Below are 230,686 nucleotides of genomic sequence, written 5' to 3' on the forward strand. Positions count from 1 at the left end.
GCTGGCGACGGAGGGTGCGCTGTACGGTGTACGCCTCTCCAGCTCTTGCGGCCGACCGCGCCGGGCCCGTCTGCGCTTCGAGATTCGCGGGCGCGGGTTGAACGAGCGTCGACGAGACTGGCGCGGAGCGATCGTTGCTGACGGCGAGCGCGTGCGCATGTCGGAGCAGAGCCTCTTTCTGCCCCAGGTGCTCGTGAGTCCCGGCAACCGGGCGCCGGCGACCTTTCCCTGGGAAGCGTTCGTTACCGTTCCGAAGGGAATCGAGATGATCATGCCCGGGCAGATGCTCGAGGCGCCGACCGACGTACCGTGCGGCGTTCGCTGGCGTTTCGGTTCGAGCGAGCCCTCGACCCTCTGGATCGTGGGTGCAAGGAAGCCGCGGATCGTCATTCCACCTCGCGAGAGCCGCTCGCCGGCAATCACCGCCGTAATGGACGATTCGCCGGCCCACTCGGCGATCGACTACGCCAGGACTCTGCAGGACGCGGTCGAGTCCTACTCGGAGCTCTTCGCCCCTACCACGCTGCATACGGTCGCGGTCGTGCACGACGAGTCCATGAACTACCATTGGTCATCGCCGGGTATGGTCCTTTTGGGTCGCCACGGGACCCGGCTTCCCGTGGGCCTCATAGGACACGAGGCGGCCCATTTCTGGTGGGGTGGCGCAACGGTGTTCGTCGGCCTTGGCGAACGCTTCCTGACCGAAGGACTGGCGGAGTACTCGGCGTGGCGCTTCATGGAGCGGCGTGGCTCAGGGGACGGAGCTACCCAGCGAGCCCGAGAGGCGCGGAACACGCTTCAGGTAAGGGCCCGCGAGGGTCAGCCCTGCCCGGCCCTGCTGGTCGCGAACTTCGACACGCTGGGCTACGACACCGCGGTCTACCTCTTGGCTCCGCTGGTCCTTCGATATCTCGAGCTGCGGATTGGACAGCAGCGCTTCGACGAATTCCTCGGTCGCCTGGCCCGGCGTCGGATCGTCGGCGCAGCCGACGCGGTGGCCGAGATCGGCGCGCTGCTGGGTGGCGCGACCGAGGCGCTGATTCGCGAAGCACCGTGGCTCCTGCAACCCGGGCCCTTTGAAGTTCTCGTCGAGAGTATCGAATCGTCCTCCCATGGCCGACACGTCGAGCTAACCACCAGGTTCGTTCGATCGAACGAACAGGTCTCCTTCGACGGAGTGCTCTCGGTGACGTGCCACGGGCGCGGGGGCGGCGATCGCTGCCAACGCGAGCTTCGCTTCGTCGGTGGAGTTGGGCGCGCCTCGCTCGCCGCTCCCTTCGAGATCGCGGAGCTCTGGTTCGATCCCGACGCACGATTCCCGGCCCGCGTGCCGCCGGTACAACGAGCGACGGCGGGTGGCGCCTGGCTGGCCTTGGACACGCCTCCGGCGGTGAGCGCGGCCCGTTTCGTCCCCAATGCGAGCGAGACCGGTCGGGGCCACCTCGAGGTGCGATTCGACCGCCCGATGGACGGTCGAATGGGGATCAACCGCGTCGATCAAGACGAGGCCCGCCAGCGCGGCTACAAGATTCCCCGCGTGGTTGACGGTGAGTGGCGGGAGGGAGGCGCGGTGCTGGACTTGTGGCTGCAGGGACTCGAGCCGGACGAGCTCTACACCGTGCCCTTCCGCGGGCGACGATTCCGCGACCTCTACGGCATGCCCCTCGCCGCCTTCGACGTCCGAGTTGCGGTTGGGCCCGCGGCGGCCAACGCTGAGGTCGTGGACGGTGAACCGGTCGACGAGTCCGATCTCGTCCCCTCGTAGCCGAGTCCGCGCCCGAGACGGCAGGCGGAGCCAGTCCGTGCCTCACAGCTGCGATACCACCGCACCGCCCTCACCCATGGGCCGACACCCGCAGGACCGCCCCCGTCGGGCGATCCGGGTCTTCTGGGGGCGCCTCGCACCTGCGATGCTCGCGTCCGTCGCGAGCGCCACCGAGCGGCGGCGATGCCGGGCGGACGACGAGGTGCTTCCCGATGGGCACGAGACTGCCGAGCAGTCCTGGGGGGCTTCGCGGAGTCCACTGGGATCGAGTCTGCGGCGCGATCCCGCACGCTCTGACCAGCGGTCATCGGCAACCTCGCACGGTGAATCTGGTCACCGCACAGAGCGCTTCCATCAGTCGCCAAGCTCCAGGGAGTCTGGCCGCGGTTCACCTGTCCGGAGTTGTTCCGCGGCTGGACCGCTGGAGGTCAGCCCGCTTCAGCCGCCCGGTGCTCGACCTCGACCACGGTCGTGATGCCGCCGCGCACCCAGAAGTCCCCCACCACCGTCATCCGGCGCGGCTTGCAGGCCGCCACCAGGTCGTCGAGGATCCGGTTCGTGACGGCCTCGTGGAAAGCGCCCTCGTCACGGAAGGACCACAGGTAGAGCTTGAGGCTCTTCAGCTCCACGCAGTGTTCGTCGGGCGTATAGCGGATGCGGATCGTGGCGAAGTCCGGCTGGCCCGTCTTGGGGCACAGGCAGGTGAACTCCGGACAGTCGAAGCGGATCTCGTAGTCCCGCTCGGGGCAGGGGTTGGGGAAGGTCTCGAGGGCCTTCGACGGCTGGCTGCTCATGGGGCGGGGCACCCTAGCGGGCGTTGCGTAGCGAGGCTAGTTCGCCGCGGCTTGGTCCGGGGCCGAGTGTCCGCGCGCGCGGACCAGGGGCAGGCCGTCGACGCGGTATTCGAGCTCCCAGGCCACGGTCTGGCCCAGCTCGACCATGTCTTCGACCCAGCGCCCGACGCCGCGGAAGCGCAGGGGCGAGCCCGCGCGCTGGCCGCGGATCTCCTCCTCGATGTAGTCGAGCGTGTCCAGAGCCAGCAGTCGCAGCCGCCAGCGTCCGCCCGGAACCCGTTCCAGAAGACCCTGCTCGGGCGCGGGGAAGCGCCAGCCCCAGCCGACGCGCAGGGGCACCATCTGCGCCACCGTCGTCGGCAGCGCCGGCAGCACGCGCACCTCACGCACCGTCGGTAGGCCGCCTTCGAACCACACGCGCGTGACCCGCTCGCCCAGGCGCCAGGCCAGGCTCTCGCCCGCATCGATGTAGGCCTCCGGTCCGTCACCGCCCTCGTACCACAGGATCGGCTCGGAGCCGTAGCGCGACTCCGCCGAACGCGCGCGCCAACCGGCCTCGACCGGCAAATCCTCGCGCGGCTCCGGGGGCGCGACCACGTGCAGCACCGCGGGCCCGAAGGCGTCGAGTTCCAGGTCCGGGGAGCGCGACGGCCCGTTCCAGAAGACCGACTCGTTGGGGCCCGTGGCCGGCGGCGCGGGTGCCAGGCGACGCCAGGCCCGGCGCTCGAGTTCGGAACCATCGGCCGGGTCGAGCCCAGCCGTCGGGTAGACCAAGAGCGGCGCCGCAGCGCGCACCTCGGCGAAGGACTCGTCCCGCACCCAAGTGACCAGGGCTTCGGCCGGCAAGTCGCGCACGTTGAGCGGCGCCAGGTCGCGCTCCGCCTGCACCTCGGCCCCGGTGAACATGGGGTGCAACATCCAGCCCAGGCCGTCCTCGATCGGATCGACCCCCGACACGTTGCGGGGCGCGTCGACGATCAGGATCTCCGCGGCGTCGGGCTCGGCCGCGATCGCCTCCGCCACATCGCGGCGCAGCTCCGCGAAGCGCGCGGCGGATTCGCCCCAGGGCTGGCCGTTGCCGTTGGCGAGGGTCGCGTAGCCGAAGGCCAGGACCAGGGGCAGGACCACTTGGCGGAAGTCCGACAGCGCCGTGCAGCACAGGCCCAGACCCGAGCTGAGCACCAGGGTCGCCGGCACCAGCGACACCGCGCCGCCCATGGTCGTCAGGTCGACCGGCTTCTGCAGTCCGAACAGCAGCGCGAAGGCCGTGCCCGCGATCAGGAACGAGAAGGCCCAGGTCCACAGGCGCGGCGCGGAGCGGGCGGCGATCAGGGCCGGCTGAAGGGCCGCCAGGAACAGCACGGCCGCGAGCACCAGACCGAGGAAGCCGAGCGAACTCGCGTTGGCCGGCAGGCACAGCACCCCGACCTTGTCGAGCACGTTGCCGAGGGCGGAGACGATCGCGCCCGGCTCCAGCAGGCCGGCCAGGCCGAAGCTGACCCGCGGGTAGTAGCCGTGGCCGGTGGTCGTACTGACCAACACCGTGTTGAGCTGAACGGCGATGCTGTAGACCACCAGCGTATTGAGCGAAGTCCGCAGGCGCGTGCTCAGGGGCCGGTGGCGACCGGTGGAGAGCAGCTCGGCGGTGGCCAGGCCAGCGGGCAGGGCCAAGGCGATCTGTCCCGAGAGCCCGGCCAAGAGCGCGAGGCCGCCGGCTAGCACCAGGCACACGTACTGCCGCTCTTGACGCCCGAACAGGAACAGGGTCCCGGCCCAGGTGGACAGGGCCAGGGACATCAGGTCCGCGCGCCCGGCGAGGCTCGCGACCGTCGGCACGCAGAGCGGATGCACCGCGAAGATCAGCGCCGCCGCGCCGCCCGCGCGCGAGGCCTGCTCGGCGCCGACCCAGGGTTGGAAGAGCCGCCGCAGGAAGCGCCACAGACCCCAACTGGCGATCAGCAAGAGGGCCAAGTTCTCGATCCGATAGAAGAAGGCGCTCGGCAGTCCGACCGCGCGGCCGTCGAGCGCGCCCCACAGGCGCAGCGAGGTCAAGAGCCACAGCCCCGAGAGCAGCGAGCCCACGTCCCCCCGAGTGTCGTCACCGACGACCGCAAGCACCTCGATCGGTGCGAAGTCCGCGATGGCCCGGGGGCCGGGCACGCCTTCCGCGTCCACCGACCAGCCGCCGGCGCGGACCAACAGCTCCATGTCGTGGCCATGGAACCCGGCCGAGAACAGGGGCGAGTAGGCGGTCCCGAGCCAGAGCACGCAGATCACCGCCACCAGAACGCGGCGCAGCGGTGAAGTCGTAGTGGGCGGCATGGGGCGCTTGGGGACGGTTCGGGGCCGGAGCGAGGGGAGCGCGACAGCCGGCCCCAGCACTCTCGCCCCAGGGCGCGCCGATCTCAAGCTCGGCGAGCCCCTCCCGGCGCCCGTTTCGCGCGACAGGGGGCAACCTCGCAGGCGCCCGTCCGTCCCCCCTGACGGGCGGGCGGGGGCCCGCGGTGGATGGAGGCGGAGCGGGGCCCGCGCCAACCGGGCGGGCCACTCCAGTGGTCCGCCCATCCCGACGCTGTCCCGGCCCGATCGCCCGGGTCCCCGCCCTCGCACGGTCCGAAGAACGAAGCGCGCCGCCCAACCGCTAAGCTCTGCACCGTCCCCCACGACCCCACCACCATGCTCGAGACCTTCCGACCGCTGATCGACGCCGCCCGAGGCCTGGACTTCTCCGACGCTGCCGCCGCGGAGGCGGAGCTGAATCGGCGCTTCGACCCCGGCTCCCCGGCCGCCCAGGCCCTGACCAAGGAGCTGGTCGCCCTGATGGAGGCCGGGAAGATCGCCGAGCGCGGCGAGCTGCCGGTGCGCTACGGCCGGGTCTCCAAGGCCGTCCCGGAGACCCTGGACCACTCCATCGACGTGGTCCTGATGAACGGTCCCGGGCCCCTGCACCGCCACCCTGCCGGGGAGGCCGACTTCTGCATCGCCCTCGACGGCCAGCCGACCTTCGACGGGCGCCCGCCGGGCTGGGTGGTCTACGGACCCGGGTCCGAGCACGTGCCCACCGTGGCCGGTGGGACGATGTTGATCGTCTACCTGCTGCCGACGGGCGCGATCGAGTTCCTCTGAGCGCTCGAGTGCACCGGACCCGCCGGTGAATCTTCGAGTTCGGCCAGTCGAGTCCCTCCCGTCGACGCCGGTAGCGGCCGCGGCGCCGGGCCCGGCCGACACCGCAACGCTTCTTTCACCGCTCGCGCCCCCGCCATCGATCCGAACGAGTGCGACGGCCCGTCTCCAACCCACCGAATCCCTGGTCGACCCAACACGTGGAGTGGCTGGGCGAGCCGCCCGCGACCACGACGCGGGTCTGGGAGGAGCGGGCCCACTCGATCCTGTCCTCCAACGACAGCCCGGACGTGCCCTTCCGCTGGAGCGCCAACGCCTACCGCGGCTGCGCCCACGCCTGCGCCTATTGCTACGCGCGGCCGACCCACGAGTTCCTGGAGCTGGGCGCGGGCACCGACTTCGAATCGCAGCTCGTGGTCAAGACCAACGCCGCCGAGTGCCTGGCGCTGGAGCTGGCGCGGCTCTCGTGGCGCGGCGAAACGGTTTGCCTCTCGGGCAACACCGACCCCTACCAGCCCCTCGAGGCGTCCTACGGGCTGACGCGGCGCATGCTCGAGGTCTGCCTGGCGCGTGCCAACCCGGTGGTCGTGATCAGCAAGGGCGCCCTGGTGCGGCGTGACGTGGACCTGTTGCGACGACTGCACGAGCGCGCCGGGGTGCAGGTCCACGTGTCGATCGCCTTCGCGGACGCCGAGGTCGCTCGGGCCATGGATCCGGGCGCGCCGACCCCGGCCCGGCGCTTCGAGACGCTGGCAATCCTGTCGGACGCCGGTGTCCCCACGGGTGTGGCGGTCTCGCCGTTGATCCCGGGTCTGAACGAGAGCGACGTGCCGACGATCCTCGAACGCGCCGCGGCTGCCGGAGCCACGCGGGCCTTCTCGACCCTGCTGCGTCTGCCGGGCCAGGTGCCGGTCATCTTCGAAGAGCGCCTGCGGGCCGCCTTCCCCGGGCGCGCCGACCACGTGCTCTCGGCCCTGCGCGACATGCGCGGCGGCGAGCTGCACGAAGCGCGCTTCGGCCGACGCATGTCCGGCGGCGGCGCACGCTGGGAGTTGGCGCAGCAGGTCTTCGAGCTCCACTGCCGTCGCAACGGCCTGGAGCTCGGCGAGACCGCGCGACCGGCGCTGCCGGCCGAGGCCCGGCGTCCGCACCAGGGGGAGTTGTTCGCATGAGCTTCGCGCTGCGCATTGTCGTCGACCGCGTCGCGGGGCGGACCACCGCGATTGCAGCGGGCGCCATCGCCCTGGCCCTCGGTTTGGTCGCCTGCGGGGGCACTTCAGCGCCGATCGAGCCGGGCGCCTACGCCGGCAAGAACGTGATCGTGACCCTGGTCGACGCGGCCTCGGCGGCGCACATGTCCGTCTACGGCTACGAGCGCCCGACCACACCCTTCCTGGAAGAGCTCGCGCGCCAGGCGATCGTATTCGACGACGTGACGGCCAGCGCTCCCTATACCCTGGCCTCGGTCGCCTCCCTGATGGTCGGCGAGCACGTGGACGTCCATCGCGTCGCGATCGCGGGCGATCCCCTGCCGACCGACGTGGGCCTGTTGGCGGAGGGCTTCGATCAGGCCGGCTACCGCTCCCTGGCCCTGTCCACCAACGCGCACGTGCACGAGCGCTTCGGCTTCGCACGCGGCTTCGAGCAGTTCGACTACATCGACCCCCTGGTCGGTAGCACGCCCTTCCACCAGGTCCCCGAGCTGCTGCTGGAGAAGCTCGACGCTTTCCTGGAACAGCCCAGGGAACGCCCCTTCTTCGCCTACGTGCACCTGATGCCGCCCCACGCGCCCTACGACCCGCCGCCGGACCTGCGCGGGTTGTTCGCGGATGGCAGCGAGGGGCGCGAGGGCGACCTCGACTTCCTGATCGCCCTCTCGGCTGGTGTCCGCCGCCCGACCCCGCAGGAGCGCCAGCGGGTCTGTGACCTTTACGACGGGGGTATGCGCTACGCCGACCGCATCCTGGCGCGCATCGCGGCCAGCCTCGAACGCAGCGGCGTGCTCGAGGAGACCCTGTGGGTGGTGCTCTCCGACCACGGCGAGGCCTTCGGCGAGCAGGGCATCTGGCAACACAGCAAGCTCGTGCAGGAGCGCATGTTGCGGGTGCCCCTGATCCTGCGTCTGCCCGGCGCGGCGCACGGGGGCCAGCACGTCGCGGAGCCGGTCAGCCTGGTCGACATCCACCCGACTCTGGTCGAGCTGTGTGGACTGGACCTGGATCCGCGCAGCACGAGCGTGTCGCTGCTGCCCCTGATCGACGGTCGGGAACTTCCGCGGCGCCCGGCGTTGATCGCGCGCACGGCCGGACCTGGGCCCCTGACTTCGATCCGGCGCGGCCGCTGGAAGGCCACCTACCGCTCCCAGGAGCGCACCTGGCTCCTGCACGACGTGGAGGCCGATTTCGACGAGCGCGACGACCGCAGCGCGGACGAGCCCGAGGTGCTGCTCGAGCTCCAGGCGGAGCTCCAGGCCTGGTGGCAGCGCTGGAGGCCGACGGCGGCCTCGCGTCAGCGCATCGAGCTGACCGACGAGTTGCGCGCGCACCTGGAAGCCCTGGGCTACCGCGACCTGCCCGAGGACGAGTAGCGACCGGCGAAAGTCGCGCATCGCTCGCCACAGCGGCGGCGCGGTCCGGATGGGGCCTGGGAGAAGCAAATCCGCTCCCGCCAGAACCTCGAACCTTCGCCACCGACCATGAAGCTCGCCCGGCCCTTCGCCTGCATTCCCGTCGTGCTCGCCTGCTGCCTGCTCCTCTCCGGTTCCCGCCAGGCCGACGCCGGCGGGACCCTGGGCTTCGTCTACAAGCCGGACCTGCGGGTCCTGAAGCTCGGCCCCAGCATCGTCAGCTCCAACCACGCCCGCCTGCTGGTGACCAACCAGGGCAAGTGGGGCTCGCCGGCCTGCTGGGCCAAGATCACCTGCTACGGCCCTTCCAAGACCCACGGCTACGCCTGGATCCCGCCCATGAACCCCGGCGACATCTACGGTGTCGACGGTTGGGTCGGTCAGCTCATGTCGGCCAACGCCGGACAGATGTCCGTGGCGTGGATCGATTGCTACCAGTCGGTGGCCGAGTCCAACGAGGGCAACAACCTCACCTACTACATCGCGCCGCCCCACTGAGCCTGTTCGGTGACGGTGGTGCCCAGGAGTGGCCCTGGATCGGTGGCCCACGTGGGTCTAACTTGTCGCTCGACGACCGACCACCTCGCCAACCGAGCACCCACCCATGCCCACCGTCCCCTCGGTCCGCCGCAGCCTGCGCGCGGCCTGCCTCCTCGGCCTCGTATCCCTTTTGGGAAGCTGCTTCGTCTCGCGCTCCTATATCAACGACGGCATCTCGCCCGAGGCCGTCGCCAGCCTCGAGCCGGGAGTCAGCACGGCCGCCGAGGTGGTCGCAGCGCTCGGCGCCCCCGGTCACGTGGTGGAGCTCGGCAATCGCAGCGCCTACCAGTACGAGCACCACAAGCTGAAGCGCGCGGGCCTGTGGCTGTTGATCGTCGGCCTGTTCAACGAGGACACCCGTTCCGACCGCGTCTGGGTCTTCTTCGACGAGAACGACGTGCTCTCCCACGTCGGCGCGACCCTCTCCGCCGAGCGGGCCTCCTACTCGCTGCCCTTCCAGGATCGCGAGTGAGCCCCCTGCAACGCGCGGCGGCCGTGGCCCTGGCCCTGGGTCTGGCCCTGCCGACCACGGGCTGTCTGCGCCTGGCCTACCGGCGGTCGATGGTCGACGAGGCCCCCGACCCGACCAAGCTGGAGACACTGCAGGCGGGTGACAGCCTGGCGGTGTGCCTCGAGACCCTCGGGGCTCCGACCCTGATCTGGGGTCTGGGCGACGACGGGGCGGAGGGGTTCGCGGCCGTTTACGCCTCGACCCTGCGCGGCGGTTGGGGCCTCAACGCTTCGGCGCCGTTGGGCAAGAGTGCCTCTGGGTCGCTCGAGTTCCAGACCCAGAACCTCGACCTCGACGCGGTGGTCTTGTTCTTCGATCTGGACTGGGGCCTCGAGCGCTGGCGCGAGGGCAAGCTGGCGAACCTCCTGCCGGCCAACTTGAACGAGATCACGATCGACGACTGATCGGCGGCGGGCTCCAGCTCACAGGAGGAACCTGACCGCCAGCCAGACGGCGCCGGCCACGATCAGGATCAGCCCCACCACCAGGGGCGCCATGGCGCGGGCGTCGCTGCCCGGGACCTGGTCGGTCTCGACCCAGTTGAACATCGCGCGCACGCGCTGCTCGATCGGCTCGCCGCAGTGCGGACACTTCTTGGGCGGGACCTTCTCGGCCGCCTTGCGACTGTCGTAGCGCAGGGGCAGAACGCCGTTGCACTTCAGGCAGTAGTGGTTGCGTTCCGAGCCCCCGTCGGCGACCCCCGGCGCCTTCGAGCGATTGCGCAGGTACTCCAGGGCCTCGGTGTTGGTGCCGTCGCGCGCGCGGGCCCAGTGGCTCTCCGGAAGCTTGGCGGAGTGCCTTTCGGTCGACGACTTGGCGTCCGAATCAGCGCTCGGCCCAGCGTCGGGTCCGGAATCAGGGCGATCCTCGTCCTGCGGTGAATGGGTCGAGCTGGCCAAGATCGGGTCCTCAGGCCAGGTCCCAGGTGGTCCCGTCCGCGCCGTCCTTGAGCTCGATCCCCAGCTCCGCCAGGCGGTCGCGGACGCGGTCCGAAGTGGCGAAGTCGCGGCGCTCCCGGGCCTCGCCGCGCAGCTCGATCAGAAGCTCCACCAGGCCACCGACGAGTGCGTCGTCCACCTCCGCCTTCCCGGCGCCCTGCACGAGCTCCAGGTCACCGGGCTGGAACAGTCCCAGCAAGCGGCCCAGGTCCCGCAGCAGGCGCTTGGCGGCGAGGGCCTCGTCGCCACCCAGGGCGCGCGCTTCCTTGGCGATCGAGAACAGCGCTCCGACGGCCTCGCCGGTGCCGAAGTCGTTGTCCATGGCGCGCACGAAGGCATCGCGGTGGGCAGCCACCGAGGCGGGCGCGTCACGTCCGATGAGTTCATCGAGGTCGGCGGCCGCCACCGGCTCGTCCAGCAGCGGTCCGAGGTCCGCGAGCAGGCGCTGCAGGCCGGTCCGCGCGCCCTCGACGCTTGTGGGCTCGAAGTCGATCGGCCGGCGGTAGTGCCCGCGCAGGAGGAAGAAGCGCAGGGTCGGCGCACCGTAGGTCTCGCGCAGCCAGGTCGCGTTGAACTGCCGCGCGAACTCGGGTTCCGCCATGCGCGGGTCGCTCTTGGCCACCTTGCGCCCGCCGAACTGCACCAGCCCGTGGTGCATCCACAGTTGCGCGTAGGCGTCGCCGTGGGCCTCGCTCTGAGCGATCTCGTTCTCGTGGTGCGGGAACTTGAGATCGTCACCGCCGCCGTGGATGTCGAACACCGGCCCGAGCAGCTCCGACGACATGACCGAGCACTCCAGGTGCCAGCCGGGTCGACCGGCGCCCCAGGGACTCTCCCACGAGGGCTCACCGGGCTTGGCCAGCTTCCACAGCGCGAAGTCGGCCGGGTGGCGCAGGTCGCCCGGGCGTTCGACCCGCTCGCCCGACTGCATGTCGTCCAGGTGGCGACCGGAAAGCTTGCCGTAACCCTCCTGCTGGCCCACGTCGAAGTACACGCCATCGGCAGCGGCGTAGGCGCGGCCCTGGGCGATCAGGTCCTCGATGAAACGGACCATCTGGGGCACGAAGTCCGTGCAGCGGGGATGGTCGGTGATCGTCGCCACCCCCAGGGCGCGCAGGTGCTCGAAGTACTGCTCGGTGTAGCGCGAGGCGATCGAGTCCCAGGGCTCCCCCGTCTGCGCGGCGCGGCGGATGATCTTGTCGTCGATGTCCGTGATGTTGACCACGAAGCGCACGCGGTAGCCCCGCGCGATCAGCCAGCGCGCCATGGCGTCGAACAGCACCGGCCCCATCAGGTGACCGATGTGACTGTCGTCGTAGACCGTCGGGCCACAGACGTAGAGGCGCACCTCGCCGGGCTCGAGGGTCTTGAGGGTCTGGCTGGCGCGCGTGAGCGTGTTGTGGATCTGTATCGACATTGTGGGCCGCCGGTGCGGTGGGCGAGGAGTGTAGTCCGCGGTCCGGCCCCTCCCGAGCCCCGGACGCGGCCTATTCGAGCCCCGCCCCGGGAAGCTGGGCCGGCCCGGAACCGGGCCCCGGTCCCGGCGGACGTTGGACGCGGTACCCTTCGAGTCCCGTGCATCGCCAGCGCCTCGATCGACTCCGCCCCCAGGGACCGCTCGCAGCGGTCTTCGTGGTCATGGCGAGCCTCGCCGTCCCGAACTCCGGTTCCGCCAGCCCGAGCGTGCCCCGTCCCACGGCCAGCCCGACGCCGGCGCCGATCTCACCCCCGCTTCTGTCGGCCGACGGCGGCGACCACGCGCTCCAGGCCAGCCTCCCGGCGCACTTCGAGCTCACCGCGGTGGTGACCGGCCTCGACTACCCCACCGCCCTGGCCACCGCCGACGACGGAACCCTGCTCATCGCCAGCAAGAGTGGCCTGGTCTACGCCTACCGCAACGGCACCCTCCAGGACACGACCCTGATCGACCTGAGTCTCGAGGTCCTCTCCGTCGGCGACCGCGGTCTCCTAGGACTCGCCGTCCATCCGGACTGGGTCCCCGACGGCGGCGCGACCTCGTGGGCCTACCTGTCCTACACGGCGTCGGGCGTCTTTGGCGAGGAGATCGGCCACGACGAGGACGGTCACTACTCCCACGGCATGCTCACCCGCTATCGGGTGATCACCGGTCCGGACGAGCGCCTGGCGTTCGACCCGGCCTCGCGGCAGGTGCTGCTCGGCCTGCGCCTGCCCGATGGCAGCGCTCCCGATGCCCTCGCGAGCTTGCACGATTCGCACTCGAGCGGCGCCCTGCGGTTCGCGCCCGACGGCACCCTCCTGCTCTCACAGGGGGACGGCGCCCACTGGAACTTCGATGACTTCGGCTCCAACGATCCCGAGGGTTTCGACGACTTCGTGCACCCGGTCACGGGACTGCGCGGGCAACTCCCGCTGGAGCAGGACTCGGGCGCCTTCCGCGCGCGCGATCCGCGCTCGCTGGCGGGCAAGTTGCTGCGCCTCGACCCGGAAACCGGCTACGGGTTGCCCTCCAATCCCCACTGGAACGGGAACCCCGCGAGCAACCCGTCGCGGGTCTACGCCAGCGGTCTGCGCAACCCCTATCGCTTCACCCTGCGCCCGGGAACCGGTTCGAGCGATCCCGCCGACGGTGACGTCGGACAGGTCTTCATCGGCGACGTCGGTCACACGGACTTCGAAGAGCTGAACGTCGTGGTCCAGGCCGGGGTCGACTTCGGTTGGCCAGTGTTCGAGGGCACGGCGAGCAACAGCCCCTACGACGTGTTCGTGCGCCCAGGGCAGAACCCACTGGGCCTGCCCGACTCGAACAGCCCCGCGCCCGGTCCGGTGGTCGCGCCGGCCTTGACCTGGAGCCATTCATCCCTTGCGAGCTTGCAGCCCGACGGCGTGCACCTGGACCAGGCCGGCAACCCAGGCGGTGGCTTCATCGGCGCCTGCGTGATCCTGGGCGACTTCTATGTCGGTCCCGACTACCCGAGCCAGTACCAGGGCGAGCTCTTCTTCAGCGACTACGGCGCCGACTGGCTGCGCTCGGCGCGCTTCGACGCGGCCGGGAACCTGTCGCTGGTGCGCGACTTCGGCGCCGGGCTGGGCAACGTGGTGGACCTGCGCCACGACCCATTGACCGGCGAGGTGCTGCTGCTCGAGCTGGGCTTGGCGCCCTTCCAGGGCCGCGTGCTGCGCCTGCGCTACGGCGCCAACCTGAGTCCGGTCGCCTCGCTCGCGGCCGACGTCAACAGCGGCGACAGCCCCCTCGATGTCGTCTTCGATGCCTCAGCCTCGAGCGACCCCGAGGGCGACCCGCTGAGCTTCGAGTTCGACTTCGGCGACGGCTCGCCGAAGGTCGTGCAGTCGGGCCCGACCATCGCGCACCAGTTCACCTCCGACGGCTTCTACCTGGCCTCGGTGGAAGTCTCGGACGACGGGGGCTTGGTTTCCAAGGCACAGGTCTCGATCGTTGCCGGCAGTTCCGCGCCGGTGGTCTGGATCAGCTCTCCGGCGGTCGGCAGTGCGCCCTCGGGCGACACCGCCCTGGCCCTGGTCGGCGGTGGCCAGGACCCCTCGGGCGGCGACCTGACCTTCGACTGGCGCATCGACCTCTACCACGACGACCACGTCCACCCGGCCTTCTGGACCGACAGTCAAGTCGATCCCAGCTCGACCAGCACGAGCTACGCCATCGTGCCCCACGCGGCCGACGGCGACCTCTACTACTACCGCGTCGTGCTGACGGGAACGACCGGGTCCGGCGCCAGCGCCAGCGCCGACGTGTGGTCGATTCCGGCCGGCCAAGCCCTCGACCCGGTCGGCACCGGAGTTCCGATCAGTCGCGTGGACGAGCTCACGCCCCCACAGCCCCTCGGCCTGGGCAACGCCGATGTCGAGGTCATTCGTGACGGCGTCTCCCCGGCGGTCGGGAGCACCGAGCTGGAGTTGCAGTTCGACACCGAGCACAACGGCGACCAGGGCGACGACGATTGGATCGGCGTCTCGCTGGCTGCCGCGCCAGTGTCGCAGTCGCGCTTCGTCAGCCTGACCTTCCGCGAGGGAGCCCACAGCGCCGCCGGCGGCTGGTTCGAGGACCCAGCCGTCGAGGTGCGCGTCGGGACCGAGTGGGTCCCGGTCCAGGACCTGTCCTGCGAGCCGCCCTATCCGGGTGGCACCGATCCCGGGCCAGGCTTCGAGCAGTACGTCTTTCACTTCACGCCCACTTGGGGTGAGGCGATTCGTCTGCGCGGCAAGCCCGGCGGATCCCTCGGCTTCGTGAGTTGCAGCGAGCTGCACGCGCAGTTGCTGTCGCCCGAGGCGGCCCTGCCCCAACACCTGAACCTGGCGCAAGCGGGCACGATCATCTCGTCCCTGGACGCCCTGAGCCCGCCCCTGCCCCTCGGTTCGGGCAACCCGAATCCGGAGACGATCCGCAACGGGACCCTCCCCGTGTCCGGCAGCACGAGCCTTCACGCCCAGTTCGACACGTCGCACAACGGCGACCAGGGACCGCTCGACTGGATCGGCTACGCCTTCGATCCCCCGCGGACCCTCGAACGGGTCGTGTTCCAAGAGGGACTCGAGCAGCCGACGGGTGGCTGGCTCGACACGTTGGTGGTCGAGACTCGACTGGACGCCGCGGCGCCTTGGACTGCGGTGCCAGGCATGACGATCGATCCGCCCTACCGCGGGGCGGGGCCGGGAACACCGAGCTACGAGTCCTGGAGCGTCGACTTCCCGCCGCTGCTCGTGCGCGAGGTACGCGTTGCCGGCCAACCGGGCGGCAGTGGCGGCTTCCTCTCGGTCGGCGAACTCGAGGCCCTCGGCCCCTGGTGGGACGCGGGCAAGTGCGGCTTCACGACCTACGGCACCGAGTTCACCTGGAACACGCTGGTCCTCGACTCGGCCACGCCGCCGCTCCTGGGCTACCCGGGCCTGATCACTCTGAGCGGCGCGGACCCTGGCATGCCGGGTGGCCTGATGGTTGCCATCGCCCCCTTGAGCGTGCCGATCGGCCCCTTCTTCCTGTTGGTCGACCCCACGGTGTCCTTCGTCAGCCCGTTCCTGACCGACCCCGACGGCGAGCTGGATTGGATCTACGCGCTACCGAGTGACGTCGCGCTCAGTGGCGCCACGCTGTTCCTGCAGTCCGCCGTCAAGTCGCTGTTGATCCCCGGCGGATTGCGCTGGAGCCACGGGCTCGAGATGTCCATCTGCGAGTAGCGCGGGCGCCGACGGAACCGACGCCAGGTAGTGCGCCGCGAGCCCGATCGCGACGATCAGGCCCACCGCGCCCACGACTGCCAGGGGCAAACGCGTGACCGCGCGAGCGGGTCCGGTTCCGGGGCTGCGGAGCCGGCCGGGTCGCGCTGCGGGGGGTCGAGCGGAGGGCTGCATCGGCAAATACGCACTCGTATTGGGAAGACCGACCGCCGCCTTCCGCATCGATCGGCGAACCGACCACCCGAGACCGACTAGCAAGCTCCATGAAGATCCACGACCTGACACCGCTCGCCCTCCTGTTGGGGCCCTTGGTGGGCCTCGGCGCCGCCCAGACACCCTTCGCGGTCAACGTCACCGTGGGCCCCGACCCCGCTCCCCTCGGCTGTCCGGTCCAGATCACCTTCTCCAACGACCGGCCCGGCATCGCGGGCGTCTTCAACTGCTCCTACCGCGTGCTCGACGCCCAGGGCGGTCTGGTCTTCGACCCCACCTGCTCGCCGATCCTGTTCGACCTGGGGCCCTACGGCTGGCTGCCGTTCGAGTGGAACCAGGTGGATCAGTCGGGCTCGCCGGTTCCGCCCGGTGACTATTGGGTCGAGGCGAGCTTCGAGTCCGGCGCGACCGAGCTGCACCCGGTGACCCTGGGCGGCACCGACGCCGGGCTCGTGCTGCGCGGCACCGCGACGGTGACCCAGACCTTCACCGGCGAGAACCGACCCTTCGTGCTCTGCTCGCCCCTGGACCCCGGCCGCCCCTTCTGGTTGCTCGCGGCCCTGGGTCAGTCGCCCGGGATCGCCACCTGCGGCGGCACCCTGCCGCTGACCTTGGATCCCCTTCTGCAGGCGACGCTGGTGCCGAACTCGCTGCTGCTCGGGTCCCAGGGCAACCTCGACGGCAACGGCATGTCCATGGGCCCCAGGCTCGACCTGCCCGACGTTCCGAGCTTGGCGGGAGTTCAGTTCTCGACCGCCTTCCTGGTCCTCGACTTCCAGGCGCCGTGCGTGGTGCGGCGGGTCTCGCCTGCGCACACCATGAAGGTCCTGCCTTGACTCACTGGTCGCGCCAGGACGCCGTGCCGAGCCACCAGCCGGTGGTGTAGCGCGCATGGAGCTCGCCCACGGCCCGCACTCGCCGACAGCCGTCCGTGTCGATCCAGCGGAAGCCGTCGACGCCCAGGGGCCCGAAGTAGCCCAGGTCCACCAGGGCCGCCGCGGCCGCGCGTAGAGCGGCGTCGAGGGCTGCGAGCTCGTCCGGCTCGAGCTCGCCCGGTCGGGCCAGTCGGGTGTGGCTCCAGGCCCCACGCGGATCGCTGACTTGCACACAGGGCTCGCCCAGACGCAATTCTCCACTCGGCCGCAGGAGACCGTGACGCGTCCACTCCAGGGCCACCTCGACCTGGGGCTCGATCCGCAGTTGGCGTCGCAGGTCATCTCCCTGGCCGCGCACGAAGGCGCCCTCGATCCAGCGCAGGTCCGTCGCGGCGAGGGCTTGGCGCAAGCGACGCCGGCCGCGGCCCGCACCGCCGAACTCGCGCTTGGCGAGCCACTGCGCGACGTGCGGATGGGCGCGCAGGTGGGCGTGGACCGCGGAGGGTGAGCTGGCCCAGGTCGATTCGGGCAGCGGTTCGCCCTGCGTCTCGATGCGCGAGAGGAACGAGCGCGAGTTGGCGCGCCGCAGGATCGCCATGGACGGAGCCGCGGGCGGCTCGAACCCCAGGGCCGCGAGGCTCGCCAGGGCCGACGGCGTCGGGCACCAGGCACTGGCCTCGCCCAGCCCTTCGAGCCGCGGTGGCTCGGCGCCGGGGATCAGGGGCAGGAGCGTGGCCGGCAGGATCGCCGCCAAGTGCGCTGCCTCGACTCGGACCCGCTCGGTGACTGCGGCCGAGGGCCGATAGGACCGGGGCCGCGCCAGCTCGAGTTCCGCGTCGAGGTTCAGGAGCAGGGGGCGACGTCGATCCACTGATCCAGCGCTTGCGAGAAATTGCGGTCGAGGCCGGCTGCCGAGCGCGCGGCCAGGGCCAGGCGCTTGCCGCGCAGGACCGCGGGCGTGAGCGGAGCGGGGAGCTGGCCGCGCCAGGTCTCGAAGTCCGCGGCGCCCTCGAAGCGCTCGAGCCAGCGCGCCGCGAAGCGCACGTGGGCGATCTCGTCGCGACCGATGCGCTCTTGGACCTGGGCCGAGGCCTCGTCCCCGACCGACCGCAGGCGCTGGGCCCAGGCCTCGGCGTGGTCCAGGTTCGCGCCCTCCAGGCCGACCCCCATCAGGGACACGAACTGGGCCGGGGTGGCGCAGCTCGGGACCCGCTCCCAGAACCAATCGCGCAGGGGAAACTCGCCGATGCGTGCGCCCAGCCGCTCGATCTGCGCCGCGAGCAATCGGGCGTGTCCCAGCTCCTCGAAGGCGATTGCGGCCAAGCCGCGCCGGAAGCGCGGCGGCGAAGTCGGAAAGGCCAGCACCGCCCAGGCCATCAGCTCCGCGGCCTGGATCTCGTGGTGCAGGAAGGTGTGCAGCAGCCGCGCGCGAGCGCGCGGGTCGGCCAGGCTCCCCGGTCGCACCGAGCGCCGGGCGCCGCGATCTTCCGGCCCCGGGCCCGGTCGTCCCGGGCCCGCCAGACGGCGCTCGGGCGGGTCGACCTCGCCGACGCGAGGCGGCCTGGCGAAGGCCAGCTTGCGTTCGAGCTCAGGCTCGAGCACGAGATCCTGGCACCAGCGCTCCAAGCTGCCGGCACGCGGCGCTCCGTCTCCGGGGTCCATGGCGATCGACCTCACGCGGCGATTGTGCACGCTCGACGTCCTCCGCGCCCCGTCCGATGCAGGTCCGCCGGGAAGGTCTGGAGAAACCTCCGCCGCACCTGCGTAGAATCCGCCGGGCCCATGCAGCCGCTCAACCGTGCCACGATCGCGCTCCTGGCGATTCCCTCGATCGTCCTCCTGGGCTGGCTGCTCAAGGTGGGCGCCGGGATCATCCAGCCCCTGGTCATCGCACTGCTCCTGGCGAGCATGCTCTCGCCCGTCGTGCGCGGTCTGGCGCGCTTCCGCATCCCGCCCTTCGTCTCGGTGCTGACCATGGCCGTGCTGATCGGCTTCGGTCTGGCGCGGGTAGCGCTGATCGTGCAGGGCAACGTGGCCGAGTTCCTGGGCCAGACCGAGCGGGCGCAGATCGAGGCCGTGGGCGGACTGACCGAATCCGAGGACGCGGTCAACCGCAGCTTCGGCGGCTGGACCGCGGTCGTGAAGGACCTGGAGACACGCATCGAGCGCTCGACGATGCCGGCCGAGGTCCAGGACTACCTCAAGGCCCAGCTGAACGAGCTCGACGCCGGTGAACTCTCGGCCCAGCTCGTAGGCAGCGGCCTGGGGATCATGCGCACGATCCTGCTGGTCGTGATCTACATGCTCTTCATCTTCGCGGAGCAGGCCGTCTTCAGACGCAAGATCCTCTCCGTGGCCGGCGACAACCGACACGCCGCGGCCACGATCCTCGACACCATCGGACGCGGCATCCAGCAGTTCCTGGGCATCAAGACGCTGATCTCGATCGCCACCGGCGCCCTGTGTTACGTGGCCCTGGTGGCCCTGCAGGTGCCCTATGCCCTCCTGTGGGGTGTGCTGACGTTCTTCCTGAACTTCATCCCCTACTTCGGCAGCCTCGCGGCCGGCACCATGCCGACCGTGACCGCCCTGGCGGTCAAGTCGAGTTGGGAGACGGCGATGATCGTGGCGGCGGTCTACTTCGCCGTGAACATCGTGCTGGGCTCGATCATCGAGCCACGCATCCTGGGTCGCGAGCTCGACCTGTCACCCCTCGTAATCATCGTCTCGGTCGTGATCTGGGGAGCGCTATGGGGCGTCGTCGGCGCCTTCCTGGCAGTGCCCATGACCGCGACGATGCAGATCGTGCTCGCCAGCAACGAGGTCACCAGACCCGTGGCGGTGCTGCTGTCTAGCGGGCCACCAAAGGGCTCGCGCCGGCTGCGACAGGCGGCCTAGTGTCCTGGATCAGGAATTCGGCGTCACTTCCCGGGCTCCGATCGCCGCTGGCGTCGCCAGCGCCTCCTCCGAGTATCGCAGCGGATACGCGTCGTCGGCGCGCCTAGCCAGCATCGATCGGACCTCCGGGCAGTGACGCCGAATTCCTGAACCAGCACACTAGCCGGCGTTCGTCGAGCGAACGACCCCGTTTCGAATCAGTCCTCGTCCATGGCCGCGATGGGTGCCGTGTTCGGCGCGAGGAAGAAGCGTCCGACCACCGCGTCGAATTCTTCGCCCCCCGGACGCTGCATCGTGTAGCGCCCCTCCATCGTGCCCCACTCGGTCGCGAGCGGGCAGCCGCTCATGTACTCGAACTGCTCGCCGGGCGCGAGGTCCGGGTTCTCGCCGACCACCCCGGCGCCGCGCACCTCTTCGACGTCGTTGTTCGCGTCTCGGATGATCCAGTGGCGCGAGATCAACTTGGCGGGCACATCACCCTCGTTGCTGATCACGACGCGATAGGCGTAGACCCAGTGGTTTCGCTCGGGGTCCGACTGGGCCTCGATGTACTGGGCCGCCACGCGCACGCGGATGCCGTCGGTGGTCGTGTCTGAATGGCCTGATTCGTTCATGATCTCGCTCTGCGAGGGCCAGGATAGCGAGCGGTCAGGGCCGTCGCACGACCAGCACCGAGCTCTCCGCACGGTCGGCCACGTCCTGACCTGTTCGTCGGTCCGCGAGTTGGCGCACCTTGATCTTGACCTGCGCCCCCGCGGGGAGCGACGCCCAGACCGCCGCGGGAAGGGTCGCACGGCCGTTTTCGAAGGCCAACCCGAGGTGTTCGAAGCTGCCGCCCACCCGCGGCCCATCGACGCACCACAGGTGGATCGACGCCCGGCCGAAGCTCGCGGGCCAGGTGAGCACCGGCGGATCGTCGCCCCCGATCCGCGCCAACTCCCCCGCCGGCTCGGCGCTGGAGGGGGTGAACAGATCGGCCACGAGGATCGCCTGGGCAGGGTCCGTGCCCGTTGGGTCGATCTGGAACAGCGCCTTGGCGCGCGCCAGACCGCCGAGGGCTGCGGCGCTCCAGGCAGCGACCAGGGCCAGGGCCAGGGGCCGTGCGAGGGATGGGACACGCTGACCCAGGGCCGCGAATCCTGCCGCCGCAAACAGCGCGAAGCCGGCGCTGCCAGCCAAGGCATAGCGTGCCTGGGGCTGGTGAAAGACGAGGTTGAAGCGCAACAAGAGGGCCATGGCCACCAAGCCCGAAGCACCCAGCAACAGGGTGGGCCCAGACTTCAGGCCGATGCGCCCCCGCCCCAGGGCCAAGCCCGCCAAGGCCAGCAGCGCTGTGCCCCCGAACAGCCACTCGATCCAAGCCGGCTGGGAAGCCGCATTCCAGCCGACCACCCCCACCGCGGACCGAAAGACCAGCACCGGCAGGGCGTAGGTGAGCTGGGTCAGGCGCGCCTCGTCGGGGACCATGTTGCTCGCGAAGGCGCGCTCGTGCACGGCGGTCGCCAGGGGTTCGCCGTAGAGCTCGAGGTTGCGCAGGATCCAGGGCAACCAGAGGGCCACGAGCAGGGCCAGACCGAGGGCTCCCGCGACCGTCGTCTCGCGCCGCCGCTGGGGCGCGCGCCACCAGATCCAAGCCAGCGCGAGACCGAAGAGCGGCACCACGCCCACGGCCGTGAGCTTCGTCGCCAGGGCGAGTCCGCCCAGGGCCCCCGCCGCCAGCCCCGAGAGCGGGGTGAGCCGGTTCGAGTCGACGGCGCGCACGAGCAGCGTCAGGCAGCCCAGGATCATGGTCACCGCCAAGGCGCCGTTGTCGAGCACCGAGTGGGCGATCGACCAGCCCGGCAACAGGGCGAGGAGCAGCACGCTCAGGTCCACCGCGCCAGGCGCCCGGGGCAGGGCGCGCGCCACGAGACGACGGATCAGCACCAGGCTGACCGCGCCGCACAACACGGAGAACAGGCGCAGGCGGTGGAACCCGCGCACTTCACGCGACCGCGCGCCGACCTCGTCCCAACCGTGCTCGAAGTGTCGACCCGACACGCGCTGCGCCAGCTCGACCGACCGCGGAGTGGGCGTCAGATCGGCGAGCCCCTGGATGCGCAGTCCGAGGGCCAGGATGCGGTAGTACAGCGCCGGATGGTGGCCCAGGTCCCCCTGGCGCCAGGCGGGGACGCCGGCCAGCTCGCCGGAGCCCTTGACCACCGGCGGCTCACCGTGCTGGATCAACTGCCACACGTAGCCCAGGTGTCCGTTCTCGTCCGGTGCTTCGAAGACCGGCGTGACGTGGGCATAGGTCCCAGCCAGAACCACGTGCACGAGCACCGCCAGCCACAGGCCGAGCCGCTTCAACGCACCACGGGTCGAGCCAGGGCGAGCAACGAGACGCCCAGGGGCAAGTTGCGGTCGACGACCCAGTGCCGCTCCACGGCGAAGGTGTGGTAGAGCAGCTGCTCGAGGGGCCGCGGCAGTCGCAAGCCCAGGTCCGAGCCGCCGGAGTGGGCCCGATCGAGCAGCGGGCGCATGGCCAGGCGCAGGGCCAGGATCGGCGCGAAGAGCAGTGAGTTGAAGTACGTCAGGCGCTCGAGCTCGAAGCCGGCCGCACGCAGTTTCTGCGCCAGCTCGCGGCGCCCGTAACGGCGGTGGTGCATGGCCAGCACGTCCTGCCGCCCCCACAACAACTGGAGCGCCGGGACGCTGAGCAGCAGCTTGCCGTCGTCCGCCAGCAGCCGGCGCCATTCGGACAGCGCCGCGGTCTCCGCTTCCAGGTGTTCGAGCACGTCGAGGGCCGCGATCAACTGGAAGGAGCCGTCGGCGAAGGGCGCGGCCGTGGCATCGCCGCGCACAGGCGTGGCCCCCTTCGCGGCGCAGTTCTGCAGGGACCCGGCGGCCACATCCAGGGTCACGACTCGCCCCCGCGGCGCCAGGACCGGCAGGTTGACGCCCGATCCCGGCCCGACGTCGAGAATGCGTGCATTGGGCCCCAGGGGCACGCGCCCGTCGAGGACGTCGTCGAAGATCGCGCGGCGGGCCCGGAACCACCAGTGGTCCGGATCGTCGTGCTCCTGGTGAACGACTGCTTCCAAGGTCGTGGGCCCTTCAGCGTCCCTTGCGGTCCAGGCGGCGGATGCGCCACCACATGCGCGCCACGGTGCGCAGGGTGCGCGGGATGTCGCTGGCCTGCACGGTGGTGCGACCGGCCAGCCGCGGGTAGTGGCGCACGCCGACTTCGATCGAGCGATAGCCCAGACGCGCGGTCTGGGCCACCATCTCGGTGTCGATGAAGAAGTCGGTGCTCTCAAGGGCCATGGCCTGGACCACCGGCCTGCGGAAGACCTTGAAAGCGCAGTCGACGTCGCGCACGCGCACGCCGAAGAGCACCCGCACCAGGCGGTTGTAGGTCCACGACAAGAGGCACCGCAGGACCGAGTCGTAGCGGTAGACGCGGAAGCCGAAGACCGCGTCGGCGCCGGCTTCGAGCATCTGCGCGATCACCCCGCCCAGCTCGCGCACGTCGAACTGCAGGTCGGAGTCGGTGTAGAACACCAGGTCACACTCGGCGGCCGCGAAGCCGTTGGCCAGGGCCGCGCCGTAGCCGAGGTTGGTCGGATGGTGGATCACCCGCACGCGCGGATGCCGGCTGGCGAGGCCGTCGGCGATGGCCCCGGTGTTGTCCTTGGAGCCGTCGTCGACGACCACGATCTCCCAGACGTCGAAGCACTCGGTCAGGTAGGCGGCGGTGCGCTCGACGGCCTCGGCCAGGCACTCCTGCTCGTTGTAGGCGGGCAGCACCACGGTGGTGCCCACGGTCACGCGATCGCCCGCGCCGGGGATCGGCACGTGCGGCGCGTCCCGCAGGTCGGAGGACGGCGGCCCGGCGGAGTGCGGCCCGGCGGAGTGCGGCCCGGCGGAGTGCGGCCCGGCGGAGTGCGGCCCGGCGGAGTGCGGCCCGGCGGAATGCGGTCCGGCGGAGTGCGGCCCGGCGGAGTGCGGCCCGGCGGAGTGCGGCCCGGCGGAATGCGGTCCGGCGGGCACACGCTGGGCGCCGTGCTGGTGATCGGGAGGGCTGGACTCGGCTGCGGACATCAGGTGCCCGGTCGTGCGTTGCCGGGGCCGAAGCTTAGCGCGGAATCCTGGCCGATCCCGCGCCCCCGGTCGCCTTTCGGGCGGCCAGGGGCGTGCGCCGCCCGGCCCCCATGCGCATGCTCTCGCGGTGGCAACTCGATTCCGGACCGTGGTCGCGGCCTCGCACTTCGAGGACGATCCGATCAAGGGCTCGCGCTTCATCGCGGACGTGATCCCAGCCGCCGAGCCCGACCGAGCGCTCGAGGCGATCGAGGGGGTGCGCGCGGTCCGGAGTGACGCCCGCCACCACTGCTGGGCCTGGCGCCTGGATCCCGAGGGGCGCGAGGTGCGCAGCAACGACGACGGCGAGCCGGGCAACTCCGCCGGCGCCCCGATCCTGCGCCAGATCGAGGGCCACGACCTGTGTGGCCTGGTGGTCGTGGTGACGCGCTACTTCGGCGGGGTCAAGTTGGGCGTGGGCGGCCTGATCCGCGCCTACGGCGGGGCCGCGGGCCGGGCGCTCGATCGGGCGCGGGTCGTCGAACGTGCGGTCCTGCGTCGCCTGTCGATCCGCTACCCCTACGAGGTCTCTGGCGCCGTGGAGGGCGCCCTGGCCCGCAACGGGGCAATCGCGCTGCGCTCGGAGTACGGAGCCGAGGTGGCCGCGGAGCTGAGCGTTCCGATCGATGCGGAGGCGGACCTGCGGGCACAGCTGCGCGATGCGAGCGCGGGCCGCGTGCGGATCGCCCCGCTGGAATAGACTGCGCCGATGCCGCGCCTTCGCCGCCGATTGACCGCCCTCGGGGTCGTCCTGATCCTCGCCCTCGGGGCCGACCAGCTCGTCCGCGTGACCCTCCTGTCCACCGGGACCTTCCGCGGTCGGCGGGTGGCCCCCTACGACCCGCCCCTCTTCCACGGCGCCCAGGTCGAAGCCCTCGAACGGGCCAAGGGCCTCTTGGACGGCAGCGTCGAGGATGTCGTTCCGATCGGCTTCGACCGCGACCTGGGCTGGGCGCCGCGCCCGGAGATGTCCCTGGGCATCGACGGCTACGACTGGGCCGGCTGCCGCGACGACGGGGTGCCGACGGCGCGGGAGAAGGACCCTGCGCGCACGCGAGTGGCGGCCTACGGCTGCTCCTTCACCCACGGCGACGGTGTCGGCGGGGCCGATGCCTGGCCAGCGGCGCTCGAGGCCCTGGAGCCGAGGTTCGAGATGCTGAACCTCGGGGTCGGCGGCTACGGACTAGACCAGGCCTGCCTGCGCCAGCTCGCCACGGCCGCTGACCTGGCGCCGGACGAGGTCTGGCTGGGGCTGCTGCCGGCGGCCTGTCTCCGGGTGACGACGCGCTTCCGGCCGATCGTGCGCCACTGGAGCTCGGCCCTGGCCTTCAAGCCGCGCTTCGTGCTCGCGGGTGACGGGACCCTGCGCACCCTGCCCAACCCGGCCCGGTCGCTCGAAGACGTCGTGGCCCTGTGCGAGGACCAGGAGCTGTTCCTGGAGCGCACCGAGGAGGGCGACCGTTGGATTGCGCGGGCGAGGCCGGCCTGGCTTCCGGCGGGGTCGCACCCGCTGCACTGGACAGCGGCGGGACGCTTGATCCTGACGGCCTGGGAGAACGTCGGTCGAGCCCACGAGCGGCACCTGGGACCGCGCGGCGCGGAGGCGCACCGCCTGTTGGACGCCATCGTGATGCTCTCCAAGAACGACGCCGAGGGCCGCGGAGCGCGCTTTCGGTTCTTGATCCTCCCGGGCCCCACCGACCTCGAATACTTGGACCTCCACAGCGAGGGCTATTGGTCGACCCTGGTCGAGGACCTGCGGGCCCGGAACGTGGAGGTCCTGGACCTGACCGACGCCCTGCTGGCGGCGCGGGCGAGCGGGATCAACCTGTTCCTCGCCGACGGGCACTACACCGTGGCCGGCAACCGGGTGGTGGCCAAGGCACTGGCCGAAGCAACCGGCCCCTGACGGGCAGAAGCTCCAGGAGGAGCGTCGGGCCCGGCCGCAATGCCGGTAGCCTGTTGGCGCGCTGCGCCCAATGCCCCTGTTCCGACGCAAGTTCACCCCCGCCGGCGCGTCGCCCGGTGTGATCGCCGACCGCGACGTCGACACCGACCCGTCGACCTTCGCCGTCGCCATCTACAACGAACAGTCGCTGGTCGACCGCGAGTTCGGCAGCTGGGATCCCGGCGCACTGTCGGATCGGGCCGGACGGGTGGCCTGGGTCGACGTGCGCGGCCTGCGCGACGTGGACGCGATCCACTCGATCGGGGAGCAGCTCGGCATGCACCCCCTCGCCGTCTCGGACGTGATCAACGTCGGCCAGCGGCCCAAGGTCGACCCCTACGAGGGCTCCCTGTTCATCGTCGTGCGCTCGATTGCGACCGACGACGAGGGCGAGCTGGCCTGGGAGCAGGTCGGCATCGCCCTCAACAAGGACACGGTCGCCACCTTCCAGGAAGCGCCGGTGGACTGCCTCCAGCCGGTGCGCGATCGACTGCGGGCCGGCCGCCAGAAGTTGCGCGCGAGTGGCAGCGACTACTTGGCTTGCATGGTGATCGACACGGTCGTCGACAACTACTTCCCGGTCCTGGCCAAGTACGGCGAGCGCCTGGAGGAGATGGAGGACCGGGTCCTGGGCGGAGACGACGGGACCGAGGTCTCCGAGCTCTACGAGCTGCGCCGCGACCTGACGTCGATGCACCATTCGATCTGGCCCCTGCGGGACGCCCTGAGCCAGTTGATTCGCGACCCCGACAGCCCGATCAGCGACGAGACGCGGCCCTACCTGCGGGACACCGCCGACCACGCCCATCAGGTGCTGGAAGTTCTGGACAGCTTCCGCGACCACGCCAAGGGCCTGGTCGAACTGCACCTCGCCATCGTCGGCCAACGCACCAACGAGGTCATGCGCACCTTGACCATCGTCGCGACGATCTTCATCCCCCTGACCTTCCTGTCGGGGGTCTACGGGATGAACTTCGACCGCAGCTCGGCCCTGAACCAGCCCGAGCTCGGGTGGCGCTACGGCTACGTGGCCTTCTGGATCGTGTCGGCCGCGCTGACCGCGATCCTGCTCGCCATCTTCTTCCGCATCGGCTGGCTCGGTAGTGCGCGCGAGCCCGGCAAGCCATCCGCTCCACGTTCCTAGAGTCCGCACCGGACCCGTCTCACCGGACCCGTCTCACCGGCCCCCACGTGTACGCCCAAATCGTCCTGATCCTGGCCCTCCTCTTGGGCGCGCCCGCGCCGCAGGAGATCGACCTTTCAACGGCTTCGATCGACGCTCGGCTGGAGCAACTCGCCGAAGTAGAAGGCGCTGACGCCGAGGTCGAGCGGGAAGCGCTGCAGGCAGCGAAGGCATTCCTGGCACGCGCCATCGCGGCGCGGGAGTCCGCCGTGCGCTATCGGCAGGACGTGCAGGAGGCGCCCTCCCGCGCCGCCGCCCTGCGCGAGCGACTGGACGGACCGCCGGCGGTGGTCTCGACCGAGGAGCCGGCCGACCCGAACCTGGGCCAGTCCGAGCAGGCCCTGGCCCAGGCCCAAGCCCAGCTCGCCGCGGCGCGGGAATCCCTGGCCGAGCTCGATCGTCGGGCGAGCGCGAATCAGCAGCGCACGGCGGCCATGCCCGACGAGCTGGCACGGCTACAGCAGCAGATCGCGACTGCGCAGGAGCTCTTGATCGAGCCCCCGGTCAACGACATCGACCGGGCCCGACAGGTTCAAGCGTCGGCCGAGATCGAAGCCCTGAAGGCGGAGGTCAACGCCGTCGAGGCCGAGCGCGAGGCCATCGACCAGTCGCGCGAGCTCGCGCCGTTGCGCCGCGAGGACGCCAACCGCCAGGCCGCCGCGGCCGAGCGCGCCGCCGATTTCTGGCAGGGCAAGGTCGAAGCGCTGCGCCGCGCCGAGGCCGAGGCGGCGGCGAGTGAGGCCCAGAACCAACAGGTCGAGGCCGTCGCCAAGTACGAGGGCCTGGAGGACGTCACCAACCGCAACTCGGAGCTGGCCGACCTGCGCTCGGGCACCAACGGCCTGCCCGTGCGGATCAAGCGGCGGCTCGCGGAGCTCGACCAGACCCGCGCGGACCGTACCGAGGTCGCGCGGCGCTTCAGCTCGGCCAAGCGCAGGATCGACGCCGGGGGTGTCGACCAGGGCATGGGGAGCCGCCTTCAGCGCGACCTGGCCGACCTACCCACTCGGGCCGAGCTGCGTCAATCGCGCCGCGACATCGCCGAGCGCCTGTCGGAGGTCCAGCTGCTGCTGCTCGCCGAAGAGGAGGAGCGAGCAACCTTGGGCGACCCGAGCGTCGCGGCGGCGAACCTGATCCGCGAGCTCGATCCCGCCGAGACGGATGTCGAGCTGCAGACCCTGGTGGCCGACCTGTTCGAGACCCGCCGCAAGCTGCAGGACAGCGTGGTCGACGAGGCCAACCAACTCCTGGCGATCCTCTATGACCTCAAGGTCGCCCAGACCCTGCTCGAGTCGGTGGTCGCCGAATACCGCGTCTTCATCCACGAGAACATCCTCTGGATCCGCAGCACGGACCTGAATCCGCTGCCGGCCCTGCTCGAGGCGCCGGTGCACAGCATCGAGCTGACGGCGCGCCTCGCCGAACTGGTCACGCAAGTGATGACCCCCGGGCACCTGGGCGGGCGCGCGTCGCCGTTCCTACTCCTGTTCTGCCTGGTGCTCATCCTCGCGGCCTTGCGGCGACGCCTGCGTCGACGTTTGGACGAGCTGGCGGAGCGGGTGCGGTCCTATCGCACCGACAGCTTCCAGGCCACCGCCCGAGCCCTGGTCGTGACGACCCTCGCGGCCCTGCCGATCCCGCTCTTGCTGTGGTCCGCCGGCTGGACCTTCAGCGGCTCGGCCGACGAGTTCACCGTGGCCCTGGGCCGTGGCCTGCGCGAGGTCGCCTCGATCCTGATGGCGCTCGAGTTCATCCGCCAGCTGGCCAAGTCGCGCGGCCTGGGGGAAGTCCACTTTCGCTGGTCGAGCGAAGCGATGCGGGAGGTGCGCAGGGAGCTGCGCTGGTTCCGCCCGCTGATCGTGCCGGTGGCCCTCGTCGCCCTGACCCTCTCCTCGCAGACCGCCGACGGCTGGAACGACTCCCTGGGCCGCATCGCCTTCGTAGTCTCGATGGGCATCCTCGCGGGGCTGTTGCACCGCGTGCTCGGGACCCACGGACTGCTGGCCCTGGACGCGGACGCGGAGGTGCGCTCCCTGATCGCCCGCTCGCGGCAGGTCTGGCATCTGGTGGCGGTGGCCCTGCCGTTGGTGCTGATCGTCCTCGCCCTGACCGGCTACTACTACACCGCGACCCAGTTCGAGCTGCGGCTGCGCTACTCCCTGGCGCTCGCCCTCGGGCTTGGACTGATCCAGGTCCTGGCCCTGCGCTGGCTGTTCGTGGCTCGGCGCCGGCTAGCGATCGAGCAGGCCCGCGACCGTGCGCGGGCCCGCGCCGCGGAGTCCTCCGACGACAGTGACGCTGGCACCGAGTCCGGCTCCACCCCAGGGATCGACGAGTCCGCGATCGACATTCCGTCGCTCGACGCCCAGACCCGACAGCTCTTCCGGAGCGGCATCACGCTCAGCGCGCTGGTCGGCGCCTATCTGATCTGGGCCAGCGCCCTACCCGCGTTGCGCGGACTCGATCGCGTCCAACTGCTGCCGCGGCCAGCGATCCTCGACGCCCAGGAGCAGGCCCTCTCCGCGTTGACCGACCCGACCCAGCAGAACCTGGGCGCGGTCGCGCCCGGCGGCGACTCGAAGAGCAGGGGCACCGGCAGCGGTGATGGAAGTGGCTACGGCGGTGGCGGTGGCGGTGGCGGTGGTAACGGCGATGACCCGTCGCAGCTCGACCTGAGCTCGAGCCCCGTGCCGGGAATGGGAGCGCTCTCGGCCCCGTCGGGTTCCGAATCGCAATCCGTGGTCAGCGGAATCCCGACACGTCTGACCCTCGCCGACGTGATGATCGCCCTGCTGTTGGTCGCCTTGACGACCATCGGGGCCCGCAACCTGCCAGGCCTGCTCGAGATCGCCCTGCTCCAGCGACTACCCCTCGATGCGGGAGCGCGCTATGCGATCACGACCATCGTCCAGTACCTGATCGTCGTGGCCGGGATCAGCGCGATCTCCACGGCGTTGGGCATCGGTTGGGAGAAGATCCAGTGGATGGCGGCGGCGCTGACCTTCGGCTTGGCCTTCGGACTGCAGGAAATCTTCGCCAACTTCGTCTCGGGCCTGATCATCTTGATCGAGCGTCCGGTACGGGTCGGGGACATCGTCACCGTGGGCTCGACCGAGGGACGAATCACCAAGCTGCGGATGCGCGCGACGACCATCCAGGACTGGGACCGCCGGGAGTTCCTGGTTCCGAACAAGGAGTTCATCACCGGCAGCGTGATCAACTGGACCCTCACCGATCCGGTCACGCGCGTGGTGGTGCCGGTGGGTATCGCCTACGGTTCCGACGTGGGCAAGGCCCGCACGCTCCTGGTCGAGGCGGCGAAGAGCAACAAGTTCGTGCTCGACGATCCCTTGCCGCGGGCCGTCTTCCGGCGCTTCGGCGACAGCACGCTCGACTTCGAGCTGCGCGTCTTCATGGCCAACCGCGACCTGTGGCCGCAGTTGATCGACTCGCTCCACTCCCAGATCGACGAGTCGTTTCGCAAGGCCAAGATCGAGATCGCCTTCCCCCAACGGGACCTGCACCTGCGGTCGGTCTCGCGCGAGGCGGCGGAAGTGCTGGACGAGGGCCGACGCGACCCAGACTCTGGGAAGAAGGCCGAGCCGGGCGCGAAGCCGTAAACGAAGGACTGAAACGAGCCGCGGCGACCCGCCCCCTCGCAGGGTCGGGTCGCCGCGGTTGTCGAGTCAGGGCGGACGCGCCGCCCCATGCACTCAGACCCCGCCGGGACAGTCGGTGTCGAGGTCCAGGTTGAAGTCGCCGGTCAGCTTGCCCTGGGGGTACTGGGGGCCGGCGCTCGGCTGGGCCAGCACTTCTACGGTCAACCATCCGGAGCCGCCGTACTCCGTGTGCTTGCCGCTCGCTCCGAAACCCACCTGGAAGGCGGGGCCCATTCGAGTCAACTTGACGAGGCCGCCGGCGTTGTCGCCGAGCCCCGTCATCACACCGTCGGTGACCAGGTAGTAGTGCCAGAGGTCAGTGTCGATCGAACCGCCGTTCTGCTGGTAGGCGCCGGAGGGCAGCTCCAGCTTGGGACTGGTCGCCGGCGGGTAGGTCTGGCTACCGGGGTTCACGCGGACCGACAAGGTCACGTCGATGTCCCACTTGCGCGTGGGAATCTGAACGTCCGCCACGACCCCTCGCAGGGTCGCCGTTCCGTCGGCGTGCTCGACGAACTGCCCGCCTTCGACGAAGACCATGTCCTGACCGATCTGCGGGATCGCCAGGGCGTGGTTGCCCGCCGAGTCCGGGCAGGCCGCGCAGTCGCGATCGATGTCGAAGTTGAAGTCGCCCTTGCTGTCGGGTTCGAGCTTCTTGCCCGTGGTCGGCTTGGACAGGACCTTGATGTCCAGCCAGCCCGATGCGCCGTACTGGATGTTCTTCCCGCTGGCTCCGTACCCGACCTGGAAGGCGGGGCCCATGCGGTCGACTTGAATCACGCCACCTTCGAGGTCACCGCGACCGGTCAGGATTCCCGTCGTGTTGGAGTAGTAGTGCCAGCCGGCAGGATTGACTGGCCCGCCCTGGGAGTCGTAGGCCAGGGGGTCGAGCTCGAGCTTGGGGCTGTTCAGGGGCGGGTAGAGCACATCGCCCGGCGACACCCGTCCGGTCAGAAGCAGATCGACCTCGAAGCGCAGCTCCGGCTTGGCCTTGCTGGCGACTTCACCGGTCACGATCGCAGTGCCGTCGGCGCGCTCGAAGAAGTCACCGCCGGCCACGAAGACGAAGTCCTTGGCCACGCCGGGCAGCCACAAGGCGTGGTCGTAGGTGCTCTGGCCGAAGTTGTCCGCCTCGGCTCCGTCGACACAGACGCCGCAGTCGCCGCCGGCGAAGGACAGCACCTCGACGTTGCTCGGGGGACGGAAGGCACCCTGGCCCGGGTCGATCGTCACGGCCTGGAGCAGGCAGGGAACCTCGAGCAGTGGGCTGTTGCAGTCGATCGAGCAAGTGAGCTGGACCAGACCGGTCTGGGGCAGCGCGCCGGCCGGCAGGATTGCCAAGCCAGCGTCCAGGGCCAGCCCGAGTGTGCCGAGCCCCGGGATGAAGGGGTTGCCCGCAGTCGAGTTGACCAGCAGGAAGGCGAGGTCTCCGGGCGTGCCCGAGAGGTCCAGGACGAGGGCGTCCCCCGGCTCGTAGAGGGCCTTGCTGAGGGAGAGGGTCGGCGCGGGACCGATCTGCGCGGTCGCCGAGCCCGCCAGGGCGCAGGCTGCCAGCGCGGTTGCGTGCAAGCTCGAGTGTTTCATGGTCATGGTGCGAGTGGACGGCCGAGCGTCGGTCGTTCTGAGGCCTGATCGGAGTTGGGGCTGCGCTCGGGTGCTGCCCCGAGGCGCAGGCTCACCCAAGTAGTTACCCCGCTCTCGGAGCCCACGACGGGTTGCAACCCCGGTCCTCGTTGCGTGGGCATGGACGCCGCGCACCTCGACTGCGAACATCTTTCCCAGCCCCCTACCGAGACCCACTCCCATGACGCCCCAAGAGCCTCGAGCCGACGCCACCCGATCCACCGCCGAGAAGAAGCGCGGCTACCTGCACGGCTTCACCGAGCGCGAGCAGGACCGCCTCTACCACCAGGCTCGATTCATGGAGCAGCGAATCTACGGCCGGCTCCCCCTGCACCGCTCGCGGCGCCTACTCGAGGTGGGCTGTGGAGTGGGAGCCCAGTCCGAGATCCTGCTTCGACGCTTCCCTGACATGCACGTCACGGGCGTGGATGCCTCCGAGAGCAACCTCGCGCGCGCACGGCGCCGGCTGGCCGAACTCCCCGGGGCAGAGGGGCGGTGGGAGCTCTCGCTGCAGGACGCCTCGAGCCTGAGTCAAGAGACCGGGAGCTTCGACGCGGCATTCCTGTGTTGGGTGCTCGAACATGTCCCCAACCCCGCGCAGATCCTCTCCGAAGTGCGCCGGGTTCTGCGGCCCGGGTCGGTTGTCGTCGCGACCGAGGTCCAGAACATGTCGTTCTTCATCGATCCCTACAGCCCGTGCACGATGAACTACTGGCTGGCCTTCAACGACTACCAGCTCGAGCTCGGCGGGGATCCGTTCGTCGGGGCGAAGCTGGGGAACCTGATGCTGGCGGTGGGCTACCGCGAGATTCGGACAAGGGTGCGGACGATCCATCTCGACAATAGATCACCGGGGGAGCGGGCAGACTTCCTTCGATTCTGGAGTGATCTCCTGCTGTCGGGGTCGGCGGGGTTGTTGGAGGCGGGGAAGGTCTCGGAGGAGGTTGTGGAAGGGATGAAGGGGGAGTTGAAGTCGGTGGCGCATGATCCGAATGCGGTGTTTTTCTTCTCGTTCGTTCAGGCCGAAGCCCAGGCCTACCAATGATGCTGACCCCGTCAGGTGTGCCTATCTGACCGATCCTCGCAGGCGCGCCTGACTTGCCCCGGGCCTACTTCAGCAAACGATCATGGGAGGCCGGCGAGCTCCTCGAACCGCCCGTGAAATCCCAGCAGTTGCTCTATCGTGAAGGCTGCCCGAGCCAGCCCTGATGCCATCGCGGCCGTCGATCGTCGAGAGCCGACAACCCTCTCCCTGCACCAATTCCTCCAGGCGATCCAGATCCAAAGATGAAGCCTGAGTCGTCCTCGGTGCTTCGAATGGGCCCACGACCTGCGAACGAGCCGCGATGCTCCATCTCGGAGCATCGCTAGGGTGAGGTTCGCTGGAAACAGTGGGTTCCTCGTGTTCCTCGGGGACGTGGAACGAACCTTGATGTGCTGAACAAGCTGCTGCCCGAAAGCGCGATGGATTGCTCCTGGATAGGTGGATTTGAAGTCGGAGATCGCGGTAACTGCGGCCTTCGGCCCGAGCCAGAGCGCGGTTCGGCGGAGCGCGGCCCGCACCGTTCGCCGTGATCCGCAGCGGCGTTCCCGGCCCACCTTCGATCCGGATACAGATTGCTTCGAAGGGTCTCGTTCTCCCCTTCGAGAGCGTGCGCTCGGTCGAGGAGCCAGTGCGCCGACTTCACTCTCGTAGATGAAGAGGGATTTCGCGTCAGCAACTACGGCGACTGTGACCGGCTGCTCGAGACGATCGATCTCGAAGGTCTCGAGTTCGTCGAAGGCGATCCTCACTTCGAGCTGCCGCTCGGATGTCGACGCAGCTCGGACCAGCAGCGATCGCTGGAGCGCCCTGCAGTGTTCGCCGAGCAATCGCTGGTGGCGAGCCACTGTGTCGAGCTTGGCCCCGGTGATCCGGGCGCACTGCCGCATTGTGACCTTCGAGATGAAGAGCTCGAAGTGCTGCAGCAGACGGAGCGGCCTCTTGAGCCGGTAGTCCACACGGAATGTCTGCGCGGAGAAGCCCTTGCCGCACACCTTGCACCGGAAGCGCGGGATCCGCCTACCATCGCACGCCCGCGGATAGGACCCCTTGGAGACGAACTCGAACGGAGAAGTACCCGTCTGCGACTCACACTCCTGCGACGGGCAACTTCGGGGAATGAAGTGTTCGAGGGAGCGCCGCCTCCTCTCGGAGGATCCACGGCATTGGGAGGATTCCATGCCGCCAGGACCCCGCCAGGGTGCGCTTGGTTACACCCCGATTGCCGAACTAGGCACAGCGGACGGGGTCAGCATCCCTAGGGGTCTCCGAGGGACCAAGACTCCCTCACACCCCCATCCCCCCCCAACTCGACCCGAACCCGATTCGGCCGACAACACACCGGACAGTCCTCGACGAAGTCCTGCGAACTCCCCATCCCCGGCTCGACCGGTATGACGATCTCCTCACCGCAGGCCCAACAAACGTAGCTCGCCTCGTCCGTCAGCCCACCGCCACCATCCGACTCGGCGTCGTCCTCTCGCCCATCCTCGTCGTCGCCGCCCCAGTCCCCACCAGCCTCCACTCCCTGCGTCAACTCGTCGTCGTCCATCGCCAACACTCTAAGCGCTGCCACCCTGATCTGTCCGTTCCCGCAGGGCCGCGTGGAGCAGCCGGCCCAGGCCATCCGATCGAAGGCTCGGGTCCACCTCGAGCCGCTCGAGATCCTCGGTCTCCAAGTGCTCTTCGGGGTCAAGCCGCGACCCATCGGCTCGGGTCAGCGAGAGCGAGAGGCGCTCGCGCTGGGCATCCAGGGCCAACACACGCACGACGACTTGATCGCCCTCTCGCGCCGCGTGGCCACTGGGCATGCCCGGGGCCAGGCCGAGTTCACTCTGATGAACGAGCCCCACCACTCCCGTCACGACGCGCACGAACAGCCCGAAGCCGACGACATCGACGACTTCGCCTCGCAGGAGCTCGCCGTGCCGCACTCGCCTCGCGAGTCCGGCCCAGGGACTCGGGAAGCGCTGCTTCAAGCCCAAGGCGACCCGCCGGCCGCCGTCGCGAATGGAGAGCACGAGTAGCTCGATCGACTCACCCACGCTCAGGTGCTCCGCGGGGTCGAGGACTCGTTCGTAGGCGATGTTGCTGCGGTGAAGCAGTCCCCGGACGCCCTGCCCGAGGTCGACGAAGGCACCGAAGGGAACCAGTTCGGCCACCCTCCCTCGGACCGTCTGTCCGGGCCGGAGCCGTGCCCCAGCGGCGGCCCGCGCCTCGGCCAAGCGGGCCAGGTAGCGCTTGTGACTCAGAGTGACCCGCTGCCGGGCGGTGTCCACATCGACCACTTCACAGGGCAGCGCCCGCCCGAGCAGAGTCTCCGGCTTGTCCCGCCGCCCAAGTCCGCTGGCGGAAAAGGGCAGGAACCCATGCAGCTTCCCGACTCGGGCATCGAAGCCACCGCGGGTAGCCGAGAGCAGCCTGGCTTCCACCAGATCGCCGATCTGTGCCCGTTCCCAGGATGCGAGCGGCAGGCTCGCGGAGGGGCTCAGGATCCAAAGGCCCTCCTCGCGACCGTGAAGGGTGACGTCGACCGTCTCTCCCACACTGGGCGGCTGGTCGAAGTCCTCGACCCTCAACACGCCCTGCATGCGTGGACCGAGCTCGACGAACAGGTCGCTGCGATCACGCCCGACAATGGTCCCTCGCCACACCCCCAGGGTATGTGCCCCGTGCTCGGGGGTCGGAACGGCGACCTCGGTCGAGGGGCGCTGAGCGACGCGCTGGGGCTTGGACCTGCGGCGGGCCATCGTGTTGTATCCGCGCCGGACCGACCCCCGCGCTCCCCGAGGCTAGGCCACTTGCGCGGGGATTTCACCCCCGGCGATCCCATCGATGGGTCCGCGGCAGCCATGCCCCCCCCGCCAGTCCGTGCACCCAGCGCTCGGACCGGCGCTCGCGCCTAGCCACCACCCGGGCCAGAACAGCGGCCAAGAACTCCCCTCACCACCGCCCCCATCACCGGCGCCGGCAGGGCCCGAGTCCGCGAACTCACCCTACTCGTCCTTACGCGCGATCTGGGCCCGCTGCCACGCGCCGATCCAACGCGAGACCCTGTCCTGAAGTGCCGGAAACTCGGGCGTCTTCTCCCCTTCGAACGCGCACCCGACCAGAAAGCGACGCGCCTGGGGCGAGACATGCACCACCCGCGAGATGAACCGCAGCGGCTTGGAGCCTCCCTGGAAGCTCAGGGCGGCTCGCACCTCGGCGCCAGGCAGGAGTCTCGCGCGATCCGATTGGCTCACCCCCACGCCGAAGCCGTCGACGGCCAGGTTGGCCAGGCTGGTCTCCAGGCTCGAGCCTCCACCCACCAGGCGCACCGTCACCTGACCTTGGGCGCAGGGGATCCGCAGGGTTCCGCGGCGGTTGAAGTAGCGCCACCAGGGAGTCGCCAATCGCGTGGCGAAGGTCTCGGGCTGAATGAAGCGAGTGCCCAGTAGAACTCCCTCGGGGTTCGGCGCACGCCGCACCACTTCGACGGCCATGAGCTGGCTGTCACCCTCCCTCGAGCGCGTGAAACGCACGTGGGTGTGGGCCCCATCCGGAAAGCGCGCCGCTACCTGCGCCGACACGAGCAGCGCGCACCCGCCAAAGCTCGTGTCGAGCACCTCGGCAGGATCCTCCTGCGCGGCGTCCACCTCTGGAATCAGCACCGCCTGAAGCTCCCCAGGGAAGCTGAATCCGGACCGGTAGTGCCGCCGTCTGTTGCCGAAGCCAAAGAGTCCCAAGCGGCGGGGATTCTGGCATCCCGGCGCTTCGGTCCCACCATCCTGTCCCGTTCAGGACCCTGAGGCTCCGGATGCGGGACTTCACACCTGTCGGTTTTTTGGACGCCCCTCGCCCCCAGGAACGGGGCCCGAATCCCAGGGACGGGTATCCTTGGACCGAGCATCGCGGCCCTTCCCGCCGCACTCAGACATGATTCCCGATCCCCACATCGCTGCCCTGACCCTCACGGGAGCCCTCCTTGCGGCCCCCTGCGGCGCCTCCCCCGCCACCCAGTCCCAGCTCGCAACGACTGTGTCAGGACAGGTCGTCGACCTGATCCGGGACAGCGACGGGCGGCTCTTGTACTGCACGACCGCAGGGGACGTGGGGCGCATCGAGGCCAACGGAAGCGTGACCCTGCTCGTCACCGCGGTCTCGGGGGCCTTCCCCAATCCACTCCGAGCCCTGCACCCGACGCCGGACGGGCAGATCGCGGTGATCGACCAGTTCGGCGAGATCTGGCACGTGCCCCCGGGCGGCGGCGCGCCGGTCCTCGTCTACGACAACCTCTACCTGATCAACGATCCCACCGACCTGATCGTCGACGCCTCCGGCAACCACGTCGCCGCGGTCGCGACCATCTCCTCGGGCTACCGCGCCCTGGCCTGGGTCGACGTCTCGGGTCCCGAACCGCCCAGCGCGAAGCTGTGGAGCTACTACCTGGTCGCCAACCAACCCCTGGCGATCGCGCCCGACCCTCAAACGGGCGGCCTGCTCCTGGCCGACGCCACCGCGGGCGGCTTGCTGCAAGCGCTGACCACCGGTACCGCGCCGGTGGCTTCCTTGATCGACGGTTTCACCGTCCCGGGTATCGGCTCCTCGAGCCTCGACGGAGACCTGGCCACGGAGGTGGACGGCAGCGCCTACTGGATCGCCGGCCCCAAGTTGCTGCACCACGACCGCTTCGCCGGCACGACCAACCTGATCGAGACCGGTAGCGCCCCGCGGCGCGGCCTCGCCATCGCACCCTCGAGCTCGGGCTCGGGCAGCTCGACGGGCTTCAGCGTCTGGATCGCACAGGGCAACGGGCCCACCGAGATCCGCGAGTTGATCGACGCGGGCGCGCCTGCCCCGCTCTTCGCCGACTCCCTGGGTCAGGTTCCGAGTCCGGGCGAGCACGTCCTCTTCCACTCCGGCCTGAACGTCTTCTGCATGGCCTCCGAGCCCGACGGCTCCCTGCTGGTCGGCGGCGACCTGTGGGGTTCCCTGGCCGAAGTACGCCGCATCGACCCGGCCACCGGCACCGTCAACCTGGTGGCCAGCGACGCCAACGGACTCGACGGGCGCATCGAAGGCCTGAGCGTCCAACCGGACAGCAGCATCCTCGCGCTGACCTTCCTCGGCCGCGTGCGACGGATTCAGGAGAACCCATTGAGCGTGACCAAGCTGTTCGAGGACCCGGGCGACCAGATCGTCGTCGCCAAGGGCCTCGCCGCGGCGCGCGACGGCCGCAGCTACTTGGCCGAACGGGCCGGCTACGCCTTCGGACACATCTGGGAGGTCGAGAACGGCAGCGCCACGGTGCTCGCGACGAGCACCGATTCCCGCGGGGTCGTGGGTGACCCCTTCACCAACACCCTCCTGGCCAGCGAGTGGGGTTCGGCGGGATTCGGTGGTCGTGTGGCCGTGGTCGACGAGACCAACGGTGAGCTCGACCCATTCGGCATCTTCGACACCCTGAACTTCGCCAACGGCCACACCTGGGGCGACGGCGACCTCCTGGTCGATTGCATGGGTGGCGTGTACACCAGTTGCGAGGACGAGTTCGCGGTCTACCGCTACGACCGCTTCACCGGGGCCAAGGTGCGTGTCGGCTCCGGCTACCTCAACCGTCCCGCGGGCATGGCCCTGGCACCCTCGCGCCCCGGCACGCCGAGTGACACGGGCTGGAGCCTCTACGTCACCGAGTGGAACAACCTGTGGGAGATCCCCCACATGCCGGCTCCGGCGCCGTCGGTCCTGGACCGCGACGCGCCGGTGGTCGGGGCTCCGGTCGGCTTTCTACCGCCGCAGTACGGCGCGGCACGCTTCGCCCTCGCCGATCCGGCCGGCGCTGCGGCCATCGTCGGCACGGACGCGGCCCACCTGCTGCGCCTGCCCCTGGACGGCTCACCCGCGACGATCTTGGCCGGTCCCGCCGAGGGCCTCGTAGGTGACCTGGTAGCCGGCGTCGCCCGCGCCTCAGGCGAGCTCTACATCGCCAACGCCGAGGGCATCGTGTTCAGCATCGGAGCCGGCAGCGGTTGGCAGGCGACGGTCGCCTACTCCGACACCGGCGACCAGATCCACGACCTGCGCGGCCTGGCCCTGCGCGACACCGGCGACATGGTGATTCTCGATCGCTCGCCCATGGCCCCCGCCGCGGCGCGCATCGGCATCGTCTCTGGTGGGTCGATCACCGATTGGGCGCGCTCGGCGGGCGGCGAGAGCCTGGCCATCAGTCCGCTCAGTGGCGACCTCTACGTCAGCCAGCAAGGCAAGCCCGGCGAAGTGCGCGGCGAGCTCTTGCGCGTGACACTGGATACCGTCCTGGCGCGCGCGGGCCACGTGCTGCCCTCAGACCTCGGTTCCCCACGCGGCTACTCCGTCGGCGACGGCGAGGGTGAGCTGTGCTTCACGACCGACGGCATCCTCTTCGTGCTCGAGGGCGACACGGGACGGGTGCAACGCTTCGACACCGTCCTCGGCGACAGCGCGGTCTTCGCAGGCGGCTACGCCCACCCCACCGGTCTGTTCCTCGCCCCCGGCACCCCCGGGGTCGCGGGCCCCCAGGGCACGAGCCTGTTCGTGCTCGACGGCTACGCGCTCTACGAACACGGCGTGAGCGGTCTACCCGTTCCCGCCCAGTCCCGCCCGACTGGCGGGGGCTCGGCCATCGACATGAACATCGCGGGCCTGGTCGACTTCGGCGGCTTCACGCCCTTCGGCATCGACCACCCGGCCGCGGCGGGCCAGACCTACTTCGTACTGCCGGGTTTCTCCGGCAAGGGCGACGGCTTCCCCTTGGCGGTCTTCGGCGACACAGCCGACCCCCGTATCCTGCCCCTGTCCCTCGATCCGCTCTGGTTCCAGTTCCTGCTGCCGCCGACCTTCGTCGACTTCCAGGGCGTCCTGGACGGCGCAGGCAAGTCCCCGCCCTCCGCGGGCCTGTCGATCCCGGCCGACCCGGGGCTGCAATCGGCGGGCATCTTCATGGACATGTTCTGGATCACGATCGACTTCAGCTCCCCCAACGGAGTGACTTCGATCGGCGGGACGACCCAGCTCTTCTTCGGACCGTGACCCGTTGAGACGCGCGCCCAGACCCGAGCGGACCCGCCCACGTGCCTGAATCACCGAACTCGCCCACTGGCCTCGCGACGACTCGGACTGTGGGAGACGTGCCCGAAGGCGGCGATACGCGCCGTGGACCGCTCCATGCCCTGCGCGGGGTGGCGGGCGCGATCCGTTGGAGCTTCGTCTTCGACCGCTTCGACGTCTTCGTCAAGCCGGTCGAGGCCGAGCACGTCGACTTCACGCCGCCGCCCGGCTACAGCCTGCGCTTCGGATCGCCGGAGGACCTGGCCGCGTGCACCCAGCGCGACACCGAACTCTCCCCCCGCGACCGAGAGGTCGGCGCGCGCCGCTTGGAGGTCGGGCACCGCTTGGTGGTCGCGATCCCCGACGGGGACGATCCTGCCTCGACGGGGCCCGTCTTTACCATGTGGGTCAATCCCCGCAACCTCAACGTCCCAGGCAGCCTCAAGCGCGCCCTGGGTCCCGATCAGGTCTTCATCTACAAGGCCTACACCAGCCCCGAGCACCGCGGGCGCAAGCTCTACCAAGCGGGCATGCGCTTCGTCCTGGCCGATCTGGCCAGCCGGGGGGCCAAGGAGCTGGTGGGCTACGCACACGTGGCCAAGGGCGTCTCCCGACGGGGGCTCGACGCCGTGGGATTCGGAAGCGTCGGCGGCTTCCTGACCCTGGGCTTCAAGCGCTGGCAGTGGACCCTCGCGGATGCGAAGCTGCGTCGCCGATTTCCCCGGGCCGTGCCCCGCAGCGGCTCCGAACTCGACCGCTGACTCGCGCCGCCGATGCCCTTGCTCGCTCCCGCCCTTCGCACCGCCGTTCGCTCCGCCAGCCTGGCCTTCCTGATCGGAGGTCTGGTCGCTGCCGTGGAGATCACTCGCGCCATCCACGTCCTGGAGTTCCAGGCGGGCCCGCCCTCGAGCATGGGCGACCGCCTCACTGCCTGGCTCCTGAGGGCAGGTCTCGAGGGGGTGGGCTGGGGGCTGGTGGTGTTCGTGCTCGCGCTCACTGCCGGCGTCCTGGCGCGCACTCGCGCCGCCGACGACCTGGAGCGCGCTGACCGCTCACGCGGACTGTTCGTGCTGCTCGCCACGTCCCTGGGCATCTTCGCTGTCTATGGCAGCTACTACGGGCGCGAGTTCGTGCCCTTCCTCACGCCGCTGAGCCTGACCCTCTACGACCTGGCAGGCACGGTCGGGATCCTCGTCGCCGGACTCGTGCTGGTGCGAGTCGCGCGCTGGCTGAGTGCAGCGAGGCGACCGACCCACACGGCCCTCGGCGCCGGAGCCTCCCTGGCCTTGGTCGTGTCGGCCGTCTGTGTCGAGGAGGCGCGCCTGCGCGGCCCGGGTGGACCAGCCGGCAAGCTGGCCCTGGCCGGCGGCGCAGTCCTGCTCGCGATTCCCGTCGCCATCCTCGCCACCCGGCTGTTGATGGCCGTCCTGCCCGAACCCCAGGGGGTGGACCGGCGCCCCAGCTCGCGTCTGGGGCGCGCTGCGGTGCTGGCGTCTGCCGCTTGCCTGGCCGTGGGCGTTCTGCTCTCCCGACCTGGACCCGCCCAGCTCGACAAGCACAGCAAGGCCAGCGCCAGATCGGCCGGCGATCCCGCCGCGGCCGCGTCCGCCCCCGCGGGTCCCGAGCGGCCGAACGTCGTGTACGTGGTCGTCGACACCCTGCGCGCGGACGCCCTCTCCTGCTACGGCTACCCCCGCCCCACGACGCCGGTGCTGGACGCCATCGCCGGCGAGGGCACGCGCTTCGCCGACTTCAGCTCGGCCGCGCCCTGGACCAAGCCGTCCACCGCGACGCTCTTGACCGGCCTCTACCCGGGCCGCCACGGCGCCCTGTTCCACGGCGCCTCGGTCCGCATCCCCAAGGGTGAGCGCTCCCTGGCCGAGGTCTTCCGCGACGCCGGCTACCGCACGGCGGGCTTCGTCACCAACCCCAACGTGAAGCGCGTCTTCGGCTTCGACCGCGGCTTCGACGACTTCTTCGACTCGCCGGTCGAGGACACCCTGCGCCGGGCCTCGATCCGCGCCTCCTGGATCGGCGCCCTGGCCTCGGCCCTCAGTCGCCACCAGTTCAACTGGAAGTACGAGAACGACGTCCGCCAACTCAACCGCCACGTGCGGCGCTGGCTCGACGTCCAGGGCGACGAGCCCTACTTCCTGTACCTGCACTACATCGACCCCCACGCGCCCTACGCACCGCCGGCCGAGTTCCGGCGCATGTTCGAGAACGACCACGGCATCGTGCTCCACAACGAGCGCAAGCGCCTGGTGGGACGCGACCTCTACGACGCCGAGATCCGCTACGCCGACACAGGTCTGGGCGAGCTGATCGAGACCCTGCGCGGCCTGGGCAAGTGGGACGAGACGCTCTTCGTGTTGACCTCCGACCACGGCGAGGAGTGGTTCGAGTTCGATGAGCAGGGCCACGGCTACTCCCTCTACCAGCCCGTGGTCGGCGTGCCCCTGATCATGCACGGTCCGGGAGTGGCCGCCGGACTCGTGGTCGACACCCCCGTGCAGATGGTCGATCTGCCGGCGACCGTCTGTGACCTGGCCGGCCTGGGCATCGAGCAGTTGGGCGATGGCAAGTCCTTCGCGGCCGCCACGACCGACGCAGCCTGGACCGACCGCGAACTGCTCTTCCTGGAGAACGAGTTCGCGATGGCCCAGACCGCCAGCGACGACTTCGTCCATACGGGCCTGCGCCAGGGCAAGTGGAAGCTGGTCCACACCCTGCGCTCGAAATTCAGGCCGAGTTCGCGCGGCTACCCGACCGAGGAGCTGTTCGACCTCGAGGCCGATCCCCACGAGCGCGAGAACCTCTACAACGACCCGCGCTTCGAGTCCGTCGTCGAGGAGCTCGAGCAGGCCCTCGCCGACCACCTGGAGTTCCTCGAGACCAAGGGTCTGCGGGGCCAGGCCCTGGACGGCGAAGTGGACGCGGCCACCGAGCAGCAATTGCGCGCCCTCGGCTACATGGGCGACTGATGGGCCGCGTGACCGCCGACGAGCTGACGGCTGAGCGCTTCGAAGGGCGCGCGGCCCTGGAGGCCCTCGAACCCGAATGGCGCGAGTTGGTCGCGGCCAGCGGCGTGGATCCGCTCTGCAACGGCTTCACCTTCGTGCGTGCCTACGCGCGAGGCTGGCTGGACGAGTCGGGCCCGGGCGCGCCCTTCGGCTGGGTCCTGCGCGATCGTGACGGACGGGCCCAGGCCCTCTTGCCCTTTCGCCGCGAGCCTGCGCGGGGTCCCCTGGCCCTGGGCCGCGCACGCCTGCTGGTCGACGGGACCTTCGACTCCGACTACCTCGACCTCCCCACCCGACCCGGTGCGGAGCGCGCGGCGGTGGAGTGTGCGATCGAACTACTCCGGCGCGAGCGGGGCCTGCAAGCCCTGGTCCTGGCCAGCGTCCCGGCGGACTCCACCGTGCTCGAGTGTTGGCGCCAGGTCGCCGCCGAGCGCCGCCTGCCGACGCGCGAGCGTCCCGATGCCTGTGCCGTGAGCGACCTGGCCCCGACCTTCGAGGAGCAACTCGGTCGCCTGCCCAAGCGCATGCGAAGCAAGGTGCGCCAGGCTCGACGGCGTGCCGAGGAGGCGGGGGCCACGGCCAGTTGGTGCGACGACACGGGCCGCCTGGACGAGCACCTCGAGACGCTCTTCGAGCTCCACGCACTGCGCTGGCAGAGCGTGGGCGAAGCCGGCAGCTTCGCGCAGGCTCCGCGGCGCCGCTACTACGGTGAGCTGGCCCACGGCCTCGCGGCCGAGGGTTCCCTGCGCCTGGCGCGGCTCGACCACGAAGGCCGCGCCATCTGCCTGCAGATCGGCGCCTTGATCGACGGCACTTACTACCAACTGCAGGAAGGCTACGACCCCGCGGTCGACGCCTTCCGTCCGGGCATCGCCCTGCGCGGATGGGCCCTGGAGCAACTGATCGGGCAGGGCGCGCGCCGCTACGACTTCATGGGCGGCGACTCGCGCCACAAGCGCGACTGGAACGCCGAGCCCCGCGACTGCCGCACCCTGGCCCTGGCCCTGCCCCGATGGCGCGGCCGCTTGGCCTATGGCCTGCGCGCCGCCGTCGACCGACTGCGCGGCTGAGCAGACAACGTGCGGCTGCGCACACAACGCGTGACGGGCCGTAGAACGTGCATCCTGCCGTTGATCGCTCCTTCGGCCATTGATCGTCCATCTGGCCGCTGGGGGCTCATCACGCCGTTGAACGTGAGCTCGTGTCTGAGGGGGCGACGATCGCCGAACGCGCGCTGGTTACCGGACCCGCGTACGGACCGCTGAAGGCGCGACCGGCTCGAACTTGGGGCAGATCTTGGCGGTCGACGCGCCCTGGACGCGAGGTCAGTCGTGTCCGCCGCGGCGGTCGCGCTTCTTGTCGGCCTGCTTGCGCTTGGAGTCGAGGCGCTTGCGGTCGGCCGAGCGGGGCTTGCGCGTGGCGCGGCGGCGCTTGGGCTTGCGGCGCAGGGCCTCGAGCTTCTCGATCAGACGCTCGAAGGCGGCTTCACGGTTTCGGTGCTGGCTGCGATTCTCCTGGGCGACCACGGAGATGCCCGTCGGCCGGTGCGTCAGGCGCACGGCCGTTTCGGTCTTGTTGCGGTGCTGCCCCCCCGGTCCCGAGCCGCGCAGGAAGGAGATGTCGCAGTCGCGCTCGACGGACTCCCGATCCAGGGGCCCGTTCAGACCGCGTGGCTGACCGCTGCTCCCGTCTGTACCTTCCACAAGTTCGCGTAGCTGCCGCCCGCTTCGACCAGCTCCTCGTGGCGCCCGACTTCGGCCACGCGGCCGTGCTCGAGCACGTAGATGCGGTCGGCGTGACGGATGGTCGAGAGGCGGTGGGCGATGACCAGCGTCGTGCGCCCCCGCGAGACGCGCTCGAGGGAGCGCTGGATCGCAGCCTCGGTCTCGTTGTCCACCGCGGAGGTGGCCTCGTCCAGCACCAGGATCGGCGGATCCTTGAGCACGGCGCGGGCGATCGACAGGCGCTGGCGCTGTCCGCCCGACAGCTTCTGGCCGCGCTCGCCCACGACCGTGTCGTAGCCCTCGGCCAAGCGTCCCACGAACTCGTCAGCCTCCGCGACCTCGGCCGCGCGCCGCAGCTGGTCCGCGGACGCGTCGGGCCGCCCGTAGGCGATGTTCTCAGCCACGCTGCCGTGGAACACGAACACGTCCTGACTGACCAGGCCCACCGCGTCGCGCAGGTCGCGCAGGTCGAGTTCGCGCAGGTCGTGGCCGTCGAGGGTCACGCGCCCGCCCTGGGGCTGGTAGAAGCGCAGCAGCAGCTTGATCAGGGTCGACTTGCCGCCGCCCGTCGCGCCGACGATGGCCGTGGTCTCACCGGGACGCAGCTCCAGCTCGAGCCCCTTGAAGACCGGCGGCCCCGAGCTGTAGCCGAAGTCGACGCCCTCGAAGCGCACGTGCCCGCGCACCTCGTCGCGCGGCAGGCGCTCGGGTCCCGAGACGATCCCCGCCGGGGTGTCGATCAGGTCGAGCAGCCGCGTGGTGGACGCCATGGCTCGCTGGTAGAGGTCGAAGGTCTCACCCAGGCGGGTCAGCGGCCAGAGCAGGCGTTGGGTCAAGAAGACCATCACGGCGTAGGAGCCCGGCGCGATGTCGCCCCGGATCGCCGCCAGGCCACCGGCGATCATCGTCGCCGTGAAGCCGACCAGGACCACCATGCGGATCAGGGGCGAGAAGGCCGAGCTGAGCACGATCGCGCGGGCGTTGGCCCGGCTGTACTCGAGCGAGCGCTGGCGCACGCGGTCGAGCTCGCGCTCCTCCGAAGTGAAGCTCTTGATCGTCGCGATCCCGCCCAGATTCCCGGCCAGGTCGCCGTTCAGTGCGCCGACCGTGTCGCGCACCTCCGCGTAACGCGGCGCGAGCTTGCGCTGGTAGATCACCGAGCCCCACAGGATGAAGGGCATCGGAAGCATCGCCATCCAGGCCACACCCGGATCGATCCAGAAGAAGATGCCCCCGACGGTGACCACGGTCGTGACCACCTGCAAGAGGTCGTTGGCCCCGCCGTTCAGGAAGCGCTCGAGCTGGTTGACGTCGTCGTTGAGGACGCTCATCAGGCCGCCGGTGCTGCGGTCCTCGAAGAACTCGAGCTCCAGGCCCTGCACGTGCCCGTAGGCGTCCAGGCGGAAGTCGTGCTGCAGGTCCTGGGCCAACTGGCGCCACCAGACCTTCTCGGCGTACTCCGTCAGCGACTCGAGCACCCAGATCAGCACGGTCAACCCGCCCAGGATCCAGATCTGGGTCGCGGGCTCCGGATAGCCGAGCTGGGCGATGGCCGAGCTGCTCAGATCGCCCTGGACGCTCGCGGTGACGAGGTCCACCGCCGCGCCGATCAAGAGTGGCGGCGCCAGGTCCAGGACCTTGTTCAGCACCGAGGCGATCGACGCCAGCCAGACCCGGCCGCGGTGATCGGCGGAATAGCCGAACAGGCGCGCCAGGGGCGAGCGCACTCGGGGCGCGGAGGTCGGGGTCGGGGCAGCCATGTGGGCCACAGAGGGTAGCGGGGCCGCCCCGAGGACACCCCCGCCCGCCCCGCGATTCAGTGGGGCTACTGGTCGCCCAGGGCGTCGGCCTCGGCGCGCGTGGCCGCGGCACGCTCGGTGAGGCCGAGCTCGTCCTCGATCGCGGCGCGCTGTCCCAGAAGCGCCGCCTGGCGCGCGCGATCTCCCGCCGCCGCCACAGCGTGGACGCAGTCGTCGCAGAGCGCGTGGGCGCGCTGCCAGCGCTCCAGACTGATGGCGGACTCGAGCGCACCCAAGGCGCAGCCGAGGGCGCTCGAGCCGAGCCCCAACTGGTGGTAGATCTGCCGCGCCCGGACTCCGGCTGCGAGGGCCTCTTCGTGGCGGCCGAGGGTCCGCAGGGCGGCCGCCTCGAACTCGAGCCCCATCGCCGTGCCCCACCAATCGCCCAGGGGCAGGGCGCGCTCGCGGCACTCCTGGGCCGCGGCCAGGGCCACCTCGGCGTCGCCGCCGCGCAGGGCCTGGGCGGCGCGCCCGAACGCCGCTTGGCCGGCGCGGAAGTCGAGCTTCTGCACGTCGGTCCAACCCACGAAGGCGCTGGCGTAGTCACGCAGGATCGAGTTGCCGCGGGCCTCGGCCGCCACCTCCGCGCCGAACAGCGCGCGGGCGTGGAGCTCCGCAATGCCCGCTCGATCGGGCTCCTCGGGGCTCTGCTCCCAGAGCCGCAGCGACGCTTCCAGGTCGGCGTCGATGGTGACCAGCACGCGCCCCGGATTCGCGCGCCACAGGTCGGCCAAGCCCTCGCGGTCGCGAGCCTCGAAGAAGCCGTGGTAGGCCTCGGTGACGGCCTTGGCATCCTGGACGGTCGAGGTGGGCTCGACGGCCGCTTCGGACGCGCTGGACGCGGCCCCACCGAGCGGGCCGGTGTGGACCAGACTCTCCGCGCGAGTCGCTGCGGAAGGGACGGCGAAGGCTCCCATGAGGAGCACGAAGCTGAGCTGGGCGGTGCGCATGGCGGATCTCGTGGTGACCGGATTCGGCCCAGAGCATAGCGCCGCCCGGCGCCCCCACCAGCTCAGACCGCTTCGTAGAAGAATCGGCCCAGGCCAACGGTGAACAGGAAGCAGCCGTAGAGGGCGTGCTCCAGCGACACCAGCCAGATCGAGCGCGTGCGCAGGTAGGTGAGGCCGAACAGGAGGCCCCCCACCAGGGTCAGGATGACCGAGATCCAAGCGCCGTAGAGCACGTGCACGTAGCCGAAGGCCACCGCCGAAAGCGCCAGGAGAACGCGCGGATCGCCCACCGCTCGGGAGTAGCGATGGAAGAAGTAGACCCGGTAGATCAGCTCCTGGGGCAGGACCGACAGGACCGGGTAGAGCACCATCACCATGGCCCACAGCCAGGGGCGCTCGCGCGGCAGGTCGAGGAAGCGCTCGGGCCAGACCCAGGCGGTGTAGGCCATCAACACCGCCGCGCTGACGGCGAAGAAGAGCAGCACGCGCCGGCTCTCGTTGCCCAGACCCCGCAGGGTCGCTAGCACACGGCGATCGAAGTGCGGGTCACGCACCAGCATGGCCACGATGCCGGCACAGACCACCAACAGGGTCGGAACCAAGGGCAGTCGAAAGCCGGAGAGCCGGCAGACCAGCACGACGGTCGGGATGCCGAAGAAGATCAGCCCCAGCTCGATCCGCAGCCACAACCGGCTGCGCGAAGCCGCTTGCAAGCGCCGCGCGAGTTGGCTCGCCCGCGCCCGCTGCAGCCGCTGCATCGACCCCGACCTGCGCGAAGCGCGGGGTCGCCCCACACGCAACCCGGGGTGCGCCGCGGCGCGTCGGGATCGGCTGTGGTGGCTGGAGTGCTTCAAGCTGGCGAGGTTCACTTCGACCCCCGCCTTCATCGACCGACAGCCGGCACGGGATGCAGGATCGAACGCCGACTTCCCCGGACCGGAGAACGGCCGCCGCGCAGGCGCTGCTCGGTTGGTCCTGCCGCCCGTCGAAGACGCCCGCCGGCCCCCTGCCCAGCACGGCGGGGTCGGAGCCAGCCAGGCGGCCTCAGGACTTGGCAGTCGCGATCCCGCGCAGGAAGGCTCGATCCGCGGCGCCCGGGCGTCCCCAGCGCGCCCGGTACTCGAACAGGTCCTCGGCAGTCTCGGCTCCCAACCGCCCGTCGAGGATCTCGAACTGGTCGGCGGTCACCAGGGCGGGGTGCGGATGGCCCGCCGCACGCGCCAACCAGAGCAGTTCCTTGCGTAGGGTGCGAATGTAGTTCGCCAGGCGTTCGGACTTGTGGCGGGGATCGAGGCCGCGCGCCAACCAGCGATTCTGGGTCGCCACCCCGGTCGGGCAGTGGCCCGTGTGACAGCGCTGGGCCTGGATGCAGCCGATGGCCAGCATCGACTCCCGCGCCACCGAGACCATGTCGCAGCCCAGGGCGAAGCCGAGCAGCGCCTCGACCGGGAAGCCCAGCTTGCCGGATCCGATGAAGGTCACGCGTTCGTCGACGCCGCGCTCGGCGAAAATGCGATAGACGCGTGCCATGCCGATCTTGAAGGGCAGGGAGACGTGGTCGGAGAAGGCCAGGGGCGCAGCACCCGTCCCGCCTTCACCACCGTCGATCTGGATGTAGTCGACCCCGCGCTCCCCCGACTCCATCAGACCGGCGAGCTCCTGCCAGAAGGAGCTCTCCCCAACGGCCGACTTGATCCCCACCGGCAGTCCGGTGGCCTCGGCCAGGCGCTCCACGAAGTCGAGCATCGAGTCCGCGTCGGAGAAGGCGCTGTGAGACGAGGGACTGATGCAGTCGCGGCCTTCAGGAATGCCGCGGATGGCCGCGATCTCGGGGGTGACCTTCTTGCCCGGTAGGACCCCGCCACGACCGGGCTTGGCGCCCTGGCTCAGCTTGATCTCGATCGCGCGCACGTCGGCGGAGGCGCAATTGTCCATGAAGCGCGCCATGTCGAAGCGTCCCTGGGCGTCGCGTGCGCCGAAGTAGCCGGTCCCGAGCTGCCAGATCAGGCCCGCTCCATGGCGGTGGTGGTCGGAGATCCCGCCCTCGCCGGTGTTGTGGAGACACCCGGCGTCGGCGCAACCGCGATTGATGGCCTCGACGGCGTTGGCGCTGAGCGAGCCGAAGCTCATGGCCGAGACGTTGATCGCCGATTCCGGCCTGAAGGCACGCGCGCGGCCGCGCGGACCTCCCAGAACCTTGCCGCCCGGGAGCAGGTAGTTCGGGTCGTAGCCGGGGCCACCGACGACGGGATCGGGCCAGGGGAACGTCGCCTGCTTGAGGATCAGATAGTTCGACGACAGCTCGAGCTCGTTGTCGGTCCCGAAGCCGAAGTAGTTGTTGCGCAGCTTCGAGCTGGCGTAGACCCACGAACGACGGTCGCGGCTGAACGGTCGCTCCTCGTCGTTGCTGGTGACGATGTACTGCCTCAGCTCCGGTCCGACCGACTCCAGGATGTAGCGCAGGTGCCCGATGAGCGGGAAGTTACGCAGGATCGCGTGCTTGCGCTGCACCACGTCGAACACGACCAGGGCGCCGAGCAGGCCCAACACGGCAGCGATGATCACCTGACCCATTGGCCGCAGGTTAGCATCTCCCCCGTGTCGACCAAGCCCACCCTCGACGACGCCCGGCGCGCGCTCCAAGCGCGCTTCGGGCACAGTGCCTTCCGCGCCGACCAGGAGGCCGCCATCGATGCGGTGCTCGCCGGACGCGACGTGTTGATCACCATGCCCACCGGCGGGGGCAAGTCCCTGGTCTATCAACTGCCGGCCCTGCTGCTGGATGGCTTGACCCTGGTCGTCAGCCCGCTGATCGCCCTGATGCAGGATCAGGTCGACGCCCTGCGCGCCAAGGGCATTGCCGCCAGCTTCGTCAACTCGACCCTCTCGGGCGCGGAGCGCCGCAGTCGGCTCGAGTCTGCGGCGGCCGGCAAGCTCGACCTGCTCTTCGTCACGCCCGAGCGCTTCCGCAGTCCGGTCTTCCTCGAACTGCTGCCGCGCCTTCCGATCACGCGTCTGGCCGTGGACGAGGCCCATTGCATCAGCGAGTGGGGTCACGACTTTCGGCCGGACTACTGGCGCATGGGCGACTACCGGCGCTTGATCGGCGATCCGCCGGCGGTGGCTCTGACGGCCACGGCGACGCCACGTGTGGCCGCGGACATCCGCTCGCAACTGGGCCTGCGGGACCCGCTCGTGCTGCGCTCGGGTATCGATCGCCCAGAGCTGTTCATCGGCGCCACCCCCGTCGACCGCCCCGAGGACAAGGTCCCCCACCTGGCCGCGCGCATCGCGGCGATCGACGGCCCGGGCATCGTGTACTCGACGCTGATTCGCGACCTGGAGCACCTGCGTGACGAGCTGCGCCGGCGCGGCATCCGCAGCCTGGTCTACCACGGCAAGCTGGGTCCCGACGAGCGGCGCCGCATGCAGGCGCGCTTCATGGCCTCCGAACGCGAAGTGGTCCTGGCCACCAACGCCTTCGGCATGGGCGTCGACAAGGCCGACATCCGCTTCGTGATGCACGCCCAGCTGCCACGCACGATCGAGGCCTGGACCCAGGAGATCGGCCGCGCCGGGCGCGACGGCGCGCCCTCCTTCTGCGAGCTGCTGCTGGACCAGGAGGACCTGGCCGTGCAGCAGAACTTCGTGCGCTGGGCCAACCCCGACCGCGAGTACCTGCTGGGGGTTTACGAGACCCTGCGGAGCTGGGGCGAGCGCAGCGCGGTCAAGGACCTGGACGACCTGCGCGACGAGCTCCTGGTGAAGCAACGCGGCGACAACCGCGTATCGATCTGCCTCAAGTGGCTGGAAGTTCTCGGCGTCACCCAAGGTGGCTTCGAGACCGGCGACCTGCGCGTGGTGCGGCACCTGGAGCCGGGCGAGCTGCCCGCCTTCGTCGGCACCGAGGAGAAGCTGCGGAGGGATCTGGAGGGCCTGCTCGGCATGTGGCAGGCGGGCGCGCGGGACGAGCGCTGCCGGCGGGTGGTGTTGGCGGAGCACTTCGACCTCGAGCAGCCCTCGACGCCCTGTGGCGCCTGCGATCGCTGCACACCCGTCGACGCGTGGATCGACGCCCATTGTTCCGCCCGGCCCGTGGATGCCGGGCCAGGCTCGGCGCCCCGGTCCGAACCTCGGTCCCAGTCCGAGTCCGAGTCCCAGTCCGAATCCGAGTCCCAGTCCGAATCCGAGTCCGAGTCCGAGAATCCGGTTGCGAGCGAATCACGGCCGCGCTTCGAGCGCGGCGACTGGGTCCGCGTGGACGGCAGGCACTTGGGCCAGGTGGTCGGGATCGAAGGCCGCGGCAAGCGCATGACCCTGCTGGTCGAGAGCGTGGGCGACTTCCGGCGCCGCAAGGTCGACCTGCGTCGACAACGGGTCGAGCGGCTGAAAGAGGGCGAATCCTGAGCGCCGAATACGACGAAGGCCTCCGCGAGCGCCCGATCGACGACCACCGAGCCATGCATCCGATCCTCCGAGTCCTCCTGGTCTTGACCGCCCTGGCCAACCTGGCCTGGGGCCTCTTTGCCCTCGGGTTGCCGGATCGGGCAGCCGAACTGCTGGGCTTCACCCTGAACAGCCCCGAGGCCCGGGGTGAGGTTCGCGCGACCTACGGGGGCCTGATCCTCGGCCTCGGCCTGGTTCAGCTCCTGGCCCTGCGCGGACCCCGGGGGCAGGCCTGGCTGGCGGCGCTCGCGCTGGTCTTCGCCGCGCTGGGACTGGGGCGACTGTCGAGCTTGGCGCTGGACGGCCTCAGCACCTACACCGCCGGGCTCGGGGCCGTGGAAATCGGGCTCGCGCTCCTCTTGGCCATGGGCTCCCGCAGCATGGATCCCGAGACCAACCGTTCCCGGGGCGACAGCGAAGCCTAGTGTCCTGGATGACGGAAGCCGGACCCGTCCTCGCGTCGCGCCGGCTACCCTCTCGGAGGACCGCCCCCCGGTCCGCACCCCACAAGGAGTCCCCATGCAGCGCACAGTCATCGCAGCGATCGCGGCCATTCCCCTGGCCGCGGCTGCCTTCGCCTTCCCCGCCCCGGTCGAGGGCGTCGAGCCCGGCGACAAGGTCGAGTACAGCTTCCGGAACCCGATCGTCGGAGCCCTGGGCCAGTCGGACATGTCCGACTTCCTCGGCAAGCCCGTGCTGATCGAGTTCTGGGGCACCAGGTGACCCTCCTGCGTCGGGGGGTCCGTGCCGGCCTCCGTCAAGTTGTCGCAGGAATTCGAAGGCGAGCTCGTGGTGCTCTTCGTCGAGAGTCAGAACACGCCCCAGCCCGAGGCGGAGCGCTTCGTCTACGAGCGCGGTTGGATGGCCGGCAACGGCCTGTGGACCCACGAGCGGCCGTGTAGCTCGGGCAGCGGAACCCTGCCGAGCTGCGTGCTGCTCGGCATCGACGGGAAGGTCCTGATGAAGGGCAACCCGGGCAGCATCAAGAGCGACCTCGAGGACGCCATCGCCGACCAGATCGACCTGGCGAAGGAGCTGCCCGAGGGTGCGCCGAGTTCCGCCAAGAAGGCCTGGAAGGCGTTCGCGGAGCGCGACTACATGGACGCCCTCGACGGGCTGGCGAAGATCGAGGCCAAGGGCCGTGAAGACGCCGCCGGTGCCGCGCAATTGCGCGCACAGGTCGAGGCCAAGATCGACCTCGAGCTGGCCCGCATCGATCGCCTGTTGGAACTCGGCTACCCGCTCGATGCCCTGGTGCTGGCCACCGAGCTCGATGGACTCCTCGCGGAGCACCCGACCTTCGGTCCGCGCGCTGCCGCAGCCCTGGCGATGTTCGAAGCCGAGGACCTGCAACCCGAGCTCGAGGCCGCCCAGGCGTTCGACAAGATCTACGCCAAGGTCCGCGAGGACGGAGTCGACGACTCGCGCAAGAAGCTCGAGAAGTTCGCCGAGAAGTACGCCGGCAGCAAGGCCGCCGAGCGTGCGAGCCACCTCGCATCGATCGCCAAGGACTGAAGCGAGCGCGACTCGAGCCCCAGAGGCCAGGACGCCTCAGATGTCTGACCGGCGCCGCCGCCCGATCCCGATCGGTCGGTGGCGTCTCCCGTTCGTGGATCCGCTCAGAAGCAGACGGCCAGCTCGCACACCCGCTCAGGCTCGGCGAACAGGCTCTCGAGATCCGCGGCCGAGAAGCCCAGGTGTCGCACGGCCAGGTGACCTCGCAGCTTGCTCTCGTCGCGCGACTGCGGATCGGCGGCCCAGTGGGCCAATTCGTCGGCGAGGTGCGCGACGACCGCGGCGTCGCGATGGTCGCTGATCGCGAAGGGTCGGTGATGCAGAGCCACGGCCGTGTCGAGGTGACCGGGCAGACCCCACTCACGAACCAGCAAGGCCCCGATGTCGCAGTGCAGCTCGTCCACGACCGAGTGGAAGACGTCGGCGGGCAGGTTCTCGCCGATGGTCTTCTCCACATCGCCGAGGAGCTGGATCACGACCGGCCGCCCGACGTCGTGTAGCAGCCCCTCGAGCATTCCGGACTCGGCCAACCCGCCGCGCAGGATCGCGATGTTCTTGGCGTAGATCCCGGCGATGGCCGAGTGCAACCACAGGCGTCGGACCATCTCCGAATGGCGGCTGGAGGCCCGGAAGACCTGGTTCTTGAGCATCAACGCCAGGGCGATCTCGGACAGGGCCCTGGCCCCCAGGCGCGTCACGGCCTGCCCCACCGTTTCGATCGCAATGGTCGGCGCGTAGGCCGCCGAGTTGGAAACGCGCAGGATCCGCGCCGCCAGGGCCGGGTCGCGGGAGACGATGCCGACGACCGCCTCGACCCTGTAGTCCTCCTCGCGACAGAGTTCCAACAGGCGCACCACACTCTGGTTGAGCACCGGCACTTCGATCTCGCCGGAGCCCAGGCCGTGCACGAGGATCTCTGAGATCTGTTCCGCCGAGGCGTCGGCGCCGAAGTCGTCGGGGATCGGGAGCATCGCAGGGGGATTCGAGTACGGATCCACCCTCCGCATCGACCGCCCCCAGGCGGGACCTGAGGGTCGCGCCCCATAAAATCCGGGCCCTTCAGCGAAAGGCCGTACGAGCCACGCCGCGGGCCGCCAACTCGTCCTCGACGGCGGCCAACAGCAGCTGCACCTGGTCCGCCAATTCCGCGCCCAAGGCCCGCACCAGGGCGCCCGGATCGTCGTCGGCAACCGGCTCGGACGCGCTGAATTGCCGTTGCAACACGACCCTGCCGCGACGGTCGACGAGGGTCGCGCGAAGGCCCACTTCGGCGCGGGTGTCCGTGGCGCGCAGCTCGCCGAACTGCTCCAGGGTCACCGACAGGCTCCACTCCGCGGCGGCGGGTGCGGCGCCCACCCCCGGCGCGGCGGCGAGGGCCGCTTCGAGACCGCGGGCCAGCAGGCCAGCGGGATCTTCGCTCCAGCGCCGATCCTCGCGAAAGCCCACCTCCCCGGCCCCGTCGCGCCAAACCATGCGCTCGCGCAGGTGCCCCACCACTCGCACCGGCTGCAGCTCGATCAAGTAGACCTCGTCGGCGTCGGGCTGGGCCGCTTCGAGGTTGGCATCGAAGGCGGCGGTAGCCGAGAAGTAGCGCGGCTCGATCCCCGGCCCACCGAGGCAGGAGGCCAGGACGGCGCAGGCGAGCGCGGCGACGGTGATCGGATAGCGGCCCATGGTGGATAGTCCGTTGCTCAAGGTTGGCGTCCGCGCAGGAGCGACGAGGGATCGCGCTCCAACAACTCGGCCAGGCGTCGAAGCGCGCCCAGCGTCTCGCCCAACTCCGAGAGCTCCACGCGCAGATCGCGGGCCAGGAGTCGGCTCTCGTCGGTCAAGGACTCCACCGAGACGCTCGCCGCGCGAATCGCCGAGCCGGTCTCGGCCAGGTCCACCCGCGCCGCGGAGGCCGCCTCGCGCGCATCGACCACCGCCGGCCCGAGGGGCTCGAGCGCGGTCGAGACCTGCGCCGTGAGCGCGCGCACGTCCTCCACCGCCAGGCGCAGGTCCCCGACCAGCTGCGCGGTCTCCAGGGCGCTCAGGTCCTGGGCCAGGTCCCGGACCGCGCCCAGGGTCGCGCGAGTGTCGGCCCCGATGGACTCGACGTCGAGGCTCTCGAGCGCGCCGTCCAAGCGGTTGACCAGGTCGTTGGTCGACTTGAGCAGCTCCGGCATCGAGTCGAGGGTCTCGGCCAGGGTGCTGCCGAGGGACGCGAGGGTCGACTCGGTGCTCGGCACGTGGTTCCAGGGCACGGTGAAGTCGTAGACGGGCTCTGGCATGCGCTCGGTGTCGAACACGTCGGCCTCGAGGTAGGCGATGCCCGTGATCCCCGAGCGCGAGAGCTGCACCCGCAGGCCCTCGATCTCGAAGTTCAAGCCGGTGCTGACGGTCGGCAGTTGCTCGAGCAAGCCCAGGCTCTTGACCGTCTCGAAGAAGATCTCGCTGGTCACGGCCACGTCGGTGCGGTTGGGCGCGAAGCCGATCTTCTCCACCCGCCCCAGGGTCACCCCGCGGTACTTGACCGGCGACCCCACGTCGAGCCCCTCGACCGACTCGCCGAAGTAGCTGACCACTTCGAAGGTCTCGCGCGAGATCCGCTCGGCCCCGAAGTAGGTCAAGGCACCGAAGCCCATGGCGGCCGATCCCACTACGAACAGGCCCAGTTTCCAGTGGTTGGCGGGATTGACGATCATGGCTGGACTTGCGCGGGCTGGGCGTCCGACTGGCTCGACCGAAGAGAATGCTCGGCGTGGAAGAAGGCGCGCACCCGCGGATCCTTGGACTTGTCGCGCAGGACGGTGGGACGACCGCGGGCCACGATGCCCTTCGTATCGCGGTGGAGCAACACGCAGTCGGTGCCGATCCGATAGACGCTCTGCAGCTCGTGGGTCACGATCACGACGGTGATCCCCAGGTTCCGGTTGAGGGTCAGGATCAGATCGTCCAAGGCCGCGCTCGTGACCGGATCCAGACCGGCCGACGGCTCGTCCAGGAATAGCAGCGGCGCCTCGAGGGCGATCGCCCGGGCGATGCCGGCGCGCTTCTTCATGCCGCCCGAGAGCTCCGCCGGAAGGTGGTTCTCGTAGGACTCCAGACCCACCAGGCGCAGCTTGGCGCGGGCGATGGTCTCGATCGCCCGCGGGTCCAGATCGGTCCAGCGCCGCAGGGGCAGAGCCACGTTCTCGAGCACCGTCATCGAGCCGAACAGCGCCGCCGATTGGAACAGGACTCCCAGCCGCGGCGCCTCCGGAGGCAGGTACGGGTCGGGCTCGACGCGCATGATGACCTCGCCCGACATCGGCCGGTCCAGACCGATCAGGGCGCGCAACAGGGTCGACTTGCCCGTGCCGCTGCCCCCCAGCACGCACAGGACCGCGCCCCGCTCCACGGGCAGGTAGAGGTCCTCGAGAATCGGCACACCGCCCCAGCCGACAGTCAGTCGGCGGGCCTCGAGGATCGGGGGCGGTCGTTGGTCGACGTCCAAGGCTCAGATTCCGTAGATCCGGAAGACCCAGGTCAGGGCCGCGTCGAGCAGTACCAGGTGGAAGATCGTGGTGACGACCGCCGACGTCGTGCTGCGCCCCACGCCCTCGGCTCCGCCGCTGGTGGCCAGCCCGCGCTGGCACGCTATGGCCGCGATCACCATGGCAAAGAGCACCGACTTGATCAGCCCGCCGAGGATGTCGAGGCCGCCCACGGCGCTGAGCGTCTCGTTCCAATAACTGATCAGGGTCAAGTCGAGCACGTAGATGCCGACCACCAGCCCGCCCAGGAGCCCCACGCCGTCCGCCATCAGGGTCAAGAGCGGCAGGGTCAGGATCAAGGCGATGAAGCGCGGCGCGACCAGGAAGCGGTAGGGCGACATGCCCAGGGTGCGCAGTGCGTCGACCTCCTCGGAGACTCGCATGGTGCCGAGCTCGGCTGCGAAGGCGGCGCCGGACCGGCCGGCCACGATGATCGCGGTCATCAAGGGACCCAGCTCCCGCACCACCGACAGGCCGACCAGGTCCGCCACGAGGATCTCGGCGCCGAAGCGCTCGAGCTGGCCGGAGGCTTGGAAGGCGAGGATCAGGCCCACCAGAAAGTTGATCGCCGCCACGATCGGCAAGGCGTCCGCGCCGTGGCGTTCGGCCAGTCGGACGACGTTGCCCCAGGGCACCGTACGCGGCGTGCGGATCGCGAGGCGCGCCTCCGCGACCAACGTCCCGATGTAGTCCGCCGCCTCACCGAGCTTGCCGAGCAGATCGTCGACCGCCGCGCCCACCTGCTCGAAGAGGCCTACACGAGCCGGCGGGGCCTTGTCGCTGGGCTTGGGTGGGTGGGCCCCGTAGAGCTCGAGCAGACCGCGCACCTTGCCGGTCGCGCCCACGATCTCGCCCTCGGCCCCGCGCTCGCGCAGGTCGCCAATCAACTGGATCAACAGCGCCGCGCTGCCGCCGTCCATGCCCCGCACCCCGGACAGGTCGAGCTCGTAGTGACCGACCGGGCCGTCCTCGACCATCGACCGAACCCGGCGCCATGAGCGGTAGCAGGCCTGGAAGCGCAGCTCCCCTTCGAAGCGCAGCCGACGACTGCTGCCGCCGGTGCCGTCCTCGAGACGAACAGTGAAGGGCGGACCGAAGCTCGGGATGCCCGCGCCTGTCTCTCCCTCGACCCCTTGCGGGGGGCCGCTCCCGGGGTCAGCGGTCGTCGTTCTCCGCCGTTCCACTGGCCTGGCCCGTCGTGGTCATGTTCTCCCAAGGTCCCGTCAGATCTTCCGACGCCTCGAAGCCGCTCAGCACGAAGCGCACGCTCTCGATGCGTTCGTCCGCACCGATGCGTACGAGCGAGCGCCGTTCCGCGAACAGGGGCAGGCCGGTCTGCATGTCGAGCAGGTAGCGCGTCTCCTCGCGGATCGCGAACATCTCGGCCAGGGAGGGCGCGGCTTCGTTGTCCTTCAGGCGCCGGCGCAGGGCCGCCAGGTCCGTCTCCAGGATCGCGTCGGCCTGCTCGTGGACCAGCTCACGGGTCCAGCGCACTTCCATGCGGTGGTTCTCCTCGTCGTGGAACACCGGCGCGAGGACGGACAGGGCGGGCAGGGGCGCTGCCCCGACCGGGTTGACGAAGAAGTCCTCCCAGCGACGGTCCTCGTTCATGCGATAGGTCCGGCCCAAGGGCTCGAACAGGATCGTGGGCTCCTCGAGCAGGGTGTACTCGATCAGCTCGGGGGTCGCGAAGGCGCTGCGCACGGTCGAACGCGCGCGCTCCTTGATGGCGTGGAAGTAGTTCCCGGCGTCGATCTCGCGCACCGCTCGCTCCACCGCCCCCTCGGCGGCGGCGGCGGCGGCCTCGGCGTCGTCGAGAATCATCGTGCGGTACTTGGGGCTGATCACGATGTCGTAGGAGAGCCCCGTGCGCAGCTCGGCCACTCCCTTGTCGGCGGCCTGGTCGATCAAGCTGCCCGTGTTGAGCTCGCGGGTCCACTGGGCCGGCGCGGCCTGCCAGCGCAGCACCCGGTTCCCCTTGTCGTCCACCTCCAGCACCGTCATGGTCACGGCCCCGTGGTGCTCCGAGTCGGCCACGACGTTGCCCACGTCGACCCGATAGCGCGACCAGGTCCGCTCGTAGACCAGGGGCTCGGTCGGCAGGTCCGCGGGCATCTCGATCTTGGGCGAGCGACGGTTGCTGCCCTCCTCCTGGACCGACGACACGACCGCGGCACGACCCGTGGCCGGCTCGGGCGGCGGCGCGGGGTCTGCCACGGCAGCCTGCAGCACGGGAACCGCCAGCGCAGAGGGCTGCAGTTCGGTCGAGGTGGCGGAACCACCGCCCGGAATGGACGCGGCGAGGGATACGAGCAGGGAAGCAATCAACATCGGCGCAGTTCGCTGAGGGCCGGGTGGAAGGCGCGGGCGCAGGACCGACCGCGGACCCGGGAGCCTAACCGCTCGCGCCCGCGGAGTGACGTCCTGGACCGGTCTGAGCGGCGCTGCGATTCCCCCGTTACGCCCCCGTGACCGCCCCCGGTGATCCGCCGGCCGCCCCCCAGGGTTAGCATCGGACCATGCCCCTTGCGAGACTGCTCGTGGTCGAGGACGACGACGCCATCCGTCGCGGTCTGGTCGACGCCCTCCAGTTCGCCGGCTACGCCGTTTCCGAAGCGCCCGACGGCCGTCGAGCGGTCGAGCTCGGCGCGACCGGTAGCCACGACCTGGTGCTGCTCGACGTGATGCTTCCGGAATTCGACGGCTTCGAGGTCCTGCGCCAGTTGCGCGCCTTCCAGCCCCTGCTGCCGGTCATCTTCCTGACGGCGAGGGGCTCGGAGGAGGATCGGGTCCGCGGTCTGCGCGGAGGGGCCGACGACTACGTGGTCAAGCCCTTCAGCACCGGCGAGCTCCTGGCGCGGGTCGAGGCGGTCCTGCGGCGCTCGGCGGAACGCCCCCACGCGGTGCCCCAGCTGCGGGTCGCCGGGCGCACGATCGACTTCGAGCGCCGCGAGGTCTCCCTGCCCGACGGATCCCGCGCCCAACTGACCGAGCGCGAATCCGACCTCCTCCAGCACCTGGCCATCAACCGTGAGCGCGCCGTGTCGCGCGAGGAGCTCTTGCGCTGCGTCTGGGGCATCGATCCACGGGGAGTCCAGACCCGCACCGTGGACATGACCATCGCGCGCCTGCGCGAGCACCTCGGGGACAGCGGCGGCGAGCCCGAGGTCGTCCTGACCGTGCGCGCGAAGGGCTACGCGCTGGGCAACGTCGATTCCACCACCGCCGCCGGTGCCGGCGAGCTTCCGGCGACCGACGCGGACGCATCGCCAGCCTGATCCAGGTGCGATGAACCTCGGGCGACGCCGCTGGATCCTGCTCGCGGCCCTGACGGCCGTGTCCGTGGGGGCGCTCTTCGCTGTGAGCTGGGTCGTTATGACCTACGAGCGCCACACCCTCGACACGCGCCGCTTCAACGACCTGCAACGGGAGCTGGACGAGTCGACCTGGCGCGCCGACGCGGCCATCGCGCCACTGCTGGCGACCGAGTCCGCCCGCCCGGACGAGCACTACGAGGCGTTCTACATCACCGATCAGGCCCTGACCCGCGAGGGCGAGCCGCTCCCGGGCGGGAAGATCCTGGTTCCATCGCCGCTCTTGGTGAAGCCCGACCGCTACGCGATCCTGCACTTCGCCTGGAACGAGGCGAGCGGCTGGACGTCGCCCCAACTCCCCGCGCCCGAGTTCCATCGGGACGCGATCGAGCGCGGCTGGACCGACGCCGCGTCGATCGAGCGGGCCGCCCTGCTCCTGCGCGACCTGGCCGATCCCGACCTGGCGACGTTCCTGATGGAACGCCTGAGCCCTTCGCGGGTCGAGGGTTCCAGCGGCCCTATCGCGGCCGTCGTCCCGCCCGGCAGGGATCAGCAGGGGCGACTTCGCCTGCTTCTCGCACGCCGCAGCGGAGACGAGCCGGCCGGCATCCAAGGCGTCTGGTTCGACTGGCCCGCCCTGCGACAGCGCCTGCGCAACGCCACCCACTTCGACGAGCGCGAATTGCGACTGGAGCTGCTCGAGCAGCCTCGCGGCGAGATCGAGCCGGGCACCTCGCGCATGGCCAACTTGCCGGTGCTCTTGAAGCTGAACGCCGTGCCGCCACCGCCCCCCGGTTGGTCGACCACGCGCCGGGTGCTGACCCTGGCCTGGATCGGCTTCCTGGCGACGGTCGGCGCGACGGTCGTGGCCCTGTGGACCGCGTGGGAGCTCTCCGCGCGGCGAGGACGGTTCGCCTCGGCCGTGACCCACGAGCTGCGCACCCCCCTGACGACCTTCTGCATGTACTCGCAGATGCTCGCCGACGGCGTGGTCAGCACCGACGAGGCGCGGGCTGACTACCATCGCACCCTGGTGACCGAGGCCGAACGGCTGCGACGGGTGGTCGACAACGTCCTGACCCACTCGCGCATCGAAGGACGCCGCGCGGGCCTGGCGCGCGAGCGCGTGCCGCTGCGAGCACTCTTGGACGTGATCCTGCCTCGGCTCGAGGAACGCGCGTTGGAGGGCGGACTGTGCTTCGACGCGACCGATCCGCGCTCCATCGCGCCCGAGGTCGAGTTGGTCACCGACCGGCAGGCCGTCGAGCAGATCCTCATGAACCTCGTCGACAACTCGGTCAAGTACGGCGCCAGTGGAGCCGACCCGGAGCTGAAGATCGAGCTGCAGGTCTCAGACCGTGCCGTGCGCGTTCGTGTGAGCGACAACGGTCCCGGCATCCCGCGCGACATCTCCCGACGCTTGTTCGAACCCTACGCGCGCAGCGAGCGAGCGGTCGAGTCACGAGCGCCCGGAGTGGGCCTAGGCCTGGCGCTCGCGCGGGGTCTGGCCCGGGAGCTCGGGGGGGATCTGCGCCGACTTCCGGCCGACGTCGGCGCGAGCTTCGAACTGCGCCTGCCCCGCGCCAGTTGAGTCCGCTCGGCCGCTGGCCCACGGGCGCGCCCCACCCTCGATCTCCGCGAGGGTGTCGGCGAAGGAGAGGTGCGACTGGATTCGGCCCTGGAACTCGCCGCGGAACCAACCCAGGTAGCGATCCAGGCGGCCCAGCAGCTCGACCACGTCGGACTCGGTGGCGCAGTAGGGGCTGCCCCCCGGCAGGATCGACGTGGAGTGCAGCGAGAGGGTGAAGACCCGTTCCCCGTCCGCGTGGAAGCGCCGGGTCAGGGCCTGCATCTCCGCCAGGCTGAAGCCCTCCGGAGACAGACGCACGCGCTCGAGTACGGCCAATCGAGAGAGGATCGCCTCGACCCCCAATCGCTTGGCGAGGGGCGCGTCGATGAGCGGCATGAGGACCCGGCCCAGGGACCGCAGGAGCCCCAGGTATCCGCCGGTCACCGGGAGTCCGAGCAGCTCGGGAACCCCGTCGTAGCGATAGGGACTGACCGGGAAGCGACTGAAGTCGGGACCGCCCTCGGCGCGGAAGTCGAAGGGCGGCGTCGCGCTCCCGTCGATCCGGAACCCCAGCTCGACCAGGGCCCGGAGCGTGTTCGGTCCGACGCCGTAACGACCGGCGACGTAGGTTCTGGGCGCGACGCCGATGCGCGCCTCGATCTGGGCCACCAATCGACCGAGCTTCTCACGCTCGAGCTCCGGCGGCAGGTTGCCGGCGAAGGAGTTGGTGCGGTTGACCTCTTCGACGAAGGGCGGGTTGACCCAGGGGTGCAGGTGTGCCCCGACCTCGGCGCGGCCGTCGCGGACCCAGGTCGCCAGGCCCTCGGCCATCCCGGGATGCTCTACCACCGGCCAATCCACAGCCCAGGTCGCGGCGGTGCCGTGGGCGTCGAAGACCGCCTGCAGCCGCGGCAACTGCGGCACCGACGTCGTGGCCGTCGCTTTGCGATCGAAGGGCGCCTGCCAGTCGAACTCCTCCTCCGTGTGGACCTGCACGAGCAGCGTCGGAGGCATCCCGGCAGGCAAGTCGAGCCGCTTGCTAGGTGGTTGGAGCTGGTGGCAATGGGGAGCCATCGAAAGGGTCCGAATTCCAGGAAGCGGGACCCGGACGGTCCTCGGCAGGGAGCATAGCGCCCCCACCTCGTCCGGCGCGCTCCCGCCGACGGCAAACACTCAAGGACCACTCGTGGTCATCCGACACCCCGGGGAGGAACCCCGCCCCGGGTCCCGCCCCCCCATGGAGATCCTCCCGCTCGCCGCCGCCCTACTGGCCACCTTTGCAACCGGTGGTCTCTACTCGCTCGTGGTCCGGTCGCGGCTCCACCGCCAGGGCTCGGAGGAGACCGAGGCACGCTGGGGACGCGAGCTCGAGCGGATGCAGTCCGAGCTGGTCCGAGCCGAGGCCCAGCGGGACCAACTGGCCGCCGCCCTCGAGGGAGGTTCCGCCCCCGCGGCCGACAGTCGAGTGGTCGAGCTGGAACAGACGGTCGCGGAGTTGGGCGAGCAACTGTCCCGCTCCCGCGAGAGCCTCGCGGCGCACGCGGGCGACGAGGATCTGGGCGAGGAGCTGCGCCGCACCCGCGACGAGATCGCGCGTCTGGAGCAGGAGTTGGCCCTGGGTTCGGCCTCCGCCGCTGCGGACGAGGAGCAAGGCGGCGACCCGAGCGCGGACCGGGAGGACGCGATCGAGACTGCCGAAGACACCAGGGCTTCCGAACTCGCCGAGCAAGTCGAGGCGCTGCGCGAGCGAGCCGAGCGGGCCGAATCAGAACAGACGGCCGCGCGCGAGCTGGCCCGAGGCCTCGAGGACGAGATCGGTGAATTGCGCAGCCAGCTCGAGGCCCTGGGCCGAGCCGAGTCCGATGCCGCCGAGGTCGCCGCCCAGCTGGAGCACCGACGCAGCCGACACGCGGAGGAGGTGCGGGGCCTGCAGGAGCGCCTGGCGAGCGCCGATCGCAGCGGCGAAGTCGCGGCGCTGCGCCGCGAGATCGGCGCCCTGCGCGCCAACCACCGCGACCTCGAGCAATCCGCACGCAACAGTTGCGCCGCTGCGGTCGCGCGCCTGGCGGAGATAGACAGCGCCCTTGAACGCGCGGGCGACCTCCAAGCCCAGCTCGGTGCAGCCCGGGCACGCGCGGCCGAAGTGGAGTCGGAGGCCGCCGATCTCGCCCACGATCGCGCGCGTCTGCAGCACGAGCTCGGCGCCCTGCGCACCGAGATGCAGCAGGCCAGCGCATCGATCGGCCAGGATCTGGAACGGGAACACGAAGCACGCGAGCACGCCGAGCAGGCCATTGCCGAGGCCGAGGAACGTGAGGCGCGACGGAGCGAGGAATTGGCGGAACTCGGGGCGCAGCTCGCTGCGGCCGAGGCCCGAGTTGAAACAGCCGCCCAGGAGGGCGAGATGCAGGCCAGAGAGCTGATCGATAGGCTCCAACAAGAGCTGGAGGCTGCCCACGCGCAGTTGGAAACCAACCGCGCCCGAACCGCCGCCGTGGCCGAGGAGCTCTCGCAGGTGCGCGAGGTCTTCGAGACCCACGGGCGGCGGCTCGAGCAGGTGCTGGGCGAGACGCGCGCCGAGCTCGAGACGGCGCACGCGCAGCTGGAGGTCAGTCGCTCGCGTTCGGTGGAACTCGAGCAGGCCCGCACGGCTCTGGCCCTGGAGCTGGAGCTGGCCCAGGAGGAAGTCGAAGACGCCCGCCAGCGCAGCGAGCAATTCGAACAGCATCTCGCCACCGAGGCCGAGGCCCACGAGCGGGCCGCGGCCGAGGCCGAGGCAGCCCTCGCCGCCGCCCGTAGCGAGGCCGAGGACCTGGAGGTCGAGCTCGAACTGGAGCGGCATCGGGTCCGCGAGCGCGACGACCTGGTCCACAAGGTCCGCTCGGAGTTGGACGACGTGCGGGCCGAGCTCGCCACGGCGCAGGGCCGCGCGCAGGAGCTCTCCGACGCGACCGACATTCAGCGCGCCGAGCTGATGCGGGCACGCACCGACGCGGGTGAGCTGGGTGCCGAGTGCGCGAGCCTGGTTGAAGCACTGGACGAGGCGAAGGCGCAGATCGCGTCGCTCGAGGAGTCCGAGCGACGGCTGCAGGCCTCGGAACAGGCGCTCCAGGCCGAACTCGAAGGCGAACGCGGCCGCACCCGCGAGCGCGAGTCCAGCACCCAGGAGATCCATGACCAGCTCGTCGAGGTACGCGCCGCACTCGCCGCGTCCGAGCTGCGAGCGCAGCAGCTCACCGATGCGCTCGATATGCAGCGCGCCGAGCTGACGCACGCTCGCGCCGAGGCCACTTCGTCGGGCGCGCAGGTGGACCGCACGACCCAGCTCCTGGAGGTGTCGAACCAACGCATCGGGGCGCTCGAGGATGCGCGCGCGACGCTCCTGGCGGAGCTCGAGTTGGCCCGCGACCGTGCCCGCGGCACGGGTCAGGTCCTGGAGCTGAAAGACAGCCGGGTGCTGGCCCTCGAGGGTGAGTTGCAGCTCGAACGGGACGCGTGCAGCGGCCTGCGCGCCCAGATCGAAGCGACGTCGCGCGACGCCCGTGACCACGCGGGTCAGCTCGAGTCCGAGCTGGGCTCCCGTGAGGCGGAACTGCAACTCGAACGGGACGCCGCTGCCGCCCTGCGGGGGCAGCTCGAGCAGCTCGAGTCCGAGCTGGGAGTCCAGCGTGCGAGTCGTGAGACGGCCGAGGCCGAGTTGGGCTCCTCCACGGAGCGGGAGCAGACACTCGGGCTGGAGCTCAGCGAGCTGCGCGACGAGCTGACTTCGACCCGCGGACAGCTCGAGACCCTGCGCTCCGAGCTGGGCGAAACCGGTCGACAGGTGGAGTCGACGGCCGAGGAGCTGGCCGCGGCGATGGCCCGAGCCGAGGTGGCCGAACAGGCCTCGAACCGGCGCAGCGAAGAGCTGAACCGCAGCCGCCAGGCGCTCGACGTGTTGAAGGGCGACCTCGAGCACACCAACGCGCGCCTCGCCGACACGGCCTCCGAGCTGGAGGCCGCGACGGCCCGCGGCGAGGAGCTCGAAGCCGAGCGCGACCAGCGGACCCTCGAGCTGGGCGAGACCCGAGCGAGCCTCGAGGGCCTGCGCTCCGAGCTGGCTGAGACCCAGGCGCGCCTGGAGTCCACAGACGACCGCGTCGAGAGCACCGATCGCCAGTTGGGCGAAGCTCTGGCCCGGGCGCAGCAAGCCGAGGCCGGCAGCGAGGAGCAGCGGGCCGAGCTGACGCGAGCCCGGACCGAGCTGGGCGAGACCGCCGCGCAGTTGGAGGCCGTACGCCAGGAGCTACGCGCCACCACCGAGCTGCTGGAATCCACCAGCACCGAGCTCGCCCGAGCGACGGACCAGTCGACCCGATTCGAGAACGAGCTGGCCACGACCGCGGAGCAGTCGTCGCAGGTCGAGGCCGCCCTCACGGCAACGCGCGCTCAACTCGCAGCGGCCAACGAGCGCGCCCGTAGCGTCGAAGGGGACCTCGAGTCGACCCGCAATCGACTGCTGGGCACCCAAGACCGGCTCGCCAACGCCGAGAGCCTCCTGGTCGAGGCCGGGGAGCGTGGCGACAGCATCGAGGCCACCCTGGCCTCGACGCAAAAGGAGTTGCAGGACTCGGCCCGTGAGTTGGAGCAAACCAAGCTCGAGCTGGTGCAAACGGCAGGCAAGCGAGATGGACTGAGCTCGGAGTTGGACCAGGTCCAGGAACGACTGCGCCAGACCGACGAGCAGCTCGCCGCCACCGCCGCGGAGCGCGACGAGCGCGCGGCCGAGGTGGAGCGGATCCGAGCGGAGGTCGAGCAGGTGCAATCCGCCCTGGGTTCGACGCGACAGCAACTCGGCGAGGCCAACGAGGACATCTCGACGGCCCAACGTCAGCTGACCGACACCCAGGGAGAGCTGCAGGCAACGCTCGCCCGGGCGGAGGCAGCCGAGCAGGACCGCGAGCGCCAGTCGGGCGAAGTCGCCGCCAGCCGCGAGCAGGTCTCCCGGTTGGAGCTGGATCTCGACGGGGTGCGCGGCGAGCTGTCGCAGACGCGCGGCGAGCTGGGTGCTGCCGCCATGGACCTGCAGGCCCTGGGTCAGCAGCTCGAGCAGGCCCGTGAACGGGCCTCGGCTACCGAGCGTGAGCGCGACGATCGCGTCACCGAGCTGAACGACACCCGCGCTGCCTTGGAGGCGGTCGAAGTCGAACTCGAGCGCAACCGCGGTGAACTGGCGGCCACGCGGAGCGATCTGGAGTCGACGAGTGCTCGCCTGGCAGCCACCCAGGCCGATCTTGATCAGTTCATCCAACAGACCCAGATGGTCAAGACCGACCGCGATCGAGCGCGTAGCTCGCTGCTCCAGGTCTCGGGCAGGCTCAAGTCCAGCGACGCCCAGTTGGACGAGCTGCGCCAAAGGGCCGCCGCTCTGGCCGCGGAGCTCGCCCACATGGGTGACCACGCGGACGAGGGCGAATTCGCCTCTCCACTGACGCGCCTGGTGCAGCTCGCTCCGGATCTGGCGGAGGACTTCCGTGCGCTGGAACAACTGGATGGGGTCGACCCCGCTGCCCTCGCCCGCGAACTCGACGGACTGATCGACAGCTTCGAGCAAGGCGAGAGCTTGGACGATCAGGGACGGCGACAGGCCCTGGAGGCAGTCCGGACGCGTCTCACCACCTGACGCCCCGGTTCGGACGCTCGGCCTCGCACGCCGCGAGCCGAGCCGCCACCGGCAAAGCGCGGCGACAAAGCGCGGCCGTCGCGACGCTGGCGGATGGCCGCTCTGCCAGCGTGGTTCCAATCCGATGGGAGTGACCGAACCTCGGACTCAGAGGCCTCGGACTCAGAGCCTCGGGCGATTGACCCAACTGGAGGGCCCGCCACCGCGGACAGCGGGGGCGGGCCCTTTTTGGACTGCACAGTCCTTGAGACCCACGATCCGTGGTCACCCACTGCGCGGGTCGGGGGGAGCGAGGCGAATCGTCCGCCCGATCAGCGGCGTGGGCGCCGCGGCTCGGAGGTCTGAGAAGCCGGCGCTCCTCAGGTGTGCAGACTCCTGGAACCGTCACACATGGCTTCGACCACCTCCTTTCGGGGCGTTTCCCCTCCGGAGGGTGAGGTGACCCTCCATCGGGCTCCATGCCAGCCCCGGCGTCCCGGGGCACGCGCGCGTCGGGGTCTTCCCCGCCGGCGGCCGCTGGCGCGAGTCGGACACGAGCGGCTCTCGGTCCGACTCCCACTGACGACGCACTCGGTTCTAGCCCCGAACGAGGGCAGGGGTCAACCCCCTGGGGAGGCAGACCCCTGCTCCGGCACCCCCCGCCCGAGGCGGACGCAGGGTCTTACCAGGTAACGACCGGGTCCGCCGTGACCGCCATGGGCGTGAAGGGCGGCAGGTTCTTGATGTCGTTGAAGTCCTCGTCGTAAGACCAATCGCGATTGGGCGCGGTGTAGCGGTCCCCGCCGTACTTCCACGCGCCCGTCGCGAACTTGCTGGTCCAGGTGTTGACGAACGACCCGTTGATCTTGGCTGTCTTACCGCTCCAGCTCTCGTGGAAGCGCGGGAGGTTCTCGAGGCCACCGTTGTAGGTGTTCCCGGTCGTCTCCTGGTTGCCGGTGATCAGCGCGAGGTTGAAGGTCGTGTCCGAAGCCTTGGGCAGGCTACCCGCCGTCTTGGTGTCGTCCCAACTGTTCGAGAGCAGGTTGACGGCATCGCCGATCGCTGCCGCACTGGTCTTGTTGACCGTGTTGTAGTCGCCCTCCACGTAGATCGACGTCTGCGAGACGATGGTCAGCGGCGCCGAGATCTCGGAGCCGTTGACCGCCTTGAGCCCGCCGGCCTCGGTGCCTTCACCCGCGAAGTAGCTACCCGCATAGAGCAGACCGTTGGACGGGAAGTACCCGCTCGCGTTGAGCTTGCCCATGTCGACCTCGATCACCGTGACCATCCCCGACGGGTTCTCCGTGCCGTCGGCCTGGCGCGCGTCGAAGATCTCGCTCAGGTAGATCACTCCGGAGTCCACCAGGTCGTCCGTGACGTCGGCCAGCCCCTTGTAGGCCTTGAGCTCGGGCTCGCCTCCGGCGCCGGGCTCGAGCAGCAGCTTGAGCCCCGCGTTCTGGTGGAAGAAGCCCGGCTGGTAGTCTCCGCCGGCACTCGGGACGTACTTCCCGGTGACGGCGTCGAGCTTGTAGTTGCCCTTGCCCGGATCGACTTGCTCGTACAGCTGGATCGAACCGATCCCGGGCGTCACCGCCTCACCCAGGCCGTGGTCGCCGGTCAGAACGGTGTTGCCCGACCCACCGCTGTACCCGTCGGGCTCGTCCCACATGGTCAACGAGCCCTTGATGAAGGCCGGCATGTCGCCGATGTCGTTGAAGTCCCCGTCGCCGTTGCCGTCGACGCCGAACAGGAACTTGCTGTCGTAGCCGCTGATGCTCGAGAAGCCGTAGGCTTCGAGCTCCGACTGGCTCATCATCGGCGTGTACTTCTCGGGCTCCGTCGGATCCCACGGATCACTCACCCACTCGCGGATGTCGACCGTGCCGTTCGAGGCCGAGACGCTGTTCTTGCGGTGGCGGAAGATGCTGCCGACGGCATGGATGTAGTTGGTATCCATCGTCAGCTTCCCACCATTCGGGCTCAGGTACATGTTCCGATTCGAGTGCACGCGGCCCCCGAGGGTCATGTCCGGCCCGTTGTGGACCTCCAGATCGTTGGTGTAGAACACCGCGAACTGGAAGATCGGCGTCGCGCGGCAGTTCACCACTCGCCGCATGCGGTAGCTGGAGTCGCCCACGTTCGCCATGGCGGTCAGCTGATAACCGATCAGGTAGTCCGTGATCCCGCTCTCGTCGGACTGCACGGCAAAGTAGCCGCTGGGCTCCATCGTGAACGGGACGGAGGTCCCGTCGATGTCGATCCAGTCGCCCTTGACCGCCGTCGGCAGGTTCCAGTTGGCAACCAGGGACTGCACGTCCTTGGTGGCGACCTCGAGCGCTCCCTCGGCCATGAACTTCGACCGCAGCTCGTCGTGGGCGACGTTGGCGTCCTTGTTCGTCGAGTGCGCGAGCGTCAGCATCACGCTGAGCAGCGCGCCCGCCGAGAAGACGGTAATCACCGCAGCGACCATCGCCACACCCCGTCGGCCGCGCTTGCGCCCCTTGCCCCCGCGGCCGAGCAGCTTGAGCCCCTCGGCCCGGCGAATCGACAGGCTCTGACTGAATCGTTCTTCGGTACTCATGATTGGTGTCCCCACTCGTTCCCCTTCTCCGGTGTCACAGGCTGGTCCCGTTGCGGAGGCTGACCCAGCTCTCCGTTCGGTAGCGATACTCGCGTCCGTCGTCGTCCCTCGCTCGGAAGTAGATCTGAACGCGCACGGCGTTCGGGGGCAGGATGGGGTTGATGGTCCAGTCCTCGACGTTGAACCGCTCCACGTCGCGGGCGATCACCCGCGAGCCGCCGTCGGTCTCGCGGCGCAACAGGGTGTTGCGTCCGTCGAGGCCGGTCACGACCGTGTAGGAGACCAGATCATCGGTGTCCCACATCAAGCTGCCGTCAGCCGGGTTGACGTCCGGCGTGCCGTTGGCGTCGATGTCCGCCGGCAACAGGAACAGGATCTCGCGGTTGGGGCCGAAGTCGAGGTCGCCCGCCTCGGCGACCTTGGTCGGCTGCTCGTGGGCGTGCTCGGGCGCGCCGTAGTTGGCGTCGGGCGTCCCGTCGAAGAAGTGCGGATAGTCGAGCGCGCCGAGCTGCACGAAGCCGCTGGTGCGAAGGTCCCGCACGATCGTGTGCAGCGCTCGCCGAGCCTGTTCCTGGAGCATGCTCTCCGTGGAGCTGGTCAGCGCCATGCGCTTCATGGACGAGGTCGACTCGAGGATCGACGCTCCCAGGATCACCAACAGACTCGCGCCGATGGTCAGCTCCAGCAGCGTGAACCCACCCCGACGCCGGTTCTTGCGTGTGTCCCTCATCGCGTCACCACCGATGCCAAGGTCAGCGAGCGCTGGCGTCCTTCGAAGTCCGTCCACGCGCCGGTGATCTTGAAGTGCAGAGGGTCCGGCGGTTCCACGCCGGGCACGTAGCCGTCGTAGAGGGTGATGATCTTCAGGTTGTCGAGCCCGAGATCATCGTCCAACGGCGCGGTCTTGCCGTGGGCCACGACCGGGTTGGTGGGCAGGTCCTCCGGCTTCTGGGCGTGGATGTACTCCATCACCGTCTCGAGCCGCGTCAGCACCAGCTGGGTCTCCCTGCTCTGTCGCATGACCTGCTGGGTCCCGATCTGGCCACTGAACGCAGCGACCAGGCCCACCGTCATGACGGTCATGGCCAGCATCAGCTCCAGCACCGAGAAGCCCCGTCGCCGGCGCTTCGCTCCCCACATTGCCCCAATGGTCATCGTCGGTCTCGGATGCCCCACGCACCCGCCCCCCTGCGAAACTTCGCGATCTCGCGGTCGACCCCCAGGTCGGTCCGCCAACGAGGAGGCCTATCGGGCCTCGCGCGCGGCGCCGATAAGGCCCGCTACGTAAAACCTCAGCGGAGGCGCAGGATCCGCCGTTCGGATACCTCTGGGGCCTCCCAGGGGACCGGGATGCCGGTCGCCGTGCGCCAGGCGTCGATCTGGTCGGCGTAGTGGGGATCGAACGGATGCCCGGACTGCCCGCCGGGCTGGGAGTGGCGTGACCCCGCGGGGTGGGCCGGATCGGCGACGAATCGCAGGGCGGCCGTACCGGTCACCACCAACGCATCGGCCTCCCAATGGGCCCAGATGGCGGCCACCGTGGACGAGTGACCTGGCAAGGGGATGGGCCCCCGATTCAAGCTGCCCGAGAGCCCGGGGAAGGCCGCCAGGGGGTGTTCGAGGGTCAGACTCTGGATCTGGTCCAGGCGCCAATCGGCCACGTCAGGCCCGAAGCGCGCGGCTCCGCTGGCCCAGGCCGATGCCAGGGCCGCCTGGACCACCTGCGCTCGGCCCTCGACCTCGGGAGTGCGGCGGTCGTCGAACCAGATCGGATCCAGCTCGCCCGACAGCAGCCGCACCAGCGTGTACTCCGGGCCCCGTCCGGTGGGCGCGGGCGCGCCGCCCTGCTCCCACTCGTCCGCCATGATGGCCGCCATCAACTCGCGCAGCACCAGCACGAACAACGCCCCGGGACCACGGGCCCCGACCTGACCGTCCCACTGCGACAGGGCGTCGCGCGCCAGGGTCGCGTCCCCGCTCAGATCGTCCGCGGCCAGCGCTGCCGCCAACTCCAGGCCGAACAGGGACGTCACGTCCAGTTGCAGCGCCGCCAGGTCGTCGGTGTTCCAACCCTCCCGCGACGAAAGGGCCGATTCGATGCGCCTCTGACGCTGGGGTGGCGCCCAGTCGGCGTAGAACTCCCCCACGTAGCCGGGCGGCCGAATGTCCGCATTGGCGCTGAACAAGCGTCCCGACTCGGGGTCGATCTGACGCGGGTTGGAGCTCGGCGACACGTGCAACAGGCCGCCCTCGTCCAGCCTGCCCTCGTAGTTGCGCCAACCGTACTCACCGCTCCAAGCGGGAGCCGGAAGGCGCCCATCACCCGCCCTGCGCTGCGGGACGCGCCCGATCACCTGCAACGCCATGCGCCCATCGGCCTGGGCCACCAGCAGGTTCTGTGCCGGCGCGACGTAGGTATCCGCCGCCTCCAGGGCCACTTCCAGTGCGGGTGCCTCGACCAACGCCAGGAACAGGCGCAGGGGATCGGCAGCTTCCAGCGCGGTCCAAGCCACGCTGCGCGCCAGGCGGTCGAGGCCCTGCGCCGTCGAATCGCCGGGGAAGAACGGCCCCAGGTCGCTGCGCGCGACGGTGATCTGGCGCGTCTCACCGAAGCGCACGTGAATCTCTTCGGTGTGGCTCTCGAGCTCGAGCCAGCCGCCGGGCCGAGCGACGCGACCGCCGCCCTCGTCGACGCGCTCGAGGAACACGTCGTCGCCGTCGAGGCCGGTGTTGGTCAGGGACCAGGCGCGGTGCTCGCCGACGCCGATCACCGGCGCCGGCGTGCCCGGCAGGGTCAGCGCGAAGACCTCGAAGTCCGGCGCCGACAGGCGTGCCGCGAAGAAGCGCGAAGGCAAGCCCACGGTCAGATGCGGATCGCCGGCCAACAGGGGACCGCCGGTCGCCGTGTGCGCCCCGGTGAGGGCCCAGTTGTTGCTGTTGCCGCGCGCTCCATCGGCCTGCTCGTCGGAGGTCGGATCGGGCAGCTGCTCCAGTGCTCGGAGCAACTCCTCCGGCACGTGCAGCTCGTCCACGCCCATCAGCTCCGCGAGCCGCGGCACCCCGACGGCCGCCAACCACTGGGATCGCCGCAGCTCGGTGCGAGCGGGCTCGCCCAAGTCGTAGGCCATCAGGATCGGGTAGGCGGCGGAGTCCACCGGACTCCAGGGTTCCGGACGCAGACCGAGCAAACGCAGTCCGGGCGGCAGGTCGTCGCCGCGGCGCTCGAGCCAAGCGTTGACACCGGCGGCGTAGGCCTCCAACCAGGCGCGCGACCGATCCGACGCCCGCGCCACGCCCTCGGCCGCGGCGCGGGCGACGCCCAGCCTCCGCATGCGCACGTCGAAGTTCACCAGCCCCTCGCCCAGGACCTCGGACAGTCGCCCGGCGGCTGCGCGCCGGCCCAGCTCCATCTGGGTCATGCGGTCATTGGCGTGCAGGAAGCCCAGGGCGCGGGCCAGGTCCAAGGCGTGCTCCGCCCGCACGTGTGGCACGCCGTAGTCGTCGAAGCGAATCTCGACCGGGCCCGCGAGGCCCGCCAGGGGCAGGTCCCCCGAACGCCACGGAAGCCCGCTGTGGGAGAGGTCTCGCAAGTACGCCAAGACGCCGAGCACCAGGGCCGCGAGGGCCATCGCCACGGCGCCGAGCTTGCCCCCCATCGCCTTCAAGCGCTCCGCGCCGGCAGGGCCTCGAGGACCTCGCGCATGATCCGCAGATGGTGCTGGCCGTGCAGCCCGGCGAAGCGCAGCCAGCGGGTCGCGGACAGCACGCCCAGGTCGGCGTGCGGGATCCCACCGCGCGCCGCAATGATCGAATCCAGGTCGCCGGTCAGGCGCTCCAGCTCGGCGACGTTGCTGTGGTAGGTGTCCCGCACGACTGTCGGATCGGGCCGCGCCGGGGGCGTGACGGCGCGCGGAGCCTGGCCGACGCCGCGCGGGATGACGCCGTGGTGGACCGACAGCAGCCCGAGCAGGCTGGGTCCACCTTCGTGCACGATCCACTTGGACCCGCCGTCCACCAGCATCCGCACGTTCCGCAGGGCCAACTCGTTGGCCAGGGTGATGTGGAACAGATGGTGCCCGGCGGACCAGCCGGAGACCTCGGGCGCGGCGGCGAAGAGCAGCTCGTCCTCGAGCGCGACGATCGACTCGCACTCACGGTAGAAGTCGAACAGCCGCCGGACGTCCGCGGGCGTGTCCTCGAGCCACATCAGACGTACATCGCCATCTGGAGCCGGCGGCGGTAGCTGTGGGCCAGGTCGCTCGACGAGCCGAGGGAGTCGAGCACCTCGACCATCGCTCGGCGGGCGGCCTGCTCGTTGTACTCGCGGTCGATCTCGATCGTCTCGAGCAGCAGGTCGAGACCCTCCTCCACTCGCCCGACACTGGCCAGAGCCCGTCCGTAGGCGATGCGCGCGTCGAGATCCTTCTCGTTCTGGGCCGCGGCCGCCAGGGCCGTGAGGTCCACGGCTTGCTCCTGCGCCAGGGCCAGGCGCGCGCGCAGGGCCCGCGCCTCGGCGCCCTCGGCAACGGACGGCGGCAGTGCGTCGAGCAGCCCGATCGCGCGCGCGCTGTCGCCAGCCTCCAGGGCGGCGCGAGCCAGCAGCAGCTTGACCTCGTCGTCGTCGGGGCGATCGGCGAAGAGGCCCTCGAGCATGGCCACCGCTCCTGCGGCGTCACCGGCCTCGAGCGCGGCCCGCGCGGGCTCCAGGGGATCTTCCACCGGACCGACGTGGGGCTCCAGGAAGCGACGGATCTCGGCCTCGGGCAGGGCGCCGACGAAGCCGTCGGCCGGCCGGCCGTCGATCACGAGCACGACTGTGGGGATGCTCTGCACCTGGAAGGCGGCGGCCAGCTCCTGCTCCTTCTCGGTGTCGACCTTGGCCAACACGAAGGCCCCGTTCAGCTCGACGGCGAGGTTCTCGAGGATCGGCCCGAGCGTCTTGCACGGCCCACACCACTCGGCCCAGAAGTCCACCAGGACCGGCACCGTCTTGGAGCGCTCGACGACCTCGAGCGCGAAGTTGGAGACGCCGACGTCGACGACGTGGGGAGAGGCACTGGGCATCGAGAGTTTCGGATTCGGGGTCGATCGGGGACCCGAGGGGGCGGCGGACGAGAGCTGGCAGCATAAGCCACCCGGCGCGCGGCTCAACGCCTCGGCCCTCGGGGCGGCTATCCTCGGGCCATGCCGGCCCCCCCCCGCCCGCCCGCTCCGCCGTGCCCCCGGTGGCTGGTGGTGCTGACGCTCGCGGTCGCACTCCTGTCCCAGTGGATGCTGCCGCCCTTCATGGGCGAGGACGAGCCGTGGCACCTGGAGTACGCCGAGCACGTGGCCGCGGGTCATCTGCCCAGCACCAGCATGGTCACCAGGGTCGCGGACCTGGCGACGCTCTCCCCGTCCCAGTACCAGGTTGCCGGGCGTTTCCCGGGTCTCGACCACGGGGAGATTCGCGCGAAGCAGGCGGAGATCCTCGCAGCCCTGGACGCGAGCGACGTGTGGCGCCGCGTGGACTGGGCCGAGGATCCTTCCGGCGCGGTCAGCTTCGACGCCATCCACCCCGGAATCTCCGCAGCGGCCCAGCCGCCTGGCTACTACCTCTTGGCCGGGGCTTGGCTGCGGCTGTGCCCATTCGACGGGACCATCGCGCGGCTGCGCTGGCTGCGGCTGCTGTCGGCACTGTGCTACGTCGCGGTCGTCGGCCTGTGTTACCACTGCGCGGGCCGGTTGGGCGGGCCCGCTCCAGCGGCGGCCGTGGGTGCCCTGGCCGCCTTGATGCCGATGCACCTGCGCCAAGCGGCCACGGTCAATCCGGATGTGCTGGCCAAGCTGGTCGTGGCCCTCGCGACCTACGTCGCCCTGCGCGGGCTGAGCGACCATCGCCGTCGGTGGCTGCTGATCGCGGCTCTGGCCGCAGGCGTCGCGCCCTGGATCAAGAGCACTGCGGTCAGCGCCGTGGTTCCCGCGGCAGTGCTGGCGCTGGTCTTTCTGCGACGACGCTTCGGCCGCACGTGGCCCGTCCTCGGCCTGGCTCTCCTTGGAGCCACGATCGCCGGCGCCGTGGCCGCCCTGCGCTCCGGCCCGGTGATCCCGGCCAACCTCTCGCGTGCGCTCGAGCGACTCCAGGACGGCTTGGCCGCGCCCAACTGGATCGAGCTCTTCCGCACCCTGCTGGGTGCTTTCGGTTGGTATGGGCGAACCGTGCCGAGCTGGTTCGCGGCGCTCGCCGTCGTTGCGTTGGTCGTCGCACTGATCGGCCTGCTGCGCGGGGTGCGGTCGGAGTCCGCGAGCACTTCGCGACCTGCCCTGTTGCTGTTGATCCTGGTCCTGTTGACCCAGTTCGCCCTGGTGGCCCTGCGCGGCGAGGCCGCGGGGCGCTACCTCTACCCGGCCCTCCCCGCCGCCACGGCCCTGGCTGCATTCGGATGGTGGAGCGCCTGGGCGGGCCGTCTGCGCCCGGCCGCGGCGCCGAGCTTCGCCTTCCTCTTGACCCTGTGGTTCGCCCTGGCCTTCTTCGACGGGGCTCTGTTGCACGAACGGATGGCCCTGGGGAGCTGATGCGCGCCTCGATCCTGATCGCCGCCCTGGCCGGGCTGCTCGTGGCCGGCATCGACTTCGTCCTGCGCGCCGCCGACCTGCCCGACGTCGCCGTGCGTGACCGACCCCCGATCCTCGTCGCCGGCGATCTGCGTGGCGGGACGGCCCTGGTCCAGACCCTGCCGGTGAACGGCCAACGCCTGCGACGGGTGGAGATCGCCGTGCGCCCGGGCGCGCCCCTGGGAACCGAACTCGGGACCCTGTACGTCGAGGGAACCGCGGGCGCGCCCGCCCGGGCCCGCGGGCGCTTGGTCCAGGGTTCCTACCGCGGGTCGGCGCACCTGCGCTTCGACTTCGACTCACCGCAACTCGACGGCAGCGGCTCGCTCCGACTCGGCTTGTCCTGCCCGGACGAGGCCGCGCTCGTGCCCTGGTTGCGCGCGCGCGGTGTGACCGGAACGCGCTGGGACTTCGGCCGCAAGCCCCTCGGACCCGGCGAGCTGTGGCGCGCCGTGCGGCCCGACCTGGACCGCCTTTCGGGCTTCGCGATTCCGATGGCGAACCTACCCGCCGACGCCGGTCCCGTGGTGCTCGAGGTCTACGCGATCCCGCTCGAACCCGAAGGGCGTGCATGGACCCGTCAACCGATTCTGTCCAGCCTAGGGCTCGAGGGCTCCGACCCGGGCAAGCACCTGCGTCGAGTCGTGCTCGAGCTGCCCCCGCCGACCATCGCCGGGCACCTCTTGCTGCGCTTCGAGCCGATCGAGCTCTCGCGCAATCACCTGTTCGCGCTCCGACTCAGCTTGCCACCGGGCGCCACCACGGTGGGCGACGTCGACGGTTTCGGCTTCGTGACCCTGCACGGAGATCCGAGCGAGTTGGCGGGTTGGTCGACGACCCGCGGTGGCCGTTCACTGGGGCCGGCGGAGCTGCACACCTGGGTGTGGACCGATTGAGACAGCGACGGGCTGCGCGCCGGCATCACGGCGCGACGTTCACCGCGCGACGTTCACCGTGCGACGTTCACCGTGCGACGTTCACCGTGCGACGTTCACCGCGCGACGTTCACCGCGCGACGTTCACCGCGCAGCCAGGTGCACCACGGTCTCGATCTCCACGCAGACCTTGCCGTCCGGAGCAACTCCGGCCACGTGCAGTGCCTGCTCGAACTTCCCGCGAGCGTCCAGCGCCGACCGCGCGCGATCCACGACGTCGTCGTCGATGTGGAAGTCGTACTCGATCGACGTCGTCACTGGTGCACGGAAGCGCACCGACGCCGAGCGGGTCCAGACCCGGACCGCACGCCCTTCGCGGGCGAAGATCTGCCAGAAGAGCACCGCGTAGATCGGGTCCGCGGCGCTGTAGAGGGTCCCGCCGAAGACCGTACCGTTGAGGTTGCGGTTGAGCAGGCCGTGGCGCACTCGCACGCGGCAGCCGCGCAGGTCGGTCGCCACCGCCACCATGCGCACGCCGCCCAGGAGGTAGGGCGGGTACAGGCTCATCAGCCAGCGGAAGCCGCGCGGTGACCATACCCGCGGCCGGTGCCTGCTCTCGCCGGAAGGTCGCCCCATCGCAGCCAGCGTAGCGGCCGAGCCCAGGGCTTACACTGGGCGCCATGGAGCAGCTCCCCGCCCCCCTGCGCGCCCACGCCCGCACCCTGCTCGGACCGGGTCCCTCTGACGTCGATCCGTCGGTCCTGCGCGCCATCTCCCTGCCCACGGTCGGTCACCTCGACCCGGCCTTCCTGCAGACCATGGACGAGATTCGGTCCATGCTCGAATGCCTGCTCGGAGCCCGGGGCGGTCGCACCACGGCCCTGTCCGCGACCGGCTCGGCCGGAATGGAGGCCTGCGTCGTCAACCTGGTCGAGCGCGGCGACCGCGTGCTGATCGGCCAGTCCGGAGTCTTCGGCGGTCGCATGGCCGAGGTCGCCCGGCGGGCGGGCGCCGAGGTGACCCTGGTCGAAGCGGAGTGGGGCCGACCCCTGGAGCTCGAAGCCCTGCGCCGCGCCGCAGCCGGCCGGCAGTTCCGCTTCATTGGCCTGGTCCACGGCGAGACCTCGACCGGCGTGCTGCAACCCCTCGCGGGCCTGCGTGAGCTCGCCGACGAGTGCGGGGCGCTGCTGCTCGTGGACGCGGTGACGTCCCTCGCGGGCCACCCGCTCGACGTCCACGCGAGCGGCATCGATGCCCTCTATTCGGGCACCCAGAAGTGCCTCTCCTGCCCGCCGGGCCTCTCGCCGGTGCACTTCTCCGACCGCGCCATCGCCCGCATCGGCTCGCGCGCCTCGGCGGTGCAGAGCTGGTACCTCGACATCAACCTGATCGAGGCCTACTGGGGCGGGCCGCGGGCCTACCACCACACCGCGCCGATCAACATGCTCTTCGGGCTGCACGAGGCCCTGCGCCTGGTGCTGTCCGAGGGGCTCGAGCCGCGTTTCGCGCGCCACGAGCTCAACGCCCACGCCCTGTGGTCGGGGCTCGAGGCGCTGGGACTCGAGCTGCGCGTGGCCGAGGAGCACCGGCTCAACCCTCTGACGACCGTGAGCATCCCCGACGGCATCGACGACGCGGCGGTTCGTGGACGCCTGTTGTCGGAATTCGGGATCGAGATTGGCGGCGGCCTGGGCCCGATGAAGGGCAACACCTGGCGCATCGGCCTGATGGGCTCGGGCAGCTCGCGCCGCAACGTGCACCTGGTGCTCAGCGCCCTGGCCACGGTCCTGGCCGACATGGGCCACCGCGCCCCCGAAAACCCGATCGCCGCCGCGGCGAGTGTCTACGACGCCTGAGCGCCGACCGCGAAGCCGGCTGATCGACGCCAGCGCTGCACCCGGATGGCGCCTGAGCGGGCTTTGGAACCCGGCGGTCGTGGATTCGAGCTGCCGCGGATCCGCGAGGAACGAGGAATACGTCTATGGGCGCTCAAAGACCGTGCGGCCGTCGTTGCCCTTGAGGCGCAGGCCGGGAACGCCCTGGGACGAGACCCCGAGTGAGACGCGGGTGCGCCCGTCGTCGCCGGTGAGCTCCAGGCCCGGTCGGCCGTCCTCGAGCACGCGCAGGTCGGCGCTGCCGCCGTCGCCCGGGTCCTTGACGCGCAGGCGCGTCGAGCCGTCGGCCATCAGGCCGGCCTCGAGCACGGCCTGAGCCTTGCCGTTCGCGAAGCGCAACAGCGGCAGGCCGTCCTCGGCTACCCCGATGAAGGCCCTGGGCGTTCCGAGTCGATCGGTGATCAACATGCGGGCCTCGCCCTTGGTCCCCACGAAGAACTCGGCGCGGGCGGTCTCGGATTCGTCGTAGAGACCCAGTCCGCATTCCCCGGACCCGAGCACGCCGAGCCAGACGCGCTTGCGACCCTCGGAGTCGCGCAGGATCAGCTCGTCGTTGGGCAGGCCCTCGACCACTTCCTCCTGCGCTGCGGGAGTGGAGTCCTGTCGGGTGAAGCTGACCACCAGCAACGCCACCGCAGCCGCGGCCCCGGCGGCCGCCATGGCCCGCCCCCGACGACGCCCGCGTTCGAGCTCGGCCAGACGACGCTCGAGGCTCTCGATCTTCTGCATCGCGTCCATATCAGTTCTCCCTGCCACCCGGCGACCAGACCACGTACTCCGCGCCACTGTCGGTGCGCGACACCGACGGCTTGCCGCCCAGGGCCTCGAGCGCGGTCTCGAAGGGTTCGATGCACTCCGCGAGGCTTTGGACGGACTCGTCGCGGTAGCCGTCGGCCGCCGCGGACCAGGCCCGCGAGAGGCGGCGTTCGCCGGTCGAGAAGGCGGTCATCACCTGGGCGTAGACCCGTCCGCCGAGCTCCGCCCGCAGCTGCTCCTTGGCCTCGCCGAAGGCGAAGACCTGCTCGCCCAGGAGCGCGTCGCAGGAGGTCATCAGGTCCTCGCGCGACAGACCGGCGATTGCGGCGTTCATGGCTCGAACCCGCTCGACGACGACCTTGAGCGACTCGCGCGGGCTCGCCTCGTCGCCCGCCTCCGCGGCCTGGGCCGCCGCCAGGGCCGACTCGACACGGGCGCTACGCATCAACATCACGCCGATCACCATCACCAGGAGCCCGCCTCCAAAGAACCAACGGGCACCCCAGGCGTTCACGTCCCAGGGTGCAGCGGGAATGTTCACCGACACGTCGGCGAAGCCCAGCTCGGTCAGGCGAGCGGCCAGGTCCGCATCGACGAAGCGCCCGGCCCGTGCGACCGAGCGCATGGTCGGGATGCCGACCACCAGGGCGCTCGATCCCATGGCGGCGAGGTCGGCCGCGGTGCCCACGACCCGCGCGCCGTCGGGCGCGCTCTCGGTGGTCACGCTGAGCTGTTCGACGCCGTCGAGGTCGGTTGTGCCGAAGACAACGCCGCCCTCCGGCAGCACTCCGGAATCGGCCTCGAAGTCGACCGCGAAGGCCTCGAGCTCGGCGGCCCGCTTCAAGCGCGAGGTCGCCTCTTCCCGACTCACTCCGGCGCCGCTCGCGATGTCGGCGTAGAGCGGCTCTGCCAGCACACGACCCTCGCTGTCGGAGGTCGCCACCAGCTCGGACTTGACCGGCATCCGGCGCACGCGAACCGACTCGGCGCCCGCCGCTCGCAGGGCCTCCACCGCCGCACCGGTCACCGGCGCGCCGGCCTCGGCTACGACCAGCGGCTCGGCGCCCTGCTCGACCTCGCTGGTCACGTCCTGGAACAACAACGTCGCAGGATCGTCGAGGGCCACGCTGCCCAGGGGCTGCGCGATCCACGGCTTCTCCCCGGCGGCCGCAGCCAGGGAGGCGACAACGGTTCCGACGACCAGCAGCAACTGTCCGATCGAACCCTTCACGCGGCACCCCCGAAGATGAAGGCGACTCCGGCCACGACGACGCCGACCATGCCCTCACCGACGAGCAAGCCGGCGGCGAATGGCAACCCCCAGCGCTCGGTCCAACCACGGCCCTTGACCGCGATGCAGAACATCTGGATCAGGCAGCCCAGGCCGTAAGGCAAGAGGTACATCAGCGGCAGGTACATCGACAGGCCCACCAGGACTCCCAGGCCACCGAGGCCCGAGAGGGACAGGACTACCCCGATGGCCGCGCCCATGCCGTACAGGTGAATCGGCGCGTCCCCGCCACGCATGCTCTCGATCACGGCCTGAAGCGCTACCGCCTGGGCCGCCGGCACGTCCGTGCCGTCGCCGAAGGGGACCCCGACGGTGGTCAGGTTGTTCTGGGCGATCAGGTAGACCACCAGGAGCGCGATCGCGGGTCCGATCCAGACCACCGACATCTCGACGATCTGCTGGCGGATGGGCTTCGCCCCCACCAGGTGACCGGTCTTCAGGTCCTGCATCATGTCCGCGCAAAGAGTCATCGCGACGCACACGGCGGCGCCGATCATGACCGCGGGGATGACCTGCATGTCGGTCAGGAACATGCAGATCAGCACCGTCACCAACGCGATGCCCGAGATCGGGCTCCAGTCGGTCATACCGGTGCACTGGGCGATGACGATGCCCGCGAACCACATCCAGGCCGTCCCCATGCCGGCGATCAGAGCCGCCTGCCCCATCGAGCCATCGGTGATCGTCGAGCGGGCGGCGAAGAACAGCACGGCGAAGGCGGCGGGGATCGCGATCGCGAGCACCCACATGGGCATCTCCTCGCGACCGCGACCGGACTTGGAGGAGCTCCCGGAGGAACTGAACGCGCCGCGCATCGCCGGCAGGGCGAGCAGCAGGCCGACCAGCGCGCCACCCAGGAGCATGCCGATACCCAGGGGCCGGTTCATGGCGCCGCGCACGACCGCGGCCGCGGCCTCGGCGCTGGTTCCGAAGGCGACCCAGTCGTTGGCGAAGGCGATCGGCGTGATGACCCAGTAGGCCAGGATGCCGCCGGCGAGGACCACCAGGCCGGGTCGACCGGTGATGAAGCCCGCGCCCAGGGCGAAGGGCGCGATGGCCCACACGAAGGTCAACTCCGGGCGCCAGAAGTCACCCAGGGCCGCGGCCATGGGAATCGTCAGGTCGATCGTCTCGTCGCCCAGGATCGGAATGCCGAGCTGGCTCAGGGTCGGCCAGTCCAGGCCGCCGAAGACCTTGTTGAGCTGAGGCACCTGGACCAGGAAGGTCACGACCATCGCCACCAGGATCCCGACCACGAGCACCAGGGACTTCTGGATCCCCTCGCCCGGCGAGCGCAGCACCGTGGCCACCGCCGTGCCGGTCGGGAAGCGCAGGCGATCGAGCTCGATCATCTGCTTGCGCGTGGGGATGATGAAGGCCACCCCCAGGATCGCGCCCGCCGCGCACGCCGCCGCCAGCCAGACCCAGTCGGTCCAACCCCAGGTGGATTGCAGCCCCAAGAGGAACAACACCGGGACCGTGAAGATCACGCCCGAGTTGGAGGTGTTGACCGAGGAGGCGATGGTCTGGCCGATGTTGTTCTCGACGATCGTGCCCTTGCGCAGGATTCCGCGCAGCACGCCCCAGCCCAACACCGCGGCCACCGCGCTGCCCCCGACGGTGAAGCCGATCTTCAGCCCCGAGTAGGTGATCGACGCGTTGAGCAGCGCGCCCACGACGATGCCGAAGACGATCGAGGAGATCGTCACTTCGCGGTAGGGCCCCTGCTTGCCCGGAGGCTGGGTCTCGGGCGCTCGATAGGCGCCGCCGGGGGCGATCGCGGAGGGCGAATCGCCGGGAGAAGCGGGGGGCGGGACTTGCTCGGAGTTGGACACACTCGGCTCCGTGGGTGGACCGTGACCGGCGGAGTCGAGAAATCGACACCACCTCGCCGCCCCGCACGGGGACGGCCGGTCCAGGATCGCGGTCCGTGGGGGCCGGGTCAACGACCGCGGTGGTTGAGCCGTCGGAGACTTGGCACCGATCTGTCACCGAGATCGAAGCCGAGCGCGTCCGAGCCGTGATCCTTGCCCGCTTCCCGCCCGTGGTCGGCAACCGACGAGGCGACCCGCCCGGGGCCAGGAGCGAAGCTCCGCCGGTGGCCCGCCGGACCGGCGAGACGTCTTCGGAGCGTCGCTCGATCCCACAGGTCGCGCTCGCTGCAGGCCGCCGGGCCTAGACCGGTTGGCTGGCGCGCCAGCCCCCCAGATCGCCTCGATGTAGCGTCAAGCCGGCTCCCGCGACGGACTCGAGGAACTCGGCCTCGGTCACTCGACCCAGGCACGCGCCGGCGCCCGGCTCGAGTTCTTCGCCCGCGATCAGTCGGCGGGCGAGGACACGCGCAGCCCCAGTCTCCACCACCAGGCCTGGGGTCTCACCCAGCAGGCTGACCCGCGACTCGACCGGCAGGCGCTTGTCGTTCAACCCGCGGACCAGCACGGTCACACCGGCCAGGCGCGGCGATCCTCCCAGGGCCGCCAAGCGGCGCAGCTTGGCCAGGGCCAAGGGTCCGCGACTGCCACGCAGGGCCCACTCGGCCACGCGATTTCGCAGGCTGCCTTGGAAGGACAGCGAGACCCTGACGCTGGTGGCCTTGAGGGGGTAGCCGTTCAAGAGCTCCAGGTCGGCGCAGTCCAGATTGAAGCTGCGTTGGGCGCCCAGGGGTCGGGGATGCTCGAAGGCCCGGGCGTCGCCGAAGAACTCGCGTTCGGTCCACTCGCCCCCGAGCAGCATGCGGACCTTCTCGGGCCCGGCACCCAACCACTCGTCGGCCGTCGCCGGCCCGTAGCGCGCGCGGGCGCCAGGTGCGACGCCGACCTGGACCTCGTTGACCCGCACCATCGGCGCCGCCGCCGCCCGGGCGAGGGCGTCGAGCCCCCCGCAGAAGAAGCCCGCCCCGGCCAGGGCCACGCGGCCGCGCTCCCGTGCCAAGTCATTGAGTCCATCCATGCCCAGCACCCAGGACCGCGCCGCGGAGACGTCCAACCAGTGAGCGCCCGCCAGGAGAGCCGCCCGAGGAAGGGCCAGATCGCGGCCGGCGAAGCGGCTCGCATCGATCACCAGCCCGACGCCCTCGAGAGCCGCGGGCCAGGTGGCGGGCTGTGCGGTGTCGAGCACGCAGGTCTCGGCGCCAGCAGTGCCAGCCTGCGCTCGGGCGTCGCGACCGCAAAGTCGCAGCGACGCGCCATCGGCAACCAGGGACTCGGCGATCGCGCGCCCGAGGGCGCCGCGGCCGCCAATGATCAGGACCTTCATCGGGAGAGAATCGTCGTCGAGAGGGAAGTTGTCAGCGGCGCCCCACCACGGTCACGTCGAGCTGGCGCCGGTGGGCGGCGAGGCGGTGCTCCCACAGGTAGAGGGCCTGCCAGGTCCCGAAGGCGCAGCGCCCGTCGCGCACGGGCACGCCGACCGAGGTCTGGGTCAGTGCCGCCCGCACGTGCGCCGGCATGTCGTCGGGGCCCTCGGCCACGTGCTGATAGAGGCCGTCGCCGTCGGGCACGAGACGCGCCAGGAACGCGTCCAGGTCGCGCCGAACGTCGGGGTCCGCGTTCTCGCTGATCACCAGACTCGCGCTGGTGTGGCGCAGGAAGACCTGGGCCAGCCCATTGCGCACTCCGGACTCGGCGACCACGTGTTGGAGCTGCGCCGTCACGTCGATCGTGCCGCGGCCGGGGGAATCGACGGTGATGCAGTCGGTGTGAAGCTCGAGAACCATGGCGCGGTCGGCGGATCGGGCCGACAGCATACGCCGAATGACTCGCGCCCCGACGCCGTCCCACGACTGTGTCGCGGGGCGGCGCCGGGGCGCGGGCGTCGGAGGTGTCCGTCGATCGACGAGCGACCGACGGATTCCGCCTCAGGGCGCCAGGGTCAGGCTGACCGCGTTGCTGGTGAACGCAACCGTGCCGCCGCCCCCGAGGGTCAGGTAGGCGTGGTTGAAGGTCAGACCCACCGCAGCGACGCCCAGGGCTCCGCCGGGGATGTCGAGGCTGGCCACCGCGGTGCCGCTACCGTCGAGCAACGAGAAGGTGTTCGTGAACGGCGGCAGGTTCGGAGCCGTCAGGGTCAGGGTCGAGTAGGCGTCCGGGTTGAGGGGCAGCAGGTTGCCGTCCAGCGTGATGCCGGGGGCGGTGCCGCTGGCCGAACCGAGCACCAGGTAGATCGCCCCGGCCTGGCCCGCGCCAGCGTCGAGCAGGAAATCGGTGCTACCGCCCGAGCCGACGGAGATGCCACCCCAGGTCGACACCAGGGGCGGGCAGTCGACCGCGGGCACGCCATTGGGCACGACCTGGAAGACCTCGCCACCCTGATCGACGATCAGCAGCTCGCCGTTGGGCCCCTCACCGAAGCTGACGATGCTGGTGATGGCCAGGGCGCCGGCCGGATCGAGCTCGGCGGTGCGATCGGTGAAGTTGGTCACCGTCGTGCCATCGAACTCCAGGCTCCAGATCTCGTTGCTGCAGTAGTCGGCGAAGAAGTACGTCCCCTGCAGGTCGGGAATTGCGCAACCCCGGTAGACGTATCCGCCCGAGATCGAGCAGGGACCGCCAAAGGCTCCGGCGTGGTTGTAGGTGTGGATCGGGAAGCTGAAGGACGAGGACCCACAACCGGGCACCTGAACCGGGCAGCTACCGATGCCGTTGCACAAGTTGCCCTCTTGGATGCGCCAGCCGAAGTTGATCCCGCCGACACCGGCCGGACCGAAGCTGACCTCTTCCTGGGCGTTCTGACCCACGTCGCCGATATACATGTCACCGGTGGCGCGGTCGAAGCTGTAGCGCCACGGGTTGCGCAGACCCAGGTGGTAGATCTCGGGCCGGTAGGCCGAGTCGCCCACGAAGGGGTTGTCGGCCGGGATCCCGTAGCCGCCGGTGGCGTCGATCGTGTCGATGTCCAGGCGCAGCATCTTGCCGAGCCAAGCGCCGGGGTTCTGGGCGTTGCACGACGGGTCGTTGCCGCTGCCGCCGTCGCCGGTGCCCACGTACAGGTAGCCGTCGGGACCGAAGGCGATCATGCCGCCGTTGTGATTCGTGAAGGGCTGCGAGAAGTTCAGCAGCGAGACCCGAGTGTTCGGGTTGATGCGATCGGGGTCGGTGGCCGAGACCGTGAAGCGATCGAGCTGCGAGGCGCCGCCGGTGGTCGTGTAGTAGACGAAGATGTGCCCGTTGCTGGCGTAGTCCGGGTGGAAGGCGAAGCCCAAGAGGCCCTGCTCACCACCGGCCACGACCGGCACGGAATTGTCGAGGTTGAGGAACGGAACCGCGTTCTTGACCGTTCCGACGACGATCTCGATGTCCGCCTGGCTCTGCTCGACCACGAACAACCGCTGGTCCCCCGGAATCGGGCTGGCAGTGGCGTACAGCGGGTTGGAAAGGCCAGAGGCGATGCGGACCGTGGTCAGCGGGGTCTGAGCGTCGGCCGGGGTCGCGAAGGACGCGACGAGGGCCAGGGCGCCGGCGGCGCCCAGGAACTCCGTGAACTGCATGGGTATCGATCGAGGGTTCGGGGGGTGGGAAGAGAGAGTAGTGACGGCGGGGAGCCCCCTCAGGATCCCCCGGACTGGGGGAACCGTCAATCCGGACGCTGAGGCTGCGATTCGGAGCCTTGCCCCACGGGGTCCCCAAGGCGTTCACTGGCGCCGATGAGTTCCGACCGGCCGCCCGACGACACTTCCGGGCTCGAGCGAGGGCGGTGGTTCGTGGCCGCGGCGCTGATCGTCGGTGGCGTTCTGCGTCTGCGGACCGCTTCATCCCGAAGTCTGTGGTTGGACGAGTTCCACAGCCTGCACCACGCGCTCACCCCCCGGGCCGAGCGCGCTGCTCTCCGGGTTGGCGGTGGACAACCACCCGCCGGCGTCCTTCCTGCTGATCCAGCAGTGGTCCCGAATCGCAGGGGAGGGCGCTGTGGCCCTGCGACTGCCGGCGGTGGTCTACGGAATCTTGACGATCTGGCTCGTGGCGAGGATCGCGGCGCGACTGGCGCCGGCGAGGCCCCGGGTGGCCGCCGCGGTGGCGGCGACCGCGATGGCCTGCTCGGGGCTAGCCGTTCTGCTGGGCGCCGAGATCCGCATGTACTCGCTCTTGGCCCTGTGCGTGGCCGGAGTGCTCGAGGCACTGGCCGCGTGGTGCATCGACCGTGAGCGCGATTCTCAGGCTGCCCTGCCCTGGCGCACGGCGGCCTGGGTCGCCCTGGGACTTTCGACCCACTACTGGTTCCTGCACCATCTGGCCCTGTTCGGGGCCGTGGCCCTCGGCGCCGGACTGGCGGGACTCGGTCCGCGCTGGCGGCCCCGGGACCTCGCGCCCCTGGTCCTGGGACTGGTCCTGGCGGCGCCCTGGTACCTGACGGGCTTCCGCGAGCAGTTGACCGGCCACGACCTGTGGCCCGGGGGCAGCGGCGTCAGCCTGGGGGAGTTGGCCCAGAGCTACCTGCTGCTTCTGTTCTTCAACCTCGGCACACTGCCGAGCGCCGCCAAGCTCGTCCTCGCCGCCGCCGGGGCCGCGCTCCTGGGACTCGGAGCCTTCGGGGCCGTGGTCGGCGTGGCGCGCAGCACGGGCACCAGGCGCACGGCACTGGTCGCCGTGGCAGTCACCGCGCTGCTCTTGGGCCCCTGGGGCGCCGTGGTCGCCCACCTTTTTCCACGCGCCGGCTTCAACTGGAACTACCTGGCAGGGGCGATCCCGGCCCTCGCGGTGCTGATCGGCCTGGGAGCCGCGCGCCTGCCGACCCGGCCGCGGCTGCTCGTGGTCAGTCCCCTGCTCGCCCTGCTCGCGGCAGGCGCCGTGACCCAGGCCGAATCCGTGGGCACCGAAGACCTGCGCGGCGCCGTGGATTACGTGCTCACCGACGCCCGTCCCGGTGAAGCCGTCTTGCCGGTGGAGTGGCAGCCGCCCTTCTTCCCCCACGGCCAGGCCTGGCGCTTCTACGCCGACGGGCGCGCGGACGACCTGGTGCTGCTCGACCACGGCGCCAACTACGAGCTGCTCGAGCTGCCAGTGCCCATTCCCGAGCGAGTCCACGTCGTACGCCGGGGCCTGCCGCTGCAGACCGCCCTCCTGGCTCAGCTCGCGGAGCTCTACGAACGCGAAGACGCCGCAGCCTTCGGCTACGGAGTCTCCGTGCAGACCTTCTCGGGACCGCGGGCCCAGGATCGCTGATCCAGGACCCTAGCCCGCTCGACGACCGGACTCAGTTCTTGCTGAACAGCTCGAGCACGTTCGAGCTGCCTGACCCGGCCGCCAACCCGCCGCCGGCGACGAAGATGCGCGATTCGAAGAGCACCGGGTCGATGCCCTGGCGAGCAGTCGGCATGTCGCCGTCTTGCTTCCAGGTCTGCAGCACCGGGTCGAAGACGTCGACGCGCTTGAAGGCCCCGTTGATCGTCTCGGAGCTCGGCGTGTCCGTCTCGCCGCCGATCACGAAGAACTTGCCGCCGCGGTAGACCGCGCGGCCCGCGCCGCCGCGGGCCACCGGCAGGGGCGCGATGGTCGAGCCCACGTCCAGACTGCTCTGCCAGGTGCCGGTGCCAGGGTTGTAGACGAACACGTCGGCAAAGCCGGGACCGACCCAGTTGCCGCCGCGTCGGCCACCGAAGATGTAGAAGCGCTCGCCATCGGTCCCGGCCGAGGCGTTGTTGCGGCCCCATCCGTTGGGCAGGGCGCCCAGGGTCAGCCAGGTATTGAAGACCGGGTCGTAGCGCGCGAAGTTCTCGACCGTCACGCTGCCGACGATTCCACCGGCGGCGTAGATGTAGCCGTCGATCACGGCGGTCGAGACCGCGCCGCCAGCCCAGGGCATGGGTGCGCCAGTGCTCCAGGTGCCGGCAACCGGGTCGTAGATCTGCACGCGACCCTCCGAACCCGATCCGATGCCACCGATCAGGTACAGCTTGCCGCCGAGGACCTCCGCCGAGTGATCGGCACCGGGGAAGGGCCGCACGCCGGCTGCGAAGGACCAGGTACCGGTGCGCAGGTTGTAGACGCCCGTACGGGTGTCGAAGTCGCCGACCAAGTAGAGCTTGTCACCGATCACGGCCGACGATGTGTCACCGACGCTCATCGGCGCGTCGACCCCGGTCTCCCAGAAACCCGGCTCGTTGCCCTTGCCGAGCAGGTAGCGGAAGGCCTTGGACAGCACGTCCTGCTTGGACCCGACCGTCACGACGACGTCGAGCAGCTTCGTGGTCGGACTGGCCTTCGAGGGCAGGACCCCGACGATGCGCTCCGAGGTGACCGAAGTCAGGACCGCCGGCTTGCCACCGATCCGCACGCTCGTGTTGGCCAGGTTGCCGAAGCCTACGCCGGAGATCTCGAACCGTCCTCCACCGCTGGCGGGAGCCCGCCAGGGGAAGATGTCTTGTACGACCAAGCCGGTCGCCGCGAGGTCATTCGGCTCCAGGACGTGAATCGCCTGGTTGAAGTGGTTGAGGGACAGGATCACGCCACCGGGGCCGATCGCGGCGCTCAAGCCCCCGGTCCACAGGCTGATCTGCAGCACCTTCGTCACCGAGCGGCCGTCGGGCGAGAGCACCACGCGGTACGGCGTGTTGGCGTACTTCTGGGTGATCAGGTTCCCGCGCAACTGGCCGCCGAAGGTGTCCGCGCGGTACTCCTGCACGCCGTTCATCGACGAGGCCACTTCCGCCAGGGGCTTCTTGTAGGCCTCGGGCAGCTCCGCGTCGGCGGGCGCGCGGTAGTGGTTCTCGCGATCGTCGTAGCGGCCGCGGTTGCGGTTCGGCGAGCCGTAGTAGTTACCGGGCTCGACCAGCAGCACCTCGTCGGAACCGTAGGGATCGGCAGTCTCCGTGGCCGCACCGGTCGAAGCCGGCCCGAAGCCGAAGTTCGGCCCGTTGTCGGTCACGTAGACACGCCCGTTGGTGTGTAGAGCCAGGTCGAAGGCGTTGCGGATTCCGGGCGCGTGGACCTCCACGTGGGTGCCCGGAGCCAGGTCGACGACCCCGCCGAAGACCTGGTTGTTGTTGACCTGCCCCGACCCGGTCTCGACGTAGCTCAGGGCTCCGTTGAAATCCGGACGAGAGGTCAGCGCCTTGATCATCGAGGCCGAGAGCGGCGACTCCGGGAGATCCCCGCTGTTCGGGTGGGGCACGCCCGCGTTGGTCTGGCTGCCGATGTTGATCAGCAGGTCTCCGTTGTTGTCGAAGACCAGACCGTTGACCGCGTGGTCGTGATTCGAGGTCGGCAGCTTCGTGATCAAGGCCGACGGCACGTCGAAGTTCGGGCCGGTCAACACGCTGACCTGGCCCGGGTAGTCCGAGTAGGTCCCGGGCAAGATCTCGCTGCCGCCGTCGGCGAAGAGCTCGTTGTGGGAGACGTAGACCTTGATCGGCTGGACGCCGTCATAGGGGTTGAAGGCAAGCCCCATGATCTCGTGGTTCGAGAGGTTCGAAACGCCCGGGAAGTACTCCACCAGGGTCGCCGTGTAGGCCTCGTCGAAGGTCACGCGCGCGAGCTGTCCATTGCGCAATCCGACGTAGAAGAGTCCGTCCGGCCCGAAGGCACCGCAGGTCGGCATCCCCGTCAGGATCACCTGCGAGGTCTGGGTGAAGTTGACCGGCACGGGGCCGTTGTCGTCGTAGTCGAACTGGCGCAGGTTCGAGAGGCCGTTGGGCGTCTGCACCGTGACGTCGATGGTCCCCGACCCGGCCGGCGACAGGAAGTGCAGCTCCGTCGGGGTGATCGAGGTGAAGTCGGACTGGTCGAGGTCGATCGCGCCCCAGTGGACGACAACCTGCGAGGCCGGGAAGAAGCCGATGCCCTCGATGATGATGTCGTTGCCGCCCAAGCTCGTGCCCTCGGTGGGCATCGAGTTGATGGTGGGCGGAATCACGGTCTCGTCGTGGGTCAGCCACTCGTTCGGCACGCCCGTGGCGGGCCCGCCTCCGACCGTCATGGCCACCTCGAGCGGAAGGTCAGGCAGGTTCTGCACCGCGAACTCCGCGCGCACCTCGTGGGTTCCGATCCCCAGCACGCGCACGCCCGTCCACGGGCTCCCGTCCACCCACAAGCTGGAGGCTGCCCCCCCCATGATGGGGAAGTCGTAGGTCTCCGCCGTCGGAACATCGATCTCGGCCGTCAGACGCACGACGGCATCCGCGACGAGCTCCGACGAGCCGATCGACCCGGTGTCGATCACCGAGAGGTCATCGAGGACCTCCACGTGCACGGGCTTGCCGAGCGGACCACCGAGGGCCGCGATCGGATTGCCTCCGCTGAAGTCGAAGAACTCCGCCATGACCCCGGGCACAGCGTCGGACGAGACGACACGCACCGAGATGCCGCTGCGCAGGGACTGCGAGGGCTGATTGCTGTCGTAGATCTCGAGCTCGACCAGGTTCTCACCGATCGGCACGGTGAAGGGCACCGTCGGGCCCGCCGCGACGAACTGGCTGTTGACGAACCAGTCGTAGCCAACCAGGGTCTTGCCCGGCTCGTGGGTGTGGGAAGTGCTGCCGTCGAAGGTGGTCGTCTCGTCGCCGTTGCCGTCGAAGTCGATCAACAGCGAAGGCGCATCGATCACCACGTGCAGGTACGGATGGCCCTGGTGCCCACCGAGACCTTGAACCTCGATCCCGTCGTCGCCGAAGTTCCCGGAGAGCTGCACCCGAGCGAACTCGAGCGCCTCGGTCTGCGGAGTGAACTCCACGGACATGGCCCGCGTCTCCATCGGCGCCAGGACGCTCGACTGGGCGAAGAGTTGATCGGTGGTAGAGCCGGCGTAGGTCTGCCCGTCCCAGGTCACCTTGAAACCCGTGGCGTCGGTGCCGTAGCCGAGTTGGATAGCCAGGCTATCGATGGTCAGATCGACTCCGCCGAAGTTCGTCAGGTAGACCGTCTGGGTCTCGGTTCCGCCGGCGAGCACCGCTCCGAAGTCGATCGCACCCGGATCGAGATCGAGCAGCGGCACGCTGAGGACCTCCACGCCGGCCACGACGGCCTTGTCGGTGAAGCTGATCAGGTCGAGGGACAGGGTGCCGTCGGTGACCACGCTGAGGAACGACAGCTCGTACGCGGTGTCGTGACCGGCCGCGGCGAAGACGTCGATTCCGGCGACGGCGAGGAACTCCTCGTGGAACACGTTGAAGACGCGCTGTCCCGCGGCGTGGTGCACCGGCTCGACCAGGTGCAGCGTGACCTCGTAGTAGCCCGCCGGAATCGGCAGGTTGAGCTCGAACTGGGTGCCCTCGATGTAGGTCTGGTAGATGCTGTCGTCCGTGGTGCCCGCGATCGGATCGGGCGTCGATCCGCTGGTGGTGACGGTGGTGCCGTAGCTCGGTTCCCAAGTCTTGCCGTTGCCGTCGACCAGCCCGGGGCCGCCGAGGTCGATGCGAATCTCGTCCCCCGGCTGACCGATGCCGTGACCCTTGAGCACCGAGCTGACCTCGGAGCCGTTGACCCCGAAGACCACCTCGATCTGCGCCTTGGCCAGGCCCTTGGAGGTCGCGTCGAAGCGCACGTCGAGCACACGCTTGCCGCCGGGGCGCAGCACGAAGGCACCGGCCGGAGCACCGAGCATTTGGAACTGCGCCGCATCGGCGCCGACCAACCGAATCTCCGACACGGTCACGGGCGCGCTGCTGTTGTTGCGCACGACGGCCTGCTTGGTCGAGGACGACTGGCCGAACTCCACGGCACCGAACGCCAGCGTGGCCGGCTCGATCGCGATCGAAGCCACCTCGACCGGTCCACCGAGACGGGCTGTCGACGAGGGGTGCTGGGCTCCACGGGGCCCTTGGGGGGCACCGGGAATCTGGGGAACGGTGGCGCCTTGCTGCGCGGCAGGCAGGGCCAAGAGGGCTGAGAGCAGGATTGAGACGGACGCGAAAGTCATCGTCGGCAGTTACGACCGGAGTTCCAGTTGGGCAGCACTGGTGTCTCGGAAGGGGCTCTTCCTGACTCGCGGCTGGTCGAGCTCGCAGCAAGTCGGAAACTTCTTCCCGCCGTGCCCGACGCACGGCGAGTCCCCCCCCGAGGACCCACGAATATTACCCCCAGAGAGGGGGTTGCGGCTGAACAGGACATCGGATCGCACTTCTCGCTCGGGATCCGTCGATCCGAGGGCAGTCGTCGCCGGGCTCCAGTGGCGGCGGCCGGCCTTGGAATGTCGCAGAAGGCCTCTTGAATCCCGGCTGATCCAAGTTTCGCACCGCAGCCAAGGGCGAGGTCAGGCCCGCGTCGAGGGCTCGCGCACGCGGCGCCACGGCCCGCGCACCGTCACCTCCGGTTCGGATCAGCGCGGGTTGGAATCGCGTGCTGCTCGATGGACCGCCGAGCCATGGAGCGACTCACCGCTCGGAGGATCCGAGCGCGGGTCGTCGTCCGGTTTGGGCGATTGACCCAGGGGCTCGAAGACCCCGGCCACCGCGCGGTGGGACCCCAGGGCCAGTTCCTTGCGATCGCCGTTCCGCAGCGGCCTGTCCGCATATCGAACGGTGGCCGTCAGCGGTCCGAACCGCCCCACCCGCAGGGCGTGCCAGACCAGGCCGACGTCGCCCCACCAACCCGCCGAGTAGGCCGTCCCACAACCACCGGCGGGCCCCACGTAACCCAGCGCCGCGGGAAGACAGGGCAGACCGGCCCGGGCGGCCGGCTCGAACAGGGCCGGGTGGAAGCGCTCCACCTTCAAGCCACGGGAGACCTGGCCCTCGGCGAAGATCACCACCGAGATCCCGGACTCGAGCAAGGCCGACATCGCGGCGCCCACGCGGACGGCATCGCGACCGGCCCCCCGCTCGACGAAGAGCGTTCCGACGCTGCGCGCCAGGAGCCCGAAGACCGGCCAGCCGGCGATCTCCGACTTGGCTACGAAGCGGCAGTCCATCTGCGTCGCCAGCACCAGCACGTCGAGCCACGAGAGGTGGTTGGCCGGCACCAGGTAGGGGCCACCCGGGGGTCGCGGCGCCGCATCCACTCGCACGCCGAAGGCCCGCAGCGTCAGCCGGGCCCAGTGCCGTTGGACGCGGGCCGAGTAGCGCTCGGCCTGGGCCCGCCGGCCGACCGCGATCAACGCCAGCCGACCGACCACCGCCGGGGCCAACAGCACCAAAGCCGGCACGGGGCTGAGCCCCAGGTGCAGAAGGCCCCGCAGGCGCGAGCGCGGTGGACGATGGGCGGACGCGGAATTCACCCGCGCAGTATCGCCGCCAGGATCCGCCGCGCCACCGCGCAGGGACCGTGGCCATCCCGCCGACCGCCAGAGGGAGCGGCCGGCGGGACGGACCGTCGGAAGGTTCAGGCGCGACCGGTGAGGAACTCCTCGAGCAGCTCCGCGGTCCGGCGGAAACCGAGTCGCGCCAAGGCGCTGTCGGCTCCGGGTTGCCAATTGGCTCCACGGTGGAGCGCATCGACCTGGGCCACGAGAAGATCGACGAAGCCGGGCAAGGCCGTCGCGGCGCGTGCCACGTCGCGGCGGGATGCCCAGCCGCTCTCCAGGAGGCGGCCGAGCTCGACCACGGGTTCCTCACGCGCGCGGCGTGCGGAGGGGACTTGGGGAAGGGTCGCGGTCGAGCTCGGCATCACCAGAGGCATCGAGACAGGGGGGAAGGTCCGGCCGGATCGTCAGGGCGATCGAGCGCCGGATGGGGACAGCGCGCGATCCGATCGGTCGACCGGTTGCGCCCCTGTCTTCGGCCACCGTCCGGCGAACTTGATCCCTGCATTCGCCAATCTCCGCCCAGCCGCCACAGCGGGACTCGCCGGTCCAAGGGGCGGGATCGGCAACCTCAGCGCGGGGCGGCCGGGGAATCAGCCGGTCGTCCGTCGGCGTTGACACGAAGCGCCCAGGGTCTGCCGCGAAGCGCCCAGGCCCCAGTGTCCTGGATCAGGAATTCGGCGTCACTTCCCGGAGGTCCGATCGATGCTGGCCAGGCGCGCCGACGACGCGTATCCGCTGCGCTGCTCGGAGGAGGCGCTGGCGACGCCAGCGGCGATCGGAGCCCGGGAAGTGACGCCGAATTCCTGATCCAGGACACTAGCGCGGAGCGCCCATTGACGCCGACAGGTCCGCGCAGACGTCGTCCACCAGCCGCTCCAGGGGCGTGGCCGGCTCGAAGTGGATCGCATCGCGCAGGCGCGCCAGGCAGGGCACCCGGCGGCGCGTGTCGACGAAGTCCGCCCCGAAGTCCTCGGCGTAGGGCCGCCGCTCGACCCCCACCTTGCGCCCCACCCGCTGCTGGACCAGCTCGGCGAGTTGCTCGATCGACACCTCGCGCGCCGAGCCCACGTTGAACACCTTGCCGTTCGCGCGCGGCTCGCGCATCAAGCGCACCACCGCCTCGACCGTGTCGCGCACGTGGCAGAAGCAGCGCGACTGCTGGCCGTCGCCGTAGATCACCAAGGGCTCACCGGCCAGGGCGCGGGCGACCATGCGCGGCAGGACCATGCCCGAGTTCGGCCGCTGGCGCGGGCCGCTGGTGTTGAAGAAGCGCACGATCCGCACCTCCAGGCCGCTGGCCTCGTGGTGCGCCAGGGCGTTGCTCTCCGCGGCGGCCTTGGAGGCCGCGTAGGACCAGCGGGGGATCTCGGGCGAGCCGTAGCCGAGCTCCTGCTCCTCGCGGTACGGCAAGCGCGGCGAGGCGCCGTAGACCTCCGAGGAGGACGCAACCAGGGTCGGACGGCCGAGCTCCGCCGCAGCCTCGAGCAGCACTTCGCTGCCACCGGCGTTGACTCGCAGGGTCTCGAGCGGCCGCTCGCAGACCCGCCGCACCCCCACTACCGCCCCCAGGTGGGCGATCAGGTCGACCTCCTCCACCAACCGGCGCACCCGCCGTCGATCCAGCACGCTGCCCTGCTCGAAGCGCAGGCGCGGATGCCGGGCGGCCGCGCGCAGGTTCTCCACGCGACCCGTGGAGAGGTCGTCCAGGACCGTCACGGCGCCGCCCTCCGCCAGCCACCGGTCGGCGAGGTGCGATCCGATGAAGCCCGCGCCGCCGGTGATCAGAAGGTGCTCGGTCATGGAGTGCGAAGGGTAACGAGCGCCTCGGACGTCCGAGAGGCCCGGGTCTTCCCGGCGTCCGTCACCGGGCGGCCGGGCGTAGACTGTCGGGGTCCCATGCGCCATCGCCACCGCCTCCATTGCGCCGTCCTGGCGGCCGCGCTCGGCGCCGCCTGCGGGTCCGAGCGGGCGCCCTCGGCCGATCCGGGCGCTGGCCCCGCCGCCGGCTCGGCCTCGGGCTCGATCGACCTGCTCGGGGTCGGCCGCGAGGCCTGGTTCGACTTCGATGCTCGCGCGCCGGGGGAACGGGTCCTGCTGGACGCTTCGACCCTGGCCGCGTCGGACTGGCACGGGTCGGTCCGGATCGCGGCCCTCGCCACCCCGGCGGAGCTGGCGGCCTTCGAACAGGGCACGGTCATCCACCCCGACGGATCGATCGAAATGCGCGCGCCGCGTGGGGCCCTGGTCCACTTCCTGGCCCTCGACGATGTCCGGGGGCCGGCCGTGACCTCCATCGAGATCTCCGGAACGATCACCACGCAGGGCCTGACCGGGCAACTGGAAGACGGCTACGCCCGCGTGGGGATCTTCCAACTCGACACGGACACTTGGCCCGGCAGCCCGGCCGGCCTGATCCCCCACATCCTCTCCAACCACTTCGACGACCCCGAGTTCGAGAACAGCCCGCCGCCCACTCCGGTGCGACTGCGCGTGGCGCGCGATCCCCAGGCCAAGGCCATCGCCCTGGTGACCGAGTTCATCGACGAGCGGGGCACCGGCGACGCCGCGGCGCGGTTCGAGCACCTCAGGGTCGCCTCCATGGGACCCGCCGCCCGCGCGCTCGAGGTCGCCGCCGAGGTGATCGACCCGGGGACCAACGGAGACCGCGCGCGGCTGGCGCGCTTCGACGTCGATCTGGTCCACCGCTTCGGCTACGCACTGCCCCTCGGCGCGCGCCTCGTGCTCCCGATCGACGACTTCGCCGGCGCCGGCTCAGTCGAGTTCTACGTGGCCGCCCTGGGGCACGAGCGGAACGCGGAGTGGACAGTCGATGTGACCTGGGCCGACGCGGGCGGCCACGAGACGCGCCTCGCGCGCAGCGCCATCGCGCTCGAAGCCGACGGGGACCCGCACACCCCGCCAGCCGGTTGGCAGCGTGTGGTCGCGTCCCTGCCGGAGGGCGCCGACGCAGGCGCGTTGATCGTCGCCGTCGAGGGAACCGGGCGGGAGGACGAGGCCTGGCCGACGGCGCCACTCGTGGCCTCACCGCGGCTGCTGCCGACCGAACCGACCGAGGACGCGCGGCCGAACGTCCTGGTGATCTCCCTCGACACCGTGCGTGCGGATCGACTGGGTTCCTACGGCGGCGATCCGCGCCTGAGCGGATCCTTCGACACCCTGGCCGAGTCGTCGGTCCTGTTCGCGGATGCCTGGTCCACCGCTCCCTACACGCTGCCGGCCCACATGAGCCTGTTCTCTGGGCAGTACCCCAGCGTCCACGGGGTGCAGCGTCCGAGCTTGCGTCGGGATCGCCAGCGCACGCCGATGCTGGCCGAGCTGCTCGCCGAGCGGGGCTATCGCACCGCCGCCTTCACCGGCGGAGCCATGCTGTTGCCCGTCTTCGGCTTCGCCGCCGGCTTCGAGCGCTACGGCGTGCTCGACCCCTGGTTCCACGAGGAGTCCGAGCGGGTTCAGGTGCTGCTGGACGCCTTCCCGGGCTTCGGGCCCCGTGCCGAAGCCGCCAGCGGCATCGGGGCCATCGAGGCCCAACTCGACCTGTTCGAGGGCGAGCCCTGGCTGCTCTTCCTCCACACCTACGCGGCCCACGAGTTCGACCCGCCGGCCAAGCACCTGGCCGCCATCGACGCCCTCGCGGGACTCCCCGCCGACGACCCGGACATCCGGCTCTACCTGGCCAACGGCCAACCTCCGCCGCCGCCCATCCGCGAGCGGCTGATGCAGCTCTACGACGGGGGCGTGCGCCACGCCGACGAGCTGGTCGGCGTGTTGATGGAACTCCTGCGCGAACGCGGCGAGTTCGACAACACGATCGTGGTCGTGCTCTCGGACCACGGCAAGGAGATCGGCGAGCACGGCGTCGTCGGCCACGGCCACACGCTCTACGAGGAGCTGGTGGAAGTGCCGCTGCTGATCCACGCACCGGGCCTCGCGCCCGCCGTCTCGAACTCGCCGGCCCAGCTGGTCGACGTCCTGCCCAGCCTGTGCGGGCTGTTGGGGATCGGCGTTCCCGCCGGCGTGCAGGGCCGCGACCTGTTCGCCAAGAACCTGCCCGGGCGCGACCGGGGCCTGTGGGCCGAGGTCGACGGAGTCGTGACCATGCGCGCCCGGCGCGAGGGGTCGCGGAAGCTGATCGAACGTCTGGACGAACCGGGAGTCGAGGCGTTCGACCTGGACCGCGATCCCCTCGAGCTCGATCCGGGCGCCGCCACGCCCGACGCCCTGGCGCGCCTGCACGCCTACGCCGAGGAACTCGAGCTGGTCAGGCGGTCCCTGCCCTCCGAGGCCGGCGCCGCGAGCGCCCTGGATGCCGCCGATCGCGCGCGACTGGAAGCGCTGGGCTACATGGTCGCGGAGGACGGCAGTTTCGTACCGCCGCCGTCCTCCCAGAGTCCCGCTTCAGCGGATCGGCCCTGAGGCCTTCGATGGGTCCGCCGCCGACAAGCGCAGCGGCCGACGACGGTCGCTTCAGCGGCGGAAGACAGAGCCCTCGCGCCGCCGTGCGACGCGCAGCACGGCACCGTCTTCGCCTGCGCGCCAATAACCGAGCAGGTGGAACAGGTCCAGGGCCCGCAGGCGGGCAATGCGTCGGTCCACCAGCAGGCCGTCGGGCCGCTCGGGGTCGGGGCTGACTCCCGGGAGCAGCGACAGGAAGCGCTCCAGGCGCATGCCGCGCAGACCGCGTGAGAGGCGCAGCCAGAAGGGGCGGACTCGGCGGCCGATGAAGAAGCCGTCGTTGCCCTTGCCCTGGTAGAGAGGCAGGAGCACGTGGCCGCCGAAAGGTGCGCGGACCTCCCGCTCGCCCTCATGGGCCAGGAGCGCCCCACGGCGCACGGCGTCGAAGTTGGCGAAGCCGGGGGCCATGCGGAAGCGGTGGCCGTCCTGCAGGCCGTGGCGGTGCTGGACCGCGACGAAGCGCGGCAGGCCCGCGGTGACCCGCCGCAGGACCCGGCGCTGTTCGTCGAGCCAGGGCAACTGGTCCTCGTGCAGAAGGCCGGTCGCCACCAGGGTCAGCCAGACGGCGGCCTCCTGGTGGCGGTTGGTGTCGGGATGGAGGTGTTGGCCGCCCTCGACCCCCACTGCGCCGTGGCCGCGCTCGCCGAACCAGGACAACAGGGTGCCCTGGACGCTCTCTTCGAGCCCCAGGATCACCGGCATCTCGAGCTGCAAGGCGATCGCGCGATTGCCCAGCGTGTCCCCCATCAGCGCGAAGGGCGCGCCGGCCGCCGAGGTGGAGTGCAGGTCGAGCAGCAGGGTCGGGTGGGGACTGGACGCGATCTCCGCGGCGATCAGGTCCACCAGCTCGATCAGTTCGCGCTGCTCGGCGTCGCGCTCCTGGGGTGCCGTGGCGCGGGCCAGGGCCAGCCCCTCGTTGGTGAAGGCGCGGTTGAGGTCGCGCTCGATGAAACGCGTGCCCAGGGCCAGGGCCTCGAGGTTGCCGCCCAAGGCCAACAGGCGCCCGCGGGGCACCAGGGCCAGCTCCTCGAGGTTGGCGCAGACGCGCTCGAGCGCCTCGAAGCCCCCGGGCTCATTGCCGTGCATGCCGCCCACGACCACCACCAGGGGGCCCTCGCCGTCGCCGTGGCGACCGATCACGCGCCGCAGGCGCTCGGTCGCAAGGCCGATCTTGGCTGTGGCGTCGTCGCCGCGTTGTTCGCGTCCTCGGTGCAGCACTGGCTCCAGGTTACCGCCTGCCATCGACCGCTGTCGCGTCTCCGATGGAGGTCGATCTCGCGCCTATCGGACCAGACACCCGGGACCGCTCAACCCTGGCGCAACTGATCCATGAACAGCGCCCGGGACACGTCGAGGAAGTCGTGCTCGGTGACGATCCCCACCAGCTTGCCGTCGCGCACCACGGGTAGGCACGAAAGGCGCAGCTCGAGCATCTTCTCGATCGCCTCCAGGGTCGTCATGTCGGGCGGGACCGTGACCGGGTCGGGGCGCATGATCTCGCGCACCGCGACCTGCTCGGCCTTGCGCTGCAAGCCGCGCCCCAGGTACCGCAGCAGCGCCCGGTGGGAGACGATCCCGACCAGCTTGCCGTCGTCGTCCTCCACCGGCACGTGGCGGATGTGCTCCCAGTCCATCAGGCTGGCGGCCAGGTCGACCAGGTCCTCGGGGTGCACCGTGAACAGGTCGGTGGCCATGACCTGCTCCACCGTGCGGTAGCTCTCGCGCCAGTCGCCGCTCTCGCTGGCATCGGCCACGTCCCAGGTGTGGACCGGTTGACCGGTGCTCTCGCGGGCCGCCATGGCGCGCACCAGGGCGCGGTAGCGCGCGTCCTTCGACCCGCTCTTGCCCATGGCCGATAGCGAGTCGAGGGTCCACTGGGCGCCGGTGCGACCGTTGGTGGCGCGCTGCTCGAGCACGCCCAGGAGTCGCTCGATCCCGTCGGCGTCGTGCCCCGAGCGCTCGAGCCCGCGACGGGCCACCGGAATCAGCTCGAGGATCAGATCCGAGGCCGAGACGGTCCGGCCGCCCAGCCAGTTGAAGCGGGCCTTGAGCCCGTAGCGCGCGGCGGCGTTGAAGTTCGCGCGGGCGTCGTCGAAGTCGAGCGCATCGCGCACGTCGCCGATCTCGTCCCCGAGGCCGGACATGAGTCCGAAGAAGAAGGCCGCGTTGGCCATCTCGTCCGTCGGCGTCGGTCCGGCGGGCAGCACGCGGTTCTCGATCCGCAGGTGCGCGATCTCCGTGCCGTCGGGCCGCTTGGTCACGCCGTAGCAGGGCCGGTTCCAGCGGTAGATGGTCCCGTTGTGCAGGCACCAGGCGCGCAACCGCGGCACGCCGCCCGCGTCCAGCACCGCCATCGGATCCTCGGTCAGATCCGTGGCCAGCATCACGCGGAAGCGCGCGATGTCCTCGCGGATCAGCTCGATCACCGACTCCTCGACCCAGCGTTCGCCGAAGCTCACGCGGGTGCGGTGGCTGCGCGCCTGCTCGGCCTGACTGCGGGTGTCGAGGGACTGCTGGAAGAGCGCCACGCGCGTCTCCTTCCAGAGCCTGTGCTGCATCAGCACCGGCGAGTTGACGGCCCCGGCGAGGACCGGCGCGGTGACGAGCTGCGCCAGGTTGTAGAGTCCCGCGAACTCGTCCGGCGCCACCTGGAAGTGGATCTGGAAGCTCGTGTTGCAGGCCTCGAGCATCACGTTGTCGTGACGCATCGACAACTCGTCGTGACCCTTGATCGAGGTCACGAAGGTGCCACCCGCGGCCTGGGTCATGACCCGGTTGAGCTGGGCGTAGCGCGGGCCCGGCGTCATCGCGTCCAGGGTCAGGTGCTCACGCTTGAGCGTCGGCAGGATGCCGGCCAGCACGATCTGCGCCCCCTCGCGGGCGGCTGCCGTGCGCAGCTCCGAGAGACGCACCTCGAGCTCGCGCCCCATGGCCTCCAGGCAGTCGCCGCCGAACTCGCGCGGCGCCAGGTTGACCTCGAGGTTGAACCGCCCGAGCTCCGCGGTGAACCACTCCGGCGAGAGGCGCTCGAGGATCTCCGGTCCGGACAGGACCGGGCTGCCCGAGGGATCGATCAGGAACACCTCCTGCTCGGCGCCGATGCGCCGGATCCCGGTCTCGAAGCGCTGCTCCTCGAGCATCCGCTCCAGGGCCCTCACGTCCTCGAGCAGCGCGCGCGTGAAGACGCGCAGCTGCTCGCTGTCCGACTGCTCGACAACTTCGTGTTCGCCCATGCGGGGGGGGACGCCCGATCGTCAGCGGCGGCACTCGCGGCGGGGTCCGCGGGCCGCCCGGGCGAGCGTGGTCCGAGCATAGCAGCCGCCGTGCCCGCCCGGTCCCGCGCGGATCCGGGGCCGCCGAGGGTGTAGGCTCGTCGCGGATGCAGCCGCCCAGGACCGACGTGCCCCCCGACGACGACGAACTCGTCGCTCGTCTGGTCGCGCACGACGGCCGGTTGCGGCTGCTGCTCGGGCACCTCATGTCGCCGGCCCTGCGCTCGCGCTTCGAGGCCGACGATCTGGCCCAGGAGGTCTGGCTCAGGCTCTTGTCCCGACCCGGTCGGGTCCCCGCGCCCGACCAAGGCCCGTCGGCCCTGTGGGCCTACGTGCGGATCGTGGCGCGCAACACGGTGATCGACGCGGTCAGAGCCCTGCGCGCGGCGCGGCGCGACGGCACCGAGCAGCGCCTGGACCGCAGCCAATGGTCCCGCCACCCGTGGGCCGAGCTGCCCGGCGCCGGCCCCGGACCGGCCACGATGGCGGCGGGCTTCGAGGCCAAAGAGCGCTTGGTGGCCGCATTCCGACTCCTGGAGCCCGAACACCGGCGCGTGATCGGACTGCGCCAATTCGAGGGGCTCGACGCCCGCGCGACGGCCGAGCGCATGGGTCGCAGCGAAGCCGCCGTGCACTCGCTCTACCGCCGCGCGCTGGCGGCCTGGGACCTGGCGGCCCATCCGGGGCCCCCCTGAGTGGCAAGCGAGTCCGAGGTTTCTCCAGTTGGTGCGACGAATCGGCGGCCGACCTACGCTCGGGTCCAGATGCACCGAGACGACGACCTTCCCCACACCGGCGCGGCCCTCGAAGACCTGCTCGACGCCTTGGTGGCCGAGTACTCCGACCGCGTCGCCGCCGGCCAACGGCCCATGCCGACCGAGTACCTGGCCCAGGTCCCGGCCGGGGCGCGACCGGGCCTCGAACGCTGCCTGCGGACCATTGACGCCGGGACCAGCACGCCGATCAACAGCACGGTCCTGCGCCCGGGCACCCAGCTCGGCCGCTATGAGCTGGTGCGCGAGATCGGCCGCGGGGGCATGGCGGTGGTCTGGCTCGGCCGCGATCCGGAGTTGCGGCGCGCGGTGGCGATCAAGGTCCTGCGCCCGGGCCTCGCCCTGGAGCAGACCCACGTGGATCGCTTCAAGCGCGAGGCCCTGGCCGTCGCCCGCCTCAAGCACCCCAACGTGGTCCAGGTCCACGAAGTCGGCGAGTCCGACGGCTTCCACTGGTTGGCCATGGAGTACGTCGAGGGCCCCAGCCTCTCGACGGTGATCGACGCCATCGACTACGAGCGGCCCCTGACGGCGCGGGACCTGGCCCTGGCCGTGGGCGCGGCGCACCTGGCCACCGGCATCGAGACCTTCGACCAGGCCGCGGGTCGCCTTCTGGCGCCGGTGGCCGAGGCGCTCCACGCCGCCCACTCGCTCGGCCTGGTCCACCGCGACGTGAAGCCCTCGAACATCCTGCTGCACCGCGACGGGCGCGCCGTGATCGCCGACTTCGGCCTGGCCAAGGCCGACGGCGAGCCGAGCCTGTCCCTGACCGGCACGACCATCGGCACGCCCCACTACATGTCGCCGGAGCAGGCGCACCTGACCACCGCTCGCGTGGACCATCGCACCGATGTCTACAGCCTGGGCGTCACGCTCTACGAACTCTTGACCGGCGAGCGTCCCTTCCAGGGCGAGAGCTTCCTGGCGGTGGTCGAGTCGATTCGCTCCCAGGTCCCCACCGGCGTGCGCAGCCGCGCGCCCCAGCGCACCAAGGACGCCGCGGCCATCTGCACCCGTTGCATGCAGCGCACGCCCGACCAGCGCTACGACGACGCATCCTCACTGTCCGCCGACCTGCGCTACCTCGAGGCCGGTCAACGCACGATCGCCCTGGCCGTGGGCGGCGGCCCCTGGCGCGAGTTCTGCGGACACATGCAGATGGCCGGCTCGGGTCTGCCCTACGAGTACCGCTCGGCGCGCACCGTGCTCGGTTGGCCGCTGGTTCACATCATCTCCGGTCCCCGTGTCCCCGGCTCGACCAAGCGCGTCGCGCGCGGTTGGCTGGCCATGGGGCCGAAGGCGGTGGGCTTCCTGGCCGCCGGTCAAGTCGCCATCGGTGCGCTGGCCTTCGGTGGCATCGCCCTGGGCGCGATCAGCGGCGGCGGGCTCTCCTTCGGCGCGCTTGCGACCGGCGGCGTGGCCATGGGTCTGATCACGGCCGGCGGCGTCTCGATTGGACCGATCCTGGCCATGGGCGGCATCGCCGTCGGCTGGGTCGCCTTCGGCGGCCTGGCGATCGGACACTGGGCCGGAGGTGGAACGACGATCTGCAAGCACCTGATCGACGACGAGGCCGATTGGGAGGCCTTCAGCCAAGCTCCCACGCTGGTCGCGAAGCTGGCCGAGTGGTGGACGACCCCCTGATGGTCGGCAAGGCCGGGCGCCAGCGGCATACTCCGTGCGCCATGTCCCCCACCACCGCCGCCGACCGACCGCTCTTGATCTGTGTCTACTGCGCGTCGAGCGAGAGCTCCGACGAACGCTACCGCCAGGCCGCCCACGAACTCGGCGGTCGCCTGGCCCTGGCCGGGCACCGGATCGTCTACGGCGGAGGTGCGCGGGGTTCCATGGGGGCACTGGCCAACGGCGCCCTGGCGGCCAGTGGTCAGGTGACCGGCATCATCCCCAGCTTCATGGTCGAGCTCGAGTGGGCTCACCCGGGCCTCGCGGAGCTTCGACAGGTGGAGAACATGCGCGAGCGCAAACACCTGATGCTGCACGAGAGCGACGCCGTCGTGGCCCTGCCCGGAGGCTGCGGCACCTTCGAAGAGTTGTTCGAGGCCATGACCCTCAAGCGCCTGGGGCTCTACGCCGGTCCGATCGTGATCGTGAACACGCTGGGCTACTACGATCGCCTGATCGGCTTCCTCGAGCAGTCCGTCGAGGAGCACTTCATGCGGACCGAGCACCTGGGCCTGTGGACCGTCGTGGACGAGCCCGGCCAAGTGCTCGATGCAATCCGCGACGCGCCGCGTTGGGACGAAGCCGCCCGGGGATTCGCCCAGAGCTGAGATCACTCCCCGGGTCGGATTCGTTTCGCCCCGGAGCGGTCGGTTGCTAGCTTGCGCCCCGTGTCCAGCCTCGTCCGCTCCGATCGAGCCCCGGCGACCTCCCCGGTCGTCGTCCGTTGTGGTTCGGACGGCGCCTGCGCCGTGCTCGCGTGGAGGCCACGCCCAATCGACGACGGCTCGCCAGCGCCGGAAGAGGAGAACGAGGACGCGGCCCTGGTCCACAACGACGGGCGACGCACCGTCGTGGCCGTCGCCGACGGCGCCGGTGGCCACATCGGAGGCGCGCAAGCCTCGCGACTGGCGATCGAAGTGCTCGCAGACGCCCTGCAGCGCAGTGACGATTCCACCGATCTGCGCCCCTTCATCCTCGACGCGTTCGAGCGCGCCAACGTCGGCATCCGCACCCTGGACGTGAACGCGGGTTCGACCCTCGCCGTGGCCGAGTTCGACGGCTCGCGGCTGCGGACTTACCACGCCGGCGACAGCGAGGTGCTGGTCGTCGGGCAGCGCGGCCGCCAGCTCTACCGCACGGTCAGCCACGGCCCCACCGCCTACGCGGTCGAAGCCGGCGTCCTGCACCCCGACGACGCCCTGCACCACGACGAGCGTCACGTGATCTCCAGCGCCCTGGGCTTCGACGAGCTGCGGATCGAGCTGGGACGCTTCGAGCGCCTGCCCGACCGTGCCACGGTGGTGGTCTCGTCGGACGGCTTGACCGACAACCTGACCACGGACGAGATCATCGCGATCGTGCGCCGTGGGCCCTTGCTCGGCGCCGCCCGCAAGCTCGTCGAGCTCGCCGCGAGTCGCATGGCCGACGCCGCAGGGGAGGGGCCGTCGAAGCCCGACGACCTGAGCCTGATCCTCTACCGGCCCCGAGCCGACCGCGAGACACTCGCGGCCGCGATCGACTCCGCTGCCCTCACCACTCCACCGTCTCCAGGTGGTTCCGCAGGTGGCGCACGGTCGGGAAGCGCTGGCTGACCAACTGCCGGCGCTGGCCGCGGACGATGTCCTTCACCACCTGCGGTTGGTGCTTGTAAGCCTTGACCCCGCCGACCAGATCGAGCAACAGGCGCGTCAGGTCGATCACGTCGTCGCGCTTGGAGGTCGCCAGGCCGTAGCCGCCCCAGTGGAACAGGTCGAGCACCTTGACCTCGAAGCGCATCCCGCGCCGCCGCACGATCACGTTCTGGTCGTGCAGGTCCCCGTGGTAGACGTCGGCCGAGTGCATGGCTTCGAGCCCGCAGGCCAGCTCGTGCAGTAGGGCCAGGGCCTCGAAGGTCCCCAGGCGCTGCTTGGGTTGCTCGGCCACGAACGCCGAGAGGATGCGCCCTTCGACCAGCTCACTGACCAGGGCGGTGATGTGTTGGCCGCGCCAACGCAGGGTCTCGGTGTGGTGGTACTGGACCACCATCGGCACGTGCCGCAGCCGCTCCAGCTTCAGGGCGTAGCGCGTGATCGCGCGGTCGCGCTCGTTGCGAGCCGGATAGAAGAGCTTCGCAGCGCGGTGGGCGCCGGTGCGCCGATCGACGACCCGATAGACCTCGCCCTCCCAACCGCCGCCCAGGCGGTCGGCGATCACGTAGCTGTTGCCCAGCACGCGGCCAGGCTTGAGGTCGAAGCTCTCGGTAGTCGTCATGACCGTCGGGCCGACTATCGAATCCGCACGCGACGGATCGCGCAAGGAGCAAGCGCCTGCTCAGGGCCGACCGACGCCCGCGGTGAAGATCCTGACCGCCAGGTCCGGAGCGTCGACGCCGCGCCCGACCGCCACGGCGAGGGCGTGTTCGGTGCCCACGTCGCTGACCTCGAACTGCCAGGCCGAGGGGTCGTCACCGAGCACGGCGTCAAATGCGACATCCACCGGCGCGCCGCACTCGACCTGGAAGGCGAAGGCGTCCAGCGGCAGGGTGATACCGGTCCCGCGCGCCTTCAGGTAGCTCTCCTTGAGGGTCCAGTAGCGGAAGAAGCGCCGGCGAAAGGCCTGCTCGTCGACCTCGCGCTCCAGGCGTCCGCGCTCGGCGGGTGCAAATTTGGCGGCGGCCAGCCGGCGCAGGTCGTTCTTGCGCCCGATCCACTCGACGTCGACGCCGATCGCCGGCACGGTCGAGACCGCCACCGCGACGAGTCCGCGGGTGTGGGACAGATTGAAGGCCAGTCGGCGGGTGTCGGCATCCAGGCCGGGCGTCCTCGGGTCCACGTCCGGACGGCCGTGTTCGCCGACCGAGAAACGCCACTGGCGCGGCTCTACGGGCGCGTAGGCCGACAGGGCGCGGCGCACCAGGGCGTGGGCGCTGGTGTAGGTCACCTGCGGCTCCGGGCGCAGGAAGCGGTCAGCCCGGGCCCGCTCGGCGTCGTCGAGGAGGTCACGCCCGGCCAGCCCGCCCAGGGCCTCGGGGGAGCCCAGCCAGACCTCGACGGCCCGCTCCAGACGCGCCGGATTCCCCTCGGGGAGGTCGTTCACCGGTGGTCCAGCGGCTACTGCCAGCGGAAGCGGCTGGCTGCGATGGCGAAGCCGACCACGGCCCAGACCGCCAGGACGACGATTTGAGAGGCGACGTCGACGAGACCGGCACCTTCGTTGACGATCGCGCGCAGCCCGTCGTTCAGGGCCGTGAGGGGCAGCAACCGGATGGCGAAGTGGGTCACCTCGGGGAAGCGCTCGTAGGAGAAGAAGACCCCCGAGAGCATCCACATGGGGAAGGTCGCGAGGTTCAGCCAGCCATTGGCGGCCTCCACGCTCGAGACCCGCGCCGCGATCATCAGGCCGATGGCTCCGAAGGACGCCGTGCCGAGCAGCGAGACCAGCGCGAAGGCCGGGACCGATCCGCGGATCACGATGTCGAACACCAGCCAGCCGAAGAGCAGCAGCAGGGCCACCTCGACCACCAGGAACAGCACCCGCGACAGGAACGTCGCCAGGATGAAGTGCCAGCGGCGCATGGGCGTCGCGGCCAGGCGTTTGAGCTGCTTGCGCTTGCGGGCCAGGACGATCGAGTAGCCCACGCCCCACAGCGTCGACGACATCAAGGACATGCCGATGATGCCCGGGAAGAGGAAGTCGATGTACCGGGCGCCGGGGGCGGTCAGATGGACTTCACTTGAGGGCAGCAGATCGGAGCGTCCGAGGGCGCGCTGCAGGGCGTCGTCGACGATCACGCGGGCCGCCGCGGAGGCCTCGCGGGTCGGGTCGTACTCGTAGACCAGGGCCCGCGAATCGCCCTGCGCGGCCCGCACCACCAGGTCCACCGCGCCGATCCGCAGGGCGCGTGCGGTCTCGACCTCGCCGTCCGCCACCAGGTCGATCAGGGCCTCCGTGGACCCCTCGCCGTCGATCGCGGACAGGCCCTGGACCAACCAGGCCGGCGCCTGCGGCTCCAGACCGACGCGCGGCAGGGTGCGGCCCCGTTCGCGGAAGGCCAGGCCCAGGGCGAGGGCCAGGATGACCGGGAACCCGAAGGCCCAGAAGACCGCACCCGGCTCGCGGATGAACTCGCGGAAGCGGGCCACGGTCAGCTCGACGACCGGGTTGGGTTGGCGCGAGGCGTCAGCCATCCCTCAGGTCCTTGCCGGTGAGGTGCAGGAAGACGTCGTCCAGGGTCGCGCGGTGGGTCGCCAGCTCGAGCAGGCGCGCCCCGCTCGACTCGATCAGCGCCAGGGCCGCGGGCAGGACCTGGGCCACGTCCTCCACCCGCAGCACGTCGTGCTCGCCGCGCCGCTCGGCCGAGCTCACGCCGGCCAGGCCGCCCAGGTCCACCGCCACATCGGTCCGCAGCCGGATCACCTGACTGGCGCCCAGGTTGGCGATCAGCCCGTCCGGGGTGCCCTCGGCGATCACTTTGCCGGCGTCCATGATCGCCAGGCGGTGGCACATCTGGGCCGCCTCCTCCATGTAGTGGGTGGTCAGGATGACCGTGCCGCCGTCGTCCAGATAGCGCCCGATGACATCCCACAGCCGCCGCCGGGCCTGGGGGTCGAGGCCGGTGGTCGGCTCGTCCAGGAATAGCAGCTCGGGGTCGCTGACCAAGGCACAGGCCACCGCCAGGCGCTGGCGCTGCCCGCCCGAGAGGTTCGACACCCGCGTGCCGCGCTTGGGGCCCAGGTCGACGAGGTCCAGCACCTGGTCGACGGTGCGACCCTGGCGGTAGAAGCTGCGGAACAGCCGCGTGACCTCGGCCACGGTGAGCTTGTCGGCCAGCTCGGTCTCCTGCAGCGCCACGCCGATGCGCTCGCGGATCTCGTCGTCGCGGCCGGTGCCCCAGCTCAGACCCAGCACCACGACCTCGCCCGAGGTCGGCGCCTGCAGGCCTTCGAGGATCTCGACCGTGGTGGTCTTGCCCGCGCCGTTCGGGCCCAGGAGCCCGAAACACTCGCCCCGCCGCACCTCGAGGTCCACGCCGCGCACGGCTTCGACCTCGCCGAAGTGCTTCACGAGCCCCCGGACGAGGAGGGCGCAGTCCGAATCGTCTGCCATGCGCGGATGCTCGGCGGGCCGAGGGCGCACAGAGTGCCGGCCGCCTCCACGTGGCACCAGCCCCTGGCCGGGTGCAGTTCCGTAGGCGTTCGTACGGTGCCAGGCAGAAAACCGCCGCCTATTCGGGAGCCGATCTGCCCCCTTCGGCGGCAGATCGGCTCCCGAATAGGCGGCGGTTTTATGCCTGGCACCGTACGAACGCCTACGGAACGCCACGGCAGACCAGGGACGCGTCTGGCCCCCCCGCCACGGGCACGCTACGGTTGCTGCGCGCGACCCGCGTGCACCCCTCCCCATGGGCCCCGAGGCCATTCTCGTCCTCCTGCTGCTGGTCAGCGTGCTGCTGGCGCTGGCGCTGACCAAGCTCCCGCCGGACGGCGTTCTGATCACCGCCCTCACGGTGGTGCTGGGAGTACCGTTCCCCGTCGACGGTGGCTGGCGCATCGGGCTCTTGGAACCGTCCGAGGCGCTCGCGGGCTTCGCCAATCCCGGGGTGGTGACCATCGGCCTGTTGTTCATGGTCGTGGCCGGCCTGCGCGAGAGCGGCGCCATCGATTGGATCGCCGAGCGCGTCCTCGGTCGGCCGGCCAGCCTGCGCGCGGCGCTGATCCGCATGATCGTGCCCGTCTCCACGGTCAGCGCCTTCCTGAACAACACGCCCGTGGTGGCGATGTTGATCCCGGCCCTGGGCGATTGGAGCAAGCGCCTGAACCTGCGCCCCTCCAAGCTGATGATCCCGCTCTCGTATGCGGCGATCCTGGGCGGGCTCTGCTCATTGATCGGCACCAGCACCAACCTGGTCGTCTCGGGCCTGGTCCTGGCCGACACGGAGATGACACCCCTGGGCATGTTCGACGTGACCAGCGTGGGTCTGCCCTGCGCGGTGATCGGGGGCCTGTACCTGGTGCTCTTCGGCCCGCGCCTGCTTCCCGACCGCGGGTCCGCCGCCAGCGCCCTGGCCGATCCGCGTGAGTACACCCTCGAGATGATCGTGCCCGAATCCAGCGCGCTGGTGGGCAAGTCGATCGAAGAGGCGGGGCTGCGAAACCTGCCCGGCTGCTTCCTGGTCGAGATCGAGCGCGGTGATCAGATCATCGCCCCGGTGCTCCCCGACCAGGGCCTGATGGCCAACGATCGCCTGCTCTTCGCCGGCATCGTCGAGTCGATCAAGGAGCTGCAGAATCAGCGCGGCCTGGCCCTGGCCACCAACCAGGTCTTCAAGCTCGATTCGCCGCGCTACCGCCGACGCCTGTACGAAGCGGTGGTCTCCCAGACCTGCCCCCTGGCCGGTCGTACCATCCGCGAGGGCAAGTTCCGCTCCGTCTACGGCGCGGCGATCATCGCCGTGGCCCGCAACGGCGAGCGCATCCGCAAGAAGATCGGCGACATCATCCTGCGCCCCGGCGACACGCTCTTGATCGAAGCCGGACAGGACTTCGGCGAGCGCCAGCGCAACAGCCGCGACTTCTACCTGGTCAGCGCGATCGAGGACTCCACCCCCCGCCGCCACTCCCTGGCGCCGGTGGCCCTGGGCATTCTGGTGGGGATGGTCGGCCTGGCGACCTTCACCTCGGCCGGGATGTTGGTCGCAGCCGCCGTGGCCGCCCTGGCCATGGTCGTGACGCGCTGCTGTTCCTGGAGCGAGGCGCGGCGCGGCATCGACTGGTCCACGCTGCTGGTGATCGGCTCGGCCCTCGGCCTGGGGCGCGCCATGGACCGTACCGGCGGCGCCGACGCGATCGCCAACACCGTCATGGGCCTGGCGGGCTCGAGCCCCTGGCTGACCCTGGCCGCGGTCTACCTGGTCACGGCCATCCTCACGGAGACGATCACCAACTCCGCAGCCGTCGCCATCGCCTTCCCCATCGCCCACGCGGCCGCGGACGAGCTGGGCGTGAGCTTCATGCCCTTCGTGATCGCGATCATGATCGCGGGCTCCGCCAGCTTCGCCACGCCCCTGGGCTACCAGACCAACCTGATGGTCTACGGCCCGGGCGGCTACCGCTTCGGCGACTTCTTCAAGATCGGCATCCCGCTGACCGTGATCGTCGGCGTGATCGCGGTGACCCTGGCGCCGATGGTCTATCCCTTCTTTCCCTCCTGACCATCGGCCGAGCCTCGTTCCGCTCTCGAGCCGCCTCGCCCTCGTGGGCCAGGTGAACGCTCGTTAGAGTGCCCCAGCGGCGCGACCGCCGGCCCATGGACACCGAACACGACCCCGACCAGGAGCCGACGCGGGCGTCGGCCGACCCGACCCGCGGACCCGTCGAGGCCGGACCGTCACCGTCTGGGCCACGGCCCGCCGGCGGCGAGGATCCGGACAACCGGAGTTCGGGATCGAGCGCGGCAGGAGCGGAGGGTTCGGCGAACGACGGCCCCACGAGCGGAGCGCTCGAGTTGCGTCCCCCGCCGGCGCCGGTGGTGAGGGTCGAGCTCACCGTCGCCCCGCGGGTGCACTTCGCGCTGGAGCAGAACGGGATGCCGCTGGTCCGTCGACTGCGGATCGAGCACCTCGGCGAGCGGGCCCTGCACGACGTGGTCGCCACCGTGACCCTCGGCGGCGAGCGCGCGGAACCGCTGGAGCTGCGCCTCGATCGCCTGGACCCCGGCGGCGTGTGGGAGGTCGACGACCTGGCCCTGCGCCTGGACCCCGAGCGACTGCGGGCCCAGGAGGAGCGCGAGATCACGGAGTTGCAGGTCCAGGTGCAGGCCCGGCGCGGGGTCGTCGGTGGCGCCGGCGCGCGGGTCGAGATCCTGGCCTGGAACGAATGGCCGGGACTGGGCTTTGCGCCCGAGCTGACCGCGGCCTTCGTGCTGCCCAACCACCCGTCGCTCGACGTGGTGCTGACCCGCGCGGCGGAGCACCTCTCCGCGGCCACGGGTTCGCCCTCCCTCGACGGCTACCAGAGCGCGGGACGACAACTGGCGATCGTGGCGGCGGTGTGGGCGGCCCTGGCCGAGCGCGGCATCGTCTATGCCGAGCCGCCGGCCAGTTTCGAGCGCGACGGACAGAAGGTCCGCCTGCCCCACCGGGTGCTCTCGGGAGGCCTGGGCACTTGCCTGGACCTGAGCCTGCTCGCTGCCGCTGCCCTCGAGCAGGCCGGTCTGCACCCACTGGTGGTGTTCCTGCGTGGGCACGCCTTGGTCGGCGTGTGGATGGGCGACGAGAGCTTCCCGGAGGCGGTCGTCGAAGATCCCTTGCGCCTTCGCAAGCGGGTGCAGATCGGTGCCATCGCGGTGCTCGAAGCCACCGGCCTGGCCCAGCGGCCGGCGTCGACCCTGGCCCAAGCGCGTGAGGCGGCGGGCCGCCGACTGGACGACCTCGAGTCCTTCGAGTGCGTGATCGACGTGCGCGCCGCGCGGCGCGTGGGGATTCGTCCCCTCGCCACGCGTATCACGGACGAGGGCGAGGTGCCGGAGGTTGGCGATCCGGTGCGCATCGCGATGGAGGCCGAGCTGTCGACCGCGGTCCGTCCGCTCGCTGCCGCGCCTGCCTTGTCGCGCCCGATCGAGGCCCCGACGACGCAGGAGCCCCAAGCCTCCGCCGACCGACGGCTCGCGAGTTGGAAGCGGCGGCTGCTCGATCTGTCCCTGCGCAATCGTCTGCTGAACTTCCGCGAGAGCAAGCGCACCGTGCCCCTGACCTGTGCCGACGTGGCCGGGCTCGAGGGCGCCCTGGCCCGCGGCGGGAGTTTCGCGCTCTTGGCCGCGGACGACCACGCGCGCACGCCGTCGTCCTCCAGCGGCGCAGCGGGCGAAGCACACCGGGCCTACCTGGCCGAGGAACTCGCGGCGGGCCGATTGCGCGTGCCCCTGGGCGCGGACGAACTCGAGAAGCGCCTGCGTGAAGTGCACCGCGGCGCGCGTCTGGCCCTGGAGGAGTCCGGCGCGGGCACCCTCTACCTGGCCCTCGGTTTCCTCGAGTGGCGCGACGCCGCGGCGCCGGAGCGGCTCCTGCGCGCGCCCCTGCTGCTGCTGCCGATGGAGCTCGAACGCCTGCCCCTGGGCCGCGGCTGGCGCCTGCGCGGAGCCGACGAGGAGCCGCGCATCAACGACAGCCTGCTCGAGAAGCTCGCCGCCGACTTCGGGCTCGATCCGGCACCCCTGGCCCGACTCACCGAGGACGACGCCGGTCTGGACGTGCCCGCCGTACTCAAGCGCTGGCGCGAGACGATCCTCGATCGCGACGGCTGGGACCTGGTCGAGGAGGCCTGGGTCGGCCTGTTCTCCTTCGCGAAGCTCGTGATGTGGCGCGACCTCGAGGCGCGGCGCGACGAGCTGCTCGAGAGTCGCTCGGTGCGCTTCCTGGTGGAGCGCCCGGATGAGGCCTTCGACGACGGCAGCGCCTTCCCGTCGCCGCGGCAGTTCGACGCGAACCAGCCGCTCGAGGACCTGTTCCTGCCCCTGGACTCGGACTCCTCGCAGATGACCGCGGTGCTCGCCGCCGCCCAGGGCCGCACGTTCGTGTTGGAGGGTCCACCGGGGACCGGCAAGAGCCAGACGATCACCAACTTGATCGCCAACGCGCTCGGTCAGGGCAAGCGCGTGCTGTTCGTGGCCGAGAAGCGGGCCGCCCTAGAGGTCGTCAGGCGACGACTCGAAGCGATCGGCCTGGGGCCCTTCTGCCTCGAGCTGCACTCGAACAAGATCGCCAAGCGCGAGGTCGTGGCGCAGCTCGGGCGCGCCTTGGACGCGGCGGCGGCAGCGGGTATCGATCCGCGGGCAGCCTTGGCCACGCCACTGGCCCGCGTACGCGACGAGTTGGCCTCCCACGCCGACGCGCTGCACGGGCGCGGGCCCCTGGGTCGCTCGCTGTTCGAGGTGCTCGGCCGACTGCTCGCGCTGGACGAGGCGCCGCGCGTCGCGATTCGCCTGAGCGACCCGGCGGCCCTCGGCGCCGAACAGCTGCGCGATCTCGTGGCGCGGGCCGAGGACCTGGCGCGAGCCGCGGACCTGGCCGAGCCGGGCGCCGACCATCCCCTGGACGCGATCCATCGCACGGAGCTCGGTCCGGCGGCGCGGGCCGAGGTCGAGTCCGCCTGTGCGCACCTGCGCGGTCCCCTGGCGGAGCTGTGCGCAGCCGCGCGAGAGCCGTTGCAGGCCCTCGGCCTGTGGACCGACCACGGACCGGGACCGCAACCCTTCGACCCGTCGGGCGCGCAGATCGCGGCGGCCCTGGAGCTGGCCGAGTTGCTCGCCGCGGGGCCGGACCCGGGCGCGGCCCTCCTTTCGGAACCCGGATGGGAGGCCGCGGCGGCCAGGCTCACCGACGCGATCGGGCGCGCCGAGCAAGCCCTCGCCAGGCGTGCGAGCTTGCTAGCCCGCTGGGACGAGCGGCTCCTGGAACGCGACACGGCCGCGCTCCTGGACCGCGTCGAGGCCATCGGTCGTCGCTCGGTTCTCACGCGCTGGTGGGTCGCGCGCGGTCTGCGCGCGGAGCTGCGTCCCCTGCGTCGGGCCAGCGAGGTTCCGGGCCTGGTCGAGCTGGCCGGGGAGTTGCGCGAAGCCCGGGCACTGCTCACCGAAGAGGCCGAACTTGCCCGCACCGAAGCCGCGCGGCTCCTCGGTACCGGCTGGAATCGCGACGGCGAAGCCTTGCGCCTCGCGCGCTCGCGCGTCGAGCGCGCCGGTCGCCTACGCGCGATGCTGGCGGCCCTCGGCGGCGCCGACGTGGAGCGCACCGCGCGACTGCGGACGCGCTGGTGCGAACTCGGCGGACCCCAGCGGGACCTGCTCGCCCCCGGTGAGCCCCTGGCGATTGCGTTCACGAACCTGGCGCAACGGCGCGCAGCCTTCGAAACACCCTGGGCGGCCCTGGCCCGACTGCTCGCCATCGACGCGGCCGCCGTGCGTGGCACGCGCGACGAGTTGCCGCTCGGTCTCGGCGTGGACAGGCTGCTCGACGCCCTGCGTGACGCGGGCGCGCGCCTGCGCGATTGGTGCCTGTGGCAGGCCGCGCGGGCCGCGGCGCGCCCGACGGTCCTGGCGCCCATCGTCGAGGCCCTCGACCGCGGCCAGCTCGATCCGGTCCAGACCCCTGGCGCCTGCGAGCGCTCCCTGCTCGAGGCCTGGACCATCGCAAAGGTGGAAGCCGACGACGGCTTGCGACGCTTCCACGGAGTGGAGCACGGTGGCCGGGTGGCGCGCTTCGAGCGCCTCGATCGCGATTGGTTGATCGCCACCCGCCAAGCCCTCGCGGCGCAACTCGCGGCCGCGATTCCGAGCGCGGGCGACGCGACCTCCCCCAACAGCGAGGTCGGCATCCTCCAGCGCGAGCTACGCAAGAAGCGCGGCCACCTGCCCGTGCGCCGACTGGTCGAGCGCCTGCCCAGGCTCCTGCCGCAGCTCGCCCCCTGCGTCCTGGCCAGTCCCCTCTCCACGGCGCAGTTCCTGGACGCCGGGCTGGCGCGCTTCGACCTGGTCGTGTTCGACGAGGCCTCGCAGATCCCGGTCTGGGACGGGGTGGGCGCCATGGCCCGCGGCCTCGCCGCGGTAGTCGTGGGCGACAGCAAGCAGCTTCCGCCGACGAGCTTCTTCAGCGTCGGCGACGACGACGAGTTCGATGCGGACCCCGACTACGAAGAGCTCGAGAGCCTCTTGGACGAGTGCGTTGCGGCGCGCCTGCCGCGCCTACGCCTGGGCTGGCACTACCGCAGTCGCCACGAGAGCCTGATCGCCTTCTCGAACGCGCGCTACTACGAGGGCAGTCTGGAGACCTTCCCCGCGCCCGGCGGCACACGCGCTGGTTTGGGCCTGCGCTGGCACCACGTGGCGGCGGGCGTGTACGACCGCGCCGGCACGCGCACCAATCGGATCGAAGCCGAAGCCCTGGTGGCGCGCACCGTGGAGCTGCTGGAGGCCAGCGACCCCGCCAGCGACTCGGCGCCCAGCGTCGGCATCGTGGTCTTCAGCCTGCCGCAGCAGCATCTGGTGGAGGAACTGCTCGAAGTCGCCCGCGACGGGCGCGCCGACCTGGACCCATGGTTCGACACCGCGCGCCTCGAACCGGTGCTGGTCAAGAACCTCGAGAACGTCCAGGGCGACGAGCGCGACGTGATCCTGCTCGGCGTCGGCTACGGGCCGGATCCGACGGGCCGCATGAGCATGAACCTCGGGCCGCTCAACCGCGCCGGGGGCGAGCGCCGCCTGAATGTCGCGATCACCCGCGCGCGGCGGGCGCTCGAGGTCTTCTCGAGCTTCAGCCCCGAGCGGATCGACCTGCGCCGAACGGGTGCCGCGGGGGTGCGCGACCTCAAGAGCTACCTGGAGTTCGCCAGCGGTGGGCAACTGCCCCACGGGAACGTCGAGGGCAATACGGTCCCCACCGATGGGGTCGCCGAGCGCCTGGCCGCCGCCCTGCGCGCGCGGGGTCATCGGGTCGCGCAACGGGTGGGCTGCTCGACCTTCCGCGTGGACCTCGCTGTGGCGTCGCCCGAGGACGCGGAGCGCTACGACTTGGGCCTCTTGCTCGATGGCGCTGGCTACGCCTCCGGCGCCACGGTGCGCGATCGCGACCGGCTGCGCGGACAGGTCTTGGCGGCACTGGGCTGGAACCTGGAGCGCGCTTGGAGCCTCGACGTCTGGACTGATCTCGCGGGGTTGGTGGATCGGCTCGAGTCGCGCCTGGAGAGCCTGCGCGCCGCGCCCCGTATCGATCCCGAGGTGGTCGAAGGGATGGAGCCGGATCAGGTGCGCGAGGCCGAAGCGTCGACGGGCGACTCTCCAGAGCGCGAGGATGACGGGAACTTCTCGGTCGATGCGAACGACGACACCACGCGCATCCGTTCGGCACCTCCCGCTGGGCCGGTTCCCGAGCTGGCGCCCGAAGAACCGAAGCCAGCTCCCGGTGCAGGCACCGCGGCAATCGGCGACTACGTCCCAGCGAAGCTGCGCTCGCGGGTCTCGCGCTCCGAGCACTTTTACGCAGCGAGCGAAGTGCCGCGGCTGGCGGAAGCCCTGGGCCAGGTGCTCGAGGCCGAGGCTCCGGTGCACTTCGAGCTGGCCGCACGACGCGTGGCCACCGCCTGGGGCGTCAAGCGCGTCACCCGGCGCGTGCTCGAGCACCTGACCGGTGCCCTCGCGGCCCTACCGCGCACGCCAGTCGAGCTGCACGGTTTCCTGTGGACCGATGTCGATGCGCCGGCCGAGTGGACCGGCTTTCGTGGCTCACCCCCGGGGAGCGCGGCCCGCGAGGCCGACGAGTTGCCGCTCGAGGAAGTCGCCTGCGCCGCGGCCCACGCCCTGGCTCAGAACGTCTCCCTACCGGTGTCCGACCTGCTGCGCGAGACGGCCCAGCTGTTCGGCTTCACGCGCCTGGGCTCCGTGGTCGAGGCGCGCATGTTGGCGGGGGTCGAGCTGCTCGAAAGCCGTGCCGGCTGTCGACTCGAGGACGGCCGCGCGTACCTGCCGGATTGAGCGGCGCGTGCCGTCGGGCGCTCGCCCGAGCCGCAGCAGTCACACTCCCGCCCGAGGACGACGCAATCCGCAATGTGTCGTCAGCGCGCGGGAGACTGCCGCAGATCGCCGCTCGGACCCGCGGTGCTCGGTTCCCGGTGGCCGCTGAGGGCGAGCTCCTCGATGGCCTTGCGCAGGGCTTCGAAGTCGATCGGCTTGGCCAGGTGCCGATTCATCCCGACCTCGAAGCAGCGCTCCACGTCCTCGCGCAAGGCGTTGGCCGTGACCGCGAAGATCGGCGTGCTTTCGCTCCCGCGTTCGAGCTCGCGGATTCGCAGGGTCGCCTCCATGCCGTCCATGTGCGGCATCTGGATGTCCATCAGGATCAGGTCGAAGCGACCAGGGGCCCAGGCGCGCACGGCCTCGAGCCCGTCCTCGGCCACGACCACCTGATGACCCCAGCGCCGCAGGTGCAAGAGGGCCAACTTGCGGTTGACCGGATGGTCTTCGACCAAGAGCACCCGCCGCGGCCGACCCGAGACCGGCGCGGGCTCGCACTCGCGACCGAGTCCGGGGACCTGCTCCAGCCGCAGCAGGTGGTCGAGTTCGCGGGGCAACAGTGGCAGTCGGATCCTGGGCCGCTGGGCCAGCTCCGACGGCACCCCGAAGTTCCGCGAGGGGCCCACGACGAGCACCGTGTGCTCACGCACCTCCTCGGGCATCTGATCCAGACGCGTCGCCGCGAACTCGACATCGACCAAGACCGCGTCGCAGGCCGCGTTGGGCTCCCGAACGAGGTCGACCAGAGTCGCACCGGCTCGCAGCACGACGTCGGAACGGTGGGCGTAGGACGCCTCGTCGGCTGCGAGCACCGCAATGCGGCGGCCGCTCAACGCTCCAGCGGAGCTCTCGGAATCCAGCGCCGGGGCAATCGCCAGTCGCACGCGGAACACGCTGCCGTAGCCGAGCGCACTGGTGACCGAGATGTCGCCACCCATGGCCCTGGCCAGCTCTCGCGAGAGCGAGAGACCGACCCCCTTGCCGGCCTGGCGACGCACACTCGCCCCATCGACCTGGAAGTAGGCTCCGAAGACGTCACCGAGTTGCTCGTAGGGAATGCCGCAACCCGTATCACGGATGGCGATCTCGATCACTCGCTCGTCGTCGCCCGCACGGCGCACGTTGATGACGATTTCCCCCACGTCGGTGAACTTGATCGCGTTGCCGATCAAGTGGGTCAGGATTTGACCGAAGCGCAGGCGATCGCCGTGGACGATGCGAGGCAGGTCGGGAGCCAAGCTCGCCGTGAGGGCCAAGCCCTTCAGGTCGGCCTTGCGCGCCTCGCCGCGCAGGATCGTCCCCAGCCGCTCCTCGAGCTCGAAGGGCTCGTCGTCCAACTGCAGGTTGCCGGCTTCGATCTTGGACAGATCGATCAGGTCGTTGAGGCAGTGCAGCAGCGACTCGGCCGAGCCGCGGACCGTCCCGAGCAGGTCCGTGAGCTCGGGATCCGGAGAGCGCTCGAGCGCCAGGTCGACGCCCCCCAGGATCCCGGCCAACGGCGTGCGCACGTCGTGGCTCAGGTTCGCCAGGAACGCGCTGCGCACGTACAGAGCCTCCTCGGCGCGGTTCTTCTCCCGCAACAGGTCCTGCGACGACTGCGCCAGGTCGCGCACCAGCGTGCGACTCACGTGCACCGCGTCGCGCAGGCGCTGGCGGATGCGCTCGGCCGTGCGGGCCACGATCGCCACGTAGAGGAAAGCCACGTAGGTCGCCAGGATCTTGGCCCAGGCCAAGCGCCAGTCGATCATTCCCCCGTGGGCCAACTGGGACAGCTCCAGGGTCACAACCACGACGATCGGCGCGGCGTGCAGAGCGATCAGGCAGCGCCGCACGGACTGAAAGGACTGATCGATCGCCCGCACGAAGACCAACGGCACCAGCAGGCTGAGTTCGTCGCCGCCCAGGTGCACGATGTACGCGAAGAGCGGCACGTCGAGGATCAGGAACAGGTCCCCCAGGTGCAGGCTCCCCGTGCGCCCGAAGTAGCGGCGCAGGACCCACCAGGACGCGATCGAGTAGGGCCACGCCAGGAGCAGGAAGTCGAGTCCGGCCCGAGCCGCCGGGGCGTCCTCCACGAGCAGGTTGTGGACCGCCAGGAGCGCCGCGGCCACGGTCATGCCCATCAAGCGCAGGCGCGGAACCGTGTGGGCGTGGTAGCGCTGTTCGCGGACGCGCTTGGCCTGGGCGGCTTGCTCGAGATCCAGGTACAGCGTTCCCCGCCCCACCGCCTCCGACGTGGATTCGGAGGCGTACGAGATTTCGGTCGCGGAGTCGAGATTGGGAGCGGGAGACACCATGGCCTGGGAACCTCCTCAGGATCGGCGTCCCGAAGCCGCGGGCTCGGACGGGCCGCCGGGGGACTGTCGAATATCTCGGCTCCGGAACACCGATTCAGTGATCGGGAGTGCAAATCCCGAGCACCCCTTCTCTGGAGCTGCGGCGGCTCCGCCGTAGGCTCTGCGCCATGCAAGTCCACCGATCCCGCACCAGCGCCCTGGGTGTCTGTTCATGGTCCTTGCGCGCGGGCGCCGAGAGCGAGCTAGCGGCCGTGGTGGAGGCCGTCGGCGTCAGCCAAGTGCAGATGGCGCTCGATCCCCTGCGTCGCGGCGCCTGGTCCGCCGAGCGCTTGGTCGCTTCCCTGGAGTCGGTCGACGCCACTGTGCGCTCAGGGATGATGGGTACGGAGGGCGAGGACTATTCGACCCTGGAGACGATCCGGCGCACGGGCGGGTTGGTCCCCGATCAGCATTGGCCTGCGAACCTGGCGGCCGCCCGCGGCAACGCCCGGGTGGCGCGGGAGCTCGGCCTGGAACTGGTCAGTCTGCACGCGGGTTTCCTGCCCGAGAAGCGCGGCGACGCCCTGCGCGCCCGGGTCCTCGACCGTCTGCGGCAGGTCGCCGACGTGTTCGGCGAACAAGGCGTGCGCCTGGCCCTCGAGACCGGCCAGGAATCCGCCGCGACCCTGCTCGACGTCTTGGCGGAGCTCGACCATCCGGGGGTGGGCATCAACTTCGACCCCGCCAACATGCTGCTCTACGGCATGGGCGAGCCCGTGGCCGCCCTGCGCGCGCTCCTGCCCCACGTGCTGCAGGTCCACGTCAAGGACGCGAGGTCCTCGCAGGTTCCCGGCGATTGGGGTCAGGAGGTCCCCGTTGGCACGGGCGAGGTCGATTGGACCGCCTTCTTCGCGGTCCTCGCGGCCGCGGGCTTCGGTGGTGACCTGATGATCGAGCGCGAGGCCGGCGATGACAGGCCCGGCGACATGCGCCTGGCCGCGGACCTGGTGCGACGCCACTGGCCGGCCGCGCGAGCTTGAACCCATGACGACTCCCACCAAACGCCCGATTCGTACCGGGGTCATCGGCCTGGGCTTCATGGGTCGCACGCACCTGGCGGCCTACGCCTCAGCCCACGGCGCGGGCCATCCCAACGAGCTGGTCGCCGTGGCCGATCGGAACGCGGACCGCCGCGCCGGAAAGCTGTCCGGGGGCGGCAACATCGATACGGGAGCCGCTGACTTCGATCCGGCCCTCGTGCGCGCTTACGAGCTGCCCGGGTCGCTCCTGGACGACGAGTCGGTGGAGCTGGTCAGCATCTGCACCCCCACCGAGACCCACGTGGACCTGGCCATCGCGGCGCTCGCGGCCGGCAAGCACGTGCTGGTCGAGAAACCCCTGGCCCTGGCCAGTTCCGAGGTCGAGCGCCTGGTCGCAGCCGCCCGCGAGGCCGCGACCCTCTGCATGCCGGCCATGTGTATTCGCTTCTGGCCTGGCTGGTCGTGGTTGACCGAGCGGGTTCGCGACGGACGCTACGGCGCGCTGCTCGGGCTCGACATCCAGCGCCTCGGCTCACGACCGTCCTGGAGCCCCGGCTTCTACTCGGATCCCGCGCGCTCGGGCGGCGCCCTGTTCGACCTGCACGTGCACGACGTCGACTTCGTCGTGCAGTTGCTCGGCCGGCCCGTGGGTGTTGCGGCCAGCGGTGGCTACGACCACGTCTCGGCCCTCTACCGCTTCGCGCCTGGCGCGGACGGCCGCCCCGCGCCCCGCGTCGCGATCGGCGGGGGTTGGGACCAACCGCCGGGCTTCCCCTTCGAGATGTCCTTCCGCGCCGTGTTCGAAGGCGCGACCGCGGAGTACAGCCTGCGCGAAGCGGCCCCCTTGCGCGTCTTCATCGAGGATCGCGCCGAGCCGATCGAACTCGCGCCGCACACGGGCTACGAGCTGCAGGTGCGCGCGCTGCTGGACGCCATCGCCGGCGGCGCCGAGCGTCCGCCGGTGCAAGTCGCCGAGGCCCTCGAGGTCGCCCGCGTGCTCGAGCAACTGACAGCGGAACTCGGGCTGGATGCGCCCGGCGCGAGCTGAGTCCCGCCAGTCCCGATGAGCGGCTACCGCCCGTCCCGATGAGCGACCACCGCCCGTCCCGATGAGCGACCGAAGCGTGTCGGTGCCGGCATGGAAGTGATCACCTCGAGCGCGATCACGGCGTTGATCTCGGCGTTGATCTCGTTGTGCACGAACACGGCCACGACCGCTGGGGAGTTGCTTTCCATACCCGTCCGCGACGGTCTCTCCCCCTGATGCAAGGGGCCGTCGCGTGGTCATCAACGCAGCACCCGCGACTCCCGTTCACCCCACGAACGGATTTTCGGGCTGCCCCCCATCTCTTCCTCGACCGCGCCGTCAGGGCGGCGGGGATCCGAGCGACGCGCCGGCCGAGCGGCCGCGCTCCGGCGACATCGCCCGGCGCGCGGCCCGGACCGACTCAACTCCCGAGGGCCAAGGGCGTCGCGTTGGAAGCGAAGTCGACCCCGAAAATGGAGGGTTGGATCGTGATGAAGGCGTGGTGGAGCACCAGGCCGCTCAGGCTACCGTCGGTGCCGGCGGGGACCGTGACCGAGGCTGATCCCCGTCCGCAGGGGTCGAGGACGCCGATGGTCGTCGCGTGGATGCCCGGGCTGCCGCCGTTGGCCATCAGCAGCGTGTAGGCGTCGAGCGCGAGCGGCACCGTGACGCCGTCGAGGACAAGCCCCGGAGTCGTTCCCGTCGCGCTTCCGAGCACGAGGTAGATCGAGGCGGCTCGATCGCTGCCCGCGTCGAGGTCCAGTGCCTGCTTGCCCCCGCCAGCCAGGGAGAGCGCGTCGACGTCGGTCTCGAGGGGCTCTCGATCGGTCTGAAAGTCCAACAGGACCACGTCGAGGGAGCAACTCGGCGCGGAGGCCGAGAAGCGGACCGTGGCCCCGTGCAGGTCGATCCCGTCGAGGGCTGCTGCATCCCATTCGAACGCGTGCTCGTCGCCGATCGAATCGAGTTGGGTGACGACGCTCGCCGAGATCGCGACCGGTTGACCATTGCCAGAGGTTCCCAGCAGCGTGACCGAGGAGGTATCGATCGGGCTCGCTGCGGTCTTGACCTGCAACAGGGCCGTCGCAACCACGTCTTCCGCGGGCAACGAGATCTCGATCGTCGTCGCGCTGGCGAAGCTGTAGATGTTGCCGGTCGACGTGAGGATGGCCGAGGGATCTGTCTGCAGCAGCAGGGTCGCGGCGCAACTGCCGGGCAGGTCGGCAAAATTCGGCAGGAGCGCCGCCGACGTGAAGACGTCGTACCCGTCATAACGGGCGCCCGGCTGACCGCGATAGCTCGGGCTCAGTTGGTTGGTGAAGTCCCCGACCCCGGCGAGGGCAACCGGGGCGATCAGGGGGCAGATGACGACGAGCCCGAGAAAGGCGCGGTACGAGGAGCTTTGCATGGTGCGGTGGATCAGGTCAGGGGAGGAGATGAAGTGAGACCGGCGCACCGACGGCGGTGATTCCGAAGTGCACGGGATCGAAGGCCAGGCTGGCCTCGTTCACGAACAAGCCCGCGAGGGCCGGATCACTGTCGGGAGCGAGCGACAAGGTCGCCCGCGCTTCCCCGAGCGCGTCCGCGATCTGGAGCGGCTGACCGATCGGCGCCGAGCCGGCGAGGCTGGCGAGGGTCAAGGCGTCGACCTCGAGCGGCAGGTTCAGGCCGTCGAGCTGCAACCCCGGCGCGCTGCCCGAAACGCCGACCAGGAAGAGCGTCGGCGCGTTGGGCGGCAGACCGCGCGCGACGAGGTCCTGCACGCCGCCCTCGACGAGAGAGAGGCTCTCCGGGCAACCCGACAAGGATTCGAGCACCGTGGAGAGCTGCAAGTCGTAGACACGACCGGCCTGTAGACCACCGAAGCCCGCGCCCGCGGACTGCTCCGCCGCGCCGACCACGAGCTCGGTTCCCTGCGCGTCGATCGCCGAGCCGAAGCCAGGTCGTTCGGCGATGCTCGGCGCGCCCAGATGAGCGCTCGCCAGCCAGCCGCCCGCGTAGCGATCAAACACATCGACTCCACCCTCGAGCAGGCTCGAGCCGGAGTGGCGCGGGCGGCCGACGAAACAGCGCTCGCCGGCGATCGCGACCGCGGAGCCCAGAGCGTCGCCCGGCGCGTGGTCGGGGACCGCCAACTCCGCGAGCGCCGAGTCCGGGTCTCCCAGGTCGATCCACCAGGCCGAGCCGGCTGCGGCGCCCACGGGACTGTTGCCCGCGGCTCCAACCAGCAGGTCGAGCCCGCTCACATCGACCGCGGAGCCGAAGTAGCTGCCCGCGATGGCCGCGGGACCGTGGATCGTCCGCTCGACGACCGCGGCACCCGACGGGTCGAACAGGTAGACGAGAACGGCGCCGTTGAAGGGAACCGCTTGACCGGTCCCCGGAGCTCCCGCCACGAGTCGCACGCCGTCGGTGGCCAGCGAGGACCCCAGGCGATTGGGACCCGGCGGGAGCCCTGAACCACCGAGCTTGGCCGTGAGTACCGGGACTCCGCCGACGATCGAGAATCCGTACAACGCCCCGTCGTCAGTCCCGACGAAGGAGTGACTCGGCGCCCCGGCGTAGATCGTTTCACCGACGATCGCGACCGCGCTCCCGAGGCGATCGCCCGCGAGGGCGTCGGGCGCCGTGACGGTCGCCACCAGAGGCCAGGCGCCGCCCTGACGCTCGAAGACCAGCACAGCGCCTTGGTCGACGGCCGTGCCGTCGAAGCCGGGAACCCCGATGGCCACCCGCTCGCCCTCGATCGCGACGGCCGAGCCCAGGTCGTCGATGGGCTGCCCCGTCGGCAGTTCCAGCGTGGCCTCCTCGACCCACTGACCGGCGATCCGAGCGAAGACCGTGGCCGTCCCCTCGAGGCCGCTCAGCGAACCGGGCAGGTCGGCCCGCGGTGCTCCCACGACCAATAGCTCGCCGTCCAGGGCCAAGGCGGCTCCGAACCGGTCCGCACCATCGGTGGTGATTCCCTGCAACTCGAGCAGGCCGCACTGCGCCCTGGCGGACCCGGCGGCGAGGGCCAGCAGCGCCGCAGCGGTGAGGATCTCGGGCAGCAAGCGGGTCAACGGACGGGTCGGGGCGGATCGGTCGTCGTTGGTCGAAGTCATGGATGGACGCCGCTGAGGGCTGGTTCCTGCGCTGGGCGCAGGCTCAGCCCGCGCCACTCGGCGGCCGAGCCTAGACGCCAATTGAGATTGGATCTCAACAATTCCAGTAGCTTCTGAGACGCAGTCTCATAATTTCCGGGTCGTCGACCCGCCCGAAGACAACGACCGATCACCGACCGCGGGCCGCCCACGGCCCAACCCGAACCCCGAGAGCCATGCCGTTCCTGCCCGCCCTCGCCCTGTGTACGACCGTCGCCCTTGCCGCCGACGACCCGGTCTCCAACGACCCGGTCTCCAACGACCCGGTCGCCAACGGCCCGGTCGCCAACGGCCACCAAGCCTCCACGACCCTACGTCGCGGTCGACTGAGCGCTCAGTTGCCGCGCGGCGTCACCAGCTTCGGCGCGGCCACGATCGGCAACCAGCTGTTCGTGCTGGGCGGATACTTCGGCACACCGCACGACTACCACGTCGAGTCCCAGTCGGACGTCTTCTTGCGACTGGACGGGGCCAGCGGAGCTCTCCGGCTCCTGCCCGGCATCGGACCGATCCAAGGCACCGCGCTGGTCGCCGCGGGGACCGACCTGATCCAGGTTGGCGGCACGCGGATCCTCAACCGCCGGGATCAGGCCCAGGACCTGCGCTCGACCGATGAATGCCGGGCCTTCGACACGCTCACTTCAACTTGGCGCGACCTGCCGCCCCTGCCCGAACCGCGCTCCTCCCATGACGCCGTCGCCGTCGGCCGAACCGTCTACGTCGTGGGCGGCTGGCACCTGGGCGAGGGTGGGACCGAGGACTGGGCCACGACGGGCCTGCGACTCGACCTCGACGCCGAACAGCCGGCGTGGTCGGAGTTCGCGCAGCCCTTTCGATCGCGGGGCCTGGCCCTGGCCAGCAACGGCGACGAGCTACTGGCCATCGAGGGCATGTCCGATCTCGGCGACGTGGACGGCCGAAGCTGGATCTTCGACCTCGACGGCGAGAGCTGGTCGGAGATCGAACCCTTCCCGGGATTCTCCTTCGGTGCCTCCGCCGTCGGCGGCGCGACGGGGTTCCTGGCTTCTGGGCGCGACGGCGTCCTGCGAAGGCTCGACGCCGACTCGGCGCGCTGGATCGACGAAGGAAGGCTGTGGTTTCCGCGCTTCTTCCACCGACTGGTGACGGAGCGAGGCACCGGTGACTTGCTCGTCGTCGGCGGCATCGGCAGCGGCGGCCGCCCCACCGCGATCGAGAGGTTGAGCCAAGCCCAGGACGGACCGCCCCTGCTGACCCTGGATGTCGCCTCTCCCATGGCCGCGCGCAGCCGCCAGGCCGTGGCCGTTGTTCGCGGCGACCTGATCCTGGTGGGCGGCAACAACGGCACCGAGCAGCACGACTTCGCCTCGGAGCGCTTCGAAGCCGAGAGCTGGCGGTTCGATCCGAGCGAGGGAACCTGGCTGCGACTCGCGGACGCGCCGGCCCCCCGTCAGAGTTCTGAGCTCGTGCAACTCGATCGCGGCACCCTGGCGTTGATCGGCGGCTTCGCCCCCGATGCGGGGCCTGCACGCAGTCGCGCCGAGGTTTGGACCTTCCGCAGCTCCACGGATCGCTGGATCGACGCCTCGCCGGCACTGCCCGAACCCCGCACGCAGTTCGGGATCGCGCAGGTGGCCGACCGACTGCTGATCGCCGGCGGCATGGACTACGACGCGCAGCGGGTCGAGCCGTTCGGTCTGCCCCTCGCGCTGCTCGAAGCCGACCTGTCTGCGGACTCGCTCGAGTTCGTGCGTCGGTCGGAATCACTGCCCGAACCGCGCCGCGCCCACGCCTGCGCCAGCCTCGGCGGCGAGCTCTACCTGGTGGGTGGCATGGGGCCGAACTTCGCGCCTGTGGACGTCTGCCGCGCCTTCGATCCCCAGGCGGGTACCTGGCGGGAGGTCGCTGCACCCGTCGCGGCCCGTATCGGCGCCAGCCTGGTCCGGATCGGCGAGCGACTGGTCCTGGTGGGCGGCAACGTTGCCGGTGGAGGCGGGCGCGCCACCTCGATCGAGGTCTACGATCCCGCGCGGGATCGGTGGACGACCCTGGCCGCCGAACTGCCCTACCGCCAGGGACACGTCCATGCCGTGGCGTTCGGTCACGAACTCCTCGTCGCCACGACACAGGAGGTCGAGGGGCGACTCCTGTATGCACTGATCGACGTCGATCGAGTCGCCGCGCCCGTTGCTCAGGTCGAAGCGAGCAGCGCGATCGAAGGGCTCTGATCCCGGCGCGGCCTGGAGCGCATTGGGAGTTCGCTTCCCGCCGAGTTCGACTCGGCGGGAAGCGCCGACCACGCATCTCGAGTCGCATTTCGAGTCGCATTTCGAGTCGCATTTCGAGTCGCAGCAAGAGTCGCAGCGCGAGTCGCAGCGCGAGTCGCAGCGCGAGTCGCAGCGCGAGTCGCAGCGCGGTGGCGCACGCGGCCCCGCCGACTCTCAGCGCCCCAGCACGTCGTCCATGCGTGCGAGGATCTCCGCCAGGCGCGCGGCGTCGCCGCCGCCCACCTCGGCCGAGGCCCAGTGCTCGCCGCCGATGCCCCACTCGACGCTGTCCAGGGCCGCCATGGTGGTCTCCCAACCCACGTCGCCCGCGCCGATGGCGCAGTCGAAGCCGGCCCAGATGCCCTCGCTGTTCTGCTTGGCGCGGCTGTAGTCCTTGATGTCGATCTTCTTGATGCGCGCACCCAGGGCGTGGACCCAGTGGTCGGGCCAGGCCGAGCGCACCAGGTTGCCCAGGTCCAGGTACCAACCCACGTGGCGGCTCTCGAAGCCGTCCACGTAGCGCGCCGCTTCGAGGGGACTGAGCAGGAAGTTGTTCCAGACGTTCTCGAAGGCGATCGTGACGCCCAGCTCCTTGGCCAGGGGCACGACCCGCTCGATCTCCGCCACCGAGCGCTCGTAGGCTTGGTCGTAGCGAATCTGCGCGTTGACCACGGCCGGCACCAGCAGCACCGTCGACGCGCCGAAGGCCTTGGCGTCGTGCAGGGCCGTCTCCAGGCCCTTGCGACCGGCGGCGCGCACCGCGCGGTCGGCGTCGCCCAGGGTCTTGGTCCAGTGCACCGAGTCGACCACGCCGGGCACGCGCAGACCCGTGGCCTCGATCGCGGCCAGGACCTGGTCGCGGTCCAGGTCGGAAGGGCTGTCGAGCTCGACGCCGTCGTAGCCCAGGTCGCGCAGGATCTGGAACTTCTCGCCGATCGTCTCGCCGACGCCGACCATGCCGATCTTGCACGAGCGCTTGATGCCGCGCAGCCGGCCGCGGTTCTCCGCCGCCAGGCGCGCGGCGAGCCCACCCAGGGCACCGGGCCCATCCTGGCCCGCGGCAGCCGCTCCGCCCAGGGCCAGCGCGCCCAGCCCCAGCCCGAGCACCTCCCGTCGGTTGATGACGGACATCAGGCGAACTCGTACTTGCCGGCCTCGGGGTCGTCGCCGGCGGCGAGGTCGCCCCACTCGATCACGCCGCTCTCCATGCCGGGGGGGCCCAGGCGCTTGGTGCTGGCCAAGAGCTCGTCCCAGGTGATCGCGCGGCCCGAGTAGGCCGCCTCGCGGCCCATGATCGCCAACAGGTTGCTGGTGGTCATCCAGTCACCGTCGTTCATGGGCGTGCCGGCGCGGATCGACGCGAAGAGCTCGTCGTGCTCCTGCTGGTACATGTCGTTGCCCTCGCCCTCGTACTCCCAGCGCCAGTTCCCGGGACCGACGATCTCGTGGTACGGGGTCCAGTTCTCGATCGTCGCGCGCCCGGCGCTGCCGTAGAGGAAGTCGTTGTTCTCGCCGTAGCTGTTCGGCCACTGGCGCGCGAGCATGAACGCGCGCCTGCCGCCGGAGTACTCGTAGACCACGCCGAAGTGGTCGAAGGTGTTGCCCTTCTGGGGACCGCTGCGGGTCTGGCAGCCGCCGATGGCAATCGCGCGCTCGGGCGGCTCGTCGCCGAAGGCCCAGGACTGCTTGTCGATCGAGTGGATCGCCTGCTCGACGATGTGGTCGCCCGACAGCCACGAGAAGTGGTGCCAGTTGCGCAGCTGCCACTCCGTGTCGCTCCAACCCTCCTCGCGGTTGCGGTTACCGAGCACGCCCGTGTAGTAGTTCGTGTACATGGCCTGCACGTCGCCGATCGCGCCGGCGTGGATGCGCTCGAAGGTCGCGCGGTGCATCGCGTTGTAGCGCCAACAGAAGCCGGACACGAGCGACAGGCCCTTGGTCCGCGCGACCTCGCAGGCGGCGCGCACCTGGTGAATGCCGGGCACGTCCACGGCCATGGGCTTCTCGCAGAACACGTGCACGCCGCGCTCCACGGCGTAGGTCAGGTGCGCGGGCCGGAAGGCCGGCACGGACGTCAGCAGGACCACGTCCACGCCGGAGTCGATCACCTGCTTGAAGGCCTCGAAGCCCACGAAGCGCCGCTCGGGCGCCACGTCCATGCGCGCGGCGTGGCCCTCCTCGGCCAGGGCCGTCTCGAGGTAGCTGCGGCTGCCCTCGAGGCGGTCCTCGAAGGCGTCGCCCATGGCCCACAGCACGACGCTGCCGTCCTCGGCGTGCAGGGCTTGCCAGGCCGCGCCGGTGCCCCGCCCGCCGCAACCGATCAGGCCGATCTTGAGCGTCGGCAGGTCCGCAGGCTGCTCGGCCGTCGCGCCCTGCTCCTGGGCCCGGGCCAAGCCGCCCAGGGCCAGGGGCGTGGCGAGCGCCGCCGCGCCCTTGAGCAGGGAACGCCGCGACGGACCGTAGACCGCCCAACCGGGTTCACGCAGGTGCTCGGGGTTCGCGCCGTGGGGATGCAGGGGGTCGCTCATGGGCGGGAGGTTCCGGTGGAGTCCTGGGGGGTGTCAGTGGGAGTCTGCGCGTCGCTCGCAGGGTCGTCCGCCGGGGGCGGCGACTCGCACACGACGCGAAATCCGGCGAAGGGACCGTCGGCCAACCACCACACGCTCTTGGGCAGGTTGGGGTCGCTGCGGTTCCAGGCCGAAGTCGGGGTCTTGGCGGCCATCACCGCCAGGTCGGCAGCGCGGTCGAGGTAGGCGCCGCCCATCAACTGTCCGGCGCCGTCCTCGGTCTCGACCCACTCGGCCACGTTGCCGTGGACGTCGTAGAGGCCGAAGCCGTTGGGCGCCAGGCCCGCCACCGGATGGGTCTTGCGGCGGGCGTTGTCCTTGAACCAGGCCACGGCCTCGAGGCCCTCGGCCGAGGAGCCGTGGTGCCAGGGACCGCGCGCACCGCCCAGGGCCGCGTGGGTCCACTCGCCGGCGGTGGGCAAGCGCCACTTGCGGCCGGTGTGGAGCGTCAGCCACTCGCAGAAGCCCCGCGCCGCCCGCAGGGAGACCGACCCCACCGGGTAGCCGTCGTGGCCGAAGCCGCGGTCCGCGGTGATGTAGGGCTTGGTCGGCCGGGACATGGCGTCCACGCCTTCGGGCAGCTCCGCCTCGAGCTGCTCGAAGACGAAGGCGTCGAACATGTCCCAGGTGACCTCGGTGGCGGAGATCCAGAAGGCGGGCTCCTCGCCCCGGGCCTCACCGGCCGGAGCAGGATTCGCGATCGGCACCATGGCGAGGTCCACGGTCGTGCCCGGTATCCTCGTCGCGAAGCCGCCCCCGGCGCCGTCCATCGGCGCCTGTCCAGCGATGGCAACACCCAGGAGCCCCATGCCCACCAACCCGATCGACCCCGCGACCAACCGACGAAACGCCCGCCAGGGCCACAGAACGGGGCGAGTCGACAGTGTCGAGGGCGGCATGGATAGGGCGATCGCGTTGGGGCGAGCGGTTCTGACGGGCCTGGTGGCGCTGGCGGCGACCGGGTCGGTCGCGTGTAGCTCGGCGGCCCAGGTCGAAGCCGTGGATCGGACCGTCGGAGCGGGTCAGTTGGAGCAGTTCGAGTATAGGCGCCTGGCCATGGGCTGCGAGGCGCGGCTGTTGCTGTGGTCGGCGAGCGAGGGTCAGGCCCGGGCCGCCGCCCGAGCGGCCTTCGCACGCCTGACCGAGCTGGACCGCAGCCTGTCGGACTACAAGCCGACCGGACCGGTGGCCGAGGTCGCGGCAGGGGCCGGCGCCGCGGTCGCCACCGACGAGACGCTGATCGCCTGCCTGATCGCCTCCACGAGCGTGGCCGCGGCCTCACAGGGCGCCTTCGATCCCACGGCCGCGCCGGTGACCCACCTGTGGCGCGAAGCTCGCCACACGGACACGCTTCCCACCGCCGCTGACGTCGACGCGGCCGCCGCACTCGTCGACTGGACCCGCCTGGCCATCGACCCCGAGGCCGGCACGGTCGCACTCGCAAGCCCGGGCATGAGCCTCGACCTCGGTGGCGTGGCGAAGGGCTTCGCAGCCGAGGAGTTGCTCGAGGTCCTGACCGAACTGGGCCACCCCCGGGCCCTGGTCGACCTCGGCGGCGATCTGGCCCTGGGGGACGCGCCCCCCGAGCGCGCGGGCTGGCGCGTCCTGGCCGGGGTCGGTGAGGGCGCGCGAGTGCTCGAGCTGACCCAAGCTTGCGTGGCCACCTCCGGCGCCACCGAACAGTTCATCGAGGCCGACGGCCGCCACCTCTCGCACATCGTCGACCCGCGCAGCGGATGGCCGGTGACCCACGGCCGGATCGTGACCGCCGTGGTCCAGCGCGCCGCCGGTCGTCCTGCCGGCGCTTGGTCCGACGCCCTGGCCTCGGCCGCCAGCGTGCTCTCGGTTCCCGCGGCCGAGCGGCTGGTCGCCGGGTTCGAAGGCGCGATGCTCGCCGTCCAGCACGAGGGCACCCGCCCCCTGTTCGACGGCGAGTCCCTGGCCGGTTGGACCACCACCGGCGGGCGCTATGACGGGGAGGCCCAGTGGACCGTCGAGGACGGCGAGTTGGTGGGGCGCACGGGCGCTGGCGGCGAGGGCGGGCTGATCTACACCGACGAGCTGTTCACCGCCTGCGAGCTCGAGCTCGACGTGAAGCTCGAGTACCCCTACGACTCCGGCATCTTCCTGCGCATGCTACCGCCGGACACGGGGCTCAAGGGCGCCCAGGTGACCCTCGATCACCGGCCCGGCGGGGAGATCGCGGGGATCTACGCCGACGGTTGGTTGGAGCACAATCCCGAGGCCGAAGCGCACTTCAAAAAGGACGAGTGGAACCACGTGCGCGTTCGCACCACCGGCTTCGACTTCCGCATCGAAGTCTGGCTGAACGGCACCAAGGTCACCGACTACCGCTTGCCCGAGGGCACGCCGGGCTACGCGCCCCACGGGCGCATCGGCCTACAGGTGCATCCGGCGGACGCCGACGCGGCCTCGCGCTCGGTGCGCTTCCGCGACATCCGCGTGCGCTCGCTGCCGATCTTCGGCGAGGAGCTGTTCGAGGAGAACCCCAAGGCGGCCGCAGGCGTTCTGCGCCCCAAGGCGCCTGCGGCCAGCGACGGTGAATCCTCGGACGCTGGCGCCTGGCGCGACCTGCTGGCCAAGGGTCTCGACGGCCTGATGACCCGCGGCGACGGCGAGGGCTACACCGTCGAGCGCGGCGTGCTCTCGATCCCCAGCGACGGCGGCGGGGAGATTGGCACCGTCGACGACTTCCGGGACTTCCGCCTGACGGCCGAGTTCAACATCGCGCGCATGGCCAACTCCGGCCTCTACCTGCGCGCCTCGCGCGAGCCCGGCAACTCCTCCTACTCGGGCGCCGAGGTGCAGATCCTCGACGACTACAACTGGGAGACCGAGACCAACTCGACCCTGGTGGACTACCAGTTCACCGGTGGCCTCTACGGGGCCGTCGCGCCGCCGCCGCTGGAGCTGAAGGGCTACCGACCCCACGGCGAGTGGAATCGCTACGAGGTGCTCTACCGCGGCAGCCGCCTGGCCGTGGCCTTGAACGGGTTGGCCCTCTACGACGTCGACACCCTCGCCCTGGAGGTCGAGCCGCCCTTCGCGCAGCGCGCCGAGTCCGGCTTCATCGGCTTCCAGCGCTATCCCGCCGACACGGTCGAGGACCAGGCCGCGATCCGCGTGCGCAACTTCTTCGTGCAGCCGCTGCGCTGAGCGGGTATCCGCGGGAGGTAGGCTCCCGATCCACCATGACCGACTACCTCACGATCGACTGGCGCGGGCGAGACCGCGGCCGCCTGGAGCGCATGCGGTCCCTGTTCCTGGCGCGCAGTGAGGACGGCGAGCCGGCCGCCACCGGCGACTACTGGCTGACGGACCGCGACCTCGAGCTGTACGACGCCACCTACGGCGCGCGCATCGGTTGGAAGTGGGACAGCGTCCTGGCGGAGGCGCTCGCGGCCGGACTCGGCGCGGGGAGCGCTGCCGGCGAGGCTTGGAACGTGGTCGACTGGGGCTGCGGCACCGGTATCGCGGCGCGCCGCGCCTTCGCGGCGGGCTTGATTCCGGGCGGCGCGCGGGTGTTCATGGACGACCGCTCGAGCCCCGCACGCAGCTTCGCCGCCGGGCGCCTGCGCGAGGCGTCCGCCGAGCTCGACGTGCGCACGGGTTCGCCCCCCCCGGGCGCCGCGATCGACTTGGCTTTGATCAGCCACGTGTTGAGCGAGCTCGACACGCACGGCCTGGACCAGCTCCAGGCCCTGGCCCGCCGCGCCGCGCGCGTGGTCTGGGTCGAGCCCGGGGCGCGCTCGATCGCGCGCGGACTGTCCGAGGTGCGCGAGGGTCTCCTGGCAACCCACCTTCCCCTGGCCCCCTGCCCTCACTCCGGAGCCTGCGGAACCCTGGCCCCCGGCAACGAGGACCAGTGGTGCCACCACTTCCCGGAGCCGCCCCAGGAAGCCTTCATCGAGGGCTTCTGGGCGCGCTTCGGCCAAGAGCTCGAGATCGACCGGCGCAGCTTGGCAACGAGTTTCCTGGTGCTGATGCGCCGCGACCTGGCACCCGAGCACGACGACGATCCGACCCGCGCACGGATCCTCGGCCGGCCGCGGATCGAGAAGGGCAAGGCCACGGCCGACGTGTGCGACGCGAGTGGCGTGACGCGCTGCGAGCTGTGGAAGCGCGACGCGCCGCGGGTCTGGCGCACCTGGAAGAAGGCCAGTCGCGCGACCCTCGACTACCGCTTCGAGCGCGAGGGCACGCGCATCCGGCGGGTGCTCTCGGGTCCCGGGGTCGACGGTTCGACCGACACGGCCGACGAGGAGTAGGGACCACCATGGCCGAGTCCACGATCGCCATCCGCCCCATCGCAGCCACGGACGACGCCGCCGTGGCCGGGGTGATCCGCGCGGTCATGCCCGAGTTCGGAGCGTCCGGCGACGGCTTCGCGATGACCGATGCCGAGGTCGACACCATGTCGGTCGCCTACGGGGCCGAGCGCTGCTGCTACTTCGTGGTCGAGCTCGACGGTCGCGTGGCCGGGGGCGCCGGCGTCGCGCCCCTGGTGGGCGCGGACGGGACCGTCTGCGAGCTGCGCAAGATGTACTTCCTGCCCGAGCTGCGCGGGCGCGGCGTCGGCCGCGAGCTGCTGGCCCGCTGCCTCGAGGCGGCGCGGGAGATGGGCTTCGCGCGCTGCTACATCGAGACCTTGACGGGCATGGACGCGGCCCAACGCCTGTACCGCGCGGCGGGCTTCGAGCTCCTCGCCGGGCCACTCGGCAACACGGGCCACCACGGCTGCGACCTGCACCTGGCGCTCGAGCTGTGAGCCCCCTGCGACCGGACTGGACCGAGATCCTCGAGGGCTACGCGCCATCCGAGCCCGAGCCCCCGGCCGCGCCGGACCAGGCGGCGGTGGCCGCGGTGCTGCGCGACGGGACGGACTGGCCGGAGGTGCTCTTGATGCGCCGCGCCGAGCGCGAGGGCGATCGCTGGTCGGGTCAGATCTCCCTGCCCGGCGGCAAGGCCGAGGAGCTCGATGCGGACCTCGCGGCCACCGCCGTGCGCGAGACCCGGGAGGAGCTTGGCGTCGACCTGGCCGCGGGCGCTCGGCTCCTGTGCCGGATGCCGACGATCCAGGCCCGCGCCCGCGGCGGACCGGTGCCCCTGCGGGTCACGCCCTTCGCCTTTCGAGCGGCGGACCTGGGCGAGGTGATCCTCGGGGACGAGGCTTCCGAGGCCTTCTGGATGCCCCTGGGTCCCCTGGCCGCGGGCGAGTTGGACCACCGCTTCCACTACGAGGACGGCGAGCGCTCGCTCTTCTTGCCCGCCTGGAACTGGGAGCGCCGGGTGGTCTGGGGTCTGACTCACCGCATGTTGAGCGCGATGGTGGATCTGATTCGCAGCCCCGGGCCCTGAAGCGAGTCCGACGCGGCGAATGCCGCAATGTCGGAGCCCGGGATCCGAACAACCACCCACGAAACGGACCCACCTGCCGCCAGTCCCGAGACCTGCGAGGATCCCCATGAAAGTCCTGACCCCCTTCGCCTTGTTGGCCGTCGCCACGGGCTCCGCCGCGGACTCCCCGCGCTTCGCCGCCGCCCAGGACCTCACGGTCGAGAAGACTCTCAGCTCGAGGGTGGAGCTCGAACTGGTGGACGGGGTGATGCGGGCGGGAGGCAGCGACGACCCGGTCCCGGACGGCTTCGAGCTCAAGATCGTGCATACCCGCTCGTTGGAGGTCACGGACCTCTACGCGACCGTTGGCGAGGACGGGCTCCGGCGGATCGAGCGCACCTACGACGAGATCACCGGCGGCTTCGACGCGGACGTGGTCGAGGACGGCGACCCCGAGGACGAGGTCCGCGAGACCTTCGCGAGCGACTTGGCCGGCGAAGGCGTGGCCTGGACCTGGAACAGCGACGAGGAGGCCTGGGTCGCCACCTCACTCGACGAGGACGACCCCTTGGACGCGGACCTGCTCGACGCCCTGCACTTCGACTACGACGGCTTGGCCCTGCTGCCGGACCGGGAGGTCGGCGTGGGCGACACTTGGATCATCGACGCGCCACAGCTGGCGTCGATCCTGGGTCTGGGCGCCGACCTCGAGTTGGAGGCCCAGGGCAACGACTTGGCCGACGACATCGTGCCCGCCGTGATGTGCGCCACGCCGGCCCAGGCCACGGACACCCTCTCCGGTGAGGTCGTCGCGACCTACGTGGAACTCGTGGAGGATGGCGGACGGTTCGCGCGCATCGTGCTCTCCGGCGAAGTCACCGCGAGCGGCGACGCGAGCGAACAGATGCTGCGCTACAACGACCAGCTGGACGCCGACGAGTCCCTGCAAGAGGCGCGCATCACCACTTCGATCGACCTCGAGGGTGAGCTGCTCTGGGACCTGGCTTCCGGACACATCCGATCGCTGACGCTCGAGGGCCCCATGGACCTGACCCTAGAGGCCGAGGCCGAGGAGCGGGGCATGACGATGGAGTTGGAACTCGAGTTCGAGGGCCACGGTTCCTGGTCCTGCACCGTCGAGTAGGCCGGCGATCGACGCGGGCACCCGATCGGGCCAGGTGGGCCGCCGACGCTCAGCCGCGCATCCAAGCCGCGGCCAGGGCGTCGGCGTACTCGTTCCAGCGGTGGCCGGTGTGGGCTTCGATCCACTGCAGCTTGACCTTCGGGCGCTCCTGCACGAGGGCCCACAACTCCTGGACCAGATCCAGGTTGGCGATCGGGCCGCCCTTGCGCTTCCAGCCTCGCGCGGCCCAGCCCGGGGCCCACTGGTTCACGGTCTGGACGCACAGGTTGCTGTCGCTGAAGACGTTCACCGGCCGATCGTCGGGCAGCATCCGGAAGGCCTCGACCAGGGCCTTGAGCTCCATGCGGTTGTTGGTCGTGTCGGGCTCATGGCCGTTGAGCTCCCCCACGACCTGGCCGCCTTCGACCCAAACCACGCCCCAGCCACCGGGGCCGGGATTGGGCGTGCAGGACCCGTCGGTGAAGACGCCATCCTGACCGGGGTCCGCATACTGCAGCAGCACTTCCGCGGTGGTGAGCCGCGGCCCCTCGTCCATGGTCTTGACTCGGGTGCGGCGCGCGGCGCCCCCTGATCGAGCACCGCCCGAGCGCGCGCCTGCGGAACCGCCCTTGGGGGCTCCACTCTTCTTCGGCGAATGCTCGCGACAGTACTTGGGCTGCCAGCCCGGGTACTTGTCGAGGGCCGTTTGGGGCACCTCGAACGCGGCTCCACAGACCTTGCAGCTGAAGCTCGTCACCCGGGGGAATCTAACTCTGGCGACGAGGCCGTCCTAGTGTCCTGGATCAGGAGTTCGGGAGGCTGCGTACACTCGCGGCATGTCTGAGAACTTCGCGATCGTGACCGGGACCTCCCGCGGTCTGGGACTGGCCGTGGCCGGCGAGCTGCTGAGCCGCGGATGGACCGTGCTGGGCGTCGCTCGCAGCGCAGCCCCGTCGCAGCTCGCCGGCGCCGAGGGTTACTCCCACGCGGCTGTGGACCTCGCGGACTCCGCCGCCGTCGAAGCTGTCCTCGGACCGGTCACCGAGTCGAGCAGTCTCGCCGGACACGGCCGCATCGCCCTGGTGAACAACGCCGGCCTGCTCGACATCGCGCCGATCCACAAGCTCGACCTGGCCGCGACCGGGCGCAGCCTGGCCGTCAACGCCGCCGTGCCCGCCTGGCTCGCCGGACGCGTTCTAGCGGGCGCTGCGACGAGCGCACGGGTCCGCATCGTCGACGTCTCGAGCGGCGCGGCCACCTCCGCCTACCCGGGTTGGGGTGCCTACTGCGCGAGCAAGGCCGCCCTGCGGATGTTCGGCCAGGTCCTCGCGCTGGAGCACGAGGAGCTCGACGAACACCGCGGCCTCGACGTGGGCCTCGTCTCCTACTCCCCGGGCGTCGTCGACACGACGATGCAGGGCCAGATCCGCACCGCGGCCCTGGAGGACTTCCCCCGACGCGCGCGCTTCGAGGCCCTGCACGCGGACGGGGAATTGGTGGACGCTGCCCTGCCGGCGCGTGAGATCGCCGAGCTGCTCGAGGCCGATCGGCCGCCCCTGTGGCAGGAGCGCCGCTTCGGCGCCTGAGGCGAACCGGCCAACCGCCGGGCTCAGCGCAGGCTGACTCGGCAGATGACCGGCTCGCGGCCCTGCCCCAAGGTCAAGTGCTCGACCCGTCGATCGAGGACCAGCAGGCCGTCGCCCACCAGCACGTGGTCCACCGCGAGCTCGAGCCCCGGCAGGAAGCGATCGTCGCTCCACGAGGTCTTGCGCCCGAAGCCCATGCGTGAGTCGGTCAGCTCACCCAGCGACAGCAGCCGCTGGTAGGCGGGGGCATAGAGCGTCGCGTTGAGCTTGGCGAGCACGACCGTGTTCGGCGATCGGGCCGCGCGGGTCCCGAGCAGCTCCACCAGCTCGGCGCGCTGGTCCACCCCTTGCTCGCTGAGCGGACGCGGCATGCGCGCCGCCAGGACCGTGACCGGTGTACCCGCCAGGTCGACCTCGAGCTCGAACAGTCGACCCAACTCACCCGCCGAGTAGCCGCTGGTGGGCAGGCGCGACAGGAACACGTTGCCGCGGGTGTCCGCGGTCCAGTCCGCCTCCGCAGGCCAGACATGGCGGTCGATGAAGCCATGGGCCTCGAGCTCGCCGAGCTGCCCCAGGGCCAGCTGATCGACCTGGGTCAAGAACAGCAGGTCGGGTCGCTGCTCCGCGGCCATGTCCTCGGCTTCGATCCAGTCCAGGAAGGGCCGCTGATCCTCGGCGCCGGCCTCGAGGGTCACCATGGCGACCGTCAGCGGCTGACCGGCGGCGGCCACCGTGCCCCGTGGGACCGAGAGCGCCAGCTCGGGACCCAGATGGAAGAACCCCAGGGCCAGCAGCAGCAGGGACGGCACCCAGTTCTGCAGGACCGACGCCACCCCGCCCAGGGCGATGCAGGCCCAGCCCAGGTGCCAGCGGTAGTCCGCCGCCGCCTCGCCGCTCCAGTGCAGGCTCCCGGAGCGTGTCCAAAGGGTGACCACGATGACGACGATGGTCACCGCCCAGGTCAGCGGGCGCCGGGCCCGCGCGGTGGCGCGGCGCAATTGGGATTCGGTCTGGGCCAAGGGGAGTGGAGCGGTTGTCGCGGCCTTCGGGGAGCTGAGGCCGCGGCCCTGCGACTCTAACCGGCGCGAGCCCCGGCCGGGTGCCAGAGTCCCGACCCCGCGCAGCGCACGTCGCCCACAGGACCGCCGCCGCGGCGACTAGCCTCGATCGAAGACCGACCGCGCCGCCCGATAGGTGCCCTCGTGGGCCGCCAGGGTCGGCTCGAGGGGATCGGCGTAGCCGCCGCCGAGGGTCGCGACCACGGCGGCACCCTCCGCACGACAGCGTTCGAAGACCAGCGCGTCCCGCGCGGCCAGGCCGTCGAGGGTCAAGGCCAGTCGTCCCAGCCGGTCCTCCGCCAGCGGGTCCACGCCGGCTTGATAGAGCACGAGTTGCGGTCGCGCCCCGTCGAACACGCGATCGAGGGCGGCTTCGACCAGCTCCAGGTACTCCTGGTCGCCCGTACCGTCGGCCAGGCCCAGGTCCAGGTCGCTCGTCTGCTTGCGGCTCGGGAAGTTGCGCGCGCCGTGGACCGAGAGGGTGAACACGCGCTCGTCGCCCGCGCACAGGGTCGCGGTGCCGTCGCCCTGGTGGACGTCAAGGTCCACCACCGCCACGCGCTCCACCGCCCGCTCGTCGAGCAGCGTGCGGGCCGTCACCGCCAGGTCGTTGAACACGCAGTAGCCCGAACCGAAGTCGCGGTGGGCATGGTGCGTGCCCCCCGCCAGGTTGCCGGCGAAGCCCTCGTCGAGGGCTACCCGCGCCGCGGCCAGGGTCCCGCCGACGCTGCCCAGGGTTCGATCCACGAGCGCGGGCGACCAGGGGAAGCCGATGCGCCGCACCGCCTCGCGCGAGAGGTTGCCGGCGATGAAGGCCCGCACGTAGGCCGGGTCGTGCACCGCGCCGATGCGATCGAGGGGCGCCGCCGGGGCGCGGACGAGCTCACTCGCGCGCAGCACCCCGGCTTCGACCAACCGCTCCCGCAAGCGGCGGTACTTCGACATGGGGAACCGATGCCCAGCGGGCAGGGGCACCTCGAGGTGGTCTGTGCTGAAGACGCGCACGGGAAGGGCGGGGCGCTGGGGCGCGAGTCAGGCCGACGCCGGGCGGAAGGGTCGCCAAGCCAGGTAGACGAGTCCGCCGAGCCCGACAGCCACCAGGCCCACCACGACCCGCAGGCCCGGGGTGGCGAACAGGTTGCCCGCGACGACGGCGATCGCCGCCAGCAGGTAGCCGAACGGTGCGAGACGAGCCCAGCTGGAGCCGAGACCGACGAAGTCGGGGTGCACGCGCCGCAGCCGCAACAGGGCCGCGGCGGCCAGGGCATGGAAGATCCACTCGGCGAAGACCACCGAACCCGTGAGGGTGTCCAGGTCCATGGCGCCCTCCGCGGGCGGACCGAGCCAGGCCTCTTGCTCGCTCCACAGCAGGTAGCCGCAGGCCACGGCACCCTGGGTCACCAGGGCCAGGACCGGCGCGGCCGTGCGCGCGTGGAGCTTGCCGTAGGCGCGGAAGAACAACCCCGCGCGGGCCATGGCCACGTAGATGCCCGGCGTGAGCAGCACCGTCACGGCGCAGACCCCGAGGGCCGAGACCGCCATCGCCGCCTGGAGCGCGCCGCGACCGCCTTCGCCCATGACTCGCTCCGCCAGGGCCGCGGCGAAGTCGCCGCGACTGCCCAAGCCCTCCAGCCCGAAGGCGCGCAGGAAGCCGAGGTTGACCACCAGGTAGAGCGCCACCGCGCCGACCACGCCGCCGAGGATCGCCCGGGGCAGGACGCGCCGCGGATCGCGCACGCGGTCGGCCGCGTAGCACAGGTTCTGCCAACCGCCGTAGGAGAAGAACACCGGCAGGGCCGCGCCGACCAGCCCCAGGGCGATGGCGGCCAGCCCGACCGGCTCGGCCGGGACCGAATCGACGGGCAGCGCCGCCTCGCTCCCCTGGCCACCGAGGCCGAAGCCGACCGCGACACCGGCCGCACCCAGGGCGGCGATGGCCACGAGCTTGGCGACCATCACCACGCCGTGCACCGTCGCACCGAGGCGAATGCCCATCAGCGCCATGGTCGTCAGGCCGATCACGATCGCCAGCCCCACGGCCAGGTGGCTGACGCTGCCGACCGCCCCGACGCCCGGTACCAAGCCGTTCAGCGCCGTGGCGCAGAAGGCGGCGATGACCGCGATCGCGCCGGTCGAGACCACGCCCAGGATCGTCCAAGCGAAGAGGAACGCCGGCAGGGGACCGAAGGCCTCGCGCAGGTAGACGAACCAGCCGCCGGCGCGCGGCATGCAGGCGCCGAGCTCCGCGAAGGTGAATGCGCCGCACAAGGCCACGAGCCCGCCGAGGATCCAGGCCAGCAGGAACGTCGACTCGTCGGGCACCAACCCGGCGACGGTGCCCGGCGTGAAGAAGATGCCCACGCCGACGATGCCGCCCATGACGAGCATGGTCGCGTCGAAGGGCCCGAGGTTGCGCTCGGGCTCCGGCTCGGCTGCGTCGTCGGCGCTCATCCGAGCTCCGGCTGCCTGCGCCAGACACCGAGGCGCTCCTCGAGTGCGCGGCCGAGCTCGGCCAAGCGACCCTCGCCCGCCAGGCGTCCCCACAGGGTCACGCCGCGCGGCTGTCCGTCCTGCTCGAAGCCGGCGCGCAGGCACAGGCAGGGGTGGCCGGTGAAGTTGGTCGCGACCAGCCACCAGCCGGAGAAGCTGGGCGTCAGCACTGCGTCCAGGTCGCCGAGGGATTGCTCCACCTGCGTGGCGATGCGGCGGCGCAGGCGGTCTACCTGCACCATCTCGATCGCCGGCACGAACCAGGACTGTCGGAAGGAGTTGGGCCAGGCCTCCTCGTCCTGCCAGGTGAGCTGGTCGTCGAGGTTCTCGCGCGTCAGCTCCTCGAAGGCGGCGGCGGCCTCCACGTTGAGGATCGTGTAGAGCGAGGCGTAGGGCGCCTCGGGCAGCTCGTACTCGACCAGCTCGACCTCGCACTCGCGCAGGGCCGCCAGGGCGGCCGCGTCGATCAGGTCCGCGCGCTCGCCCTCGAAGGCGCGGGGGTCGTAGCCCACGCGCAGGCCCGCGACCGAGCGCGCGCCGTCGAACTCGAGCGGCATGGCGCGGGTCGACACGTCGCGCTCGTCGCTTCCTTCGATCGCCGCGAGCACCACCAGGGCGTCCTCCACGCAGCGCGTGATCGGACCGACCTTGTCGAGGGACCAACACAGGGCCATGGCGCCGGCGCGCGAGACGCGTCCGAAGGTCGGTCGCAAGCCCGTCGCACCACAGCGCATGGACGGCGAGACGATCGAGCCCAGGGTCTCGGTCCCGAGCGCGAATGAGAACAGACCCGCGGCGGTGCCCGACGCGCTCCCCGCGCTGGAGCCGCTCGAGCCGCGATCGAGCTTGAAGGGCGAGTTGGTGCGCTGGTCGAGCCAGCGATCGCCGTAGGCCAAGGCGCCCAGACTGGTCTTGGCGATCAGCACCGCCCCGGCCGCGTCCAAGCGGCGCACGACCTCCGCGTCGCGCTCGGGCACGCGCTCGGCGAAGGGCTCGGCGCCCCAGGTGGTGCGGATGCCAGCGGTGTCGAACAGGTCCTTCGCGCCCCACGGCAGCCCGTGCAGCGGACCGCGATCGACGCCCGCGGCCAGCTCGCGATCGGCGCGCTCGGCCGCGGCCACGGCGCGCTCCTCGGTGACCGTGATCACCGCCGAGAGGGCGGGGTCCAAGCGGCGGATGCGTTCGAGGTAGAGGCGAGTCAGCTCGACGCTGGAGAGCTGCCCCGTGCGCAGCCAATGCCCCTGTTCGCGACAGGAGGCGAAGGCCACGTCGACATCGGCCGCCGGCCGCTCGGGGAAGCCCCGCGCCTCGAAGCGGATGCGCTGACCGCCAGGGGGCGAGGGACGCCCGAGCCAGGGATCGAAGACCGTCGCCGGTGCCAAGCCGTTCTCGAGCGCGACCCCGCGGCGAGCGCGCAGGCCGGCGACCTGGCGCGCCAGGCTGGCCGCCATCTGTTCGCGCTCCGCCGCCGAGAACTCGATCCCGGCCAGCTCTTCGGCCGCCGCGATGGTTCTCGGTGCGACTCGCGCCGAGTCACCGTCCTGATCCTGGGGGGGATCGACCCCACGTTTGGCCTGCATCGCGGCATCCTAGCCACTGCTGGCGCCCCGCGGTCGATGGGACCATCGACGCCGACCGCGGGGCCCCTCAGGCTCAACCGCCGGCCGCGGGCCAGTAGGCCTGGCGCACGTAGTCGGCCACCATGCGGTGGGTCGAGAACTGCCGCGGCACCTTGGTCAAGGACGCGCGCGCCCGGGCGATCCAGGCCCGCGGGAGGCCGTCCTTGTCACGTCGGTAGAACTCAGGCGCGACCTGCTTCTCGAGCAGGCGGTACAGGTCCTCGGCGTCGGCCGCGTCCTGGGCTTCCTGGTCGTCGCGTTCCTTGCCGTCGCCGATGGCCCAGCCGTTGGTGCCGTCGTAGGACTCGGGCCACCACCCGTCGAGGATCGACAGGTTGATGCCCCCGTGCAGGGGCGGCTTCATGCCGCTGGTGCCGCTGGCCTCGTGGGGCCGGATCGGGTTGTTGAGCCACACGTCGCAGCCCGAGGTCAGCGCCCGGCCGACCTGCATGTCGTACTCCTCGATCAACGCCACCCGACCGACGAAGCGCGCATCGCGGGTGAACTCGTGGATCGTCTGGGCGTAGGCCTGGCCGGCCTTGTCGCGTGGGTGCGCCTTGCCGGCGAAGACCAGTTGGACCGGTCGCTTGGCGTGGTCGAGGATCGCGGCCAGGCGCTCGGGATCGCGGAAGATCAGCGGCGCGCGCTTGTAGGTGGCGAAGCGCCGGGCGAAGCCGATGGTCAGCACGTCGCGATCGAAGGCCTCGCTGGCGATGGCGGCCTCCACCGCGTCGGCGCCGCGCCCCATGGCCTGGCGCCGCAGGCGCGTGCGTACGAACTGGACCAGCTCCGAGCGCAGGCGCCGGCGCAGGGCCCACAGCTCCTCGTCGGGAATGTCGGCGGCGCGCGCCCAGGGGTCGTCGTCCGGGCCGGCGGCGTTCCAGTCGGGCTTCAGCCAACGCTCGTACACGTCGCCGGCCGCCGGCGAGAGCCAGGTGCGCGTGTGCACGCCGTTGGTGATGTGCCCGATCGGGACCTCTTCGACGCTCGTGGCCTGCGGGTAGACCCGGGCCCACATCTCGCGCGAGACGCGCCCGTGCAGGGCGCTGACGCCGTTCACGTGGGCCGCCGTGCGCAGGGCCAGCACGGTCATGCAGAGCTGCTCGCTGCGGTCGCCGGGCTCGACCCGCCCCATGTCCGCCAGGGACTGGGCGTCGAGGCCCAGGGGCGCGGCGGTGGGCCGCAGGTACTCCCAGACGTCCTTCGGGTCGTAGCGATCGTGGCCGGCCGGCACCGGCGTGTGGGTCGTGAAGACCGTCGAGCGCTTGACCTGCTCGAGCGCTCGCTCGAAGGACTCGCCACCCTGCATCGCGGTTCGCATGCGCTCGAGGCTCGCGAAGGCCGCGTGGCCCTCGTTCAGGTGGAAGACCGTCGGCGACTCCCCCACGGCCTCCAGAGCAAGGATCCCGCCCACACCCAACAGCACCTGTTGGCGCAGCCGCAGGTCCGGCTCGCCCTTGTAGAGGCCCTCGGTCAACTGGCGATCCTCGGGGCGATTGCCCTGGCGATCGGCGTCGAGCAGGTAGATCGGCACGCGGCCGACCTGCTGCTTCCACACGCGCACATTGACCTTGCGCCGCCCGATCGGGACCGCGATGTCCACGCCCGTATCCTCGATCGGCAGGCCTCCGAACTCGTAGCGCGGGTAGAGCACGCGCGTGGCGCCCTTGGCGTCGAACTCTTGGATGTAGTAGCCGTGCTGGTAGAGCAGACCCACGGCGACCAGCGGCACTCCCAGGTCGCTGGCCGACTTCAGGTGGTCCCCGGCCAGCACGCCCAGGCCGCCGGAATACTGCTGCAGGCTCTCGTGCACCGCGTACTCGGAGCACAGGTAGGCGACCTGCATGCGCCGCCGCGCGCCCTTGGCCTCGCGCGCGTGCCAGGTCTTCGCGCGGTAGTAGGCCGCGCGCTCGGCTTCGACCGCCTTGACCCGCGCCAGGTAGCCACGGTCGGCCTCGAGCGCGGCGAAGCGCTCGGGGTTCACGCGGCCCAGCACGCCCAGGGGCGACTGCTTGGTGGCTTCCCACTGGAGTGGGTCGATCTGAGCGAACAGGGCCTGGGCCGAGGGGGTCCAGGTCCAGAGCAGGTCGCGGGCGATGACCTCGAGGCGCGTGCGCAGGTCGTTGGTCGCTGCGGCGGACTGGCGCGCGGACTTCTTGGAGGTGCGGCCGGTGGCGCGCTTTTTGGGCGTCATACGGAGAGGCGGCTGGTGACGTCGAGGAGGGCTTGAAAGCGGCGCGCGAGGGTAGCGTTGAGCTGCGCGGCGTCCACGCGCCAGCGCCAGTTCCCCCGCGGGACCCCGGGTGTGTTGAGGCGAGCGTCGGATCCCAGTCCGAGCAGGTCCTGCAGCGGTGCGATGACCGTGTTCGCCGGCGAAGCGGCAAGGGCGGCGATCAGGCGCCAGTGAACCTGTTCGCCGACGGGCGTGCGCTGCGGAAGGCCGAGGTACGCGAGCGCGCGCTGGCGCGCATCGCCGCGCAGCTTGCGCCAGCTCCCCACCAGGGTGTCGTTGTCGTGGGTCCCGGTGTAAGCCACCGAGTTGGCCGGGTAGGCGTGGGGTCGGTCGTAGTCGCCTGGTCCGCCAAAGCCGTTCTGGAGGATTCGCATGCCCGGCAAGCCGAAGTGATCTCGCAGGGCGCGCACCGGCGGCGTGACCACGCCCAGGTCCTCGGCCACCAGGGGCAGCTCCCCGCGATCGTCGAGCACGTGCTGCAGGATCGCCTTGCCGGGGGTGCGGCCCCACTTGCCGTGGCGCGCCGTGCGCGCCGAGGCCGGGACCTCCCAGGCATGGTGAAAGCCGATGAAGTGGTCGACGCGCAGGGCGTCGAAGCGCGCGAGCAGCGATCCGAAGCGGCGTCGCCACCAGTCGTAGTTCTCGGCGCCGTGGCGCGACCAGCGGTAGTGCGGGTGGCCCCACAGTTGGCCGTCGTCGGAATAGCTGTCCGGTGGCGACCCGGACAGCAGCCGCGGTGCGCCCTGGGCGTCGAGGCGAAAGAGATCCGGGCGGCCGGACACGTCGGACGACTCGGCGCCCACGAAGATCGGCAGGTCGCCCATCAGGCGCACGGCGCTCTTGCGGGCCGCGGCACGCAGCTCGCGCCACTGGCGGTCGAGTTCGAACTGCACGAAGGCGGCGATGTCGGCCTGGGATCCATCGATGGCGCCGGTGCTGAACCGCAACCAATCGTCGAGCCAGTCGCCCTCGCGCTCGCGAAAGCCGCGGTAGGCCGCGGTCGAGGCGCCGCGGCGACGGCGCCAACGCTCGTGGGCCAGTGCGAACAGGGGCTGCTTGAGCTTGGCCGCGGTCGCGAACTGGGCGGGGCCGGAGCCCAGGGCCTTGGGCGCGGCGACGTCGCGGCGCTCCAGGAGTCCGCGCTCGACCAGGCGATCGAGGCACAGGTAGCCGGGCTCGATGGCAAAGGAAGACGTCGACGAGTAGGGCGAGTCGCCCTCGCCCAGGGGACCGATCGGCAGCATCTGCCACCAGCCGGCGCCGGCACTCGCGAGCCACTGCACGAAGGACTCCGCGGGTGCGCCGAGCGAGCCGACCCCATGACGTCCGGGCAGGCTGGCCAGGGGCAAGAGCACACCGGCCGACCGCTCGGCGAAGACCGCCGGCGAAGACTGGGAAGCGGGCGCGGATGCCGCCCGGGTGCGCGGGGTGCGAATCACTCGGACGCCGCTCGTTCGACAGTGGCCCACAGTCGTCCGCCCACAGCGGGAACGCGCGCGGAGCCGCGACGGTCGTCGCTGGCGTCGCCCCAGATCGACTCTAAGTCGTTCGCGTCGTCACCCAGGAGGGCGGCCAGGTCCAGGTTCACGGCGCGACCCGAGGCGTTCAACGCCACCACCACCCGCTCCCCGTCCAGGCGCCGCTCGAAGACCCACAGGTCCCGCTCGTCGTCGGCCAACAGGGTGCGGAAGTCCCCCACCCGCAGGGCCGCGTGGTCGCGGCGCAGGGCGATGATCCCGCGGTAGTGGGCCAGGTGCTCCTCGTCCACGTGGTTCTCGCGGCGCCCCTCGTAGGGCTCGAGGTCCTTCCAGAGCATCGGCTTGCGGTTGGTCGGGTCGTCGGCGCCCCACATGCCGACTTCGTCGCCGTAGTACACCATCGGCGCGCCGACGTAGGTCATCTGCAACAGGGCCACCAGCCGCGCGCGGCGGTACTCCAGCCTGCCCGGTCGCGCACCGTCGTAGTCGGCGCCGTCCTGGGGCCGGTTCTCGCCGTCGTACTCGCGATCGGGGTTGGCCAGCATCGACACCAGGCGGTCCGTGTCGTGGCTGTCGACCAGGTTCTGGAGCACGTAGGTGACCTCGCTCGGGTAGGCCAGGCGCAGCTCGGCCAAGGTCCGATCCAGCTCGGTCGGTCCGATCTTGAGCTCGTCGTCGCCGATCCAGTGGATCGCGGCGCGGGCGAAGGGGTAGTTCATCACCGCGTCGAAGTGACGCCCGTCGAGCCAGGCGTCCGCGCGCTGCCAGATCTCGCCGGTGATGTAGGCGTCGGGGTTGATCGACTTGACCAGCTCGCGCCAGTCGGCCCAGAAGGGCATGGCGATCTCGTTGGGCACGTCCAGACGCCAACCGTCGATACCGTCGCTCGGATCCCCGTCGCCGTCGGGGTCCATCCAGCGGCGCGTGATGTCGTGGATGTGTTGCACGACTTCGGCGCTGGCCAGTCCCGTGGGTGACTTCGCGAATACGGGCAGCTCGCCGTAGCCCGCCCAGCCGGCGTAGTCGAAGGGCTCGAAGGAGCGGATCTCGAACCAGTCGGCGAAGGGCGACAGGGCCCCGCGCTCGCGCACGTCGCGGAAGGCCGGATGGGCGGTGCCCACATGGTTGAAGACGCCGTCGACGATCACACGCATGCCGCGCGCCTTGGCGGCGGCGAGGAAGTCCAGGAACAGGCGGTCGGAGGGCGTCCAGGTCCAAGTCGACGGGTCGAGCAGGTCCTCGACCGCCTCAGCTCTGGCGTAGTCGCCCGGCTCGCCGAAGTGCTCGTCGATGTGGACGAAGCTGGTGGCGTTGTACTTGTGCGGCGTCGAGGCCTGGAAGACCGGGTTGAAGTAGATCGCGTTGACGCCGAGCTGCTCCAGGTAGTCGAGCTTCTCGATCAAGCCCTGCAGGTCGCCGCCGTAGAGCCTCTGGAACACCGCGAACTGCCAGAAGGTCTGGCCCCCTCGCGTCTCCCAGGGGCTGGTCTCGAACCACTCCGAGCGCCACGGACGCACCGGATCCGGGTCGTTCGCCTCCGAGCCGTTGCGGAAGCGGTCGGGCATGATCTGGTACCAGATCGCGTGCTTGGCCCAGTCGGGCGTGTCCACGGCGATCAGCTGGTCCGGGTCGACGCGGTAGACCCGGGGCGCGGCCGCGCGCAGCTCGCCGTCGGTGAGCACGAAGGTGTACTCGAGGCCCGCGACGCCGAGCTCGAAGCTGGCCTCCCAGTGGTCGAAGCGGTCGGATCGCAGCACCCGCGTCATGGGCAGCGCGGAGCGTCCGCGCGCGCACCACTGCACACCCTCGACGTCGCGCGCCAGGGTCTTGAGCCGCACCAGCGCCCGGCCGTCGCCCTGGACCTGGAGGAACTCGACGGCGCCCGGGTCGTGCTGCAGGCCGAGCACCTCGATGCGCCCGTCGCCGGTGCGCGCGCCGCTCGCGTCGAGTCCCGCGAGGGCTCCGAGTCGCAAGACCGAGTTCGTGCCCCCGTGGCCGTCGTCGTCGCCCTCCGGGTTGTCGGGGTCGCGCAGGTACTCGGTGCCCTCGACCAGGAACTTGTACTCGTAGCTTCCCGACGGGATCTCGATCGCCGCACGCCAGCGACCGTTGCCGCCCCGCGACATGGGATTGGCCGCGGCGTTCCACCCGTTGAAGTCGCCGACCACGGCCACGCGCGCGGCCTGGCGATCGAGCCCGAAGACGAACTCACAACGCCAACGCCCTGGCCCCGCGGGCTCGGCGCGGACGGAGGGCGGCAGGTCCCCGACGTCCATGTCGACGGGAATCTCGAGCGGCGTGGCGGGGGGCCAATCGTCGACTGCGACGCAGGACGAGGCCAGCACCGCGGCGATCAGGAGCATCGGAGTCATGCGTCGGGATCGAGGCGAAGGGGCGTGGTAGTCTACGCCGCCCATCCGCCACCTCCGCGCTCCCGCTCCCACACTTGACCGCGTCGACCTCCGACGGACCCGCTCTGCAACCGGCTCAACCACAGCCGCCGGAGGTGCCCGGCCAGCGCACGACCCTTGGGCAACTATTGCGCAAGGCGCTCGGACTGGTGGCGTTGCTCGCGGTGGTCTGGGCCTTCGCCCGCGTGGGCGTGCGCGAATTCTCTCGAGATCCCCAGGGCGAGAGCGGCGGCGCGGCACCGATCACGCTGACGGTGATGCACTGGTCCGGCGACGCGGGGCAGCGCGAGGACGACATCGTCGAGGGCGCGCTGGCCCAGTTCGAACGGCAGAACCCGGGCCTGCGGGTGCAGCGCATCAACCCCGGCGACGCGGCCAGCTTCTACACCAAGCTGCAGACGATGATGGCCGCGGGGACCCCCCCGGACGCCTTCTACATCGGTTCCGAGCGCCTGGCGGCGTTCGCCACGATGGGCCTCCTGGAGCCCTTGCAGCCCTTCGTCGACGCGGATCTGGCCGCGCTGACCCCGCCCGCCGACGCGGTCCGCCTCGACGACTACTTCCAGGCCACGGTCGACGCCTATCGCTACGACGGCTCGATCACCGGCCGGGGTGAGCTCTACGGCATCCCCAAGGACTTCACGACTGTCGGCTTCTACTACAACATCGACCTGTTCCGCCGCGCCGGCGTGCCGCTGCCGGCGGACGACTGGAGCTGGGACGACTACGTCGCCGCGGCCCGCGCCATCGGCGCCCTCGAGGGCTGCACCGGATCGGAGTTCGTCACCTGGCCGCCGATGCTGCGCGCCTACCTGGGCACCGAGGGCCTCGACATCGTCGGCGAGTCCTTCGACGACCTGCGCCTGGACGAGCCGGAGGTCTTCGCGGCCTTCGACCGCCTGCGCTCGTGGCGCCACGACGAGCGCGGGACCCTGACCAGCGGCAAGTCGAAGATCGCCGAGGGCTCGACCGTGTTCTTGACCGGCACGGTGGGCATGGCCGGTCCCTTCGGTCGCTGGGTGGTGCCCTCCTACCGCAACATCCCGTCGTCGGCGGAGGGCGGCTTCGACTGGGACTTCGCTCCCTTGCCGCGCGGCACGCGCCTGCCCGACATGCCCCAGAGCAACACCGTGCTCTCGGCGGCCTGGGCCATGTCGAGCCGCGCCGAGCACCCGCAAGAGACGTGGAAGTTGATCCGCGCCCTGGTCAGCCCCGAGACCCAGGCGCAGCTCTCGCGGCTGGGCCTGGCGGTGCCGACCCTGCGCGAGGTGGCACGCAGCGACGCCTTCATCGATCCCACCGCGCCCCCTCGCAACGACCAGGCCTTCCTCGACGCCGCCCTGGTCGCGTCGGTCCAGGCCTGGCCGGCCACGTCGAAGTTCGAGCCCCTGTTCAAGTCGCGCCTGGACGCTGGCCTGAAGACCGGCAACATCCCCCTGCGCCAGGCAATCACCGAGTTCGAGAACGACTGGGCCCTGGAGAGCTCGTCGCCCCTGGCCAGCGGCGACTTCGAGCCGGTGGACTGGGTCCTGTGGCGCAACCTGGCCGCCCTCGGCGTGGTCGCCCTGTTGGCCTCGGTGGCCTTCGTCGTGGTCCGCGGCCGCGGCGCGAGCTTCACCCGCGCCGAGGAGCGCGCCGGCCTGGCCCTGGTGTCGCCCTGGCTGGTCGGCTTCGCGATCTTCATGGCCTTCCCGATCGGCCTGTCGCTGGTGCTGTCCTTCTCCCGTTGGAACGGCGCGTCGTCCCTCGCGAGCGCGCAATGGGTCGGCCTGGGCAACTACGCCCAGCTGATCGGGCACGACGACCGCTTCCTGACCAGCCTGCGGGTGACCGCCTTCTACGTGCTCTTGGCGGTGCCCCTGGGCCAGGCCTTCGCCCTCGCCGCGGCCCTGTTGATGAACGTGCCCTCGCGCGCCATCGGCTTCTTCCGCGCGGCCTGGTACCTGCCCAGCGTGCTGGCCGGGGTCGGCGTCTCGGTCCTCTGGCGCTGGGTCTTCGACGGCGATGCCGGTCTCTTGAACACGGTCCTGGCGCCGGTCTTGGCCCTCGTGGGCCTGACCCCGCCCGATTGGTTCGGCCGCGACGCCGGCACCTTCGGCCCGCCCGCCTTCGCCCTGCAGAGCCTGTGGATGGTGGGCGGATCGATGATGATCTACCTGGCGGGCCTGAAGGGCATCCCCCAGGACCTCTACGAGGCGGCGGCGATCGACGGGGCCAAGGGCTGGCGACGCTTCCGCTCGGTGACCCTGCCGATGCTCAGCCCGGTGATCTTCTTCAACGGGATCATGGCCATCATCGGGTCCTTCCAGGTCTTCACCCAGGCCTTCGTGATGACCGGCGGCGGGCCCGGGGACCTGACGCGCTTCTACGTGCTCTACGTCTACAACCAGGCCTTCGAGTTCTACGAGATGGGCTACGCCTCGGCCCTGGCCTGGATGCTGCTGGTGGTGGTGTTGGTCCTGACCGTGGCGGTCATGTGGGGCTCGAAGCGCTTCGTGCACTACGAGGGCATGTCTTGAATCGAGCCAGCCGCTGGGTCTACGTGCCGCTGGTCCTCGGCGCGGTGGCGATGCTCTTCCCCCTGTGGTGGATGGTCGCCCTGAGCCTCGAGACGGCCGAGCGCGCCGGCGCCGCGACGGTCGGTGCCGGGGGCATGGTCCTGTGGCCCGACGACGCCCAGTGGAGCAACTACCCGGAGGCCCTGGCCCAGGTGGGCAGTGAGCGCTGGACCGGATTCCTGGACGCCATGGCGAACTCGATCGTGGTCACGGTGGTCACCGTGGTCGCCACGATCCTCTCGTCGAGCCTGGTCGGCTTCGGCTTCGCGCGCATGCGCTTCCGCGGGCGCGGGCCCCTGTTCACGCTGATGCTGGCGACGATGATGCTGCCGCCCCAGGTGACCATGATCCCCCTGTTCCTGCTCTTCCGCGGGCTGGGATGGGTCGACAGCCTGCTGCCCTTGATCGTCCCGGCCTTCTTCGGGAACGCCTTCTTCATCTTCATGTTCCGGCAATTCATCGCCCAGATCCCCGAGGCCCTGTTCGAGGCCGCGCGGATCGACGGCTGCAGCGTGCTCGGCCTGTGGTGGCGGATCCTCTTGCCGATGTGTATGCCGGTGGTCGCGATCACGGCGGTGTTCACCTTCATCTTCGTGTGGAACGACTTCATGTCGCCGCTGATCTATCTGCACAGCGACGACCAGGCGACCCTGGCCGTGGCCCTGAACGCCTTCCGCAACCAGTACGGCGGCCTGGAAGCCGTGCACTACCTGATGGCAGTCAGCGTCGTGACGATGCTGCCTTGCATCCTCCTGTTCTTCGTCGCCCAGAAGCAGCTCGTGGACGGGCTCGGCAAGGGCGCAGTCAAAGGCTGATCCGATGGCAACGGTCGAATTGAAGGGCATCGGCAAGGTCTACGAGGGCGGCGTCCGCGCGGTGCAGGACGTCAACCTGGCCGTGGCCGATGGCGAGTTCGTGGTGCTGGTCGGGCCCTCGGGCTGCGGCAAGAGCACGACCCTGCGGATGGTGGCCGGGCTGGAGGAGATCACCGAGGGCAGCCTGACCATCGACGGGCGCCTGGTGAACGACGTCCCGCCGCGGGACCGGGACATCGCCATGGTGTTCCAGAACTACGCGCTCTACCCGCACATGTCCGTGCGCCAGAACCTGTCCTTCGGGCTCGAGCGGCGGCGCAGCTACGGCAGCGCCATCCGGCGCCTGGTGGACTCCGGCTATCGGGCCAAGGCGCGCGGCGAGGACGGCGAGATCGCCGCGCGGGTGGCGGACGCGGCCCAGACCCTCGGGATCACGCCGTACCTCGATCGCAAGCCCAGGGCCCTCTCCGGCGGTCAACGCCAGCGGGTCGCCGTCGGGCGTGCCCTGGTCCGCGACCCCAAGGTGTTCCTGTTCGACGAGCCCCTGTCGAACCTGGACGCCAAGCTGCGGATGGAGACGCGCACCGAGCTCAAGGCGCTGCACCGTCAGACCCGCGCCACGATGATGTACGTGACCCACGACCAGGAGGAGGCCATGACCCTCGGCGACCGCCTGGTGGTGATGAAGGACGGCGTGGTGCAGCAGTGCGCCGATCCGGTGACGATCTACGAGCGCCCCGCGAACCGCTTCGTGGCGAGCTTCGTGGGAACGCCGACGATGAACTTCATCGAGGGCGAGGTCCGCGGCGACACCTTCCGGGCCCCTTCGGTGGAGCTTCGCATGGACCCCACGGGGCCAAGGGTCAGCGGCCCGGTGGTGCTCGGGATCCGCCCGGACCGACTGCGTCCGGCGGGGGCCGGAACGGGTCGCCTGCGGGCGCAACTGCGGGTGCTCGAGCACCTGGGCGACCGCGTCGACCTGGCCCTGATGCTGGACTGCGGGACGCCCCTGGTCTGCCGCACGGCCCCGGGGGCCCACCTGCGCGAGGGCGAGCCGATCGACCTGGACCTGGATCCGGCCGACCTGCACTTCTTCGCCGCGGACGAGCAGGGTCTGCGGCTCGCCTGAGATTCGATCGACGCCTCCCGCCGCGACTTCCAATCCGCATTTGCCGGGCGGGGCGCTCCGTCCGGCACAACGGGCGTCGGATCAATTTTCTCTTCCGACTCTCAGGCGATCGTCGCGGAGCTCGAGTGGTGTGGCCAAGGGCCCTGTCAATTGCTTGCCCAACGTTGCGCAAGCTCGCCCGACGCTCCAACCCCTCTGCGGCGCCCTCCCCCGTACCTGGACGGCCCTGAGCTGCCAGTTGGCGAACAACTGTTCCGCCCGTGCGCGCCCCTTGCGGTGGGGTAAATTTGTGACTCAGCCGGGTCCCCTCGGTGGCTCCCCCCAGACACCACCGCCCCCACCCGCCCGCCCACACCCCGGAGAACTGCCCATGGCGCCCCGCCGAGCGATCCTCGCCGCCCTGATCGCCCTCAGCTCAACGCCCCTCGTCGCCCACCCGCAACTGTCCACCGCAGCCCCCCAGCTCGAGCGGACCGGCTTCCACTACGTGGCGATCTTCGTCGGCAACTACACGCCGCAGCTCTCGATCAGTCTGGCCGACGTGGGCGATCCGAATGCGGATCTGTACCTGCGCAAGAACCAGAAGCCGACCCTGAAGGACTGGGACCTGCGTTCGGCCAACCCGCACACGAGCGACGAGCGCATCCGCCTGAACGCCGACTCTCCCACGCCCATCTCGACCGGGGTCTGGTGGATCGGGATCCACGGACCGACGAACGTGCAATACGACCTGAGCTGGTCCACCAAGGGAGTGCCTTCCAAGCAGCCGGGGCTCGGCTCGATCCCCTACGCCCCGGCCCACGGCCAACCGGGCGGCGTCACCTTCCGTGTCTGGGCGCCCTTCGCCGACTCGGTCAACCTGGCCGGCGACTTCACCGGTTGGTCGGGTGCCCTGGCGCCCATGGGTAACGAGGGCGACGGTTACTTCTCGCTCGACGTGCGGAACCTGACCGTCGGAGCCCAGTACAAGTACGTCATCAAGAATGGCGCGCAGACCCTGTGGAAGACGGATCCGCGCTCCAAGCAGGTGACCAACTCGATCGGCAACTCGGTCGTGGTCGAGCCCAAGACCTTCGCCTGGACCGACACCGACTACCAGACCCCCGCCTGGAACGACCTGGTCATCTACGAGCTGCACGTCGGCACGTTCAATGACACCGTCGGTGGTCCCGTCGGGACCTTCGACAGCGCGATCCAGCGCCTCGACCTCTTGGCCGAACTCGGCGTCAACGCCGTCGAGCTGCTGCCGGTGAACGAGTTCGCGGGAGACTCCTCCTGGGGCTACAACCTGGCCTTCCCCTGGGCGGTGGAGTCCGCCTACGGCTCGATCGACGGCCTGCTGCGGTTCGTCGACGAGGCCCACCAGCGCGGCATCGCCGTCCTGATGGACGTGCTCTACAACCACTGGGGCCCCTCCGACCTGGACCTGTGGAAGTTCGACGGCTGGTCCCAGGGTGGTTGGGGCGGGATCTACTTCTACAACTCGATTCAGGCCCAGACGCCCTGGGGCGACACGCGCCCGGACTTCGGTCGGCCCGAGGTGCGTCAGTACATCCGTGACAACGTGATGTACTGGCTCGAGGACTGCCGCGTGGACGGCTTCCGCTTCGACTCGGTGCTGAACATCCGCACCGGGCCCCTGGGCGACATCCCCGAGGGCTGGTCGCTCTTGCAGTGGATCAACGACGAGATCAACGCCAGCCAGCCCTGGAAGATCAACATCGCCGAGGACTTGCAGGGCAACCCCTGGATCACCAAGACCACCGGTGAGGGCGGCGCGGGATTCGACAGCCAGTGGGACGCGGGCTTCGTGCACCCGATCCGCGACGCGCTGATCACACCCAACGACTCTGACCGCAACATGTGGTCGGTCCGCGACGCGATCCAGAACAACTACAACGGCTCCGCCTTCCAGCGCGTGGTCTACACCGAGTCCCACGACGAGGTGGCCAACGGCAAGGCGCGCGTCCCCGAGGAGATCTGGCCCGGCAACGCGTCGAGCTGGTATTCGAAGAAGCGCTCGACCCTCGGCGGCGCCCTGGTGATGACTGCGCCGGGTGTCCCGATGCTGTTCCAGGGCCAGGAGCTGCTCGAGGACGGCTACTTCCAGGACTCCGACCCGGTGGACTGGACCAAGCTGGCCACCTTCGGCGGGATCCGCCAGCTCTACGCCGACCTGATCACCCTGCGCCGCGACGGCCTGGACAACACCGCGGGCCTCAAGGGGCCCAACACGAACGTCCACCACGTGGATGACAACAACAAGGTCGTGGCCTTCCACCGCTGGGACCAGGGCGGGCCCGGGGACGACGTGATCGTCGTCGCCAACTTCGCCAACACGACTTGGTCCCAGGGGCAGAATTACCGCATCGGGGTGCCGCGCGCCGGCACCTGGTACGTGCGCTTCAACAGCGACTGGTCCGGCTACGACGCATCCTTCGGCAACCACCCGACCGTGGACGTGAACGCCGATTCGATCCCCTGGGACGGGATGCCCTACAGCATCTCGCTCTCCTTCGCCCCGTACACCTGCGTGATCCTCTCGCAGTGACCTCCGCGGACCTGCGCGCTTCGGCCGATTGCGCGCGGATCCACTCCTCTCTTCCGCAACCCAAGTCCTGCCCGACATGAATACTCTTCGCACCGCCAGCTTCACCCTGGCCGGTCTCGCGCTCGCCTCCGTGGCCAACGCCCAGACCTTCGAGACCATCGCCACCGAGTCCTTCGACTACGCCGACCTCAGCGGCATCGACGGCCAGGTCGGCGGCTTCGGCTGGTTCCAGCAGTGGTATGCCGGCGGCGCCGGCTACGTGACCGTGCCCGGCCTCGACGCCGCCGGCGGCGCGGCGCTCACCGACGGCAACAACGTCGGTGCCTACCGCAGCCCGAAGACCGGCCCCTGGACCCAGACCGTGGCCCCCGGCTTCAACTTCGGCGCCGACTCGGGCTACTCCATGTGGGTCAGCTTCACGGCCCAGCGCGCGCCGGGTTCGGACAGCCAGTACGGCGGTCTCTCCCTGCACACCTCCTTCGTGGGTGAGAAGCTGTTCATCGGCAGCCCCTTCGCCTCGGGCGAGTGGGGCCTCGCGGTCCCCGGCTGCTGCGACTTCCGCGTGACCGGCAGCGACGTCACCGTCCCGACCCGCATCGTGGTCAAGATCGACTACCTGGTCGGCGACGAGCGCGTGCAGCTCTGGCTGGATCCGGGCGTCGACCACCCCACCACCACCGCCGACCTCGACATCATCGCCACCAACCACGACTGGAACGAGATCCGCCTGCAGTCGGGTGAAGGCCCGACCGCCAACGGTTGGCTCTGGGACGACATCGTGATCGAGTGCGAGGACTGCACGCCGCCGGATCTCGTGACCGACGTGGACGCCATCTCCGTGGCCACCGGCGGCGCCCAGACGATGACCCTCTACGCCGGCCAGGAGAACGAGGGCGACCTCTACATCCTGGTGGGTTCCCTGTCGGGCACCTCGCCCGGTATCCCGATCGGTCCGGGCGTCCTGCCCCTGAACCTCGACGCGTACCTCAACGCCACGCTCAGCGCGCCGGCCGGCGTCGGCCTGACCAACTCGAGCAACTTCCTCAACGGTGACGGCAGCGAGAACGCAACCCTGACGGTTCCCGCCGGCCTCGGCGTGCTCGCCGGTCTGACCGCCAACCACGCCTACGTCGTGCTCGACCTCGGCACCTTCGGCATCAGCAAGGTCAGCAGCGCCGCGTCGCTGACCTTCAACCCGTGATCCGCTAGCGGAGCGCCCAGAGCGCCTCGCTCCGAGCGCCTCGGGGCGGCTCCGACCCTCGCAGGTCGGGGCCGCCCTCGGGCGACCTCGGGAACGCAATGGGCCCGTCGACCCTCGCTCGCCCACCAAGCTCACGACCCGGCGTGTGGCCAAGCCCGCCGCGGTCGACCCCTTCGACATCCGTGAACTCGATCCAACCATGAACACCTCGCTCGAGCGCTGCCTCCTCGTGGCGGCCAGCGCGGCCCTCTGCGCCGGCGCTGCCCAGGCCCAGGCAGGCACCTACCGCACCATCTGCGAAGAGTCCTTCGACCTGGCCCCCGGCACCAACCTCGGCCAGACCGGGTCCGGCAGCGGCTGGGAAGCCGCCTGGTACTCCGGACCGACGGACACCAACGCCCTGATCATCCCGGGCTCGCCCGGAGTCACGATCGGCGACGCGGTCGGCAACATCGCGTACATGAGCAACTCCCTGAACGACGGCGGTAACTACCGCCGCATCTCGGGGACGGGCTTCGAGAACATCACCGACGCGATGTTCGGCTCCGCCACGGGTCCGCTGTTCGGCAAGGACGACACGACTCTGTGGGTCACCTTCGACGCCCAGAAGATCCCGGGCGGCGACGACGCCTACGGCGGACTCTCGTTCTTCATCTTCCTGGACCCCAACGGCGTGGGTGAGTACCTGTTCATGGGCAGCCCGTTCCTGTTCGACGACTGGGGTCTGGACACCCCCACCGGGGCTCCCGGCGCGTCGACCATCGGGCAGGGCAACATCGACCAGCCCAGCCACATGGTCTACCGGATCGACTTCCTGCCCGGGGACGAGCGGATCCAGTTCTGGCTCAACCCGACCACGGACAAGCCGAGCACCACGGCGGACCTGGACCTGATGATCCCGAACTTCCGCTTCAACGAGCTGCGGATCCAGTCGGGCACCGGCGGCGGAACCACCGGCGGCTCCGCGCCGGGCTTCTACTTCGACGGCATCAAGCTCGAGTGCGAGGACTGCGAACCGCCCCAGGCCTTGGCCGGCACGCCCTCGACCCTCAGCGTCAGCTTCGGCGGCAACCAGTCGTTGATCCTGAACGCAGGCGCGGGCAACGCGGGCAAGACCTACTTCCTGCTCGGTTCCGTGTCGGGCACCTCGCCGGGCTTCCCGATCGACGGGCTGACCCTGCCCCTGAACTTCGACAGCTACTTCGTCTACACGCTGAGCTACGCCAACCAGCCGCCGCTGACGAACTCCTTCGGGGTTCTGGACGCCGCGGGCACGGCCCAGGCGAACTTCAACATGCCGGTCGGGATCATTCCGCTGGTGGGTCAGCAGATCAACCACGCCTACGTGGTGATCGACTTCGCAGGCATCATTCCCTTCGTGGGCTTCGTCAGCAACGCGGCCCCGCTGGACGTGACCAACTGAGCTGCTGACGGGTGGCCGCGGTGGGACGTACGGTGCCGCGATCATTTGTCCCACGCGAACGCAGAGCGCCCCGATCGGCGAAGCCGATCGGGGCGCTCTGCGTTCGCGTGGGACAAATGATCGCGGCACCGTACGTCCCACCGGACGTCCCAGCTCGCCGCCTCAGCCCCGGGCGCGGATAGCCAAGCAGGCCTTGCCTTCACCGGGCCAGTCGACGCTGCGCCAGTCGCCGCCCGCTGGTCCGTCGGAGCCGCTGGCCTCGAGGGACTCCGCCAAGACCTGCTCGGCGACGTAGTCGCCGAACTCCTCCAGGGCTCGGGCTTGCTCCCCCTGGGCCATGTAGCGCACATCGACCCGGGTGTTGATCTCCAGGTCCAGGTCCTTGCGGAGCTGCTGCAGCAGGCGCACGGCGTCGCGGGCCAAGCCCTCGCGCTCGAGCTCGGGGGTCGTGCGTACGTCGAGGGCGACCACAGCGTTGTACTCAGGCAACTGCTCAATGGCGATGCCCTTGAGGCCATCGACCGCAGTCAGGGCGAGTACGAAGTCCACACCCGGCTCAAGACGATGCTCACCCACCTGCACTCGTCCATCATCCTGGAGAACCCAGCTTCCGGCTTCAGCGGCCGCTAGCACGGCCTTCATATCTTTGCCGACTTTCGGCCCAACAACTCGAGACTTCACTTTCAGAAGCGGGCGTGCTAGCTGCGACGCATCTTCATCGAGAACTAGTTCTTTCACATTGACCTCATCCCGAACCAAGTCAATGAATGGGCGCAATCGCTCACAGCCAGGGCCTGCAATCGTAAGCATCGGCAGCGGCAAACGAATACGCCTGCGATGCGCCTCGCGAAGGCTGAGTGCTGCCGAACAAGCCACGCGAACCCTGTCCATATCGTGCATGAACTCGAAGTCATCCGGCAGTTGACTGGCGCTTGGCCAGTCTTCCAGATGCACACTCTCCCCTCGGCACAACCCTCGATGGATCTCGTCGGTCAGGAAGGGCAGAAGCGGCGCGGCGACCCGGCACAGGTTTATTAGGCAGGTGTAGAGGGTGTCGTAAGCATCTTGCTTCTCTTGACTCGGGTTCGAGGCCCAGAAGCGCGGACGACTACGCCTGATGTACCAGTTGTTTAGCGCGTCCATGAAGGACCGCACCCGATCGCAGGCGCCTGCGATGTCGTAGGCGTCCATGCACGATTCGACGCTTTCTATCAGGTCTCTTAGCTTGATAAGGGCGTAGCGATCCAGGGTGCCCTCCTGGTTGGCGCGCTCCACCGCCCGCACGCCGTCGGCGTTGGCGTACATGGTGAAGAACGAGTAGGCGCTCCAGATCGGCAGCAGGGCCAGGCGCACCACGTCCGCGAACTCGTCGCCGGTCTGGCTGATGGCCAGGTCGCCCCCGCGCAGCACCGGCGAGGACATCAGGTGCCAACGCAGCGCGTCGCTGCCGTACTTGTCGTAGCTGGCCTCGAGGTCCGGGTAGTTCTTGAGCCGCTTGGACAGCTTGCGCCCGTCCTCGGCCACGACGATGCCGTGGCAGATCACGTTCTTGAACGGCGGCCGGTCGAACAGCGCGGTAGCCAACACCACCAGGGTGTAGAACCAGCCGCGGGTCTGGGCCACGTACTCGCAGATGAAGTCGGCCGGGAAGTGGTCCTCGAACCACTCCTTGTTCTCGAAGGGGTAGTGGACCTGGGCGAAGGGCATCGAACCCGAGTCGAACCACACGTCGAGCACGTCCTCCACCCGGCGCATGGTCGACTTGCCGCTCGGATCGTCCGGGTTGGGACGGGTCAGCTCGTCGATCATCGGCCGGTGCAGGTCGGTGATCTTCACCCCGAAATCCGCCTCGAGCTCGGCGATCGAGCCGTAGACGTCCACCCGCGGGTAGGTGGGGTCGTCGCTGCGCCAGATCGGGATCGGCGTGCCGAAGAAGCGGTTGCGGCTGATCGACCAGTCGCGCGCGCCCTCCAGCCAGCGGCCGAACTGCCCGTCGCGGATGTGCTCGGGGATCCAGTGGATCTCCTGGTTGAGCTGGACCATGCGCTCGCGGAAGTCCGTGACGCGCACGTACCAGGAAGACATGGCGCGGTAGATCAGCGGCTCGTCCGTGCGCCAGCAATGGGGATAGTTGTGGCGGTACTGCTCGTGACGCAGGACCAGCCCGCGGGCCTTCAGGTCCTGGGCGATGGGCTTGTTCGCGGCGAGCACGTTCTGGCCCACATAGTCCGCGACCTCGGCCGTGAAGCGCCCCTTCTCGTCCACCGGGCAGACCAGCTCGATGCCGTGCTCCTCGCACACGCGCTGGTCGTCCTCGCCGAAGCCGGGCGCCAGGTGCACCACCCCGGTGCCCTCCTCGGTGTCGACGAACTCGGCGCCCAGGATCACGTGGCACTTCTCGCGGCCGACGAAGTAGTCGAAGGGCGGAGTGTAGGCGCGGCCGACGAGCTCGGCGCCCGTCAGGGTCCCCACCTCACGCGCCTCGCCGAGCTCCTTGGCGTACTTGGCCCGCGCCGCCGCGCCGATCACCACGAGCTGCTTGGCACCGTCGCGCTCGACCTCGAGGATCGCGTACTCGATCTGCGGCCCGACCGCCGCGGCCAGGTTCGAGGGCAGGGTCCAGGGCGTCGTGGTCCAGACCAGAAGGTTCAGCGGGCCCGGATCCCCATCGCGGACCTCGAGCGGGAACAGCACCGTCAGCGCCGGGTCGTCGCGCTCGCGGTAGCTGTTGTCCATGCGGGTCTCGAAGTTCGAGACCGGCGTCTCCGCCGCCCACGAGTACGGCAGCACCCGGTGGCCCTCGTAGACCAAGCCCTTGTCGTAGAGCTGCTTGAAGGCCCACAGCACGCTCTCCATGTAGGAGAGGTCCATGGTGCGGTATTCGTTGTCGAAGGAGACCCAACGCCCGGCGCGGGCCACGTAGTCGCGCCACTCCTGGGTGTAGGTCAGCACCGACTCGCGGCAGAAGGCGTTGAAGCGGTCGATGCCGTACTCGAGGATCGCCTGGCGCCCGGAGACGCCGAGCTGCTTCTCGGCGTGCATCTCCGCCGGCAGGCCGTGGCAGTCCCAACCGAAACGCCGCTCGACCCGGCGGCCGCGCATGGTCTGGTAGCGCGGGACCACGTCCTTGGCGTAGCTCGTGAGCAAATGCCCGAAGTGCGGCATCCCGTTGGCGAAGGGCGGGCCGTCGTAGAACACGAACTCGTTCTGGCCGCGCTCCCCCGCCGGGCGGTTCTCGACCGAGGCCTCGAAAGTCCGATCGCGCTTCCAGCGCTCCAGAACCCGCTTCTCGATGGCCGGGAAGTCCGCCTGGGAGTCGACCTTCGGGTAGGGCGTGGCGGGGGCGTTGGAATCAGGTTCGGACATGGCTCGCGGGGGCGATCTGTGGACAGCGCGGGGCTCGGGACAGCCGCGCAGGATACGGCAGCGGCGCGGGGTCTCGCCAGCGGACGGGATTCGCCGCGGCGAGGGTGGCAGGCGACGGAATCGAGGCCAAAGGTCCGCATACTCTGCGCGCGGCCCACCCGGCCGCCGCGCCTCGCCCGACCGCCCCACCGCCGCCCACAGCGGCCTCGACCCATCGCCTCCCTTGAAGCTCCTCCGCCGTCTGCTGCTCCTGGTCGTCCTGCCCCTCGCCGTCCTCGTTGGGCTCTTTCTCATGCGTGACGGCTTCCTGGCGACCGTGATCGCCAAGGCCGGCACCCACGCCCTGGGCGTGAGAACGGAGGTGGCCTCGGTCTCGACCTCGCTCACCGAGGGTCGCTTCGAAGTCGCGGGCCTCTCGGCGGCGAACCCGCCCGGCTTCTCCGACCAGCCCTTGCTCTCGGTCGCCGGCTTCGGCACGGAGCTGCCCCTCACTCGCCTGCGCGACGACCCTTTGGTGGTCGAGGACCTGTCGGTCGAGGGCGTCGTCGTGCGCATCGAACGGAAGGGCTCGCAGTTCAACTTGGAGCCGATTCGCGAACACCTGCAGTCCCTGGCGGGCTCGGATGAAGGCCAACCGGACCAGGGCGGCGGCGAGGCCCCCGCCCCCACCGGCGGCGAGGGCGAAGGCTCGGGTGGCAAGGCGATCGTCCTGCGCCGCGTGAACATCGATGGCGCCAAGCTGATCCTCGACCTGGGCGCGCCCTGGCTCGAGCCGCGCAGCGTGGCCATGGGTCAGATCGTGCTGACCGACATCGAAGCCAGCGGCGACGAGGCCCTGGCCAAGGTCATGGGCCAGGTCCTGGAGCAGCTCCTGGACGAGGCCCTAGGCATGGTCGGCGACCTGCCGCCGGAGTTGCTGCCGATCCTCGACAGCCTGCGGGCCGGTCTGCAGGACGGCTTCCAGGGCGAGGATCTCCAGGCGACCCTCGACGCCGCCATGGGTCAGCTCGAGGGCGTCGGTCAGGAGGCCTTCGACGCGGCTGTGAACGACGCCGTCGACCAGGGCAAGGCCGAGCTGCAGAAGCAAGCCGAGGAGCTGCTGGGGAATCAGTCCAACGAGCTGCTCCAGGGCGCGGGTCAGCAGGCCACCGAGAAGCTCGGCGGACTGCTCGACGGGCTCAAGAAGAAGAAGGACGGGAACTGATGCGCGGGGGTCGACGCCCGGTGGGAGTCAATCCGACCCCACCGAGCGTCGGTGCCGCTCGCGCAGGGTGAACCAGTCCCAGCCGCCCGCGTCCAGGAGCCCCGACTTGAGGCCGGCGATCGCAAGGGGCAGGCCGATCAGCGCGCCCATCAGGTGCAGCGCGGCGCTGCCGAGGCGCAGCTCCTCGAAGACGAGCGAGAGCACCTCCATCGCGACCAGGCCGAAGCCCAGCACGCCCAGGGGCAGCTCCATCACTCGGATCCGCAGACCGAGCAGGACCAGGGAGTCGACGTTGGTGCGCGGCGCGAGCACCAGGGCGCTCGACAGCAGGCCGAAGAGGATCGCGGAGAAGCCGAAGGAGCCGCCCTCGGAGCCGGACATCAGGAGCTGCTCGACGAGCCCCTGTAGGACCGCGATGGACAGGGCCAGGGCCAGCATCCAGCGCGTGCCGACCGCCCCCTCGACGATCTGACCCAGGGTCCACAGGAAGATCAGGTTGCCGATCAGGTGCACCCATCCGCCGTGGACGAAGACCGAGGTCACCCACTGCAACGGGTGGATGCCGTCCCAGTGCAGGATCAGAGGGTCGATATCGATCAAGCCACCGACGCCCGCCAGGAACACGACCAGGTTGACGGCCATCAGACAGACCGTGCCCCAGGGCAAGCGGTCCGCGTAGGCGTCGGTGCGGAATGGCAGGAAGGCGAGCATGGCCTACGAGCTACGTCGCCCGACCGGGATGATTCCCGCCATTCGCCCCGGGGCATGGGTTCAGGCAGGCTGCAGGACCGACGCCACCCGTTCCAAGGCGCGCTCGATGTTCTCCTTGCTGCTCGCATAGGAGAAGCGCAGGTAGCCCTCGCCCAGGTGACCGAAGCTGGTGCCCGACAGCACCGCGACACCCGCCTTCCTCAAGAGCAGAGTCTCCAGCTCCTGACTCTTCATCCCCGTCCCCGTGATGTTCGGGAAGGTGTAGAACGCCCCCTTCGGCATCACGCACGAGAACCCCGGCAGGGCGTTCAACCCCTCGACGATGACCTTCCGGCGCTCGTCGAACGCCGCCATCATCGTGTCCACCGCGGTCTGCGGACCGCGCAGGGCCTCGATCGCCGCCACCTGCACCGGGGCACTGGGGCACGAGGTCGAGTTGATCTGAAGGCGCTCGGCCTGGGCGATCAGGCTCGCCGGCCAAAGACCCCAGCCCAGACGCCAGCCGGTCATCGAGAAGGTCTTGCTCCAACCGTCGAGCACGATCAGGCGATCGCGGATCGAGTCGAACTCGAGCAGGCTGACGTGCTCCTCGCCGTCGTAGGTCATGCGCGAGTAGATCTCGTCCGACAGGATCGCCACGTGGGGGTGCGCCTCGAGGCCCTTGACCAGCTTTTCCAACTCGGCCCGCGGCACCAGCCCGCCGGTCGGGTTGGCCGGGGTGTTGACGATGATCAGGCGCGTGTTGCGGTTGATCTTGGCCAGCACCGCGTCGGCGTCGAAGGTGAAGCCCTTCTCCTCCAACAACTCGATCGGCACCGGCGTGGCGCCCGAAAAGCGGATCATCGACTCGTAGATCGGGAAGCCGGGGTTCGGGTAGAGGATCTCGGCCCCCGGCTCCCCGAACATCAGCATCGCGAAGAACATGGTCGGCTTGCCGCCGGGCACGATCAGCACGTTGTCCGGATCGATCGTCGCGCCCCGGTACTTCAGCACGTCCTCGGCCACCGCCTGGCGCAGGTCGGGCAGGCCCTTGGCCGGGGTGTAGAAGTGGTAGCCGTCGCGCAGGGCCTTGATCCCGGCTTCGACGATGTTGTCCGGGGTGCGGAAGTCCGGCGCGCCGATGCCCAGGTTGATGATGTCGTGGCCCTCGGCCTCGAGTCGCTTCGCCCGCGCGAGGACGTCGAAGGCGGTCTCGGTGCCGAGCATGGACATGCGCTGTGAGAGTTGCACGGTGGGACTCCGGGGGGCTGCGTGGCGGGGGTGAGCGGGCTGGTTCGCGGGACAGCCGGGGAAGATAACCGCTGGGCCCCCCGCCGCCGAACCGCCAACCCCTTCCCGGACGGATCGGCACAGGTCTTGCTGTATCGTTCCCCGGTGCCGGCCCGGGCCACGCCCGGTGCCCTCCATCACCCCAGCCGCCCCGCCAAGATGCGTCCGCAGACAACGCCCCAATGGCTCACGAGAGCCGCCGCCCTCGCCTTCCTGACCCTGATCAGCGGCTGTGGCGCCGGGGATTACGACCTGACGGTCTACTCCGCGGCGGACCAGATCCACGCCGAGCCCCTGCTCCAGCGTTTCGAAGAGGAAACAGGCCTGCGCGTCAATATGGTCTTCGACGTCGAGGCCAACAAGACGGTCGGGCTCGTGGCGCGGCTGCGCAAGGAGGCCGAGCAGGGCACCGTGCGCTGCGACGTCTTCTGGAACAACGAGATCGCCAACACCGTCGCCCTCGCGGCCGACGGCCTGCTGCAGCCCTACGACTCCCCCGCCGCCGCCGACATCCCGGCCACGTTCAAGGATCCGGGGCACCTGTGGACAGGGTTCGCCGCCCGGGGACGGGTGCTGATCGTCAACACCGAGCGGCTCGGCGACCGCGCGGCGCCGAGCTCCCTCGACGACCTGTTGAGCCCCGCCTGGAGCGGTGAAGCGGGGATCGCACGACCCCTGTCGGGCACGACCCTGACCCACGCGGCGGTGCTCTACGACGTCCTCGGCGACGACGCAGCGCGCGCCTTCTGGAAGTCGGTCAAGCAACGCAACGCCGCCGGCGCGTTGAACCTGGCCAGCGGCAACGGACCGCTGATGCGCTCGGTCGGGACCGGCGAGTACACCTGGGGCTGGACCGATACCGACGACTTCAACGTGGCCCGCGTGCGCGGCATGCCGGTCCTGCGTGTTGCGCCGGACCAGGTCGAGGGCGGCATGGGCCTGTTGATGATCCCCAACACCGCCGCGATCGTCGCTGGGGCCCCGAACCTCGACAACGCCAAGCGTTTCTACGACTGGCTGGTCTCCGCGGACACCGAGGCCGCCCTGGCCTCCTCGGACTCCGCCAACGTCCCGGTGCGACCGAACCTGGTGCGGCCCGAGAACGTCCTGGGCACCTCCGAGCTCCACGTGATGGAAGTCGACTGGCAGCAGGTAGGCCAACGACTCCCGGCGATCCAGACCGAGCTCAAGGAGCTGTTCCTCGATTGAGTCGTTCGCTCGTCATCGCCGCCTGCGCGGTCTTTGCAATCTGCGCCCTGGCGCCGATTCTCGCCGCCTATGGAACGGTGCGCGGTGACGACCTGGAAGCGCTGATGGATGCGCGCACCTGGGGCCTCCTGTGGCGCACGATCCAGCTCGGCCTCGGGGTGACCGCCGTTGCCGTGGGCTTCGGCCTGCCCTTCGGCTTCCTCGTGGCGCGCACGGATCTGCCCGGTGCCGGCCTGCTGCGGACCCTGGGCGTGGCACCGCTGTTCGTGCCGACCCTGCTGATCGCCATGACCTGGACGATCTTCAGCGACGTGCGCGGCGCGCCGATGACGACCTGGGTCCTGGGCCTGGCCAACTTCCCCCTGGTCGCGGTCTTCGCGGCGCGGGCGGCCGAGCGCATCGACGCACGCCTCGAGGAAGCGGCGCGGGTCGCCGGCGGTTGGCGCGCAGTGCTGCGCGTGGATCTGGCCCTGATCCTGCCCGCGAGCGCCTGCGGCGCCTGCCTGGCCTTCACCTTCGCGGTCAACGACTTCGCCGTCCCCGACTACGTCTCGTCGGTCGGTGTGAAGTTCAACGTCTACGCCGACGAGATCTTCGCCAACTGGAGCCAGTTCGAGGCCCCGGGCCTGGCCGCCGCCTCGGCCGCGCCGCTGATCGCCCTGACCCTGGCGGCCTTGATCCCGGCTCTGGCCCTGCGTCGCCGCGGCGCGCTGGCGACCCTGCGCGGAGGCTTTCGCCCGCCCGAACGGATTCCCCTCGGGCCCTGGCGTTGGCCGGCCTTCGCCTTCGCGCTGCTGGTGGTCGGACTCTCGACCCTGGCGCCCCTGGGGCGCCTGGCCTTCGAGGCCGGCGGTGGCCCCCATCGCTGGAGACCGATGTCGGTCCAAGCCGCGGCAGCAGGTGCCGAGATTCCGACCCCGGCCGCGGTCACCGAGCGCGAGCAGGCCGGCGAGAGCACCACCGTCTCGACCGCGACCTACCTGAAGACGGCGCCCCGGATCCTGATGGCCCAGGTCAGCCAGATGGGCTCCGCCTTCGGCAAGGCCATCGACAAGGCACGCGACGACCTGCGGCGCAGCCTGACCTACGCCGTGGGGGCCGCCACCGCCGCCGTGCTCCTGGGCCTGATCCTGGGGCACGCCATCGAACGCGCGCGCCGCCGCTGGGTGGGGCGCTCCCTCGAGGTGCTGGCCCTCTTGCCCCTGGCCGCGCCGGCGACGCTGTTCGCCTTCGGTGCGATCGTGCTGTGGAGCCGGCCGCTGACCTCCGACCTTTACGCCAGCCAGGTGATGGTCCCGATCCTGTTCACCGGCCGCCTGGCCACCTTCGCGGTGTTGATCCTGGCCGGCGGCGTGGCCTCCATGTCGCGCGAGCTCGAGGACGTGGCCGCGACCTCGGGCGCGGGTCCGGCGCGGCGCCTGTTCACCGTTGTCGCGCCGAACCTGCTGGGCTCGATCGCCGGTGCGTGGGTGCTGGTCTTCGCCTTCGCCATGCGCGAACTCGACGCGGGGATTCTGGTGCCGGCCGCCAACAAGACCGCCATCGTGCGCGTGTTCAACGGCGTGCACTTCGGGCGTGACGACTACGTGGCGGCCCTCTCCCTCCTGCTCGTCTTCACGATCGTGCTGCCCGGACTGCTCTGGAACCTCTTCGCCAAGCGGCGACTGGAGATGCTGCCGTGACCGAGAACCTGCTCACCATCCACGACCTCAGCGTCGAGCTGGCCGGCGCTCCGGTCCTGCCGGGCCCGGTGGAGTTCCAACTCGAGGCCGGCGAGCACGTCCTGTTGGTCGGGCGGTCCGGTTCAGGCAAGACTTCGCTCCTGAGGGCGATCGCCGGGCTGGTGGCACCCAAGACCGGCACGATCGACCTGGAGGGCGCGCGGGTCAGCGGGCCCGGCAGGGTGCTGGTGGCGCCCGAGGCCCGCGGCATCGGCTACATGCCCCAGGGCGGCGCCCTTTGGCCCCACTTGAGCGTGACCAAGACCCTGGAGTTCGTCCTCGCGCGGGGCGGCCTGAACCGCTCCGGGCGCGCCCGGCGCGCGAGTGAGCTGCTGGAGCTGGTCGAGCTTCCGGGCTTCGAATCGCGTTACCCGTCGACCCTCTCCGGAGGCGAGGCCCAGCGCGTAGCGCTGGCGCGGGCCCTGGCCCGGAAGCCGCGGCTGCTGCTGCTCGACGAACCCCTCGGGCCGCTCGACGCCGAGCTGCGCCGGGATCTGCTCGCGCGCCTCGGCAACCTGCGCGCCGAGCTCGGCTTCGCCGCCCTGCACGTGACCCACGATCCCGCCGAGGCCATCGCCATGGCCGACCGGGCCGTTCGACTGGAAGACGGGACTCTGCGCCCCTACGAGGCGGTAACCGCGTCCGCCCGCTGAAAGACCGACCATGAACCCTCGACCGATACTCGGATCCGTGCTGGCCCTGCTCGGGGTCGTCGTCGCGGTCGCGATCTTCGCCCCCGATCAAGAGGCCGCCGCCGAGCCGCGCCAGTTCTCGTCCAGTCGCGAGTGCGCCGAGTGCCACGCCGAGGCCTACGGCGAGTGGTCGGTGACGGAGCACGCCAGCGCCTGGACCGGGGCCGAGGTACGCGCGCTCTCGAACGACTTCTCCAACCAGGACTGCATCGACTGCCACGCCCCGAAGCCGGTGTTCGAGACCGGCATCGGCAATCGCGTGCAGCCGCGGACCCTGAACCGCGTCGAGGGTGTGGACTGCCTCACCTGCCACCAGCTGCCGGGCGGCGGTGTGGCGGGGAGCACGAACGACAGCAACGCCGCGTGCCGGCCGCAGGAGCGCCGGGAGCTGACCAGTCCGAACCTCTGCGGCGGCTGCCACAACCAACACAAGACCGTCGACCAGTGGCGTGGCTCGAAGTGGGCCGAGCAGGGCATCGACTGCATCGACTGCCACATGCCCTTCCGCGACGGGGATCCGAGCAAGGGTCGCGACCACTCGATGCACGGTGGTTCGAGCCTCGACAACCTGCACAAGGCGGTCGAGCTGCGCGGGATGCTGGAGGACGGCCACTGGGTGGTGGAGGTCGAGAACGTGGGCACCGGGCACAGCTTCCCCGCGGATGAACGCAGCCGCGCGGCGGACGTGTTCTGGCGTCCGCTCGACGACAACGGAGCTGGCGTCGGTGCCTGGCGCCACCTGCACCGCTTCCGCAGTCCCTACCGCCAAGAGGCGGACCTCGAGGACACCCTGCTGTTGGTCCACGAGAACCGTCGCATGCCGGTGCTCGAGTCCGACGTGACCTTCATCGGCTCGGGCGGCTTGAGCGAGGGCACGCCGGTCTCAGGGCCGATCGAAGTGGCCCTGTTCTACAAGCGCAAGCCCTACTACACGAACCAGGACCAGCCCGACCCCGAGGCCGAGGCGACCCTGGTCCATCGCATCGAGCTGATCCCGTGAGCTTGCTGAGAACTCGAGACAGGCTGGAGCCGCTCCTCGCGCTGGCGCTGCTGCTCGCACTGGCTGCCTGCGGCGGATCGCAACCCGTCGCGGCGACGCCGCCGCCCGATCCGGCGCCGCCGGCCCTCGAGCCGGTGGTGGCGAACAACATGGCCAAGTACGGGGCGCTGCTCGAAGCGCCGCCGGTCCTGCCGGAGACCGAGGCCGAGCTGGCCAAGCAGACCGAGTCCCTGGTCGGCTACGTGGCCTACTCGTCCAACCAGCGCACCCGCGCTCTGGGTCTCGAGGAGCTCGCTGGCCTGGGCCCGGACTCGGCCGCGGCCCTGCGCGATCTGGCCCTCGACGGCGAGCTGCCCGAGGTCGAGCGCGCCACCGCGATCGAGGGCCTGAAGGCCCTCGGCGGGCAGGTCGCCGTGGTCGCTCTGATCGAGCTGATGGAGACGGGCAAGCCCGCGTGGGTGCGCGCGCGCTGCGCCTGGTACCTGGGACAGCTCAAGCAGGACCGCGCGATCCCCATGCTGCTCAAGTGCCTGAAGTACGAGAAGGACGAGGAGACCGCCGTCTGGATCGCCTGGGCTCTGGGACAGATGGGCAACCTCGCGGGGGTCGAGGCGCTCTTGGTGGTTCGCAATCGCGAGGGTGCGAGTGCCCTGTGGCCGACGATCGACGGGCACCTGGCCGAGCTCTCCAAGCGCTTCAGTACCGACGTGGCCGGCCTGCGCGCCCTGTGGTCCGGGCCACCGGTCTACGACATCACCTTCGAGCGTTCGGACGCCTGGCACTACGAGGTCTGGCACTGGATCGATCGCCTGGACGAGTTCCAGCTGCGCGGCGTCGACGACGCGCGCTATATCTTCAGCCAACTGGGGCCGGCCGCGGTACCGCTGTTGGCGCAGGCCCTGCACGACGAGAGCCGCTACCGACGAATGAACTCGGCCCAAGGCTTGGAGCGCATGGGTGCGCGGGCCCAGGGAGCGGTACCCGCACTGATCGACGCCCTGAACCAGCCGGACCTCTCGACCCAGGCGGCCCAGTCCCTCGGTGCGATCGGCGGCGAGGGCGCGCTCGAGGCCCTGGTGGATCGGTTGAAGCCGCACCGCGATGCCGCCATGCGTGTGGCGGCGGCGTGGGCCCTGGGTGAGCTCGGGGATGCGGCCGCGGTCGAGCCCCTGCGCCAGTTCGGGCTCGACGCCGGGATCGCCGAGCTCAGCCAGGCTGCGGCCGAGAGCATCGCGTTCCTGGGCGGGGGCGAGTCCGTGCTCGAGGCCCTGTTCGCCATGCGCACCGACCCGACCCTCGAGAGCGCGCGCACCGAGCGGGCCCTGCTGACCTGGCTGCGCCATCGCGCCGCCGGAGGGGACGCACTCGCGGGCAGCTTGGTCGCCCGTTTCGATGCCGGAGACGCGCCTTGGGACGAAGTCCACGCGGCCTTCGCCGACGGCCCCGACGAGTCGGAGCCGCAACACTGACCGCCCAGAACGTCGACCTCACGCGCAGCGCCCATCGGCCCTGGCCGATCCCGTCTGGCTCCTGGGCCATGCGTATGGCCTGGCACGACCTGGCCTTCCTGCACTGGCCGCTGCCGGCCGCGGCCATCGCCGAGCGCCTGCCCGAGGGCCTCGAGGTCGACACCTACGGCGGCGAGGCCTGGATCGGCGTCGTGCCCTTCCGCATGACCGGCGTCACCCCGCGCTTCGTGCCCCCGCTGCCCGGCGTCTCGGCCTTCCCCGAGATCAACTTGCGGACCTACGTGCGCCACGGCGACAAGGCCGGCGTGTGGTTCTTCAGCCTCGACGTCACCGACTGGCTGCCGGTGCAGGTCGCGCGGCGCCTGTTCCACCTGCCCTACTTTCACGCCGCGATGCACTGCCGGCCCGACGGCGACGGGCTCGACTACCGTACGTGTCCGGCCGTCCCATCTCGCCGCAAGGCGGAAGATCGAGTAGGAGCGGTCCTCAGGAATTCGCCTGAGCTTCGACGTCGGCCGCCTGACGAGCCTTCCAGCCCCACGGTGTCAGCTCAGCGATGCGCTCCTGCGGCGTTGTCGAGACCCGCTGGATCACGTCCTCGATGTAGGCGTCGGGCGGTACCTCGGCGAGCTTGCAGCTCATGGTGAGCGAGTAGAGCCGCGCGGCGACCTCGCCGCCACGTTGGCTGCCGAAGATCCCCCAGTTCTTCCTCCCGACGGCGACGTGGCGCAGGGCCCGCTCGGTGTCGTTGTTGTGGATCGGGAGGCGGCCGTCGCGAAGCATGGCCGTCAGCGGCTCGCGCTGATTGATGACGTAGCGGGCGGCTTTGCCGAGGCTGCCGCGCGCGCCGATCGATGCGTCCTCGTCGAGGGCGAAGACGACCTCGAAGATCGTCTCGAGTACGTGACGCGACCGCCGATCGCGGACCGTCGCGCGCAGTTGGGCGAGTCCGCCCAGCTCCAGACCGTCACGCTGCGCCCTGGCCACGACGGCGCGTTCGATCCAGAAGAGTCTCTGGATCGGTCGAAGCACGGCCGCGGCCTTCTTTTGGTTCGAGTCGAGCGCGTCGACGAATTTCCGTCGCGCATGGGCCCAGCAGCCCGCGCGCACGATGCCGTTGCGATCCGCGACCGGATTCACTCCGTCGTACCCGTCGGTCAGCAGCGTTCCGGACCAGTCACCGAGGAAGGCCGCGGGTTCTTTCGCCGACCGGTCGGGCCAGAAGTCGGCGAGGACCTTCTCCTCGGGACTGCCGCGAACGTTGCGCCAGGCCCAGAGCTGTCCTCGGCGGGTCCCCTTCTGGCCCTCCGTCTGGACCGCGATCGGCGTCTCGTCGGCCTGCAGGACCTCTTCTTCGAGGAGCTGGCGGCGCATCTCGCGCAGGACCGGCCGCGCGACGATCTCGTCGAGCCGCACCATGAGGTCCCACATCGTCTGCCGCGCGAAGTGGACGCCGTCGCGTTTGAAGATCGACTGGATCCGATTGAGCGGCAGGTGATCGGCGTACTTCGAAGTCGCCACGTGGGCGTAGACCGACGCCTCGTACTTGCCACCGTCGATGACGCCATCGGGCAGCGGCGCGACCTTGACGGTGTGGCCGTCCTTGCAAGCGTACTTCCGACGCTCGTAACGTTTCACGACGAAGCGCGCCGGGATCAGGTGGCCGCGCTCGGTTACCTCGACGCCAATCTCGTGCAGAGGTCCACTGCAGTCCGGGCAGCTGCGGTCCGCTTCGGGGACGTCGAGCGTCACCGTCTGGCGCGGGAGGTCCTCCGGGAAAGGCGCACGTCCGTGTCCCTTGGCGGGCTCGCGCTTCGGCTTGCGAGGCATCGCTGCCACTTCCTCCTCGAGCTTGGTCAGGAGGGCCTGGCTCGTCTCGAAGAGCCGCAGCTGGTTCGGGTCGATCGTTTCGCGGCGACGACCGAAGAGGTGTCGCTGCAGGTGGGCGAGTTGCTCCCGCAGCACGGCGATCTCTTCGCTCTTCGCGTCGATCGCCCGCTGCTGCTCCTCGACGGTGGAGTGCAGCGTCTGAAGCTGGGCATTCGCTTCGTCGATGTCCGTCAGCGGCGTCACGTCCGCAAACTTAGCCCAGCGAGTCTCGCGGTCAAGCGCCGATTAGCTCCTTCACCTCCGCTCTTTGCATCACCCGCCGGGCGCCGCGAAGATCGATGCCGTCGAGCACCAGCGCAAGCTCATGGCTCGCGAGCTCGTAGCTCGTCGCGTTGCCCGATGCACGATCGAAGACCTGGAAGCGACCACCCTCGAGTCGCTTCGAGAGCACCCAATAGCCTGAAGCCTCCCAGACCAGCGCCTTCATCATCGAGCGGCGCTTGTTGAAGAAGAGGAACAGGTGCCCCGATTGCGGGTCCTGGTCCACGACGTCGATCACCGCTCCGCTGAGCCCGTCAAAGCTCTTTCTCATGTCCACCGGCGTGCGACACACGAAGATCCGCACCTGCGGTGAGGGCGGAAAGCTCAGCATGACCCGAGCACGCCGAGCAGGCGACGAAGCGCAACCTCGTCGAAGTCACGCCGCACGCGCAGCGACAGACCAGAGGGCAGCACGAGCTCGATCAGGGTTGCGTCGGCGCCCTCCGTTGGGGCCGGCTCCTCGAGCCGAAGCTCGAAGAAGGGCTCCGGTCGAGGACGCATTGCCCGGCGACGTTCGGCCGCCCGAGCGTTGTAGAGGCTCCAGGGCTTCACTCCCTTGGAGCGGGCGAACGCGGCCAAGCTGACATCGGACCTGGAGTGCTCCTTCAGCAGCGCGAGTGCCTCCTCGGCCGGGACTGAACGGGGCACGGAGTTCGAGTTGGGGTTCATCCCGCGCAGCCTCCCGTCTCCCCACGGACGCGCAAGATGGGCTCACCGGACACGTACCGACTACCTGTCCGAGCGTCGCCCGCGCTCGGGGCCGTCCATGTCCTTCGCCGGACGCTACCGCCCCACCGGTCCGGTGCAGCTCGCGGAATCAGGCAGCCTGGAGCACTGGCTCACCGAGCGCTACTGCCTCTATTCCGCCGACTCCCACGGGGTCATCTACCGCAGCGAGATCCACCACGAGCCCTGGCCCCTGCAAGTGGGCGAAGCCGAAGTCCTGGTCAACCTCACGACCTCGCAGATCGGCCTGCAGCTCCCCGACACGGCCCCCCTGGTGCACTTCGCCCGGCGACTGGACGTCGTGGCCTGGCTCATCGACCCGATCGCCTGAGGCGCGGCAGCGCACACTACTCGCGCTTCAGCACGCCCGAGGCGTCGATCGTCACCAGCGCACCGTCGACGCGCGCCATGCCACGAATCCAATCGTCGTGGCGGCGCAGGACCGAGTCGACCCGTGCGCGCAGGGGATCGAGGGCGCGCACGGCTCCGTCGGCGCAACCCGAGAGCAGCTCGTCTTCGCTCCAGATCAAGCACAGCACCGCCCCACCGTGATCGCGGATGATGCGGCGCATGCGTCCGATGTCGTGCTGCCAGATGCGGACGGTGCGGTCTGCCGCGCCGCTGGCGAGCTGGGTTCCGTCGGGGCTGAAGGCCAGGCAGGTGACGCGGTCGGTGTGGCTCGAGAGGGTGCGCAGGCACTCGCCCTCGCTCCACAGTCGGATCGTGCGGTCGAGCGATCCACTGGCCAAGGTGCCGTCCGGCGCCACGGCCAGGCACAGAACCTGGTCGCTGTGTCCTTCGAGGAACGTCGCTCCCTCGCCGGAGGCCGGGATCACGCCGACGGTGTGGTCCGCGCTGGCCGTGTACAGGGTCCCGCCGTCCGGGCTCCAGGCCACGTCGTAGATCACGTCGTCGTGGACCTGGCGCTCGAAGACCAGGTCACCGGTCGTCACATCCCACAGTCGCAGGCTGCCGTACTCGCCGGCGAGCCCCCCGGCCTCGGCCAACAGCTCGCCGTCGGGGCTGGCCTCGATCGCGACGATCGGGCGCACTTCGCCGAGCATCGCCTCACCCACCGCGAGTCCGGCATCGGTGGCGACGGCGAGTCCCGCGCCTGTAGCGCACAGATCCGTCGCCGCCAGCAGCAACGCCGCGATCACAGCAGCTCCCCGATCGGCCGCACGTGATCGGGCAGCACCTGCAGGCGGCGCCCGTCCGCGGTCTGGTAGGTGGCCGAGGTCTGCACCCCCAGGCGATCGTAGATGGTCGCGATCAACTCCTCGGGCGTCACCGGTCGCTCGGCGGGCAGCTCGCCCCGCGCATCCGTCCGGCCCAGGGCCTGGCCAGTGCGAATGCCGCCACCGGCCATCACGCAGAAGCTGGACCGCGGCCAGTGGTCGCGCCCGCCCTTGGCGTTGATCTTCGGCGTGCGGCCGAACTCGCCCATCAGCACCACCAGGGTGCGCTCGAGCATCCCGCGCTCCGCCAGGTCGGCGATCAGCGCCGGGTAGGCCAGGTCGAGGGTCGGCAGGGGCCCGGGGTAGCCGAAGGTCAGGCGCTGGAACACGTCGTCGTGCATGTCCCAGCCACCGTTGTAGACGGTGACGAAGCGCGAGCCAGCCTCCACCAAACGCCGCGCGGTGAGGCAGGCGTCGCTGAGGCCCGTGCCGCCGAAGCGCGAGCGCGAGGCCTCGGGCTCGAGCGACAGGTCGAAGGCGTTGCGCGCGACCGGCGAGGTCAAGAGGTCGAAGGCCTGGCCGTAGAAGCTATCGAGCGTACTGTCGCCGCTACCGCCCTGGGCCGCCTGGACCCGCTCGCGCAGGGCGCGGCGGCGCTCCATGCGCTCGATCGACAGGCCCTCGGTCGACACATCGCGGGCCGCGCCGACCGCGGTCTCGTAGGGGTCGTATTTGCGATCCAGGTAGCCGGCGCCGCCGTACTGGGGCGTGCGCCCGAGGGTCACGTAGGTCGGCACCCCCGCGTCGCCCACGCCCCGCTGTCGCGCCAGGACCGAGCCCATGCTGGGGTAGACCAGCGCCGGCGAGGGCCGAAAGCCGGTCATGTAGTGGTGGCTGCCGCGGTCGTGGTTGCCCTCGGCCGAGGTCAAGGTGCGAATCAGCGCCACCTGGTCCATCATCTTGGCCGTGCGCGGCAGGTGCTCGCAGATGCGCACGCCGTCGAGGCTCGTGTCGATCGCGCCGAACTCGCCGCGGTACTCCGCGGGCGCCTCGGGCTTGGGGTCGAAGGTGTCCAGGTGGCTGGGGCCGCCGTCGAGCCAGATCAGGATGCAGGCGTCGGCGCGGCGGGCGGACGATGCCGCGCCCAGGGCCGCGTGGGCCAGGGCCGAGGGCATCAGGGGCGACGCGCCGAGGCCCAGACCGGCGAAGGCGCCCAGCCGCAGGAGGTCGCGGCGAGCGAGGTTGGCACTTCGATCAGCGGACATGGAGGAACTCCTCGGAGTTGAGCAGGGCCCACATCAGGTCTTCGAGACCCTCCCGGCTGGTCGGCGCCAGCTCGCGCTCGCGGCCGGTCGGCCCGCGCCCCAGGGCGCGGCGATAGATCTCGTCCAGGTCCATGTTCTCCATCCGCGCCACCTTGGCGTTCACGGCCTCGGAGGTGATCAAGTGCAGGCTCTGGGCCAAGCTGCCCGAAAAATCCGAGCGCCGGCCGGAGACGTCCAGGGTGGCCGAGTCCATGGTCGGGTTCTGCACCGCGCGCTTGGCATCGGGCACGCCGGTGGCGTCGGCGATGGCGTCGACCAACACCGCGGCGGGCATCAGTCGGGGCTGCTTCAAGCGCCCGTAGGCGTCGGAGCGGGCGATGACGCCGACCAAGTGCTGCAGGGACGAGTCGTGCTCGGTGAAGTCCGCCGCCAGAGCTGCCAGCAGCGCCTCGTTGGAGGCCGGGTTCGAGGGGCGCAGGTCGTCGACCGGCTCCACCAGGCCCTCGCCCATCAACGCCGCCCAGACGCGGTTGGCCATCAGGCGCGCGAAGTCGTCCCGTTCCACGACCCAATCGGCCAGGGCCCAGCGCCGATCCCCATCGGGCTCCATCGACGGCGCGACGCCGCCCGGGAAGGTCGGATGGACCACCTCACCGGTGTCGAGGGTGCGCACTTCCCCGCGGCTCGCGAGCTGCAGACCCGTGTCTTCGATCCGCACCCGCGCAAAGAAGGCCGCCACGCCGAAGTAGTCGTCCTGGCTGAACGACATGAACGGGTGGTTGTGGCATTGGGCGCACTGGATCTGCTTGCCGAGGAAGCTCTCGAAGAGGTTCTCGGCGATCATCTTCGGGTCGTTCGTGCTGAACAGGGCCGTGCCCGGCTGGTGGCCGGTGGCGGTCATGATCGTGCGCGCGACGTCGGTCCAGGGTCGCTCGGCCGCGAGCTCGGTGCGCAGCCAGCCCACCAGCTTGGGCGAGGTCGGCAGCAGCTCGGCCAGCCGATAGGCCCAGAACTCGGCGAAGGCGTCCGAGGCGATCAGCCCGTCCACCAATCGATCGCGGTCGGGGTCGCGCTCGAACGCCGCCTGCTGCTCGAGACTCGGCAGCCGGCCGGTCAGATCGAGGGTCACCCGGCGCAGGAAGGTCGCGTCGGAGCAGCGCTCCGGCGGGGCCACCCCCATGCGCCGCCACTGTTCGGCCACGAGTTCGTCGACGAAGCCCAGGGGCTCGTACTCGAACTCCACCTGACCGAAGGGCGTGGTCACCGGAACCACGGCGAGCTTGCCACCGTAGCGCACGATCACCGACGTCTGCCCCGGTCGCAGGGCCTCGATCTCGATCCGCCCGTCTTCACGCTCGCTCCACTGGGCGCCTTCGACCCAGGCGATGGACTCGTCGTTGGAGGTCACCAGGGCCCACTCGGTCACGTCGCGCCGTGTGCCGTCGTCGTAGATCGCCGTGACCCGCAGGCCGTCGTCCTCGACCACTTCGATCCGCTCCAACTCGCGCTCGACGGTGCGGTAGGGCGCGCCGGACTCGATCCAGCGCAGCAGGAGCTGGTAGCCCTCGCTGTCCGCTTCGAGCACCAGTCCCCCGCCGTGATGCGTGCGCTCGGAGGGCTTACGCAGCAGCAGGCTGTCTTCGGGCTCGATCTGTTGGATCCGGCGACCGCGCAGGTCGCGGGTCAGGGCCTCCCAATCCGCGCGGGGGTCGTAGCCGAGCAGGGACAGCTTGAAGCGATTCTGGCCCAGGGCGGCGCCATGGCAATCGCCCGTGTTGCAGCCGGCGGCCGTCAGCACTGGCATCACGTCGTTGACGAAGTCGGGCGACTCGGTCCCGGCGATCGTCGGCAACCACGCGCCGCTCCCCTCGCCCGACGCCAAGTCCGGACCCGGGAGGGTGATCACGAGCGCCATGTAGGCGGCGGGCGCGAGCCCGAACCAGGCTGCCAGCTTCAAGTCGTCAACGCTCCCCGCCGTCCAGGGCCGCAGCGCCGACCTTCGTCGCCAGCTCGCTCAGCTCGCGCCGGATCGAGTCGCTGCCGGAGCCGTCCTTGCGGATCTGCTCCAGGCTCTGCAAGAAGCGCGGCACGAGGGTGGCGTCCTCGGTCAGGATCGCTTCGATCGAGCGCACCGCCGACTGGGACTGGCGCGGGCGCTTCATCTCCAGGGCCTGGGCCAGGAGGCGCGCGAGCTCGGTCTCGTTGTCGAGCGGCGCCCGCTCCATGTCCCCCTCCATGCGCGCGCCGCGCATGGCCTCGGGGCCCGCGCCGGTCATGCCGCTGGCAGCCGCCAGCCTCTCGAGTTCGGCCACCCGCGTGCGCAGGGCCAGCAGCTCGCGCTTGACGTCTTCGAAGCTCTCGAGCGTCAGCAGCGCTTGGTCCACCGCTGCCATCACCTGGGGCACGTCGGTGGCGTTGGTGGTCAACAGGGGGAAGCTCGCGACGGCCACGTCCCGGCGCGTCACCACGATCGTCAGGGACATCTCGCGGTTGAGCCCCCAGGCCCCGGGCCCCTCCTGGCCGTCCAGGGACACGGCCAGGGGCGAGCGGACCTCCAACAGGCCCGGCAGCTCCAGCCCGTAGCGCTCGGTCTCGTCCTGGTCCTTGCCGAGCAGCACGAACAGCGTTTCGAGGCCATCGGGGCGGCGCGCCACGCAGGCTTCGTCCAGGGCGCGGATGGTCCGACTGGTGGCGCGGGAGACCTCGTGGATGAAGCACCAGACAGTAGTCGCTCCTGCGAAGTCCGCCACGAAGTCGTGGACCTCGTCGCGCAACTCGCCGTTCATCCCAACGGCCTCGAAGCCGACGATGGGCTCTCCCGGCAGGGGCCCGGAGAAGGCCTCGTCCTGCAGAGCGCCGGCTGCGGCGGCGGCACCGAGGCAGGCCAGGGCCAGGCCGGTGAGCACTGACCGCAGGGGCCGCGGGGAGGTCTTGGGGAAGGCGGTGAGGGTGGCTTTCATCGCGCGGGCAGGGTTGGTGGTTCGGGGGGGGTGGGAGCCGTGGGTGGCGAGCGACCCCGATAGTGTTCCTCGCGAGGCAGCGGGTCGGAAGATCGGTCCCGCCTCTGGCTCCCCCCCGCCGCGGTTGGCCCGTCCAAGCGGCGCAGGCCAGGGTCCCGCCACCGGGCTTCAGCGACCTCATGAAGGTACGCACGGCAAGGCGCCGGGGGAGTAACCACACCGTAACCACCCCGCTGGACGGTCTTCCGTCGCCGTCGCCGTTCCCGACCGGCTCGGCCCGCGTCAGATCAAGCCGGCGAGCACCGCCACGACCACCGCCAGCCAGGCCAGGGTGTTCAGGGCGAAGAGCCGGTCCCCGCCGAGGAAGACCTTGGTCGGGTTGCCGGTGTCGGTCCCCGAGCGCGCCAGCAGCATGTAGCGGCCCAGGCCGAAGACCACGAAGGGCACCGACCAGACAAGGCGGTTGCCCTCGCCGAACTTGGCGGCGGTGACCGGGTCGACCGTGTAGAGCGTGTAGCAGACGATCGTGCAGGCGGCCATGACCGAGATCATCTGGTCCAGGAAGCCGGTCGAGTACTGCGACAGGTTGGCGCGGTGATCGGCGGCGGCGTCACCCAACAGGGCGATCTCGGCGCGCCGCTTGTTGAGGCCCAGGAACAGGGCCAGGAACAGTGTGCACAGGAGCAGCCAGCGCGACAGCTCGATCCCCGCCGCGGCGCCGCCCACCGCCACGCGCAAGAGAAAGCCGGTCGCGATGCAGAACACATCCACCAGCACGATGCGCTTGAGCCCGAAGCTGTAGGCCACGTTGATCGCGACGTACCCGGCCAGGATCGCCCACACGGGCGTCGGGTCACCGCCGGCCAGCACAGCGAGCACCGCGGCCCCCACGGCACAACCGATCGCCGCCAACTTGGCCGCGCCAGTGGAGAGCTCCCCTGCGGCGATGGGTCGCAAGCGCTTCTCCGGGTGCAGGCGATCGCTCTCGACGTCGAGCAGATCGTTCAGCACGTAGATCGAGCTGGACGCCAGGCTGAAGGCGCCGAAGGCGAACAGCACGGCGATGATCGCCCCCTCCACGTGGTCCACGCCAAGGCTGCGGTCGCCGAGGGCGAAGCCGATCGCCGCCAGGACGAAGACGTTCTTCGACCACTGGTGCGGCCGCAATGCGCGTACGAGGGGGGGCAGGGTCATCGTGAGGAGCGGGGGCAGCTCCGTTCCAGCGCACGCCGGGCCAGCGCACGCCGCGGTAGTTCACGGTCCAACTCGCTGGATCGATCGCGCGCCTCAGTCGAGCGACAGCTTGCGCAGCATCTCGTGGGGCGAGTCCGGACCGACCGCGAGGTACTCCTCGCCCTCGGTCAACACGCCCTCTTCGATCAACGTCGCGGTCTCCAGGCGGTCCACCGACCCGTCGCCGCGCAGCATCAGCGTCGTGGTGCGGAAGTTCATCTCCGGATCGTTGTCGGTGGCGACCCAGGCCTCGGTCCCGCGCCGGTTGCGGATCGGGAACTGCTTGGTGTCGCGGCCGGCGTAAGCCGAGTAGCTGCCGTCGATCATGTCGGGATCGCTGAACCACTCCTCCTCGTCCAGCTCGCCGATCGTCAGGGCCCCCAGGTCGACGCCGGGGCAGGTCAGCTTGCGCGCCGAAGCGGGGGTGTTCTCCCACACGCCCTTGTAGATCAGGCAGGCGAAGAACTTGACCCCGGAGTCGCTGGGCAGGCGGTCGAAGCGCCCCTCGTAGGCCACGGTCCCGCCGTAGATGTCCATCAGGTTCTTCCGCGACCCGGTGATCTTGGCCTCCTCGATGGCCTCGGGGATCTTGGGCAGCAGGAAGGTGGCCAGGATCCCGATGATCAGGATCACGACCATCAGCTCGATCAGCGTGAAGCCGGACGTGGCGCGCGTGCGGAGGTTGGTTCGAAGCATGACGGGGCGCGGGACGAGGGGAACACCCAGGTTATCCGCCCCGTGGGCCTCGGTCACCCTTTGGGAGGGCCGAGCGTGCTCTGGGTGTCGCGGAGGGGCTCTTGGCGTTCGTACGGTGCCAGGCACAAAACCGCCGCCTACCGGGACGGGGCCCGGCGCCTTCGGCGCCGGGGCCCGTCCCGGTAGGCGGCGGTTTTGTGCCTGGCACCGTACGAACGCCAAGAGCCCCGCTGGCCGGAGGGGGCCTGCGGGGCTCGTGGCTGTCGTCGGACCCCGGGCTCAGCCCGCGGTCGCGGCCGAGGCGGCTTCCTGGAGCGCGGCGACCTTGTTGGTCGCCTCCCAGGGGAAGCCCTCGCGGCCGAAGTGGCCGTGGTAGGCGGTCTGCTCGTAGCGCGGCTTGAGCAGGTCGAGGCTCTCGATGATGCCCGCGGGGCGCAGGTCGAAGACCTTGTCGACCAACTCACCCAGGACGTCGTCGGTCAGCTTGCCGGTGCCGAAGGTGTCCACGCGCACCGAGAGCGGACGCGCCACGCCGATGGCGTAGGACAGTTGGACTTCGCAGCGGGTCGCGAGGCCGGCGGCGACGACGTTCTTGGCCACCCAACGGGCGGCGTAGGCGGCCGAACGATCGACCTTGCTCGGGTCCTTGCCGGAGAAGGCACCGCCGCCGTGACGGCCCATGCCGCCGTAGGTGTCGACGATGATCTTGCGGCCGGTCAGGCCGCAGTCACCGTGCGGGCCGCCGATCACGAACTTGCCGGTCGGGTTGACGTGGTAGATCGTCTTGTCGTCGAGCATCCCGGCCGGGAAGACCGGCTTGATGACCTTCTCGATGATCTCCTTGCGGATCTCGTCGAGCACGTCCTGCTCGGCGGACTTGCCGTTGACCTCGGGGTCGTGCTGGGTCGAGATCACGACCGTGTGCACGCGAGCGACCTTGCCGTCCTCGCCGTACTCGACGGTGACCTGGGACTTGCTGTCGGGACGCAGCCACGCGAGGCGACCGCTCTGACGCTCCTCGGCCATCTTCTCGACCAGGCGGTGCGAGTAGTGGATCGGGAAGGGCATCAGCTCCGGCGTCTCGTCGCAGGCGAAGCCGAACATCAGGCCTTGGTCGCCGGCGCCCTGTTCCTTGTGCAGGCCCTCGCCCTCGGTGACGCCTTGGGCGATGTCGGGCGACTGGCGGTCGAGGCTGACGAGCACCGCGCAGGTGTCGCCGTTGATGCCGAAGTGATCGTCCGTGTAGCCGATGCGCTTGATCGTGTCGCGCACGATCTGCTGGTAGTCGATGCGCGCGTTGGTGGTGATCTCACCCGCGATGACCGCCATGCCCGTCGTGACCATGGTCTCGCAGGCCACGCGGCTCTTGGGGTCCTGTGCGAGGAGCGCGTCGAGAATCGCGTCCGAGACCTGGTCAGCCACCTTGTCGGGGTGACCCATCGATACGGACTCGGAAGTGAAGAGCTGTCGAGCCATGTGTGGCGGGGGGGCGGGTCTGAGGGGCGCGGACGCCCCGGGAAGCCTGAGTTTGGACTGATTGGACGCGGAGCCCCGGGTACGGAGGGGTGCGCCTGACCGTCCCCGCACAGTTGGGCGGGTCCAGTCGATTCCCAAGAGCATACCCCACCAGGGGGACTAGGCAGGATCCCCGTGACCGCAGCTTGGCGCGGTCAGAGTCCGAAGCACCCGGCCAGCCGAGCCCAGGTCGCGTCGGTCGCACCCCGCTGGGCTCGGACCACCTCGGCCCCGGCGCGTCCCAGGGCGCCGGCGGCCTCGGGGTCGGTCAGGAGCTGGGCCACGACGCGCCCCAGCTCCGCCGCATCGGCCACCTGCAGGCAGCCGCCGTGCTCCTTGAGCAGGGCGACCTCGGACACGAAGTTCTGCATGTGGGGGCCGAACAGGACCGGCAGGCCCTGGGCGGCTGGCTCGAGGACGTTCTGCCCGCCGTGGGGCATCAGACTGCCGCCCACAAAGGCCACGTCCGCGAGGCCGAAGACGGCCTCCAACTCGCCGATGGTGTCGACGATCACCGGACGCGAGGGGTCGGGTTCCTCGCCCGCTCGCAGGGCCGTCAGGCGTTGGGGCGGCAGGCCGATCGCCGTCAGCTCGCGGACGACCTCCGGCGCCCGCTCGGGGTGCCGCGGGACCAGGATCAAGCGCGCCTTTGGGACCGAGTCGCGCCAAGCCTCGGCCACCATCCGCTCCTCGGGTGCGTGGGTGCTCCCGGCGACGAGCACGGCCCGGCCGTCCGAGCTGCCGAGCAAGGCTGCTAGCCCCGCGCCCGGCTCCACCCGGCCCACTCGCAGTCCGTCGATCTTGATGTTCCCGGTCACGTGCACCCGCGCCGGGTCGACCTGCAAGCGCCGGAAGCGGCTGGCGTAGATCTCCGACTGCACGCAGAACAGCGAGATGCGGTTGAACTGCGGGAAGACGCTGCGGAACAGGCGGTAGCGCGGGTAGCTGCGCTCGGTGATGCGCCCGTTGACGACCGCCACGGGGATGCCGCGGCGGTTGGCGGCACGCAGGAAGTTGGGCCAGATCTCGAGCTCCATGAGCACGACGAGGTCGGGCCGCACACGGTCGAAGAAGCGCCGCACGATCGGCGTCGGGTCCGCCGGGAAGCGCACCACCCGCAGGTCCGGGAAGAGGCCGCGCGCGACCTCTTGGCTGGTGTCGGTGGTGGTGCAGAGCACGACCTCCAACTCGGGATGGGTCTCGCGCGCGCGGGCCACCAGGGCCTGGGCGGCCTTGATCTCCCCCACCGAGACCCCGTGCACCAGCATGCGCGTCGGCCCGTCGGAGGACAGTCGCGGCACGCGCAGTCCGGCGCGCTCGAGCACCATGCGCCGAAAGGCCGACGACCGCAGGCTGCGCCAGGCCAGCCAGGGCGAGCCGAGGACCAGGCCCACCAGCCACGCCAGGTCATAGACGGCGTGCAGCGCTTGTCGAGCCAGCTCCGGGTTGGGGTCCGCGACGATCGGCGCGGCCGTGCCCTGGGGCTGCGCCCGTGCGGTCCCTGCTTCCCGGACGCTCATTGGGCGCACTTCATCGACCGTCGATCAGCTCCCCGAGGCCGGACGATCCGGCCCCGGGCCGCGCCAGCGGCTCAGTTCGCGCCGTGGCACTTCTTGTATTTCTTGCCACTTCCGCAGGGGCAAGGTTCGTTGCGACCGACCTCGTCCACCGCCGGCTGGGCCGGGGCCGCAGCCGCCGCGGGGGCCTGCTGCCGCTCCTGGGCGGCACGAACCGCTGCCTGACGTCGCGCCACGTCGAAGGCCGCGGCCGCCGGGGGTCGGACCTGGGCCTTGCGTACGACCTGTTGGTCCCGTGGGGCCAGGGGCGCTTGATCCGGCGCCGGCACGTCGCCCTGCTGCACCGCGGTGGATTGGCGGCCTGCGCCCGAGTAGACGTCGGGCGTGTCGCCGAAACCGTCGGCGGGCTCGCCCTCGGCCTGCGCCGCGGGCGCCGCGATTCGCACCCGCAGGACCAGGCTCGCGACCTCGTCCTCGACCGCCTGCAGGAGCTTCTGGAACAGGTCGTAGGCCTCGGCCTTGTACTCGTTCTTGGGGTCCTTCTGGGCGTAGCCGCGCAGGCCGATACCCGCCCGCAGGGCGTCGATCGCGTGCAGGTGGTCCTTCCACTTGGCGTCGAGGGTGTTCAAGAGCAGGTAGCGGTCGACCCGTCGCATGGCCTCCTCGCCGACCTCGGCCAGGCGCTCGTCGTAGCGGTCGAGGGCCACGGTCTTGGCCGGCAGGGTGTCGCCCCCGCGGGCCGTGGCCTGCTCGGCGGCGTCCTCGTCGACCTCGACGCCGAAGCTCTTGAGGAACCAGTTGGCGAAGCCGGTGGGATCGCCCTGGTTGGTCTGCGACGCGCGGTCGATGGCCGTGTCGACCATGGTCTTGACGCGCGACTGCAGGCCGATCCCCTCGAGCACCTCCTGGCGCTCGAAGTAGATCGTCTTGCGCTGCTGATCCATCACCTCGTCGTACTCGAGGAGGTTCTTGCGGATCTCGAAGTAGTACTCCTCGACCTTCTTCTGCGCGTTCTTGACCGCCCGGGTGACCATCCCGGACTCGATCGGAACGCCCTCCTCCATGCCCAGGCGTTCCATCGCGTTGACCACCCAGTCCTTGTAGAACCGCTTCATCAGCGGGTCCTGCAGGGAGAGGAAGAAGCGCGACTCGCCGGCGTTGCCCTGACGACCGGAGCGGCCGCGCAGCTGGTTGTCGATGCGTCGCGACTCGTGGCGCTCGGTGCCGAGCACGTAGAGGCCGCCCAGCTCGAGGACCTCGGCCTCGTCGCGGTCGCACTTCGCGCGCACCTCGGCGCGGATGCGCGCGATGGCATCCAGGTGCTCGAGGTCACCCTCTTGCATCCCGGCCTCTTCCAGGGCCTCGGCCAGGCGGAACTCGAAGTTCCCGCCCAGCTTGATGTCGGTTCCGCGACCGGCCATGTTCGTGGACACGGTCACCGATCCGCGCTCACCCGCCCGGGCAACGATGGTGGCCTCGCGCTCGTGGTTCTTCGCGTTCAGCACCTCGTGCTCCACGCCGGCCTCGGTCAGGAGCTGCGAGACCTTCTCGGAGTTCTCGACCGACGTGGTGCCGACCAGGATCGGCTGCCCCGTGGCGTGCACCTCCTTGATCTCGTCGACGATCGCCTTCCACTTCTCGGGCTCCGTGCGATAGACCACGTCCTGGCGGTCGTCGCGCGCGATGGGCACGTTGGTCGGGATCGAGACCACGTCCAGGTCGTAGATCTTCTTGAACTCGCCGGCCTCGGTGATCGCCGTGCCGGTCATGCCGGCCAGCTTGCCGTAGAGCCGGAAGTAGTTCTGGAAGGTGATCGTGGCCAGGGTCTGGTTCTCCTGGCGGATCCGCAGGCCTTCCTTGGCCTCGACCGCCTGGTGCAGGCCGTCGGACCAGCGCCGGCCGGCCATCTTGCGACCGGTGAACTCGTCGACGATGACGACCTCGGGCTCGCCCGTCTCCCCCGGCTCCACGACGTACTCGCGGTCGCGCTGGTAGACGTGGTGCGCCCGCAGGGAGTTCTCGAGATAGTGCGGCCAGTCGGTGTAGCCCGCGTCGTAGAAGGACTCGACGCCGAGCAGGTCCTGGGCCTGGGCGATACCGTCCTCCAGCAGCGAGGCGGAGCGCTCCTTCTCCTTGACCTCGAAGTGCTCGTCGCGCACCAGCTGCCGCGCGATGCGGTCGGCGTCCACGTACTTGTCGGGGGTCAGCTCCGCCGGGCCGGAGATGATCAGCGGGGTGCGCGACTCGTCGATCAGGATCGAGTCCACCTCGTCGACGATGGCGTAGGCCAGCTCGCGCTGCACCTGCTCCTCCACCCGCGTCTTCATGTTGTCGCGCAGGTAGTCGAATCCGAACTCGTTGTTGGTGCCGTAAACGATGTCCGAGGCGTAGACGGGCAGGCGCTCGGCTGGCGTCATCGGCGCCTGGATCGAGGCCACGGTCATGCCCATGTACTCGTAAACGGGGCTCATCCACTGGGCGTCGCGGCGGGCCAGGTAGTCGTTGACCGTGACCAGGAACGCCGAGCGGCCGGACAGGGCGTTCAGGTACAGGGGCAGGGTCGCGGCCAGGGTCTTGCCCTCACCGGTGGCCATCTCGGCGATCGAGCCCTGGTGTAGGACGTACCCACCCACGAGCTGCACGTCGTAGTGGCGCAGCCCCAGGGTCCGCACCGAGGCCTCGCGGACCAGGGCGAAGGCCTCGGGGAGGATCTCCTCCAACTGGGCCTCGATCTCCTCGAGCTCCATCTCCGGGTTGAAGAGCGCCTTCCACTCGGCGGTCTTCTGGGGGAAGTGGTGCGCCTCGAGGCCCTTGGCCCACTCCTCGAGCTGGTTGATCCGGTCGATGATCGGGCGGACCCTGCGCACGGACCGCTCGTTCTGGGAGCCGAACATGCGCAGAAGCCCCTCGCCGAACTTCTCGCCGAAGGTGCCGAACTTGTCGGAGAACGATTCCCAGTCCATCGATGCTTGTAGAGGCGGGGCGCCAGGGGCGCCGAGGTGGGGTCGCGCCCCCGATCGCGCCCGCGCCGGACCCGGTCAGGGTCACGGTCGAGAACACGGTCCGGCACGGCGACTTAGGTGCAGCGGCGGAGGGGAGGACCCGCGGGGATCCCGCCGCGCAGCGGGCCGACCATTTAACAGGCCCGCGGTCCCAAGGTGAAGGGTCGGACGCCGTCCCTGACCCTCGAGCGCCAGGAATCTCGGCCCAGCCCCCCCTCACGCGGCCATCGCGGCGCTCAGCTACCGGGGTCGTCGGAGCCCAGCAGGTTGGCCAGGATCGCGAACAGCACCTGGCGCGGGTAGGGCTTGTGGAGCAGGCCTGCGACCTCCTGGAGCTGGGCCAGGTCGATCGCCGCAGCCGTGGCCATCAGCACCGGGATCCCCGTCAGGTTCGGATCGGCCCGCAGCCGCCGGAGGGTCTCCTTGCCGTCCATGCCGGGCATCTCCACGTCCAGGAGCAGGAGATCGGGCCGCGGCTCCCGCTGCAGCCGCTCCAGGGCCGAGCGGCCGTCGTGGACCACTTCGGCGTCGTAGCCTCGGGCCGCCAGCAGCCGCCGGATGCCCTCGGCCACCATCTCCTCATCGTCGGCGATCAGGATCAGACGCCGCTTGTGCTCCTCGCACTCGCGCTTCGAGACCCGCTTGAGCAGCTTCAGGAGGTCGTGGTGCGTGGGCAGGCCAGCCTGGTCCCAGGCGTCTTCGATGCGGTCCTTGAGCGCCCGGTTGAAGCGCTTGAGCTCCTCCCAGGCGTCGAAGTCCGGCGCCTCGGGCCCTACGTCGAGGTTGTCGTGGGTGTCGACCGACAGGAAGAACTCGTTCGCGACCAGGTGCTCCTGGAGCACGAACTTCATGAACGGGTAGCGCTGGTTGCCAAGCCGCAGGGTGAAGCGCCGCGAATCGGGGTCGTCGCCCGGATCGCCGCGCTCGAAGGCCTCTAGGGCCTCGGTCACGGTCGACGCCCGCTCGATCGGAGCGGTGTCCAACCGCGGCCCGCCGCCGCCGTCGGGCCATGCCAACTCGCGGTAGAGGTCCAACGCGAGTCGCAGGTGGTCCGGGGTCAGGTCTTCGAGGCGCACGGCTGCCCTCGATCCCTCTCTCTCCCAGCGCCGTCGCCGGCCGCTCCGGAAGGCGAGCCCGCTGCGCCCGGGGTGTGCTGGCGTCCGTCCCGAATCGTCCCGATCACGTCGCGCACGTCGCCGATCCCGGCAGCGTCGAGCAGGGCCCCGACCTCCTCGGCCAGGCGCCCCGGCCGCGAGGGGTCGGAGAAGGCACTGGTGCCCACCTGCACCGCCGCGCAGCCCACGGCGAGGAACTGCAACACGTCGTCGGCGCTGGTGATGCCCCCCACTCCGACCACGGGGATCGACACCCGCTTGGCGCACTCCCAGGCGCTGCGCAGGGCCACGGGCTTGATCCCGGGCCCAGAGTAGCCGCCCTGGACCGTGGCCACGCCGGGGCGACCGCTGCGCCAATCGACGCTCAGGCCCAGGAGCGTGTTGACCGCGGTGATCCCGTCCGCGCCGCCGGCCTCCGCGGCCACGGCCATGTCGCCGATGCGCGTGACGTTGGGGGTCAGCTTGACCCAGATCGGCTTCGTGGTCGCCTCTCGTACCCGTCGCACCACCGCCTCGGAGCGCGCCGGGTCGGTGGCCAGCGGCAACTTGCCGTCCTGGACGTTGGGACAGGACAGGTTCAGCTCGAGTACGTCGACCTCGGCCTGGCCGTCCAAGCGCGCGGCCAACTCGACCAACTCCTCGTCCCGCTCGCCGCCGATGTTGGTGACGACGATCGAGTCGATCCCCACCAGGGTCGGCAGCACGTGCTCGACATAGTGGTCGATGCCCTTGTTCTCGAGGCCGATCGAGTTGATCAACCCGGCCTCCGTCTCGCACAGCCGCGGCGCGGGGTTGCCGTGCCGGGGATGCAGGGTGACCGTCTTGCTGACCCAGCCGCCGAGGCGCTCGATCGGCGTGAAACCGGTCATCTCCAGCCCGTGCCCGTAGGTGCCCGAGGCCGAGAAGATCGGGTTGCGAGCTGTGATCGGCCCGATAGCCACCTCGAGACGCGCCATGGGCCCAAATCTAGCAACCTGCCACCGCCCACGGGAACCGCGACCGCCGCGAGTCCTCGCCCCAGGGCGGCCGAGGTGGCCCGGTCCGCCGTCGCCCGCGGGCTCGGATCAGGCGGCGTCGGTACCGGGCTCGGTCGCCGCGCCGGCGACGGCGGGCTCCTCCGCGCGGCTGAACAGGCCGCCGACGATCAGGATCACGGCCCCCACGGTGATGCAGGAGTCCGCCACGTTGAACGTCGGGAAGTGGTACTTCCACCAGTAGAAGTACACGTGGATGAAGTCGCGCACCGCCCCGTAGGGGTGGTCGGGCGCCGCCGGCTGCAGCAGGTTGTCGTGCAGGTTGCCGAGCGCTCCGGAGAGGATCAGAGCCAGGGCGGCCAGGGTCCAAGGGTGCCGGCGGTCGGCGCGCCACAGGAGCACGGCCAGGACGATCGAGGCCACGACCCGCCCGCCGACCAGCAGGTGCGGCATGGAGTCGCCGAAGCCCCAGGCCGCCCCCTTGTTCAGGCTCAGCATGAAGCCGAGGAAGTCGCCCAGGACCTCGTAGCGCAGGCGGCCCGTGATCCAGACCTCGACCCCCTCGGACGGGGCCTGACCGGCCACGGGGGTCAACCAGGCGAAGACCGCGTGCTTGGTCCACAGGTCGGCGGCGATCAGGAGCCCGACGATCAGGAAGCGCAGCCACGGCAGCCCGCGGGGCGCGGATCGGGGCTCGGGATGGTGGTCAGTCATGACGGAGGGGCCGGAGTATAGGAGCCCAAGTCGCCCCTCCCCACCTCGGTCCGCGGTCGGCCGCGGGCCCGGGCCTTGCGCCGGGGGTCCCCGGCGGCGGATGCTCCGCAGGTGCCGCCCACCGGAATCGACGCCGAGCGCCCCGAGCTCCCGGCCCACCTGGCCGGTTGGCGCGACGAGTTCCTCGAGTCCCTGCGGGTCGAGGGCGCCTTCTCGCGCCACACCCTGGCCGCCTACCGCCGCGACCTGGACGGGCTCCTGCGCTGGATGGGCGAGCGCGGCATCGAGCGCTTCGACCAGGTCGGAACCGACGACCTGGTGGCCTTCATGTCGTGGCTGCGATCCGGCCGCGGGCTGGCGGAGTCGTCGGTGGCGCGGGCCCTCGCCGCCGTACGCACCTTCCTGCACTTCCTGGTGGCCGAGGGCGAGTTGACCCGCGACCCCACCGCGCGCCTGCCCACGCCCAAGCTGCCCAAGACCCTCCCGGCGGTGCTGTCGGTGGCCCAGGTCGAGCGCCTCCTGACCACGACCGACGGCGGCGGATGGCGCAGCCTGCGGGATCGGGCCCTGCTCGAGGTGCTCTACGCCTGCGGCGCGCGCGTGAGCGAGTGCGTCGGGCTGACCCTGGACCAACTGCCGGCGGGCCTGCGCGAGCTGCGCCTGCTCGGCAAGGGCGACAAGACGCGCATCGTGCCCCTGGGTCTGCGCGCGGCCGACGCGCTGCTGGGCTGGATCGAGAGCGGCCGTCCGCAGCTCAAGGGAGCCGTGGCCCGGCGCGAGGTCTTCCTCGGCTCCCGCGGCGCGCCCCTGACCCGCGAGGGCGCCTGGCGCATCGTCAAGACCCGTGCCCGCGAGGCCGGTCTCAACGCCGACGTGTCGCCGCACACCCTGCGACACAGCTTCGCCAGCCACATGGTCGAGGCCGGCGCCGACCTCCGCACGGTCCAGGAACTCCTGGGGCACGCCTCGATCCAGACCACCCAGCGCTACACGCACCTGGATGGCGAGAAGGTCCGCGCCCTGCACCGCCTCTACCACCCTCGCGGCTGACCCCTCGAGCCCCCCGGGGGCTCCGGCGCGGAAGCGGAATCGAGCTCCGCCCTCCCGGAGGGGTCCCTACGGGGATCAGACGGTAGACGAGCCGCTTGGATGGCGGACCGGCTCTAGCGTGGGGCTCCCGGCGCGGATTCCCCGCGCCACGGTCACTTGCCGGGCCCTGGGCCCACTGGATTCCGATGGGACACCGACTCTTGCACTGCGCCCTCCCCCTCGTCCTGGTCCTCGCCAGCACAGCGGGCGCCCAATCCGTCTGGACCGTCGACGACGACCCGGGAGCGGGCGTGGACTTCTCCGAGGTGCAGGCTGCCGTCGACGCCGCCGCGATCGGCGATTTGGTCCTCGTCCGCGAGGGCGTGTACCTGCCCTTCTCCATCGACGGCAAGGGCTTGTCGGTGGTCGGCGACGGGCCGGGCGTCAAGCTGATCCAGGGTCCGCCCCAGGCCGGCGGGACGAGCATCACGAACCTCCCTGTCGGACAACTCGTCCTGCTGCGTGGACTGCGACTCCAGCCCCTGGCTGTCTCAGGCGGGAGCATCTTCGGTACGACGCTCGACCTGGATGGCTGTCTGGGGAGTGTGTGGGTCGAGGAGTGCGAGCTGCCCACGTCGGCGGTGAGCATCTTCGGCGACCTGCAGCAGATCACCGCGCTGGGAGTGACCGATTGCGATGAGGTCTTCCTCGTGGACTGTCTGCTGCAGGGTCAACCGGGCTCGTCGCAGCCGACCTACAGCCAGGAGTACGGCTCGCGCGGGGCCACCTTCCGACGCTGCACGGCCTACCTCTACGACTGCGTCATTTCGCCCGGCTACAACGACATCGTCGGCAACCAGGGCCAGACCGGCGTCCTGGTCGAGGACTCGTTGGTGGTCATGCGTGCCTGCCAGGCGACGGGCGGCGTCGGCGGCCCCGGTGGCGGACTGTTCCTGCCGGTCGACCCCGGCAACGGCGGTGTGGCCGTCGAGGTCCAGGGGAGCTCGGAGCTCTACACCATCGGCTCGACCCTGACCGGCGGGCCCGGCGGCACCGACGACTTCTCGATGGCGGTCGGCGACGAGGGCGAACCCTTGGTCGTGCAGACCGGGGCGACCTACGTCGATCACAGCGCCCACGACGCGAACCTCACGGTCCCCGCCATCGTGCGGTCGGACGACGACGTCGTGATCTCCATCACCACCGACCCCTTCTCCAGTGTCTTCCTGCTGGTCGCGCTGGGCGTCGACGGTCAGTTCCTGAGCGCGTTGCCGGATGCCGTGGCCGTGGGCCTGGGTCCGATCCTGCTGCCCCTCGCCCCCACGGGGGCGAGTGGTTCATCGAGCTTCGAGATCGGCATCCCGATCCTGCCGCCCGGGCTGGTGTTCACCTGGGTCTTGCAAGCCGCGGTGGTGACGCCCACCACGGGACTCGAGCTGAGTGAGCCGAGCTACGTGAACGCGATCGCGGTCACTCCCTGAGCGGTCCGCCCGCGAACGCGAGCGGAGGCGCACCGACGACAGGTCAGTGCGCCTCCGCTGCGTTCTTGCGGTCACTCAGGAGAAGGTCGAATTCAGCGTCGAGCTGACGCCGCTGGGGATCAGCGTGAAGGTCGTCAGGTCGAACACCGCCGCTTGGAAGTGCAGGAGCGTTCCGAGGGGCAGGGCCCCGCCGCCACCGATCTGTCCGCTGGCGATACCCGAGGTGGGCAACACACCAGTGGCGACGGTGAACAGCAACAGCCCACCGTTGCCGATGCCCAGGTCGACGATGCCCGGAAGCTGGGTCGGCGAGGACGAGGGCGAGAGGACCACGAAGTAGGGCTCGCCCGGGTTCGATTCCAGGCCCCACCAGACCGTGCTCACAAAGTTGATGGGTGTGATACCGAACTTCGGCAGCCCCACGCCGACCTCCACGAAGACGCCGCTGGAACCGAGGGGGCCGAGGACCTCGGCCAGGTGCACGCCGGTGGGGAAGCCCGCGGGGACCTGCACGCGAATGCGGCCGGGCGCTTGGTAGGTGAAGTTGACCGACTGACCGCCGAGGCGCACGGACGTGGCCTGGGCCAGACCCACGCCCTTGATGTAGAAGTGCCCCATCGGGCTGTCGTCGTTCAGGACCTGGACCGGATCAGCGAAGTTGGCAATCGGCCCCGGTTGACCCACGTCAGGATCGGTCGCGAGGGTCGGCGTCTGGTTCAAGCCGGCCTGGGCCACGCGGGTCGGAGTCGAGCCGAAGGCCGCCTTGATTCGCGCGGCGAGGGTGAAGCCTCCCGTCTCGCCGAAGGTGTATTCGATCTGGTCGACGTTCTGGATCGCACCGTTGCTGCTCCACACGACCAGACCGGCCGGGCTGCGCAGATCCAGGTCCACGTCGTTCGACTCGTCCAGGTTGGTCGCGTTGCGGCCGCTGACAAAGGTCGCGCTGAGAGTCTCACCGGCGACGCCGGCGATGCTGAAGCGCGCTTCTTGTCCCGCGGGGAGCAGGAAGTCCGAGTGCTCACCGGCCTGGGCGGCCTGCACCGCCGTGAGGCTACACATGAACCCGTAGCCGCCCGCATTCGGGTCGCCAGCGGTAACGTCGGCCGCCGTGTGCAGGATCAACGCCTTGACCTCGAGCGGCGTCAAGCTCGGCACCGCCTGGTAGAGCAGCGCCGCGGTCCCGCTCACCAGGGCCGCCGCACCCGACGAACCGTAGGAGTCGATCGAGAAGTTGTCGTTGTCGAGGGTCGCGCAGGTGATCTTCTCCCCCACCGCCAGGATCTGCGGGTACACGCGCCCGTCGGGCAGCGGTCCGATCGCGCTGGTGAAGACACCGTGCACGTCGTAGGGCTGCTTCGCGGCCTAGAACGAGGCACCGGTGACAATCACGTCGAAGGCCCCGTGCATGAAGAACAGGGATGCGTTCGGCGCGGTGCCGTCGGCGATGTCCGGCAGGACATTCCACTGGGCACCGGCCGCGATCGACCCCATGCGCGTGCCGTGGCCCGTCTCGTCGTCGGCGTAGGTCACCCCGGGGCAATCCGGCCCGGTCTGGTAGGGGAACCAGGCCGCGGACAGCACTCGGCTGCCGGCGATGCCCCCTGCGGGCGAAGCCGTCTGCGGATCCCCGTCGGGATAGAAGGCCGCGTGGGGCCGGCCGCTGCCCGCAATGTCGATGTCGAGGCCGCTGTTCACGATCCCGATCGTCACGTCGCTGCCCTCGAGGGGCAGACCGCCGAGCTGCAGGGCGTGGGCGGCCTTGAGTCCGTGGACCTGGGTGGCCTGGGCCAGGTTGGGAGCGCGCAGGGCGTCGCGCTCGGCGCGCCGGACCAGGCCGTGCTCGGCCAGTGCGGCAAGCGCCGAAGCGTCGCCACCGCGGACCACGATCGAGGGCGGAGCCACGTGCATGCCCAGCACCTCGATCCCCAGCTCCTCGGCGCGCGCGATCAAGGGCTCCGCCAGGGCGCGGATCTGGTCACGGCGACCGTCGACCGCCGCTCGCAGGGCGACACCGCCGCCGGCGCGCCGCCAGGCCGCCATCTCGGACAGGGCCGCGGTCACGAGCGGTTGAGGGAATCGTTGCATGGCAGTAGAAGATCGAATCTCAACCGCGCCGAGCGGCGCGATGGGTCGACGAGTGAATCGCGGCCAACGTCCTGTCGGCGAGGCGGGGCCGAGGCTGAGCGACGAGAACGCGCCGCGCTCTGAAGACGCGCGCAAAGGGAGGCTGCGGGGCTCCGAGCGCACGGTCGCGAACCGAGCGCGGGCGCGTAGCCGAGGTGTCGCTCGACTGGAAAGGAAGTCGAGGTAGCAGGGCGCGGCGTCACCGGAGGGCAAGCCCCGGCGCCGCCGCGCTCGACATTGATCCAGCGCGGGGAACGCGCTCGACCGGTCATTCCTCGCCCGGGCCCCCACGGCCCGGGCGAAGTCTGATCAGGATCCGGGTCCGATTGGACCCGGTGGGTGCATCACCAGCCGAAGTGGACGGCGCGCACGGACTCGACCACGTTGCTGGGGATCAAGCTCAGGGTCGAGAAGTCGAAGACCACACCCTGGAAGTAGACGACCGTGCCGAGGGGCAGACCGCCGCCGCCGCCGACGAAGCCCGAGGCCTCGCCAGCCACGTTCAGCGCGCCCGAGTTGACCAGAAGCAGCGACGCGCCGGCGTTGCCGATGTCGAGTTGGATCACGCCGGGGAAGTCGGTCGGGGTGATGCTCGGGGAGAAGAACACGCCGTACAGGTCGCCCGCCTGGCCTTGCAGTTCCCAGGCCACGTTGTCGATGAAATTCACGTAGCCAGACAGGACCGGCGCCTTGACCCCGATCACGATGTTGGCGGTGTCGTTGCCACCAGGCGCCGACAGGGTCAGCGCCTGGATGCCCGCGGCCAGACCATTGGGGACGTCCACGCGCAGGCGACCGGGGGCCTGGTAGGCGAAGGTGGCCGCCTGACCTCCGAGGTCCACCGCAGTGACCTGGTCCAGCCCCTCACCCTTCACGAAGAAGCGCGCGTACAACCCGGAGTTGGGCACGCCCTGGGGCGCGACCTGGGCGATGGCCGGAGCCGCCGCAGTGAAGTCTTCCACGACGAAGGAGGGACCCGAGGAGACCGGCTCACTCGTCGCCAGGGCGAAGTCGACCAGCGGAATCGAGGTCGAGGCGGGCATCCGCACGACGACGTCCACCGTGGTGGCGGTCGGGAAGGTCTGCGTGACCTGCTCCACGTTGTCGAGCACGGACGTCGAGCTGGCGACGACGGTGCCGTCGGCATGACGCAGCTCGAGGTCCAGGTCGTCGACCTCGAACTGGGAGGTCACCTCGCGGCTCCAGGTCAGGGTCGCCTTGAACTCCTGGCCGGCTGCGGCGAGGGCGCTGTAGCGCACCTCGTAGCCGGCGGCGATCGTCCCGTCGGTCACGTCTCCAGCGATCGCGCCCTCCACCGCGGCCAGGGTGTCGAGGAAGCCGAGGCCCGAGGCATCGTCGTCACCGGCGACCACCGGGGCCAGGGTGTTCAGGACCAGGGCCTTGGCCGAGAGCACGTCCAGGGACGGGCGCGCCTGGAACATCAGAGCCGCGGAGCCCGAAACCAGGGCGGCCGCGCCGCTCGAGCCGTAGGAGTCGATCACACCGAACTCCTTGTCGAGCTCGGCGGTCGAGATCTGCTCGCCCGTCGCAAGCATGTTCGGGTAACGACGACCGTCCGGGAGCGGGCCGATCGCGCTGGTCTGGAAGCCGGGGAAGAAGTACGGCTCAGCCTGGGCCACGAAGGACGCCCCCACCGTCAAGCCCCCGAAGCGGCCGTGGTGGAAGTTCGTCGAGGCGCCCGAGTTGCCCGCCGAGGCCACGACCAGCACGCCGGCCAGCTCGGCGTTGTCCATGGAGATGTTGAAGAAGTACGTCGGCGCCGAGGTGCCGTCGTAGCTCAGGTTGACCACACGCACGTCGGAGGTGCCGACGGCGGCGCTCAGCGCGGCGTCCATGGCCAAGGTCGATGCCAGGGGGCTTCCGCAGTCGGTGACCTTGTAGTTGCGGATGAAGGCGTCCGGCGCGGCGCCATCGGCCGCGGCCAGGATCGCCGTCCACTTGGCGCCGGCCATGATCGCGCCCATGCGCGTTCCGTGACCGGTCTGGTCCTCGCCGTCCTTGGTCGCGCAGGTGAGGAAGCCGTACTCGCCGGTCGAGAGCACCCGGCTGCCGCCGATGCCCGGCCCCTGGCTGGTCTCGATGCCGTCCTCGAAGAAGGCCTTGTGGGGCCGACCGAGGCCGTTGGTGTCGAGGTCCATGCCGCTGTCGAGGAGCGCGACCGTGACGCCGGTTCCCACCAGCGGTGGACCGCCGTCGACCTGCAGCGCGTGGGCCGCCGGGATGTGGTGGGCCGCGTTGGCCTCGACCTGGTTGGGCTGGCGCGGCGAGGCCTCGAAGGCGCCCTCGACGAGCGGGTGGGCGCGCAGGGCGGCCAGCTCGGCCGGGTCCTCGATCCACACGGAGAGCGAGGGGTTGAGCCAGGACTCCTGCAGCAGCTCGACGTCGTACTCGGCAGCCAGGGCGCGCAGGGGCTGCGAGCGTTGGGCCTGGGCCTCGCTCAGGAGCTGTACGCGCTGGCCGAAGCCCGTCGGCTCACCGGCGCGGCGCCACAGGCTCAGGTCCTCGAGGGCGGCGCGGTGCGCCGCAGCGTCGTGACGCAAGGTCAGGATCCACGCGCTGCCAGCAGCGAGTTCGGAACGATCGGCAACCGGAACCGAATCGATCGGCAGTTGGACTTGGGCGGTGGCAGCGGGTGCCAGGGAAGACAGCGCAGCAGTGAGCGCGCTCGCGGCGAAATTGAACGGGGAAGGCATGGGGATCCTCATGGGGACGGGGTCAGGTGGCCAGCCACGGACGCTTGCGACGATCGTGCCACGCTCGCCCAATGGCCCTGTCGACCTGCCCCGTGGGCCACGAGCCACCTCTCTCGGGGCGACGGCGTTCCCATCTGGTGACACCCTGGTTCGCTCGCGTGCAGGACCTGGCGGCGGGGGCCGTCCCCAGGGCTTACAGGCCTCGGCGCCCGAGCCCTTGGGTTGACTGGGCGAAGGCTTCTGCGCTGGCTCGACCGTCCCGCCACGGCCCGAGAGGCCGCGCGCGCCCACCGGTCGGACTTCTGCTCGCGGGCCCGGAAGGCGAAGCCCTATTGCGCTGATCCGGCCAGCCGCTCCGCAAGGGCCTCGCCCAGGACCCGCAGGCCGGCCACATTCAGGTGCTCGTCGGCGATCCAGTAGCACGGCTCGGTCGCGCCGCGCAGGGCGGGACGGGCGTCGAGGGTCTCGACGCCGCGCGCGCCGAGCGCGGCGAGGAAGCGGTCGGCCAGGCGCTCGGTGGCCTTCAGGTCGGCGTCCTCGAGCTCGAGCACCGAGAGCAGCGGGGCGTAGACGGGCCCGACCACCTCCGGATGGACGTCGCTCACCGGCGGGACGTAGGCCACCACCAGGCGAGTGCCGACCTCGTCCGCCAGGCGCTGGATCGCCTCCACGTATTCCAACGACCGCGCCAGCGCCCACTCGAGCCGCGGCGGGTCCACGGTGAACAAGAGCTCCTGGTTCAGGAACTGCCACAGGCTCGGTCCGGCCTCGCGACCGGCGACCTGGACTTCGAGCGCCCGGACGAGCCGCTCGTTGTAGCCCGGGGGCCGCAGCGGCTTGGGATCGCCCCGCAGCTCCGCTTCATCGGTCTCCAGGGCCCCGAAGTCGTTGCCGCCGAAGACCACCAGCACGAACACGTCGGGCGCGAGCTGCAGGTAGCGCCAGGCCGTGCCCAGGTAGTGCGGGAAGGTGTACATGCCCGTGGCCGCGTTCAAGACCCGCGCCCCCTCGGCGGCGGGATCGCGGGCCAGGGCGCGCTCCAGGAAGGCGGCCGCGGTCTCCCCGTTGGAGCAGACCCCCTCCATGTGCGAGTCCCCCACCAAGACGATCAGCGGTTCGGGACGCTCGCCCGGCAGGGGCCCGGTGAGTCGCAGGCCGCGGAAGTCGGCCTCGACTACGAACTCGCCACGGTCGTGCTCGGGCCAGGGAATCCGGCGCTCGGTCCAGGCCGGACGGCGGAAGTAGCTGGCGCCGTCCGCCACCAGGGTCGAGGTGGAGCCGTCACGGAAGACCGCCAGGGGCTTCTCGCCCGCGAAACGCGGCAGCAGCGCGGGGCGGGAACCGGCCGGCGGCAGGTGGTCGACGACCTCGAGCCAGGCCGGTACCTGCGACCCGTCGACCGGTCCGCGCGCGTACCACCCGCCGGCGAAGCCCAGCACCAGGCCCAGGAGGACCAGCAGCGCGCCCTTGGGCGCCGAGCCGCGGCGTGCTGCTTGCGGTTGGGGATCGGCCATGGTCGCGCGTCCGATCCGACTCACTCGCCGGCGCGGGGCTCGGCCAGCCGCTGGGCCAAGAGCTCACCCAACAAACGGTGTCCGACCGTGTTCAAGTGCTCGTCGGCGACCCAGTACAGGTGGCCGGGCCACTCGCGCAGGGTCGGGCGGGCGTCGACGGTCTCGATGCCGCGGGCCTCGAGCCCGGCCAACATGGCGTCCGCCACGCGGTTGGAGCTCGCGAGGGCCGACTCGTCGATCTCGAGCTCCTTGAACAGCGAGGCGTAGAGGTTGCGCGAGAACTCCTCGCGCACGTCGTGCATGGGCGGCAGGTAGGCGGCGATGAAGCGCGTGCCGCGGGCGCGCGCCATGCGGTCGATCTCCTCCAGGTACACCAGGGAGCGCTCCACCGAGCGAGTCTCGAGCTCGGGTTGGACCTCGAACAGGTAGACCTGGTTCAGCGCCTGCCACAGGCTCGCTCCGCCGCGGCGACCGGCCAGCTTGGTCTTGACCACGCGCTGGATGTGTTGGTCGTAGCCGGCCGGGCGCACGGGCTCCGGTTCGCCGGCCAACTCGGCCTCGACGCTGTCGATCGCCCCGAAGTCGTTGCCGCCGAAGACCACGACGACGAGCACGTCGGGAGCCAGCTCGAGGTAACGCCAGGCCACGGCCAGGTAGTGCGGGAAGGTGTACTGACCGACGCCTGCGTTCAGCACGCGCACGGCTTCCACGCCGGGACGCAGGGCGAGGTTGGCCTCGAGCACCGCCGCCGCCGTCTCGTCCTCGGCGCAGACGCCGTCCATGTGCGAATCGCCGGTCAGCACGATCAGCGGCTCGGGCCGTTGGGCGGGCAGCGGGCCCGTCAGTCGCAGGCCGGCGACGCCCGTGGCGCGCACGAACTCTCCGTCGGGGTGCTCGCGCCAGTGCAGCACCCGCGAGCGGTTCTCCGGACGCCGGAAGTAGACCCAGGGGTCGGTGACCAGGACTTCTTCGCGGCCTTCGAGGATCGAGAGCTTCACGCCCTCCGGCAGGCGCGGCACCAGGGCCGGTCGCTGGGACTCGTCGGGCTCCGCGAGGATCGGCTGGATCCAAGCGGGGACGCCGCCCTCCTCGACGACCGGCTCGCCGACGCCCACGGCCTCGCCCGGTTCGGGCCGCACGAACTGGTAGGCGATGGCCACCACCAGCACCGCCGCCAGGGAGCTGGCCAGGGCCAGGGCGAAGCGGTTGGCGCCGGCGCGCGGCGAGGAACCGGGGGTGCGGGGGGCGATCGTGGGCGGCATCGGCGCGGCGCTGGACCGCGCCGGCGGCAAGGTTAGCCCACGGACGCGGATCGGGACCACGGCGGATCGCCCATCCGGCGACGGGCGGGCTCAGGCCGAAGGGGCCTGCGGGTCGGACCGGTCGTGCAGGTGGTCGACGATCACCTGCGCCAGCTTGGGACCGATCGACGGCAGGGCGCCGATTTGCTCGACGCTGGCCTGCTTGACCCCGACCACCGAACCGAAGGCGCGCAGCAGGGCCTTGCGCTTGGCCTCGCCCACGCCGGGGATCGAGTCCAGGCGCGAGGTGATCCGGCCGCGCTCCTTGCGGTGGTAGGTGATCGCGAAGCGGTGGGCCTCGTCGCGGATGCGCTCGAGCAGGTGCCGCACGGCGCTGTGGCGCGGAAGCTCGATCGGCTCGATGTCCGGGGCCAGGACCAGGCGCTCCTCGGAGCGGCCCACGCGCCGCTTGCCGATGGTGCGCTCCGCCCGGGCCTTGGCGATGCCGACGATGGGCACGTCGAAGGCCCCGGCGTCCTCGCGCGCCTGCAGCGCCACCGCGAGCTGCTGCTGACCGCCGTCGACCACGATCAGGTCGGGCAGGTCGTCCTCGTCGAGGCCCCGCCGCAGGCTGCGCCCGACCACCTCGGCCATCGAAGCGAAGTCGTCCTGGCCCTCGACCGTGCGCACCTTGAAGCGCCGATAGCCGCCGCGGTCGGCCAGGCCGCCTCGGAAGCGCACGCGGCTCGCGACCACGTTGGAGCCCTGCATGTTCGAGACGTCGAAGCAGTCGATCACCTCGGGCGCCTGGCTCGGATCGAGGTCGAGCAGCTTGGCGAGCTGCTCCAGGGCGGTGGTGGCCTGCTCGTCGTCGTCGGTGGCCCGCTCCAGCTCCGCCCGGGCGTTGGCCGCGGCGATGTCGAGCATCCGCTGGCGCTCGCCGCTGGAGGGCACGACGAACTGGGTGCTCGCGAAGAGGTCCTCGAACAGCTCCACGTCTGCCGGCTGGCAGGGCAGCACGAGTTCGCGCGGCGCTTCGCGCCGACCCGGCGCGTAGAGGGCGGTCAGCACGTTGTGGAGCAGCTCCTCGTCCGGCAGGCGCGACTTGAAACGGTGGCTGCGGCTCTCGGTCATGCGCCCCTCGCGGAAGGCCAGACGGTGCACCACGGCCCACTCCCCACGGCGCACGAAGGCCAACACGTCGCGCTCGACCGTGTCCTTGGCTCGCACGCCCTGACGCTCGACGGTCCGACGCACGGCGGTCAGCCGGTCGCGCCACTGGGCCGCCAGCTCGAACTCGAGCTTCTCGGCCGCCGCCTGCATGCGCGTCTCCAGGTCCCGCTCGAGCTCGGCCGTTTCGCCGGCCAGGACTTCGATCGCCTTCTCGACGAGGGTCGCGTACTCGTCCTTCGAGACGAGTCCGACACAGGGCGCCGAGCACAGGCCGATCTGGTGCTTCAAGCACGGCCGCGAGCGGTTCTCGAGCACGTTGTCGGTGCAGTCCCGCAGGGGCACCACGCGGTGCAGGTCGCTCATGGTCTTGCGCACCGAGCGCGCCGAGGCGAAGGGGCCGAAGTACCGCGAGCGCCCCTTGCCCTTGCGCTCGTCGGGCCGGTGGGCCCGCACGAACTTGAGCCGCGGCCAGCGCTCGTCCAGGTCGACCCGGATCATCAGGAAGGACTTGTCGTCCTTCAGCCGCACGTTGTAGGGCGGCTTGTGCTGCTTGATCAGGGTGTCCTCGAGCAGCAGCGCCTCGGCCTCGGTGCGCGTGACGATCGTCTCGACCGAAGCCGCCTCGCGCTCCAGGAACCAGACCCCCAGCCGCCCGTCGCCCCCCGGCCGCCGGTAGGAGAACAGCCGCTGGCGCAGGCTGCGCGCCTTGCCAACGTAGAGGACCGCCCCCTCTTCGTTGCGGAAGAGATAGACACCGGGGCGCGTGGGCACGCCCTCCATGGACCAGCGGGGCTCGGACATCGGAGCCGTGGAGTCTAGTCACGCAGGACCGCAGGTCCCTGGCCGCACACCTGCGAAACTCTACCGCCCAGACCGCCCAGACGACCGTCCGCTAGACTCAGGTCTCTTCCCCGACCCTTGACCACACCTTGTCCCCTACACGCATCCAATGATTCGCCTGACTTCGATCGTCGCCGCTTCGGTGCTGCTCACCCTCCCACTGTCCGCCAAGCCACTGTCCGCCAATCCACTGGCCGCCCAGGTTTCGGGATTCGGCACCCCTTTCGACCCGAACCCGCCATCCGACGTGCGCGACGGCGTCAACCTCGGCTGGGGCACCAGCATCCGCAGCTTGCTCGTCGATGGTGATCACTCGATGGTGATGACCAGGCTGACGGGCACCGACAGGCCCTACTCGTCCTGGTCGGACGGGCGAGGACTCGAATGGTCTCCGCTGAAGGCCCTCCCCGAAGGGTATGAACCCAACTACTTCGCCGGCCGCTCGACCCTGGTGGGCGAGAGCGCGTACTTCGCATGGACCGACTTTCCGGACGTGTTCATCGGCCACACGAAGGACGCCGGAGCCAGTTGGAGCGCGCCGGTTCGGCTCCCGATCGCGCCCTTCGAGTCCTTCTTCTTCCACAACGACGCCGTCGAAGACTTGGTCGTGTTGCCAGGCTCGCCCCACGATCGGGTCTACCTGCTGGTCGAGACCTCGGAACACCGACTCAACCTCCTGGTCTCCGAGGACAGCGGGCAGACCTTTCCGATCGTGACGCCGGTCAGCAACTTCTTCCACAACGGTGGGAAGCTCGTGGTTGACGGCTCCACGGTCCACGCGATCTACGGTGACGGCGTCGGCATGGACCTCTCGGTCATGCACCGCAGGAGCATCGACGGTGGCGTGACCTTCGAACCGCGCAAGCTGCTCCACTTCAGCCCCGAGATCGCCGACCTCTACTTGGATGTCGAACTCGACGGTCCGGTGATCACGGTTGTCAGCTCCATCATCGCGGCCTTCTCCCAGTCAGCGTGGGTCCAGCGGTCGGTCGATGCTGGATCCAGCTTCGCGCCCGCCGTTGCCATCCCGGGTGTGACCCCGACCATCCTCGGTCGTGCGGTCTCCATTCGGGGCGATCGAATCTTCTACGCCCACCCCACGGTTTCGTACCTCCCGACGACCGGCCGTGTCCTCTACACGTACTCGACCGATGGCGGGCAAGCGTGGGCTGCGCCGCAGTTGACGGAAGGCGTCACGGGAGAGATCGACCAGGTCTTTCTGACCGAACTGGGCGGTCGCCCCCTGTTGACCACCAGGGCCGATATGCTGACCGCTTCCGCCTACTTCGACGATGCTGCGGGTAGCTTCGAGCTCGGCTTCCTGTCACTGAGCGGCGCGGACGGCGGCTTCGCCCCGTCGATCGATGTTCGAGTCGGCGTGAGCGATGTGTACGACAACCTCGTGAGCGTGTTCGTCGATCCGGACCTCAAGGTCTGGTCGACGGGCTTCCGGCCCCAGCGGCTCACGCCCGACGGCTTCTTCGCAGGACCGAGCGTCGCGAGCTTCGACCTGGACCAGTTCGGAAGCGAGAGCACCCTCGGGTGGGTGCTCCTGGCCCTCGGCGAGGGAGACCTGATCCTTCCGGATGGCCGCAACCTGGGCCTGTCCAACGATCCGCTGCTGGCCACGTCGCTCGATCTCGCCGCCGCCGGCGTGCTCTCCGCAACGCTGGTACCCGATGGTGCCGGGAGCACGACCGCGGTGCCCATCGGGCTGCCGCCTGGACTGACGCTGCACGCTGTCGGCGTCGGGCTCGACCTGGTTGCCGGTACGGTCGGACCGATCACCGACGTGGTCGAGATCGGACTCTAGTAAGCAACGGAGTCGATCCGACGCCACGACAGTGTCGCGATCGCGTGTGGCGTCGTATCGGCGGGGCTCGGCCGTCGCCCGGTGAAAGCCGGGCGGACGGTTGAGTATCTCGGCCCGCCCACCCAGGATCTTCGCGGCCCAACGCAGGACCCCCGTGATCGACTCCAACACTGCCACGCCCCTCGGCGAGCCCGCGCCGTTCGCCTTCGACAATTCCTTCGCGCGCGACATGCCGGGCTTCTTTAGCCCCGCCCGGCCGGCGCGGGCGCGGGAGCCGCGGCTCTTGTTCTTCAACGGCGCTCTGGCGCAGGAGCTGGGCCTCGACATCGACGAACTGGCCTCTGAGCGCGGCGCGAGGATCCTGACCGGCCAGGAGCTGCCCGCCGGGGCGGAGCCCATCGCCCAGGCCTACGCGGGGCACCAGTTCGGGCACTTCACGCCCCAGCTCGGCGACGGACGCGCCCTGCTCCTGGGCGAGGTGGTCGACCGCGACGGCAGGCGCCGCGACATCCAGCTCAAGGGCAGCGGGCCGACGCACTTCTCGCGCGGGGGCGACGGACTCTCGGCCCTCGGTCCGGTGCTGCGCGAGTACCTGGTCAGCGAGGCCATGCACGCCCTCGGCGTGCCCACCACCCGCGCCCTCGCGGCGGCGACCACGGGGGAGTCTGTGTACCGCGATCGGCCACTGCCCGGCGCGGTCCTGACGCGCGTCGCAGCCAGCCACCTGCGCGTCGGCACCTTCGAGTACTTCGCGGCGCGCGGGCAGGTCGACGAGGTCCGTAAGCTCGCCGACTACGCCATCGCGCGGCACGATCCGCACCTGCTCGACATCGACGGCGGCCCGCGCTACCTGCGCTTCTTCGAGGCCGTGCGCGACCGTCAAGCGCGGTTGATCGCGTGGTGGATGAGCCTCGGCTTCGTGCACGGGGTGATGAATACCGACAACACCTCGATCAGCGGCGAGACCATCGACTACGGGCCCTGCGCCTTCATGGAGCGCTTCGACGAGGCCACGGTCTTCAGCTCGATCGACCACGGCGGGCGCTACGCCTTCGGTCAGCAGCCGCAGATCGGACTGTGGAACCTGGTGCGCCTGGCCGAGACGCTGTTGCCGCTGTTCGACGCGGACCCGGAACGCGCGGGAGCGGGCGCGCGGGCAGCCTTGGAGGGATTTCAACCGGCCTACGAGGCTCGGTATCTCGCGCGGATGCGGCCCAAGCTGGGCCTCGCGACCGAGCGAGCGGAGGACGAAGGCCTGATCGAGGGGTTCTTGTCGCTGCTGCGAAGAGGCGAGGTCGACTACACCAATGCCCTGCGGGCCCTGACCTCCGCCGAAAAGGACCCCGCCGCGCTGCGCGGGCTCGTTGCCGACTCGGCGGCGCTCGACGCGTGGCTCCAACGCTGGCGCGATCGACTCTCCCACGAGTCGACGATGCCCGCTGCCCGCGCCGCGGCCATGGCCGCCGTCAACCCGCTCTTCATCCCGCGCAACCACCGCGTCGAGGCGGCCCTGGACGCGGCCGTCGACGAGGGCGACCTGACGCTGTTCGAGGAGCTCCTCGCCGTGGTCACGCGGCCCTTCGACGAGCGCCCCGATCGCACCGACCTGACCCTGCCCGCGCCGGCCGACGCTCCGCCCTACCGGACCTTCTGCGGAACCTGAGCCGCTCCGGCCTCGATCTGGAATCCGCCCCCTGCTGACCTCGGCTCTTCGACCAAAGTCATGGAACCGGCCTCCCCCGCGATCCGCCTGGACGCCGAAGTCGGCGACGACGAGCTCGGCCGGCTCTTGCTGGCGGCGTTCGTCGATCGAGACCACCCCGATCCGGCGGGCGCGCAGGTGCGGCTCGAGCCGCGGCGGGTGCGCCCCCGCGGACGCTTGATCGCCGCGCGCAACGGTGCAAGGGGCGAGCTCCTGGGCGTGGCCTTCCTGGTCGCGCCGGGAAGCGGCACGGCCCAGGTCGCGGGACCGGACGAGGGCGAGATCCAGTTGCTCGCCGTCGCACCCGACCAGCGCCGGCGCGGCGCCGGACGACTGTTGATGGAGGCCGCGATAGCCGAGGGCCAGCGCCTGGGCTGGGCGGCCATGGTGCTCTCGACCCGCCCCACCATGGGACCTGCCCACGCCCTGTACCACTCGCTCGGATTCGAGCGCTGCGCCGCGCGCGACTGGATCGGTGACGAGCGCCCCTTCCTCGTCTTCCGCCTCGACCTCGGGTGCTGAGCCGGGGGCTGGCCCCGGCATTCTCAAGACCCTCCGATCCCGGAGCCGATGGCGCCTCAGTGGCAACCCCCAATCGAGTCGGGGTCGTCGACCCTGCGCCCGAGCCCGAAGCGGCCCCGTGGCCTGCCGAGGTCGAGGCCCTGCGGGCCCAGCAGCGCGAGCGCGACCGGGCTCGAATGGAAGAGCTGCTCCTGCTCCGCCGCGCCCGGCTGCGCGGGGACGCGGTCCGGGGTGCCCTGCTCCTGGCCTTCACCAACCTGTGGTTCGTCCACGGGCCGATCGACCTGATCCTCGTCTTGGCCATTGGAGCCCTGGCCGGGCTGCTGTGGGCGCTGGTCGGCGCCGGGAGCATCGGCGTCGGCCTGATCGCGGCCGCAGCTCAAGCGGTCGTGTGCCTCGGTCCCCTGGCAGGCCAACCCGGGTTCATCTTCACCCTGCTGTTCGGATCGGCCTTCGCCGCCCTCGCGGGGAGCTACCTCGGGATGCGCCGGGAAGAGCGCGCGTTCGGCTAGCGGCTCGGGCTTCTCTGTCCAATCGGAAGTGACCTCGCGCCCGGGTCCTCGCCCCCCATCAAGCGGGCACAACCGCCGCGCGTTTCCGCATGACCTTGGCCACGAAGGGCGAGGTCATGCCCCGCAGCAGCGCGCTGTAGTTGACCTGGAAGCGAACCTCGGAGCCGACGGCCAGACGTCGACGACCGGTGCCCAGGATCAGGTGATCGCTGCTGGCGCCGAGGATCTCGATCCCGATCGGCGGGGTCAGCCCCGCCGCGTCGGTGTCCTGGCGGCCGACGGCCAGGATCGTCCGCACGAGCTCGCCGCGGTCGGGTGCGAGCGTCAGGTCCCCGAACGCGGCCTGGGCGATCTCCCCCCAGGCCCTGGAGGGCTTGAGCTTCGACTCGATCACCTCGGCCACGAGGATGAACGCGTCGGTCAACAGGCCCTGCACCGGTTCGCGCTGCAAGGTCTCGCGACCGAGCAGGATTGCCTCGCCCAGGCGCAGGTCGTTCACGCGCCCCTTGTCGCCGGCGCCCAGGGCCCAGGCGAGGTTCGCGGAGTTGCCGCCGGAGACGACCTCTAGCCGGACGCCACAGTCAGCCTCGATCGAGGTGGCCAGGTCGGACAGCTCGGTCATGTTCGCGTGGCCGGGAACGACCCCGCTGTGGCAGGCGAGGTTGGTCCCGATGCCCTGCAGGGCGATGCCGGGAAGGCGCAGCACGCGGCGGACGAAGGGCTCGAGGTCGCCCGGCAGGATGCCTTCGCGCAGGTCGCCCAACTCGACCATCAGAAGGATCCGGTGCACCAGTCCCCGCGCCCGGGCGGCCTCCGACAGGGCGCCGATCGCATCGAGCTCGGTGCCCATGCTCGCGGTGGCGCCGGCCACGACTCGCGCGGCCTGGCTCACCATCGGCGAGCGGATCAGGGTCGTCGGCACCTCGACGCCACCGCGGCGTAGGGCCTCGATGTTCTCGATCCGCGATTCCCCGAGCCCGCGAACGCCACCTCGCACCATGGCCGCCGCAACCGCCGGCGAGCCCAGCGTCGCCTTGGTCACGCCAGTCACGGCGATCCCCACGCCGGCCAGTCGACCGACCAGGCTGCGCGCGTTGTGTTGAATCTTGTCCAGGTCGATCTCGAGGCGCGGTGCGCTCATCGAGACACGTGCGCCTGCTTCTGCGCGAGCTCCGGGAAGGCTGCCAGGACCATCTGCACCAAGCGCTCGGTGGGACGAGTCAAGGCATCGGTGGCGGGGATCCCCAGCTCGCGCTCGTACTGCTCGATGGCCGCATCCACCTGAATCTCGGTCAAGTGCTCGTGGTTGAGCGTGAGGCCGATGACCTTGGTGTCGGAGAAGGTCTCGATCAGGCGGATCTCGCTGGCCGGATCGGGCATCGGCATCTGCTCGAAGTCGCAGCGGTGCCGCCGTCCGGGAGCGTGCTGGAGCACCACCGCCTGGGGGCAACTGCCCCGCAGGATGAAGGCCGAGGTCGAGTAGGCCGGGTGGCTGAGGGCTCCCTGTCCTTCGACGATGATGACGTCGGGATGCTCGCCTTCGAAGGCCTCGAGGATCGTCGCCTCCAGCTCGCCGGCGCAGAACTGGGAGGGGACGGCGTCCAGGGCGATCCCGTAGCGAGCGCCCTGCATCAGGCCGGTCTGGCCCGTGCCGACCATCACCGCCTTCAAGCCTCTTTCGTTCAGGGCCCGGGCCAGGATGTTGGCGGTTGTGCGCTTGCCGATGGCGCAGTCGGTGCCGAGCACCGCGATGCGCGGACAGTCGAGCAGGCCGACGCGACCGCTGAACATCCGCAGATCCTTTTTGGCGCGGGGCCTGCGCACGTCGAGGAGCTCGACTCGGCTCGCCGCACCCGCCGCCACGAACTCCGGATCATCGTTCAGGAATTCGTGCAGTCCGTTGACCACGTGCATGCCGAGACCGATGGCCTCGAGGATCAGGCCGCGCTCGACGATCGACAGGGCGCCGCTGGCAGGTGCGATCCCGAAGATGAAGAATTGGGGCAGCGTCCCCTCCAAGGCCAGGGAGGCGGCGAGGTCGTGGCAGATGGGGATACCGTTCGGCTCGCCATCCAGCACCTGACCCGCGTCCGAGCCGGCCTGCTCGCTGTCGATCACCGAGTGGATCGTGTACTTCTCCGAGTGCCGCACGAGCCCGTTGGCTGTCTTGCCGTCGACGTCGCCGAAATTGCCTTCGCAGTAGACGACCGCGGTTGCGTCGATTCGAACGGGGTCTTCGGCCACTCTGCGCGAGCGCTGCGCCGCCGCACGAATCACCGGGGAGCGCATCTCGCCGAACAGGGCTGTGCGACCGATGGGGTCGCCGTTCAGTCTCGACGACGTGGAGCGCGGGTCAGGGGACATGGTCCCTCCTCGAGTCAGGCTCAGAGGAGGCGACGGAATCGTGACGACCAGAGGTGGCCGTATTTCAACGAGAGGTCCCCACTAAGTAGAGTTTCTAGCGCAGCACGCTAGTGTCCTGGATCAGAAATTTGGTGTCACTTCCCGGAGGTCCGATCGATGCTGGCTAGGCGCGCCGACGACGCGTATCCGCTGCGATACTCGGAGGAGGCGCTGGCGACGCCAGCGGCGATCGGAGCCCGGGAAGTGACGCCGAATTTCTGTTCCAGGACACTAGCACGGCTGCCATCAACCTCCGCTGAGGGCTCCCCGGTTCCACCCTGCCCACCCGGGGCAGAGGGCAAGGACCGCGATCGCAGGGCGGATCGATACCCGACGTGGGGATGTTCTGCAGCAGCGCCCCCTGTCCGATCCGGCTGTTCGGCACCAAGGGCCGCCCGCGCGCCACTACAGGTGCGAACCCAAGCCCGACGCCCAGGTCGGCTCGAAGGCGTGGGACCCGAGCCCCGCCGACAGCAAGGCGGACGATCGGATGACCGCGTCCGCCGGAGCCGCGGTCGGGCTCTCGAGCATCGCGCTGTGACTGCCCAGCCCGAGCGCGAAGACCAGCCCAAGGCCGGCGAAGAGGCCAGCGCCTGCGCCGCGCTTGCTCTGGTCGCCATTCGCCGCGGTCCTCGCCGCTGCCAACTTGGGGAAGTTCACTTGGAACGACGCCTGACTGCGGAACCAAGCCAGGTCCGGATCCTCGAGCACGCTCTTGGACAGCTCGGACCCCGGCTCGTCGGCGACCGGGAACCGATCGACCAGGGCCGCCGCGCGGGCGTCGAGCCTGCGGCCATTCTCAGCCATCGATTCGATCGCCAGGGCGTTGTAGAGCGCGAGCTCGACCGGATCGATCGACAGGGCTATGTCGTTCTGCTCGCGGGCCGCAGCGAAGTCGCCGGTCAGGGCCAGGGTGTAGCCCAGGTTGGAGTGCAACTCGACCGACACCGGCTCGTACTCGCACACACCGATCCCCTCGCGGAAGTGGTCGATTCCGGCCTCGTGCCGCCCCAGGCTGACTTCCGCCATGCCGAGCCAGGTCAGGTAGGTCTCACGCGCCGGAGAGGGCAGCTCTCGGAAGTCGAAGAGCGGACCGAGCTCGCTCACGACCTTCCAGTCGCGCTCGTCGCGGTAGCGACGCACGGCGTAGAAGTAGGCCGGCACGTCCTTGCGGCGCAGCTCGGCGTCGTACTCCGACGGCCTCGTGGTGAAGATCGCGACCCGGGGGTCCAACACGCGAAGCAGGCGGATGGCGGCGCCGACGCCGCCGGTCAGGCTGGTGAGCAGGGCACCCAGTCCCTGGACGGCCTCGGTGATCTGATGCAGCGATTTGATCATGGCTCTCCCTCGGACTCGTTCGGATCGACGTCGTCCGGCAAGGCGACGTTCTCGATGGGGTGAGCGCCCCACCTACCGAGGTCCGAACGGCACCGAGCGGACGTTCGTTGGGGCGTCGCTCGGGGTCCTGGTCGGGGGACCGGCGCGGACGGCCCTCCCGGCTCGAGCGCTTCGGCGCCCTGGGCTCCGACGGGAGGAGCTCTGCGGCGATCCGGGCCACCTGTCCCCCGGCCGAGCCGGGCGCGCGACGCGCTGCCCCGGCGACGCAGCGCCATTCGGCCGGGGAGTTCACCCGAGAGGGGGTCTCGCCCCTTGAACCCGTAACCGCAGGCTGCTTCCATCGGTCCTAGTCGTGGCGGGTCTCCGCCGCGCCGCCCATGGACGCGCTCCCCTCCAGCCCCACCACCGAGCCCGGGAGCGCCCTCCAGGCGCTGGCGGAGCGCATTCGCGGGGTCTTCGGCTTCGACCGCCTGCGTCCGCTCCAGGGCGAGGCCATGGCGGCGGTGCTCGAAGGACGCGACGCCCTGGTGGTGCTGCCCACCGGCGGCGGCAAGAGCCTGTGCTACCAGGCCCCGGCGCTGGTCAAGGAGGGCTTCACCCTGGTGGTCAGCCCGCTGATCGCCCTGATGGCCGACCAGCTCCACAGCCTGGAGGGGCACGGGGTCGACGCCGGGGTGCTGAACAGCGTCCAGACCCCGGAGGAGCGCGCCCTGACCTGGGCCAAGCTGCACTCGGGCCAGCTCGACATCCTGTTCTGCGCCCCGGAGCGCCTGGCGGTGGGCGACTTCTTCGGCGGGCTGGTCGAGGCCGGCCTCTCGGCCATCGCTGTCGACGAGGCCCATTGCATCAGCCACTGGGGCCACGACTTCCGCCCCGACTACCGCGCCCTGGGCACGCTCAGAAAGCGCGCGCCGGGCGTGCCGATCCTGGCCCTGACGGCCACGGCCTCGCCGCGGGTCCAGGACGACATCTGTGAACAGCTCCAACTGCGCGACCCGGCGCGGCTGGTCGGCAACTTCGACCGGCCCAACCTGACCTACCGCATCGTGCCGCGGGAGAACCTCGTCTCCCAGGCGCTGAACGTGATCCAGCGCCACGCGGGCCAGGCCGGCATCGTCTACGTAATGCGGCGCAAGGACGCCGAGCAGGTGGCTGGGGACCTGGCCGCCAAGGGCGTGCGCGTCGAGCCCTACCACGCGGGCATGACGCCGCAGAAGCGCAAGCAGGCCCAGGACGCGTTCCTGTCCGAGCGCATCGACGTGATCGTGGCCACGGTCGCCTTCGGCATGGGCATCGACCGCTCGGACGTGCGCTTCGTGATCCACGCGGCCCTGCCCAAGGGCGTCGAGCAGTACAGCCAAGAGACTGGGCGCGCGGGCCGCGACGGCCTGCCGGCCGAGTGTGTCCTGTTCTACTCGGGCGCGGACTTCCACGGCCAGCGCAGCCTGATGGAGCGCAGCGCGGCCGAGGCCGACGAGGCCGGGGTGACGACGGCGCGCGTGGAGTTGGAGGGCAACCTCGAGCGCCTCGGGCACATGTGGGGCTTCGCCGCCGGGGCCTTCTGCCGACACCGCTTCCTGGTCGAGTACTTCGGCGGACGCTTCGAGGTCCTGCCCGACGGCTGCGGCGCCTGCGACGTGTGCCTGGGCGAGCTGCCCGCGGAGGACGACGCCCAGGTCATCGCCCAGAAGATCCTTTCGTGCGTGGTGCACTGTCGCCAGGGCTACGGTGCGGGCCACGTGACCAACGTGCTGCGCGGCGCGAAGCTCAAGAAGATCGAGCAGCTCGGCCACGACCAATTCACGACCTTCGGCCTGCTCGCGGACAAGTCCCAGGCCGAGGTGCGCTCCTACATCGATCAACTGATCGCCCAGGAGTACCTGCGTGTGAGCCCCGGCAAGTACCCGGTGATCGGCATGACCCGCTCGGGGCTCGCGGTGATGAAGGGCGAGGAGCAGGCGACCCTGTTCAAGCCGCCGGCGCCCAAGAAGAAGTCCGCCGCGCGCAGCCGCCCGGCGCCGATCCTCGACGAGCCCGACCTGGACCAGGACCTGGTCGAGCGCCTGCGTTCCCTGCGGCGCCGACTGGCGCGGGAGCGCGGTGTGCCGCCCTACCTGCTGTTCAACGACCGCACCCTGGTGGACCTGGCCAAGAAACGGCCGACGAACGAGGAAGAGCTGCTCGAGGTCGAGGGCATCGGAGCCAAGAAGGCCGCGGACCTGGGCGAAGTGCTGCTCGAGGCACTGCTCTGAGCCGGCCACACTCCCCGTGCGCGACCGATCCTAGGCCCGGCGGCCCGCGCGCGGCCGCCGTGGCCACGCTCGTCGCCTGCCTGGGCGCCTGCGCGGCGCCCCCGGACGTCGTCGAGCCGGGCGCGTTCCACGAGACGGTCGCCCTGACCTACGACAACGACGTCTTCACGCGCAGCGACGACAACTACACCAACGGCGTGGCCCTGACCTGGATCCGTGGGCCGGTGGCGCGCGAGCGCGACGGGAGCCTGGCCGACCGGTTCGCGCGCCTCTGGCGCGGCGCCCCGTTCCTCGGCGACGACCGCGAGGAGCTCTACGTGGCGATGGGCCTGGGCCACGAGATCTTCACCCCCGACGACATCACCTTGGCCGATCCCCCGCGGGACGACCAGCCCTACGCGGGGGTGCTGTTCGTGGACCTGGCCCTGGCCCGCCTGCGTCCGGACCGCAGCGACAACTGGCAACTGCGGCTGGGACTGGTGGGGCCATCCTCCGGGGCCGAGTGGGTGCAGACCAAGGTCCACGAGACGATTGGCGTGGACGTGCCGGAGGGCTGGGACACCCAGCTCCCCGACGAGCCGATCATCAACCTCGACTACACCCGCGCGACGGAGTGGCTGACGAGCGGCGACATGTCGGATGCCGGCGCCCGCGTCGTCCCGGTCTTCGGCGCCGGAGCCGGGACCTACTTCACCGGGGTCACCGCCGGACTCTACGGGGAAGCCGGCTGGAACCTGCCCGACCCGGTGGGCGCCTTCTCCCTGCGCCAAGGGGTCGGCCCGCAGTTCCTGGGCGACATCGGCGCCAGCGGTCAGCCGTCGGTCAGCTTCTTCGCCGGCCTCGGCGGCTACGCCACGGCGCACTACCTGCCCCTGGACGGAACGGTCTTCAGTTCGAGCAGGTCGGTGGACACCGAGCCCCTCGTCGGCTTCGGCTCGTTCGGCGCGACCGTGCGCTACGGGTCCCTCTCGGTGACCTTCGTCGGTTCGGTGGCGACGGACCAGTTCGCGACCCAGCGCAGCGCCACCAAGTTCGGCTCGTTGACCGTGGCCTACCGCTTCTGAGCGGGCCCGAGGCCCGAGCGGCCGCGTGCGAGGACTTGGCTTCGGCCGACGGGACTGCGAGGAGCCCGGTCGCTACCCCGCGCAAGTCCCGCAAGAATCCGGGGACGCTCCGCCGTCGGCGGCGTCCCGTCCGTGCCATGCAGGACATCACCACCGCCCTCCTCTCCGAACGCGACTGGCTCGCGTCCTTCGCCCAGCGGCTCGTGCGGGACGCCGCCGCCGCCGACGACCTGGTCCAGGAGACCTGGTTGAAGGCGCTGCAGCACCCCCCCGCTCGCCTCGACCGGCCGCGCGGTTGGCTCGCGACCGTGATGCGTTCGGTGCTGGTGCAGACCGGCCGCGCGGACTCCCGCCGCGAGCGGCGTGAGCGGCTGAGCGCGGCCGGCGAGGCGCTCGACGACGTGACGGTGGCCCTGCAGCGCTCGGAGCTCGAGCAGCAGGTGGCCCAGGCCGTGGCCGAGCTGCCCCAGGACCAGCGCGAGGCGATCGTGCTGCGCTTCCGCGAGGGCTGGTCCAGCGTGCGTATCGCCCGCGAGCTCGAGCTGACCGACAGCGCCGTGCGCTCGCGCGTGCACCGCGGGCTCGAGCAGGTGCGCGCCAAGCTGCGTCGGAGTCACCCGGAGGACGAGCGCGCCTGGGCTCTGGCGCTGATCCCCCTCGCGCGCAGGGCCATGGGAACGCGAAGCCTGTTGGCGGGTCCGACCCTGGGTGTCGCCCTCGTCGCCGCCGCGGTGCTGGCATTCGTCGCCCTCTCCGCGCCGAGGGGACTGGAACCGGCCAGCGGCGGCGGCGCGCGGCCCGATCGGCTGGCCCAAGCCGGCGCTCCGGGGCTGGCATCCGTGCAAGCCGACTCGCCCACCTCACGCACGCAATGGCTCGCTGGCCCGGGCCGGATGGAAGTCCGTGGTCGCCTGGTCGACGACGGCGGCCAGCCCCTGGCCGAGCGCAGCCTGACGCTCTACTGCGGTCGCGAGAGCCGACACGAGCTCGTCACCGACGCGGCCGGGATCTTTGCAGTGGTCCTGGAGCGACCCGACGGCGCGGCCTCGGTGGACCTCGATCTGCAGATCACCGATCCACTCCTGGAGCCTTGGATCGAGCGCTGGACGCGCGACGTCGCCGAGTGCATCGATCTCGGTTCCCTGCGCCGGCCTCGCCGCGGCGCGGTGCGCTTCACCTTCACCAACGGGGCCGGCCATCGGCCCGCGCGGGTCCAGGGCGCCCTGGTCCAGCCGGGACGCACGAACGTCAGCAGCCCCCTGGCCCGACCGGCCAGCCCGCCCATCGAGTGGGAACTCGAGGCGGGCCAGGGCCTGTGCCGCGGCGTCGAAGCCGGCAGCTACGTGCTCTGGGTCCGCGGGGACGCCGATCGTTGGACTTCGCGCGAGCTGGAGGTCGAGCTCGATCGCATCACCGACCTGGGCCCCATCGTCGGCGAAGCGGCGGCCAGCGCAGAGCTGTTGACCGTCGCCCTGATCGCGCCGGACGGCGCGCCCTTCACCCGTTCTGCGGTGCGCTTCACCGCCGTCGCCGAGGGATGGTTCGCCAGCCAGACGCCGCGTCCCGACGCCCAGGGGCAGGTGCGTCTGCTGGTCGACGGACCCGGCCCGATCGACCTGGTGGCGAGCTCCTACTCCCGCGAGTTCGCCAGCCTGCGCGTCGAGGTCCGGCCCGAGACGCCGCGACCGATTCGGATGCAGCTCCAGCCCTGGAGGGCCCTCGAGGTCGAGGTGCGCGATGCGATCGGGCGCCCCGTGCGAGACGCGATGGTGAGCCTGCGTCCGGCGACGTCGGAGCGCACGGACTGGCTCGCCGGCGGCCGCTACATCGCCCAGGAGAGCTACCAGGAGGCCTGGCCCACATCCATCCCCGGCACCTATGCCGCCTCGCCCCTGGCCCGCCCCTTCAGCGTCGCGGTGGCCACGCGCCAGGATCCGAGTTCGAGCTTCTGGAGCACCGTCGCCGTCCAAGCGGTCGACGACCCGAGCCAACTGGGCAGCAGGCTGGTCTTCGAGCTGCCCTTCGAGGTGGCTGCGGACTTCGAGATCGAGGACGGACCAGGGGACGAGCCGGCGGCTGCGAGGCAACCCGCCGAGTTGGGCGGGCGGGTCTTACGCCCCGATGGGAGCGCGTCCGTCGACGTGACCGTGGCCCTGGTCGACGCAGGCGCCGTGGTCGACGCCGTCAACACCGACGTCGAGGGCCGCTTCTGGCTCGCGGGCGACGTCGGCCCCGGCGCGAGCCTGGTCACCCTGCCCCACCGCGTCCGACCGGGCTTCGAGCGCACCGCGGAGGTCGCCATCACCGCCGAGGACCCGCGCTTTCGCCACGCCTTGCCCCCCGCGGATTCCCGCGGGAGCGTCGAACTGATGTTGCCCGCGCGGGCCAGGCTGACCGGCCGACTGCTCGGGGATCCTTCGCAGGTCGAGCGCTGGTCCCTGCGCATCGACTCGAGCCTCGAGGGTGGCGTCCTGGCCGACCTCGACGTGCGTGCGGAGCTCGAGCTCCCGCTGGAGCAGGACGGACACTTCGAGGCGGCCTTCGTGCCCCTGGACGAGACCCGGTTGCTGCTGCGCCGCGCTGCGGAGGACGAGGCGGACGAGCCCCTCGAGCTCGAGCTGCAGTCCGGCGAGTACCGCGACCTCGCCCTCGATCTGAACCTCACCGATCGGAGCCTGCGGTCGGAGGCGGGCCTCGACGAGAACGAGCGCCTGGCCTGGGTCGCGCTGTCCGCGAACGGTCTGCGACGCAGCGGCGAGGTTCGCGGGCCACTCGCCCCGGGAGCCACGGTGCTCCTGCGCGACCTGCCCGGCCGGCGCATGGTGGTCGCGCGCAAGCGACAGCTCGGGGAGCACGGTTGGTCGTTCCTGAGCACGACCGAGGTCGAGCTCGACGATCAGGAGCTGGTGCAGGTCCCCTGACGTCGCGTCGGCGCGGGCCCGAATCGCCCGCTCCGGATCAAGGCTGACGTCGCGAACCCTGATCCGAGCGGCCGGGTGGATCGCGACCTACGCCGACCGCATCACCAAGCCTTCGAGCGACGCGGGTACTTGCAGGCGGCGACTCTCGCCCGGGGCCGCGGCCCTACGACGACCACCTCGGTTGCACCCGATCCCCCAAAGGCGCCGTCGTCGCCGCCCTGGTCCCGAAGATCGTGCAGCTCCAGGAGCTCGATCAGGGCCTCCAACCGCATGGGCAGGACCACGCGCTCGATGAGGACCCGCACGGCCCACGGCAGCAGCTGCAGCCCGAGAAGGATGAGGAAGGACGCGACCAGAGCTTGCATGAGGGCACTGAAGGCCAGCAACGCCAGGGCGAGCTGGCTCCCCCACAGCACCCACCAGAGACTGCCGAGGAACTGCACCCGGGCATCGGCGAGCTCGATGCGATCGAACAGCTCGGGACGCGCCCGCAGCGCGCGGCGGCGCTGGTCCCCAAGCCACCGTTGGCGCAGGACCATGTCCGCCTGCTCACCCGACCACGGAACGTCCCCGGCGAGGTCCTCCCGCCCCGTCGCTCGCAGGTGCTCCGCCAGGTAGCGGTAGGGGAAGGAGCAGTCGGGGTTGCTCCACTTCTTGACCGAGCGGCACGGCATGCTCGCGTCGGAAAAGCGCCGCGCGTTGCGCCGCAGGCTGCGGACCTCGATCGTCTCGAGTCCCAGTCCGGCCAGGAGGTGGCCGACGGGGTAGCCGACGGCCGCCAGCCCGATCCAACCCAGGTTGCCGGCCCATCCGATGCTCAAGACGATCGACGCATCTCCGCCGACGACCGCGACGACGGCCATCCCACAGAACAGCAGGACGAGCGTCCCCAGCAGGCCTGGAATCCAAAGGGCCAGGATCTCGGAGCGCATCGTGCCCCAGGAGCGAATGAAGCTGGACGAGGATCGAAAACTCATCGGTGAAGTCGGGTAGTCGGCATTGGGCGAAAAGGCGAGCGCCGGGGAACGAGCCTCTCGAACTCGCGCCGCCGGCAGGCGCGACAGGATGCCAGCTCTTGCCTGCCGAGGTCCACTGGCCGCCACCGTCGAGGGCGCCACGCCCCTCGATGCCACGACTCCGGGCGACTCGCTGCAGTGGACCGCTGATTGGGCCCCCACTGCACGAGCCCGGCCCGCGTCAGATCCGGATCCGAAGGTGCCTCGGCCTCGACCTCGTCGCGCAAGACCTGGCGGCTCGGTCCCCCTCGCCACCCCGGCGTTCGAGCGCTGGGCCGACTCCTCGAGGTCCGACTTCCCGGCCGCGCCTTTGCTCAGCCGCTGAAGGCGGCCTCCTCGCTCAGGTCGATCACGGTGGTCTCGCCAGCCTGCAGCTCGAAGCTGCCCAGCGGAATCACCGGACGTCCCGACGTTCGAACCCCGATTCGAACCAAGCCAGCGCGACGGACCTCGCCGGTCAACTCGAAGGCGTTGCTCCCTTCGACGGCCGCCCCTTCGGTGGCGAGTGGAACCCAGATCGAGGCCCTGTCCTCGTCCGACCAGGTCCACAGGACCTCGGTGTTGGGTGCCGTGAGCATGATGGGTTCTGCTCCCCTCCCCTCCGCGATGTGTGGCAGGCGCACCGTGACCCTCGGCCATTCTCGCACCCGCAGCACGACCTCCTCCGAGGCGTCATCGAGCACGACCGTGGTCCGGTCGGGGAACCAGCGCTTGCTCGGGGCCAGGACCACCGGGCCTGCGGGGAGCGTCACCTTGCCGTCCTCTTGACTGGGCCAGACATCGATCAAGGTCCCGTCGTCGATGGCGACCACGCTCGCAGGGGCATCGCTCGGAGCGACCCTCACACTCGCCGCTTCCAAAAGCGACGCTCCGGATTCGTCGTCGACGTACCGCACGCGAGTCGTCACCAAGCCATCGACGGACCAGGTCAAGCGGACATCCTCACCCGGCCCCAGGTCGACCGTCTCGCCGACTCCCAGACCCGCGAGGCGCAGGTCCCAAGATCCAGGAACCACTCGCAACGGCCCCCATTCGAGTAATCCGGGCTCGACCCCTCGCAGCCCCTTGCGACCTCGGGGCGTCTCGGCACGGAACGAACTTGAGAACTCACGTCGTGGGCTCAGCGTGTATCGCTCCAACGACGCCATCTGATCCTCCGGGCAGAGGATCGATCCGGAAACCGTAGCCAAGCCCTCGTCGTCCCCCAGTCGATCGAGGTCCAGCCTCCACCCCTCATCGGCATCGACCTCCACGGAACCACTGAACGCCGAGCCAGAGAGAACACCCAAGCGATTCACCCGCTCTCCCACGTTGACGAACCCCCTGCCCGCCATTGCCGGATAGCGAGCCATGCCCTGCTCGAAGTCCGCCGCGTCGATGGCGTACTCGAAGCCCGGGACGCCCAGCGGCACGCCGTCCCAGCGCTCCGGGTCGCCCGTGTAGAGCTCGACATGGGCGAGCGGAAACGCCAGCACGTCCACATGGGTACCAGAAGGCGGGGGCACGCGGGCAGGCGCATACCCATCAGCGAGGACGTAGCTGCGCAACTGCGCGTCGGCGACGGAGACCTCGAGGCAGCCATCAACAGCCTCAGGCCCGTCAGCCTGTTGGGCGAGGTGCTCGAGCACCTTCTGGGTCGTCGGCGGCGGGTAGGTCTCGCGCCACCAGGCCTCAACCAACTTGAACTCCCGGATCGGGCGACCGTCCTGCTGATCGAACACTCGGACCGCAATCCGCTCCTCGTCATCGCAGAAGGCCAGGTCCAGATTCCCGGCATCATCGACACTCCGTGACGTTGGCGACCACAACCGCAAGCCCCGGCGGAGATAGAGAGGCCCTAGATCCTCCGCGACCAACGAATCGGGTAGCGCCACGTCGCCCTCGCCCGTCGCTTGGATCGAGACATCAATGACAGCGCCTCCAACAGCCGACCGCAGGCCGAGGGAATACTCGCCGCTCGGCGCGGGCCCGCCGCAGATGCTCAGATGAAGCTGAGGACCCGCTGGCGACTCGACGACACCTCGCCTCGCTGGGAACTCGGTCGCGAGCGCCACCTCGGACTCCGAGGGCTCGCTGGTGGCCTCGCCCTTGGGAACGCTCGGGATGGCGTCGCCAGGGACTGGAGTGAAGGTCAACCAGACCGCGGCGAGAACGAGAACAGCGAACAACAGAGCGCGAATGAGCATCTTGTGAAGCGGGCTGTTGCAGTTGGTCAGGGCTACTTCAAGCCCGTCGACCGCCACATGTGTCAATTGGGATCAGGATCTTCAATGTGGCACAGGGCGCAAGAGATCTTGTAGGGATCCCCCTCAGCCATGCTGGCTTCACCGATCCAGCTCCCATCACCGCCTTGATAGGCCGAGGCGGTCACCGACCCGAATCTCACCCATATGGAAGTCTCGCATCCCTCGAACCCAGGAGCGCACTCAGGGCACTCGGCAACCCCGGGTTGGGTCGCGAGTGCCACGTAGAGCGCCTGCTTGGCCGCCTCGATCGCCGAGATCGGCCCAGCGGTTCCTCCCGTACCACTGGTTGGTTGAGTGACGTCGTAGCTATCTGTGCTCGGGTCGCCATCGTCAGGGACTGTATAGGGACCGTACTTGACACTGTCTCCCGCACAAGTCGGCTCTTGGCTGGTAGCGGTGGCCATGACGACCGAATCGGGAACAAGCACTGCCGCGACGAGGACAGCGACTACAGACGAGGACCTGCAGATCATCTCTCAATCCTGCATGAAGGAACCAGTACGGTGCAGCCGCGCTGCATCAGCGCGGCGACTAGAACAAGGGTCGAGAGTCTAGGGGGGGGGGCAGAAAGCGCAACGGCCGATTCTTGGGGGGTCCGGTCCGGGCGCATAAGCAAGCTCTTACTCAGTGCTCCATGAGAGGTCCAATGCCTTGTGGAATCGTGCAGGGTCGATTCAGACCTGCCCCAACGCGGTTGGTGGCACGCTCCGTGATAGAGCGCTTCAAGCCAACTCGAGCTCCCGCTGCTCCAACGCCTTGACCTCGTCGCGCAGCTTGGCGGCGTCCTCGAAGCGCAGCTCCTCGGCGGCGCGGTACATGTCGCCGCGCAGGCGCTCGAGGGCCTCGCGGATCTCGGCCGGGGTCAGCTTGGCGCCCTCGGCCACGCGGCTGGCGCCCTCGCCGGGCAGCTCGGGGGCCGAGTAGTCCATCTCGTAGAGGGCCTCGATCGAGTCGCGGATGGGCTTGATGATCGTGCGCGGTGTGATGCCGTGCTCGGCGTTGTAGGCCTGCTGCACGGCGCGGCGGCGCTCGACCTCTTCGCGGGTGACGCGGATCGAGTTGGTCTCCTTGTCGGCGTAGAGGATCACGCGGCCCTCGACGTTGCGCGCGGCGCGGCCGCAGGTCTGGATCAGGCTCGTGGCGGAGCGCAGGAAGCCCTCCTTGTCGGCGTCGAGCACCCCCACCAGGGCCACCTCGGGCAGGTCGAGGCCCTCGCGCAGCAGGTTGATGCCGATCAGCACGTCAAAGGTGCCCAGGCGCAGGTCGCGCAGGATCTGCATGCGCTCGATGGCGTCGATCTCCGAGTGCATGTAGCGCACCTTGACGCCCAGCTCGGACAGGTAGGTCGTCAGCTCCTCGGCCGAGCGCTTGGTCAAGGTCGTGACCAGGGTGCGGAAGCCCGCCGCGGTCACCTTGCGAATCTCGTGCAAGAGGTCGTCCACCTGGGTGCGCGCGGGCCGCATCTCGATCGGCGGGTCGATCAGGCCGGTGGGCCGCACGATCTGCTCGACCACGTGGTCTTTGGCCTCGACCTTCTCGTAGGGCCCGGGCGTGGCCGAGACGTAGACCGCCTGCTTGACCAGCTTCTCCCACTCCTCGAAGCGCAGGGGCCGGTTGTCCAGGGCGCTGGGCAGGCGGAAGCCGTGCTCGACCAGGGTCTCCTTGCGCGAGCGGTCGCCCCGGAACATCGCCCCCACCTGGGGCACGGACACGTGGCTCTCGTCGATGAAGACCACGAAGTCCTCGGGGAAGTAGTTCAGCAGAGTGAACGGCGCCTGGCCCGGGGCGCGGCCGTCCATGTAGCGGCTGTAGTTCTCGATGCCCGAGCAGAAGCCCGCTTCGCGCAGCATCTCGAGGTCCTGGCGGCAGCGCTGCTCCAGGCGCTGGGCCTCGAGCAGCTTGTCGGCCTTCTTCAGCTCGCGCAGGCGCTCCTCGAGCTCGACCTCGATGCCCTCGACGGCGGCCAGCACGCGTTCCTTGGGCGTCACGTAGTGGCCTGAAGGGTAGATCGTGACCTTGTCCAACTCGGCCAGGATCTCGCCCCGCAGGGGATCGACCTCGAGGATCGACTCGACCTCGTCCCCGAACAACTCGAATCGGATCACGCGCCCCTCCTCGTAGGCCGGGAAGACCTCCACCACGTCGCCCCGCGCGCGGAAGGTCCCGCGCCGGAAGTCGAGGTTGTTGCGGCTGTACTGCATCTGCGTCAGGCGCCGCAGCAGGTCGTCGCGCTCGACCGTGGCCCCGGTCGCGATCGGCAGCGCCATCTCGGTGTAGTTGCTGGGGCTGCCCAGGCCGTAGATGCAGGACACCGAGGCCACGATGATCACGTCGCGCCGGTCCAGCAGCGAACGGGTGGCCGAGTTCCGCAGGCGCTCGATGTTCTCGTTGATGGACGAGTCCTTCTCGATGAAGGTGTCCGACGAGGGCACGTAGGCCTCGGGTTGGTAGTAGTCGTAGTAGCTGACGAAGTACTCGACCGCGTTGTCCGGGAAGAGCTCCTTGAACTCGGAGAAGAGCTGGGCCGCCAGGGTCTTGTTGGGCGACAGGATCAGCGCCGGCCGGTTGAGCTGCTCGATCACGGCCGCCATGGTGAAGGTCTTGCCGGAGCCGGTGATGCCCAAGAGGGTCTGGTGCTGGGTGCCGGCGCGGATCCACTCCGTCAACCGGGCGATGGCCTCGGGCTGGTCCCCCTGGGGACCGAAGGGGCACTGGAGACGGAAGGGTTGCGAGTTGCGTTCCATGGCTGGCGGCAAGGTTAGCGAGGCCGCCCCGCCGCCCGGGCCCCGCCTCGGGGAAGCCGTGGCGGCACGAGTCGCCGCATGGGCCCGGAGCCTCTGGTATCTTTTCACGCCCCCGTTCCCGGCGGACCCCACCCCCATGGAGTCCCCCGCCCAGAAGCCCCCGCGCCAGAGCTCGACATGCAAGTCCGAATCGGTGTCTGCACCAGCTGCGACGCCAAGTTCGAGATTCCCGTCTCCTTCGACCAGGCCTGGGCCAAGTGCCTGATCTGTGAAGGGGCGGTCCGTATCGGCGAGCCGGAGCTCTCCGACGCCGCCAAGAAGGCCGAGCGCGCCGCCGCCCGCGAGGCGGACGTCGCCAAGGGCAAGCAGGCTGCGCCCGCCGCCGCAGTGGCTGCGGTCGCCGGGGCCGAGGCTCCTCCGAGGGCAGCGGCGCCGGCGCCGGTCCGGGTCACGAAGGCCGAGCCGGTCTCGAAGCCCGAACCGGTGGTGACCTTTGTCCCGGACCCCGTGGCGGAGATCGAGGAGGAGGCCGAGCTGGAGTTGGAGCCCCTCGAAGAGGCGGTGCTCGAAGCGGAGCCCCTCGCGGACGCACCGCCCCCCTCGCCGAAGATGAGCACCCTGGAGCGGCTCAAGGCCGAGCGCGCCGCCGCCGCGGCGGACGCAGCGGCCCCCGCTCCGAAGCCCCAGAGCACGCTGGAGCGGATCAAAGCCCAACGTGCCGCCGAGGCCGCAGCAGCCGAGCGCGCGGTCGCGGAGCCGACTCCCGTCGCAGCGAATCCCAACAAGGCCGCCAGCGCGAGCCGCGGCAGCGGTCGCAAGTCCGCCGGCGACGACGGAGCCGGTGCCTCCGCCGGCGGCCGCAAGCGCTCGGGCGGTGCCCGTCGGCGCCCCGCGGCCAAGAAGGCCGAGCGCAGCTCCAAGCCCCTGCTGATCGCAGGCGGGAGCCTGATCGTGATCGGGATCGGCGTGATCGGGATCACCCAAGGCTGGTTCGAGGGCGCCAAGGTCGCCCAAGCCGAGAGCGGCGAGGACCAGGTCGCCGACGCCCCCGAGGACAAGGTCAGCCAGCCGGCGGTCAACCCCTTCGACCTGGTCGGCGGCACCCCGACCCCGATCGGCAACGCGTCCGCGGCCAGCGCTGCCGCGGCCAGCGAGGGGAGTTCCACCGATGGGGGCGCAGCAGCAGCCGCCCCCGCGCAACCGGCCGCGCCCGCCGCGAATCCGAAGCACGATCCCGACACCGTCGATCTCGCCGCCCTGCCGACTTACGACAAGCTGCCCGAGACCAGCGACGAGGACTGGGCCTCGATCGTGGCCGACGCCGAGAAGTTGGTGGACCCGGCGGGAACCCGCGGATCGACCACGGCCAGCCAGCGCTTGATCGAGCGCGGCGTCGAAGCCATGCCCGCGATCATGAACGCGTTCAAGACCGTCGACCTGTACGACAACGCCGGTCTGCGCACGGGCGGACTCGTCCAGCGCACCCTCGAGGAGATCTGCAACGGCACCAACTACGGTTGGCAGGACGGACTCGAGCGCGACCAGATCTGGTTCAACAAGCGCGTCGTCGTCGCTTGGAACAAGGCCTGGGGCCAAGCTGAGGGCAACGAATTCGCCCGCGCCTCGCTCCTCGGCGAGGAGCCGCCGTCGGCGAACGACGCCGGCGGGGACGGTGACGCCGGCGGAGGCGACGACGAGTCCAGCGACGGCTGAGACGTAGATCGCCCTCCGGCAGATCCGGGCGAAGAGGATTCGAGGGCCGCGTCGACGCGAAGTCGCCGCGGCCCTTCTCGTCTGGGGCCGGTGTCCTGTGAAGCCGGTGTCACCGACCGGTGTGGGCGCCGGCTGCCTGAATGGCCCGAGGCCGAGGACCCCGGGCCCCGCTCACGTCGTCGATCGAAGTTGCCGAAAGACCTGGGCCATCGATCGGCGAAGTCGGCGGGCGGCGGCGGGCGGCTCGCTCACTCGAACTCGCCGGGGCGCGCTGCGGGGTCCACCTCGCCGCCTTCGATGCCGGCGGCGCCGCCGCGGCGGGGGTCGCTGAAGCCGCTGGGCAGGCCGCCGCGCTCGACTTCGATGCCCTGCACGCTGGCCCAGCGTCCGGGCTCGAGCATCAGCACGTGGCCGCGGGCCTCGAGTTCCGCCAACACCTGGGGCGACCAACCGGGTTCGACCCGCGTGAAGTCGGGCTTCCACTGCTGGTGCAGGCGCGGCGCGCGGATCGCCTCCTCGAGCGACTGACCGTAGACCAGCATCCGCAGGAGGACCTCGATCACCGAGGTGATGATGCGCGGACCGCCCGGGCTGCCGATCACGATCGTGACGACGCCGTCCCCGTCGACCACCACCGTGGGCGTCATCGACGACAGGGGCCGCCGGCCCGGGGCCAGTTGGTTCGCCTCGGAGCCGACCAGGCCGTAGTCGTTGGGCACGCCGGGGACGATCGAGAAGTCGTCCATCTCGTTGTTGAGCAGGAAGCCGGCGCGCGGGACCAGCACGCCGCTGCCGAACAGCGAGTTGATCGTGGTCGTCATGCTGACCGCGTTGCCGTCGCGATCGAGCACCGACAGGTGGGTCGTCTCGTCCCCCGCCTCGCGGGGCGTCGGCACCCAGGGCTGGACGTCGGGGTTGGCGCGCTCGCCGATCGACGTGCGGCGCTCGGCGATCCAAGCGGAGCTCAGCAGGGCCTTGACCGGCACCGGGTGCTGCTCGTCGGGGTCGCCCAGGTGCTGGGCGCGGTCGGCGAAGCCCATCCGTAGGGCCTCGATCCACCAGTGCAGCGCCCGCGAGCCGAGGCCCACCGAGAGGGCCAGGCGCTCCTCGTCGTCGCGCTCGGACTCGGCCCCTGCGCGCACGGTCTGGCGCTCCGCGTCGAGGGGGAAGCCGTCGAGCACGGCCAGGACCTGCAACAGCAGCACGCCACCGGAACTCGGCGGCGGCATCGTGATCAGTCGCTGGCCGCGGAAGGTCCCCTGCAGGGGCCGCATCCAGCGCGAGTGGTAGTCGCCCAGGTCCTGGTGGTCCATGACCCCGCCGCCGGCGCGGATCTCGGCCACGATGGCTTCGGCCACGTCGCCGGAGTAGAAGCCGTCGGCGCCGTCGGCGGCGTAGCGCTCCAGGGTGCGGGCCAGCTCCGGCTGGCGCAGCAGGTCGCCCTCCTCGAGGGCCTTGCCGCCGGGATAGAACAGGGCCCGAGCGGCCGGACTGGCCAGCAGACGCGCGCGGTGGGACTCGATCCGCAGGTGCATCGCCAGCCAGGCGTCGACCTCGAATCCGTCGCGGGCGAGGCGAATGGCCGGCTCCACGACTTCGCGCCATTCGAGCCGCCCGAAGCGCCGCTGGAGCGCCTCGAGACCGTCGGGCGAGCCGGGGACTCCGGGCGCCAGGTGTCCGACCAGGGAGCGCTCTCGGACCACCTTGCCGTCGGCGTCCAGGAACAGCTCCGGGACCAGGCGCCGCGGCGCGGTCTCGCGGAAGTCCAGGGCCCAGGCCGATTGGGGATCGGTGTGGGGCACCCACAGGGCGAAGCCGCCCCCACCCAGGTTGCCGGCCTGGGGGTAGACGACGGCCAAGGCCAAGGCGGTGGCCACGGCGGCGTCGGCCGCGTTGCCCCCTCGCACCAGGGTCTCCAGGCCGACTCCGGTCGCCAGGGGGTGCTCCGAGACCACGGCGCCGCGCTCGGGCGTGGGCCAATCGGGCTCGCGGCTGAGCTGCGGCAGGCCGGAGCAGCCTGCGAGCAGGGTCGCCAGGACGAGGGCCAGCCAGTGCTGGGCCCCGGCGGTCCGTGGGCGAAGCCCAGAGCCCGAAAGGTCAGCTCCAGCAGCCAGGTCGCGAGCTCCTGCCTGGTGGGCGGACCGAGCCGGGCGCCGCGCGCCGCGGCTCATCCGAAGACGGGCGGGTTCTCGCCCTCGCGCAGCTCCTCGACCTCGACGCCACGCTGGCGCAGGTAGGCGACCGCCTTGTCGATCTCGGCCGGTTCGCCCTCGATGTCGACGGCGACCATGGCCCGCTGCTCGTTGATGATCGCGGCTCTGATGTTGGGAACGACGTCGAACTCAGCCCCCAGCGTGTGGCTGATGATCGGTTCCTGAATCAGGTCCTGTGGGAAGGTGCAGAAGTACTTGCGCACGTGGTTACCGGTGGCTCCTGGCCGCGTTTCGATCCGCCCTGCGAACCCCTGCCGAGGCGAATCCGAGCGAGCATCCCAACACAAGCGCGACCATGGCTGCAAGGGGCCCATGGGGTCGCCGCCGGTCGGAGAACCAGTCGGTTCCCGCGGGTCCGTAGACGGACGGATGGCGCATCCAATCGACGCCGGCGGTTTCGGCGGCGACCGACAGGGGGGAGAGATCCAGGAGCGTGGCTGCGAGCTGCGGCCGTCGCTCCGCCCAGCCCCGCTCGACCAGATCGGCGCGGCCCGGTAGGGCGCAGAGAGTTACTGTCAACGCCAGGGTCGCCGTCGCCCCCGCCGGCGCCCAGGTGGGCCGCCGGGCGCCCCAGGCCAAGCCGGCAACGGCCAGCCCGAGGGCCGGTCCGAGGCCGAGCACCGCCCGAACGAGGCCAGGATCCACCTGCCGCTGGGGTCCCAGTGCCACCGCGCAGGCCACCGCGAGGCTCCAGGCCGCGGACGCACAGAGGGCGCCGATGACCGGCCGGACCCCCGCGGCCCCCGCCAACCAACCGGCGGCGCCACCGGTCCAGGTCAGCCAGGCGAGCAGGGCCAGAAGATCCGGCGCCCCACCCGTCCCCGGCAGTAGGACCGCAGGAAGGGGCAGGATCGCTACCATGAGCGCTCCCCACCACCGACCCGGTCCCTTCGAAGTCGTATTCGCTGCCATGGTGCTCCGGTCGCGCTCGGTATGAGAAGCGTAGCGAGCGTGCGGCTGCATCGAGCACCCCGTTCCAATTGGGTGTAGCGGCGCGCGCTGCACAAGGGATACGCAAGCAAACGGATCGAACGGGAACTGGTTCTCGTCAGAGCACTAGATCGGTGAGCTCGCCGTCTCCCACCGGCGAGTTGCGTCGTCAGAGCTCCCGTGAGCCGCGTCGCAAGGGATTTGAAAGCGCCGGACAAACTGCGACCTCGAGAGTCCATTCTCCAACGCTTCGAGATCCCCCTCCCGACCTCGAAGACCACCACACCGCCGCACAGGCTTTCCGGTATGTCCCTCTCGTCCCTCTCCATCGGCCCCATTCGTCGCCCATCATCGGCCGCCGCGCACAGGGTGCTCGGGCTCGCGATGGCTTCAACGGTCTTGATCGCGACGGCGAGCGTATCTGCCGCTGCGAGCCCTGCGGCTGCGCGCCCTGCCGCTGCGAGCCCTGCGGTCGTGCCGCAGACGGTCCAGGACCACGGCGCCGACCTGCGGGTCACGCCCTCGGACACGGGCAGCTACGTCGCCCGTGGCACGATGCCCCTCGGAAAGGGCTGGACCTGGACCGAGGATTGCCCATTCGGCCTGCGTCGCGGCGGCAAGGTCTACCCCGCCCAATGGTCCCCGGTGGCCTGGGATCACAGCGGTTCGGTCGCCGTGGTCGAGTTGGCGGCCCTGGTCGACCCGGAGCCCACGCTCCCCGCCGATCCCGATCCGATCAAGTTCGACGTCGTGCAGAGCGACGTGCCCTTCGCCTTCGCCTACCCGCCCCTCGATCCGGCCCTCGTGGATCTGGCCCTCTCGTTCGGGAAGCTGAGGCTGCAGGTCGACGACGCACTGGGGAACATCTACGCCGCGCCGATCAGCCTGCCCCTCGACTCGCCCCACTCCGAGATCGAAGTTGCGGGCCGCGCGAAGGCCGTCTACCACACCACCGCCAACCTGCAACTGGTGAAGGCCGTGTCGCCCAATCCCCTGGCGCAGATCGGCGGCCTGCAGGTGTGGATCACCCTGTACGCCGAGTCGAACGTGCTCGAGCTCGACCTGCGCTGGCACAACGCGACCATGGGTCACCAGGGCGAGATGGCCCCCGATGTGCTATTCAAGAACGTCGAGCTCGCCATGCCCCTGGGCTGGCGCGCGACCAGCCGCTGGCCCCTGCCGACTTCCGGACCGGTCTACGACCTCAACACCGCCGGTCGCACCAAGTCGGCGCTGCCGATCGTCGTCGCTGGCTCCACGCCCCACGTGCTGCGTCAACGCGGTAATCTCACCTGGCGCTTCGTGGTGCACCCCCAGGGGGTCGACGATCAGGTGCAGGAGAACATCGACCGCGTGGGCTGGGGGGCCGTGCGTGGCGAGGTCGGGGGTTGGCAAGACCCCTTCGCCCGTTCTTGGCTCGCGCAGCGCACCCTGCTGCCCGACCTCTCGGTCTGGGAGAACTCGCTCAAGAGTGAGCTCGAGGGCGATCGCGCCGAGATCGAGTTCGCCTTCGCCAACGGCACGCCCTACCTCTACACCAGCGGCGGCGTCGGCCAGATGGGTCCGTTCCACAGCATCGGCGTCAAGTACGGCGGGATGACTGGCGGCGCCGAGATCTACCAGACCCCCGGCGCCGACCTGA

At 70.4% G+C, this 230,686-nt stretch carries 167 protein-coding genes and 1 pseudogene (1 of these 168 running past the window's edge); 71 read left to right on the forward strand and 97 right to left on the reverse strand.

All coding sequences use genetic code 11. The annotated features are described in order from the left end of the window. The first annotated feature begins 97 nt into the window (after nt 1–97). Nucleotides 98–1,765, forward strand: a complete 1,668-nt coding sequence (locus Pla133_RS13910) for a gluzincin family metallopeptidase (RefSeq protein ID WP_145066215.1) — start codon at nt 98–100, stop codon at nt 1,763–1,765. A 428-nt stretch (nt 1,766–2,193) separates the two neighbouring features. Here the strand turns inward: Pla133_RS13910 and queF are convergent, their stop codons facing one another. Both queF and Pla133_RS13920 read right to left on the reverse strand, forming a co-directional pair. Further along, nucleotides 2,194–2,559, reverse strand: a complete 366-nt coding sequence (queF, locus tag Pla133_RS13915; protein ID WP_145066217.1) for a preQ(1) synthase — start codon at nt 2,557–2,559, stop codon at nt 2,194–2,196. Nucleotides 2,560–2,595: 36 nt separating this feature from the next. Further along, on the reverse strand, nt 2,596–4,881 hold the full coding sequence (locus Pla133_RS13920) for a hypothetical protein (protein ID WP_145066219.1): 2,286 nt from the start codon (nt 4,879–4,881) through the stop codon (nt 2,596–2,598). A gap of 354 nt (nt 4,882–5,235) precedes the next feature. Between Pla133_RS13920 and Pla133_RS13925 the strand changes: the two genes are divergently transcribed. The 6 genes from Pla133_RS13925 to Pla133_RS13950 all read left to right on the forward strand — a co-directional run bounded on the left by Pla133_RS13925 (nt 5,236) and on the right by Pla133_RS13950 (nt 9,763). After that, on the forward strand, nt 5,236–5,685 hold the full coding sequence (locus Pla133_RS13925) for a 4-hydroxylaminobenzoate lyase (protein ID WP_419191522.1): 450 nt from the start codon (nt 5,236–5,238) through the stop codon (nt 5,683–5,685). Nucleotides 5,686–5,834: 149 nt separating this feature from the next. After that, on the forward strand, nt 5,835–6,854 hold the full coding sequence (locus tag Pla133_RS13930) for a radical SAM protein (protein WP_145066223.1): 1,020 nt from the start codon (nt 5,835–5,837) through the stop codon (nt 6,852–6,854). Beyond that, entirely contained in the window at nt 6,851–8,269 is a 1,419-nt protein-coding gene (locus tag Pla133_RS13935) for a sulfatase family protein (protein WP_145066225.1), read from the forward strand. Before Pla133_RS13930 ends, Pla133_RS13935 begins: the two co-directional genes overlap by 4 nt. 108 nt (nt 8,270–8,377) lie before the next feature. Then, a complete protein-coding gene (locus Pla133_RS13940) occupies nt 8,378–8,806 on the forward strand; it encodes a hypothetical protein (RefSeq protein ID WP_145066227.1) in 429 nt (142 codons plus the stop codon). A gap of 106 nt (nt 8,807–8,912) precedes the next feature. Beyond that, complete coding sequence (locus tag Pla133_RS13945) at nt 8,913–9,320, forward strand: hypothetical protein (protein WP_145066229.1); 408 nt, start codon at nt 8,913–8,915, stop codon at nt 9,318–9,320. Next, on the forward strand, nt 9,317–9,763 hold the full coding sequence (locus Pla133_RS13950) for a hypothetical protein (protein ID WP_145066231.1): 447 nt from the start codon (nt 9,317–9,319) through the stop codon (nt 9,761–9,763). The genes Pla133_RS13945 and Pla133_RS13950 overlap by 4 nt, the downstream gene beginning before the upstream one ends. Nucleotides 9,764–9,781: 18 nt before the next feature. Here the strand turns inward: Pla133_RS13950 and Pla133_RS13955 are convergent, their stop codons facing one another. Next, nucleotides 9,782–10,258: a hypothetical protein gene (locus Pla133_RS13955; RefSeq protein WP_145066233.1), complete on the reverse strand. Its 477-nt coding sequence runs from the start codon at nt 10,256–10,258 to the stop codon at nt 9,782–9,784. A 10-nt stretch (nt 10,259–10,268) separates the two neighbouring features. After that, a complete protein-coding gene (gene cysS / locus Pla133_RS13960; RefSeq protein WP_145066235.1) occupies nt 10,269–11,714 on the reverse strand; it encodes a cysteine--tRNA ligase in 1,446 nt (481 codons plus the stop codon). A 158-nt stretch (nt 11,715–11,872) separates the two neighbouring features. On the opposite strand from cysS, the gene Pla133_RS13965 reads away from it, so the two are divergent. Continuing rightward, the gene (locus Pla133_RS13965) at nt 11,873–15,487 is read left to right on the forward strand and encodes a PQQ-dependent sugar dehydrogenase (protein ID WP_145066238.1); all 3,615 of its coding nucleotides are present in this window, start codon (nt 11,873–11,875) and stop codon (nt 15,485–15,487) included. A gap of 263 nt (nt 15,488–15,750) precedes the next feature. Further along, a complete protein-coding gene (locus tag Pla133_RS13970) occupies nt 15,751–16,536 on the forward strand; it encodes a flagellar hook assembly protein FlgD (protein ID WP_145066240.1) in 786 nt (261 codons plus the stop codon). Between the two features lies 1 nt (nt 16,537). On the opposite strand, the gene Pla133_RS13975 is transcribed toward Pla133_RS13970, so the two are convergent. Then, the gene (locus Pla133_RS13975; protein ID WP_145066242.1) at nt 16,538–17,446 is read right to left on the reverse strand and encodes a hypothetical protein; all 909 of its coding nucleotides are present in this window, start codon (nt 17,444–17,446) and stop codon (nt 16,538–16,540) included. Beyond that, a complete protein-coding gene (locus Pla133_RS13980; RefSeq protein WP_145066244.1) occupies nt 17,419–18,237 on the reverse strand; it encodes a DUF455 family protein in 819 nt (272 codons plus the stop codon). Before Pla133_RS13980 ends, Pla133_RS13975 begins: the two co-directional genes overlap by 28 nt. Before the next feature lie 120 nt (nt 18,238–18,357). Here Pla133_RS13980 and Pla133_RS13985 point away from each other — a divergent pair, with 120 nt between their 5' ends. Beyond that, the gene (locus Pla133_RS13985) at nt 18,358–19,473 is read left to right on the forward strand and encodes an AI-2E family transporter (protein ID WP_145066246.1); all 1,116 of its coding nucleotides are present in this window, start codon (nt 18,358–18,360) and stop codon (nt 19,471–19,473) included. 197 nt (nt 19,474–19,670) lie between these two features. Here Pla133_RS13985 and apaG read toward each other — a convergent pair whose 3' ends face one another. The 4 genes from apaG to Pla133_RS14005 are packed head-to-tail and all read right to left on the reverse strand — an operon-like array spanning nt 19,671 to nt 23,310. Further along, nucleotides 19,671–20,087 (reverse strand): Co2+/Mg2+ efflux protein ApaG, encoded by a 417-nt coding sequence (gene apaG / locus Pla133_RS13990; RefSeq protein WP_145066248.1) that lies wholly within the window; start codon nt 20,085–20,087, stop codon nt 19,671–19,673. Between the two features lie 34 nt (nt 20,088–20,121). Continuing rightward, entirely contained in the window at nt 20,122–21,822 is a 1,701-nt protein-coding gene (locus Pla133_RS13995; RefSeq protein WP_145066250.1) for a glycosyltransferase family 39 protein, read from the reverse strand. Then, nucleotides 21,819–22,556, reverse strand: a complete 738-nt coding sequence (locus Pla133_RS14000) for a class I SAM-dependent methyltransferase (RefSeq protein ID WP_419191523.1) — start codon at nt 22,554–22,556, stop codon at nt 21,819–21,821. The genes Pla133_RS13995 and Pla133_RS14000 overlap by 4 nt, the downstream gene beginning before the upstream one ends. A 13-nt stretch (nt 22,557–22,569) precedes the next feature. Continuing rightward, nucleotides 22,570–23,310 carry a glycosyltransferase family 2 protein gene (locus Pla133_RS14005; protein WP_419191524.1) on the reverse strand — a complete coding sequence of 247 codons (741 nt, stop codon included), beginning with the start codon at nt 23,308–23,310 and terminating at the stop codon, nt 22,570–22,572. Nucleotides 23,311–23,683: 373 nt separating this feature from the next. Between Pla133_RS14005 and Pla133_RS14010 the strand changes: the two genes are divergently transcribed. From Pla133_RS14010 to Pla133_RS14025, 4 genes are all read left to right on the forward strand, one after another. Continuing rightward, nucleotides 23,684–24,295: an IMPACT family protein gene (locus Pla133_RS14010; RefSeq protein WP_145066257.1), complete on the forward strand. Its 612-nt coding sequence runs from the start codon at nt 23,684–23,686 to the stop codon at nt 24,293–24,295. 9 nt (nt 24,296–24,304) lie between these two features. After that, nucleotides 24,305–25,504: an SGNH/GDSL hydrolase family protein gene (locus Pla133_RS14015; RefSeq protein ID WP_145066259.1), complete on the forward strand. Its 1,200-nt coding sequence runs from the start codon at nt 24,305–24,307 to the stop codon at nt 25,502–25,504. A 70-nt stretch (nt 25,505–25,574) separates the two neighbouring features. Further along, a complete protein-coding gene (gene corA, locus Pla133_RS14020) occupies nt 25,575–26,687 on the forward strand; it encodes a magnesium/cobalt transporter CorA (protein WP_145066261.1) in 1,113 nt (370 codons plus the stop codon). Nucleotides 26,688–26,734: 47 nt separating this feature from the next. Next, nucleotides 26,735–30,346: a mechanosensitive ion channel domain-containing protein gene (locus Pla133_RS14025; RefSeq protein WP_145066264.1), complete on the forward strand. Its 3,612-nt coding sequence runs from the start codon at nt 26,735–26,737 to the stop codon at nt 30,344–30,346. A 93-nt stretch (nt 30,347–30,439) separates the two neighbouring features. Here the strand turns inward: Pla133_RS14025 and Pla133_RS14030 are convergent, their stop codons facing one another. Next, entirely contained in the window at nt 30,440–31,969 is a 1,530-nt protein-coding gene (locus Pla133_RS14030; protein WP_145066266.1) for a hypothetical protein, read from the reverse strand. 220 nt (nt 31,970–32,189) lie between these two features. On the opposite strand from Pla133_RS14030, the gene Pla133_RS14035 reads away from it, so the two are divergent. Beyond that, nucleotides 32,190–33,053: a class I SAM-dependent methyltransferase gene (locus Pla133_RS14035; protein ID WP_145066268.1), complete on the forward strand. Its 864-nt coding sequence runs from the start codon at nt 32,190–32,192 to the stop codon at nt 33,051–33,053. An 80-nt stretch (nt 33,054–33,133) separates the two neighbouring features. Here Pla133_RS14035 and Pla133_RS14040 read toward each other — a convergent pair whose 3' ends face one another. From Pla133_RS14040 to Pla133_RS14055, 4 genes are all read right to left on the reverse strand, one after another. Next, complete coding sequence (locus Pla133_RS14040) at nt 33,134–34,009, reverse strand: hypothetical protein (protein ID WP_145066270.1); 876 nt, start codon at nt 34,007–34,009, stop codon at nt 33,134–33,136. A gap of 299 nt (nt 34,010–34,308) precedes the next feature. Further along, entirely contained in the window at nt 34,309–34,602 is a 294-nt protein-coding gene (locus Pla133_RS14045; RefSeq protein WP_145066272.1) for a zinc ribbon domain-containing protein, read from the reverse strand. A gap of 10 nt (nt 34,603–34,612) precedes the next feature. Continuing rightward, entirely contained in the window at nt 34,613–35,800 is a 1,188-nt protein-coding gene (locus tag Pla133_RS14050) for a S1 RNA-binding domain-containing protein (protein WP_145066274.1), read from the reverse strand. A gap of 246 nt (nt 35,801–36,046) precedes the next feature. Next, a complete protein-coding gene (locus Pla133_RS14055; RefSeq protein ID WP_145066276.1) occupies nt 36,047–36,778 on the reverse strand; it encodes a PilZ domain-containing protein in 732 nt (243 codons plus the stop codon). 190 nt (nt 36,779–36,968) lie between these two features. On the opposite strand from Pla133_RS14055, the gene Pla133_RS14060 reads away from it, so the two are divergent. From Pla133_RS14060 to Pla133_RS14075, 4 genes are read left to right on the forward strand one after another with little or no spacing between them, the layout of a single operon-like run. Continuing rightward, nucleotides 36,969–40,100: an SMP-30/gluconolactonase/LRE family protein gene (locus Pla133_RS14060; protein ID WP_145066278.1), complete on the forward strand. Its 3,132-nt coding sequence runs from the start codon at nt 36,969–36,971 to the stop codon at nt 40,098–40,100. Nucleotides 40,101–40,141: 41 nt separating this feature from the next. After that, nucleotides 40,142–40,879, forward strand: a complete 738-nt coding sequence (locus Pla133_RS14065; protein ID WP_145066280.1) for a GNAT family N-acetyltransferase — start codon at nt 40,142–40,144, stop codon at nt 40,877–40,879. Between the two features lie 12 nt (nt 40,880–40,891). Continuing rightward, the gene (locus Pla133_RS14070) at nt 40,892–43,102 is read left to right on the forward strand and encodes a sulfatase family protein (RefSeq protein WP_145066282.1); all 2,211 of its coding nucleotides are present in this window, start codon (nt 40,892–40,894) and stop codon (nt 43,100–43,102) included. Then, the gene (locus tag Pla133_RS14075; RefSeq protein WP_145066284.1) at nt 43,102–44,211 is read left to right on the forward strand and encodes a GNAT family N-acetyltransferase; all 1,110 of its coding nucleotides are present in this window, start codon (nt 43,102–43,104) and stop codon (nt 44,209–44,211) included. The genes Pla133_RS14070 and Pla133_RS14075 overlap by 1 nt, the downstream gene beginning before the upstream one ends. A gap of 255 nt (nt 44,212–44,466) precedes the next feature. Here Pla133_RS14075 and Pla133_RS14080 read toward each other — a convergent pair whose 3' ends face one another. The 5 genes from Pla133_RS14080 to Pla133_RS14100 all read right to left on the reverse strand — a co-directional run bounded on the left by Pla133_RS14080 (nt 44,467) and on the right by Pla133_RS14100 (nt 50,188). Continuing rightward, nucleotides 44,467–44,844: a peptide chain release factor family protein gene (locus Pla133_RS14080; RefSeq protein WP_419191525.1), complete on the reverse strand. Its 378-nt coding sequence runs from the start codon at nt 44,842–44,844 to the stop codon at nt 44,467–44,469. Continuing rightward, a complete protein-coding gene (locus Pla133_RS14085; protein WP_145066286.1) occupies nt 44,802–46,625 on the reverse strand; it encodes an ABC transporter ATP-binding protein in 1,824 nt (607 codons plus the stop codon). Before Pla133_RS14085 ends, Pla133_RS14080 begins: the two co-directional genes overlap by 43 nt. A gap of 65 nt (nt 46,626–46,690) precedes the next feature. After that, nucleotides 46,691–47,614, reverse strand: coding sequence for a hypothetical protein (locus Pla133_RS14090; RefSeq protein ID WP_145066288.1), 924 nt, complete (start codon nt 47,612–47,614; stop codon nt 46,691–46,693). Between the two features lie 62 nt (nt 47,615–47,676). Then, entirely contained in the window at nt 47,677–48,372 is a 696-nt protein-coding gene (locus Pla133_RS14095; protein ID WP_419191526.1) for a CPBP family intramembrane glutamic endopeptidase, read from the reverse strand. Nucleotides 48,373–48,658: 286 nt separating this feature from the next. Further along, nucleotides 48,659–50,188 carry an FMN-binding glutamate synthase family protein gene (locus tag Pla133_RS14100; RefSeq protein WP_145066292.1) on the reverse strand — a complete coding sequence of 510 codons (1,530 nt, stop codon included), beginning with the start codon at nt 50,186–50,188 and terminating at the stop codon, nt 48,659–48,661. Nucleotides 50,189–50,212: 24 nt separating this feature from the next. Between Pla133_RS14100 and Pla133_RS14105 the strand changes: the two genes are divergently transcribed. The 4 genes from Pla133_RS14105 to Pla133_RS14120 all read left to right on the forward strand — a co-directional run bounded on the left by Pla133_RS14105 (nt 50,213) and on the right by Pla133_RS14120 (nt 53,575). Continuing rightward, nucleotides 50,213–52,021: a RecQ family ATP-dependent DNA helicase gene (locus tag Pla133_RS14105; RefSeq protein WP_419191527.1), complete on the forward strand. Its 1,809-nt coding sequence runs from the start codon at nt 50,213–50,215 to the stop codon at nt 52,019–52,021. 53 nt (nt 52,022–52,074) lie between these two features. After that, nucleotides 52,075–52,485, forward strand: coding sequence for a DUF4345 family protein (locus Pla133_RS14110; protein WP_145066296.1), 411 nt, complete (start codon nt 52,075–52,077; stop codon nt 52,483–52,485). Between the two features lie 94 nt (nt 52,486–52,579). Next, nucleotides 52,580–52,783, forward strand: coding sequence for a hypothetical protein (locus tag Pla133_RS14115; protein WP_145066298.1), 204 nt, complete (start codon nt 52,580–52,582; stop codon nt 52,781–52,783). Nucleotides 52,784–52,804: 21 nt separating this feature from the next. Continuing rightward, nucleotides 52,805–53,575, forward strand: a complete 771-nt coding sequence (locus tag Pla133_RS14120) for a hypothetical protein (RefSeq protein ID WP_419195390.1) — start codon at nt 52,805–52,807, stop codon at nt 53,573–53,575. Nucleotides 53,576–53,679: 104 nt separating this feature from the next. On the opposite strand, the gene Pla133_RS14125 is transcribed toward Pla133_RS14120, so the two are convergent. From Pla133_RS14125 to Pla133_RS14150, 6 genes are all read right to left on the reverse strand, one after another. Then, nucleotides 53,680–54,546, reverse strand: a complete 867-nt coding sequence (locus Pla133_RS14125) for an HDOD domain-containing protein (RefSeq protein ID WP_419191528.1) — start codon at nt 54,544–54,546, stop codon at nt 53,680–53,682. Between the two features lie 88 nt (nt 54,547–54,634). Next, nucleotides 54,635–55,270 carry an ABC-type transport auxiliary lipoprotein family protein gene (locus Pla133_RS14130; protein WP_145066305.1) on the reverse strand — a complete coding sequence of 212 codons (636 nt, stop codon included), beginning with the start codon at nt 55,268–55,270 and terminating at the stop codon, nt 54,635–54,637. Next, a complete protein-coding gene (locus Pla133_RS14135) occupies nt 55,267–56,262 on the reverse strand; it encodes an MlaD family protein (protein ID WP_145066307.1) in 996 nt (331 codons plus the stop codon). Before Pla133_RS14135 ends, Pla133_RS14130 begins: the two co-directional genes overlap by 4 nt. Beyond that, nucleotides 56,259–57,053 carry an ABC transporter ATP-binding protein gene (locus Pla133_RS14140; protein ID WP_145066309.1) on the reverse strand — a complete coding sequence of 265 codons (795 nt, stop codon included), beginning with the start codon at nt 57,051–57,053 and terminating at the stop codon, nt 56,259–56,261. The genes Pla133_RS14135 and Pla133_RS14140 overlap by 4 nt, the downstream gene beginning before the upstream one ends. A gap of 3 nt (nt 57,054–57,056) precedes the next feature. Next, complete coding sequence (locus Pla133_RS14145; RefSeq protein ID WP_145066310.1) at nt 57,057–58,277, reverse strand: ABC transporter permease; 1,221 nt, start codon at nt 58,275–58,277, stop codon at nt 57,057–57,059. Then, nucleotides 58,249–59,424: a hypothetical protein gene (locus Pla133_RS14150; protein ID WP_145066312.1), complete on the reverse strand. Its 1,176-nt coding sequence runs from the start codon at nt 59,422–59,424 to the stop codon at nt 58,249–58,251. Before Pla133_RS14150 ends, Pla133_RS14145 begins: the two co-directional genes overlap by 29 nt. Before the next feature lie 188 nt (nt 59,425–59,612). On the opposite strand from Pla133_RS14150, the gene Pla133_RS14155 reads away from it, so the two are divergent. Together Pla133_RS14155 and Pla133_RS14160 are read left to right on the forward strand one after the other, a co-directional pair. After that, a complete protein-coding gene (locus Pla133_RS14155; protein ID WP_145066314.1) occupies nt 59,613–60,371 on the forward strand; it encodes a response regulator transcription factor in 759 nt (252 codons plus the stop codon). A 10-nt stretch (nt 60,372–60,381) separates the two neighbouring features. Further along, nucleotides 60,382–61,998: a sensor histidine kinase gene (locus Pla133_RS14160; protein ID WP_145066316.1), complete on the forward strand. Its 1,617-nt coding sequence runs from the start codon at nt 60,382–60,384 to the stop codon at nt 61,996–61,998. On the opposite strand, the gene Pla133_RS14165 is transcribed toward Pla133_RS14160, so the two are convergent. Beyond that, nucleotides 61,888–62,991 (reverse strand): polysaccharide deacetylase family protein, encoded by a 1,104-nt coding sequence (locus Pla133_RS14165; RefSeq protein WP_145066318.1) that lies wholly within the window; start codon nt 62,989–62,991, stop codon nt 61,888–61,890. The genes Pla133_RS14160 and Pla133_RS14165 overlap by 111 nt on opposite strands. A gap of 223 nt (nt 62,992–63,214) precedes the next feature. On the opposite strand from Pla133_RS14165, the gene Pla133_RS14170 reads away from it, so the two are divergent. Beyond that, the gene (locus Pla133_RS14170) at nt 63,215–67,639 is read left to right on the forward strand and encodes a hypothetical protein (protein ID WP_145066320.1); all 4,425 of its coding nucleotides are present in this window, start codon (nt 63,215–63,217) and stop codon (nt 67,637–67,639) included. 661 nt (nt 67,640–68,300) lie between these two features. On the opposite strand, the gene Pla133_RS14175 is transcribed toward Pla133_RS14170, so the two are convergent. The 6 genes from Pla133_RS14175 to trxA all read right to left on the reverse strand — a co-directional run bounded on the left by Pla133_RS14175 (nt 68,301) and on the right by trxA (nt 75,263). Beyond that, on the reverse strand, nt 68,301–70,199 hold the full coding sequence (locus Pla133_RS14175) for a hypothetical protein (RefSeq protein ID WP_145066322.1): 1,899 nt from the start codon (nt 70,197–70,199) through the stop codon (nt 68,301–68,303). A 34-nt stretch (nt 70,200–70,233) separates the two neighbouring features. After that, complete coding sequence (locus Pla133_RS14180; protein WP_145066325.1) at nt 70,234–70,929, reverse strand: PilW family protein; 696 nt, start codon at nt 70,927–70,929, stop codon at nt 70,234–70,236. Then, complete coding sequence (locus tag Pla133_RS14185) at nt 70,926–71,354, reverse strand: PulJ/GspJ family protein (protein WP_145066327.1); 429 nt, start codon at nt 71,352–71,354, stop codon at nt 70,926–70,928. Before Pla133_RS14185 ends, Pla133_RS14180 begins: the two co-directional genes overlap by 4 nt. A 137-nt stretch (nt 71,355–71,491) precedes the next feature. After that, a complete protein-coding gene (locus Pla133_RS14190) occupies nt 71,492–73,855 on the reverse strand; it encodes a penicillin acylase family protein (protein WP_145066329.1) in 2,364 nt (787 codons plus the stop codon). Nucleotides 73,856–73,860: 5 nt separating this feature from the next. Beyond that, a complete protein-coding gene (locus Pla133_RS14195; RefSeq protein WP_145066331.1) occupies nt 73,861–74,406 on the reverse strand; it encodes a DinB family protein in 546 nt (181 codons plus the stop codon). Next, nucleotides 74,406–75,263: a thioredoxin gene (gene trxA / locus Pla133_RS14200; RefSeq protein ID WP_419191529.1), complete on the reverse strand. Its 858-nt coding sequence runs from the start codon at nt 75,261–75,263 to the stop codon at nt 74,406–74,408. Before trxA ends, Pla133_RS14195 begins: the two co-directional genes overlap by 1 nt. 120 nt (nt 75,264–75,383) lie before the next feature. On the opposite strand from trxA, the gene Pla133_RS14205 reads away from it, so the two are divergent. Together Pla133_RS14205 and Pla133_RS14210 are read left to right on the forward strand one after the other, a co-directional pair. Beyond that, nucleotides 75,384–76,754: a glycosyltransferase family 39 protein gene (locus tag Pla133_RS14205; RefSeq protein WP_145066335.1), complete on the forward strand. Its 1,371-nt coding sequence runs from the start codon at nt 75,384–75,386 to the stop codon at nt 76,752–76,754. Further along, the gene (locus tag Pla133_RS14210; RefSeq protein WP_145066337.1) at nt 76,754–77,689 is read left to right on the forward strand and encodes a hypothetical protein; all 936 of its coding nucleotides are present in this window, start codon (nt 76,754–76,756) and stop codon (nt 77,687–77,689) included. Before Pla133_RS14205 ends, Pla133_RS14210 begins: the two co-directional genes overlap by 1 nt. A 123-nt stretch (nt 77,690–77,812) precedes the next feature. Here Pla133_RS14210 and Pla133_RS14215 read toward each other — a convergent pair whose 3' ends face one another. Further along, the gene (locus tag Pla133_RS14215) at nt 77,813–78,304 is read right to left on the reverse strand and encodes a DUF4442 domain-containing protein (RefSeq protein ID WP_145066339.1); all 492 of its coding nucleotides are present in this window, start codon (nt 78,302–78,304) and stop codon (nt 77,813–77,815) included. Nucleotides 78,305–78,348: 44 nt separating this feature from the next. Here Pla133_RS14215 and Pla133_RS14220 point away from each other — a divergent pair, with 44 nt between their 5' ends. Then, complete coding sequence (locus tag Pla133_RS14220) at nt 78,349–79,524, forward strand: pyridoxal-phosphate-dependent aminotransferase family protein (RefSeq protein ID WP_419191531.1); 1,176 nt, start codon at nt 78,349–78,351, stop codon at nt 79,522–79,524. 123 nt (nt 79,525–79,647) lie between these two features. On the opposite strand, the gene Pla133_RS14225 is transcribed toward Pla133_RS14220, so the two are convergent. The 6 genes from Pla133_RS14225 to Pla133_RS14250 all read right to left on the reverse strand — a co-directional run bounded on the left by Pla133_RS14225 (nt 79,648) and on the right by Pla133_RS14250 (nt 87,095). Beyond that, nucleotides 79,648–80,292: a hypothetical protein gene (locus Pla133_RS14225; RefSeq protein WP_145066343.1), complete on the reverse strand. Its 645-nt coding sequence runs from the start codon at nt 80,290–80,292 to the stop codon at nt 79,648–79,650. 10 nt (nt 80,293–80,302) lie between these two features. Next, on the reverse strand, nt 80,303–81,550 hold the full coding sequence (locus Pla133_RS14230) for a hypothetical protein (protein ID WP_145066345.1): 1,248 nt from the start codon (nt 81,548–81,550) through the stop codon (nt 80,303–80,305). Beyond that, on the reverse strand, nt 81,547–83,445 hold the full coding sequence (locus Pla133_RS14235; protein WP_419191532.1) for an OPT/YSL family transporter: 1,899 nt from the start codon (nt 83,443–83,445) through the stop codon (nt 81,547–81,549). Before Pla133_RS14235 ends, Pla133_RS14230 begins: the two co-directional genes overlap by 4 nt. A 340-nt stretch (nt 83,446–83,785) precedes the next feature. After that, nucleotides 83,786–84,865: a Rossmann-fold NAD(P)-binding domain-containing protein gene (locus Pla133_RS14240; RefSeq protein WP_145066349.1), complete on the reverse strand. Its 1,080-nt coding sequence runs from the start codon at nt 84,863–84,865 to the stop codon at nt 83,786–83,788. Between the two features lie 31 nt (nt 84,866–84,896). Further along, on the reverse strand, nt 84,897–85,325 hold the full coding sequence (locus tag Pla133_RS14245) for a secondary thiamine-phosphate synthase enzyme YjbQ (protein ID WP_145066351.1): 429 nt from the start codon (nt 85,323–85,325) through the stop codon (nt 84,897–84,899). A gap of 141 nt (nt 85,326–85,466) precedes the next feature. Then, nucleotides 85,467–87,095 (reverse strand): PQQ-dependent sugar dehydrogenase, encoded by a 1,629-nt coding sequence (locus Pla133_RS14250; protein WP_145066353.1) that lies wholly within the window; start codon nt 87,093–87,095, stop codon nt 85,467–85,469. A 349-nt stretch (nt 87,096–87,444) separates the two neighbouring features. On the opposite strand from Pla133_RS14250, the gene Pla133_RS14255 reads away from it, so the two are divergent. Next, on the forward strand, nt 87,445–88,767 hold the full coding sequence (locus Pla133_RS14255; RefSeq protein ID WP_419195391.1) for a glycosyltransferase family 39 protein: 1,323 nt from the start codon (nt 87,445–87,447) through the stop codon (nt 88,765–88,767). A gap of 31 nt (nt 88,768–88,798) precedes the next feature. Here Pla133_RS14255 and Pla133_RS14260 read toward each other — a convergent pair whose 3' ends face one another. From Pla133_RS14260 to Pla133_RS14270, 4 genes are all read right to left on the reverse strand, one after another. Next, entirely contained in the window at nt 88,799–93,457 is a 4,659-nt protein-coding gene (locus Pla133_RS14260) for a choice-of-anchor D domain-containing protein (RefSeq protein WP_145066357.1), read from the reverse strand. A 399-nt stretch (nt 93,458–93,856) separates the two neighbouring features. Next, nucleotides 93,857–94,753 carry a lysophospholipid acyltransferase family protein gene (locus tag Pla133_RS14265; RefSeq protein WP_419191533.1) on the reverse strand — a complete coding sequence of 299 codons (897 nt, stop codon included), beginning with the start codon at nt 94,751–94,753 and terminating at the stop codon, nt 93,857–93,859. A gap of 104 nt (nt 94,754–94,857) precedes the next feature. Next, entirely contained in the window at nt 94,858–95,142 is a 285-nt protein-coding gene (locus Pla133_RS26305) for a hypothetical protein (RefSeq protein ID WP_419195392.1), read from the reverse strand. Between the two features lie 454 nt (nt 95,143–95,596). Then, a complete protein-coding gene (locus Pla133_RS14270; protein WP_419191535.1) occupies nt 95,597–96,580 on the reverse strand; it encodes an NAD-dependent epimerase/dehydratase family protein in 984 nt (327 codons plus the stop codon). 96 nt (nt 96,581–96,676) lie between these two features. Here Pla133_RS14270 and Pla133_RS14275 point away from each other — a divergent pair, with 96 nt between their 5' ends. Beyond that, nucleotides 96,677–99,214, forward strand: a complete 2,538-nt coding sequence (locus Pla133_RS14275) for a sulfatase (protein ID WP_145066363.1) — start codon at nt 96,677–96,679, stop codon at nt 99,212–99,214. A 51-nt stretch (nt 99,215–99,265) separates the two neighbouring features. Here Pla133_RS14275 and Pla133_RS14280 read toward each other — a convergent pair whose 3' ends face one another. Both Pla133_RS14280 and Pla133_RS14285 read right to left on the reverse strand, forming a co-directional pair. Then, nucleotides 99,266–100,471 carry a succinylglutamate desuccinylase/aspartoacylase family protein gene (locus Pla133_RS14280; protein WP_419191536.1) on the reverse strand — a complete coding sequence of 402 codons (1,206 nt, stop codon included), beginning with the start codon at nt 100,469–100,471 and terminating at the stop codon, nt 99,266–99,268. An 89-nt stretch (nt 100,472–100,560) separates the two neighbouring features. Further along, the gene (locus tag Pla133_RS14285; RefSeq protein ID WP_145066367.1) at nt 100,561–102,486 is read right to left on the reverse strand and encodes a CBS domain-containing protein; all 1,926 of its coding nucleotides are present in this window, start codon (nt 102,484–102,486) and stop codon (nt 100,561–100,563) included. A gap of 146 nt (nt 102,487–102,632) precedes the next feature. Here Pla133_RS14285 and Pla133_RS14290 point away from each other — a divergent pair, with 146 nt between their 5' ends. From Pla133_RS14290 to Pla133_RS14305, 4 genes are all read left to right on the forward strand, one after another. Beyond that, nucleotides 102,633–103,220, forward strand: a complete 588-nt coding sequence (locus Pla133_RS14290) for an RNA polymerase sigma factor (RefSeq protein ID WP_145066369.1) — start codon at nt 102,633–102,635, stop codon at nt 103,218–103,220. A 69-nt stretch (nt 103,221–103,289) separates the two neighbouring features. Then, the gene (locus Pla133_RS14295) at nt 103,290–104,942 is read left to right on the forward strand and encodes a serine/threonine-protein kinase (RefSeq protein WP_145066371.1); all 1,653 of its coding nucleotides are present in this window, start codon (nt 103,290–103,292) and stop codon (nt 104,940–104,942) included. A 41-nt stretch (nt 104,943–104,983) separates the two neighbouring features. Beyond that, nucleotides 104,984–105,589, forward strand: a complete 606-nt coding sequence (locus tag Pla133_RS14300; protein WP_145066373.1) for an LOG family protein — start codon at nt 104,984–104,986, stop codon at nt 105,587–105,589. Nucleotides 105,590–105,649: 60 nt separating this feature from the next. Next, on the forward strand, nt 105,650–106,573 hold the full coding sequence (locus Pla133_RS14305) for a PP2C family protein-serine/threonine phosphatase (RefSeq protein ID WP_419191537.1): 924 nt from the start codon (nt 105,650–105,652) through the stop codon (nt 106,571–106,573). On the opposite strand, the gene Pla133_RS14310 is transcribed toward Pla133_RS14305, so the two are convergent. Genes Pla133_RS14310 through Pla133_RS14325 form a run of 4 tightly spaced genes read right to left on the reverse strand, consistent with a single transcriptional unit; the run spans nt 106,512 to nt 110,066 of the window. Continuing rightward, complete coding sequence (locus tag Pla133_RS14310; protein WP_145066377.1) at nt 106,512–107,231, reverse strand: protein kinase domain-containing protein; 720 nt, start codon at nt 107,229–107,231, stop codon at nt 106,512–106,514. The genes Pla133_RS14305 and Pla133_RS14310 overlap by 62 nt on opposite strands. Nucleotides 107,232–107,291: 60 nt before the next feature. After that, nucleotides 107,292–108,056, reverse strand: coding sequence for a 4'-phosphopantetheinyl transferase family protein (locus tag Pla133_RS14315; protein WP_145066379.1), 765 nt, complete (start codon nt 108,054–108,056; stop codon nt 107,292–107,294). A 14-nt stretch (nt 108,057–108,070) separates the two neighbouring features. Next, a complete protein-coding gene (locus Pla133_RS14320) occupies nt 108,071–109,147 on the reverse strand; it encodes an ABC transporter permease (RefSeq protein ID WP_145066381.1) in 1,077 nt (358 codons plus the stop codon). Continuing rightward, a complete protein-coding gene (locus Pla133_RS14325) occupies nt 109,140–110,066 on the reverse strand; it encodes an ABC transporter ATP-binding protein (RefSeq protein WP_145066384.1) in 927 nt (308 codons plus the stop codon). The genes Pla133_RS14320 and Pla133_RS14325 overlap by 8 nt, the downstream gene beginning before the upstream one ends. A gap of 295 nt (nt 110,067–110,361) precedes the next feature. Between Pla133_RS14325 and Pla133_RS14330 the strand changes: the two genes are divergently transcribed. Continuing rightward, nucleotides 110,362–112,170 carry an SLC13 family permease gene (locus tag Pla133_RS14330; protein WP_145066386.1) on the forward strand — a complete coding sequence of 603 codons (1,809 nt, stop codon included), beginning with the start codon at nt 110,362–110,364 and terminating at the stop codon, nt 112,168–112,170. A gap of 95 nt (nt 112,171–112,265) precedes the next feature. Further along, complete coding sequence (locus Pla133_RS14335; RefSeq protein WP_145066388.1) at nt 112,266–118,481, forward strand: DUF3320 domain-containing protein; 6,216 nt, start codon at nt 112,266–112,268, stop codon at nt 118,479–118,481. Nucleotides 118,482–118,561: 80 nt separating this feature from the next. Here Pla133_RS14335 and Pla133_RS14340 read toward each other — a convergent pair whose 3' ends face one another. After that, entirely contained in the window at nt 118,562–120,817 is a 2,256-nt protein-coding gene (locus Pla133_RS14340; RefSeq protein WP_145066390.1) for a response regulator, read from the reverse strand. 167 nt (nt 120,818–120,984) lie between these two features. On the opposite strand from Pla133_RS14340, the gene Pla133_RS14345 reads away from it, so the two are divergent. Then, nucleotides 120,985–121,836, forward strand: coding sequence for a sugar phosphate isomerase/epimerase family protein (locus Pla133_RS14345; protein WP_145066392.1), 852 nt, complete (start codon nt 120,985–120,987; stop codon nt 121,834–121,836). 4 nt (nt 121,837–121,840) lie between these two features. Next, entirely contained in the window at nt 121,841–122,884 is a 1,044-nt protein-coding gene (locus tag Pla133_RS14350) for a Gfo/Idh/MocA family protein (protein WP_419191539.1), read from the forward strand. A gap of 23 nt (nt 122,885–122,907) precedes the next feature. Here Pla133_RS14350 and Pla133_RS26310 read toward each other — a convergent pair whose 3' ends face one another. The 3 genes from Pla133_RS26310 to Pla133_RS14360 form a co-directional block, all read right to left on the reverse strand. After that, nucleotides 122,908–123,072, reverse strand: coding sequence for a hypothetical protein (locus tag Pla133_RS26310; protein WP_419191540.1), 165 nt, complete (start codon nt 123,070–123,072; stop codon nt 122,908–122,910). 212 nt (nt 123,073–123,284) lie between these two features. Next, nucleotides 123,285–124,271: a hypothetical protein gene (locus tag Pla133_RS14355; RefSeq protein ID WP_145066396.1), complete on the reverse strand. Its 987-nt coding sequence runs from the start codon at nt 124,269–124,271 to the stop codon at nt 123,285–123,287. Between the two features lie 16 nt (nt 124,272–124,287). Beyond that, complete coding sequence (locus Pla133_RS14360) at nt 124,288–125,967, reverse strand: hypothetical protein (RefSeq protein ID WP_145066398.1); 1,680 nt, start codon at nt 125,965–125,967, stop codon at nt 124,288–124,290. Nucleotides 125,968–126,182: 215 nt separating this feature from the next. On the opposite strand from Pla133_RS14360, the gene Pla133_RS14365 reads away from it, so the two are divergent. Then, nucleotides 126,183–128,213: a Kelch repeat-containing protein gene (locus Pla133_RS14365; protein ID WP_145066400.1), complete on the forward strand. Its 2,031-nt coding sequence runs from the start codon at nt 126,183–126,185 to the stop codon at nt 128,211–128,213. A 213-nt stretch (nt 128,214–128,426) separates the two neighbouring features. Here Pla133_RS14365 and Pla133_RS14370 read toward each other — a convergent pair whose 3' ends face one another. Genes Pla133_RS14370 through Pla133_RS14380 form a run of 3 tightly spaced genes read right to left on the reverse strand, consistent with a single transcriptional unit; the run spans nt 128,427 to nt 131,718 of the window. Then, nucleotides 128,427–129,383, reverse strand: a complete 957-nt coding sequence (locus Pla133_RS14370; protein ID WP_419191541.1) for a sugar phosphate isomerase/epimerase family protein — start codon at nt 129,381–129,383, stop codon at nt 128,427–128,429. Continuing rightward, complete coding sequence (locus Pla133_RS14375) at nt 129,383–130,780, reverse strand: Gfo/Idh/MocA family protein (protein WP_145066402.1); 1,398 nt, start codon at nt 130,778–130,780, stop codon at nt 129,383–129,385. The genes Pla133_RS14370 and Pla133_RS14375 overlap by 1 nt, the downstream gene beginning before the upstream one ends. Further along, a complete protein-coding gene (locus Pla133_RS14380) occupies nt 130,777–131,718 on the reverse strand; it encodes a formylglycine-generating enzyme family protein (RefSeq protein ID WP_145066404.1) in 942 nt (313 codons plus the stop codon). The genes Pla133_RS14375 and Pla133_RS14380 overlap by 4 nt, the downstream gene beginning before the upstream one ends. Between Pla133_RS14380 and Pla133_RS14385 the strand changes: the two genes are divergently transcribed. From Pla133_RS14385 to Pla133_RS14405, 5 genes are all read left to right on the forward strand, one after another. Next, entirely contained in the window at nt 131,717–133,996 is a 2,280-nt protein-coding gene (locus Pla133_RS14385) for a 3-keto-alpha-glucoside-1,2-lyase-like domain-containing protein (protein ID WP_419195393.1), read from the forward strand. The genes Pla133_RS14380 and Pla133_RS14385 overlap by 2 nt on opposite strands. A 35-nt stretch (nt 133,997–134,031) precedes the next feature. Next, nucleotides 134,032–135,108, forward strand: coding sequence for a small ribosomal subunit Rsm22 family protein (locus Pla133_RS14390; protein WP_145066408.1), 1,077 nt, complete (start codon nt 134,032–134,034; stop codon nt 135,106–135,108). Between the two features lie 8 nt (nt 135,109–135,116). Further along, complete coding sequence (locus tag Pla133_RS14395) at nt 135,117–135,608, forward strand: GNAT family N-acetyltransferase (RefSeq protein ID WP_145066409.1); 492 nt, start codon at nt 135,117–135,119, stop codon at nt 135,606–135,608. Beyond that, nucleotides 135,605–136,198: an NUDIX hydrolase gene (locus tag Pla133_RS14400; RefSeq protein ID WP_419191544.1), complete on the forward strand. Its 594-nt coding sequence runs from the start codon at nt 135,605–135,607 to the stop codon at nt 136,196–136,198. The genes Pla133_RS14395 and Pla133_RS14400 overlap by 4 nt, the downstream gene beginning before the upstream one ends. Nucleotides 136,199–136,304: 106 nt before the next feature. Continuing rightward, on the forward strand, nt 136,305–137,321 hold the full coding sequence (locus Pla133_RS14405; RefSeq protein WP_145066413.1) for a hypothetical protein: 1,017 nt from the start codon (nt 136,305–136,307) through the stop codon (nt 137,319–137,321). A gap of 49 nt (nt 137,322–137,370) precedes the next feature. Here the strand turns inward: Pla133_RS14405 and Pla133_RS14410 are convergent, their stop codons facing one another. Further along, the gene (locus tag Pla133_RS14410; protein WP_419191545.1) at nt 137,371–138,057 is read right to left on the reverse strand and encodes a ribonuclease H family protein; all 687 of its coding nucleotides are present in this window, start codon (nt 138,055–138,057) and stop codon (nt 137,371–137,373) included. Between the two features lie 79 nt (nt 138,058–138,136). Between Pla133_RS14410 and Pla133_RS14415 the strand changes: the two genes are divergently transcribed. Continuing rightward, nucleotides 138,137–138,886: an SDR family NAD(P)-dependent oxidoreductase gene (locus tag Pla133_RS14415; RefSeq protein WP_145066415.1), complete on the forward strand. Its 750-nt coding sequence runs from the start codon at nt 138,137–138,139 to the stop codon at nt 138,884–138,886. Nucleotides 138,887–138,909: 23 nt separating this feature from the next. Here the strand turns inward: Pla133_RS14415 and Pla133_RS14420 are convergent, their stop codons facing one another. The 7 genes from Pla133_RS14420 to Pla133_RS14450 form a co-directional block, all read right to left on the reverse strand. Continuing rightward, nucleotides 138,910–139,905, reverse strand: coding sequence for an endonuclease/exonuclease/phosphatase family protein (locus Pla133_RS14420; RefSeq protein ID WP_145066417.1), 996 nt, complete (start codon nt 139,903–139,905; stop codon nt 138,910–138,912). A 138-nt stretch (nt 139,906–140,043) separates the two neighbouring features. Then, nucleotides 140,044–140,949, reverse strand: coding sequence for a histone deacetylase family protein (locus tag Pla133_RS14425; protein WP_145066419.1), 906 nt, complete (start codon nt 140,947–140,949; stop codon nt 140,044–140,046). 27 nt (nt 140,950–140,976) lie between these two features. Further along, a complete protein-coding gene (locus Pla133_RS14430; RefSeq protein WP_145066421.1) occupies nt 140,977–142,395 on the reverse strand; it encodes an APC family permease in 1,419 nt (472 codons plus the stop codon). Beyond that, entirely contained in the window at nt 142,392–144,014 is a 1,623-nt protein-coding gene (locus Pla133_RS14435; RefSeq protein WP_145066423.1) for an amidase, read from the reverse strand. Before Pla133_RS14435 ends, Pla133_RS14430 begins: the two co-directional genes overlap by 4 nt. Nucleotides 144,015–144,087: 73 nt before the next feature. Next, nucleotides 144,088–146,247: an alpha-glucan family phosphorylase gene (gene glgP / locus Pla133_RS14440; protein ID WP_145066425.1), complete on the reverse strand. Its 2,160-nt coding sequence runs from the start codon at nt 146,245–146,247 to the stop codon at nt 144,088–144,090. Beyond that, nucleotides 146,244–147,725, reverse strand: a complete 1,482-nt coding sequence (locus tag Pla133_RS14445; RefSeq protein ID WP_145066427.1) for a 4-alpha-glucanotransferase — start codon at nt 147,723–147,725, stop codon at nt 146,244–146,246. Before Pla133_RS14445 ends, glgP begins: the two co-directional genes overlap by 4 nt. Next, nucleotides 147,722–150,127 (reverse strand): alpha-amylase family glycosyl hydrolase, encoded by a 2,406-nt coding sequence (locus Pla133_RS14450; protein WP_419191546.1) that lies wholly within the window; start codon nt 150,125–150,127, stop codon nt 147,722–147,724. The genes Pla133_RS14445 and Pla133_RS14450 overlap by 4 nt, the downstream gene beginning before the upstream one ends. Before the next feature lie 83 nt (nt 150,128–150,210). On the opposite strand from Pla133_RS14450, the gene Pla133_RS26315 reads away from it, so the two are divergent. The 6 genes from Pla133_RS26315 (at nt 150,211) to Pla133_RS14490 (ending at nt 159,852) form a co-directional block, all read left to right on the forward strand. Next, a complete protein-coding gene (locus Pla133_RS26315; RefSeq protein WP_419191547.1) occupies nt 150,211–152,694 on the forward strand; it encodes an extracellular solute-binding protein in 2,484 nt (827 codons plus the stop codon). After that, a complete protein-coding gene (locus Pla133_RS14470) occupies nt 152,691–153,548 on the forward strand; it encodes a carbohydrate ABC transporter permease (RefSeq protein WP_145066431.1) in 858 nt (285 codons plus the stop codon). Before Pla133_RS26315 ends, Pla133_RS14470 begins: the two co-directional genes overlap by 4 nt. A 4-nt stretch (nt 153,549–153,552) precedes the next feature. Next, nucleotides 153,553–154,677, forward strand: a complete 1,125-nt coding sequence (locus Pla133_RS14475) for an ABC transporter ATP-binding protein (protein WP_145066433.1) — start codon at nt 153,553–153,555, stop codon at nt 154,675–154,677. Between the two features lie 370 nt (nt 154,678–155,047). Beyond that, complete coding sequence (locus Pla133_RS14480) at nt 155,048–157,228, forward strand: alpha-amylase family glycosyl hydrolase (RefSeq protein ID WP_145066435.1); 2,181 nt, start codon at nt 155,048–155,050, stop codon at nt 157,226–157,228. 76 nt (nt 157,229–157,304) lie between these two features. After that, nucleotides 157,305–158,429 carry a hypothetical protein gene (locus tag Pla133_RS14485; protein WP_145066437.1) on the forward strand — a complete coding sequence of 375 codons (1,125 nt, stop codon included), beginning with the start codon at nt 157,305–157,307 and terminating at the stop codon, nt 158,427–158,429. 199 nt (nt 158,430–158,628) lie between these two features. After that, nucleotides 158,629–159,852: a hypothetical protein gene (locus Pla133_RS14490; RefSeq protein ID WP_145066439.1), complete on the forward strand. Its 1,224-nt coding sequence runs from the start codon at nt 158,629–158,631 to the stop codon at nt 159,850–159,852. Between the two features lie 162 nt (nt 159,853–160,014). On the opposite strand, the gene ileS is transcribed toward Pla133_RS14490, so the two are convergent. Further along, entirely contained in the window at nt 160,015–163,218 is a 3,204-nt protein-coding gene (gene ileS / locus Pla133_RS14495) for an isoleucine--tRNA ligase (protein WP_145066441.1), read from the reverse strand. 223 nt (nt 163,219–163,441) lie between these two features. Here ileS and Pla133_RS14500 point away from each other — a divergent pair, with 223 nt between their 5' ends. Further along, nucleotides 163,442–164,422 carry a hypothetical protein gene (locus tag Pla133_RS14500; protein WP_145066443.1) on the forward strand — a complete coding sequence of 327 codons (981 nt, stop codon included), beginning with the start codon at nt 163,442–163,444 and terminating at the stop codon, nt 164,420–164,422. A gap of 27 nt (nt 164,423–164,449) precedes the next feature. Here Pla133_RS14500 and Pla133_RS14505 read toward each other — a convergent pair whose 3' ends face one another. Both Pla133_RS14505 and Pla133_RS14510 read right to left on the reverse strand, forming a co-directional pair. Then, nucleotides 164,450–165,133 carry a rhomboid family intramembrane serine protease gene (locus tag Pla133_RS14505; RefSeq protein ID WP_145066445.1) on the reverse strand — a complete coding sequence of 228 codons (684 nt, stop codon included), beginning with the start codon at nt 165,131–165,133 and terminating at the stop codon, nt 164,450–164,452. A gap of 60 nt (nt 165,134–165,193) precedes the next feature. Continuing rightward, nucleotides 165,194–166,345: a pyridoxal phosphate-dependent aminotransferase gene (locus tag Pla133_RS14510; RefSeq protein ID WP_145070912.1), complete on the reverse strand. Its 1,152-nt coding sequence runs from the start codon at nt 166,343–166,345 to the stop codon at nt 165,194–165,196. A gap of 216 nt (nt 166,346–166,561) precedes the next feature. On the opposite strand from Pla133_RS14510, the gene Pla133_RS14515 reads away from it, so the two are divergent. The 6 genes and pseudogenes from Pla133_RS14515 to Pla133_RS14540 all read left to right on the forward strand — a co-directional run. After that, complete coding sequence (locus Pla133_RS14515) at nt 166,562–167,611, forward strand: extracellular solute-binding protein (RefSeq protein ID WP_145066447.1); 1,050 nt, start codon at nt 166,562–166,564, stop codon at nt 167,609–167,611. Beyond that, nucleotides 167,608–169,293 (forward strand): ABC transporter permease, encoded by a 1,686-nt coding sequence (locus Pla133_RS14520; RefSeq protein WP_145066449.1) that lies wholly within the window; start codon nt 167,608–167,610, stop codon nt 169,291–169,293. Before Pla133_RS14515 ends, Pla133_RS14520 begins: the two co-directional genes overlap by 4 nt. After that, nucleotides 169,290–169,985, forward strand: coding sequence for an ABC transporter ATP-binding protein (locus tag Pla133_RS14525; protein ID WP_419191548.1), 696 nt, complete (start codon nt 169,290–169,292; stop codon nt 169,983–169,985). Before Pla133_RS14520 ends, Pla133_RS14525 begins: the two co-directional genes overlap by 4 nt. A 10-nt stretch (nt 169,986–169,995) precedes the next feature. Beyond that, the gene (locus Pla133_RS14530; RefSeq protein WP_145066453.1) at nt 169,996–171,024 is read left to right on the forward strand and encodes a multiheme c-type cytochrome; all 1,029 of its coding nucleotides are present in this window, start codon (nt 169,996–169,998) and stop codon (nt 171,022–171,024) included. Next, the gene (locus Pla133_RS14535; protein ID WP_145066455.1) at nt 171,021–172,493 is read left to right on the forward strand and encodes a HEAT repeat domain-containing protein; all 1,473 of its coding nucleotides are present in this window, start codon (nt 171,021–171,023) and stop codon (nt 172,491–172,493) included. Before Pla133_RS14530 ends, Pla133_RS14535 begins: the two co-directional genes overlap by 4 nt. 74 nt (nt 172,494–172,567) lie before the next feature. Next, a pseudogene (locus tag Pla133_RS14540) lies at nt 172,568–172,924 on the forward strand (YqjF family protein); the annotation flags it as partial. Between the two features lie 55 nt (nt 172,925–172,979). Here Pla133_RS14540 and tnpC read toward each other — a convergent pair. From tnpC to Pla133_RS26320, 3 genes are read right to left on the reverse strand one after another with little or no spacing between them, the layout of a single operon-like run. Beyond that, nucleotides 172,980–174,566 (reverse strand): IS66 family transposase, encoded by a 1,587-nt coding sequence (gene tnpC / locus Pla133_RS14545; protein WP_145066460.1) that lies wholly within the window; start codon nt 174,564–174,566, stop codon nt 172,980–172,982. Between the two features lie 31 nt (nt 174,567–174,597). Continuing rightward, nucleotides 174,598–174,975: an IS66 family insertion sequence element accessory protein TnpB gene (gene tnpB, locus Pla133_RS14550; protein ID WP_145066462.1), complete on the reverse strand. Its 378-nt coding sequence runs from the start codon at nt 174,973–174,975 to the stop codon at nt 174,598–174,600. Next, nucleotides 174,969–175,292, reverse strand: a complete 324-nt coding sequence (locus tag Pla133_RS26320; protein ID WP_145067572.1) for a hypothetical protein — start codon at nt 175,290–175,292, stop codon at nt 174,969–174,971. Before Pla133_RS26320 ends, tnpB begins: the two co-directional genes overlap by 7 nt. Nucleotides 175,293–175,302: 10 nt before the next feature. Here Pla133_RS26320 and Pla133_RS14555 point away from each other — a divergent pair, with 10 nt between their 5' ends. Further along, nucleotides 175,303–175,701, forward strand: a complete 399-nt coding sequence (locus tag Pla133_RS14555) for a DUF2071 domain-containing protein (protein WP_419191549.1) — start codon at nt 175,303–175,305, stop codon at nt 175,699–175,701. Nucleotides 175,702–175,717: 16 nt separating this feature from the next. Here Pla133_RS14555 and Pla133_RS14560 read toward each other — a convergent pair whose 3' ends face one another. The 12 genes from Pla133_RS14560 to Pla133_RS14615 form a co-directional block, all read right to left on the reverse strand. Then, entirely contained in the window at nt 175,718–176,530 is an 813-nt protein-coding gene (locus Pla133_RS14560; RefSeq protein ID WP_145066466.1) for a WD40 repeat domain-containing protein, read from the reverse strand. Then, on the reverse strand, nt 176,527–177,813 hold the full coding sequence (locus Pla133_RS14565; protein WP_145066468.1) for a DUF1501 domain-containing protein: 1,287 nt from the start codon (nt 177,811–177,813) through the stop codon (nt 176,527–176,529). The genes Pla133_RS14560 and Pla133_RS14565 overlap by 4 nt, the downstream gene beginning before the upstream one ends. Then, nucleotides 177,803–179,770 (reverse strand): DUF1549 domain-containing protein, encoded by a 1,968-nt coding sequence (locus Pla133_RS14570; RefSeq protein WP_145066470.1) that lies wholly within the window; start codon nt 179,768–179,770, stop codon nt 177,803–177,805. Before Pla133_RS14570 ends, Pla133_RS14565 begins: the two co-directional genes overlap by 11 nt. A gap of 4 nt (nt 179,771–179,774) precedes the next feature. After that, nucleotides 179,775–180,773 carry a hypothetical protein gene (locus Pla133_RS14575; protein ID WP_145066472.1) on the reverse strand — a complete coding sequence of 333 codons (999 nt, stop codon included), beginning with the start codon at nt 180,771–180,773 and terminating at the stop codon, nt 179,775–179,777. A 282-nt stretch (nt 180,774–181,055) separates the two neighbouring features. Then, complete coding sequence (locus tag Pla133_RS14580) at nt 181,056–181,967, reverse strand: decaprenyl-phosphate phosphoribosyltransferase (RefSeq protein ID WP_145066474.1); 912 nt, start codon at nt 181,965–181,967, stop codon at nt 181,056–181,058. Nucleotides 181,968–182,060: 93 nt separating this feature from the next. Continuing rightward, nucleotides 182,061–182,702, reverse strand: a complete 642-nt coding sequence (locus Pla133_RS14585; protein ID WP_145066476.1) for a type II secretion system protein — start codon at nt 182,700–182,702, stop codon at nt 182,061–182,063. Nucleotides 182,703–182,981: 279 nt separating this feature from the next. Next, nucleotides 182,982–184,178: a methionine adenosyltransferase gene (metK, locus tag Pla133_RS14590; protein ID WP_145066478.1), complete on the reverse strand. Its 1,197-nt coding sequence runs from the start codon at nt 184,176–184,178 to the stop codon at nt 182,982–182,984. A 194-nt stretch (nt 184,179–184,372) separates the two neighbouring features. After that, nucleotides 184,373–185,737, reverse strand: a complete 1,365-nt coding sequence (locus Pla133_RS14595; protein WP_145066480.1) for a 3-deoxy-D-manno-octulosonic acid transferase — start codon at nt 185,735–185,737, stop codon at nt 184,373–184,375. Between the two features lie 71 nt (nt 185,738–185,808). Then, nucleotides 185,809–188,697: a preprotein translocase subunit SecA gene (secA, locus tag Pla133_RS14600; protein WP_145066482.1), complete on the reverse strand. Its 2,889-nt coding sequence runs from the start codon at nt 188,695–188,697 to the stop codon at nt 185,809–185,811. A gap of 275 nt (nt 188,698–188,972) precedes the next feature. Next, on the reverse strand, nt 188,973–189,812 hold the full coding sequence (locus Pla133_RS14605; protein WP_145066484.1) for a response regulator: 840 nt from the start codon (nt 189,810–189,812) through the stop codon (nt 188,973–188,975). Then, nucleotides 189,794–190,807 carry a dihydroorotate dehydrogenase gene (locus Pla133_RS14610; RefSeq protein WP_145066486.1) on the reverse strand — a complete coding sequence of 338 codons (1,014 nt, stop codon included), beginning with the start codon at nt 190,805–190,807 and terminating at the stop codon, nt 189,794–189,796. Before Pla133_RS14610 ends, Pla133_RS14605 begins: the two co-directional genes overlap by 19 nt. A gap of 108 nt (nt 190,808–190,915) precedes the next feature. Beyond that, nucleotides 190,916–191,539 (reverse strand): signal peptidase II, encoded by a 624-nt coding sequence (locus tag Pla133_RS14615; RefSeq protein WP_145066488.1) that lies wholly within the window; start codon nt 191,537–191,539, stop codon nt 190,916–190,918. Between the two features lie 111 nt (nt 191,540–191,650). Here Pla133_RS14615 and Pla133_RS14620 point away from each other — a divergent pair, with 111 nt between their 5' ends. Both Pla133_RS14620 and Pla133_RS14625 read left to right on the forward strand, forming a co-directional pair. After that, entirely contained in the window at nt 191,651–192,589 is a 939-nt protein-coding gene (locus Pla133_RS14620; protein ID WP_419191550.1) for a site-specific tyrosine recombinase, read from the forward strand. A 185-nt stretch (nt 192,590–192,774) separates the two neighbouring features. Further along, nucleotides 192,775–194,049 (forward strand): right-handed parallel beta-helix repeat-containing protein, encoded by a 1,275-nt coding sequence (locus tag Pla133_RS14625; RefSeq protein ID WP_145066490.1) that lies wholly within the window; start codon nt 192,775–192,777, stop codon nt 194,047–194,049. A gap of 75 nt (nt 194,050–194,124) precedes the next feature. Here the strand turns inward: Pla133_RS14625 and Pla133_RS14630 are convergent, their stop codons facing one another. The 6 genes from Pla133_RS14630 to uvrC all read right to left on the reverse strand — a co-directional run bounded on the left by Pla133_RS14630 (nt 194,125) and on the right by uvrC (nt 203,616). Then, nucleotides 194,125–195,390: a S8 family serine peptidase gene (locus tag Pla133_RS14630; RefSeq protein WP_145066493.1), complete on the reverse strand. Its 1,266-nt coding sequence runs from the start codon at nt 195,388–195,390 to the stop codon at nt 194,125–194,127. A gap of 21 nt (nt 195,391–195,411) precedes the next feature. Further along, nucleotides 195,412–196,134 (reverse strand): hypothetical protein, encoded by a 723-nt coding sequence (locus tag Pla133_RS14635; protein WP_145066495.1) that lies wholly within the window; start codon nt 196,132–196,134, stop codon nt 195,412–195,414. A 383-nt stretch (nt 196,135–196,517) separates the two neighbouring features. After that, nucleotides 196,518–198,887, reverse strand: a complete 2,370-nt coding sequence (locus Pla133_RS14640) for a S8 family serine peptidase (protein ID WP_145066497.1) — start codon at nt 198,885–198,887, stop codon at nt 196,518–196,520. Nucleotides 198,888–199,216: 329 nt separating this feature from the next. After that, nucleotides 199,217–200,401: an SGNH/GDSL hydrolase family protein gene (locus Pla133_RS14645; protein WP_145066499.1), complete on the reverse strand. Its 1,185-nt coding sequence runs from the start codon at nt 200,399–200,401 to the stop codon at nt 199,217–199,219. A 20-nt stretch (nt 200,402–200,421) separates the two neighbouring features. Continuing rightward, nucleotides 200,422–201,663, reverse strand: coding sequence for an SGNH/GDSL hydrolase family protein (locus Pla133_RS14650; protein WP_145066501.1), 1,242 nt, complete (start codon nt 201,661–201,663; stop codon nt 200,422–200,424). A 90-nt stretch (nt 201,664–201,753) separates the two neighbouring features. Further along, complete coding sequence (gene uvrC / locus Pla133_RS14655) at nt 201,754–203,616, reverse strand: excinuclease ABC subunit UvrC (protein ID WP_145066503.1); 1,863 nt, start codon at nt 203,614–203,616, stop codon at nt 201,754–201,756. Between the two features lie 148 nt (nt 203,617–203,764). Here uvrC and Pla133_RS14660 point away from each other — a divergent pair, with 148 nt between their 5' ends. From Pla133_RS14660 to Pla133_RS14675, 4 genes are all read left to right on the forward strand, one after another. Further along, nucleotides 203,765–205,468 carry a sialidase family protein gene (locus Pla133_RS14660; protein ID WP_145066505.1) on the forward strand — a complete coding sequence of 568 codons (1,704 nt, stop codon included), beginning with the start codon at nt 203,765–203,767 and terminating at the stop codon, nt 205,466–205,468. A 154-nt stretch (nt 205,469–205,622) separates the two neighbouring features. After that, complete coding sequence (locus Pla133_RS14665; RefSeq protein ID WP_419191551.1) at nt 205,623–207,131, forward strand: protein adenylyltransferase SelO; 1,509 nt, start codon at nt 205,623–205,625, stop codon at nt 207,129–207,131. A gap of 60 nt (nt 207,132–207,191) precedes the next feature. After that, nucleotides 207,192–207,692, forward strand: coding sequence for a GNAT family N-acetyltransferase (locus tag Pla133_RS14670; RefSeq protein WP_145066507.1), 501 nt, complete (start codon nt 207,192–207,194; stop codon nt 207,690–207,692). A gap of 59 nt (nt 207,693–207,751) precedes the next feature. Then, nucleotides 207,752–208,204 (forward strand): hypothetical protein, encoded by a 453-nt coding sequence (locus Pla133_RS14675; RefSeq protein WP_145066509.1) that lies wholly within the window; start codon nt 207,752–207,754, stop codon nt 208,202–208,204. 58 nt (nt 208,205–208,262) lie between these two features. On the opposite strand, the gene Pla133_RS14680 is transcribed toward Pla133_RS14675, so the two are convergent. From Pla133_RS14680 to Pla133_RS14690, 3 genes are all read right to left on the reverse strand, one after another. Then, nucleotides 208,263–209,345 (reverse strand): alanine/ornithine racemase family PLP-dependent enzyme, encoded by a 1,083-nt coding sequence (locus tag Pla133_RS14680; RefSeq protein ID WP_145066511.1) that lies wholly within the window; start codon nt 209,343–209,345, stop codon nt 208,263–208,265. Beyond that, nucleotides 209,342–210,568, reverse strand: coding sequence for an N-acetyltransferase DgcN family protein (locus Pla133_RS14685; protein ID WP_419191552.1), 1,227 nt, complete (start codon nt 210,566–210,568; stop codon nt 209,342–209,344). The genes Pla133_RS14680 and Pla133_RS14685 overlap by 4 nt, the downstream gene beginning before the upstream one ends. Before the next feature lie 444 nt (nt 210,569–211,012). Beyond that, complete coding sequence (locus Pla133_RS14690) at nt 211,013–211,945, reverse strand: tetratricopeptide repeat protein (RefSeq protein ID WP_145066513.1); 933 nt, start codon at nt 211,943–211,945, stop codon at nt 211,013–211,015. A 377-nt stretch (nt 211,946–212,322) separates the two neighbouring features. Between Pla133_RS14690 and Pla133_RS14695 the strand changes: the two genes are divergently transcribed. The 3 genes from Pla133_RS14695 to Pla133_RS14705 all read left to right on the forward strand — a co-directional run bounded on the left by Pla133_RS14695 (nt 212,323) and on the right by Pla133_RS14705 (nt 218,182). After that, a complete protein-coding gene (locus tag Pla133_RS14695) occupies nt 212,323–214,197 on the forward strand; it encodes a RecQ family ATP-dependent DNA helicase (protein WP_145066515.1) in 1,875 nt (624 codons plus the stop codon). Nucleotides 214,198–214,256: 59 nt separating this feature from the next. Beyond that, nucleotides 214,257–215,261 (forward strand): lipid A deacylase LpxR family protein, encoded by a 1,005-nt coding sequence (locus Pla133_RS14700; RefSeq protein WP_419191553.1) that lies wholly within the window; start codon nt 214,257–214,259, stop codon nt 215,259–215,261. 137 nt (nt 215,262–215,398) lie between these two features. Beyond that, on the forward strand, nt 215,399–218,182 hold the full coding sequence (locus Pla133_RS14705; protein WP_145066517.1) for an RNA polymerase sigma factor: 2,784 nt from the start codon (nt 215,399–215,401) through the stop codon (nt 218,180–218,182). A gap of 101 nt (nt 218,183–218,283) precedes the next feature. Here the strand turns inward: Pla133_RS14705 and Pla133_RS14710 are convergent, their stop codons facing one another. From Pla133_RS14710 to uvrB, 3 genes are all read right to left on the reverse strand, one after another. Next, nucleotides 218,284–219,159 (reverse strand): hypothetical protein, encoded by an 876-nt coding sequence (locus Pla133_RS14710; protein WP_145066519.1) that lies wholly within the window; start codon nt 219,157–219,159, stop codon nt 218,284–218,286. A gap of 353 nt (nt 219,160–219,512) precedes the next feature. Then, nucleotides 219,513–220,919: a hypothetical protein gene (locus Pla133_RS14715; RefSeq protein WP_145066521.1), complete on the reverse strand. Its 1,407-nt coding sequence runs from the start codon at nt 220,917–220,919 to the stop codon at nt 219,513–219,515. A 1,247-nt stretch (nt 220,920–222,166) separates the two neighbouring features. Beyond that, a complete protein-coding gene (gene uvrB / locus Pla133_RS14720; protein ID WP_145066523.1) occupies nt 222,167–224,188 on the reverse strand; it encodes an excinuclease ABC subunit UvrB in 2,022 nt (673 codons plus the stop codon). A gap of 177 nt (nt 224,189–224,365) precedes the next feature. On the opposite strand from uvrB, the gene Pla133_RS14725 reads away from it, so the two are divergent. Further along, nucleotides 224,366–225,901 carry a hypothetical protein gene (locus Pla133_RS14725; protein WP_145066525.1) on the forward strand — a complete coding sequence of 512 codons (1,536 nt, stop codon included), beginning with the start codon at nt 224,366–224,368 and terminating at the stop codon, nt 225,899–225,901. 248 nt (nt 225,902–226,149) lie between these two features. On the opposite strand, the gene Pla133_RS14730 is transcribed toward Pla133_RS14725, so the two are convergent. Both Pla133_RS14730 and Pla133_RS14735 read right to left on the reverse strand, forming a co-directional pair. Further along, a complete protein-coding gene (locus Pla133_RS14730; RefSeq protein WP_145066527.1) occupies nt 226,150–228,072 on the reverse strand; it encodes a gamma-glutamyltransferase family protein in 1,923 nt (640 codons plus the stop codon). Continuing rightward, the gene (locus Pla133_RS14735) at nt 228,069–228,317 is read right to left on the reverse strand and encodes an NIL domain-containing protein (protein WP_419191554.1); all 249 of its coding nucleotides are present in this window, start codon (nt 228,315–228,317) and stop codon (nt 228,069–228,071) included. Before Pla133_RS14735 ends, Pla133_RS14730 begins: the two co-directional genes overlap by 4 nt. A 1,201-nt stretch (nt 228,318–229,518) precedes the next feature. Here Pla133_RS14735 and Pla133_RS14740 point away from each other — a divergent pair. Next, a protein-coding gene (locus Pla133_RS14740; protein ID WP_145066532.1) for a hypothetical protein crosses the window boundary here: on the forward strand, nt 229,519–230,686 show its 5' portion. The gene runs 1,142 nt beyond the window's last position; 1,168 of the gene's 2,310 nt are visible here — the first part of the coding sequence; its start codon is at nt 229,519–229,521; its stop codon lies off the right edge, out of view.

It is taken from the genome of Engelhardtia mirabilis, assembly GCF_007748095.1.
Taxonomy (GTDB): domain Bacteria; phylum Planctomycetota; class UBA1135; order UBA1135.

Bases quoted from the DNA above. Each gene is read 5' to 3' on its own strand.
- queF (WP_145066217.1), bottom strand. From the start codon at position 2,559: ATGAGCAGCCAGCCGTCGAAGGCCCTCGAGACCTTCCCCAACCCCTGC.
- Pla133_RS13920 (WP_145066219.1), bottom strand. From the start codon at position 4,881: ATGCCGCCCACTACGACTTCACCGCTGCGCCGCGTTCTGGTGGCGGTG.
- Pla133_RS13925 (WP_419191522.1), top strand. From the start codon at position 5,236: ATGCTCGAGACCTTCCGACCGCTGATCGACGCCGCCCGAGGCCTGGAC.
- Pla133_RS13935 (WP_145066225.1), top strand. From the start codon at position 6,851: ATGAGCTTCGCGCTGCGCATTGTCGTCGACCGCGTCGCGGGGCGGACC.
- Pla133_RS13940 (WP_145066227.1), top strand. From the start codon at position 8,378: ATGAAGCTCGCCCGGCCCTTCGCCTGCATTCCCGTCGTGCTCGCCTGC.
- Pla133_RS13945 (WP_145066229.1), top strand. From the start codon at position 8,913: ATGCCCACCGTCCCCTCGGTCCGCCGCAGCCTGCGCGCGGCCTGCCTC.
- cysS (WP_145066235.1), bottom strand. From the start codon at position 11,714: ATGTCGATACAGATCCACAACACGCTCACGCGCGCCAGCCAGACCCTC.
- Pla133_RS13970 (WP_145066240.1), top strand. From the start codon at position 15,751: ATGAAGATCCACGACCTGACACCGCTCGCCCTCCTGTTGGGGCCCTTG.
- Pla133_RS13980 (WP_145066244.1), bottom strand. From the start codon at position 18,237: ATGGACCCCGGAGACGGAGCGCCGCGTGCCGGCAGCTTGGAGCGCTGG.
- Pla133_RS13985 (WP_145066246.1), top strand. From the start codon at position 18,358: ATGCAGCCGCTCAACCGTGCCACGATCGCGCTCCTGGCGATTCCCTCG.
- apaG (WP_145066248.1), bottom strand. From the start codon at position 20,087: ATGAACGAATCAGGCCATTCAGACACGACCACCGACGGCATCCGCGTG.
- Pla133_RS14015 (WP_145066259.1), top strand. From the start codon at position 24,305: ATGCCGCGCCTTCGCCGCCGATTGACCGCCCTCGGGGTCGTCCTGATC.
- corA (WP_145066261.1), top strand. From the start codon at position 25,575: ATGCCCCTGTTCCGACGCAAGTTCACCCCCGCCGGCGCGTCGCCCGGT.
- Pla133_RS14030 (WP_145066266.1), bottom strand. From the start codon at position 31,969: ATGAAACACTCGAGCTTGCACGCAACCGCGCTGGCAGCCTGCGCCCTG.
- Pla133_RS14035 (WP_145066268.1), top strand. From the start codon at position 32,190: ATGACGCCCCAAGAGCCTCGAGCCGACGCCACCCGATCCACCGCCGAG.
- Pla133_RS14045 (WP_145066272.1), bottom strand. From the start codon at position 34,602: ATGGACGACGACGAGTTGACGCAGGGAGTGGAGGCTGGTGGGGACTGG.
- Pla133_RS14050 (WP_145066274.1), bottom strand. From the start codon at position 35,800: ATGGCCCGCCGCAGGTCCAAGCCCCAGCGCGTCGCTCAGCGCCCCTCG.
- Pla133_RS14060 (WP_145066278.1), top strand. From the start codon at position 36,969: ATGATTCCCGATCCCCACATCGCTGCCCTGACCCTCACGGGAGCCCTC.
- Pla133_RS14070 (WP_145066282.1), top strand. From the start codon at position 40,892: ATGCCCTTGCTCGCTCCCGCCCTTCGCACCGCCGTTCGCTCCGCCAGC.
- Pla133_RS14075 (WP_145066284.1), top strand. From the start codon at position 43,102: ATGGGCCGCGTGACCGCCGACGAGCTGACGGCTGAGCGCTTCGAAGGG.
- Pla133_RS14085 (WP_145066286.1), bottom strand. From the start codon at position 46,625: ATGGCTGCCCCGACCCCGACCTCCGCGCCCCGAGTGCGCTCGCCCCTG.
- Pla133_RS14090 (WP_145066288.1), bottom strand. From the start codon at position 47,614: ATGCGCACCGCCCAGCTCAGCTTCGTGCTCCTCATGGGAGCCTTCGCC.
- Pla133_RS14095 (WP_419191526.1), bottom strand. From the start codon at position 48,372: ATGCAGCGGCTGCAGCGGGCGCGGGCGAGCCAACTCGCGCGGCGCTTG.
- Pla133_RS14100 (WP_145066292.1), bottom strand. From the start codon at position 50,188: ATGGGTCAGGTGATCATCGCTGCCGTGTTGGGCCTGCTCGGCGCCCTG.
- Pla133_RS14110 (WP_145066296.1), top strand. From the start codon at position 52,075: ATGCATCCGATCCTCCGAGTCCTCCTGGTCTTGACCGCCCTGGCCAAC.
- Pla133_RS14115 (WP_145066298.1), top strand. From the start codon at position 52,580: ATGCAGCGCACAGTCATCGCAGCGATCGCGGCCATTCCCCTGGCCGCG.
- Pla133_RS14125 (WP_419191528.1), bottom strand. From the start codon at position 54,546: ATGCTCCCGATCCCCGACGACTTCGGCGCCGACGCCTCGGCGGAACAG.
- Pla133_RS14135 (WP_145066307.1), bottom strand. From the start codon at position 56,262: ATGATCGTCAATCCCGCCAACCACTGGAAACTGGGCCTGTTCGTAGTG.
- Pla133_RS14150 (WP_145066312.1), bottom strand. From the start codon at position 59,424: ATGTTGATTGCTTCCCTGCTCGTATCCCTCGCCGCGTCCATTCCGGGC.
- Pla133_RS14155 (WP_145066314.1), top strand. From the start codon at position 59,613: ATGCCCCTTGCGAGACTGCTCGTGGTCGAGGACGACGACGCCATCCGT.
- Pla133_RS14160 (WP_145066316.1), top strand. From the start codon at position 60,382: ATGAACCTCGGGCGACGCCGCTGGATCCTGCTCGCGGCCCTGACGGCC.
- Pla133_RS14165 (WP_145066318.1), bottom strand. From the start codon at position 62,991: ATGCCTCCGACGCTGCTCGTGCAGGTCCACACGGAGGAGGAGTTCGAC.
- Pla133_RS14170 (WP_145066320.1), top strand. From the start codon at position 63,215: ATGGAGATCCTCCCGCTCGCCGCCGCCCTACTGGCCACCTTTGCAACC.
- Pla133_RS14175 (WP_145066322.1), bottom strand. From the start codon at position 70,199: ATGAGTACCGAAGAACGATTCAGTCAGAGCCTGTCGATTCGCCGGGCC.
- Pla133_RS14180 (WP_145066325.1), bottom strand. From the start codon at position 70,929: ATGAGGGACACACGCAAGAACCGGCGTCGGGGTGGGTTCACGCTGCTG.
- Pla133_RS14185 (WP_145066327.1), bottom strand. From the start codon at position 71,354: ATGACCATTGGGGCAATGTGGGGAGCGAAGCGCCGGCGACGGGGCTTC.
- Pla133_RS14190 (WP_145066329.1), bottom strand. From the start codon at position 73,855: ATGGGGGGCAAGCTCGGCGCCGTGGCGATGGCCCTCGCGGCCCTGGTG.
- Pla133_RS14195 (WP_145066331.1), bottom strand. From the start codon at position 74,406: ATGTGGCTCGAGGACACGCCCGCGGACGTCCGGCGGCTGTTCGACTTC.
- trxA (WP_419191529.1), bottom strand. From the start codon at position 75,263: ATGCCCAGTGCCTCTCCCCACGTCGTCGACGTCGGCGTCTCCAACTTC.
- Pla133_RS14205 (WP_145066335.1), top strand. From the start codon at position 75,384: ATGCCGGCCCCCCCCCGCCCGCCCGCTCCGCCGTGCCCCCGGTGGCTG.
- Pla133_RS14210 (WP_145066337.1), top strand. From the start codon at position 76,754: ATGCGCGCCTCGATCCTGATCGCCGCCCTGGCCGGGCTGCTCGTGGCC.
- Pla133_RS14215 (WP_145066339.1), bottom strand. From the start codon at position 78,304: ATGGGGCGACCTTCCGGCGAGAGCAGGCACCGGCCGCGGGTATGGTCA.
- Pla133_RS14220 (WP_419191531.1), top strand. From the start codon at position 78,349: ATGGAGCAGCTCCCCGCCCCCCTGCGCGCCCACGCCCGCACCCTGCTC.
- Pla133_RS14225 (WP_145066343.1), bottom strand. From the start codon at position 80,292: ATGCAGAAGATCGAGAGCCTCGAGCGTCGTCTGGCCGAGCTCGAACGC.
- Pla133_RS14240 (WP_145066349.1), bottom strand. From the start codon at position 84,865: ATGAAGGTCCTGATCATTGGCGGCCGCGGCGCCCTCGGGCGCGCGATC.
- Pla133_RS14245 (WP_145066351.1), bottom strand. From the start codon at position 85,325: ATGGTTCTCGAGCTTCACACCGACTGCATCACCGTCGATTCCCCCGGC.
- Pla133_RS14250 (WP_145066353.1), bottom strand. From the start codon at position 87,095: ATGCAGTTCACGGAGTTCCTGGGCGCCGCCGGCGCCCTGGCCCTCGTC.
- Pla133_RS14260 (WP_145066357.1), bottom strand. From the start codon at position 93,457: ATGACTTTCGCGTCCGTCTCAATCCTGCTCTCAGCCCTCTTGGCCCTG.
- Pla133_RS26305 (WP_419195392.1), bottom strand. From the start codon at position 95,142: ATGCCGAGCTCGACCGCGACCCTTCCCCAAGTCCCCTCCGCACGCCGC.
- Pla133_RS14270 (WP_419191535.1), bottom strand. From the start codon at position 96,580: ATGACCGAGCACCTTCTGATCACCGGCGGCGCGGGCTTCATCGGATCG.
- Pla133_RS14275 (WP_145066363.1), top strand. From the start codon at position 96,677: ATGCGCCATCGCCACCGCCTCCATTGCGCCGTCCTGGCGGCCGCGCTC.
- Pla133_RS14285 (WP_145066367.1), bottom strand. From the start codon at position 102,486: ATGGGCGAACACGAAGTTGTCGAGCAGTCGGACAGCGAGCAGCTGCGC.
- Pla133_RS14290 (WP_145066369.1), top strand. From the start codon at position 102,633: ATGCAGCCGCCCAGGACCGACGTGCCCCCCGACGACGACGAACTCGTC.
- Pla133_RS14295 (WP_145066371.1), top strand. From the start codon at position 103,290: ATGCACCGAGACGACGACCTTCCCCACACCGGCGCGGCCCTCGAAGAC.
- Pla133_RS14300 (WP_145066373.1), top strand. From the start codon at position 104,984: ATGTCCCCCACCACCGCCGCCGACCGACCGCTCTTGATCTGTGTCTAC.
- Pla133_RS14310 (WP_145066377.1), bottom strand. From the start codon at position 107,231: ATGACGACTACCGAGAGCTTCGACCTCAAGCCTGGCCGCGTGCTGGGC.
- Pla133_RS14320 (WP_145066381.1), bottom strand. From the start codon at position 109,147: ATGGCTGACGCCTCGCGCCAACCCAACCCGGTCGTCGAGCTGACCGTG.
- Pla133_RS14325 (WP_145066384.1), bottom strand. From the start codon at position 110,066: ATGGCAGACGATTCGGACTGCGCCCTCCTCGTCCGGGGGCTCGTGAAG.
- Pla133_RS14330 (WP_145066386.1), top strand. From the start codon at position 110,362: ATGGGCCCCGAGGCCATTCTCGTCCTCCTGCTGCTGGTCAGCGTGCTG.
- Pla133_RS14335 (WP_145066388.1), top strand. From the start codon at position 112,266: ATGGACACCGAACACGACCCCGACCAGGAGCCGACGCGGGCGTCGGCC.
- Pla133_RS14340 (WP_145066390.1), bottom strand. From the start codon at position 120,817: ATGGTGTCTCCCGCTCCCAATCTCGACTCCGCGACCGAAATCTCGTAC.
- Pla133_RS14345 (WP_145066392.1), top strand. From the start codon at position 120,985: ATGCAAGTCCACCGATCCCGCACCAGCGCCCTGGGTGTCTGTTCATGG.
- Pla133_RS14350 (WP_419191539.1), top strand. From the start codon at position 121,841: ATGACGACTCCCACCAAACGCCCGATTCGTACCGGGGTCATCGGCCTG.
- Pla133_RS26310 (WP_419191540.1), bottom strand. From the start codon at position 123,072: ATGGAAAGCAACTCCCCAGCGGTCGTGGCCGTGTTCGTGCACAACGAG.
- Pla133_RS14355 (WP_145066396.1), bottom strand. From the start codon at position 124,271: ATGCAAAGCTCCTCGTACCGCGCCTTTCTCGGGCTCGTCGTCATCTGC.
- Pla133_RS14360 (WP_145066398.1), bottom strand. From the start codon at position 125,967: ATGACTTCGACCAACGACGACCGATCCGCCCCGACCCGTCCGTTGACC.
- Pla133_RS14365 (WP_145066400.1), top strand. From the start codon at position 126,183: ATGCCGTTCCTGCCCGCCCTCGCCCTGTGTACGACCGTCGCCCTTGCC.
- Pla133_RS14370 (WP_419191541.1), bottom strand. From the start codon at position 129,383: ATGTCCGTCATCAACCGACGGGAGGTGCTCGGGCTGGGGCTGGGCGCG.
- Pla133_RS14375 (WP_145066402.1), bottom strand. From the start codon at position 130,780: ATGAGCGACCCCCTGCATCCCCACGGCGCGAACCCCGAGCACCTGCGT.
- Pla133_RS14385 (WP_419195393.1), top strand. From the start codon at position 131,717: ATGGATAGGGCGATCGCGTTGGGGCGAGCGGTTCTGACGGGCCTGGTG.
- Pla133_RS14380 (WP_145066404.1), bottom strand. From the start codon at position 131,718: ATGCCGCCCTCGACACTGTCGACTCGCCCCGTTCTGTGGCCCTGGCGG.
- Pla133_RS14390 (WP_145066408.1), top strand. From the start codon at position 134,032: ATGACCGACTACCTCACGATCGACTGGCGCGGGCGAGACCGCGGCCGC.
- Pla133_RS14395 (WP_145066409.1), top strand. From the start codon at position 135,117: ATGGCCGAGTCCACGATCGCCATCCGCCCCATCGCAGCCACGGACGAC.
- Pla133_RS14405 (WP_145066413.1), top strand. From the start codon at position 136,305: ATGAAAGTCCTGACCCCCTTCGCCTTGTTGGCCGTCGCCACGGGCTCC.
- Pla133_RS14415 (WP_145066415.1), top strand. From the start codon at position 138,137: ATGTCTGAGAACTTCGCGATCGTGACCGGGACCTCCCGCGGTCTGGGA.
- Pla133_RS14430 (WP_145066421.1), bottom strand. From the start codon at position 142,395: ATGAGCGCCGACGACGCAGCCGAGCCGGAGCCCGAGCGCAACCTCGGG.
- Pla133_RS14435 (WP_145066423.1), bottom strand. From the start codon at position 144,014: ATGCAGGCCAAACGTGGGGTCGATCCCCCCCAGGATCAGGACGGTGAC.
- glgP (WP_145066425.1), bottom strand. From the start codon at position 146,247: ATGACGCCCAAAAAGCGCGCCACCGGCCGCACCTCCAAGAAGTCCGCG.
- Pla133_RS14450 (WP_419191546.1), bottom strand. From the start codon at position 150,127: ATGCTCCTGATCGCCGCGGTGCTGGCCTCGTCCTGCGTCGCAGTCGAC.
- Pla133_RS14475 (WP_145066433.1), top strand. From the start codon at position 153,553: ATGGCAACGGTCGAATTGAAGGGCATCGGCAAGGTCTACGAGGGCGGC.
- Pla133_RS14480 (WP_145066435.1), top strand. From the start codon at position 155,048: ATGGCGCCCCGCCGAGCGATCCTCGCCGCCCTGATCGCCCTCAGCTCA.
- Pla133_RS14485 (WP_145066437.1), top strand. From the start codon at position 157,305: ATGAATACTCTTCGCACCGCCAGCTTCACCCTGGCCGGTCTCGCGCTC.
- Pla133_RS14490 (WP_145066439.1), top strand. From the start codon at position 158,629: ATGAACACCTCGCTCGAGCGCTGCCTCCTCGTGGCGGCCAGCGCGGCC.
- ileS (WP_145066441.1), bottom strand. From the start codon at position 163,218: ATGTCCGAACCTGATTCCAACGCCCCCGCCACGCCCTACCCGAAGGTC.
- Pla133_RS14505 (WP_145066445.1), bottom strand. From the start codon at position 165,133: ATGCTCGCCTTCCTGCCATTCCGCACCGACGCCTACGCGGACCGCTTG.
- Pla133_RS14510 (WP_145070912.1), bottom strand. From the start codon at position 166,345: ATGTCCATGCTCGGCACCGAGACCGCCTTCGACGTCCTCGCGCGGGCG.
- Pla133_RS14515 (WP_145066447.1), top strand. From the start codon at position 166,562: ATGCGTCCGCAGACAACGCCCCAATGGCTCACGAGAGCCGCCGCCCTC.
- Pla133_RS14530 (WP_145066453.1), top strand. From the start codon at position 169,996: ATGAACCCTCGACCGATACTCGGATCCGTGCTGGCCCTGCTCGGGGTC.
- tnpB (WP_145066462.1), bottom strand. From the start codon at position 174,975: ATGCTGAGCTTTCCGCCCTCACCGCAGGTGCGGATCTTCGTGTGTCGC.
- Pla133_RS14565 (WP_145066468.1), bottom strand. From the start codon at position 177,813: ATGTCCGCTGATCGAAGTGCCAACCTCGCTCGCCGCGACCTCCTGCGG.
- Pla133_RS14575 (WP_145066472.1), bottom strand. From the start codon at position 180,773: ATGAAAGCCACCCTCACCGCCTTCCCCAAGACCTCCCCGCGGCCCCTG.
- Pla133_RS14580 (WP_145066474.1), bottom strand. From the start codon at position 181,967: ATGACCCTGCCCCCCCTCGTACGCGCATTGCGGCCGCACCAGTGGTCG.
- Pla133_RS14585 (WP_145066476.1), bottom strand. From the start codon at position 182,702: ATGCTTCGAACCAACCTCCGCACGCGCGCCACGTCCGGCTTCACGCTG.
- metK (WP_145066478.1), bottom strand. From the start codon at position 184,178: ATGGCTCGACAGCTCTTCACTTCCGAGTCCGTATCGATGGGTCACCCC.
- Pla133_RS14595 (WP_145066480.1), bottom strand. From the start codon at position 185,737: ATGAGCGTCCGGGAAGCAGGGACCGCACGGGCGCAGCCCCAGGGCACG.
- secA (WP_145066482.1), bottom strand. From the start codon at position 188,697: ATGGACTGGGAATCGTTCTCCGACAAGTTCGGCACCTTCGGCGAGAAG.
- Pla133_RS14610 (WP_145066486.1), bottom strand. From the start codon at position 190,807: ATGGCGCGTCTCGAGGTGGCTATCGGGCCGATCACAGCTCGCAACCCG.
- Pla133_RS14615 (WP_145066488.1), bottom strand. From the start codon at position 191,539: ATGACTGACCACCATCCCGAGCCCCGATCCGCGCCCCGCGGGCTGCCG.
- Pla133_RS14625 (WP_145066490.1), top strand. From the start codon at position 192,775: ATGGGACACCGACTCTTGCACTGCGCCCTCCCCCTCGTCCTGGTCCTC.
- Pla133_RS14635 (WP_145066495.1), bottom strand. From the start codon at position 196,134: ATGCAACGATTCCCTCAACCGCTCGTGACCGCGGCCCTGTCCGAGATG.
- Pla133_RS14640 (WP_145066497.1), bottom strand. From the start codon at position 198,887: ATGCCTTCCCCGTTCAATTTCGCCGCGAGCGCGCTCACTGCTGCGCTG.
- Pla133_RS14645 (WP_145066499.1), bottom strand. From the start codon at position 200,401: ATGGCCGATCCCCAACCGCAAGCAGCACGCCGCGGCTCGGCGCCCAAG.
- Pla133_RS14650 (WP_145066501.1), bottom strand. From the start codon at position 201,663: ATGCCGCCCACGATCGCCCCCCGCACCCCCGGTTCCTCGCCGCGCGCC.
- uvrC (WP_145066503.1), bottom strand. From the start codon at position 203,616: ATGTCCGAGCCCCGCTGGTCCATGGAGGGCGTGCCCACGCGCCCCGGT.
- Pla133_RS14660 (WP_145066505.1), top strand. From the start codon at position 203,765: ATGATTCGCCTGACTTCGATCGTCGCCGCTTCGGTGCTGCTCACCCTC.
- Pla133_RS14670 (WP_145066507.1), top strand. From the start codon at position 207,192: ATGGAACCGGCCTCCCCCGCGATCCGCCTGGACGCCGAAGTCGGCGAC.
- Pla133_RS14680 (WP_145066511.1), bottom strand. From the start codon at position 209,345: ATGAGCGCACCGCGCCTCGAGATCGACCTGGACAAGATTCAACACAAC.
- Pla133_RS14685 (WP_419191552.1), bottom strand. From the start codon at position 210,568: ATGTCCCCTGACCCGCGCTCCACGTCGTCGAGACTGAACGGCGACCCC.
- Pla133_RS14690 (WP_145066513.1), bottom strand. From the start codon at position 211,945: ATGATCAAATCGCTGCATCAGATCACCGAGGCCGTCCAGGGACTGGGT.
- Pla133_RS14695 (WP_145066515.1), top strand. From the start codon at position 212,323: ATGGACGCGCTCCCCTCCAGCCCCACCACCGAGCCCGGGAGCGCCCTC.
- Pla133_RS14705 (WP_145066517.1), top strand. From the start codon at position 215,399: ATGCAGGACATCACCACCGCCCTCCTCTCCGAACGCGACTGGCTCGCG.
- Pla133_RS14710 (WP_145066519.1), bottom strand. From the start codon at position 219,159: ATGAGTTTTCGATCCTCGTCCAGCTTCATTCGCTCCTGGGGCACGATG.
- uvrB (WP_145066523.1), bottom strand. From the start codon at position 224,188: ATGGAACGCAACTCGCAACCCTTCCGTCTCCAGTGCCCCTTCGGTCCC.
- Pla133_RS14725 (WP_145066525.1), top strand. From the start codon at position 224,366: ATGCAAGTCCGAATCGGTGTCTGCACCAGCTGCGACGCCAAGTTCGAG.
- Pla133_RS14730 (WP_145066527.1), bottom strand. From the start codon at position 228,072: ATGAGCCGCGGCGCGCGGCGCCCGGCTCGGTCCGCCCACCAGGCAGGA.